Origin of the sequence: Leisingera sp. JC11 (assembly GCF_040704725.1) — a bacterium.
GTDB lineage: Bacteria > Pseudomonadota > Alphaproteobacteria > Rhodobacterales > Rhodobacteraceae > Leisingera.
This window is the reverse complement of record NZ_JBFCVS010000006.1, coordinates 1-221,013: the sequence shown is the minus strand read 5'-3', so window position 1 is coordinate 221,013 and position 221,013 is coordinate 1. Positions and strand designations below refer to the sequence as shown.

The window sequence follows — 221,013 nt, the reverse complement described above, 5'->3', positions numbered from 1 at the left end:
GACCGAGGACGAGGCCGTGAAATACCTGGCCGAGGTGGAAGAGCGCATGGGCCTGCCCGCCGTCGACCCGTACCGCCACGGCGCCGGCCGCCTGGTGGACGCGCTGGCCGCAGTCTGATCTAACAGCCCCGCCGGAGGCGCGTGCCGACAGGGCAGGTGCCTCCGGCGGGAGTATTTTTGGAAAGATGAAAAGGCAGGCGCCCCGTTGGCCGGGCACCGTGCCAGGGCCCGCCGCCTGCGGAGGGCCGCAGGAAAGGGCAGTTTCATGAACATCACCGTCACCCCGGACGTCTTCAAACTGGCGCAGGTCTTCACCATCTCGCGCGGCTCGCGCACCGAGGCCAAGGTGCTGACCGTGCGGGTCGAGAAGGACGGCGTCACCGGCTGGGGCGAATGCGTGCCCTATGCCCGTTACAACGAGACGCTGGACAGCGTGACCGCCGAAATCGAAGGGCTGCCCGCCGATTTCACCCGCGAAGAGCTGCAATCGCTGCTGCCCGCCGGCGCCGCCCGCAATGCGGTGGATTGCGCGCTGTGGGATCTGGAGGCGAAACAGGCCGGTAAACGCGTCTGGGAACTGGCAGGCCTGCCGGAGCCCAAGGCTGAGATCACCGCCTACACGCTGTCGCTCGACACGCCCGAAAACATGCAGAAGCAGGCGGCGGAAAACGCCCACCGGCCTCTGCTGAAGATCAAGCTGGGCACCCCCGACGACATGCCCCGCCTGGAAGCGGTGCGCGCCGGCGCGCCCGATGCCAAGATCATCATCGACGCCAATGAGGGCTGGTCGGCAGAGGTCTATGCCGAGCTGGCGCCGCATCTGGTGCGCCTGGGCGTGGAGCTGGTGGAACAGCCGCTGCCCGCGGGTGAGGATGAGGCCCTCATCGGTATGGAGCGCCCGGTGCCGGTCTGCGCCGACGAGAGCTGCCATGACCGCGAGAGCCTGCCCAAGCTCAAGGGCAAATACGACGTGGTCAACATCAAGCTGGACAAGACCGGCGGGTTGACCGAGGCGCTGAAGCTGCGCGAGCAGGCGCTGGCCGAGGGGTACCAGGTGATGGTCGGCTGCATGGTCGGATCTTCGCTGGCGATGGCGCCCGCGACGCTTGTGGCGCAGGGTGCGGCGGTTACGGATCTTGACGGGCCGCTGCTTCTGGCCGAAGACCGCGACGAACCTTTGACATTTGATGCCGACGGCGTGCACCCGCCTGTGGCTGCACTCTGGGGCTGAGGAGACGACTATGACCCGTACCGTTTATGTGAATGGCGAATATCTGCCCGAAGGCGAAGCCAAAGTATCGATCTTTGACCGCGGCTTCCTGTTTGCCGATGCGGTTTATGAGGTGACTTCTGTCCTCGACGGCAAGCTGATCGACTTTGAAGGCCACGCGGTGCGCCTGGACCGCTCGCTCAAGGAGCTGGACATGGCGTCGCCCTGCTCCAAGGAGGAGCTGCTGGAAATTCACCGCAAGCTGGTGGAACTGAACGGCATCGAGGAAGGCCTGGTGTACCTGCAGGTCTCGCGCGGCTCCGACGGCGACCGGGACTTCGTGTTCCCCTCCGCCGATACCCCGCCGAGCCTCGTGCTGTTCACCCAGAACAAGCCCGGCCTGGCCGACAGCCCCGCTGCCGCGAAGGGTGCCAAGATCATCTCGATCGAGGACATCCGCTGGGGCCGCCGCGACATCAAGACGGTGCAGCTGCTGTACCCGTCGATGGGCAAGATGATGGCCAAGAAGGCCGGCGCCGATGATGCCTGGCTGATCGAGGACGGCTATGTGACCGAGGGCACCTCCAACAACGCCTATTACGTCAAGAACGGCAAGATCGTGACCCGCCCGCTCAGCAACGACATCCTGCACGGCATCACCCGCGCCGCGGTGCTGCGCCTGGCCGCCGAAGCGCAGATGGAAATCGAGGAGCGCCTGTTCACCATCGAGGAAGCCAAGGACGCGGACGAGGCCTTCACCACCTCCGCCAGCGCCTTTGTGATGCCGGTGGTGGAGATCGACGGCGTCACCCTGGGCGACGGCACACCCGGACCCATCGCCAAGCGCCTGCGCGAGATCTACCTGGAAGAAAGCCGCAAGAAAGCGGTCTGAGGCTGATTGCCGGATCTGGAAGCTGCGGAACGGGCTGGATTTTCCAGCCCGTTTTTCTTGGCGCCTTGTTGCCGGTTTGCATTAGTTGCGGATCCTGACTGCGTGTGCGGCGGGGCTGTCTTGCAATTTATGGTGTTTTTCGGGATGTGGCTTGCAGCAAGACACATTGTTTAAGGGCCGGATTTTGAAACAGCTTTTTCTAACCGCAGTTTTCTGCGGCGCCTTCACCTTTGCTGCTGGAACCACCGCCGGAACGCAATCTTTGCCGGAGCGGACAGCGGTGGAGGCCTCCGCTAGCGTCAGCCATAGGACAAGTGACCGGTTTCTGGACACTGCCAGCGCGGGTGCAGAGCTCCGGGCCGGGGTGCTTTTGGGGGGCAGCTTCCGGCTGATCGCGGGGCTGTCCCGGGATTTCACGCGGCTGGTTGAAAGCAAGGAACTGGGCAAGGAAACTGACCGCGGAACCCTCTACAGCCTCAGCGCGGCCTGGGATATCGGCAGCGCTCATGAAATCAGCCTTGGCTATTTCTACAACCGGTCTGAGTTTCTGAACCCTGCACCAGTTGTCAGTGAAAGCGAGAGCGTCACCCTGGATTACGGCTACTTCGCCGATTGGGGGCAGGCGGGTATTGGCGTGAGTGAAGTTCTTGGCAGCGGGTCTTACCGGGTTGTAAGGGTGAACGGTGAGTACAGGCTGGCGGGCCTGGGCGGGCAGACGGAGCTCTACGCGCTGGGTGGCGCATAGGGGGCAGTGGATGAGGATGACAAAGGGTTTTCCTTGGGGCTGCGTGCCAAGATGCCAAAAGGCTACAATCTTTATGCGTCTGCAGACCGGAGCTACTTCAGTTCCGGTGGCAACAGCACCCGGTTCAGCCTGTCTTTGGTCAAATCCTTTGGCGCCAATGCAGAGCGGGTTTTCCGCCGGCACTGAGGGCGCCAGTTTGTGAAGACCGGAAAGGCCGCCCTTCAGGGCGGTTTTTTGTTCAAAAGAGAATCAATTCCGCTGTTCCGGGCTTTGCGGCAGCGCGCAAAAGCCTGGTTTCAAAGCGGATCAAACAGCGTATTTTCCAGCCCTTGGCAACAATGGGCTCCGGGGTGAGCGACTGTTCCCGGAAACCCGTCGTACGGCTCAGGATTTTAACTAATTTTACACAAAATGCGCCCTTTGGCGGCGGAATGCGGTACTCTGATTTCAGGTGATGGGAGCCGGCCAGGGGGGCCGCCAGCCAGAGCCGCAGACCGTGGAGGTTCCAGATGCAACAGTGTTACCAGCCAGAGATCGGGGAAGCCGTGAACAGCCAGGCCGCAGAGCCGAGCGACGCGGAAATTCTGGCCGCTGTACGCCAGGTTCTGACTGCGGAAGTGGTGGAGCATCCCGATTATGCCGAGGCGCCTGCCAGCCGGGGGTGGCTGGCTGGCAAGCTCCTGGCGCGGGAACGTCCGGCCTCTGGCGCACTGGCCTCCCGGCTTCTGGGCCGCTTCCGCGGTTAGGCGCGCCGTCCGGGGGTGCGCGCCCTGCTGCGGACCGGCGGTCCGGGGATTTTCAAGAAAGACATTTTGCAGCGGCCGCCCAGAACGGGCGGCCTTTTTCATGGCCGCAGCAGCGCCTGTGGAGTGTGATAGGCTTGGCCGTGAACCGGACGGGGGAGGAGCGCAGATGCTGAACCGGATTTGGCTGCTGCTGGCAGCGGGGCTGCTGGCCGCGCCGGCTGCGGCGGCGGAGGGGGCCGCGGCGTGCGGCGGCGAAACGCCGTGCCGGATTGACGGCGGTGAATACCATATGGCCCTGCCGGAGGCCTGGCAGGGCGGGCCGGCGGTGATGTTCCTGCATGGCTATGGCAGCAGCGGCGCCAAGGTGATTGCCAACACCGGGCTGGTGGCGGGTTTCACCCGGCGCGGCTATGCGGTGATTGCCCCAAACGGGTTGCCCTGGAAAGAGGGCAAGCCATCCGACTGGTCGGTGCGCGACGGCTGGAACACCTATCCGCGCAACGACCTGGCGTTCCTGCGCGATGTGCTGGCGGATGCCGCCGCCCGCGCCGGGGTGGAGCCGGGCCGGCTGCTGCTCAGCGGCTTTTCCCGCGGCGGCTCGATGGTGTGGGATGCGGCCTGCCAGGCGCCGGAGTTTGCCGCTGCCTATGCGGCGGTTGCCGGCGGTTTCTGGCTGCCGATGGCGCAGGACTGCAAGGGGCCGGTGCGGCTGCTGCACATCCATGGTTTCACCGACAAGGTCGTGCCGCTGGAAGGCCGGGTGATCCAGGGCTCGGTGGCTGAGATCATACAGGCCGATATCTGGGAAGGGCTGCAGCTGTGGCGGCGCGAAAACAGCTGCCGCAGAAATGCCGCAGGGCATGAGACCGAAGACGGCATCTGGCGCAAGCGCTGGGACTGCGATGCCGGCGGGCTGGAGCTGATCCTGCACAAGGGCGGCCACGGCCTGCCCAAGGGCTGGAGCGCCATGGCGCTGGACTGGTTCGAGGGGGTGGAGCGCTGAGGGGCGGGGCAGGGCTGCCCCGCCGCCCGTGTGATCAGCCGCGCTCCGTCAGCCGCTCCTTGAAGAAGCTGAGGATCTCATCCCGCGCCGTCAGCGTCGGGCTGCCCGCCTCATCCACCAGATGCGCGGTGACCACGCTGTGCGGGGTGGGGACGTGTTTGGCAAAGAACGGCGGCACGTCCGCGGCGGCGGCGCTGTCCGGCAGGGTGCGGGCGTCGAAGCGGTCTCCCAAAGCCTCGGCATAGGCGGCAAAACGCTGGGCCTGGCAGAAGGCGTCGCCCTGGAACCGGTAGGCCAGCACGGTGAGGTCCTCGCGCTCCAGCCGGTCGCGCACGGCGGCCAGCTCCTCCGGCGGGCTTTCGACGCCAGCGGGGTTGTCCAGCGGCAGCGAGGGCTGCGCCAGCACCGGCGCCAGCATGGAGGGCTCCAGCATCATCGACAGGGCGAAATTGCCGGTGAAACACATGCCGACGGCGCCGGTGCCGGGGCCGCCGCAGTCCTGGTGCGCCAGCCGCGCCAGCGCCCGCAGCCATTGGGTGACAGGGCTGGAGCCATTGCCCGCAAAGGCGCGGAATTCGGCGCTGACGCAGGCGCGGCGGAACACCTCTGCGCCGTCCTCCGCCGTGGCCACGGCACCGTCGCGGCCGAACAGCGAGGGCATGTAGACGGTGAACCCCGCATCGCGCACCCAGCGGGCAAAGCGGGCGACATGCGGGCTGATCCCCGGCATTTCCGCCATCACGATCACCGCCGGGCCGCTGCCTGACACATGCACGGTTTTCTCTGCATCGTTGAGGCTGATCCGCCGCGGCTCGAAATCCTCCAGCGTGTCATCCTGGTCCAGCGGGCGCTTGGTCATTGGGTGTCCTTCCTGTCTGCGAATCTGAGTTTGTATTTTGAACTCAGGTAGAAATCCCCTATCTGGGTCCACATGTCAAACCCAGCCTCTGATTCCCGTGAAACCCTGCCCGCCGTCCGCCGCCGCGCCCTGGTGCCCAAGGAGCAGTGCCCGATGGCGCTGGCTGCAGGCATTCTGGGCGACCGCTGGACGCTCTTGATACTGCGGGAGGCGTTTTACGGCGTCTGCCGCTATGACGATATGCGCGAGGATCTGAAGGCGCCGCGCTCCACCCTGACGGACCGGCTGAACAGTCTGGTGTCGCGCGGGGTCCTGGAAAAGCGGCCCTATCAGGAGACCGGCGACCGGGTGCGCCAGGCCTATGTGCTGACGGAGGCCGGGCGCGGGCTTGCGCTGACCTTTCTGGCGCTGGCCCAATGGGGGGAGGCGCATGTCACCGGCGGCGCGGCGCCGGTCGGGGTGGCGGACCGGGAGACCGGCGCACCGCTGCGGGTCGCACTGGTGGATGCGGAGGGGGTGCCGGTAGATCCGGCGCGCGCGGCGTTGCGGCTGAGAGGCTGAGGCGGCAGCCGGTCCGGCTCCTTTCACCTTTGGGCAAATACTCCGGGGTGAATTGGCCGCCAGGCCAAGAGGGGCAGCGCCCCTCCTGCAGGCTTTGCATCCGGCAGGAAAACGACGCAGCCGATGGCGGAAACGGGCCGGTAACCGCCGGCCGCCGCGACTAGCCTTGCGGAAACCGGGAGGACAATCCATGCGGCCATTTGAAGGAGTGCGGGTTCTCGACCTGACCCATGTGTATGCCGGGCCCTTTGCGGCCTATCAGCTGGCGGTGCTGGGGGCCGAGGTGATCAAGATCGAGCCGGCGGCCCAGCCCGACCTAACCCGGGGCGAGGGCGCCGATCCGGAACTGAATGCCCGGGGCATGGGGCTGGCGTTCCAGGCCCAGGCGGCGGGCAAGAAATGCCTGGCGCTGGATCTGGCCGGTTCCGAAGGCCAGGAGATCTTTGCCCGGCTGGTGGAGACGGCCGATGTGGTGGTGCTGAATTACACGCTGCCAGCGGTGCAGCGGCTGGGCCTCACCTATGAGCGGCTGGCAGAGCTGAAACCGGACCTGATCTACTGCGCCATCAGCGGTTTCGGGCAGCAGGGGCCGAAAGCGGAGCACCCCGCTTACGACACGGTGATCCAGGCCTTCAGCGGCATCATGGCCGCCAATGGCGAGGCCGGGCAGGACCCGTTGCGGGTGGGGCCTGCAATGGTGGACTACGGCACCGGCGCGCAGGCGGCGCTGGCCATCTCGGCGGCGCTTTACGGCCGGGCGGTGACCGGGCAGGGGCGCTATATCGACGTGGCGATGGCGGATGCGGCGCTGATGCTGCAGAACTCCGGCACCTGCCAGGCGCTGCACACCGGCAAGGGGCCGCGCCCGCATGGCAACCGGGATCCGTCGCTGGCGGGCTATGCCGCTTATCAGACCGCGGAGGGCACCTTGATGATCGGGGCCTATACCAACAAGCAGATGGCGGCGCTGATGCGCACTGTCGGCCGCCCGGCGGAGGCGGAGGCGATTGCCAATACCCCCAGGGCAGAGATCGCCGCCCGCCAGACCTGGGACGCCGAAGTCCTGGCAGATGTGATGCTGACCCGCACTGCAGCGGAATGGGAGGAGCTGCTGAACGCTCATCACGTGCCCGCGGCCCGGGTGCGGCATCTGGAGGAAAGCCTGGCCGAGCCGCATTACCAGGCCCGCGGCGCGGTGCAGGAGGCCGAGGGGCAAAGACTGGCGGTTGCGGGATTCGCCTACGGCCACGGCAGCCCGGCGCTGGATCACGGCCCGCGCGCGCATGGCGCCGACAGTGCCGAAGTGCTGGCGGGGATCGGCATCACGCCGGAGGCCTTCGCAGCGCTCAAGTCCCGCGGCGTGGTGGCCTGACCGCCCGGCCCGGTCATTTCAAAACCGGAGCGCTCCCGCCCGCCGGACCTGCATTGAAAATGCAGCCCCCGCAGTTGGGCCCGGCGCCGCGCACAGCGCGGCGCCGGGCCCAAGGCCGTCCGGAAGTCCGGCCCCGGGCCGGGGTTTCGTGCGGGCGCGGGAGCGTTTAGTGGCCTCAGAGCCCATCCGCCCGCAGGCGCCGGGCAAGGCCTACTGCTTGTCGGTCACGTTTTCCTTGAACGCGACCTCGAAGGCCGCCTGTTTCTCGGCGCTGGCCTCGGTCTGGTAGTTGGCTTTCCACTCTTCCATGGTCATGCCGTAGTAGATTTCGCGGGCTTCATTCTTGTCCATGTCGATGCCGCGCTCGTTGGCGGCTTCCTGATACCAGCGGGCCAGGCAGTTGCGGCAGAAGCCGGCCATGTTCATCAGGTCGATGTTCTGCACATCGGTGCGGTCTTCCATCAGGTGCTTTTGCAGGCGGCGGAAGGCGGCGGCCTGGATTTCGATCTCGGTTTGCTTGTCCATGGCGGGGGTCCTGAGTGAGTGCGGGGTGTTTGGCACAGGCCTAGCAGCCGCGGCGGGGGCGGGCAATGGCGGGGTGCGGCAGGGTCAGATCAGCTGCAGCGCCAGCCACGGCCCCAGCGCGGTGGCGAAAATCACGATCTTGTAGGTGCCGAGCCAGCGGTAAACCGTGAGGCTGACATCCGCGGGTGCCAGCCCGAACATGCGGGCGTGCAGGCCGGCCACCCAGTCCCGCATCAGCATCAGAAGGACGGCGGAGAGGGTGAACAGGCCGATGTGCAGCAGGGTCAGCCAGCCGAAAAAGGCAGAGAGGGTTTCCTGGGTCATGACTGCTCCTTTCCCGGAAAATCCCGCGTTTCCGTTACAGATATGGGGGTGGAGCGCCGGTTCTGCAACGCGGCGCCGTTTCCCGGCGCGGGGAACAGCCGAGAGAACACGTGTTTCCCGAGACGGAATTCACGCCGGATTCCGGTGCAGATTCGAGGTCAGAGGCCGGAGGCTTCCAGCGCCTGGGGCAGGATGCGGGCGAGGCGCTCGGCCCATTCATGCTGGCCCTTGTGCTCGGCGATCAGGTCGTTCCTGAGCTCGATCAGCGTGTTGGGGCGGCCGGGCTTGGTGGCGTGGGTTTCGATCGCGTCGCCGGGCAGATAGCCGGTGTAAGGCTCATTGACGCCGACGCACAGGCCGTCCTCGCGGTTCAGCTCGTCCACGACGAAAAGCGAGAACCGTTCGCCCTCGGGGAACAGGATGCCGATCTCCCAGGGCCGCGGCGGCCGGCCGCGCAGCTGGCGGGTGAAGCTGTGCACCGAGACGATCACCGTGCGGGGGCGTTCCGCCAGCCGCGCCAGCGCCCGGTGGTAGGGGCGGTAGCAGCCTTCCAGCCGCTCCTTCAGCTCTGCCTCGCCCGCGTGGCGGTTGGCCGGGATGATGGTGCCGTCGTAAAGCTTCATCAGCAGGGTCGGGTCGTCCTCGCCGCGGTTGGGGTCGATCACCAGGCGGGAGAAATTCGACGCCACCACCGGCGCGTCCAGCATCTCGCCCAGCAGCTTGGACACCTCATAGGCGCCGACGTCATAGGCGATGTGGCGCTCCATATCCTCGCGCGGGAGGCCGAGGTCGCCGCCGCCGGCAAATTCCGGCACATGGTTGGTTGCGTGGTCGCAGGTGATCAGCCAGCGGGCGGGGCGGTCTGCGCCGTGAACAAAAAAGGGAGTATATGTCATGAGCCTGATATGTTTTGCCGCAATCTCTTTACGGGAGTTGCGCGGAAATGGGAATTGGGGGATAAGCACCCCGAGCTGTTTGCGGTAACATAAGTCAGGTCCGGAGGAGAGGAACCCAATGAAACGATCGCGCAATGTGAAGATTGTCGCCACTTTGGGGCCGGCCTCGGAGACCTACGAGACCATCCGCGCGCTGCATGAAGCGGGCGCCGATGTGTTCCGTCTGAACATGTCGCACGGCAGCCACCCGGAAATCGCCGAGAAGCACAAGATCATCCGCCAGGTGGAGCAGGATCTGGACAGCCCGATTGCGATTCTGGCCGACCTGCAAGGCCCGAAGCTGCGGGTGGGTGTGTTTGCCAATGGCGCCGAGGAGCTGGAGGAGGGGGCGAAGTTCCGCCTCGACCTGGATGAGGCGGAGGGCGACGTGTCGCGCGTGTGCCTGCCGCATCCGGAGATTTTCCAGGCGCTGGAGCCGGGGGCGCACCTCTTGGTCAATGACGGTAAGATCCGCCTGGTGGTGGATGACTGCGGCCCGGACTTTGCCGATTGCACGGTGGAGACCGGCGGCACGATTTCCAACCGCAAGGGCGTGAACGTGCCGGACGTGGTGCTGCCGCTGGCGGCGCTGTCGGAAAAGGACCGGGCGGACCTGGAATTTGTCTGCAGCTTGGGCGTCGACTGGCTGGCGCTGTCGTTTGTGCAGCGGGCCAAGGATGTCTATGAAGCGCGCGCGCTGGCCGATGGCCGTGCGGCGGTGCTGTCGAAGATCGAGAAGCCGCAGGCAGTGGAGGATTTCGAGGCCATTCTGGATGCCTCCGACGGCATCATGGTGGCGCGCGGCGATCTGGGCGTCGAGTTGCCGGTGGCGGCGGTGCCGCCGATCCAGAAACGGCTGGTGCGCAAGTGCCGGGCCGCGGCCAAGCCGGTGATCGTGGCGACCCAGATGCTGGAAAGCATGATTGAAAGCCCGATGCCGACCCGCGCCGAGGTCTCGGACGTGGCAACCGCCATCTATGAGGGCGCCGACGCGGTGATGCTGAGCGCCGAGAGCGCGGCGGGCCAGTACCCGGTGCAGGCGGTGCGGACGATGGACAAGGTGGCGGTCGAGGTCGAGGCCGACCCGACCTATACCCAGATCATTGCGTCGTCACGCTCAGCCAAGGGCACCACGGTGGCGGACGGTATCGTCGCCGCGGCGCGGGAGATTGCGGAAAAGACCGAGGTCAAGGCGATCTGCTGTTTCACCCAGTCCGGCACCACCGCGCTGCTGACCGCGCGGGAGCGTCCCGGCGTGCCGATCATCGCGATGACCCCGGTCAGTACTACGGCGCGGCGCCTCTGCCTCAGCTGGGGCTGCAAATGCGTGATGACGCCGGAACTGGACCGCTTCAAGGGCGCTGTTGTCAGCGCCGCGCGGGCGGCGCGGGCAGGCGGCTATGCCACCGAGGGCGACCAGATCGTGGTCACCGCCGGCGTGCCCTTCAACGTGCCGGGCACCACCAACATCCTGCGCATTGCGCCCTGCGACGAGCGGCTGATCTACAGCACCGATCCGGAGTAAGCGGCCAGCCGGGGCAGGCGGCGGCGATTGAAATGCCGCTGCCTGCGCCTACCATTTCCCGTGTTGCTGTGTTGACGGGGGACGTGGTTCATGGATACGGATCTGGCGCTGATCCTGGGGCTGGTCATTGCGGGTTTCACGGTGCCGCCGGTCATTTCCGCGCTTAGCGAGCGCCGCCCGCCGCGGGCGTCGGTTTTGACCATCCTGATTGCCATCGGGCTGGTTACCTATGCGGTGATGATGAATCCCGGCGGCTACAGCGTCGATGAGATCCCGGACGTGTTTTTCCGGGTTGTCGGCCGGTTTCTTTAGAGAATCCGCTTGCCCCCGGTGCAAGCATTGCGTAAAGGGCAGCTCTGTTCCGCGCGGCCGGCCTTTCTTAGGCATGCCGAGTCGCGCGTCTAGCGAACCTGCATTGAAGGAGACGGAAATGCCCAAGATGAAGACGAAGTCGAGCGCCAAGAAGCGCTTCAAGGTGACCGCGACCGGCAAGGTCATGGCTGGTCAGGCCGGCAAGCGCCACGGCATGATCAAACGCACCAAGAAATTCATCCGCGATGCCCGCGGCACCACCACCCTGTCGGCACCCGACGCAAAGATCGTCAAGGGCTTCATGCCCTACGACCGCTAAGAGGAGATCTGAGATATGTCCCGCGTTAAAGGTGGTACCACAACTCACGCCCGTCATAAGAAGGTCATCAAGGCAGCCAAAGGTTACTACGGCCGCCGCAAGAACACCTTCAAGGTTGCCCGTCAGGCCGTCGACAAGGCGAACCAGTACGCAACCCGCGACCGTAAGAACCGCAAGCGCAACTTCCGCGCGCTGTGGATCCAGCGGATCAACGCTGCTGTGCGTTCGCACGACGAAGCGCTGACCTACTCCCGCTTCATCAACGGCCTGACCCTGGCCGGCATCGAAGTGGACCGTAAAGTTCTGGCCGACCTGGCCGTGCACGAGCCCGAAGCCTTCGGTGCGATCGTCCGTCAGGCACAGGACGCGCTGGCAGCCTAAGGCTCCGGAGCTTTCGAATTCAGAAAAGGCCGCCCATCGGGGCGGCCTTTTTGCGTTTGGGGGATTCAGACGGGGCCGGGGCGCGCTGGACCGGTGTCAGGCGGCACCCGGCCTTCCGTCCTGGAGGTCCGGGAGCCGGCCGCTTGCCGCCTTTTATGCCTGCGCTAGTTAGCCTGTTCAGCACGGCAGGAGGTTGAAAATGCCATACTCTCAAAGTCAGCTGGATGATCTTGCGCAACGCTATACGGAGGCTTGGAACTCAAAAGTGCCAGAGCAGGTCGCGGCTTTCCATGATCCAGGCAGCAGTATCGTGATCAACCGCGGGGAGCCGTCGAGCGGTCACAGCGGCCTCACCGAGATGGCCGCAGGATTTCACGCGGATGTGCCGGACTTGCATCTCAGCTGCGATGGCATCCGCGGGGCCGGCGCCCATGTTTTGTACATGTGGACATTCACAGGCCACCACGCCGGGACCGGCAACCCGCTTAGCGTGAGCGGCTGGGAGGAATGGGAGCTGGGCGACGGCATGAAGATCACATCCTCCCAGGGGTGGTTCGACGCAGAAGACTACGAGCGCCAGGTCTCGGGGTAAGGTTCGGCAGCCGCGGCAAGGCAGGCCGGTTCGTCTGCGCGGCAACGCCGGCGCGCCTGCGCTGGTCAGCCCTGGCGCGGCATCCGCAGGGTGAAGACCGTCTGCGCCTCATCCGACTCCGCCGTGAGCAGGCCGCCGTGCGCCCTGGCGATCTGCTGGGCGATGTAGAGGCCGAGGCCAAGCCCGTTTTGCGACTCGCGGGTGCCGGAACGGGTGAAAGGCTCGAACAGCAGGGCCATTGTGCCTTCCGGGATCGGGTCCCCCTGGTTGGCGACCGACAAAACGAAATCGCTGCCGTCATCGCCAGCGGCCACAGTTACAGGTTTTCCCGGCGTGCCGTGTGTGACCGCGTTGGACAGGAGGTTGGAAACCAGCTGCGCGATGCGGTCGGTGTCGCAGTTCAGCGGGTCGGCGAAACTGTAGTTCTCGGTGATCGGGGCGGTCTGGTTCGCCAGCCGGATCTCCTCGACCGCCTGCGCCAGCACCGGACGCAGGCCTGTGCTGGCCGAACGTTCAACCTCGATGCCGTCGCCCAGGCGCGAGCGGGCGAAATCGAGGATGTCGTTGATCAGCGCCGACATGCGGGTGACGGACTGGCGGCCCAGGGCCAGGATCTCCAGCGCCTTGGCCGATTGCGGCTCGTTCTCCAGCAGCCGCAGCGCGGCGCCGACCGCCGACAGCGGATTGCGCAGGTCGTGGCCCAGCACCGCGATGAACTGCTCGCGAAAGCGGGCCTCCTGCTCGCGGGTGGCCAGGTGCAGCTCCTGCTCCTTGGCCTTGGTCACATCCCGGGCGTTGCAATAGAAGCGCTCGCCCTCCGGCACCGCGTTCCAGGACAGCCAGCGGTAGCTGCCGTCCTTGTGGCGGTAGCGGTTCTCGAACTGCAGGACCGGCTCGCCGTGCTTGACCCGTTCAAAGGCGGCCTCAGTCCGGGACATGTCGTCCGGGTGCAGAAAGTCGAAGAACTGGCGGCTCTCGATTTCCTCCGGCAGCAGGCCGAGGGTGCGGAACCAGGCCGGGTTGGTGTCCATGAAGACGCCGGAGGCGTCGACCACGCCCAGCAGATCAGGCGTGACCTTCCAGGTCAGGCTGGTGCGGTCCATTTGAGTAGGCATAGGCGCGGTCCATGAGCAGCGTCGGCGGATCATTCTGCACATGCCGCAAAGTGTCTGGCAAGCCTCAAGGTGTTGGACCGGCGGGAAAACGCATCCTCTGCGTGCATCAGCTGCGTGCCGCGGCCGCCGCCTTCCGCGGCGCCTACCACATCCTGGACTTGGCGTATTCGGCATAGCCGGAGTCATAGGCTTCGGCCTCGAACGCCGCCTCCTGCTCTTTCAGGAACTGGCCTGCGGTGGGGACGGCGGGGCGGTCAGCGTCCGGGTCCCACAGCCGCGAGCGCATCAGCGCCTTGGCGCATTGGAAATAGAGCTCCTGGATGGTGATCACCGCGACGGTGGCGGGCAGCAGGGATTTGCGGGCGAAATGGCTGCGCAGGCCCTCGTCCGCGGTCAGCACGGCGGTGCCGTTGACCCGCACCACTTTGTTGCAGCCCGGCACCATGAACATCAGGCTGACGCGCGGGTCGCGGACGATGTTGCGCAGGGAGTCGATGCGGTTGTTGCCGCGCCAGTCGGGCAGCCAGAGGGTCCGGTCGTCCGCCATATGCACCACCGGGCCGTCGTCGCCCCGCGGGCTGGCGTCGGTGCCTTCGGCCCCGATGGTGGACAGGACCAGGAACCGCGACGCCCCGATCCAGTCGCGGTACAGCGGCGTCAGACGGCTGGTGACCTTTGTCAGCGACTGCGGCACCGGGGCGCCGTAGATCTCTTCAAGCTCATCGGTGGTGGTGAGTGTCTGCATCGGCCTGTCTCCTTTTGGTTGCGTTTTATCTTGCCCTTTTGGGGCGATGGGGCCAATTTCGGCGCAAATGGGCCAAATTCCGGAAATCATCCCGCGGAGCCAGACCTCTGCCGATGCGGTGCAGGAGCTGCCGCACGGGGTGGCGTCTTATGCCCGCAGCTACCCGGACGGCTATGTCTCCGCCTGGCACACCCATCCGCGGCATCAGCTGGTCTATGCGGTGGCCGGGCTGATGATGGCAGAGGCCGGCGGCACCAGCTGGGCGGTGCCGGCCGGGTCGGGACTGATCGTTCCGGCGGGGATGCTGCATGAGATCCGCATGGCGGGGGAGGTGCAGCTGCAGTCCCTCTATATCGACCCGGCAGAGACCGGGGCGGAGATGATGGCGGAGTGCCGGGCGGTGACGGTCTCTCCGCTGCTGGCGGGGCTGATTGCGGCGCTGTGCGGGATGAACAACCCCTGGCCGTTGCCGCCCCGGGCGCATCATCTGAGCCGTCTGATCCTGATCGAGCTGGGCACGGCGGAGAAATCGCCGCTGGCGCTGCCGTATCCGGCGGATGCGCGGCTGCGGCGGGTCTGCGATGCGCTGATGGACAGCCCCGGCAGCGCCTGATCCACCACCTTGGCCTCTGGCAGAAAGTCCGAAAACCATGCCGCCGCGCAATAGGCCCCCGCCGCCCAGCAGCAGACGGGGCTGAGCTTCGGCGACTGGCGCGGCCGGCTGCGCTGCCAGATCGCGCTGCGGGCCGAGGCGCGCGGCGAGCGGATGGAGCAGGTGGCCCAGAGGCTGGGCTATGCCAGCCGTCAGTCCTTGCAGGAGATGATGCGGCGGGTGGTTTGAACGCGGTCCGGCTGTATTCGCCTGCGGTTCCTTAAATTGGTACACTCCGGCTGATGGAGGGTGCCATGGGTAAAGGGTCTTTTTTTGAAACCGAGCCGGGAGTGGAGCTGTATTACGAAGACCACGGGGACGGCCCGCCGATTGTTTTTGTGCCGGGCTGGACCTTCACCACCGAAGTGTTCCGGCACCAGTTTGCGCATTTCTCCAAGCGCCACCGGGTGGTGAGCTTTGATCCGCGCAGCCAGGGGCGTTCGACGCTCGTGCTGACCGGCAACGACTACACCACGCAAAGCGCGGACCTGTGCAGGCTGATTGACCATCTGGGGCTGCAAAATCCGGTTCTGGTCGGCTGGTCTGCGGCCTCGCTCACGGTGTGGGGCGTTGTCCGCAACAGGGGCACGGCGCCGCTGAGGGGGATTGTCACCATCGACATGCCGCCCGCGCCGCTGACCGGCCGTGACGAGGATTGGACAGAATTCGACATGCCCGGGGCGATGGCGTTTTACCAGGCGCTGATGACACCGAAAGGCCACCGCGACATTGTCACCTGGTACGCCCGGGAGATCATGGTGCAGCGGGGCCTGACGGAAGCGGAACTGGATTGGATCGTGTCCCAGTCCACCTCAACCCCCTGCTGGGCGGCGGCGGCCTATTGCGCGGCGGCATGGTTTTCGGACTTTCTGCCAGAGGCCAAGGTGGTGGATCAGGCGCTGCCGGGGCTGTTCGTTGTCGCGGACAGTTCTGCGGACAAGGCGCTGCCCTATCTAAAGCGGCACCTGTCCAACACAGAAGTGGAGTTGCTGGGCGGCCATTTCATGTTCTGGGAGCACCCGGACCAGTTCAATGCGATCCTGGATGCCTTCATTGCCAAGCTCAATTAGCGGCTGCTGCCTCAGGCGGCCACCCCATGGGGGCCGTGGCGGATGATGGCCCACTGGCCATAGCTGTCATCCAGATCCAGCTTGATCGCAGCATTGGATTTGGTGGAGGCGCTGCCGATCTCGGCCAGGGTGAACTCGATACCGCCGGGGATGCCGATCTGCACCCGGTGCTCGCCGTCGCCGTGCGGGGGCCGGATCGGGCGGCCGGTGGACGTGACCAGCCCTTCGATGTCCAGCCTGGCGGTGCGGTTTTCGATGTCAACTTCGTAGTCGATCCGCTTGATCAGCGTTTCATGCACGGTGTCGCACATGGCACGGTAGACCCACCAGTGGGTGGCTTCCTCGTCCGTTTCGCCGCCCATGAGCACGGTTTCCAGCGCCGCCCGCTGGGCGTCGCTGGCCCGGTCGTCGATGATTGCCTGCAGCGCGCCCTTGCCCTCGAAGACCGGGCCGGGCCAGGCATAGAGCAGGGCTGCGCGGGCGCCCGTCAGATCGGTGTCGCCGAAATGGCCCTTGTCGATGTGGAGCACCTCGAACCCGGTGCAAAACCCGTGGGTGGGCAGGTCCTCGAACTGGCAGGGGCAGCCGTAGTTGCAGTTGCAGTTCCCGAAGCTGGGGCCTTCGATATACCAATCCACATGTGCCATGGCTGTCCTCCGGTTGTTCTGCTGACTGGGATGCGCTGTGCCGCGCACCGCAAGTATAGCATAAAACCGGCGCCCTCGCCGGGCGGCGGGTCAGGAGCGGCCAGCCTCCGCTGGGGCAAGCGGGAACAGGCGGTCGTAGGCGAGGGTGAAGCCGTAGGTGTAGACCACCACGAAGGAGGTCACCGTCAGGTCGGTCGCCAGCGCCTGCCAGAGGCCGAGGTTCAGCCACCAGATGTAGACCGGCAGCGAGGTGATCAGCAGCGTCGCCTCGAACCCGATGGCGTGCAGCACCCGGCCCAGCGGCGAGCGGTCGCTGGAAACCCGTCCCGCCCTGGCGTCGGCTTGGTCGAAGAGCCAGTTGTAGAGAAGGTTCAGCAGCATTGCCTTCACGGACAGGAAGGCGCCCAAGAGGCCGATATCGCTGAGCGGCTTGTCAAAGAAGGCCGCGCCAACCGGCACCAGTGCCGCCATCAGCAGGATTTCGAAGCTGATGGTATAGCGCAGCCGGTCTTTTGCTGTACGCATTGCAACTTTGCCTGCCATTCCGTGCCTCCTTTTGCAGTCCGGGCGTTGCCTTTGTTCTACCCCTATTTCATGATGCTTCCAGTCAGTATGTATCTGAAAATATGATAGGTTGGCCATGATGTCTCCGGAAACCCTGCAGGCCTTTGTGCTGGCCGCTGAACTGGGCTCCTTCTCTGCCGCGGCGCGGCGGATGGGCAAGGCGCAGTCGGCAGTCTCAACCGCGATTGCCAATCTGGAGATCGACTGCGGGCTGCAGCTGTTTGACCGCAGCGGGCGCTCGCCGGTGCTGACAAAGGCGGGGCAGGAGATGCTGCCGCATGCGCGCGGGATCCTGCTGGGCCAGCGGGAGTTTGCCGCCAAGGCGGCGTCGATGGCAGAAGGGGTGGAAGACAGCCTGTGCCTGGCGGTGGAGCAGGGGCTGAACATGGCACCGCTGCTGGAGGCGCTGCGCGGCTTTGCCGAAGCCTATCCGCATGTGGCGCTGGAGATCCTGTCGGCCGGCCCCAATGACACCGCGGCGCTGCTGAAGGAGGGCCGCGCCGACCTGGGGCTGATGACGGAGCAGGAGAGCTACCCGGAGGGGTTCCAGTTCCGCGGTGTCGGCCACACGGTGGCAGTGCCGGTTTGCGGGCGGGATCACCCGCTGGCCGCCCTTGGCCCGCTCGCGCACCGCGATCTGCGGGCGCACCGGCAGCTGGTGCTGCAAAGCCGCTCGCAAGAGGCCCGCTGGCTGATCGGTGAGGTCTACAGCGCCTCTGTCTGGTGTGCGGAAAGCCCGGGTATGATTATCGAGCTGCTGCAGCAGGGGTTGGGCTGGGCCGAACTGCCGCTGCCCGCGGTGCAGCCGCATCTGGACAGCGGCGCCCTGGTGCGGCTGCGCTTTGGCTTCCAGCAGAGCGACGCGCTGGCGGGCGTGGACGTGGTCTGGACGTCGCAGCGGGTGCTGGGGCAGGCCGGGCAATGGCTGCAGCAGCACCTGTTGAGGCTGCCGCAGGAGGCGTGGCGGTGTTGAGGGGGGGGCGAACAGTTTGCGTGAGACTTCCAGTTCAACGAATGATTGAAACGTGAAAATGCGCCGCTGTCGCTGCCGCGGAACTTCCAGGAGTGTCCAACTGTACATGAATTTGCACAAACAGCTTTTTTTTCCGGTCTTTCTCATTGAGGAGACAGACGCAAACAAATTAACGGGCTTCAATATAGTGGAAGGACCGACTGGGTTTACAACTTGGACTCGGATCCCGGTCATCGGAAAATACTCCCGAGGTCAAGTGTTTGCCGCAGACGGAAAGATCTATTGGTACTGTGGTGAGAGCGGATATTTTCGTTTTAGCGAAAAGGTTTGCATGCTTTTGGAGATTTTGATGCTCCCTACGATCTTCTCCAAGATGTTTGAATCTCTTTTTTATCACGGACCCAAGCTGGCTTCAGTAGAAACCGTCGGACTTGTTGAGTTCAAATAAACAGTTTTGCTTGCCGTAAAACGATATGGTTCGAGCGATCTGGAGCAGCTTTTTGAGCTGGTCGAGCCCTGTGGGAGCTTTGAAGAGGTTATCAGAAGAATCGATTGGTGGAGGTTCCACGGTGGTCGTCGTGACGAGGATGGGCATCCGCTTGAGAGTTAGCACGCAGAAGATAACGCGCGCTGGAGTGAGTGTTGGCAAGGGCCGGCAACACACCCGCCCGCCATCCGTCCCCGCCCTCTTGCTTTCGCGCGCCCTTGTGGTAGCAGGGCACAAGCAGAATTCGAGGGGCCGTGATGGACGATCTTAAAGCCAAATACCTGGGTCAGATTGCAGAGGCCGCCGACGAGGCGGCGCTGGAGGCGATCCGCCTTGCCGCCGTTGGCAAGAAGGGCGAAGTGGCGCTGAAGATGCGCGAGCTGGGCAAGATGACCCCGGAAGAGCGCCAGGTGGCCGGCCCCGCGCTGAACGCGCTGAAGGATGAGATCAACTCGGCCCTCGTGGCCAAGAAGGCGGGTCTGGAAGATGCCGCTCTGGATGAGCGCCTGCGCACCGAGTGGCTGGACGTGACCCTGCCGTCGCGCCAGCAGCGCCAGGGCAGCCTGCATCCGATCAGCCAGGTCAGCGAAGAGATCACCGCGATCTTTGCCGAACTGGGATTTTCCGTTGCCGAAGGTCCGCGGATCGACACCGACTGGTACAACTTCGATGCGCTGAACATCCCCGGCCACCATCCGGCACGCGCCGAAATGGACACGTTCTATATGCACCGGGCCGAGGGCGACAACCGCCCGCCGCATGTGCTGCGCACCCATACCTCGCCCGTCCAGATCCGGTCGATGGAGAAGATGGGCGCGCCGCTGCGCATCATCTGCCCGGGCGGCGTCTACCGTGCAGACTATGACCAGACCCACACGCCGATGTTCCACCAGGTCGAAGGCCTGGCGCTGGACAAGGACATCTCGATGGCGAACCTCAAGTGGGTGCTGGAGGAATTCGTCAAATCCTTCTTCGAGGTGGACGACGTCGAGCTGCGCTTCCGCGCGTCGCACTTCCCCTTCACCGAGCCGTCGGCCGAAGTGGACATCCGCTGCTCCTGGGAGGGAGGTGCGCTGAAGATCGGCGAGGGCGACGACTGGATGGAGATCCTCGGCTCCGGCATGGTGCACCCCAAGGTGATCGCCGCGGGCGGCATTGACCCCGATATTTATCAGGGCTTTGCCTTTGGCATCGGCATCGACCGTTTGGCGATGCTGAAATACGGCATCCCCGACCTGCGCGCCTTCTTCGACAGCGACCTGCGCTGGCTGCGCCACTACGGTTTCCAGAGCCTCGACATGCCGGCGCTGCATGGCGGTTTGAGCCGGTAGGTGTACGTTATCAGCTTATACCTGTCGCGCTATGTGAGCTGGTGTAATGCGGTTTCTGAAACCACGCCCCGCTGGAAAATCAATCTGGCGGGGCTGTTGTTTTTTGTGGTGGCTGTTGTATTGATCTCTTTCGCGCCCGCAGAGATTTCTTTGCCCGTTGTATTCTTGGGGGGTGCCCCGGCCAGTCTGTTCTTTGACTTGGACCGGCGTTTGAGAAGGAAAAAGGCGCGCGAGATGCGTGCCGCCACAGCACAACTGCGCAAGACACAAAGTCTGCTCAAAGGCTTCAAACGCTAGACATTTTCTCTTCTGCCCGGCGAGCAGGCCTGGCAGAACCCGTCCAGCCGCCACGGGGTAGGGCTGCCCTGAAAGTTCAGTCATTAGCGCGGAGACAAGGCCGAAAGGCCGCCGCGCCATTGCCTGACCGCCCGCACGGGCAGGCGACAGCGCGCCCTGTGGCGCTTTCGTGATTTTCACGCTGCTGCTGCTGCGCCGCCCAGCCGTTCCCCCAGTGCCTTGATCTTGGAGATCCGGTTTTCCTTGTCCGGGATGATGAAGCCGCGGATCTTCCGGTTGACCATGCCGGCCATCAGCTTGCCCAATAGCTTTGGCGAGCGCGTCTTGGCATAGCGCAGCTTGACCAGGGTGCCGCCGCCGACTTCCTCCATCTCGATGGTTTCATACATCTGCAGGCCCATCGCCAGATTGTAGCGGCCGGTGACATATTCGCCTGGGTTCCAGTCCACCACCTCGTAGGGGAACAGCGCGTCGCCGTGGTAGCAGTGATAGAGCGTGCCCGGCTCAATCTTGCCCTTGTTGGTGTTCAACAGGTCCATCTTGTCGGCGCTGAGCCATTCCGTCCGCAGGTCCGGCCGGGTGCAGATGGTGAAGGCGATCTCGGGTGAAACGGGCAGCGGGATGATCCATTCGTCCAGCAGCAGGTCATCCGTGGCGCCGACAAAGCTGCGCTCGCTGGAGCGGCGGCGCTGCCAGGCAACGCGCATGTCGCGGACCACGTATTCGACCGGGCCGATATGTTCGATGTCCTCGCTGTGGAACTCGCTTTCATCGAAGAAATCGACCAGGTCCATCGCCCGGAGCGCATCGCAGGAGATCAGCGTATAGGCGGTGAGGCCGGTGCGTTCGGTGACCGAGTTCTTGAGCAGCCTGAAAGCGGTGATCACATCGGGGCCGGCCAGTTCATGCCTGCCTTGGGTGTCCTGCTCGATGCACTCGCCGTAATGCACCACCAGTTTCAGCTCCAGATCGCCGATCTTGCTGCAGGCGTCGCAGGTGCAGCCGGTATTGAGGATCATCTTCTCCTTCTCGCGGGCGAAGATGCAGTAGAGGCTTTCGGCAAAGTCGAGGATGAACTGCTTGGTCATCACCTCGCTTTCATAGGCATAGGCGAAGACCGCATCGCCCTGCAGGCCGGAGACCTGGAGCGGGGCGCGGATGGCGGGGAGGAGGCTGCCGAAGAGCGTGTCCAGGATGCCCTTGGAATGCTCCAGCGGGGTGCCGGTCATGAATTTGGTGTAGCCGGACAGGTCGGCAATGACGAAGAAGGTCTTCTGAACCCCGGAATGCTGAGCCGTCATCGGTGTCTCCCTGGCAGTGAGGAGGCCAGTATGCGACAGGTTGCGGAAATTTCAAAATCTTGGGGCGGAGCGGGTTTTCAGCGCGGGAAAAGGCCGCAGGCCGCCGCCCACAAACTTGTGACGTGACAGCTGCCGCGCGGCAGCTACCCTAGGGCGAATGATCCGAGCTGTTCTTTCCCTTTCCGCCGTCCTGCTGTGGGCTTCAGCCGCTGCAGCTATGGGGCCGCCGAAATCCGGCGGGTGCCAGGACGCAACACCCTGCGAACTGGGGGACCGCTCCTACCACGTGATGGAGCCGGAGGGCTGGGACGGAGTCTCGCCGCTGCCGGTGCTCTTGCATTTCCACGGCTGGTCCCGCACCGGGCGCCATGCCCAGAAAAGCAACCGGGTGGGGGTCTCGGCCAAGCGCCGCGGCGTGCTGCTGGTGACGCCGAACGGGCGGCGCAAGACCTGGGATTTCTGGTCGGCAGAGACAGAGGACGTGGGTTTTACCGACGCGGTGCTGGCGGACGTTGCCAAGCGTTACCCTGTTGATCCCGAACGCATTTATGTCTCCGGCTACTCCTATGGCTCGGCTATGGCCTGGCGGTATGTCTGCCACAGCGGCAATGATGTGGCGGCGCTCCTGGCGGTGGCGGGCACCATTCAGCAGAGCGAGGACTGCCCGGAAGCGCCGCGCGAGGTGCGGCATGTGCACGGTCTGAAGGATACGGTGATGGACTTCCCCTATGGCCCCGGCGGCGAGCGGACCTATCCGGTGGCGCTGTGGCGGGCGCGGCTGGGCTGCGGCGCGGCGCGGGCGCTGGGGCAGTGGCAGGTGGTGGAGTTCCTGAAACTGGAGCGCACGGTCTGGGCGGGCTGCGCCGGAGGGCAGGTGGTGCTGGACACCCATCCCGGTGGCCATTTCATCCCGCACGGCTGGATCGGGCGGCAATTGGATGAGCTTTTGAACCTCACTCCCAGCTATCCTTAGGCGCCGGTGTGCTGAACCCTTGAACCTTGGCGCATTCTTTGCCATTGCCTCAGGTCAAACACGCATGTCTGCCAAGGGGTCCCCGACCGATGAAATTCACGCTTTCCTGGCTGAAAGACCACCTCGACACCGATGCCTCGGTGGAAGAGATCACTGATGCCCTGACCGATCTGGGCCTTGAGGTCGAAGGGGTCGTCAATCCGGCGGACGCGCTGAAGGATTTTACCCTCGGCTATGTGAAACACGCCGAGAAGCACCCGGATGCTGACAAGCTGCGGGTCTGCAAAGTGGACACCGACGAGGGCGAGCTGCAGATCATCTGCGGCGCGCCGAATGCGCGCGAAGGCATCACCGTGGTGGTCTGCAAGCCGGGCATGTATATCCCCGGCCTCGACATCACCATCGGCGTCGGCAAGATCCGCGGCATCGAGAGCTTCGGCATGATGGCGTCCGAGCGCGAGCTGGAGCTGTCGGAAGAGCATGACGGCATCATCGAGCTGCCCTCGGGCGAGGTTGGCGACAAGTTCGTGGACTGGCTGGCGGAGAACGATCCGGCCAAGGTCGATCCGGTTATCGAGATTGCGATCACCCCGAACCGCCCCGATGCGCTGGGCGTCTACGGCATTGCCCGCGATCTGGCGGCGCGCGGCCTCGGCACCCTCAAGACCCGCGCGTTTGAGGCGATCCCGGGCGATTTCGCCAGCCCGGTCAAAGTCACCATCGACGAAGACACTCTGGACGGCTGCCCGCTGTTTGCGGGCCGGGTGATCAAGGGCGTGAAGAACGGCCCCAGCCCGCAGTGGCTGCAGGACCGGCTGAAGGCGATCGGCCTGCGCCCGATTTCGGCGCTGGTGGACATCACCAACTTCTTCACCTTCGATCAGAACCGCCCGCTGCATGTGTTCGACGCGGCCAAGGTCGCAGGCGACCTGCGGGTGCACCGTGCCCAGGGCGGCGAGACGCTGAAGGCGCTGGATGAAAAGGAATACACCTTCGGCGCCGGCCAGATGGTGATTTCCGACGCCAATGGCCCCGAGAGCATCGGCGGCATCATGGGCGGCGAAGAGACCGGCTGCACCGAGGAAACCGTGGATGTGTTCCTGGAGAGCGCGTTCTGGGATCACGTGCAAATCGCCATGGCGGGCCGGGCGCTCAAGATCAACTCCGACGCACGCTACCGCTTTGAGCGCGGCGTCGACCCGGAATACACCATCGAGGGCCTGCACCGGGCGACCCAGATGATCCTGGACCTGTGCGGCGGCGAGCCGTCCGAGGTGGTGATCGCGGGCGACGTGCCCGATCATTCGCGTGCCTACAAGCTGGACGCCGACCGGGTGCAGTCGCTGGTGGGGATGGAAATCCCGGAAAGCGACCAGCGCCAGACCCTGACCCGCCTGGGCTTCCGCCTGGAGGGCAGCATGGCGCATGTGCCCAGCTGGCGCCCGGATGTGCAGGGCGAGGCCGACCTGGTGGAAGAGGTCGCCCGTATCGCGTCGCTGACCAAGCTGGTGGGCAAGCCGCTGCCGCGGCTGACCGACGGCATCCCGAAACCGGTGATGACGCCGCAGCAGCGCCGCCAGCAGATGGCGCGCCGCACCTGCGCCAGCCTCGGCTATAATGAGGTCGTCAGCTACAGCTTCATCGACAAGGCCTCCGCTGCGCTGTTCGGCGGCGGTGACGATGCCACCATGCTGGCCAACCCGATCTCTTCCGAGATGTCGCACATGCGCCCCGATCTGCTGGCGGGCCTGCTGCAGGCTGCGGCCCGCAATCAGGCGCGCGGCTACATGGATCTGGCGCTGTTCGAGGCCGGCCCTGCCTTCACCGGCGGCGAACCGGGCGAGCAGGTCAATCAGATCGCGGGCCTCTTGGTGGGCCGCACCGGGCCGAAAGACGTGCATGGCGCCTCGCGCGCGGTGGACCTTTATGATGCCAAGGCCGACGTTGAGGCGGTGCTGGCCGCCATCGGCGCGCCCGCCAAGGTGCAAATCCTGCGCGAAGGCGCCGCCTGGTGGCACCCGGGCCGCCATGGCCGCATCTGCCTGGGGCCGAAGAAGACCCTCGGCGTTTTTGGCGAGCTGCACCCGAAGGTGCTGAAAGCGATGGGCATCAAGGGCGCGGCTGTTGCCTTCACCATTTTCCCGGATGAGGTGCCGCTGCCGCGCAAATCCGGGGCCACCCGCCCGGCGCTGGCGATCAGCGACCTGCAGTCGGTGGAGCGGGACTTTGCCTTTGTGGTCGATGCCGATGTCGAGGCGCTGACCCTGGTCAATGCCGCCGCCGGTGCCGACAAGGCGCTGATCGAGGACGTGCGCGTCTTTGACGAATTCATCGGCGGCTCCCTGGGCGAGGGCAAGAAGTCGCTGGCGATCACCGTGCGGCTGCAGCCCAGCGACAAGACGCTGAAGGAAAAGGACATCGAGGCGGTGAGCGAGAAGATCATCGCCAAGGTGGCGAAGGCCACCGGCGGCACCCTGCGCGGGTAACGGCGGTTCCAAGGCTTTTTTGAAAAGCCTTGGCAAAAGTTTTCAGAAAACTTTTGGGCAGCGCACCCTGCGGGGCGCTGCCCTTTTCATGTCACCTGGCAGAGAAGAACTCCGCCAGCAGGTCGAACACCAGCCGGATGCGGCGGCTGGTGTGCAGTTCGCGGTGGGTGGTGAGCCAGACCGGGAAGGTGATGGCATCGCTGCCGGGCAGCACACGCTCCACCTCCGGCGCGGCGGCCGCGACCTCATCAGACATCGGGGTGATGCCGAACCCCTGCCGGACCAGTTCCCAGCACACCAGGCCGCTGTTGGAACCGATGCGGAAGTTCTCCGCGGTGACGGGGATTCCCATCGGCACCAGGTAGCCGATCATCCGCTCGGTGTCGCCGAAGCTGACAAAATCATGGTTTCCCAAATCCGCAAGGGAAGACGGGCGGCCGCGCCGGTCCAGGTAGGTCCTGGCAGCATAAAAATGCCCGGCCGCCTCCTGCACCAGCCGGGCGATCAGTTCGGGCTGCTCCGGGCGGACGTGGCGGATGGCGATATCGGCCTCGCGCCGCATCAGGTCGCGGATGTCATTGGCGGCCACCACGTCGACGGTAAGGTTGGGCGCCCGCTGGCGCAGCTGCTGCAGCAGGGGCGGCAGCACATGGGCGGACATCACATCCGAGGCGGTGATGCGCACCGTGCCCTCGATCGATTGCGCCTGGCCGCTGGCGGCCAGGGCCAGCGCATCTGCGGCCTCGCCCATTCTGCGGCTGTGGGCGCGCAGCTCATGCCCTGCTTCGGTCAGCGCCAGCGAGCGGCCAAGGCGTTCGAACAGCAGCACGCCCAGTTCCGCCTCCAGTGCCGCGACCTGGCGCGACAGCGTCGGCTGCGTCAGGCCAAGCTGCCGCGCGGCGGCCGACAGCGAGCCGGTTTCAGCGGTGGCGAGAAAGGCGCGGATGTGGTTCCAGTCGGGTGCATTCATGCAAATACGTATATCAGCCTTGCGGATTTCGGCAATTTATCCGTGGTTCCTGCATAGGTAGGGTTTGCGCAACCAAGGAGATCCGCCATGACCGCCGACGCCCGCTTTTGGAACAAGATCGCCCCGAAGTACGCCAAATCAAAGATCCGCGACGAAGACGCCTACCGCTACACGCTGGAGCGGACACGGTCTTACCTCAAGGCGGACGACAATGTGCTGGAACTGGGCTGCGGCACCGGCTCCACCGCGATCGAGCTGGCACCGGGCGTGGCCAGGATCACCGCAACCGATCTGTCGGAGGCGATGCTGGAGGTCGGCCGCGAGCGGGCCTGGAATGCGGGCACGGCCAACATCGAATTCCACTGCTGCAGCGCCGGGCAGGCGCCGGAGGGCCCGTTTGACGCGGTGCTGGCGCATAACCTGCTGCATCTGCTGCCTGATCTGGAGCAGGTTCTGGATGGCGTCTCCGCGCGGCTGCGGCCTGGCGGGCTGTTCATCTCCAAGACGCCCTGCCTGGGCGAGAAGCGGGGCAGCTGGAAATACTGGCTGTTCACGGTGGCCATTCCGCTGATGCGGCTGGCGGGGAAGGCGCCCAGCTTTGTGGACTTCATGGACATCCGCAAGCTGGAGGCGGCGGTGCAGGCGGCCGGGTTCGAGATCATCGAAACCGGCAACTACCCGGCGGACACGCCGGGGCGCTATCTGGTGGCGCGGCGGCGCTGAGTTTTGCCTTTGCCCCATCCGTGCTAGCTTACGGGGTGGAGGCTGACATGTTCGAGGACCGGATTTCCGCCGGGCTTCAGCTGGCCGGAAAACTGGCTGAACTGCCGATGACGGATCCCGTGGTGCTGGCGCTGCCGCGGGGCGGCGTGCCTGTGGCGCTGCCGATTGCGCAGAAACTGCGCGCGCCCCTGGACCTGATCCTGATCCGCAAGATCGGCATGCCCTCCAACCCGGAGCTGGCGGCAGGCGCCCTGGCCGAGGGCAGCAATCCCATATTCAACGGTGCGCTCTTGCAGGCCACCGGCATGAAGCCGGAGGATTTTGCCGCACAGGTGGCCCAGGCGCGGGAGGAAAACGCCGCCCGCCGCGCCAGCTATTTGCAAGGGCGCGATCCGGTGGAGCTGGAAGGCCGCACCGTCATCGTGGTGGATGACGGGATCGCCACGGGCGCGACCTTCATGGCGGCGCATTTCTGGCTCAAGGAGCGTAAGCCGGCGGCGGTGATCCTGGCGGTTCCTGTCGCGCCGCCGGAAGCGGTGGACGAACTGCGCCCGCTGGTAGATACTCTGGTCTGCCTGCTGAGCCCCAGGGACTTCTGGGCGGTCGGCGCGCATTACAGGGATTTTACGCAAACCAGCGATGACGAGGTCATGGCCGCCCTGGCCGCGGCCCCGGAAGCTGGCGCAGGAAAGGACACGAAGTGGCATTGAACGTTTACCTCTCGGGCGAGATTCACACCGACTGGCGGGAGCAGATCATCGACGGCGCAAAGGGGCTGGAAGTGAGCTTCAGCGCGCCGGTGACCGACCACGACGCCAGCGACGATTGCGGCGTGGCGGTGCTGGGCGCCGAGGAGAGCAAGTACTGGCACGACCACAAGGGCGCGATGGTCAATGCGATCCGCACCCGCAAGGGGATTGCGGACGCGGACGTCGTGGTGGTGCGCTTCGGCGACAAGTACAAGCAGTGGAACGCGGCCTTTGATGCGGGCTATGCCGCGGCGCTGGGCAAGTCGATCATCGTCCTGAGCCCGCCGGAGCATCAGCATGCGCTGAAAGAGGTCCACGCCGCCGCGCTGGCGGTGGCAGAGGAGCCGCGCCAGGTGGTTGAGATCCTCACCTATGTGCTGACCGGCAAGCTGCCTGCATGACAGCTCCGGCGCTTGAGACCGAGCGGCTGATCCTGCGCCCGCACGGGGTGCAGGATTTCGACGCCGTGGCGGCGCTTTGGGCGGCGCCGGAGGTGGTGCGTTTCATTTCCGGCACGCCCTCGACGCCAGAGGAAAGCTGGACCCGGCTGCTGCGCTACATCGGCCATTGGCAGGCGCTGGGATACGGCTACTGGGCGGTCACCCTGCGCGACAGCGGCCGGTTCATCGGCGAGGTGGGCTTTGCCGATTACCAGCGCAGCATGGAGCCGCCGCTGGCAGGCATTCCGGAAGCGGGCTGGGTGCTGTCGCCCGAGGTGCACGGGCAGGGCATCGCCACCGAGGCGGTCGGCCGCATCCACCGATGGGCGGCAGAGGCGACGGACTGGGCGGAAACCGCCTGCATCTTCGACCCGGCCCACACGGTGTCGCATAGGGTGGCGGTCAAACTGGGCTATGCGCCTGCGGGCGAGGCCCTGTACCGGGGCAACCCCACGCTGGTCATGAAACGGGCCATTTCCCGGCGCTGAGTCCGCGGCGCCTGGCAGGGTGTGCTGAAAGTCTTCGCGCGTTCAGCGGCTTGGGGGCCCATTCCCCCTGCAGGAAGCCGCGCCGCTTCGGCCCCCTTCAACGCTTCTTTAACGGGCGGCGGTCTAGTCTGCCGGTGACACCCGAACATTAAAAGGCACTGTTCTCCCCAGAGGGCAGTGTTCAGGACTGCCTTATGAAGAACCGCCGCCGCCCTGCCGCGCAAGTTACCCCGCTGATTGAGGATGCGGGGCTGTTCAAGTGCGAGGTGCGCGAGGTGCCGGTAGAGCTGGTGCCGGTGTTCAGCCGCAACAACCGCGGCGACCTGGTGGTAAAGGGGATCGTGCAGCCGAACACCGAGGTCGAGGTGGTGTTTGCCGGCCGCCGCCTGCGCGAGGCTGCGAGCCTGGTCGAGCGGATGAAGAAACTGCGTATGCAGGGGGCGCGGGCGGCCCTGAACGGCCACGAGGCAATGAACCAGATCAGCCGGCTGCGCCTGCCGGTGCGGGTGCGCGGCACCTGGCGGCTGCGGTTCGAGCCGGATGCCTCCGGCTGGGAAATGAAGAGCTACCAGCTGATCGCCGCGCAATGGGCCTTTACCGACCTCGAGGGGTATACCGTGCTTTGCGGCTGGCCGCCGGTTGAAGCGGAGGACAGGGTGCAGGACCGTGCCCGGGAAGCGCGGGCGCGGCAGGCGGCCGCCAAGGCGGCACAGGCGGCCCGGCAGGCCCCGGAGGCGTGAACGCCCCGCCGCAGGCGGGGCGCCGGACCCAACGGGATGCGGCCCCGATAGGGGCCAAAGACGGGCGGGAGCGCCTCAGCCCGCCTTCTTGATTTCCACAGAATGCGGATAGGGGATGGAGATGCCCTGGGCGTCAAAGGCCTCTTTCACGCCCTGGGTCAGGGCGAATTTCAGCTCCCAGTAGTCCTCCGCCTTGCACCAGACCCGCGCGGTCAGGTCGACCGAGCTGTCGCCCAGGTTGGTCACCCGCACCCAGGGCTCCGGGTCCTGCAGCACCCGGGCGTCGCCGTTGGCCTGGGCCAGGATGATCGCCTTGGCGGTGTCGGCGTTGTCGCCGTAGTCGATGCCGAACACCATGTCGACGCGGCGGGTCGGGTGGTGCGAGAAATTGGTGATGACCGAGCCCCAGGCCTGGCCGTTGGGAACGATGATCTGCACGTTGTCCGGCGTCGCCAGTTCGGTCACGAACAGGTTCACGTCCTTCACCGTGCCAGAGGTGCCGCCGATGTCGACATACTGGCCGATCTTGTAGGGGCGGAACAGGACCAGCATGAAACCCGCCGCCAGGTCGCTGAGCGTGCCCTGCAGCGCCAGGCCGATCGCCAGGGTGGCGGCGCCCAGCATCGCAACCAGGCTGGTGGCCTCGATCCCGAAGATATTGAGGATGGCGACCAGCACCACCGCCAGCAGCGCCCAGCGGATCATGCTGGCGGCGAAATTGCCGAGGGTGGGGTCGATCTGCGGCGTCTTGTTGATGCGGTTGCGCACCGCGGCGCTGATCCAGCCGGTGGCGATCCAGCCGAGGATCAGAACCACCAGCGCCTTGACGCCTGCCACCAGCAGCGGCCACAGCGCGCCGGCCTGTTCAATCAGTTGTTCCATATCCGCTGTCCCTATTCGCGTTTTTTGTGCGCCGGACTGTCGTGCAAGAGAGCAGCTGTGGCAATAGCGCGCGGCGGGGAAAGATCGGGCGGCTGCGGCTCAACTTGCAGGGGAGCCGCGCCGCCCGCTCTGCGGGTCAGGCCAGATCGAAGTCTTCCAGCTCCAGGTCCTCCCCGGCCTCCGGGCCGGGCTCTGCGTGGCCGTCCAGGCTCAGCGCTGCCATCAGGTCATGGCCTGCCAGATCGCCGGCGCCATCAAGGGCATCGTCGTAGGCCGCCAGCAGATCGTCCGCACTTTGGAAGCCGCCCTCCGGCGCGTCGATGCGGAACAGCTCTTCCTGCGCGCCATCCGCGCCAGTACCGTAAAAGACAACGGATTGAGCGGCTGACAGGTCGCCGCCGATGTCGTCCGACAGGAAGTGGGACAGGTAGTTGTCGAAAGTGGGTTCGGTGCCCTCGGGCAGGGCCGGGATGCTGTAGGGGTTCGGGTCCGGTTCTTCGGCCAGCATGAAAGTGCCTCCCAGCGGGTCGCCGGACTCCGAGAACACCTCGCCGAAGAAGACTTTCTCATAGGTGGGGTCTTCCGGATCCTCCGGTTCTTCCGGCTCTTCCGGCTCCTCCGGGTCGCCGCTCACCCCTTTGATGGAGCCCGCGTCATTGGTGGTGGAGGTGGCGCGGATGCCGAAGATATCGATCTCGTCGAGGCTGGCGATATCCAGGGAGACCGTCATCGTGTCGCCGGTCTGCAGGTAGGTTTCCTTGTCCTCGCCCTCCGGCCCCAGGCCGGGATCGCTCAGCTGGGTGGCTTCGTCCCATTGCACCTTTTCGCCGTCCAGGCTGGCGCCGTTCAGGTTCAGCGGGCCGCTCAAGGACTCGCTGGAGCCGGAGAAGTCATCATCGCCGAAATAGATGGCGTTCACATCCATGGCGCCTTCATCGACGGTGATATCGGCAAAGAATTCGCCGTTTTCCTCATAAACGGTGACGGTATAGGCAAGGCCGTCCACCGCGTAGGTAAAGATCTTGGAGCTTTCAGGCATGAAATCTGCTTTCACTGGTGACCGGGCAGAGGGGGCAGCTTTGCCTTGCCGGCCGAAATGATCCAGGCAAACTGCAAGTTGGCAGCGCGCCACGGTGCGGACAGGAAAGAGGGTGGGCGCGCCGCATTTTTGACAAATTTTACTTAAGGTAAAAAGAGTGCAGCCGCAATCCTGCCCGGGGATCCGGAGGGCGCGGCTACAGAAAAGCCTTTCCGGCAAACTCTTTTGCGATCACGCCGCGTATGAACTCCGCCAGCTTGAGGAAGCTGGCCGGTGTGCCGCTTGACCGCCGCCAGGCCAGGCCGGCCTGCCGGTACAGCCCGGGCTTCATCTGTGTGATGGCGACGTCGCCCTCGCCGGGTTTGACCTCGGAGCCGGCGTAGAGCGCGGGCAGCAGCGTCATGCCCATTCCAAGCGATACCATCTGGCGCAGCGCGTCCAGGCTGGTGCCTTCGAAATCGTCGCGCAGGCGGGCACCGGAGGCGGCGCAAAGCTCGGACACCTGACGGCTGAGCATATATGACGAATTCAGGCTGATCAGGTTTTCGCCCGCCAAATCCATCTTCTTGACATGGTCGCGGCCTGCCAAACGGTGTTCCCGCGGAACGGCCAGATACAGCGGCTCCCGGAACAGGAACTTGTGGCTGACATCGTCCCTGGCGATTGGCAGCTGGGTCAGGACAAGATCGTGTTTTCCGGCCAGCAGGTCCTCGGTCATTTCACGCGGTGTTCCGTCCCGAATGACAAGCTTCAGGTCCGGATAGGCCGTGTGCAGCTGCCTGAGCACCCTGGGCAGCAGGTACGGGCCGATGGTCGGCGAGGACCCCAGGTGCAGAGTGCCCGTGAGCCTGTTTTCAGACGGGCCGCTGATCCGATAGAGCTTTTCGACATCCTGCAGGATCTTTTCGGCCTGCGCTGCGACCTCCCGGCCCTCAGGCGTCAGAATCAGGCCGCTGCGCCGTCTTTCTGCCAGGCGGGTGCCAAGCGTCTCCTCCAGCGCGTTAATCTGCAGGCTGAGCGAGGGCTGGCTGATGCCAAGCTGGCGCGCAGCGTTGCGGTACTGCAGCGATTTGCTGAGCACGCTGAAGTAGCGGAGCTGGCGCAAGGTTATGGCAGTCAAAGGATCCTCTCTGAGCCGTTGGATAGGAAAAACCAATCTTTTTACAAAGTAAGATTGGCTTCTAGCGAGGGCAATGCCTGCCTATCTGAAAACCGGGTCACCGATACACACAGCCCAAAGCACAGGAAAAGGAGGTAAATTGATGAAAGACAGTCACCGGGTAAAGGCGTTTTCTCTCCAGGTACGGCTGGCGCAGCTGCGTTTGAAGCATCAGGACGTGAAGGCGAAAATTGCGACTGAGCTAAAGCGGCCCGCACCGTGCAGCCTGATCCTGCGCGGGCTGAAATTGCGGCGTCTGCAGATCAAGGACGAAATGGTGCGCTGCCTGGCGCTGCTGCGGCATCATGGGCTGGGGCGGCTGTCGCCGCAGCACCGCGGTTCAGGAGAGCCGGCATGATCCTGCATTCTGATCTGCGGCATCCTGGAAGGCGGTTTATGCACAGCGCCGACCTTGACGACATGCGTGCGGCAATTCTCGATGACGAGGACGACGATGACGGCCCCGATGGCGGCAGTCCGCATGTGAGCGTCAAGACACGCCGCCGGGCGGTTCTTGTTGCCCGGATCGGCGCCGGCAGGGTCTGAGGGCCGCAGGCCCAAGCCGCCAAGCCTGGCAGCGCCGCCTCGCAAGAAGAAGCCCCGCCGAAGGGCGGGGCTTCTGTCTATTCCGCTGTAAAGCGGCTTACTGCTTGAGCGCCAGTTTCGGCGACAGCACGTCCATGCCCAGGGCCTCGCCGACCGCGTAGTAGGTCAGCTGGCCGGCGTGCACGTTCAGTCCGTTCAGCAGGTGCGGGTCGTCCTCGCAGGCCTGGCGCCAGCCTTTGTTGGCAAGGTTCAGCATGAAGGGCATGGTGGCGTTGCCCAGGGCCTGGGTCGAGGTGCGCGCCACGGCGCCCGGCATGTTGGCCACGCAGTAGTGCATGATGCCGTCGACCTCATAGATCGGGTCGGCGTGGGTGGTCGCTTTGGAGGTCTCGAAGCAGCCGCCCTGGTCGATGGCGACGTCCACCAGAACCGCGCCCGGCTTCATCTCGGACAGCTGCGCGCGGGACACCAGTTTCGGGGCTGCGGCACCGGGGACCAGAACCGCACCGATCACCATGTCGGCTTCGCGCACCAGCTCAGCGGTGGCGCCGGCGGTGGAGTACTGGTTCTTGAAGGTGCGGCCGAAGACGTCGTCCAGATACTTCAGGCGGGTCAGCGAGCGGTCGAGGATGGTGACATCCGCGCCCATGCCGGCCGCGATCTTGGCTGCGTGGGTGCCGACGACGCCGCCGCCGATCACCACCACCTTGGCCGGGGCCACGCCGGGCACGCCGCCCATCAGCACGCCGCGGCCGCCGTTGGCCTTCTGCAGGGTCCAGCTGCCGACCTGCGGCGCCAGGCGGCCGGCCACTTCCGACATCGGCGCCAGCAGCGGCAGGCCGCCGCGGTCGTCGGTTACGGTCTCGTAAGCGATTGCGGTACAACCGCTTTCCAGCAGGTCCTTGGTCTGCTCCGGATCGGGTGCCAGGTGCAGGTAGGTGAACAGCAGCTGGTTTTCACGCAGCATCTTGCGCTCAACCGCCTGCGGCTCCTTCACCTTGACGATCATGTCGGCGGTGGCAAAGATTTCCTCGGCGGTGTCCAGGATCACGGCACCGGCGGCGGCATAGTCCTCGTCGGTGAAGCCTGCGCCCATGCCGGCGCCTTGCTGGATGACAACCTCATGGCCGCGCAGAACGGCCTCGCGGGCGGCGTCCGGGGTCATGCCGACGCGGAATTCCTGCGGTTTGATTTCGGTGGGGCAGCCGATTTTCATGTGAGTATCTCCTCAAAACTCTCTGCAGACATTTTGACGCAGGCAGCCCGAAATGTGCTTCTTTTTTGGGCGGAATAAAAACATGGCTTTCGAAGATTCTTCGCGTATAACGGCAAAACACAGCAAGGATCTTCGCAAAATGTCGCTGGACGAAACAGATCGTCGCATTCTCTCGGTGCTGCAAAAGCAGGGCCGCATCTCCAACGCCGACCTGTCGGAGCGGGTGAACTTGTCGGCCTCGGCCTGCCACAGGCGGGTGCAGCGGCTGGAGGCGGAAGGGTATATCCGCGATTATGTCGCGCTCCTGGACGCGCGCAAGATGAACGTGCCGTCGACGGTGTTTGTGGAGATCACACTGTCCGGCCAGGCGGATGAGGTGCTGGACGCGTTCGAGAAAGCGGTGTCGCGGATTCCGGACGTGCTGGAGTGCCATCTGATGGCAGGGACGGCGGATTACATCCTTAAGGTGGTGGCGGAGAACACCGAGGATTTCGCCCGCATCCACCGCCAGCACCTGGCGCGGCTGCCGGGGGTGGCGCAGATGCAGTCGAGCTTTGCTTTGCGCACGGTGTTCAAGACCACGGCGCTGCCGGTCTGAGGCGGGATTCCGGGGGTGTCCCGCGTGCACCCCCTGTGCACCCCCTGTGCACCGGGCGGTGCCGGACCCTAGGCCGGACCGGGGTAGGTGAACAGCAGGAAGTGGCCGAGGTTGAAGGCAAAGTGCATCAGCACCGGCACGTGAAACCGGCCTGCTCCCCAATACCCGAGCCCGCAGGCCAGTCCCAGCAGCGCGGCGAATGCGGCCACCGCGGGGCCGGCGCCGACGTGGGCGAGGCCGAACAGCAGGCTGGCGGCGGCGATGCCTGCCGCCGGGCCGAAGCGGCGGCTGAGACCCTGCTGCAGGTAGCCGCGGAAGAAGGCTTCCTCTGCCAGGCAGGTGAGCAGCAGGTTCGACGCCATCCACAGGAGCGCCCAGTCCGGCAAGCCGGGTTCCAGCCGCAGCGCGCCGGTCAGCAGGGCCAGCGGCAGCAGCGCGGCGAGGAGCAGCAGGCCGGAGAGCAAGGCGGCCTTGCTTGCCGGATCATTGCGCTGCAGCAGCGCGGGCCAGGCGAGCAGCAGGGCAAAGAACACCATCGGCTTGTCGAGGTTCAGGTGCAGGGAGTACGGCGCGCTGGCGGGACCGGCCTGCACCTGGTCGAGGATCAGCAGGTTCTGCACTCCCGGAACCAGATGCGCGCCAAGCGCCAGCGACCACAGCACCAGCACCGCGTGGGCGATGAGCGCGGCCGGGCCGCGGGTGCGGGGGAGGAAGGCGGCAAACAGCAGGCCGGCGGCCAGCGCCGTCAGCGCCAGCGGCGTCAGATGCCCGAGAGCAACCGCGGCCCCGGCAAAAGCTGCAAGCATGGCACAGGCCAGCCCGCGGCTCCCGGCCCAGCCGGCAGCCAGCGCCGCCATCAGGATCAGCCAGGGCCAGGTCTGGGGCAGGGAGTTCAGAACAAAGCTCATGGCCTGCACATAATCCGCTCATCCGGCGGTTTTCCAGCCGGTTGTGCGGGCCGCCTGCGGCTTTTGCGCTTGAACCTGCCCGGGAATTCCGATTGCCTTAAAGGAAGCTGCAGGCGGGCGGGTGACATCACTCCGTCACATGCCACCGCTAAAAGGCAGCATTTGCACCAGCTGACAAGGAAGGAACCCGCCCGTGACCCGCGAATTTGAGACCGCCTCCCTCGACTGGCTGGAAGCGGAGCTGCAGGACACGCTGGACGAGGACATCGAGATCGAGTTCGCCGAGCCGATGCTGAGCCAGGAGATCCGCAAGATCTACCGCGAGCAGCACCCGGAGATGCTCGACCGGCAGGTCTATTTCCGCAACCTGCTGCGGCTGCAGGCGGAACTGATCAAGGTGCAGGACTGGGTGCAGCACACCGGCGCCAAGGTCTGCATCCTGTTCGAGGGCCGCGACGCGGCGGGCAAGGGCGGGGTGATCAAGCGGATCACCCAGCGGCTGGACCCGCGGGTGGCGCGGGTGGTGGCGCTGCCGGCGCCGAACCGCCGCGAGCAGAGCCAGTGGTATTTCCAGCGCTATGTGCCGCATCTGCCCGCGGGCGGCGAGATCGTGCTGTTCGACCGCTCCTGGTACAACCGGGCGGGTGTTGAGCGGGTGATGGGCTTTGCCACGGAAGACCAGGTTGAGCAGTTCTTCCAGGATATTCCCGAATTCGAGCGGATGCTGGTGCGGTCGGGCATCATCCTGCTGAAATACTGGTTCTCGATCACCGACGAGGAGCAGCAGTTGCGGTTCATGATGCGCATTCACGATCCGATGAAACAGTGGAAGCTGTCACCGATGGATCTGGAGAGCCGGATCCGCTGGGAGCAGTATACCAAGGCCAAGGAAGAAATGCTGGAGCGCACCAACATCGCGGAGGCGCCGTGGTATATCATTGAGGGGAATGACAAGAAGCGCGAGCGGCTGAACTGCATCGAGCACCTGTTGACCAAGATCCCTTATGAAGAAGTGCAGCACGAGAAGGTCGAGCTGCCGGACCGCAAGTACAATCCGGACTATGAGCGCCAGGTGCTGCCGGATGAGCTCTATGTGCCGAAGATCTACTGAGGGCTGACGGAAATGCAGAAAGGGGCGTGCCGCGGCACGCCCCTTTCTTGTTTGCCCGGTGGGAGTATCAGAACAGGAAGTCGCCGGAGTTCAGCTGCTGTTCTGTAATGCCGGCCAGCAGCATGGTGTCACCGTCGGTGTCGGTGATCAGCAGGCCGTTTGCAGTCTGGCTGACGTGGTTGTTCATCAGATCGTTGTAGCTGGTGATGCCGTTGGCATTGCCGAGGTCGATCCGTTCGCCGCTGGAGTAAGGGTTGAAGTCGGTGACGGTGTCGGCGCCGCTGCTGAAGATGAACAGATCGCCGTGGCCGTTGCCGGTCATCTCGTCGTCGCCGCTGCCGCCATGCAGGGTGTCCATGCCGCTACCGCCGCGCAGCTTGTCATTGCCGGAGCCGCCCCACAGCGTGTCGTTGCCGGCGCTGCCGTTCAGGACGTCGTTGCCGCCGCCGCCCCTGAGCTGGTCATTGCCGCCGCCCGCGCCGACGTAGTCATTGCCGCCGTTTCCGGCGAGCCGGTCGGACCCGCCGTTGCCCAGCACCGTATCACGCCCGTTGCCGCCGAAGATCAAATCGCTCTGGGTGCCGCCTTGCAGGCTGTCATTGCCGCCCCGGCCATAAACAGTGTCGTTGCCGTCGCTGCCCATCAGGGTGTCGGCACCGCCGCTGCCGGTCAGCGAATCATTACCGCCCAGGCCGTCCAGGGTGCCGGCGCTGCCCAGGGTCAGGACATCGTTGCCGGCGGTTGCGCCGCTGCCGTTGCCGCCGTCCGAACCGCCGGAGTCGCCGGACCCGGTGTCGAGCTGCAGAGGCGCGCTGGTCCTGGCGAAGTTCTGGGTGACCATCACGGCATCCCAGCCATTGAAGTTGCCCTGTTCGATGCCGATGCCGATCACTTCGACATCGGGGCTCAGGATGTTGGCGCGGTGTCCGGGGCTGTTCATCAGCGAATTGTGCAGGTCGATCACGTCATCGGCCAGGCCGGGGTCGCCGCGTTCGCTTTGCCAGGCGATGTTTTCCGCCCAGGTCCAGCTGCCCGAGAACACAAAGCCGGCATCTGCCATCCGGTCGCCGGCGCTGGAGCCGCCAACGCCGGTGTGGGAAAACACATCCTGCTGCAGCATCCATTCGCTGTGGTCTTCGGAAGAATCGTTGAGCCGCAACTCCAGCTGGACCGGGTTGAGACCGCGCGAAGTGCGCTCGGCGTTGATCAGCTCGAGCATCTGCCGCTCGAGAACGCTTGCCTGTGACATCGTTAACTGCTCCATAAGTGTGCCGGACCTCCGGCGGTGCGCCATCCGGTTAAAGGAAATTGTTTGGGCCGGAAGTCGGAGGGGGCGGTTTTGCGGGTTTACGGCGGAGCTCTGCCCGTTGAGCGGCGGATGGTACGCGGATTTCTGCGCGTTTTGCCGGTTTGGACCGTTGCGGCCGCGCCACGGAGGGCGGCGGCAATTGTCCGCTGCCTTGCCGGCCACTTGACGGGCGGCGGGGGATTCGCCTCGGCGCGGCGGCAGCAGGCAGTGCGGCGGGGACGGAATCAGGGGTCTGAAACGGTCCGGACGCCGCCGGGGGGGGCAGCGTCCGGTAATATTGGAAACCCGGGAGAGACGAGCCTTGTTTGCAGGGACCAAGACCAGCGCCGGTAAAAGGGGGGTAGCGCCGCCTGCCCAAGGTTTCGGGAAACCGGGTGTTCCAAGCCCGGCCGGCGGGGCAATGGTTAGGGAAACGCAACTGACTTGCCCTGCCGTGATCTCTGTATAGCAGAGTGTCGCGCGAAAATACACCCTAAAGGTGTAATTCTAATCAATTCGCGATCGTTGCATGCATCCCTTTGAGGCAGGACCGGGCCGCCCTGGAGCAGGACTACCCCAACGGGGTGCCCCAAATGACAAACCCCCGGGCGGGGCCGCGGGGGTCGTCTGAACGTATGTTCCGGCGGATCCGGGGATCTGCCTTAGTGCTGTCCAAAGCTGGAGAGCCAGGTCTGTTTGCCGCGCAGCTTGATCCGAAAACCGGTATCCACTTTTCGGGCTGCGCTTGGTGCTTACAGCAGACCTTCGCGCTGGGCTTTCTTGCGTGCCAGTTTACGGGCACGGCGGATCGCTTCAGCTTTCTCGCGCGCTTTTTTCTCGGACGGCTTCTCGAAATGTTGCTTGAGCTTCATTTCGCGGAAGACGCCTTCACGCTGCAGCTTTTTCTTCAGGGCACGGAGCGCCTGATCGACGTTGTTGTCGCGAACACTAACCTGCATGTGGTTTTCACCACCTTTCTAAGTTGAGTTGCAAGGATTTGCAGGAAGTGGCCATATAGCAAAGCGCGCAAATTTTGTCTAGTAGGGTGTCAGCACGCTGCAAGCGGGAGGGTGAGATGAGTGAAAGCCACGATCACGCACAGGACGATATCAAGGACAAACTGCTGGAGGCGGCGCTGAATCATGTGCCGTTTGACGGCTGGTCGGAGGTGACCTTCCGCGCCGCCTGCCAGGATGCGGATGTGCCGGAGGTGCTGGCCCATGCGGTCTGCCCGCGCGGCGGCGTCGATCTGGCGCTGGCCTTTCACGCCCGCGGCGATTCGCGGATGCTGGAACGGCTGCAGGCAGAGGACCTGTCGGGCATGCGGTTCCGCGACAAGGTGGCGGCGGCGGTGCGGTTCCGGCTGGAAGCGGTCGAGGACAAGGAAGCGGTGCGCCGCGGCACCACGCTGCTGGCGCTGCCGCAATATGCCGGCGACGGCGTCAAGGCGATCTGGAACACCTGCGACCTGATCTGGGACACGCTGGGCGACGGCTCCGACGACCTGAACTGGTACACCAAGCGCGCGTCGCTGGCCGGCGTCTATTCCGCCACCGTTCTGTACTGGCTGGGCGACGACAGCCTGGAGCATCAGGCGACCTGGGATTTCCTGGAGCGGCGCATTGATAATGTGATGGACTTCGAGAAGCTGAAAGCCGGCCTGCAGAAGAACCCGCTGCTGAAACCTCTGCTGGTGGGGCCGAACTGGCTGGCCGAGCAGATCAAGCCGCCGAAGGCGCGCGATGACCTGCCGGGGTCGGTTGATCCGCGGCGGTAGCGCGGCCGGCTGGGCCGGTTCGCTGCTTCCCGCTGGATGAGAGGTCCGGTTCGCCTGCCCGCAAGCACCGGGTGTGGACAGAATGCTGATGTGATTCCAGAATTGATGCCAAGTTCCCTTTACTTGGTATTCCGGTTGGAGAGGAAACACGATGGCGGACATCTTTCAGTCGCTTGATCAGCTCGACAGTGAAAAATTGCAGATGGTCGTGGACCGCCTGGAGTACCGGGGAACCTATCCGCCATTTGCCGCCATGCGGGAGCGGTACTTCGGCCGGCTGCCGCTGGAGCAGTGCCGCGAGGTGCTCGACATGGGGTGCGGGACCGGCGTTGTCACGCGGGCCCTGGCGGCAAGACTTGCGGACGGGGCCAATCTGACAGGGACCGACTTTTCTGCAGAGCTGATCGGGGTGGCCCGGCGGCTGGCTGCCGAGGAGGGTCTTGACGGCCGGATCTCATTTGACGTTGCCGATAGCCACGGCACCGAGGCAAATCAGGACCAGTACGACCTCGTTGTGCTGCATACGCTGCTCAGCCACGTCACTAGCCCTGCACAGGTGTTGAAGGAGGCTGCCCGTGTCACTGCGCCCGGTGGCCATGTGGTGGTCTTTGACGGCGACTATGCCTCGATCACATTCGGCGCAGGCGATCCGGCTCTGAATGACGAAGCGCTGCAGGCCTTGCTGAAAACCGTTGTTGCCCACCCGCGGGCGATGCGCCAGTTTCCAGAACTGGTTGCCGAGTCGGGCCTGGAACTGGCGGATTTCCTGCCTGAGATTCTGGCTGAGGCCGGCAAGGCGGAGTTCTTCGAGAGCATGCTGGACAGCTACAGGCCCGCGATGGTGGCGGCGGGGCATATCAGCGAAGCCGCTGCGCGGCAGTGGTCGGAGACGCATCACGCCGCTTCAGAAGCGGGAACCTTTTTCGGCTCCTGCAACTTCGTGTCCTACATCCTGCGCAAGCCCTGACAAAGGGGAAACCGCCCCGCTGATGCACGGCCCCGGACCGGGCTGTCCGCAAAGCGCGCCAACTGCGGCGCCTTTGCTGTTTGCGCCCCCCTTTCCGGATGCTAGGCAGGTGGCAAGGATCAGGAGGACAAATTCCGATGACAGAGATGATGCGCGCGGTGGAGATCACGAAACCCGGCGGGCCGGAGGTGCTGCAGCTGACGCAGCGCCCGGTGCCGCAGCCGGGCCACGGCGAGGTGGTGATCAAGGTGGCCTATGCCGGTGTGAACCGCCCCGATGCGCTGCAGCGCGCCGGTGCTTATGATCCGCCCAAGGGCGCCAGCGACCTGCCGGGGCTGGAAGCCTCGGGCGAGGTGGTGGCCGTAGGCGCGGGCGTCAGCGGTATTGCGGCGGGCGACCAGGTCTGCGCGCTGCTGCCGGGCGGCGGTTATGCGGAGTACGTGGCAACGCCGGCGGCGCACTGCCTGCCGGTGCCTGCGGGGCTGGACCTGAAACAGGCGGCCTGCCTGCCGGAGACCTTCTTTACTGTCTGGTCGAACGTGTTCACCCGCGGGGGCTTGAAGGCCGGGGAGCGGTTCCTGGTGCATGGCGGCTCGTCCGGCATCGGCACCACCGCGATCCAGCTGGCCAAGGCGTTCGGGGCGCGGGTGTTCGCGACCGCGGGATCGGATGAGAAATGCCAGGCCTGCCTGGACCTGGGCGCGGAGCGGGCGATCAACTACCGCGACGAGGATTTCGTCAAGGTGCTGCGGGACGAGGGCGGCGCCGATCTGGTGCTGGACATGGTTGGCGGCGATTACATCCCGCGCAATGTCAAAGCGATGGCCGAGGACGGGCGGCTGGTGCAGATCGCCTTTCTGCAGGGGCCGAAGGTGGAGCTGAACTTTGCCCTGATGATGGTCAAGCGGCTGACGCTGACCGGCTCGACCCTGCGTCCGCAAAGCGATCTGGCCAAGGCGCAGATTGCGCAGGATCTGCGCGAGGCGGTCTGGCCGCTGTTGGAAGCAGGCAAGGTCGCTCCGGTGATGGACAGCGAATTTGCGCTGGAGGAGGCAGCCGCGGCGCACGCCCGGATGGAAAGCTCCGGCCATATCGGCAAGATTGTCCTGAAAGTGGGCTGAGACGCAGGGCACGCAAAACAGAAGGGTCGGCAGATGCGCCGGCCCTTTCTTGTTTTATAGCGCCTCTTACTGCACCGCGCGGCGGTACAGGTGCCAGGTGGCATGCCCCAGCACCGGAACCACGATGATCAGCCCGGCCAGGAAGGGGATGGATCCGACCACCAGCGACACGCCGACAATCACGCCCCAGGTCATGCAGATGACCGGGTTCTTGCGCAGCACCTTGATCGAGGTGGCCACCGCGACCGGCAGGCCCACATGGCGGTCCAGCAGGAGCGGGAAGGAAACCAGGCTCATCGCCAGCGCCGCAAAGGCAAAGACCGCGCCCACGATGCCGCCGGTAATGGCCATGATCCAGCCTTCGCGGGTGGTGACCACGGCGGCGGCGAAGCTGGCGATTGATTCCGGCGGCTCCGGCCCCAGGGTGCGGCTGTAGATCATGTCGGCTGCCACCAGCCAGATCACGAACAGCGCCGCCAGATACAGCCCCAGAACCAGGATCGCGCCGAAGGCGGGCGAGCGGATGACGCCGAAAGCGTCCACCCAGCGCGGCTCGAAGCCGGCTTCGCGGCGCTTGGACATCTCATAAAGCCCGACCGCGGCGACCGGCCCGAGGATCGCAAAGCCCATGATCATCGGCACGATCAGCGGCAGCAGGTTCATCGACAGGCTCATCACGATCAGCGCAATGCCGATGATCGGGTAGAACAGAACCAGGAACATGGCGTCCGAGCGGCAGGCGGCAAAATCCTCCAGACCCGCGGCCAAAGAATGGATGATGTCATCCATGCTCAGGTCGCGCGCCTTGGGCAGCTCCTTGACGCCGTCGCTGCCCATTTCGCCGACGGTTTCGCTGATATGGTGCCCGGTGGTCTCTGCACCCTGCAGAAGCCAGCTGAGCGGGTTACCAATTGTTTTTGCCATGCGCTTCCTCCTTCTCGCTGACCAAAACGGAAGTGCCGTTCAGGCAGGGCCGGGCGCGGCACGTTTCCCTATTGTAGCACGAAACGCGGAAAAGTCTGCTTCGCAGGCCATTTGCCGCCAAGCGATGGGGAGGAGGCATGGATGCGGCGGCTTTCTGCGGGGGGAAACGGAGGTGGCAAGCGAATTTGCCTGCTGGTTCAGGGCTCTGAAAATTTGAGCTGCTATGAATATGCTGCATCTCCTGCAGTGAGATGCCGGAGAACTGCCGGCCGGGGAAAGGATTCCGGCCTAGTTTATCCCTCTCAGGCGGGCCAGAACCTCATCAACGGCGTCCACTTCCGTTTGGCAATGCAGGTTCGTGACCTGTGTATGGTGGCCCCCGAAGAACGTCTGGACATAGTGGCCGCGCCAATCGGTTCCGGAGCATTTCTTCAGGAAAAGCTGGTCGTTCCCGCTGTAATTGATGTGATAGCGGCCCAATGAGAACTTGCGGTAATTTGAGCTGAACTCCGCCACGCCCGCAAAGGGGGAGAAGCCCTTGAAACCCTGAGCCAGAAAAGGATCCTCGAAATAAACCGACATGCGGTTTTCCTCCCTGAAGAACACCTCCAAGCGGCCGGAGTGATCAAGCATGTATTCAAAGATTAAGGCGGCCCCGGCCGGAATACTGCTGCTTTGCCCGTTTTTCATGCCTGAGTGGGACCTGTCCGTGGCCACATAGTGGCTGCCAGCCGCAAAACAGGAAATGCGTCCTGCGATCAGGTCGTCCTGCGCAGACGACGGAGCCGCAACGACCGACAAAAGAAGGGAAACGAGAACCCTCATTTTAGTTTCTCCCGCGGGAGATTTTACCAAACCGGCGCCGGATTGTCATCGGTCCCGCGGCGGCGCCCTGCGGGTTCAGCGCACCGGCGCAAAACGGGCGTCCTTTAATGTGCAGTCCTTGATCACGTCCCGCCCGCAGGGCACCGGTTCCAATCCCTTGGACAAGCAGATGCGCGCCTCCTGGATGGCACCGTCCCGGCAGGTGATGGTCAGGCTGTCGGTTGTGAGCGCCGGGTTTTCCTGCAGGAAGGCTTGTTCAACCAGGGACGCAGGCAGGGTGACGGGCTTGTCCAGCTTGCGGAAGGCCGCGGGGCGGGTGACGCGGGTGTAGGCCGCGCGCATGGCGGCGTAATAGTCCCGGGCGCTGAGGCCGGAGCAGGTGCCGTGTTTCTTCCACTGGTGCCAGGCGAGGCCGGCGCTGCCCATGATGTCCGCCATGTCCCGACTCATGGCGCGGCTCGGCGGCGCCTCGGCGCTGCGGCAGTAGCTGGGCCAGCCGCGGTGGAACTGCGGCCACAGCCCGTGCAGGGTCCAGCCGTGATCGTGGCGGGCGTCGCATTGCTCCGCGCCCCTGGCGTCGCCCTCCTGCGCGCACCAGTTCGGCGACCAGCTGAGCGACAGCACGTAATAGTCGAACTCGCCCGCCGGTTCGCCGTCGGTCGCGGCAAGGGCGGGCAGCAAGGTCAGAACAGCCGCAAAAACACCTGTGAACAACTTGCGCATTGGCCTCTTTCCTTATGCAGTGAAGCCGACTATATAGGGCGGAAGTTCCCCGACAACGGAAACCTGCCCCGGATCGCCGGGGACGCCATTTCAGGCGGCGGGAGAGATGTATCCGGGGATCAAAGGTGTTTTAAGGAGATGAGCACATGGCAAAACCGTTGATGGCCAAGGCAACCGCCGTGTGGCTGGTGGACAATACCACGATCAGCTTCAAGCAGATCGCCGATTTCGTGGGCATGCACGAACTGGAGATCCAGGGTATCGCCGACGGCGAAGTGGCGGTGGGCGTCAAGGGCTTTGACCCGGTGGCCAACAACCAGCTGACCCAGGACGAGATCGACAAGGCGCAGGCCAATCCGCTGCACAAGCTGAAGCTCAAATTCAACCCCGCCGCGGCCGGCGAGGAAAAGCGCCGCGGCCCGCGCTACACCCCGCTGTCCAAGCGCCAGGACCGTCCCAACTCGATCCTGTGGCTGGTCAAGTTCCACCCGGAACTGTCCGACGGCCAGATCGCCAAGCTGGTCGGCACCACCAAGCCGACCATTCAGTCGATCCGCGAGCGCACCCACTGGAACATCGCCAACATGCAGCCCATCGACCCGGTGGCGCTGGGCCTGTGCAAGCAGTCCGAGCTGGACGCGGCGGTGCAGAAGGCGGCGGCCAAGAAGGCAGCCGAAGGCGGCGTGATGAGCGACGACGAGCGCCGCAAGCTGGTGTCCACCGAGCAGTCGCTGGAGATGGACGCCGAGCCGAAAATCCCGACTGCCATTGAAGGCCTGGAGACCTTCACCCTGGGCGGCGGCCTGAATGACGGCGAGGACGAGAAGAAGGAAGAGGACGTCCTGGACGCCGACAGCTTCTTCAACCTGCCCGCAGGCAGCGACGACGAGGACGACGACGAGGACAGCCGCTACTGATCCTGGCCGGTCCGGCCTAGGCCTGCCGGGCCGTCCGGCAAGCGGAAAATCCTTAAAAAGCCGCAGATCCGATGCTCCGGATTTGCGGCTTTTTCTGTTAGAATTGAGTCTCAACCATACAAGATGTTGACTGCGCGCTGGTTATTCGCGCAGCATGATGTTGCGGTGCGGCTGTGTTCCAGGCCGCCCGCGGATTTGAGTGATGCGGAGCAGGCCTCTGGGAAAGGGGCGGCTCCGCGATGTGAAAGGGACAGTGTTTGACGAGTTGTGCCAGCGCTCCGGCCTCTTGGGCCGGCCCGTGCAGGGATGGCAGGAGTATTGGTTATGGACGCATCCGGGGGTGCGGCGCTTGGGGCAAGCGGCCGCTTGGATCTGGAGGAACTGGCCGGCGCAAGCGGCCGCGGGTTCTGCCAGGCATTTGCAGATCAGCTGGCGCAGGGTTTTGGCGCCGATCTGGTCACAGTCAGTTCATTGCGGATCAGGGAGGCCGAGCACCTGAGGGTGGCGGCAAGCTGGTTCGACGGGCTGCAGCTGGGGGATTTCGAATATGACGCGCGCGGAGCGCCCTGCCGCGATGCGGTGCTGAGCGGCGCGCCGCAGGTGGTGCCGGACGGGGTGCAGCAGCTGTATCCGCAGGACGGCATGTTCATCGAGGAAAACATCAACAGCTATGCCGGGGTGCCGCTGAAGGATGCCGCGGGCGCGGCTGTAGGCCTGGTGCAGACGGCCTGGCGGCAGGCGCCGGGGGCGGCGCTGGCAGCAGAGGCCGCCGCGGCCATGCAGCAGTTTGCGCCGCGGCTGGGGGCGGAGCTTGCCGCGATGCAGGAGGCCGACGCTCTGGCGGCGCTGGCGCAGGGGCCGGGCAGCCTGTCTCCGCGGGCGGCGCTGCGGCAGCTGGCGGAGCAGCTGCAGCGCGCCTTCAGGGTGCGCATGGCCGTCATCGCCGAATGCGCCGCGGACAGTCCGGGCAGTTTCCGCGTGCTGGCCTGCTGCGACGGCGGGCAGGATGCCGCCGCGGGCGAGGAAAGGCTGATGCCCTATGAGGGCGCCCCTTGCGCCTTCCTGCGCGAGGGGGAGCCGTTTCTGGTGCCATCGGGGCTGCAGGAGATGTTTCCGGCGCAGCAGCAGTTCCGGGCGCAGGGGCTGCAATCGTATTTCGGAGTGCCGCTGCGGGATGCAAACGGGCGGCTGACTGGCCACATTGCGCTGCTGCACGACCGGAAGATGACAGCGGGCTTCCAGAAAAACAGCTTGATTGAAGCGTTCGCGGCGCGGGCGGCATTGGAGCTGTGCCGCCGCCGGGCGGAGCGGCGGCGGCGGCAGGCGGAACAGGCGCTGCTGCTGCGGCGCAAGGCCGAGAGCCTGGGGCTGCTGGCGGGCACCATCGCGCATGAGTTCAACAACCTGCTGGCCGCGATGCAAGGGCGCAGCGAGCTGGCGCTGGCGAACCTGGAGGCGGCGCATCCGGCGGTGGCGCAAGTGCAGGCGGTTGAGCAGGGGCTGCAGGCCTCGGCCCGGCTGATGCGGCAGCTGCTGGGCTATGCCCGCGGCGGCGGCAGCCCGCAGCCGGAGACCTGCGATCTGAACCGGATTGTCCGCGAGGCGCTGGTGCTGGTGCCGCCAGAGTGCAGGCTGGGCAAGGCGGTGGTGCTGGACCTGGCGAAGGGTGAGCTGGCCGCGCAGATGGACCCGGCGCAGGCGGGGCAGCTGTTGATGCAGGCGGTGCTGAACGCGGTGGAGGCGATCGGCCCGGGCGCGGGCACCGTGACGGTCGCGACCCGGCGCATCAGCCTGAGTGCGGCGGAGCGGCGGCGGCTGCTGAAGGGGCGCAGGATGCCCGCAGGCCCTTGCCTGCTGCTGGAGGTGCGCGACACCGGCGGCGGCATGGGGCGGGACACCGTGGCGCGGATTTTCGACCCGTTTTTCACCACCAAGCCTGGCGGCCGCGGGTTGGGGCTGGCGGCGGCCATGGGCGTCATCAGCAACCACCGCGGCGGGCTGGCAGTGGAGAGCCGGGCGGGCGGCGGCAGCACCTTCCGTTTCTATTTCCCGGCCGGTGCGGCGGAAACGGCGCAGGCCGCCGGGCCGGCTGCGGTGCCGGAGCCGCGCAGGGGGCAGCTGCGCCGCATCCTGGTGGTCGATGACGAGGACACCGTGCGCCGGGCCGTCGCAGGCCTGCTGCAGCTGCGCGGCTGCGAGGTGGAGCAGGCAGATGGCTATGACGCGGCGCTGGCGCAGCTGCAGGCGCAGGGGCCGTTTGACGGCGCGGTGATCGACATGAGCATGCCGGGGCGCAGCGGCTGGGAGACGCTGGCGCGGCTGCTGCAGGTCCAGCCCGGGCTGAACGCGGTGATGATGAGCGGTTTTGCCTTCAGCGCCGCGGAGGCGGGGTTCCCGGAGCTGGACGGCGTGCAGGTGCTGGACAAGCCCTTTACCAAGGAGAAATTGTACAAGGCGCTGTTCCGCTAAGCGCGAGGGGAAGGGCTCCCGCGCCTGCGGCTGCCCCTGGCGGGGCCGCCTGGCAGGCTTGGGCCCGGCGCCGCGCGGGCGCGCGGCGCGGTAGCGTCTAGCCGGAAGGCGCCTGCTCCAGCAGCCAGGCCCGGACCCGCTCGATCCGGCTGGTGCCGGTCTTGGCCTGCGGCGTCAGCAGGTAATAGGCGCTGGCAGGCGTGCAGCGGTGCGGATGGGCCGGCACAAGCGTTCCCTCGGCCAGTTCGCGGCGCACCAGCAGCTCCGGCAGGATCGCCACCCCGTGGCCGTATTTCACCGCGTCGATCAGCATCTCGAACTGGCTGAAAAGCGGGCCGGTGGGGCGGGCGGGCAGCGCCTGTCCCTGATCCTCGAACCAGATCTGCCAGCTGAGCGGGCGGGTGGTGTGCTGCAGCGCCGGATGGTCCAGCAGCCGGGCGGCGTCCTGCAGCGGCGCCTCCAGCAGGCCGGGCGCGGCCACCGCCACCAGGGTTTCCGGCATCAGCAGATCGGCACGGAATCCCGGCCAGGGCGGATCGCCCTGCACGATGGCCAGATCGACCAGGCTGGCATCCACCTGGGCATTGTCCAGATAGGTGATGGTGTTGACCGTCAGCCGCGGCTGCGCCTGCGCCAGCCGGGCCAGAAGCGGCATCAGCCAGCGGCTGCCGAGCGTCGGATAGGTGCCGATGTTGAGCGCGCCGTAAGGATTGTCGCGGGTGCGCAGCCGGTAGAACGCGGCCTCCAGCGCCTCCAGCAGCGGCGACAGCTCCTGCAGCAGCATCTCGCCCGCGCCGGTCAGCTGCACCCGCTGGCGTTCGCGCTTGAACAGGGTCTGGCCGGTCTGCGCCTCCAGCCCCTGGATCTGGCGGCTGAAGGCGCTTTGCGACAGGTTCATGGCGCGGGCGCCTTGGGCAAAACTGCCGGAACGGGCGGCGGCCTCGAAACACAGTAGAGCTGCGGTTGGCGGGATCTTGCGGCGCATGGGGTTACCCTGCCATGTGTTGCAAATTTTGCAACAAGCATTGCGAAGGCCCGGCTTTATTTGCGGCTGGCGGCCTGCAACGATGGCGTCAAATGCATCACCACTCACGAACAGCACGAAAACTGGGAGCGCGCGGCATGAGTTTTGTACCGCAGATCAAGGACGCCGATGTGGAGGCCGTCACCCGGGCCATGCAGACCATGCCCGATTCCGCCTCGGTGGCGGAGTTTGTGCCCGGGCCGGGCATCCAGCGGCTGGAGCTGAGGTTTGACATCCAGTTGCTGCAGGAGGCGCTGGTGGAATGCCTGAAGCGCGAGGACTTCATGGGCGGCATGCAGGACCAGGGCTTTGCCGCGCTGCCGCTGACCCAGCGGCCGGGGCAGTCCGGGTGGACCGCCAATGATCTGTCGGGCCGCTACTGGCTGCGGGCGGATGAGCGGTATGTCGAGGAGCCGCGCGAGGATCTGGTGCCGGAGGTGGACTTCAGCGAGTTCAATCCGAAATTTGCGGGCACCTATTTCGAGCATGTGCACCAGGAGCTGGCCAAGCGCTTCCCGATCGGACGCACGCGGGTGCTGTCCAAGGGGCTGTACAACTGTAATTCCTGGCACCGCGACCCGGAGCCGCGGCTGCATATCCCGGTGCTTTCCAACCCCGGGTCGCTGTTCATCGTGAATCATCACGTCACCCACTTGCCAGCCGACGGGTCGGTGTATTTCACTGACACCCGCGGCTACCACACCGCATTGAACGGGGGCGAAACCCGGCGCGTCCACATCGTGGCGGCGCTGGCTTATGATCAGGTGACGGAATGAGCCAATATGCAGGGCTGGCTGGGGCGGGGGGCAATGCGGTCCTCTGCGATCTGCGCAGCGATACGGTGACGCGTCCCGATGCAGGCATGATGCAGGCGATGGCTGCGGCGGAACTGGGCGATGATGTCTTTGGTGAGGACCCTTCGGTCAACCGCCTGGAGGCGGTGCTGGCCGAGCGTCTGGGCAAGGAGGCGGCGCTGTTCCTGCCCACCGGCACCATGAGCAACCTTGCCGGTCTCTTGGCCCACTGCCAGCGCGGCGAGGAGATCATCACGGGCGCGGGGTATCACGTGCATGCTTATGAGGCCGCAGGCGCCTCGGTCCTGGGCGGGATTGCGCTGTGCCCGGTGCCGGTGCGCGCGGACGGGGCGCTGGATCCGGGCGTGGTTGCCGGGGCGGTGAAGGCGGATGACAGCCATCTCGCCATCAGCCGCCTTTTGTCGCTGGAGAACACCCATAACGGGCTGGCGGTGCCCCTGGCAGATATGGCGGCTGCGGCGGAGGCCGGGCGCAAAGCGGGGCTGTCCGTGCATCTGGACGGCGCGCGGTTCTTCAATGCGGTGACGGCGCTGGGCTGTTCTGAGACAGACCTGGCTGGGCTGGTGGATACGGTCTCGGTCTGCCTGTCCAAGGGGCTGGGCACGCCGGCGGGCTCGGTTCTGGTCGGGCCTGCGGATGTGATTGCCAGGGCGCGGCGCTGGCGCAAGATGCTGGGCGGCGGCATGCGCCAGGCGGGTGTGCTGGCGGCGGCGGGTCTTTATGCGCTGGAGCATAACACGGCGCGGCTGGCGGAGGATCATGGCCGGGCCGAAGAGCTGGCTGCTGTGCTTCGGGGGTTGGGCGCGGGAGAGGTGGCACAAGCCACCAACATGGTGTTTTTCACGCCGGGTGACGGGCGCAATGATGCGCTGCGGACGCATCTGGCGGCGGAGGGCGTGGTAATCGGCGGCGGCAGTGCCGGGGCGATCCGTATGGTGCTGCACAAGGATGCGGATGACGCCGCGCTGGCACGGGCGGTGCAGGGGATGGAGAGCTTCTACAGCTAGACCAGGGGCCGGAAAATTCCGAGTTTTCCGGCCCAAATTTTTCCTTAAGAATTTTCTGCGCCCCGGCTGCGCTGTCAGATTTCCTTCCGCGCGTTGAGCGCGGCGGAGATGGTGCCGTCGTCGAGGTAATCCAACTCGCCGCCGATCGGCACCCCCTGCGCCAGCGAGGTGAGCTTCACCTGCCCCTGCAGCTGGTCGGCGATGTAATGGGCGGTGGTCTGGCCGTCGATGGTGGCATTGAGCGCCAGGATGACTTCGCTGATGCCTTCGGTGGCGACCCGGTCCACCAGCCGCGGAATGCGCAGGTCCTCCGGTCCTACCGCATCCAGCGCCGACAGGGTGCCGCCCAGCACGTGGTAGCGGCCCTTGAACACGCCGGAGCGTTCCATCGCCCAGAGGTCGGCCACATCCTCCACAACGCACAGCTCGCCGTTGCCGCGCACCTCGTCGGTGCAGATCGGGCAGATCTCGCTGGTACCGACATTGCCGCAGTTAAGGCATTCGCGGGCGGTTGCGGCCACCTCGCTCATCACATCCGCCAAGGGCGTCAGCAGCAGCGCCCGCTTGCGGATCAGATGCAGCACCGCGCGCCGGGCCGAGCGGGGCCCCAGTCCCGGCAGCTTGGCCATCAGGGAAATCAGGTCTTCGATGTCGCTGGTGGAATTCTTGATCATGCCTTGGGCCCTTTGCTGACCTCCATATAGGCCACCCGGGGCAGGGGAGCGCAAGGGCCGGGCGGCAAAATGTTCGGGGTTTGTTTTTCTGGCGCCCAGGGGTATTCCTTGCCTGGAATGGCGGAGGGTTCGGAATGGAAGGCAGCACGGCACGGGAAGAAAGCAATTCCTCACCGCTGCGCTTTGCCCGGCTGACGGAGGTTCCGCCGCAGGAGATCGCCCGCCACATGTCAGACCCGCGGATGGCGCAGCATATGCCGTTGCTGACCGGGGCCTGGGATGAGGCGGCGGCCAAGGATTTTGTGGCGGCCAAGGAGGCTTGCTGGCAGCGCGACGGGCTGGGCCATTGGGCGTTTCTGCGCGGCGGCACTTATCTCGGCTGGGGCGGGTTCCAGAAAGAGGGAGATGAGTGGGATTTCGGCCTGGTGCTGCGGGTGGACTGCTTCGGCCTTGGCCCGGCCATCGCCCGCAAGGCGCTGGCATTTGCCCGGCGGGATGCGCGCATTCCCTTTGTCACCTTCCTGCTGCCGCCGACACGGCGGCATTTGCGGCCGCTGGAACGGCTGGGGGCAGTACAGACCGGGGAGGTGGAATACGACGGGCGGCGGTTCCTGAAGTTCCGGCTGGAGACGGGCTGAGGCGGGTAAAAGAAAAGGCGGCACCAGACGGGCCGCCTTTTGCAGGGGAATTTCGTGCAGCTCAGAACGGCAGCTTGATGTCCTTGGGCAGCCCCATGCTTTCGGTCAGCTTGGCCATTTCTTCCTGCGCCTTTTCCGCAGCCTTGGCCTGGGCGTCCTTGATGGCGGCCAGGATCAGGTCCTCGACCACTTCCTTGTCGTCGCCATTGAAGATCGACGGGTCGATGTCCAGCGCCTTGAGGTCGCCCTTGGCGGAGGCGGTTGCCTTGACCAGGCCCGCGCCGGCCTCGCCGGTCACCATGACGTTGTGCAGGTCTTCCTGCATCTGCGCCATCTTGGTCTGCAGTTCCTGTGCCGATTTCATCATCTTGGCCATGTCGCCAAGACCGCCGAGGCCTTTGAGCATGTGGTTTCTCCTGAGATTCCGAGTTTGGGGCACAGATACGGGCCGCGGGGCCGCGAAACAAGGGGCAGGATCGTCTGCGTGGAACAGTTTAACGCTCCTCCGCCCGGCCGGCAGGCCGGGCCGCGCCTGTCCCGCCCCCACCGGGGCGGGCGCTTCGCTTCCTGCCCCGACGGGACGGGCGCGGCCCTAACCAGCTGAAATAATTTTTGAAAACTCCGGTGCGGCGCCAGAATTAACGCACCCCTGGCCGGTCTTCACCCGTCCTCGAACGGATCCCATTCGTCCTCCACCTCGGGCAAGGCCTCGGCGGCGACTTCGGCGGCCAGCTCCTCCGGCGTGCGGATGCGGGTGATCTTGGCCTTGGGGAAGCTCTCCAGCACTGCCTGCACCAGCGGATGCGCCGTGGCCTTCTCGCGCAGGGCGTTTTCGGCAGCGTCGCGGACCTCGGCAATGGTCGGCGCATCGCCATCCGGCGCAATCGACACCACCCAGCGGGCGCCGGTCCAGTTCTGCAGCGCCGAGCCGAGCCGCGCGGCCAGATCGCGCGGCGCCTGAGCCGAGGGGGTGAATTCGATCCGTCCCGGCTGGTAGGAAACCAGCCGCACGCCGGTTTCGACCTCGACCAGCAGTTTCACGTCGCGGTTGGTGCGGATCAGTTCGACCACATGTTCGAAGCTGGGGTAGCGGGCCAGCGCGGAGCTGACCTGCGGCGCCAGCGCTGCCACCGTGCCGCCGCCTTGGGCCACCGGCGCGCCGCTAGCGGGGCTGCCCTGGGGGGCAGCGCCAGCTGGCCCGCCGCCGCCAAGCGCCGGGGCGCCCATACCCTGCATCGGCACGCCGCCGCCCGGGCCCGGGGGCGGCGGGGGCGGGGTATCCTGCAGCTTGCGGATCAGCTCCTCAGGCGAGGGCAGGTCGGCCACATGGGTGAGGCGGATCACCGCCATTTCCGCAGCCATCATCGCGTTGGGGGCCGCGGCCACTTCCTCCAGCGCCTTCAAGAGCATCTGCCACATCCGGGTCAGCACCCGCATCGCCAGCGCATCCGCCATCGCCTTGCCGCGGGCGCGTTCGTCCGGGCTGACAGTGGGGTCCTCTGCCGCGTCCGGAGTGATTTTCACGACTGAGACCCAATGGGTGATCTCTGCCAGATCGCGCAGCACCGCCAGCGGGTCGGCGCCCTCGGCATACTGGCCGCTGAGTTCGGTCAGGGCGGCGGCAGCATCGCCGCGCAGGATCATGTCCATCAGGTCCAGCACCCGGCCGCGGTCGGCAAGGCCCAGCATGGCGCGGACCTGATCGGCGGTGGTTTCGCCCGCCCCGTGGGAAATCGCCTGGTCCAGCAGCGAGGTCGCATCCCGGGCAGAGCCTTCGGCGGCGCGGGTAATGAGGGCCAGCGCATCCTCGGCAATCTCAGCCCCCTCGGCGGTGGCGATCTTGCGCAGCAGGGCAATCATCACCTCCGGCTCGATCCGGCGCAGGTCGAAGCGCTGGCAGCGCGACAGCACCGTCACCGGCACCTTGCGGATCTCGGTGGTGGCGAAGATGAACTTCACATGCGCGGGCGGCTCCTCCAGCGTCTTCAACAGCGCGTTGAACGCGCTGGTCGACAGCATGTGGACCTCGTCGATGATGTAGATTTTGTAGCGGGCCGAGGCGGCGCGGTACTGCACCGAGTCGATGATTTCGCGGATGTCGTTCACACCGGTGCGCGAGGCCGCGTCCATCTCCATCACGTCGACATGGCGGCCTTCCATGATCGCGGTGCAATGCTCGCATTTGCCGCACGGATCGGTGGTGGGGCCGCCCTGGCCGTCCTCGCCAACACAGTTCATCCCCTTGGCGATGATCCGTGCGGTGGTGGTCTTACCGGTGCCGCGGATGCCGGTCATGATGAAAGCCTGGGCGATGCGGTCGGCGGCAAAGGCGTTCTTCAGCGTCCGCACCATGGCGTCCTGGCCCACCAGATCGGCAAAGGTCTCGGGCCGGTATTTGCGGGCCAGAACCTGGTATTGGGATTGGCCGGTGTCTCCGGCGGTGCCGCTGGGAATGTCGTTCATGATGTCTCGTGCCGGATTCGGTTTGCGGGGCGCCCGCGTTCCGCGCAGGGTATTGAAGCGCAGCCCGTTCGTCCACCGCAGAAGGGCGCAAACCGCGGGATGCAAAAGCGCTTTGGGAATGCGCGGTTAGCGGCTAGGCTGGTGGTAAGGGGGAATTGCAGAAGCGCGGCGTCCAGGGAGGCGGTATGCGAACTGAAGACACCTCGAAGCCTGCGGTGCAGGAGACTGCGGCGCAGGCCGGCCTGACCATCCACGCGCTGTCAGCAGGCGGCGGCATCTTGGCGTTGTGCCGGCTGCCGGGCGGCGAGGGCGATTACCGCAGCGACCTGATCCAGATCTATCAATGGAAACCGGGGTTGGTGATCTCAATGACCACGGAGGCCGAGCACGCCGCCGCCGGGGTGCCGCGGCTGGGCGTTGATATCCAGAGCATGGCCTGCCGCTGGCTGCATCTGCCGGTGCCGGATTTCCAGGTGCCGCCGCCCAGTGTGAACGCGAAGTGGGCGGCGGCCAGCAAGTCGGCGCGGCAGGCGCTGGCGGGCGGCGGCCGGGTGCTGGTGCATTGCAAAGGCGGCTGCGGGCGGTCCGGCATGGCGGTGATGCGGCTGATGATCGAATGCGGCGAGGACCCGGCGCAGGCGCTGGCGCGGCTGCGCTCGGTGCGGCCCTGTGCGGTGGAGACTGACGAGCAGCTGGACTGGGCCTGCGACGGCAGCAAGGCCTGCTAAGCCGCAAAACAATCAATGAGAGCTTTTGCCTGGCCGAAGGACGGGGAGCGCCCGTTCCCTGCGGAACCGGTGCTGCGCTCTCCGTGATCTCAAACCCTTAAGCGGCTTCCTTACAACGCCAGCATCTGCTCGGCCTGCCGCGCGTCTTCCGTCTTCGGCAGCGCTTCCATCAGCGCGCAGGGGCGGGCGTTCAGGCTGGAGGCTGCAAAGCCGGTGCCGTCGCGGCTGAGGATCGCATCGGCAAAGCGGTCGAGCCCTTCGCGCGGGGCCTCTTCGCCGACACCGCAGAACAGACGGATCCGGTCATGGCTGGCCACGAACTGCGCCGGGCAGTTGCGCGGGCAGCCGTCCAGCGCGGTGGTGCCGGTGATCTCGAAATCCTCCTGGGTCAGCGGCTTGGCCTTGGTCATCGCCTCGGCCAGCTTGGCGATCATCCGCTCTGCCGCGGGGCAGGGTTTCCCCAGGTATTTGCAATCCGTTGCCGCATAGAAATGCGTCTTGTCCGTCCACATCATGTTTGCGCCCTCCGCGCGTGGTGCGGGGGTTTGGGGACAAGAGACCGGATGAGAAAGCGGGAGGCCCGCGGTGCCATCAGACCCTGTCCGGACACCCCGCCCGGGTTCGAGTTTCACTTCCGATGGCAGGTCTCCTGACTTGCGGGTCGATGCTTTCCCGATCCTTCCCGGCCTCTTAGGGGGCCAGTGGCTCTATCGGGGTCGCTCGCCGCTTACAGTTGCGGGGGCAGTCGCGGAATTGGCTTCGCCTGAAGGCGGCGCCGCACCGTGTTCCCTTTTCATCCCGGACACAAGATTCTGTGGCGCGGGAACCATCGCCACAAGCGGTAGCGGCTGGCCCCCCGAGTCGTCAATCGTTTTTCTGCGCTTGCACAGGCCCAGGCGCGGGCGTGTGCATCTGCAGGTGAAGCCCGCGGATCACATCCGAGTCGCGCCGCACCCGGGCCAGCTGCCAGCCGCCCTGCAGCAGGATATAGAAGTTCTCTGCGGCCGCGCGGGCCTCGCCTTCAGCCAGGCCGAGGCGCCGGGCATGGGCCGCGGTCCCGGTGATCCAGCCCTCGAACAGCTTGGCGGCGTGCTGGTGAAAACCCTCGTTCTCCGGCCCCTCAAACAGCGTGGCAGAGACCGGGCAGCCGCTCCATTTTCCCTGTTTGTCGAACAGTTTGGCCAGCTTGTAGCAGACCGTCTTGGCGCCTTCCTGGAAGGTGGGCGCAGGAGTGAAGGAAGCGTCGATCAGGGCCAGCATCTGCTCCGACGCCCAGTCTGCAGCGGCCAGGGCAAGGTCCGATTTGCCGTTCGGGAAATGGTGGTAGAGCGAGCCCTTGGGCGCCTCCGCCGCCGCCAGCAATTCCGCCAGGCCGGTGCCGCTGTAGCCCTTGTTGCGGAACAGGCCGGCAGCCGCGCGCAGCAGCCGCTCGCGGGTCGGGACGGGGCCGTCCGGGGTGGCAGAGGGTGTCGTCACGTCAGTCATGGCGGCAGGTTGACAGCATTAGACCGATTGGTCCAGAGGTGGAGTAGACCAATCGGTCTAGGAGGGTGCCATGCTCGACAGCCATGCAGAACACGCCGCGGATATCCGGGTGGAGAAACTGCGCTTTGCCGCGGGTGATGCGATGCTGGCCGGGCAGCTGTACCACCCGGTAGGACCGGCCAGGGCAGCGGTGGTGCTGAATGGCGCAACCGGGGTGCCGCAGGGCTATTACCGGCATTTCGCGCGCTGGCTGGCGGCGGAGCGGCAGATGGCCTGCCTGACCTACGACTACCGGGATTTCGGAGATTCGGCGCGTATGCACCCGCGCCGCTCACAGGCCACCATGGCCGAGTGGGCGCTGGCGGATCAGCCGGCCGCCCGGAAGGAAATGCAGCGGCACTATGCGGGCGTGCCGCTGCAGGTGATTGGCCATTCTCTGGGGGCGATGCTGATGCCCCTGCAGGATGGCCTTGAAGACGTCGCCCGCATGATCGTGGTTGCGGGCGGCTTGGTGCATCACCACGATCATCCCTGGCCCTACCGCGCGCTGGCGCTGGCCTTCTGGTTCGGCCATGTGCCGCCGCTGGTCCGCGCCTTGGGCTATCTGCCCGGGCGCGCGGTGGGGTTCGGGGCAGATTTGCCGGCAGGTGTCTACTGGCAGTGGCGGCGCTGGTGCACCACGCCGGGCAGCTACCTGCCGGAAACCGGCACCACGCTGCCGCAGCCGCGCTGGGCGGAAACCGGCATTCCGGTGGACCTGTTTGCGATGGCGGATGACGATGTGGTGCCGCCGGCCGCGGTCTGGCGGCTGGGCGATGTCTACGGGGATGTGGCGCAGCAGCGGGCGGTGCTGGACCCGCAGCAGGCGGGGGGGCGGAAGATCGGCCACCTCGGCGCCTTTGCCCGTGCCAATGCGGCACTGTGGCCGCGGCTGGTGCCGCAGGCCTAGCCCGGACTCAGCCAGCCTGTGCGGTTCAGGCGGTGCGGCTCAGGCGCTCCTCGGTGATGCGGGCATAATCCGCCAGCCGCAGCTTGAAGCGGCGGTTGAGATTGCTGCGCGCCAGCTTCAGCGATTGCACCAGCAAGCGCCCGGTCAGGGTGGTCGGCGACAGCTTCAGCCGCACCGACATCCGGGTCCGCTGAGGCGACAGCGCCAGCAGCTCAACCTCCATCCGCCCGTCGATGCCGCTGCCGGTTCCGTCCAGCACCATTGCCGACGGCGGCGCGTAAGAGGCCAGCGTCAGCTGGATCTCGCGCGGCTTGCCGCGGAAGCTGAAGGCAAGATCCCACGCCAGGCCGTCCTCCGGGCGCGCGGGATCGCCGCTGCGCTGCAGCTCAATGCCGCGCCGCAGGGCGGAACGCTCCAGCATGCCGAAATCTGAAAGTGCGCCGAATACTTCGGCAACCGGGGCTTCGATGTCTTCTTTGCTGTGAAATTCCATGTTCGCCTGCCTCGTCTTCGGCTTTTGGGTCTGCGCCGTTTCCGGCAAATATGCGCGCTAGTCCAGCGTGTCCGCAAGCCAGTTCTGGATTAAAAACTGTGCAATAGCCCCTTTGCGCGCGGGCTTCAGAACCGGGTGCTCGTCGGCAAAAGCCGTCATCATCTCCTGGCGGCTGACCCATAGCGCGTCTTCGATCTCTGCCGGGTCGATGGTGATGTCGCGGCTCAGCGCCTCGCCCGCGCAGCCGAACATCAGCGACATCGGAAAGGCCCAGGGCTGGCTGGACAGGTAGCTGACCGCGCCGACCCGGACGCCGGTTTCCTCCAGCACTTCGCGGCGCACTGCCGCCTCCAGCGTTTCGCCCGGTTCGACAAAACCTGCCAGCAGCGAGTACATCCCCTCCGGCCAGCCGGGGGAGCGGCCCATCAGCACCGAATCCCCATGGGTGATCAGCATGATCACCACCGGGTCGGTGCGCGGGAAATGCGGTGCCTTGCAGGCCGGGCACACCCGTTGCCAGCCCGCCTGCGCCATATCGCTGGCCGCGCCGCAGCAGGCACAGAACCGGTGGCTGCGGTGCCAGGCCAGCAGCGCCTTGGCGGTGGTGGCCAGCTCCGCCTCCAGCGGGGTGAGGCGGGTCATCATCCGGCGCAGTTCCGCAAAGACATGGGTATCCGGCAGGTCCGGGTGCTGCTGCTCGCTGGCGTCGGAAAAGCTGCTCAGGGCCTCCTGGTCGAGGTCTTCCGGCTGCCAGTCGCTGATGTCGCAGGCAAAGCAGGCGCTGCCGCCGGGTTCCAGGCCCAGGAACAGCGCGTCTGATTTGCGGACCGCGGCCAGCGGATGCGCCGGCGCGGTCCAGGCCAGGCCGCAGGGCAGATCCGCCTCCGTCTCGCGCAGCGTCAGCGGCTTGCCGCGCCACATGAGCAGCACCTGGGCCCCGGGGCTGGTCCAGGCCGCCGCCAGCGCAGCGGCATCGCTGCGCAGATGCGCGGCGCGCTCCAGCCCGCCGCCGCCGAAGGTCACCTGTTCCGCGCGTTTCATGGCAATTCTCCTGTGGCTGGCGGGCTTTGCACCGCGCTCAAAGGGGGAATGCGGCAATCCATGACAGTGTGCCGCAGCTGTTGCCAGCATTCGGGCGCGATCTGCGCTTGCCTGTCGCCGTGCGGCCACACCCGCGGGGCTGCCGCGGGGGCATTTGTCAGCAGAACAGGGCGGATCCGGGGGGCCGCGGAGGAGGCCTGTGAAAAAGTTAACACGCAGTTAAAAGGATTCTTTGCAAATCGTGAAAACGCTGATTCAAATAGCGCCAAACAAGAACGGCGCCGAATGGTGCGGAAGGAGCGGCGGGCAGGCGGTGTCAGCAGAAGTTCGGACATGACAGGCGGGGCGGCGGCGGCCAAGGCCCGCAGTGCCGGGGAGCTGCATGTGCTGGCCACAACGGACCTGCACTGCAATCTGCTGAGCCATGATTACTACGCCGACCGGCCGGATCCGGCCATCGGGCTGTCGCGGGTGGCGACCCTGATCGCGGAAGCGCGCGCCCGGGCGGCAGCCCAGGGGGCGGCCTGCATCCTGGTCGACAATGGCGATGGTTTCTATGGGGCGCCGCTGGGCGATGTGCTGCCGCAGGCCGCCGCGCCGCATCCGCTGGTGCGCGCATTCCAGGTTCTGGAATATGATGCCGCCGGGCTCGGCAATCACGATTTCGATTTCGGGCTGGAGACGCTGGCGGAGGCCCTGACGGACACGCCCTGCCCGGTGCTGTGCTCGAACCTGACGGCGTCCGATCCTGGCCGCGCGCTGCCGTTTGCGCCCGCGGCGGTGCTGGAGCGGCAGATGCCCTGCTGCCCGGATCTGCCGCCGGTGCGGATCGGGCTGTTGTCGGTGCTGCCGCCGCAGACGCTGGCCTGGTGCAGCCAGGTGCTGAAAGGGCAGCTGCAGGCGGCGGGCCTCGTCGAGGCCGCGGCAGAGCAGGCGCGGCGGCTGAAGGCGCAGGGCTGCGACCTGGTGCTGGCGCTGGCGCATACCGGGCTGGCGGCTGCCGGCGGCGAGAGCAGCGAAAACGCCCTGGTGCAGCTGGCCGCGCTGGCAGACATCGACGCCCTGGTCGGCGGCCACACCCATCTTACATTGCCGCATCCCGACCATCCCTTTGCCAAGCCGGTGGTGATGCCGGGAGCGCATGGGTCGCACCTTGGGGTGATCCGGCTGGAGCTCGAATACGCCGGCGGCGGTTGGCGGCTGTGTGGCGGGGATGCCAGCCTGCAGCCGGTCGCGCGGCCGGACGGGGCCGGTGCCGCGCAGCCGCTGGCAGCAGAGGATCCGGCCCTGGTGCAGGCGCTGGCGGCGTACCATGCCAGCACCCAGAAGCGGATGCAGGAGCCCGCGGGCCATAGCCCGGTGGCGATGCATTCCTATTTCACCTTCTTTGCACCGGACCGGGGGCTGACCCTGACTGCCTGCGCCCAGGCCGCAGCGGCGCGGCTGCTGCTGCGCGGGACTGCCGCCGAAGGCCTGCCGCTGCTGTCGGCAGCTTCACCGGGCAAGTTCGGCGGCCGCTCCGGCCCGCAGTCTTATACCGATATCGCGGCGGGCGATCTCTGTGCCCGCAACATTGCCGACCTGCAGGTCTTCCCGAACGAGCTGCGGGCGGTCGAGGTCACCGGCGCACAATTGCGCGACTGGCTGGAAATGTCCGCCGGGCTGTTCAACCGGATCGAGCCGGGCAGCTCCGGCCAGCGGCTGACCGACCCGCTGCGGGCGGGGCATAACTTCGATGTGATCTTCGGGCTCAGCTACCGGATAGATGTGACGCAGCCGCCGCGGTTTTCCGCTGCCGGGGAACTGATCAGCCCGGAGGCGCGGCGGATCACGGATCTTCGCTGGCAGGGCCGTCCCGTGGACCCCGTCCAGCGCTTTGCGGTTGCGGTCAACAGCTACCGGGTCAGCGGCGGCGGCCGGTTCCGGATGCTGGAGACGGCGGCGGAGCTGGCGCTGCCGCCGGTCCGGATCCGCCAGGCGATCCGCGACTATATTGCCGGGCGGCTGCCGCCGGAACCGATGGCGGAGGCGCCGTATCCCTGGCAGCTGGTGCCGGTGCCGGGCGCCAGCGCTGTGGCCGTGACCGGGCCCGGAGCGGCGGAGCACCTTGAGGAGCTGCCGGCCGGCCTGGCCGCCCCGCGCGGCTTCAGCGGCACTGGTTTCTGGGAGTTGGACCTGCAGCTGTGAACCGCTGAACTCCGGCACCGGAGCGGCCCTTGCCAATCCCGGCAGCGGTCCTTATATCGGGATTCGAGAGGTTGGCGCGGGCAAGCGCCTCGCCAACCTGGTCAGGTCCGGAAGGAAGCAGCCACAACGAGCCCCGCTTGGGTCGATGTCCAGCCTCTCACTTGCTCCCCGCGCATTTCAAGGAAAACGGGATTGCTCCCGCCCGCTCTGGCGCAATCAAGGATTGCTCCGCCGCCGTTGGGCCCGGCGCCGCGCTGACGCGCGGCGGGAACGGCTTCTTTTGGCCTGAAGTGCTTCCGGGTGAATTGGCCGTAAGGCCAAGAGGAGCAAAGCTCCTCCGCCTGTTTCGGCCTCAGAACCGGCCGTTGTCCGCCGGATAGACGCCGAGGATTTCCACATTGGTGGTGAAATAGCTCAGCTCGTCCATCGCCAGCTGCACATTGGCGTCATCGGGGTGACCTTCGATATCGGCGTAGAACTGGGTCGCGGTGAACGACCCGTCCACCATGTAGCTTTCCAGCTTGGTCATGTTGATGCCATTGGTGGCAAAACCGCCCATCGCCTTGTACAGCGCCGCCGGGATGTTGCGCACCTGGAACACGAAGCTGGTGATCATGTTGTGGGCGCCGCGGCGGGTGTAATCTATGTCCTTCGCCATGATCAGGAAGCGGGTGGTGTTGTCTCCGTTATCCTCGATATGGCGGGCCAGAACATCCAGGCCGTAGATCTCGCCTGCCAGTTCGCTGGCCAGCGCGGCGGAGTGGATGTCGCCGGCCTCGGCCACATCGCGGGCGGCGCGGGCGTTGTCGGGGCTGACGCGGCCGCGGATGCCGTGTTCGCGCAGGAACGTCCCGCACTGCGGAAGCAGCACCAGATGCGAATGCGCCTCGCGGATGTCCTCCAGTTTCGCCCCCGGCACAGCCAGCAGGTTGATATGCACCCGCACAAAGGCCTCGTCGATGATATGCAGCCCGCTGTGCGGCAGCAGCCGGTGGCTGTCGGCCACCCGGCCGTAGGTGGAGTTCTCCACCGGCAGCATCGCCTGCTCCGCCTCGCCGCTGCGCACCGCCTCCAGAATCTCCTCGAACGTGCGGCAGGGCAGCACCTCCATGCCGGGGCGGGCGATGCGGCAGGCCTCGTGGCTGTAGGAGCCAAGCTCCCCCTGAATGGCGATTTTGCGGCTCATGGGTGTGTTCCCCGTGCAAAACTTCAAGAATTGGGCGTTTCGTCGCGCTGTCTATACCTTGCCACTTGGGAGGGGAAGCCTTAGACACCCCAGCAGACAGCTAAATGGACTCGCGATCATGTTTGACACGATGACCCTCACCAAAGCGACCGCAGGCGTCTGCGGCGCGTTCCTGGTATTCCTTCTGGGCAAATGGGGCGCAGAAGTACTGTATCACATGGACAGCCACGGTGAGGCTTCCTATGTGATCGAAGTTGCAACCGCCGAAGATGCCGGCAGCGACGAACCGGAAGTCAGCTTCGAAGAGCTGATGGCCTCCGCCGACGCCGCCAAAGGCGCCAAGGTGTTCAAGAAGTGCTCCGCCTGCCACAAGCTGGAAGACGGCGCCAACGCAACCGGCCCGTACCTGTACGGTGTGGTCGGCCGCGACATCGCTGCCGCTTCGGGCTTTGGCTATTCCGGCGCGCTGACCGGCCTGGCCGGCAAGGCCTGGACCCCGGAAGAGCTGGACGCCTTCCTGGCCAAGCCGTCGGCCTATGCGTCGGGCACTACCATGTCGTTCTCCGGCCTGAAGAAGCAGGCGGACCGGGTGAACCTCATCGCCTATCTGGACAGCCTGGACGACTAATCCGGACCGCTGTCCCAGCTATCCAATGGAAAAAGCCGCTGCGATCTGCAGCGGCTTTTTTGTTCGCGTGAGCGGCTCGGTAAAAGCGGTGCCGGCTCAGGCCGGGTTGTTTTCCCGGTAATAGGCCAGCGCATCGCGCTCTGTGCCGTCGGGCAGGATGCAGACGCCGATGGTGCCCGCCTTGCCGCTGCGCAGCACGTACTGGCCGCCGGTCTGCACGCAATAGGCCTCTTCCGGGCTGGTGTAGACCACTTCCTCTTCCTGCTGGGCGCAGGCGCTGAGCGCGGCGGCCCCGGCAACCGCAAGGGCGGCAAGTTTCATTGACTTCAGCATCGCAAACTCCCTCGTTTCATAACACAATCGTGATGTGAGGCTGGCAGGCAATTTTATTGCGGGCAAGCACGGTTGCACGCAGGCCTTTGTTTCGGCTGCTTTTTGCCCAGATCGGGCGCCTGATCACCCAATCTCAACTTGAATGTTACCGCCCCCGGACATTAGCTTGGGGCCGGATAACCCGGGCCAAAGTTCCGGGCATAGGAGGTCATGGCAGATGAACACCGCCAAAGCTGCGGCGCGCGTGCGCGCAAAGGACAGAGTGAACCCGCTGCAGGCCGCCGCCGCGCTGGCCCTGGGGCTGATCCTGGCGCTGGCAGCCGCGACACTGGCCAAGGCGGAAGAGACCATCATCAAGGCGCATGGCTTTGCCGAGTTCGGGGAGCTGAAATACCCGCAAGGCTTCGCCCATTTCGACTATGTGAACCCGGAGGCCCCGAAAGGCGGCGAGTTGTCGATCTCTGCCGTTGGCACCTTCGACAGCATGAACCCCTACACCCGCAAGGGCAGGGCCGGGACGCTGTCCTCCAGCCACTACGAAAGCCTTCTGGTGGAATCCTATGACGAGCCCGGATCCTACTACGGTCTGGTTGCCGAAAGCCTGGAATACCCCGAAAGCCAGGACTGGGTGATATTCAACCTGCGTCCCGAAGCAAAGTTCTCCGACGGAACGCCGGTCACCGCCGACGATGTGGTGTTTTCCCACAACATCCTGCTGGACCAGGGCCTGAAATCCTATGCCGAGGCGGTGCGCAAGCGCATTCCCAAGGCTGAGGCGCTGGGGCCGCACCGGGTCAAATTCCACTTCTCCCCGGATTTCCCGCGCCGGGCGATGATCACCCAGGTCGGAGGCACGCCGGTGTTCTCCAAGGCCTGGTTCGAGGCCGACCCTGAAAACCGCCGCATCGACCAGCCGCGGCTGGATCCGGGCGTCGGTTCCGGTCCCTATGTTCTGGAAAGCGCCGATGTGAACCAGCGCATCGTCTACCGCCGCAACCCGGACTATTGGGGCAAGAACCTGAACGTGAACGTCGGCCGCCACAACTATGACCGCATTCGGGTCGAGTATTTCGGCGATGATGTCGCCGCGATGGAGGGCTTCAAGGCCGGCGTGTATACCCTGCGCCCGGAGAACAACTCCAAGAACTGGGCCACCAACTATGAATTTGCCGCTGTCGAGAAGGGCCATGTGATCAAGGGCGAAATTCCCGATGGCAATGTGCCGCCCGCCAGCGGCTTTGTGATGAACCTGCTGAAACCCAAGTTCCAGGACATCCGCGTGCGCGAGGCGATGCAGCTGGCGTTTAATTTCGAATGGACCAACGAAAGCCTGCAATACGGGCTGTTCCGCCACCGCTCCTCCTTCTGGCAGGATTCGCCGCTCGCGGCACAGGGCCTGCCCGAGGGCCGCGAGAAAGAGATGCTGGAAGCGCTGGGCGATCAAATCGATCCGTCGATCCTGACCTCCGAGCCGGTGATGGCGCATGCCTCCAAGGCGTCGCGCCCCGGCGACCGTAAAAACCTGCGCAGGGCGATGAAGCTGTTGGATGAGGCTGGCTGGACCGTCGGCGATGACGGCATGCGCCGCAACGCGCAAGGCGAGCCGCTGAAGGTCGAGTTCCTGGCTGACAGCCCGACCATCGAACGCATCGTGCAGCCCTATGTCGCCAACCTGCGCACCATGGGGGTGGATGCGGTGCTGAACCGGGTCGATTACGCCCAGTACACCAGCCGCCGCCGCGAGAAGGAGTTCGACATGATCTCCTCCGCCTTCCCGATGTCGCTGGAACCGTCGACCGGCCTGTACCAGTACTTCGGGTCCGAGGCGCATGAATACTCGGTGTTCAACCCGGCAGGGCTGGCCGATCCGGCGGTCGATGCGCTGATTGACAATATCGTCAAAGCCAAGACGCAGGAGGAGCTGCGCGCCAATGCCCGCGCGCTGGACCGGGTACTGCGGGCCAAGCGCTTTGTGGTGCCAACCTGGTATCTGGACGTGAACTGGATTGCCTACTGGGACATGTACCGCCAGCCGGAAAACCTGCCGCCTTATGACACTGGCCTGCTGGACCTGTGGTGGATCGATGCAGAGCGCGAGGCCGCGCTCAAATCCGCCGGCGCGCTGCGGTAAGGGACGGACATGGCAGCCTATATCCTCCGGCGCCTGCTGTTGGTGATCCCGACCCTGTTCGGCATCCTGCTGGTGAACTTCGCCCTGGTGCAGTTTGTGCCCGGCGGCCCCGTGGAACAGATCATCGCCCAGCTTGAGGGCGGCGGCGACGTGTTCGAGGGCTTTGCCGGCGGCGGCGGCGATACCGGCACCGAGGCGATCAGCGCCAATGAAAACTACGCCGGCCGCCAGGGCCTGCCGCCGGAGCTGATCAAGGAACTGGAACAGCAGTTCGGCCTCGACAAGCCGCCGCTGGAACGCTTCCTGACCATGCTGGGCAATTACGCCCGCTTTGACTTCGGCGAGAGTTATTTCCGCAAGATCGACGTCACCGATCTGGTGCTGGAGAAGATGCCGGTGTCGATCTCGCTGGGCCTGTGGTCGACGCTGATTGCCTATCTGATCTCAATCCCGATGGGCATCCGCAAGGCGATGCGGGACGGCTCGCCTTTTGACACCTGGACCAGCGGCGTGATCATCGCCGCCTATGCGATCCCGGGGTTCCTGTTTGCCATCATGCTGCTGGTGCTGTTTGCCGGCGGCTCCTACTGGCAGATCTTCCCGCTGCGCGGCCTCACGTCGGACAATTGGGAGAGCCTCAGCCTGTTCGGCAAAATCGTGGATTATTTCTGGCACATCGCGCTGCCGGTCACCGCCTCCACCATCGCGGCCTTTGCGACGCTCACCTTGCTCACCAAAAACTCCTTCCTGGATGAGATCAAGAAGCAATACGTGATGACCGCCCGCGCCAAGGGCCTCAGCGAGAACCGGGTGCTGTACGGCCACGTGTTCCGCAATGCGATGCTGATCGTCATTGCAGGCTTCCCGGCGGTGTTCATCGGTGTGTTCTTTGCAGGCTCCCTGATCATCGAGACGATCTTCTCGCTCGACGGCCTCGGCCGCCTCGGGTTCGAGGCCGCGGTGGCGCGCGATTACCCGGTGATGTTCGGCACCATGTATATCTTCGGCCTGATGGGGCTGGTGGTCGGCATCGTCTCCGACCTGATGTATGTGGTGGTCGATCCGCGCATCGACTTTGAAAAGCGGGAGGGCTGATCCATGGCGCTCTCCCCCCTGAACCAGCGCCGCTGGCGCAACTTCTGCCGCAACCGCCGCGCTTACTGGTCGCTGTGGATCTTTGCGGTGCTGTTCGGACTGTCGCTGTTTGCCGAGTTCATCGCCAACGACAAGCCGATCCTCGTGAGCTACCGCGGCGAGATTTATGCGCCGGTGTTCAAGTTCTACCCGGAGACCCGCTTTGGCGGCGACTTCCAGACAGAGGCCGTCTACAGCGACCCGGAGGTCGAATGCCTGATCCGCTCCGGCGGCATCGAGGACTGCTTTGACGAGCCGGAAACCATCCTGGAGGAGATCGCCGCAGGCACCTATGCAGCGGAGGATTTCCACGAAGGCTGGACCCTCTGGCCGCCGATCCCCTACAGCTTCAACACCACCGTGGACCGCCCCGGCGCGGCACCGCTGCCGCCCGGCGGGCTGAACCTTCTGGGCACCGACGACACCAAGCGCGACGTGCTGGCGCGGGTGATCTACGGCTTCCGCCTGTCGATCCTGTTCACCCTGATGGTGACCGGGGCCGCCAGCCTCTTGGGCATTCTGGCAGGCGCGGTGCAGGGCTATTTCGGCGGCCTGACGGACCTGGTGTTCCAACGGGTGATCGAAGTCTGGGGCTCCGTGAACTCGCTCTATGTCATCATCATCATGTTTGCGATCCTCGGGCGCAGCTTCTGGCTCCTGGTGTTTCTGATGGTTCTCTTCGGCTGGACCGCGCTGGTCGGCGTGGTGCGGGCCGAGTTCCTGCGTGCCCGCAACCTGGAATATGTCCGCGCCGCCAAGGCGCTGGGGGTCGGCAACGTGACCATCATGTTCCGCCACATGCTGCCCAATGCGATGGTGGCGACGCTCACGATGCTGCCCTTCATCATCACCGGCACCATCGGCTTGCTGGCGGGCTTGGATTTCCTCGGCTTCGGCCTGCCGTCCTCGGCGCCGTCTTTGGGAGAGCTGACGCTGCAGGCCAAGCAGAACCTGGAGGCGCCCTGGCTCGCCTTCACCGCCTTCTTCACCTTTGCCATCATGCTGTCGCTCCTGATCTTCATCTTCGAGGGCGTGCGCGATGCCTTCGACCCGCGGAAGACGTTTTCATGAATGTGCGGAACACCAGGATTGCCCCCGGCCCGAGGGTGGGGGCAAATCGCCCCCGCCCTGGGGGGCGAGTCGGGGGCGATCCGGGCTGCTGCGCACCCCGATTAGTTCTTAAAGGCTGGGCTTCAAACTTTCGGACGTTCCCATGACCAATACCTCTTCCCCTCTCCTGAACGTCCAGAACCTCCGCGTCTCCTTCCGCCAGGACGGCAAAGTGACCGAAGCGGTGCGCGGCGTCTCCTTCTCCGTCGGCCGCGGCGAGACCGTGGCGCTGGTGGGCGAGTCGGGCTCCGGCAAATCGGTCTCGGCGCTGTCCACCGTCTCACTGCTGGGCGACAGCGCCACCGTGACAGGCTCAGTCACCTATGACGGTACCGAAATGGTCGGCGCCGATGAGCGCCACCTGATGCAGGTGCGCGGCAATGACATCAGCTTCATCTTCCAGGAGCCGATGACCTCGCTCAATCCGCTGCACACCATCGAGCGCCAGCTGGAGGAATCGCTTGCGCTGCACCAGGGGCTGGCGGGCAAGGCGGCCCGGGAACGCATTCTGGAGCTTCTGAACAAGGTCGGCATCCGCGACGCCGAAAACCGGCTGACATCCTACCCGCATCAGCTGTCGGGCGGCCAGCGGCAGCGGGTGATGATCGCCATGGCATTGGCCAACAAACCGGACATCCTGATCGCCGATGAGCCGACGACTGCGCTGGACGTGACCATCCAGGCGCAGATCCTCGACCTTCTGGCCGAACTCAAGGAAAGCGAAGGCATGGGGCTGTTGTTCATCACCCATGACCTCGGCATCGTGCGCCGTATCGCCGACCGGGTCTGCGTGATGAAAAGCGGCGAGATCGTCGAGGAGGGCCCGGCGGCGGAGATTTTCGCCAATCCGCAGCACCCCTATACCCAGAAACTGCTGGCGGCAGAGCCCTCCGGCCAGCCGCAGCCGGTGCCGGCGGATGCGCAGGAACTGGTGGCGGCCAGGGACCTCAAGGTCTGGTTCCCGATCCAGCGCGGCTTTTTGAAACGCACCGTCGGATATGTGAAGGCGGTGAACCCGATGTCGGTCTCGGTGCGCGCAGGCGAAACCCTGGGCATCGTCGGCGAGTCGGGCTCCGGCAAGACCACACTGGCGCTTGCCATCATGCGTCTGATCGCGTCGGAGGGCGCGGTGACCTTCCAGGGCCAGGACCTGCGCAAATGGTCCACCCGCGACCTGCGCGCCCTGCGCAAGGACATGCAGATCGTGTTCCAGGACCCGTTCGGCTCGCTCAGCCCGCGGATGACCTGCGCCCAGATCATCGCGGAGGGGCTGGCGATCCATAAGGTGGATCAGCACCGCGACACCCGCGAGCTGGTGGCGGAGGTGATGCAGGAGGTGGGCCTCGACCCAGGCGCCATGGACCGCTACCCGCATGAGTTCTCCGGCGGCCAGCGCCAGCGCATCGCCATCGCCCGCGCCATGGTGCTGCGCCCGAAGCTGGTGGTGCTGGACGAGCCGACCTCGGCGCTGGACATGACGGTGCAGGTGCAGATTGTCGAGCTGCTGCGTGACCTGCAGACGCGTTACGGGCTCGCCTATCTGTTCATCTCCCACGACCTCAACGTTGTGCGGGCGATGTCGCACAAGGTGGTGGTGATGAACCAGGGCGACGTGGTTGAGACCGGCGCGGCGGAGGAGCTGTTTGCCAACCCGCGGGCCGACTACACCCGCAGGCTGCTGGCCGCCGCCGGTTGACCCACCCCTGAATTAATCCTCTGGCAGGCTTTGCAGCATCTATGCGTTCGCACCTGACGCAACGCCCATAAGTTGCGGCAGCCAGGTTGACCGAATGTTTCGCGCGCGAAACATTCAGGCAGCAGTGCTGACCTAATGGGTGTCACACGGAAAACAGCGGCCTCCTCCCGCGCCCGCAGGTGCACCGGCTGCGCGGGAACACCTCGCCCAACGGGAGCACTGCGCCTGTGGCGCAGATGCGACGGGCGGGAGATCTTCGTGAACCGGAGATGGACTCAGATGGCGGTGCTGTGGCCTGCGGTGCTGAGGTCATAGGCGTCAAAGCTGCGGGCGATCATCCGGGTCAGCGGACGCGCCTCGTCTCGGATCTGCAGCCCCTTGGCGGATACTTTCAGCATGCCGGGGAAGGCGGCGTCTGCCTCTGCAAACATTTGGTCAAGATCCGCCTCGGCCACCGCAAAGCGCGACAGGATCTCCTCGCGGCAGATGCGGAAATCGCACATCAGCGCCTCGATCAGCCGCGCCCGCAGCAGGTCCTCGCCCGCAAAAGCATGGCCGCGGGCGGTGGCGAACTGCCCGCCGCGGATGGCGCGGACATAGGCCGAGGTGGCGGGCGCGTTCTGCGCATAGCCCTGCGGGAAGCGCGAGATCGCCGAGGCGCCGATGCCGATCAGCACCTCTGCCGGATCGTCGGTGTAGCCCTGGAAATTGCGCCGCAGCCGCCCGGTCTGCTGCGCCACCGCCAGCCCGTCGTGGGGCCGCGCAAAATGGTCGATGCCGATCTCCCGGTAGCCGTCCCACAGGAACAGCTGGCGGGCGGTCTCAAACAGCTCCAGCCGCGATTCGGGGGTGGGCAGCGCATCGGAGCGGATCATGCTTTGACGCCCGGCCATCCACGGCACATGCGCATAGCCGTAGACCGCCACCCGGTCCGGTGTCAGCGACAGCAGTTTTTGCACGCTTTCGGTCATGATGGCGGGGGTCTGATGCGGCAGGCCAAAAAGGATATCGGCATTGAGGCTGGTGATGCCGTGGTTGCGCAGCTGTTCGATCGCGGCGCGGGTGGCCTCGAAGCTCTGGATGCGGCCGATCGCCTGCTGGATGGTGCTGTCGAAATCCTGCACCCCGACAGAGGCGCGGTTCATCCCAGCCTCGGCCAGCGCATCCAGCCGCCGGTCCCCGATCTCGTTCGGGTCGATCTCCACCGAAAACTCCGCCCGCGGCGCCAGCGGAATCGCTTCGGTAACGGCGCCGGCCAGATCGCGGATCAGCTCCGCGCTGAGGAGCGTCGGCGTGCCGCCGCCCCAATGCAGCCGCGACAGGGTGATATCTGCGGGCAGCTGCGCCTTCAGCAGCGCAATTTCGGCCTTCAGAACCTGAACATACGCCTCTACCGGGGCGTCGGAATGGGTGCCCTGCGTGCGGCAGGCGCAGAACCAGCACAACCTGCGGCAGAACGGCACATGCACATACAGCGAGATGCTGCTGCCGGGGGCAATCCTGGATACCCAACTGGAAAACTGCGCGGAATCAGTATTCTTGCCGAAGTGCGGCGCGGTGGGATAGCTAGTATAGCGCGGCACTTTGGCGTCAAACAATCCCAGTTCGGCCAATTGAGCTTTCTGTTCCATTCAATTACCGTTATGGGAAAGCGCGAACCAGAGCCTTGACCCAGATCAATCCGGACCAACGAATGAACGCTCCAGTACTTTCCCATTCCAGATGCGGTGACTGCCCGATCCGCCACCGGGCCGTCTGCGCGCGCTGCAACGCGGATGAGCTGGAGGAGCTGGACGCGATCAAGTACTACCGCACCTACGAGGCGGGCCAGCCGATCATCTGGTCCGGCGACGTGATGAACTTCGTGGGCTCCGTGGTCTCCGGCATCGCCTCCCTCACCCAGACGATGGAGGACGGGCGCACCCAGATGGTGGGCCTGCTGCTGCCCAGCGATTTTGTCGGCCGTCCGGGCCGCGAAGGCGCGGCCTATGATGTGGCGGCGACCACAGATGTGGTGATGTGCTGCTTCCGCAAGAAGCCGTTCGAGGAGCTGATGGAGCGCACCCCGCATATCGCGCACCGTCTGCTGGAAATGACTCTGGACGAACTCGACGCGGCGCGGGAGTGGATGCTGGTGCTGGGCCGCAAGACCGCCCGCGAGAAGATCGCCAGCCTCCTGGCCATTATCGCGCGCCGTGATGCCACGCTGACGCCCGGCGGGGCCACCAACCGGATGGTGTTCGACCTGCCGCTGACGCGGGAGGCAATGGCCGACTACCTGGGGCTGACGCTGGAAACCGTCAGCCGCCAGATTTCCGCGCTCAAGCGGGACGGCGTCATCGAGCTGGAAGGCAAGCGGCATGTGACCGTGCCTGACATGCGCCGCTTGATGGAAGAGGCCGGCGACGACAGCGACGGCGGCTTCCTGGGCTGAACCCGCCTTTTCCCGGTAATTTCTAACGGTTGTCGGCCAGCCAACGCGCCACCCGCGCTGCCGGGCTGCGCGGGCCGGAGGCGCGCAGGCTCCACAGCCGCAAGTCCCGCGGCAGGCTGGCCTTCACTGCAAACGGCGCCATCAGCCTGCCGCTGTCCACAAGCGGGGCCACCAGCGCCTGATGGCCGATCAGCACCCCTGCGCCATTGATGGCCTCCTCCACTGCCAGGGAATAGAGCGAGTATTCCGGCCCCCGCAGATGCAGGGTCTCGCCGGGGCAGGCGGCCTGCAGCCATGCCTCCCAATCCTGCGCCCAGACCGCGTCTGACAGGCAGGGCACGTTTTCCAGGTCGGCGGGACCGTTCAACTGCTGGGCCAGCGCGGGGGCGCAGACCGGGAAGATCACGTCCTGCTCGATAATCTCGCCCTGATCGCCGCCGTAGAACAGGCATAGGTCATAGGGCGTGCGCTTGAGGTTCGGCGGCTCTTCGGTTGCAGTGACCGAGACCACCATTTCCGGCATTGCGGCGCGCAGGGCGGGCAGGCGCGGCGACAGCCAGAACTGGGCGATGGCGGGCAGGGTAGCGATGTGGACAGTGCTGGGCTGCGCCTCCTCGCGCAGGTGGCGGGTGGCGGCGTTAAGCTGATCGAAGGCGGCGGTGAACTCCGGCAGCACCCGTGCGCCAAGGGCAGTCAGCGTCACCTGCTTCGGGCGGCGATGGAAAAGCTGCGCCTGCAGCGCGTCCTCCAGCGATTTGATCTGGGCCGAGACCGCGCCGGGGGTCACCCCCAGCTCCTGCGCGGCGGCAGAGAAGCCGCCCAGCCGCGCAGCGGCCTCAAAGGCGCGCAGGGCGGTCAGCGGCAGCGATTGGGCAGGGGGCGGGGAAACAGCCATGACGTAGCCTCAATTTTTCTAGCCCTAGTTTTCTGGAAAACTGGTTTGCGGGCAAGGGGGCATCGGCGCTTTGATGGGGGCAGAGAGAAACCCGCCACTTCGCGAAGGAGACAGATCATGACAGAGCTAGCCCGCCGCACCTGGGTGCCCGCCGCCTGCGAAGACTACGTGCAGACCGTGGCCGCCAAAACCGCCGCTGCCACCAGTGCGGAGACCGCCGCGCGGCTGACCGCGCTGGCGGATCTCAATACACAGATCCACGACCGTGATTGCTTCAACCTGAACCCGGCCACCAATGTGATGAACCCGGCGGCTGAGGCGCTGTTGACAACGGGCTTAGGCAGCCGGCCGTCGCTGGGCTATCCTGGCGACAAATACGAGATGGGGCTGGAGGCCATAGAGGAGATCGAGGTGATCGCTGCCGAGATCGCGGCCAAAGTCTTCAACGCGCGGTACGCGGAGATCCGGGTGGGCTCGGGTGCGCTGGCCAATCTCTATGGTTTCATGGCGCTGACCAAGCCCGGCGATGCCATCATCGCGCCGCCTGCCGCGGTGGGCGGGCATGTCACCCATCACGCGGGCGGCTGTGCCGGGCTGTATGGGCTTCAGACCCATCCGGCGCCGGTGGATGCGGATGGCTATACCGTCGATCTGGACGCGCTGCACGATCTGGCGCGCGAGGTGCGGCCCAAGCTGATCACCATCGGCGGCAGCCTCAACCTGTTCCCGCATCCGGTGGCTGAGGTGCGCGCGATTGCCGATGAGGTGGGCGCCAAGGTGCTGTTCGACGCCGCCCACCAGTGCGGCATGATTGCGGGCGGCCATTGGGCCAACCCGCTGGAGCAGGGCGCGCATATGATGACGATGAGCACCTACAAGAGCTTGGGCGGCCCTGCTGGCGGGCTGATCGTCACCAACGATGCGGAAATCGCCGAGCGGCTGGATGCCATCGCCTTTCCCGGTATGACCGCGAACTTTGATGCGGCCAAATCGGCGGCACTGGCGATGAGCCTCTTGGACTGGGTGGAGCATGGTGCGGGCTATGCCAAGGCGATGGCGGACCTGTCGCTGGCTCTGGCGCAGGAACTGGCAGGGCAGCGGCTGCCGGTCTTTGGCGCCGCGCGCGGGATCACGCAGTCGCACCAGTTTGCGCTGGAAGCGGCGGAGTTCGGCGGCGGCCAGGCGGCGTCGAAGCATCTGCGCAAGGCGGGCTTCCTGGCCTGCGGCATCGGCCTGCCGGTTGCGGAGGTGCCGGGGGACATGAACGGGCTGCGTCTCGGCACGCCTGAGCTGGTGCGCCGCGGTGTCACCCCGGAGCATGCGCCCAAGCTCGCGGAGCTGATTGCCCGTGCCCTGCGGGCGGAGGACCCGGCGGCCATGGCGGCAGAGGTTGCCGCGTTCCGCGCTGCTTTCCAGGGCATGCACTACGTCTGCTGAGTCCGCACGACGGCCGGGAGGGGCTCAGGCTGCGGACCCTGACGGCAGCGGGTGACCCGGCGCCGCGGTTATGCTCTACTATTGCGGTAACACCACATGGAGGCGGCAATGCAGTTTGGAAGTCTGATCGGGATGCTGATCATCGGGGCGCTGGCGGGCTGGCTGTCGGGCAAGATCATGCAGGGGCGCGGCTTTGGCATCCTCGGCAATATCATCGTCGGCGTGGTCGGCGCCTTCCTGGCCGGCACCATTTTTCCCGCGCTGGGGTTTGCCGCGGGCGGCGGTTTTTTCTGGACGCTGATCCACGCCACCCTGGGCGCGGTGATCCTCCTGTTCCTGATCGGGCTGATCCGCAAGGCGGGGTAAGGCCCGGATTCCAGGCATGAAAAAAGGCGCCCCGCGGGGCGCCTTTCCGGTTGAAAAATACTGTCTGACCTTAGTGTGCCATCAGCACCGGCACCGCAGCCTGTTCCAGCATGTTGCGGGTGGCGCCGCCCAGGATTGCCTCGCGGAAGCGGGAATGGCCGTAGGCGCCCATCACGATCATGTCCGCGGCGGTGTCGGAAGCGTGGCGGTTCAGAACGTCCGAAACCCGGGTCAGCGTCTTGCTGAGAACATCGATCTCGCATTTCACCCCGTGGCGGGCCAGCATCTGCGCCAGCATGCCGCCCGGATCGGAGCGTTCGGGGCCGTGCTGCGGCGGATCGATCACCGCGATGCGGACCAGATCGGCGCCTTTCAGGAACGGCATCGCCCGGCGGATCGCGGTCATGGCCTCGATGCTTTCGTTCCAGGCCACCAGAACCGTTTCGGGCTGCTTCAGCGGCGCGGATTTGTCCGGCACCACCAGCACCGGCGCGCGGCCTTCGAACAGCGCCGCTTCGACGATCGGCTCTGCCTCGGCGCGCTTCCCCGCGCCATAGGGCTGGCCCAGCACCACCAGGTCGGAAAACCGCGCCTGGCGCGCCACATGGCGGCCGATGTCGGCGATCTGGGCAACACCGCTGTCGGTGCCGTAAGCGACGCCGGCCTGCTTCAGGGCCTCTTCGGCCTGGGCCTGGACCTCTTCGGCCTCCTCCTGGGCGCGGGCCAGGGTTTCCTGCAGCACCATCGCATTGGCGCCGGCATAGTAGTATCCTGTCTGGGTGCGGTCGACACCGAGGCAGAGCGCATCGGCATGGGCGCCGAATTCCTCAGCCAGGGCCGCAATTTGCGCCAAAGGCGCCGCTGCGGTGTCCGCAGCTGTGAGAACGGTAAGCAAGGACTTGTAGGACATTGACACCTCTCGGCGGAAAGTGCACCGCAGGCCCGGATGGCGCTGGTGCACGGAGTTTCACTGCACGGGAACAAGTGTCACATGTTGCCCGGATTTGTCTTGATGCAGATCAAGGCAGCAGAAAGGCGCGTTTTGCATGAAGGGCGCGGTCTAATAACGTTCCCGTATCCGCAGGATTCGCGGGGGCATGGCAAAGGGACGCAAGATGTCTAATTATATCAAGCTGATAGCGCTTGGTCTGGTCACGCTGTTTGCGATGATCGGCACCAATTACGCGCGGGATCTGGCTTACCAGGTGCACGCGATCATTGTGATGATCGTGGCCGGCGGCCTGTTCCTCTACACTTTGCGCAGAACCGACGAGCCGAAAGTGGCGGCCGCCGGTCTGGAAAACGAGTATTTCGACAGCGTGATCCGCGCTGGCACGATTGCAACCGCCTTCTGGGGCGTGGTCGGGTTCCTGGCGGGGACCTTCATCGCGTTTCAGCTGGCGTTTCCGGCGCTGAACTTCGAATGGGCCGACGGCCTGGCCAACTTTGGCCGCCTGCGCCCGCTGCACACGTCTGCGGTGATCTTTGCCTTTGGCGGCAACGCGCTGATCGCAACCTCCTTCTATGTGGTGCAGAGGACCTCCGCCGCGCGCCTCTGGGGCGGCAACCTGGCGTGGTTCGTGTTCTGGGGCTACCAGCTGTTCATCGTGCTGGCGGCGACCGGCTATCTGCTGGGCGGCACCCAGTCCAAGGAATATGCGGAACCCGAGTGGTACGTCGACCTGTGGCTGACCATCGTCTGGGTCGCCTATCTGGCGGTGTTCCTGGGCACCATCATCAAGCGCAAGGAGCCGCATATCTATGTGGCGAACTGGTTCTACCTGTCCTTTATCGTCACCGTGGCGATGCTGCACCTGATCAACAACATGACCATCCCGGTCTCGATCTGGGGCTCCAAGTCGGTGATCGTGTGGCCGGGCGTGCAGGATGCGATGATCCAGTGGTGGTACGGCCACAACGCCGTGGGCTTCTTCCTGACCGCGGGCTTCCTGGGCATGATGTATTACTTCATCCCCAAGCAGGCCGAGCGTCCCGTCTTCTCGTACAAGCTGTCGATCATCCACTTCTGGGCGCTGATCTTCCTGTACATCTGGGCCGGTCCGCACCACCTGCACTACACCGCGCTGCCTGACTGGGCCTCGACCCTGGGTATGGTGATGTCGGTGATCCTGTGGATGCCCTCCTGGGGTGGCATGATCAACGGCCTGATGACCCTGTCGGGCGCCTGGGACAAGCTGCGCACCGACCCGGTGATCCGAATGATGGTGATCTCGCTGGGCTTCTACGGCATGTCCACCTTCGAAGGCCCGATGATGTCGATCCGCGCGGTGAACTCGCTGTCGCACTACACCGACTGGACCATTGGCCACGTGCACTCCGGCGCGCTGGGCTGGAACGGCATGATCACCTTCGGTGCCCTCTACTACCTGGTGCCGGCGCTGTGGAAGCGCGAGAGCCTTTACAGCCTCCGTCTGGTCTCCTGGCACTTCTGGCTGGCCACCCTCGGCATCATTCTCTACGCCGCTTCGATGTGGGTGACCGGTATCATGGAAGGCCTGATGTGGCGTGAAGTGGACGCCAACGGCTTCCTGGTGAACTCCTTTGCCGACACCGTGGCAGCGAAGTTCCCGATGTATGTGGTGCGCGGTCTGGGCGGGGTAATGTTCCTCGCGGGGTCCATCATCATGTGCTACAACCTGTGGATGACGGTCCGTAAGGCGCCGGCCAAAGAGGCCAGCCTGACGGTCCCGGTTCCGGCTGAATAAGGAGCCAGGAAGCAATGTCTATTCTCGACAAACATAAGATCCTCGAGACCAACGCGACCCTGCTGCTGATCTTCAGCTTCCTGGTCGTGACCATCGGCGGCCTGGTGCAGATCGCACCGCTGTTTTACCTGGAAAACACCATCGAGAAGGTGGAGGGCATGCGTCCCTACACCCCGCTCGAGATGGCGGGCCGCGAGGTCTATATCCGGGAAGGCTGCTATGTCTGCCACAGCCAGATGATCCGTCCGATGCGCGACGAGGTCGAGCGTTACGGCCACTACTCGCTGGCGGCGGAGTCGATGTACGACCGCCCGTTCCAGTGGGGCTCCAAGCGGACCGGGCCGGATCTGGCCCGCGTCGGCGGCCGCTACTCGGACGAGTGGCACGCAGACCACCTGCGCGACCCGCAGTCGGTGGTGCCGGAATCGGTGATGCCGAAATACGGCTTCCTCGAGGAGAAGAAGATCGACGGCAAGTACATCGGCGACATCATGGCCACCAACGCGCTCTTGGGCACGCCCTACAGCGACGAGATGATCGACGCCGCGCAGGCTGACTTCCGCGCCCAGGCCGACCCGGACAGCGACTATGACGGGCTGCTGGAGCGTTATGGCGAGGACATCAACGTGCGCAACTTCGATGGCAAGCCGGGGGTCTCCGAGGCCGACGCGCTGATCGCCTATCTGCAGATGCTGGGCACGCTGGTCGACTTCTCGACCTTCACCCCGGACGCGAGCCGCTGAGGGAGGATGGTATGGAACTCTACACACTCCTCAGGCAGTTCGCCGATAGCTGGATGCTGCTGTTCCTGTTCACCTTCTTCATTGGTGTGATTGTCTGGGCGTTCCGCCCGGGCAGCACCAAGGCCTACAAGGACACCGCAAACATCCCGTTCCGGCATGACGACGCACCTGCGCCCAGCCAGGACCAACCCGCCGCGACTAAGGAGGCGAGGGCATGAGCAAGAAATCGCAGAAATTCGAAGGCGATCCGAATACCACCGGCCATGAATGGGACGGGATCGAGGAATTCGACAATCCGATGCCGCGCTGGTGGCTGTGGACTTTCTACGCCACCATCATCTGGGGCGTGATTTACACCATCGCCTATCCGGCCTGGCCGCTGATCAACGGCGCCACTGCCGGGGTGCTGGGCTGGTCGACCCGCGGCGACGTGGCGGCCGAGATCACCGCGGTGGAAGAAGCCAACGCGCCGATCAACGCCAAGCTGGAGGCAGCTGAGCTGACCGCCATCGCGGAAGACCCGGAACTGGGCTCCTACGCCGTGTCCGCCGGGTCTGCCGTGTTCAAGACCTGGTGCGCCCAGTGCCACGGCTCCGGTGCGGCCGGCGCCAAAGGCTATCCGAACCTGCTGGACGACGACTGGCTCTGGGGCGGCTCGATGGAGGACATCCACGCCACCATCACCCACGGCATCCGCAACGAGGACAGCGACGAAGCGCGCTATTCCGAGATGCCTGCCTTCGGCCGCGACGAACTGCTGGAGAAGGAAGAAATCTCCCAGGTGGTTAACTACGTGATGTCGCTGTCGGGCGAGGCGCAGGATGCTGCACAGGTTGAGGCCGGTTCGGTTGTCTTTGCCGACAACTGCGCCTCCTGCCACGCAGAGGACGGCACCGGCGACCGTTCGCAGGGCGCTCCCAACCTGGCGGATGCGATCTGGCTCTATGGCGGCGACTACGACACGCTGACCGAGACCGTGAGCAACTCGCGCTACGGCGTGATGCCGGCCTGGAACACCCGCCTGACCGAGGCGCAGATCCGCGCGGTGTCCTCCTACGTCCACCAGCTGGGCGGCGGCGAGTAAGCACCCCGTACTCCTGAAACAGCAAAGGGGCCGCAGACTGCGGCCCCTTTTCTTTTTGCACTGGCCCGGACCCGCGGTTCAGAACCTGAACATGGCCCGGATGTGCAGGGTGCCGAAATCGACATCATTGCCGTCGGTGCCGAAGTCGTCGAATTTGTGGTACTGGTATTCGCCGCCGATCACCCACTGGTCGTTGATCTGGTGGTCGTATCCGAAGCCGATGACATAGCCGGGATCGTCGAAGTCAATGCTGGTCACGCCCGAAAGCCCGTCGAAGTTTGTGTAGGCAAAGCCGAGGGAGCCGTAGAGCAGCGCATTGCCCAGATCGTAGCCGGCGCGGAGTTTCAGCCGTGCGATCCCGTCAAAATCGCCGGTCGCCCCGCCGGAATCAACAGACAGGTCGGAAAAGTCGTATTGCAGTTCCGGGCCGACCGCCCAATCCCCCAGTTCCCACAAGTAGCCGATGGTAAAGCCGCCCACTGCGCCGTCCGTGTCGAGGTCGGTGAGCGTGCCGAGGTCGAAATCCCCGGATCCGTATCCGATCTGGCCGCCGACGTAGCCGCCCTCCCAGTCGCCTGCAAAGGCAGAGGTTGCGGTGGCGGCGGAAAAGAGGAGCAGGGCGGGGAAACATTTGCTTTTCATAACAGACATACCTTCTAACTGATGGAGCCGGGACACCGGCTGCCGCACTTGTGAAACAAGATAACTCAGCTTCCGCAGAGGAAAGGCCTGCGGGAGCCTGGCGCCGCCCATCCGCCCGCGGCAGGCGGTCTTTTGCCATTATACAGCCGTGATGCGCCGGTTTTCGCTTAGCATGCCTGCCGGCGAGCGGGGATGGCAGCGCGGCGGCTTGTCCCTGCATAGCCGAATTTTTCTCTCCTGGCCACTTGAAGCCGCAGGGCCTGCGATCTCATCTTCCTTGCGGACGCGCCAGATGCTGCCCGCGGCGGGTTGCGGCCGGCGGGGCAGAGGGGCGGCGTCTGCTGGCGTTCCGGGCAGGCCGGGCGCCGATTTGAGAAAGGTCTCAGGTGTTTGATATTTGGCTGCCGCTTCTGGGCGGGTTTTTACTGCTGATCCTTGGCGGTGAATTTCTGGTGCGCGGCGCGGTGCGCGTTGCCGAGCAGTTCGGGATCTCGCCGCTGGTGATCGGACTGACCCTGGTGGGGTTCGGTACCTCGGCGCCCGAGCTGGTGACTTCGGTCCGCGCGGCGCTGGCCGGGGCTCCGGGGATTGCCTATGGCAATATCACCGGCTCGAACATCGCCAATATCCTGCTGATCGCCGGCCTTTCGGCGCTGATCGCGCCGATTGCAGTGCAGTCGGCAGCGCTGCGGCGGGACGGCGGCGTCATGCTGGCGGCCACGGCGGTCTTTGCACTGCTGGCGGCAACGGTGCCGGTGACGCGGCTGGCAGGCCTGAGCTTTGTCCTGGCACTGGCGGCCTATGTCTGGCTTGCCATCCGCCAGGAGCGGACAGCGGCGGCAGACCACGGCGCGCTGTACGACAAGGCCGCCGCGCTGAAGGGCGTGGACCCGGGAGTAACGCCTGAAAGCACGGCCAGGCGGCCGCTGTGGCGCCCGCTGGCCACTGCCCTGGGAGGGCTGGTACTGGTGATCGGCGGCGGCGGCCTGCTGGTGGACGGGGCGGTTGAGCTTGCGCGGATGATGCAGGTGTCCGAAACCGTGATCGGCCTCACCATCGTAGCCTTGGGCACCTCGGCGCCGGAGCTTGCGACCTCTGTCGCGGCAGCGCTGCGGCGCCAGGGCGAGATGGCCTTTGGCAATATCATCGGTTCCAACATCTACAACCTCTTGGGCATCGGCGGCGCCACCGCGCTGATCGCCCCGTCAGACGTGCCAGAGCGGATTGCCGGCTTCGACAACCCGGTGATGCTGCTGGTGACGCTGGCTTTCCTGGCGCTGGCCTGGACCGGGCTGAGGGTGTCCCGGCGCGAGGGCGCGGTGCTGCTGGCAGGTTACGGTGCCTATGTCTGGTGGCTGTGGCCGGCCTGACCCCGCGATTCAGCCCATGGACGTCATCGACTTGCGCTTGCCGGCGCGGGCGGCGTCGGTCCTTGCGCTCCACCAGGCGATGCCGCCCCACAGCACCACGTAGAAGGCGCCAGTTGCCAGCACTAGTTCGCCGGGGAAGGGGCCGATGTCGGCCCGGCTCAGAGCCTGCTGCCAGCTGGTTACGCCCGTGGGATGCACGGCCAGCTTGCCCGCATAGGCCATCGACTGGATCAGCAGGATCCAGAAGTAGTTGCGCCGGATCCGCCGCCCGATCGCGGTCATCACGCCGACATGGTATTCGGGGCGCAGATAATCGGCGGCCAGCACGTCCTGCCAGTGCTCCTCCAGATGCAGATCGCCCTCGACCAGCATCGGTGTGTAGAAATGCGTCTCCAGCCAGCGGGCGCGGGCGCGGAACACGTTGAAATAGCGGTAGCGCCGGGCCTCCAGCATCAGGAAGAAGATGATCAGCACGCCGACCAGGATCAGCGGCAGCGGCGAGGCTTCTGGCGAGGAATAGGAGATCGACAGCGCCACCCCCAGCGTCACCACCGACCAGTTGGTGGTGGTGTCGAGCCGGGTGCGCCAGACCGTGCTGCGGTAAATCTCTCCGCGGTACAGATGCGCAAGCGCGCCGACTTCCTCCGCCGACAGCGGCGCACGGGCGCCGCCTGCAGTCTGTTCGCGCTCTAAACTGGTCATGAACTGAGAGTAGTTTTGTGCTGCAACCGGGCAAATTATTTGCACCAGTTTGATCCGCATCAAACTGCGGGCGCCGCAGGCAGGGTAAAACCGCAGGTGAAAGAGTTTGCTGCTTAGCCAATACCCCCTCCTGGGCAGCAAGAAATCCCGCGAGGCCGACGTGCAGGCCAGACGGGCCATGCGCCGGTTTTCCGATCTGTTCGCGCGTTTCCTGGAAAACCGGCGCTTTTTTCCGTCAAATCTTCTGCGGATCGATGCAGCGGACCCGCGGCGGCCGGCCGCGCAGCCAGGCTCTGAGCCGGGCCAGCAGCCCTGGTGCGCGCGATGGCGCCTGATAAGCGCCCGGCAGCGGTTTGGCGGGCCGCAGATCGCGCAGCCGCACACAGTCCTGGCGGGCGGCGGTCATCATCGAACGGGCATAGATGTCAATCAGCATGGCAGGGCCTCCTGTTCTGGCGTCTGATCCCGACTCTTGCCTGAATGCGCGATTCCTGCGAGTTAAGAAGAATGTGATTATGTAAGTCTGGATTACATATGGATTGGCTTCACATGCCGCCGCTTGCGGCGCTCAGGGCTTTTGCCGCCTTCGCGGAGACGGGGAATGTGGTGCAGGCGGGGGTCGCGCTGAATGTCAGCCACGCTGCCATCAGCCAGCAGCTGCGGGCGCTGGAGGCGCATCTGGGAACGGCCCTGCTGGACCGCAGCGGCCGGGCGCTGGAACTGACCGCGGACGGGGCCCATCTGGCGCGGTCGCTGCAACTGGGGTTCGGCGCGATCGAGGCTGCGGTGCAAGAGATTTCCGCTGCAGGTGCGGCCCGGCCGCTGCATGTCACCTGCACGCCGATGTTCGCCGCCCATTGGCTGATGCCACGGCTGGCGGAGTTCCAGGCCAGCCACCCGGAGATCGACCTGGTGCTGGACCCAAGGGGTGAGATTGTGGAACTGAAGCCGGGAGGCATTGATCTTGCCATCCGCTATGGCGACGGGAACTGGGCTGGGATGGACACCCGGATGCTGCTGCCGTCACCCATGGTGGTGATTGCCGCGGACAGTCTGCTGAAGGGCCGTCAGGTGGCGGCGCCGGAGGATCTGCTGGACCTGCCCTGGCTGGAAGAACTGGGCACGACGGAAGCCTCGCGCTGGCTGGAATCGCGGGGCGTCAAGGACAGCCTGCGCGGTTCGCGGACCCGGCTGCCCGGGAACCTGCTGATGCAGGCCGTGCGTGCGGGGCAGGGGGTGGCGGTCAGTGTCCAGGCGTTCGTCGCAGAGGATTTGCAGGCCGGCCGCCTGTGCGCCTTGTTCACCGAGGGTGAAGGCCGGGGCTATCATGTCGTCACCCGCGCTGGCGTGCTTCGCCCGGAAGCCCGGAAGTTCGCAGCCTGGTTGCAGAGACAGTCGGACAACTGACAGCCGCCGTCCGCGCTGCCGCGCTGTCCTGGGCAGGCAGGCGGCCCAGGGGCGCCCGATGGCGCGTCACTTGGCGATCTCATCCATCGCGCGGCCGACGGTGAAGCCGTGCAGCATGGTCGACAGCAGGATGGTCAGCCCAATCAGCGACCACAGTTCCGGCTCGTTCACGAACTCGATATGGGCGCCGGCATAGCACAGGTAGTAGATGGAACCGATGCCGCGCACCCCGAAGACCGAGATTACTAAGCGGTCGCGGCGGCCGATGCGCGCGCCGGCCAGCGACAGCCAGCCTGCTGCCGGGCGGATCACCACGATCAGCAGAACCGCGATCAGCACAAGCGCCAGGGAGAGGTCGCCCAGGATGATGGGCAGCACGTTGCCGAGCGCCACCAGCAGCAGCGCTGTCAGGGCGTGCTCGATGGTTTCGCAAAAGTCGTGCAGGCGGCGGTGGAAGCGGTGCTCATTCTCGATCCGGCGCAGGGTCAGCCCCATTGCCGCCACCGCGATGAAGCCGTAGCCCTCCGCCAGCTCGGTGGAGCCGTAGCAAAGAAGAACCCCCGCCAGCGCCACCACGCCGGAGCCGGTGTTGGCCAGCGCCGCATGGCCGGGGTAGATGAACAGGACCTGCCCCAGCACCCAGCCGCCGCAGATCCCCATCGCGGCGCCGGCGGCAATCCGGTAGACCACGTCGATGGCCGCCCAGTGCAGCAGCCAGTCCGGCGGGTCGAGCCCCTGCAGGGCGACGATCAGGCCCAGGTAGACAAAGGGAAACGCCAGCCCGTCGTTCAGCGCCGCCTCAGTCGTCAGGGTGAAGCGCACCGGGTGCTCGCCGCCCTCCATCGGCGGTCCGACCTGCACGTCCCCTGCCAGCACCGGATCGGTGGGGGCCAGCACGGCGCCCAGCAGGATCGCTCCGGCCGCGGTCATGCCGCCGATGCCCCAGCCCAGCAGCGCAACGGCGGCGATGGTGAGCGGCATCCCGATCAGCAGCAGCCGCAGCGTTGGCCCCCAGCGTTTCCAGGGCCGCAGGCTGTCGAGCCGCAGACCGGCTGCAAACAGCGCCACGATCACCGTCAGTTCGCTGACGACCTCCCAGGGTTCGGGATGCAGGCGCGGGTCCGGCGCCGCCGGGATGTCCGGCACCAGCCAGTAGGCGGACATGCCCAGCAGGATGAGCAGGGGGGCTGCTGCGGGCTCCCGCGAGGAGACCAGCCGCGGCAGCCAGTGGGCCAGTATGATCACAGCGCCCGCCGCGGCGAGCATCACATGGTATGGGGCGAACTCGAAAAACTCGGTGAGGTTCATAATTGGTACTGTACAGGAGAAACGCCTGTGTGCGGTTGCCGAATGCTGCACCCGGCCTGCCAGCTGGGGGCCGGTGGCTCAAGCCAAGCAAGCGTGCGCATCTGAGCGGTCTGTTCCCCGCTCTGCCGTCACTTGCCGCCGCCCGCATAGCCGCTGCTGAGACGCCAGCAGATTTGCTTGGCCTGCTCCGCCAGATCGGCGATTGCCGCCTCGTTTTCCTTGCCGTCCGCCGTCTCGACCTTTGCCGCGTCGTCCGACCAGTTCCCGATTTCCGCGGCCAGCCGGTCCAGATCGCTGGCGGCTGTGTCTTCCCCGGAGGGCGCTGTGCGGGCCAGTTCATCCTGGCGCTCGGCCAGAAGCCCGCACATTTCAGAGTGTATTTCTTCCAGTTGAGCAACTTTCAGTGCCATTTCGTTCTCGCTTTCTGTGATGAAAGAAACACCGGGTCCCCGCCCGGCGGCTGCTGATTACCGAAAGCAAGCCCGCGCGGGTGTCCCCGGGCCGCCTCCACAGCTGGGCGGCGGTGTCCGCGTCGCTGTCAGGTCTGCGGGCCAAATCAAATCTTGTCGAGAATGCGGTCAACAGCCTGGCGGACCTCGTCCTTGGTCTTGCCCAGGCGCTGCTGCAGCAGCCCTTCGAGCTGCTCGCGCTCACCCCGGGTCTGCTCCAGCTCGTCGTCGGTCAGCTCGCCGTAGGCTTCGCGCAGGCGGCCTTTGAGTTCGGTCCATTTGCCGGTGATGCGGTCGTCGTCCATGTCGTGTCCTCCGTGGTGTTTAAATTTTGCGCCGCGCTGCAGGGGCATAGGAAGAACGCCGCAGCGGATGCAGAGTTCCCTGATTGCGCGGCGCGGATTTCGGCGCGCCGGCACCGCAGCAGGGCATTGCCGAAGCCCGCAGGCTCAGCCGCGCCGGGCTCTCAGTTCTGCGTCGGCGGCAGCGCCCAGCAGCACGGAATAGGCGGACAGCCACAGCCACGTGAGCAGAATAATGACACCGCCCAGGGCACCGAATACCTGGTTGTAGGAGCCGAAGGAGCCCGCATAGACGGTGAAGCCCGCGCTGGCGGCGAACCACAAGAGGCAAGCGGCGGCCGCGCCTTTGGTGATCCACGGGCGGTGGCCGGCGGGGCGGTCCGGGCCGTAGCGGTAGAGCATGCTGACACCGAAGGCGCCCGTCAGCAGCAGCACCGGCCAGCGGGCCACAAGCATGATCTGCTCCAGCAGGCTGCTGCCGGTCCAATGCGCAAGCGCGGGCAGCACGCCGGATACGGCGATGGCGGCAAGCAGCAGCAGGATGGCGAACAGCGTAAGCCCCAGTTTCAGGGCGGTAAGCACAAGGAAGCTACGGTTTTCCTCAAGATCCAGCACCGCGTTCAGCCCGGTCATTGCCTGGCCGGTCGCCTTGGAGGCGGAGTAGAGAGACAGGCCGAGGGTGGCGACGGCGGCGATGCCGAGCGTGGTGCTGTCCGCCGCCAGCACGCCGCGCAGCTCAGCCAGGATGATGCCGCCGGCCTCTTCCGGCAGGATACGGGCCAGCGCCTCGGAGTTTTCTGTGACAAGGCGGGGCGGCAGCGCGGCCCCTGCCAGCGCCGCCCCGGCGGTGATTGCAGGAAACAGCGAGAGCAGCCCGTAAAAGGCTATGCCCGCAGCCAGAAGGCCTGCATTGGCACGGGACTGCCGCGCCCAGATCCCGCGGGCCAGGCCGAGGAGGCCGGCCTCCGGTACCGGTCGCTTCTGTTCGAGGGCGTCTTGCGTGGTCATGGCGGTCTCCCGGGTACGTGCCTTGAAGGCCTAACGCAGGGCGGGGTGCAGGAGTTCCGGATAGGGCAGAACATACCTGCCTGCGGACCCGGCGGTTTCGGCGAAGGCTGAATGGGCTGCCGCAGGGAGGGGCTGGGGGAGGTGGCTGGTGCGGCCGATCAGGCGTCCGCTCCCCTTTGGGGCGCTCATGCTGGCCGCGGTACGGTGTGCCTTCAGGCAGGCAGCGCGGGCCATCACGGCTTTCTCTTCTCCGTGTTCAGCGGCCGGACCAGCCATGATCCGGGCAAAGACACCTATGCCACTCCAGCGCTTCCAATGGTTGTGCAGGATTTTGTGCGGCCCGTGCTCAGAGAGCGCATCCCGCCATCGCAAGGCGTTGCGGATGATGAAGGTAATCCCGCTCGGAACACGGCGGTCATCAACACACGGGGTGCTGTGGGCTTAGGGAAGAAGCCTCCAGACGGGTCATCAGCACGCGGGCCAGCCAGAGGAGACCGCTCGATTTCTCGACCGGAGACTCGCGCAGCGTTTATGAAATCAATGGGTCGTGCCCTTAGACCGGTTCACTGGATTGTTTCGCAAAAATACCCTATAGTGGTGCGGCTTACCAATAATTCTGCTTGCCGGACGTCCTGGATGTTCTGCGGGGCAGGGAAAGGGGGCGAGATGCTAATCGTGGTCGCACTCGTCTTGATCGTACTAGGGTCCATTGCGTTCCATCTATTAAGTCCATGGTGGTGGACTCCGATCGCGTCGAACTGGGACTATATCGACAACACGCTGGTCATCACCTTCTGGATCACCGGCGCGGTGTTTGCTGCCGTTATTCTGTTCATGGCCTATTGCGTGCTGAAGTTCCGGCACCGGCCGGGGCATAAGGCGGAGTTCGACCCGGAGAACAAACGCCTGGAGTGGTGGCTGACCGGGGTGACCGCCGCCGGGGTTGCGGCCATGCTGGTGCCCGGGCTGTTCGTGTGGAAGCAGTTCGTCACCGTGCCGGAGGAGGCAACCGAGCTCGAGGTCTTTGGCCAGCAATGGAGCTGGGCCTACCGGCTGCCCGGCGCCGACGGGGTGCTGGGCACCGCGGATGCCGAATGGGTGAGCGGCGAAAACCCCCTGGGCGTCAACCCGCATGACAGGTTCGGCAAGGATGACCTGATCGTCGAGGGCGGCGAGGTCTACCTGCCGGTGGACCAGCCGGTGAAGCTGCTGCTGCGCTCGATCGACGTGCTGCACAATTTCTACGTGCCCGAATTCCGCGCCAAGATGGACATGGTGCCGGGCATGGTCACCTACATCTGGTTCACCCCGACCCGCACCGGCGACTTCGAGGTGCTGTGCGCCGAATACTGCGGCACCGCGCACCCCTTCATGCGCGGCTATGTGACTGTTGTGGAGGTAGAGGAATACCAGGAGTGGCTGCAGGAGCAGCTGACTTTTGAAGAATACGCCAGCAATGCCCGCACTGCCCAGCCGGTGCGGCTGGCGGAAAACTGACCGGCGCACAGCCGGAAGCAAGGCCTGACCGGGCCGCCCCCCTTCTGCGGCCCTGATGGTCCGGCGCGCTGAATGCCGCCGGGGATGGAGAAAGCATGCAGGGAGGAAGGCATGGTAGACCGCGGTTCTGACGAACGGATGCAACTGCCGCCGCGCGAAGTTGCAGATGTGATGCCGCCGCATGCGCACAGCTGGATCGGCAAATACGTTTTCTCGCAGGATGCCAAATACATCGCCATCCAGTATTCCGGCACCGCCGTGGCTATCGGCCTGGTGGCGCTGGTGTTGTCCTGGCTGATGCGGCTGCAGCTGGGCTTTCCCGGCACCTTCGACTTCATCACGCCCGAGGCCTATTACCAGTTTGTCACCATGCACGGGATGATCATGGTGATCTATCTGCTGACCGCGATCTTCCTCGGCGGGTTCGGCAATTACCTGATCCCGCTGATGGTCGGCGCGCGGGACATGGTGTTCCCCTTCGTCAACATGCTCAGCTACTGGGTCTACTTGCTGGCGGTTCTGGTGCTGGTCGCCAGCTTCTTCGTTCCCGGCGGGCCGACCGGCGCGGGCTGGACGCTGTACCCGCCGCAAGCGGTGCTGTCGGGCACGCCGGGCGGCGCGCAGAGCGGCATCATTTTGATGCTGGTCTCGCTGATCCTGTTCATCATCGGCTTCACCATGGGTGGGCTGAATTATGCGGTGACCGTGCTGCAGGCCCGCACCCGCGGCATGACGATGATGCGGCTGCCGCTGACGGTCTGGGGCATCTTCACCGCCACGGTGATGGCGCTGCTGGCCTTCCCCGCCTTGTTCGTCGCCTGCGTGATGATGCTGTTCGACCGGCTGCTGGGCACCTCCTTCTTCATGCCGACACTGGTGGAGCTGGGGGAGAAGCTCAGCTACGGCGGCGGCAGCCCGATTGCCTTCCAGCACCTGTTCTGGTTCTTCGGCCACCCCGAGGTCTATATCGTGGCGCTGCCCGCCTTCGGCATCGTTTCCGACCTGATCGCGGTGCATGCGCGCAAGAACATCTTCGGCTACCGGATGATGGTTTGGGCCATCGTCATCATCGGTGCGCTCAGCTTCATCGTCTGGGCGCACCACATGTATGTCTCCGGCATGCACCCGTGGTTCGGCTTCTTCTTTGCCACCACCACGCTGATCATCGCCATCCCGACCGCGATCAAGGTCTATAACTGGGTTCTGACCCTGTGGAAGGGTGACATCCATCTGACCATACCGATGCTGTTTGCGCTGGGGTTCATCGTGACCTTTGTGAACGGCGGGCTGACCGGGCTGTTCCTGGGCAATGTGGTGGTTGATGTGCCGCTGTCCGACACCATGTTCGTCGTGGCCCATTTCCACATGGTGATGGGGGTGGCGCCGATCATGGTGATCTTCGGCGCGATCTACCACTGGTACCCCAAGATGACCGGCCGGATGCTGAACGAGGCGATGGGGCAGATCCATTTCTGGGTCACTTTCATCGGCGCCTATGCGGTGTTCTTCCCGATGCATTATGTCGGCCTGGTCGGTGTGCCGCGCCGGTATTTCGAGATCGGCGAGCCTGAATTCCTCACCGCCCCGGTGGACGGGCTGAATGCCTTCATTTCCTCTGCCGCGCTGCTCGTGGGGGCGGTGCAGGTGCTATTCCTGTTCAACATCTTCTGGAGCCTGCGCCGCGGCCGCGAAGCGGGCGGCAACCCATGGCGGGCGGCCTCATTGGAATGGCAGACACCCGAGACCCCGCCCAGGCACGGCAATTGGGACGAGCTTCCCGATGTCTACCGCTGGGCATACGACTACAGCGTGCCCGGGGCGCCTGAGGATTACCTCGCCCAGAACGACCCCTGGGTCTCAGACGGGGAGGACAGGCGGCTGTGACGGTCATTCTTGCCTTTCTGGCGCTGGTCGCCCTGGTTGCGGGCCTGTGGCTGTCGCAGCAGCGTCTGGCCTCCAAGCCCTGGCTGGAGACCGGGATCGCGCCCCTGGCAGGCCATGGCCCGGGCCGGGCGCCGGGGTTCATTTTCATCGCCGTTTTTCTGGCCGTGGTGGGCGGGCTGTTTGCCATGCTGGGCAGCGCCTTCGTCATGCAGATCGAGGAGACCCCTTGGGAGCTGGTGCCGCTGCCCGGACGGGTCTGGCTCAACACCGCGCTTCTGCTGCTGGCCAGCGTTTTCCTGCAGTTCGTGGTGATCTCGGCACGGGCCGGAACCACGCGCTGGCTGCGCGCCAGCCTGATCGCCGCCAGCATTGCCACGCTCGCATTCCTGGCCGGCCAGGTGCAGGTGTGGATCGCGCTGACCGCGGGCGGCTACCGGCTGGAAGGGGCCCCGGCGGCGAGCTTCTTCTATCTGATCACCGGGCTGCACGGGCTGCATGTGCTGGGCGGTATCATTGCGCTGGCGGCGGTCTGCCTGCGCCACACCGGCGCCGGGGACGTCAAGGCGCTGCTGCCGGGTGTCCGGCTTTGCGCGCTGTACTGGCACGCGCTGCTGGCGTTCTGGCTGATGCTGTTTGCGCTGCTGCAGGGCTGGGGCAACGCGTTTCTGGCGCTCTGCCGCGCGGCCGTGAGTTAAGGGGGAGGAGACATGGAGAGAAAATTCCAAGGCCAGGACCAGACCCTGCTGCAGCGGGGCCACAGCGGCTTTGCCGCCGACTGGAGTTCGGACCAGCGGGTGTTCAAGCGGGTTTCCTGGGGCAAGGCGATGATGTGGATCCTGCTGCTCAGCGATACCTTTGTCTTTGCCTGTTTCCTGGCCGCCTATATGACCGCGCGCAGTTCAACCACGGTGGACTGGCCGAACGCCAGCGAGGTGTTTGCCCTGCACATCGGCGGCCAGAACTTTCCGCTGCTGCTGATCGCCATCATGACCTTTGTGCTGATCTCCTCCTCCGGGACAATGGCAATGGCGGTCAACAGCGCCTACCGCAAGGCCCGCGTTCCCACGGCCCTGCTGATGCTGGCGACTGCGGCGCTCGGGGCCGCCTTTGTGGGCATGCAGGCCTTTGAATGGACCAAGCTGATTTCCGAAGGCGTCCGGCCCTGGGAAAACCCCTGGGGCGCCGAGCAGTTCGGAGCCAGCTTCTTTATGATCACCGGGTTTCACGGCACCCATGTCACGATCGGGGTCATCTTCCTGGTGATAATCGCCCGAAAGGTCTGGCGCGGCGACTTTGACCGCGACGAGCCCAGCTGGCTGTCGCGCGGCAACGGCGACTACGAAGGCGTCGAGATAATGGGGCTGTACTGGCACTTCGTTGATCTGGTCTGGGTCTTCATCTTTGCATTCTTCTATTTGTGGTAGGGGGACGGAATGGCACACTCATCGCAAACCGCCGGGACGCACGCCGAGGCTGCGGTTGAGGAGCACGGCGGGCAGCAGCATCCGATCAAGCTCTATCTGCTGGTCTGGGGGCTTCTGTTCGTGCTGAGCGCGGCGTCCTACTATGTCGACTATGCCGGGCTTCAGGGGCTTTTGCGCTGGACCCTGATCCTGATCTTCATGGTGCTCAAGGCGGGCCTGATCGTGGCCGTATTCATGCATATTGCCTGGGAGCGCCTCGCCTTGAGCTATGCGATCCTGCTGCCGCCGCTGGCACTAATCGGCCTGCTTGTGATCCTGCTGGTGGAATCCGATTACACCGTGGCTACACGGTTGATGGAATTCGGATCCCGTTAGCATCAGGCTTCATTGATTTCCGGAGCGCTGCGTGAGTCACCGTTCGAAAAATCCAAGCGGTGATATGAGCGGACTCTTTTGGCTGACCAGCGTGCAGATGGCCCGTCTGGAGCCCTGTTTCCCGAAACCCTACGGCAAACCCCGCCGCCGGTCTTGACGCATCTTTCGCCAAGGTGACCCGCTATCAAACCTGGCGCAGTTGCTGGGGTCTTGCCGGTATCTAACGCGATACGCCAACTTACCCGCAAACCAACGGGGCCGAAAACGGGGCCAGTTCGGCTTTTTCGAGCTCGTCAGCGTTTTATTCTGTTTGGAGAAGGGCCGATGGCTGGGGTGGTAGGATTCGAACCTACGGTACACGGTACCAAAAACCGCTGCCTTACCACTTGGCTACACCCCATCGGTGAGGCGCTGTCTAAAGTTTGTTTCGGGGGGGTGCAAGAGGGTTTTTGAAAAAAAGTGCAGTTCTTTTTCCGGCCTTCGGGGAAAAGCCTGGATTGGCGTGCAAGCCGGTTTTCACCGGGGCGAATTGTTTGAGGGGGAAAGTTTTGTTTTCAGTATGTTAGGTTGGCTTTTTGTGCCCGGCAGCGCAGGGCCGCACCGGCAAGGGCGGCCCTGAAATGCAGGTCTTCCGGAGCCATGGCTGGCTGGCGCGAAGACCGGGCCGTGGCCGGGGCGGGCCCGGCTGGGGCTGAGCAGGAAACCCCGGTCAGGAGCCCCAGATGGCCTGCTGGTGCGCCTCCTCGCCGCTCTCGAAGATATGCGGCTGCACGCCGCGGCTGGCAAGCTCGCCCTGCATCTTCAGGCGCATGAAGGCGCTGGTGGTGTAATTGGCGATCGAGGCGGAGTGTTTCTCCAGCGTCTGGCCGACCGAGGCGGCGTAATCGTCCTGCAGGTCCTCGGCGATGCGGAAGCCGTTCTGGTTCATCACCATGTTCACATCGCGGCCGCTTCTGGCGAAGGCGTCCTGCAGCACCCGGTCCAGATCCTCGAGGTCCTGCTTCTTGCGGACGCTCCAGCCTTCGAGGTTGAGGAACATGGTGTGGCGGGCGGCGTCATAGGTCACGCGTTCGGAGAGGTTGAGGTTCAACAGGTCGTTCATCAGCCCCATCGGCTCATCCCGGAAGATGCGGGCATCCATCAGGGCGACATTTTCGATGATCGGCTTGAACTCCATCTGGTCGAGGATGTCGCGCTGCAGGTCGATGCCGGGGGCGATCTCGATCAGTTCCAGCCCCTTGGGGGTCAGCTGCAGCACGCAGCGTTCTGTCACATACAGCACCGGCTGCGAGCGTTTGGAGGCGTAGGGCCCGGAGAAGGTGATCTGTTCGATCAGGCGGACGAACTTCTTGTTGCGGCCCTCCTGGATGATGCGCAGTTCGCCGTTTTCCACCGCAACCTTCAGCCCGCCGGCGGTGAAAGTGCCGGCAAAGACCACGGCGCGGGAGTTCTGGGAGATGTTGATGAAGCCGCCGCAGCCATTGAGGCGGCCGCCGAAGCGGGAGGCGTTGACGCTGCCCTCGGCGTCGCATTCGGCCATGCCGAGACAGGTGAGGTCGAGACCGCCGCCGTCGTAGAAATCGAACATCTGGTTCTGGTCGATGATGGCATCGGCGTTGGCGGAGGAGCCGAAGCTTGAGCCGCCCGCCAGCACCCCGCCGACGGCGCCGGCCTCGGTGGTGAGGGTGATATAGGGGGTGGCCTTTTCCTCGTTGGCCACCGCCGCGACACCGTCGGGCGCGCCGACGCCCAGGTTCACGGCACCGTTGGGCGGCAGCTCAAACGCGGCGCGGCGGGCGATGATCTTGCGCTGGTCCAGCGGCATCTTGGCGATGCCCTCGACCGGCACCCGGATCTCGCCGGACAGCGCCGGATTGTGCTGCACGCCGTAATTCATCCGGTGCATCTCCGGGTCGTCGGCAACGCAGACACAGTCCACCAGCAGGCCGGGGATTTTCACGTCCTTGGGCTTGATCGAGCCGTCCTCGACGATGCGCTCCACCTGGGCGATGACGATACCGCCGTTGTTGTGGGCCGCCATCGCCTGGGCCAGGCAGTCCAGCGTCAGAGCCTCGCGTTCCATGCTGATGTTGCCGGAGCGGTCGGCGCTGGTGCCGCGGATGAAAGCGACGTCAATCTTGGTGGCCTTGTAGAACAGCCACTCCTCGCCATCGACTTCGTGATAGCGGACGATGTCCTCCTCGGTCACCTTGTTGACCTTGCCGCCGCCGTGGCGCGGATCGACATAGGTGTGCAGGCCGACTTTGGAGAACAGGCCCGGCTGGCCGGCAGCGCAGGCGCGGTAGAGCTGGGAGATCACCCCCTGGGGCAGGTTGTAGCCGCAGATCTTGTTCTCCTGCGCGGCCTGGGCGACCTTGGGCATGCGGCCGAAATTGCCGGCAATCACCCGGCGCAGGAGGCCGTCGTGATGCAGCCGCCCGGTGCCCAGGCCTTTGCTGTCGCCGGCGCCTGCGCACATGATCAGGGTGAGATCGCGGGGGGCGCCTTCGGCCAGGAAGCGCTTTTCCAGCGCAGCGTGCAGCATTTCCGGGATGCAGCTTTGCACGAAGCCGGTGGTGGTCACCACGTCGCCGTCGCGGATCAGAGCCATCGCCTGTTCGGTCGTGGTCGTCTTGTCTTTCATGGCAGCGCCTCCTCCCCGATGCCGGTTGCCGCCGGATAGGGATCAGCGTCCTCACGGCAGTATGGTCGGGAATGTTAGGCGCAGGGAGGCCTGGGGCTGTCTTTCGATTGCGTCAGCGTTTTGGGGAGTTACGACATCCGCCGACTGCGCCGGCCGGGAAGTTTCCGATCGGCGTCATCTTGGGGCTGATAGGGCGAGCAGCCGAAAACTTGCTACTCGCCCCTGGCGAGCCGGTTCCCATGCGGGCTCAGAACAGGTTGAAGCCGGAGTCCTGCCAGTCTTTAAGGGTGATCCCGTCAAGGGCCACAGACCAATTGCCGCCGTCGGAGACCTCGATATGATCTACGTAGTCGGTGATCTGCAGTGAATGGCGGGTCGGGCCGACGGCCTTGATGAGGTCCACGCCAAGCTCGAAATCCGTGATGGTGTCTGCGCCGGTATCTGTTGACATGAACACGAAGCAGTCGGCTCCGGCGCCGCCGGTCAGCAGATCGTCACCTTTGCCTCCGATCAGCTTGTCGTCGTGGAGGCCGCCGTCCAGCGTGTCATTGCCGTTGCCGCCGCGCATCACGTCGTCGCCGTTGCCGCCTTGCAGCTCATCATGGCCGGTGCCACCTTTGAGGTAGTCGTTTTGAACGCCGCCAAAGATGAAGTCGTCACCAGTACCGCCGATCAACAGGTCCTTGCCGCTGCCGCCTGCGAGCCAGTCATCACCGCTGTTGCCTATCAATGTGTCGCGGCTCTTTCCGCCCAGCAGTTCATCATTTCCGGCCCCGCCGATCAGCAGATCCCTGCCGCTGCCGCCGGACAAGCAGTCGTTGCCGCTGTTGCCAATTAGAGTGTCCCAGCCACCGCCGCCTCGCAGGTCATCATTGCCGCCGCCTCCGGTCACGCTGTCCGCTCCATTGCGCCCGTGCATGAAGTCATGGGCGCTGGTGCCTGCCAGGTCGTCCTTACCATTGGTGCCGATGGTGCGGTCCATGGCGGCAAAGACGTCTTTCTGCAACAGGTTGATATCGGTGTTGCGCACGATGATGTCAGAGAGGCTGGTGTCCCACAGCTCTGCCAGTTCATCCTCTGGGATGCCTTTGCGCCCCTGGCTCCAGTACGGGTCGCCGTCACGCAGCCGGGTGAACTGATCGATCATAACAATCGTGAAGGTTTCGCCCAGCAAGCCCTTGCCATAGGGGTTTTCGGCCAGGCCGCCAATCCAGGCGTCCACCAGGTCGGTATCGCCATAAGCCTCCTTCAGCTTGGCGGCCAGCGCAGTGTCGGACGTGATGTCAGAGAATTTTTCGGCCCGTGACAGGCCAAGCGCCTCGCGCAGGTCATTGTAGCTGGCGACGCCCATATCCCTGCCGCGCTGGATGTTCAGAGCTGCCAGGTCAAGCCCGCCGGCGCCCGGCGGCCCGAACAGGAAGGAGCGCACGTCCTCAACCACCTTGGTGTCAATGGCTTCCGAGGTCTGGGTGGCCGCGCCGCGCAGCACGTTTTCGATCATGTTTTTCTGGCTGACCAGATGCGGCTGGAAAAACGCATCGCGCAGGGCCAGGGGGGGCAGCTGCTGGCCGCTTTCGGTGACGCGCTGCAGGTTGGCGGACAGCAGTGTGTGCCCCAGCCGGTAAACCGCGGTGGAAAACTCGATAGCGATCCCGGGATTCACCCCCTTGTCATAGCCCTGGTAGGCGTCGAAGGCATCTTCGCCGATCAGGATCGGCAGGAACTCCTTGAAGGTGATGGCTTGCACCAGAGCCTCGACCCGGCCGCGGGCGGCTTCGAAAAGCTCATCATCCGTGAGCATCGGGTCTTTTGCCGCCAACTCTTCGACCAGGCGGTTGTGCTCGCGAGTGAACAGGGTATGCATTGAAGTCAAAGCGACGTTTTCGGCGGCACGGACATCGCCGGTCAGGAAGCCGTCGCCGTCTCGATGCAGAAAATCATCCTCTGTCATTTTAAGCTTGCCGCCGGCATCGCGCATTGCGCTGACCATTTCTTCGGTCGAGCCATAGACCATCGAGGCGTCGATATAGGCCGTGATCTCGTTGTGGTACCCGTCGTGGTGGTGCTCGATCCGGGTGAAGGGAATGATTGCTTCGCCGGTGCCGAAGGGATCGAAGAACGGGTCCCCTGCCGGCACTTCAATGTGCGCGGTTATTTCGCTTTCCGCACCGGAGAGCGACAGATCGTGGTCCAGGAACTGGCCCCAGATCCACAGGAAGTCAGAGACGCCGCCGGTGGTCTGCGTGCTGCCGTGCTGCTGCGACAGGATGTTCGAAATCTCGCGCGGGTTGGGCCGGTCATCGCCAGCCATCTCACCATTCGGGCCCAGGCCGCTGGGCGCCATATGTATCAGCGCTGTGTTTGTCGCGCCCCAGTCTGGATGGTCAGGATTTGCGGAAGTGCCATCGGTGGGGCGCGCGGCCCCAATCGCTAAATTGGACATGTGATCCCCCAATCACTCGTTACTTTCACTAAAAACGCCGCCGCGCCATGCACACTCCCCAGCGCGCAGCAGCGGCCAATCACCTGCCGGCTCCTCGCGAACAAAAACTGCTGGAGCACAGGATCACTTTTCAGTTTATCATATTTTTGTGACTGATTGTGAGTTTTCGTGAAGTGATTTTTTAATGAGAAATTGCAGGTGGTTATAAGGTGGCGCGGCGCGGTTCAGGCCTGTTTCAGGCCTGTTTGATCTGTGATCCGGCGTCTTCTGACACCGGTCTTTGCGTCCATTCGGCGATCCGGTCCAGCAGTTCTTTCTTGCGTACCGGTTTGGACAGGAAACCAACCATTCCGGCCCTGCGGCAGGCGGCTTCATCGGCGCTCAGGACATTGGCAGTGAGCGCCAGAATCGGGCAGGGGCTGCAGCCATTTTTCCGCTCCCAGTCCCGCAGGCGCCGGGTTGCCTCCAGCCCGTCCATGATGGGCATCGACATGTCCATCAGCACCAAGTCGAAGTCCTGAGCAGCAAAGGTGTCAACGGCCTCCTGGCCGTTACTGCAAATGGTAAGCTGAATACCGGTCGGGGCAAGCATCTTCTTCAGAACCAGCTGGTTGGTGCGGTTGTCCTCGGCCGCCAGAACACGCAGGTCGCTGAACCGGTCCGCCGTTTTGCCGGGCTCAGGCGAACGGGCGGCGGCGGCGGTAACCGGTCCGGTGTTGAGCGCCTTCTGCAGCGTTTGGAGGAGCAGCCTGCCGCGGGCCGGCTTCATCAGAACATGCACAGTCTTGCAACTTCTGAGTGCCTGGTAGTCGGCGAGCAGCTGGCCGCCGGTGCAGTAGACAATGGGCAGTTCCCGGCAGCCCGGCAGCGCATGCAGGTCCTGGCACAGGGATCTGGCCTGCTCCAGCGGCAGGCTGGTTTCCACCAGCACAAGGTCGGGGCGGCGGTCTTGGGCGGCCGTGGCTTCCAGCCGGGCCACCAGTTCTGGCAGCCCGGCCGGAGCGAATGTGGCGGCTCCCCAGTACTCCAGTTGGCGCAGCCGCACTTCACGGGAGAATGGCAGATCGGCAATGACCGCCACTTGCGTGCCGGCTAGCGGCCGCGAAGGGAGCGGGACCGGGGACGCCACCGGCAGTGTCAGGCAGACTGTGAAGCAGGACCCCTTGCCCGGCTCGGAGACCACATCGATCCGCCCGCCCATGGCCTGGGCCAGCCGGGAGGAGATCGCCAGCCCCAAACCAGTGCCTTCGAAGCGGCGGGCTGTTGTGCTCTCGACCTGCTCGAAGGCGTGGAATATCTGGCCGATGCTGTCTTCGGGGATGCCGACGCCGGTGTCCCGCACAGCAATGCAGAGCGGAATTTTGTGGCTGGCGTCGTAGTTCAGGGTAAGGCTGATGTGGCCCTGAAGCGTGAACTTGACAGCGTTGCCGACGAGGTTCATCAGGATCTGCCGCACGCGGCCGCTGTCGCCGGTGAAAATAGCCGGAGTGCCTTCGGGAATGTCGATGCAGATCTCCACGCCTTTGGCGGTGGCGCTGGGTGACATCAGGGCCGCAACATCATAGATCACGTCGCGCAGGTTGAAGGGCTGCTCCAGCATCAGCGCCTTGCCGGCTTCCAGTTTCGAAAAGTCGAGGATGTCGTTGACGATGCGCAGCAAGGCCTCGGAGGAGGCCAGTATGGTGCTGGTGCAGGACTGCTGTTCTGGCGTCAGGCTCGTTTCGCTGAGCACCTCCGCCATCCCGAGCACCCCGTTGATGGGGGTGCGGATTTCATGGCTCATGGTGGCCAGAAACCGCGACTTGGTCTCAGTGGCGGCCTCTGCCCGGGCCTTTTCCTGTAACAGTCTGTCGGCGATCCGCTTCTTTTCTTCCAGGCTGGTTTCCAATGTGTCGAGCGCGCTGAACACTGCCGCAATCTCGTCGTCGCCTTCCGGCGCTGCAGGCTGTTCCCGGGTGGCGAGCCGCCGCAGTTTCCGGGCGGCCAGCTGCATTGAGGAGGAAAAACCGCGCGCCTTGCGCATGGCGAACATCAGCGCCGCGGCCATCAAGAGGGTGGTTCCGGTCAGGCCCAGTACCAGAATGCGGGTGAGAGCCCCGTTTGCCGCCGCCATGGCCCGTTCCGCGTGCTCTGCGGCCATCGCGCTCACTGTTTCTGCCTGCAGGGTAACGGCCTCGCTGCTCATGGTCAGCGCGCTGAGCGTGGGAATCTCCTGTTCCTGTTTGATGCCCAGAAGCACAACTGCCTTGACGCACCATTCGGCCAGTGCCCCGTCCAGCGCCCGAACTTCGGCCCGCAGAGGAGCGGACAGCGGCAGGTCCATCAGCGCAGCAAGCTCCCTGTTGATGGTGTTCAAATAGGCTTGGAACTGACGGGCCACTTCCTCCTGCGGGATCAGCCGCGTCATTGCCAGCACGTCCTGAGCGTAAACCTCCGCGGCGGTGATTCCGGCGGTAACGTTGCTGGTGCGCCGGGTGACTTCCAGCGAAGCCTCCAGCACTGCGTCCTTGCGGGCGGAAGCATAAATTGCCATGCCGCCAACCAGCAAAGCTGCGCATGTCGCCGCCATTGCAATCAGCAGAACCGGCAGAACAATGGACCGTTTGATGTTCATGCGTGGTTCCCCTCAGCCCGTCGCATCAGTTGGCCGGCAGGATTGGGGTCTGAACATTGGTCTCTGTGTCCGTCAGCGTTTCCAGGAAGGCGATGAGGTCAGCGGTTTCATCGCTGGTGAGGGCAAAGCCATCGATATCCGTGGAACGGTCCGCTGCAGCGGCGGCGCCGGCGGCATAGTGGCGGATTACCTCCTCCAGAGAGCTGAGCGAGCCATCGTGCATGTAGGGCGCCCGCAGCGCGATATTACGCAGGCCCGGGGTTTTGAAGCGGACGTTCTGATCTGCTTCACGCGGCACCAGGCCGCTGCCGCCCGGGTCGCTGGACTGCAGCCCGATGTCATGCATCTTGTTGTCGGTGAACATCCAGCCGGTGTGGCAGGACACGCAGTTTGCCCGTCCGGTGAACAGTGCAAAACCGCGTTTGGCGGCATCGGAAACGGCGGTCTCATCGCCGTCCACCCAGCGGTCAAAGCCGGCAACACCGCTGACGATGGTCCGCTGGTAAGTGGCCAGCGCTGTCAGCACGGTCTCCTTGCGGATGCCGCGCTCGGGGAACAGGCGGTCGAACCAGATCCTGTAATCATGCACCGCGGACAGCCGCTCGGTGATGCCGTCGAAAGTGGCATTCATTTCCTCCGGTGCCGTGATCGGGCCAATCGCCTGTTCCTCAAGGCTGCCGGCACGGCCATCCCAGAACAGCGGGGTGACCCAAGCGGCATTCAGGATTGTCGGCGCGTGACGTTGGATCGGCGTGCCGGCGGCGCCTATGGCCTTGGGCACCGGGACTTCCCAGCCGAAGGAGGGATTGTGGCAGCTGGAGCAGCTGATGTTCTGGCCGCCAGAGAGGCGGGGATCGAAGAACAGCATCTTGCCGAGCGTGGCGATCTCGCGGTTGTAGGGGGCTTCGGCGGGAAACGGCACCGTTTCAGGCCGCTGGAACGCGTCGAGCCCGGCCGTCTGGGCCAGGCTCTGGACAGTCCACAACAGCAGCGGCACTACGGCAGCGGCAGCAGCTTTCCACCGCATTCAGGACCTCCTCTTCCGTTCCCGACCTTTGTTAACCGGAATGGCAGCATCTGAGAAGGCCGTTAAAATAACGTGAGCTATGCCCGTCCTGCTGCCGTCGGCTGTGCCGGTGCCTGGGCCGGTTTCCCGGAGACCTTCTTGGGGCCGATCCGCCGGGTGACCAGCCAGGGGCCGGCCTTCAACACCATTAGCGCGAATCCTGCGGTCCACAGGCCAGCCGAGACGGTGATACCATCCAAGCCCGCAGCCAATTCCGTGCTGCCTGCGACGCGCGCCGCGGCAGCGCCGAGCAGCAGCATGAAGGCAATTGTCAGGACGGGGCCGGCAGTCAGCGGCCGTCCGCTGTGGCCCATGGTGGCGCGCATCATCACCGCAAGCGTCATGCCGCCAATGGCGCCGATGCCCAGGATATGCGCCGCAACAGCCGGCTCCAGGAGGCCGAAGGGCACGCCGCCTGCCGCGATCAGCCCGGCGGGCACCAGCGCATAGGCCAGGTGCAGCATCAGCAGAAGCGGATCCGGAAGGGCGGCGTGGCTGCGCCAGCGTGCCAGCCGCACTGCATGCAGCAGGCCTGCGGCCAGCAGCAGCGCGCCGCTGGCAGAGGCCCAGGGCGCGGCGGTCCAGGCCACCAGCGCAACCGCGCCGAAGACCAGCGTCACCGCATCGAATTTTCCGAACGTTACCGGCATTTTCGAGGCCCCGTGCTTGGCCAGCCAGTTGCGGGTGAAGCTAGGGATGATCCGGCCCCCGATCAGCATGATCAGGAAGATCAGCACCGCAATGCCCAGACGGCGGGAAAGGTCCGCTGCGCCTTCAGTTATCGCTTCGATGTGGAAGCAGGCATTGGCCATGCCCAGCAGAGTGACGGGCACCAGGACCTTGAGGTTGCGCCAGTTTTCACCGGCGATGATCTCGCGTGCGATCATGGCAATGACGGCGGCCAGAAAGGCGCAGTCGACAACCATCACTCCCAGCACTGGCAGCCCCAGCCAGCCCGCCGCTGCCAGACGCCCCAGGAGCCACAGGCCCGAAAGCACTGCCAGCGGCCAGCCGCGCGCAGGCATCCGCCCGGTCCAGTTCGGCACCGCGGTGAACAGGAAGCCTGCCACCACCGCGGCGCCATAGCCGAAGATCATCTCATGAATGTGCCAGTCCGTTGCCAGGAACGGCCCGCTGTACTCCAGATCGCCGTGCCAGATCAGCAGCCAGGTGGGGATGGCCAGCAAGGCAAACAGGCAGGCGCCCAGAAAGAACGGCCTGAAGCCGAAGGAAAACAAGACAGGTCCAGTGTATTCAGTTCGCGCAGCCATGACGGCCTCCTTGCGCCCGGTCAAAGAAAGACGGGCGGCACTGGTCAGGTGCCGCCCGCCGGTCCGGCGCAAGGGACGCAATCTTTTGCCGGACCCCGTGGATCAGCGCCGGCGGGCAGGGAGGAGGGAGGCTCCCCCATAATCCGGATTCCCGTTTTTTCCCGCACGGTTGTTTCCTCTGCCGCCACTATGCGATAACGGCGGGGTGACCTCTTTGTCCTTCAGCAAACTTGCGGTGCATTCTTGTCCAAGCTCGACGAAAGCCTCCTGACCGGGCTGCCGCCCTTCAGCCTCCTGGAGCGCAGCCAGATCCGCGAAATCCTCGATCAGGCGCTGCCCAAGCGTTATGACGAAGGGGCGGAAATCTTTCACGAAGGCCATGATGCCGAGCGGTTCCACCTGCTGCTGGACGGCTACATCCGGGTGGTGAAGACCACCGAGGGCGGCGAGCAGATCATTGCGCTGCATATTTCGCCCGGCCAGCTGTTCGGCATCGCGCCGGCGCTGAACCGCGATACCTATCCGGCGACTGCGGTTGCCGCCTCGGAATCGCTGGCGCTGTCCTGGCCGGTGCGGCTGTGGGGGGAGTTCACCGCCAAGTACCAGGGCTTTGCCACCGAGAGCTATAACACCCTGGGCCAGCGGCTGGGCGAGATGCAGACCCGGATCACCGAACTGGCGACGCAAGCGGTGGAGCAGCGGGTGGCGGCGGCGCTTCTGCGGATGGTGACCCAGTCGGGCCGCAAGGTGGAAGAGGGGATCGAGATCGCCTTCCCGGTGACCCGCCGCAATATCTCCGAGATGACCGGCACCACGCTGCACACCGTCAGCCGGCTGCTGTCGGCCTGGGAGAAGGACGGCATTGTGCACTCCACCCGCAAGCACATCGTGGTCACGGCCCCGCATAGGCTGGTTGTGCTGAGCGGGGCACAGGGGTAGGGGCTGCAGACTGACCGGGTGGCGTTCTGCTGGTGGCCCTGGCTCATTTCTTGTCCGGGCCAGTCGAGGACTGATTGCCGCGCTGATACTGAAGCCGGCTTCGTTTAAGGCGCTCAATTTTGTTGCGACGCGTTTCGTTTTCGTCTTCCAGAATTTCACGCGCTGCCCGCGCGGTCTTTTCCATCGCTGATTCCTTGCGCGACAGGCCGGCTAGTTTCAGTTCCTCAGTATTGAGCTTAGTCATCCAATTTCTCCTACGAGGCTGATTGTGGGGAAGGGCCAGTATCCTGCGTGCACGTTCCGTCCGGATCTTCTGTCAGGTGCGCCGTGGGGCAAATGAAAAGGGTGGTGCAGTGGCGGTGCCAACTGAGTGCGGGGTCCTACGCGGCGTCGAGGGCGTCCGCTTGAAATCCAGCAGTGCCAACTGCCGATAGGAATGCTGCGCGGGCGGCACCGACAGGGGCGAGACACTCCATCGCTGCATCGATCTTCTCAAGTGCAACATCTCTATTGTGGTCAGAAACAGGCCACGCTCTTTGCAGCCAGAAATGGGCTTGTTCTATTGTCGAGATTTTTCGTGTCCGCCCCTCGGAGGGCAGGAAAATGGTCATGGGGGTTCCCCAGGAGATTTCGATCAAGTTTGTTCTTTCGGTGTTTTTGAGAAAATCCGCATCTGAAAAACGGTCACTGCAGATACGGAAAGCGGGAGCATTGCAGGAATGCTCCCGCTGAAATTTCGAGCCTGCAGAGGCTTACGCAAGTGCGAGATTGCTGGCGGACTCGCGTCCGTCGCGGCCGCTCTCGATGTCGAAAGTCACGGCTTGGCCGTCGTCAAGCTGCTGGATCCCGGCGCGTTCCAGAGCGGAAATGTGGACGAAAACGTCCCGCGAACCTTGCTCGGGAGCGATAAAACCAAAACCTTTTTGAGAGTTGAACCATTTCACGGTGCCATTGGCCATCGTGTCGTCTCCTTAAAAAATGCCATCCGCAACATGCGATAGCCCGGCCCAGTGTCGACATAGGAACAACTGGGGCCGCAAGGAAACAGAAGGTCATAGGAAGAAGCTTTGCCCAACCAAGATGGGACACGTGATACGTGATTACAAGCAGTCGGCTACGATAAGCTGAAAAAAGTTCTCATGCGGTTCCCATTTTCCCCCGCAACTGCTCCCGGAACGCCATCTCCTCCAGCCCGTATTCCTCGCAGGCGTCGATCAGCGTGTGGAACGGCGCGATCGGGCAGCCGGGGCAGAGCATCTGGCGGCGCATGAATTCGCTCGCGCAGTCGGGCCAGTGGTGGAAAAGCTCTGACAGGGGCAGATCAGGGTTGTCGAAATCGGGGCGGCGCATGGCGTGTCCTCCTTTTCCTGCATCTTGCGTGCAGCAATGCGCGCGGTCTTTGCGCTTCGACAATATCCATGGCGGTGCGCAGGTTTAGGCAGTTCCCATCCGCAACTGTACTCAGGACCGCGATATGTCAGAGATACTTACCAAGTCGCGGGCCAGGAACGTGTTCTACGGGGGCTCCTTGTTCTTCGTCGTCGTGTTCGTGGCCATGACCGCGCACAGCCACCGCTTCATCGTGAACACATCCACCGCTGGCATGGAGCTGACCGACAAGGTGCGCCAGGGCAAACATGTGTGGGAGCGCCACTCCTGCATCAACTGCCACACGCTGCACGGTGAGGGCGCTTACTTTGCCCCCGAAGTGGGCAACGTCATGACCCGCTGGGGCGTGCTGGACGACCCCGAAGGCGCCTATGAAATGCTTGACGGCTGGATGAAATCGCAGCCCTCCGGCGTCGAGGGCCGCCGCCAGATGCCGTTCTTCGACCTGACGGAAGAAGAGACCAAGGCCTTGTCCGAATTCCTGCGCTGGGCGGATCAGACCGATACCCAGAACTGGCCGCCGAACGACGCAGGCTGAGGGAGAGAAACAATGAAATATCAATCTCAAAAAGTGGCCTATGCCTATTTCATGGCGGCAATGGGCCTGTTTGCCATTCAGGTTCTGGGCGGCCTGCTGGCCGGCTGGATCTATGTCTGGCCCAACACGCTGAGCGAGCTGCTGCCGTTCAACATCGTGCGGATGCTGCACACCAACGCGCTGGTGGTCTGGCTCTTGCTGGGCTTCTTCGGCGCTGCCTACTACCTCATCCCCGAGGAATCCGAGCGTGAGATATTCTCGGTCAAGCTGGCCTATATCCAGCTGGCGATTCTGGTGGTCGGCACCCTGGGCGCCGTGGGCTCTTACCTCGTCGGCATCCACGGCGGGCGGGAGTTCCTGGAACAGCCCCTGTGGGTCAAGTTCGGCATCCTGGTTGCGGCGGTGATATTCCTTGTGAATATCTCCCTGACCGTGCTGGCAGGGCGCAAGACCGCAATCACCAACATCCTCTTGATGGGCCTGTGGCTGCTGTCGCTCTTGTGGATCTTTGCCTTCATCAACCCGGACAACTTGTCGCTCGACAAGATGTACTGGTGGTTCGTTGTCCACCTTTGGGTGGAAGCCACTTGGGAACTGGTGATGGCCGCGATCCTTGGCTACCTGATGCTGAAGCTGACCGGTGTTGACCGCGAGGTGGTGGAGAAATGGCTCTATGTCATCGTTGCCCTTGCGCTGTTCTCCGGCATCCTCGGCACCGGCCACCACTTCTTCTGGATCGGCACCCCCGGCTACTGGCAGTGGATCGGCTCGATCTTCTCGACCCTGGAAGTGATCCCGTTCTTCGCGATGATGAGCTTTGCCTTCGTCATGGTCTGGAAAGGCCGCAAGAACCACCCGAACAAGGCCGCGTTGCTGTGGTCGCTGGGTGCTTCCACCGTGGCGTTCTTCGGCGCCGGCGTCTGGGGCTTCCTGCACACGCTGCACGGGGTGAACTACTATACCCACGGCACCCAGATCACCGCGGCCCACGGGCACCTGGCCTTCTACGGCGCCTATGTGGCGATGAATCTGGCGATGTTCACCTATGCGATGCCGCAACTGCGCAACCGCGACCCCTATAACCAGGTGCTGAACATGGCCTCCTTCTGGCTGATGACCGGCGGCATGGCCTTCATGACCTTCGTGCTGACCTTTGCCGGCACCATCCAGACCCACATGCAGCGCATTGTCGGTGAGTACTTCATGGACGTGCAGGACCAGCTGGGACTGTTCTACCTGATGCGTCTCGGTTCCGGTGCAGTGGTTGTCCTGGGTGCGCTGCTGTTCATCTACGCAACTGTGGTGGTCCGCCGTGAAGTCATCAAACCTGGCCCAGCGGCCGTACCGGGAGAGTAAGCCATGAACGCGATGAACACGCCTTCCGTGCCTTTCTACCGTTCCGCAGGCGATGAATGCACCGTCTTCGAGATGGCCCAAGCCAACGGTCTGCCCCTTCTTCTGAAGGGGCCCACCGGCTGCGGCAAGACGCGGTTCGTGGAACATATGGCAGCCCGGCTCGGGCTGCCCCTCCACACCGTTGCCTGTCATGACGACCTGTCTGCCGCTGACCTGATCGGGCGCTACCTGTTGAAAGGCGGGGAAACCGTCTGGGTCGACGGACCGCTGACCCGTGCGGTGCGCGAGGGCGGCATCTGCTACCTGGATGAGGTGGTTGAGGCCAGGAAGGACGTGGCCGTGGTGCTGCACCCGCTGACCGACGACCGCCGCCGCCTGGTCATTGACCGCACCGGCGAGGAGCTGGCCGCACCCAAGCCCTTCATGCTGGTGGCCAGCTACAACCCCGGCTACCAGAACATCCTGAAGAAGCTGAAGCCCTCGACCCGGCAGCGTTTTCTGTCGATCGGTTTCGACTTTCCGGAAGCCTCTGCCGAAACTGCGGTTGTTGCCTCTGAGAGCGGGCTGGACGAGGACCGCTCTGCCGCGCTGGTGCGGCTGGCCGGCCATATCCGCAAGCTTTCCGGCATGGACCTGGAGGAAGGCGTCTCCACCCGCCTGCTGATCTATGCCGCCACGCTGATTGCCAAGGGCATGAGCGTGGAGCGTGCGGTGGAGGCCGCCATCATCGAACCCCTTAGCGACGAGGGTGACGTGCAGCAGGCGCTGCGCGACCTTGCCGCCAGCGTCTACGGGTGATGCCATGATCCACGCTCTCGACCTTCTGGAACCCGAAGAAACGGTTGGCAACCTGTGGCACGGCATGGCCACACGGATCGGCGCCGCTGAGGATGGGGCCGAACACACCGTCCGGTTCGAGGACATGCGCGCCAGTGTGGCGGCGCTGTTCCGGGCGCTGGGCGGGGCCGGGGGCGTGGAAATCCAGGTGGCGCCCGCGGTGCTGTCGGACCACCGCCCGGACCGGCTGCGCCGCATCGGCACCCCGCGGGAGATGGCCCATATGGCCAGTTTCGACGGTGAGCGCCTGCGCCTGCCGCCGGAAATGGCTGCCTTTCCCAGCCGCGAGCTGAACCGCAAGGTCTACCTGTGGCTGGCCGCGATTGCCGCCACGATTGAACTTCCAGAGCGCAACGAAGACCGCTATCAGGCCGATCAGCTGGAGATCGCTGCCAATGCCCGCTCCGCGGACAAGGTGTTTGCCGCCTGTCCGGGGCTGCGTTCTACCTATGGCGCGTTCTGTGCCCATATTGCCGAGACACGCAAGCGCAACGGCCTGCCGCGGTTCGAAGCGAGGATCGAGCGGATGGTGCTGGACCAAATCGGCTCCGATTGCCGCATCGCCGAGCCCTGCACCTGCACAGCGCCGCGCGGCTACCGGAGCTATCAGCCGGTGCCGTTCTGGCTGCGCCTGCCGGTGCTGCAAGCGGGCAGGGGGGCAGCCCCTGCAGCGGATGAGGAGATAAAGACGCCGGGCCTGGCCGTCTCCACCCGCAAAACAGCCAAGCGGCAGGATCTGGACCAGACCACCCGCAAGGACAGTTTCATCGTCCACCGGTTCGAGTCCATCCTGTCCTGGGCCGAAAGCCTGAACATCAACCGGATGGTGGATGACGACGACAACGAGAACGCCCAGAAAGCGGCGGAGGATCAGGACAACCTCACCCTCTCGCAGCACATGAAGCGCGCCGCGTCGCGGCTGCGGATCTCGCTGGACCTGTCGCCGCAGGATGCCGAGCATGAACGGCTGGCGGGGCAGTTCACCTATCCCGAATGGAACCACCGGCTGGGCAAGCACATGCCCGCCCATACCTGCGTGCTGGAAGCCGAAGGCAAGCCCGCCGACAGCTTCCATCCCGATCCGCGGCTGGTCGCCCGGGTGCGCCGCCAGTTTGCGCCGCTGCACCCGCGCCGGGTGATGCTGCCGCGGCAGCTGGACGGCGATGAGCTGGACCTGGAAGCGGTGGTCAAATCCCATGTCGATCTGGCCTGCGGCCAGCAGGGCAGCGACCGGGTCTGGCAGGCCAGCCGCCCGATGGCCCGCGACCTGAGCGTGGCGGTGCTGATGGACTGCTCCCGCTCCACCGAGGCAACCGTCGGCGACCGCCCGGTGATCGAGACCGCCCGCGAATCCCTGGCAGCGCTTGCAGGCGGCATCGCCACCGCGGGCGACCGGCTGGGCATCTGGGGGTTCTCCTCCCTGCGCCGCGACCGGGTGTTCCTGACCCGCGCCAAAGGGTTCGAGGATCCGATGTCAGAAGCGGTCACCGCCCGTATCGGCGGTTTCAAGCCCGGCCATTACACAAGGCTCGGCGCCGCGATCCGCCATGCCTCCGCCCAGCTTGTCGAAGAAGGGGCCGAACGCCGCCTGCTCTTGGTGCTGACCGATGGCAAGCCCAACGATCTGGACCACTACGAAGGCGTGCATGGCATCGAGGACAGCCGCATGGCGGTGCGTGAGGCGCGTGCGCTGGGCCAGTCGGTGCATGGCGTGGTGATCGACGCCGACGGGCAGGACTGGTTTGCCCGCATTTTCGGGCGCGCGGGGTTCACCCTGCTGCCCGACCCGGACCGGCTGCCGCGCGCGCTGCCTGAAATCTATCAATCCCTGACCATGGAGCACTGAGATGAAACGCATTCTTTCTCTGGCCCTGCTGGCTCCTTCCAGCGCCCTTGCCGCCACCTTCGAGCGGCCCATCCCGCAGCCGCAGACCGAAACCGCGGAGTTCTGGTTCCTGGTTGGCTCCATCGCCCTGATCATCAGCCTGGGGTTTGTCCAATACTTGGTGAGCCGGCGATGACAGCGCAGCCTTCCTGGCGGTTGCTGGCGGCGCTATACCCGTTCGGGGCGGGTGCCGCGGCGATCAACATCTTCTTTGCCTCGCTGATTGCCAGCTGGATCGGCTGGCGGGTGCTGAGCCCCTATGAATCCGTGGCCTGGGGGTTGCTGCTGGGCTTGCCCGCGACTTACATCTTTGCCCGCCATATCGAGCGGCTGAAACGGCAGGCCGATGGCAGCTGACATCTGATGAACGTGTAAAAAGGCCCTGCTGAGCAGGGCCTTGCACCATTTAACATCACGGGGAACCACAAGTGGCAAGGCGGCTGGTTTTGAGGGGGGGAGCCGCCTTGCCGCGGGTTCAGCCAGCCGCGGCCAGCAGGCCGGCTTCCTCCGCTGCCTTCACCTCGGCCAGATCCGCCTCGCCGTCTGCATTGGCGTCGATGGTCGCAAAGGTTTCCTCTGTCAGGTCGGGAAACGCTGCCTGCAGCTCTTCCAGCGAATAGGTGCCATTGCCGTCGGTATCGGCTTCAGTGATGGAATCCATCGCCGCCAGCGGCGAAGCGGCCAGGGCAGCAAATGCGGCGGCGGTCAGTGCGAGTTTTTTCATGTGAGACACTCCATTCAATTGCTTTGATCTTCCTGAGACCGCGGTGTTCCGCGTGCCATGGGACAGTGCTAGGCCGACGCAGAGCTTGCTTCTATCGTCTTGATGCAGGTTTACGGTTTCCGGCGCCTGCATGCCGGAACAGTCCGGTGTGCCCGGCGCTTTGCCGCTCCGGAAAACCTCTGATCCTTTATCCGCCTACGGTGTGTGCGCCCTCGTGCGGTTATCTGCCGGTTCTGCTGACGGCGGTTAATTCACCGGTCTGCGTGGACAAGGCTCGAATGCCTTCTAGGTTGCAAAGGGGTGTTCTGGCTGGCGGGTGTTGTGGCGGCAAAGACGGAAATCATAACCAATCTTGGTGCGCTGGAGGCGCTGCAGCCCGCTTGGGCTGAGCTGCATGCCGCGTCCGGCGGCGGACCGTTTTCGTCGATGGATTGGATTTTGTCCTGGTCTGTGGCCTTTGGTGAGCGTGCGGCGCCCCGGATCGGCTGTATCTGGCGCGATGGCCAGCTGACAGCAGCGCTGCCGCTGGGCCTGAAGCGCGAGCCGCTGTGGCAGGGCGGGCCTCAGGTGCGCAAGCTGTCGATGCTATGCAGCGACCGTGCAGGATTTCACGACATTCTGGCCGCACCTGGGCAGGAGGCGGACGCCGCGGCGCTCCTGGACGAAATGCTGGCGGCCAGGGACTGCGATGTCGCGGACTTGACACCGATGCGGACAGCGGCTGCGTTTGGCCGCATCAGCGATGCAGGCGGCAGCGGCAGTTTCCGCAGCCGCCAGCGCCAGGAAATCCGGGCGGCAGTCTGCCGCCATGATGACGGTCTGGACGCTTGCCTGGCCCGGCGCAGCAGGAAATTCCGCAGATCGCTGCGCGCGGGCCACCGGGCACTGAAACAGCGGGAGCATGAGATGCTGATGGCGGACAGCCCCGGCGCAGCTGCAGACCGCATTCTGGACGCAACGCTGAGCTTGTCGGCACGTACCTGGAAAGCCAAGCTGGGCACCGACATTGGCACTGATACACAGACCCGCGTGTTTTTTCAGGAGCTTTGGCGGCGGATGTCAGCCAGCGGCACGATGGTTGTGCACCTCCTGAACATCGATGGCCGCCCGGCGGCCAGCGGCCTGTGTGTCGAGGCGGGTAGAACCTCCTACGGGCTGATTCTGGATTTCGATGAGACCTACGGCAAGATCTCTCCTGGCCGGATCATGGCGTGGCGGGGGATCGAGGCTGCCATCGCGCGCGGGTGCGAAACGTCGAACACGCTTCGTTCAACACCGTTCCTGGACCGCCTGGCGGATGAATTCGAAACCTTCCACCGGCTGCGCATCTGCCGCCGCTACGGCTGGGCTGACCTGTTGCTGACCGCCCAGGACGTACTGCGCCCGGTAGGGAAGAAAGCGCGCAAGCTGAAGCAGCTGCGCACCAGAAAGCGGTCCGCCTTCGCCGGCTGACCAGATTGGCAAGAGGAGGGACCGCCTATGGCCCGCCGCACATTCATCACCAGGCTTCCGGCCCTTTTGGTCGGGGCGGCCGTTCTCGTCTGCCTGGCCGCTGTCACTGCGGAAGCAGAAACGCCGGTGCTGGGGCCAGGGGACGAGGTGAACATCTCCGTTCTGAACCGCGAAGACCTGACGCGGGACTACAGGGTGCGCCCAGACGGCAGGCTGTCCCTGCATGTGGTCGGCGAAGTGCCGGCGGCCGGGCAGACACCGGCCGTACTGGAAGCCGCCCTGGAAGCGCTGCTGAGCGAGCGCACTGGCCTGCCGGCCTCGGTTGCCGTCAGCGTGACCCGCTGGCGCCCGGTGTATGCGCTGGGAGATGTGGTGACGCCCGGCGAAATTGCCTATCGCGAGGGCCTCACGGTTGCGCGAATTCTAGCAGTATCCGGTGGGCTGTACCCGCGCGAAAGTGAAGCGGCCTCCAGTCAGCTGGACATCCGGATCGCCGATGAGCGCTCCAAGATCGCGGTGCGCCAGTCCGCCATGGTGGACCTGCATGCGCAGCGGCTGCGCCTTCTTGCCGAAAGCTCCGGTGCCGTCTCCCTGGTGCCGGACGCGGCCTTTTCTGCTCTGGCCGGACCGGAGGCGGATCTGCTGATCGCTGAGCAATTGGCAATCCTGCGCACCCGGGCGGAGCGCGATCGGGTACGGGCGGCCTCTGCCCAGACCCAGGCGGAACTGGCCGCGCAGGAAGCCGCCGCCCTGTCCAATCAGCAGGCGATCCTGCGCGAGCAGATCGAAACCAGCGCCAAGGCCCTGAAGGACCTCGAAAGGCTGCTCGACCGAGGGCTAACCAGCACAGAACGGGTACGCCAGCTGCGAACAATCTACAATGACGAGAACATCGAACTGATGCTCTCGGCCAGCTATGAGGCGCGCGCGCGCCAGACGGAAATCAACCTGCTGTCCTCGGTCGAGGATGCCCGCCGCGTGCGGGCGCAAGAGATTACCACGGAGCTGGCTGCGGTGATGGCCGCCATCCGAAACGAAGAAGCAGAAATCACCGCCTCGCGCGAGCTGATCCGCGCGCTATCCGCGGCGCTGGGTCAAGTGCCCGCCACCGGACCGTTGCTGCCGCCGGAATACCGTATCCGCCGCAACACCGGGCAGGGGGAGCAGGTGCTGCCCGCTGCATTGAACACCCAAGTCCTTCCCGGCGATCTGGTGGAGATCCGCCGCGGCGGGTTCGCAGTTGTCGAACCGGGGTAGCGCGGAAGAAAGCCCAATGCCTTGGAATTGCGTTTCCGGAAGATGCCGGTTTAAGCAAACACCGGTGTTGTGCGCGTCTGCGTGGCAGGTTGAACGGACAACTCCCGCGGCTACCGGATACCCGCCGCCTTCCGGCCGCGTGGGGTGTGTGCAGGAGCATCTGAGGGCAACAGCCCGCTGGCGAAACTGTCGAATGCCCCTACCGCAGATTCCACCTGATAAGTGCCGGCCGCCATTTTGCCCTGCGCCAGCATTTCTGTGTCCGGCGGCGACTGCAGCACGCTGAGAATTGCTGCGGCAAGCGTGTTGCGGTCTCCCGGAGGCACCAGCTTTCCCAGCTTGCCGCCCTGCAGGATTGCTTCCGGACCCAAGCAGCGGCTGGCCACCAGCGGGGTGCCTGCTGCCAGGGCTTCAACCGCGACATTACCAAAGCCTTCGCGCAGCGACGGCAGCACCGCCAGCTCAGCCCGGGCGAAGTCACGCAGCAGATCCGGGGAATACCCCATCAGCCGCACGTGATCCGCTACGCCCAGATCGAGCGCCAGGGCTTCCAGTGCCCGGCGTTGCGGCCCGGTGCCGTAGATCAGCAGCTCAGTTTCCGGTCTGGCTTGCCGCACCTCGGCGAAGGCGCGGATCAGCACGTCATGCCCCTTCTCCGGTATCAGCCGCCCGGCAGCCACGATCCTTCCCGGCACCCGGTTTGGCGGATCGCGGCGCAACCGGTCCAAGTCAGTCTCGTTCAGAACTGGGTTCGGCAGGCAGGCCAGCGGCGGGCCAGGCAATTTCAGCGTTGCCTTCCAGCCTTCGCCGAGCGCCCGCAGCGGCACCGCCAGGTTGTCCGCCCTTGGATAAAGTGCGCGGATCAGCAGTTTCCGCAACCGCGTATGGCGCGCCGCGGCCAAATAGGCTTCTGCTGTTGTGTGCTCGGAGATCACCAGCCTTGGCCGCAGGCGGGGCGGCAGCAGGGAGACCGCTAGGACAGCCGAAAGGTTCATGGCGTTGGTGCCGGAGTAGAGAACCGCGGCGGGATGTTTCCGCAGGAGCCGCGCCAGTGCCCAAGACCGTGCCAGCAGCCCATTGCCGCCGCAGTCAAGAACCGTCACATCGGCGGGCAGCTGCGCCAGAAGCTCTCCCTCGGGGCGGTTCAGCACCAGCACCGGTGCCCAGCGGCTGCGGTCGAGTCCGCACAGCAGCGATTTCACCACCACCTCGATCCCGCCCGCCTTCAGATGCGGCAGGGCAAATGCGATGATTTGCGGCTGTTTGGCTTTCATCTTCAGTCCCTGCAGGGCGGGCTCCGGGTCAAACCGGAAACAGGCCCTATATCCTTAGCTTGTGTTCAACTGACAGTAGGTCCGCCATGCCATTGCTCAAGTGCGGCCCGCGCGGGCGGGTGTTTCCTATCCTGGCCATTGCCGCCGTCCTGGCAGCGGGCAGCAGCAGGGCGGAGGGCTTGTGCCCGCAAGAGGGCCGCCACTGGCACTTTGACGACGCTGCTAAGCACGGCGGATTTGCCCATGTTCAGCTGCAGCGTGGTACTGCGGTTCTGGCTGAAGATCCGATGCTGCCGGGCAATCAGGTGGCGCGGCTGACGGCCGGCCCCAAGCAGAAGGGCAAGGTCGGCAAGGCGGACTATGTCCACAGATTCGCACCGCTGAAGGCCGGCAGCGTGATCCTGATGCAGGCGAGGTTTTATTTTCCGCCCGGCACACCGCTCAACAGCCTGATCCTGATGGATCTGGAATGCGCCTCATGCGGGCTGGACACGAACCCCGGCGTGCGTCTGTACTTGCGCCGCGGGATGCTGAGGGTGGACCGCTCCAAGATCGGTATCAAACAGGCATTTCTGCCAACCGCGCCGCGCATGGTTGCTGCCGGTGTCTGGCATGAATTGTCCTGGCAAGTGACGCTAGGCGCGGGCGAGCATGGCCGCTCTGTCGTGATGCTGGACGGTGAACAGGTGGTTGACGCCCGCGGTACTACCCTGCTGACGCAGGAGATCGTGTCCCAGCACATGGACATCACTGTGCAGGAACAGGCTGACCGTTTTCAGGTCGGGCTGACAGCCAATTCGAACCCGGAAACGGTGGAAATGCTGCTGGATGATGTCCGCTTCTGCCAGCTCTGACAGTAGATCAGATGGTCCTGTGCAATACCTCGCAAATCCGCTGCAGATCCTGCGGCTGCAAACCCGGATGCACCGGCAGTCGCAGCACCGACCGCTTCAGTTCCTGGGCTTCTGCGTGGCCGGATAAATCCACTGCGGGATGGAACTGCCGCCAGAAGCGCACGGACTGTATGCCTTCGGCCTGCAGCGCGGCATGCACCCGGTCGGCGTCTGGCGTGAACAGCGGAAAGAATGCAGGGCACGCGCCTGCGGGCAAGTACGGCATCAGCGGCCGCATGCCGCTGCGCTGCGGGACACCTTGATGCAAAACCTCAAAATTCGCCCTATGGGCCGCGGTAAAGCTTGTGGCATCAGACGTCCGCAGCAACAGCCGGGAGACGCGAGATATTCGCCCGCGCATGTCCGCGGAGTCTATTCCCGCCCGCGGGTGCCATGCTTCCAAAAGCTGCGGTGAGGGCGGCGTTGTTTGCAATGCAGTGCGGGACCGGCTGAAACTGCGCCGCAGGACGCCTTTCAGCCCTGCCAGCGCAGGTCGCAGGGGGGGGACAGACAGCCGCTCCAGCGCCTGGGGTCGCGGCTGGCACAGCCACAGCGCGCCGCCGTTCGGCAGCGGCAGGGTTTTCACCAGGCTGAAGATGGACATGTCACTCTGGCAGCCCAGTGGAGCGCCGTCTGCAGCGCGGGAGAACAGCCCCAGCGCTACATCTTCGATCACCATCGCGTTATGCTGCTGCGCCAGCCTTTGCATTTCTGCGACAGGCTGCGGATAGCCGAAGTAGTGGATGGTATAAATCGCGGCGAATCCGCCGCCGGCCAGCTGGCGCCGGATGTCATCTAGGTCGGCAGACAGGTCCTGATGAAGCCGGTACAGGGAGACCTGCAGCCCGGCAGCCAGAATTGCGTCTGCTTCGGACCCGCAATGCCAGGCCGGCAGCAGTACCTTGGCGCCACGCGGCAGCCCGAGGGCGCGCAGCCCCTCGCGGATTGCAAAACGCCCGTTGCGGGTCAGGTGGGTTTGCGGGCTGTCAAAGGGAAACGGCAGCGCTTCGCGGCGCAGCCGCAGCCGCAGCGGCAGCGGCGGAGATTTGTGGATATACCCAGGCAGACTCACGCTGCGCTCCCGCGCACGGCCTTGCGCAGCAGCATGCGTATCCGCGCGGTTTCCGGCACTTTCAGAAGCGTCGCGGCGGCAACATAGGCCAGTCCGCCGCACAGCCCGCAGAGCGCAAGTACCAGGATCACCTCGACCCGGCTGGCCGCGCCGGGCCCGGCAGCCGCTTGCACTATCCGGATCGTAATGGCTGCAGCGGCCGCCGCCAGGGCCATAGCAGCAAAGGGCCGCAGCTCCTGCAACCGCACCAAAGGGCCAAAAGAACGGCTCAGCCAAAGGTAAAGCAGCGCCATGAGCAAGGTCATTGAGGCAAGCGAAGCTGCAGGCACGGTCAGAATGCCGTACTCAGGCAAAAACAGCCAATTGAGAAAAATCCTAACGGCCAAGGCTGCGCCGATTGACGTCGCGATGATTCTGACATGCGGCTGTTCCGGGTCAGCAAACAGCGCCGATGCCAGCGTTCCCAGCACCGCATTCACCAGCAGGAGTGGAGCGAGCCAGGCAATGATGCCCGCCGTCTGCGCAACGGCCCAAGGCTCAAACGCGCCATGACCCAGCAAGACTGAAACCAAAGGCTTGTTCAGCAAGAAAAGCATGACAGCGGCCGGCATTACGAACAGCAGGGTGGCGCGCAGCGAGTCCTGCACGCTGGTGCGGAAGGCGTCCCGATTGTCTTGGGCCAAATGGCTTGCGAATTCGGTGTAATAGACGATCACCACACTGCTCGTTACCACCCCTGGTGCCATGCTGGTCATCCGTTGGGCAAATTCCAGCGTGGCCACACCGCCCTCGCCGGTCTGTGAAGCCATGGCCAAATCAATCCAGCCGGCGCCGATCATGTGGAATTGCGACAGCAGCATCGCCCAGATGCGCCGCCGGGAATAGGGCTGTTGCGGGGCAGGTGATTTTACCGGCGCCCGGTTGCGGGATAACGCGTGACGCAAGCCAAGCATGAAGATTCCTGTCATTGCCACGGTGCCTGCGGCTACGGCGGCCGCGATGGCGCCCAGACCGAAGGCGAAGACAGGCACCAGTGCCAGGGCGGAAGCTGCGAACAGCCGCGGCATCAGCCGGGCAATCACCGGCATCCGGAACAGCCTGAGCGCATTCAATGTTGCCCCCGCCAGCGCAGTTGCGGCAGAGAGCGGCAGCACCGCGAGCAGTACCCGGAAATAGAATTCGGCTTCCTGGCGCTGTTCCCCGGAAAACCCGGGGGCCAGCAACGCGACAATTTCCTCCGACAGGGCGAAGGCTGTGGCACATAAGGCTGACGCCGACAGAAACACCTGCCAAAGCCTCTTGCGCAAATGTGCTGCCAGGATGTCCAGCCCTTTGGTTTCCGCCAGCCGCACCAGAGGCGGAACCTGCAGCAGATGAAAGGCGCGTTCCAATCCTGCGGCAATGTTTGAAACCAGGCGGCGGGCAAAGAAAAAGGCGTCCGTGGCGAGCCCGGCGCCAAACAGGTTTGCGATTGCCAAGGCAATGACAAGGCTCAGCCCCATTCCGGCAGTTTTCCAGAAAGTGACCGAGACAATATTTTGCAGTGTACCCCGCCGCTTCATCAGCGGCACTTTCCTGGAACCAAGAAAACTTCCCCCCGCTACTTCACCTTAGCTTCATTCTGGAGAACGGCCATCTCTTTGCTGAACATTGATGCTCTTCCGCGACGGAACCCGAAGCCAAACGGCCGGAAGTTGCAGCGGGATATTGGGAATTCATTTTCAAAACAGTGGTTTGGTGGGGTCTTATCCCTTCGGCGTATGCCGGTTGGTCAATTGACACGAATCGCCTCGTTCCGTTGCATCGGGTTCAGGGGACATCGCAGATTTCACCGTCTCTTATTTTTTGGGGGTGGCGAACGGGCCTGCGGAACTATCTCAAATACTGGGAATTGTATGGGGGTATACAATGAACCGGGTTTTCTTTCGCGGCCCGTCCGGGGGGGGCGGTGCTGCAACTCGTATTGATGGCCAGATTAGCGTTCCTGCAAAAAGGGCAAGTGCTGCAGAACGAAGGGCCAAGTCAAAGCCGCAGCGAAGGCGTGCCGCCGGGGCGGCAGAGGACGCAGGTGTGGCTGGCGTTGTTCCGGTACCGGCACGTGCATCCGCCTCGGGGGCGAAAACCAGGGGGTTGCTGAGCGGTGCCGAGCTGCGCACCGGCTACGCGCCTTCCAATCCGCTTCTGGATACTGTGATCAACCGCGGGCTGGCACTGCTCCTGCTGCCGCTTGTCAGTCCGCTTATGCTGCTGATCATCGTGATGCAGAAGCTGCTGGTGCGCGGTCCTGTGTTCTATGCCGGCCGCCGCCTTGGGAAGGACCGCAAGGAATTCAACATCCTGAAGTTCCGCACTCTGAGCTTCAATGCCGGCACGGTGACCCGCGACCAGACCTTGCCGCGGCGATCCATGACGGAGACAAGAATTGGCATTTATCTGCGCCGTTCGCGGCTGGATGAGCTGCCGCAACTGATCAACATACTGCGCGGCGACATGGTGTTTGTCGGCCCGCGGCCGATAAGGCCGGAAATCGAAGACCTTTACCGTGAACAAGCACCCGGCTACGAAGAGCGCTTCCGCATCCGCCCGGGGCTGGTCGGCTTTGCGCAGGCGCTGATGACCCACGAAACCCCCAAGCACTTGCGGGCCCGGTTCAACCGCATGTGCTGTCGTACGCCGATCCGCTACCGCGCCGCTTTCGGCTTTCTGGCCTATGTCGGCTTTTGCGTGCTGGCAAAATCAGCCCGTCTTGCACTGTCTGGGATAGCGGACCGGTTCCGCCCGCTTGCCGCGCACAAATGGCTGCGGGCCGGTTTCAATTGCCCGCCAGATAGCAAGGTAGAGCTGTCGGCAGGCAACAGCACCCATGTTGGAGCGATCTGCGGCATTTCGGATGAGGTTCTGCAATTCGTCTCAACCCGCCCCTTTCCCGAGGGCGAGCACTTCGTGATGCTGGTGCGCACCCGCAAGTCCGGGCGTATTTGCCGCCTCAGGGTGCGGGCAAAAATCGAACATTGCGAACCTGTCGGGATCGGCCGCAGCGGGTTTGCAAACTATGCGACCTACTCCACCACGTCCAAGGGGGCGAAGCATTTCGTTGAACGGTACTTGCTGCAATCGTCGGTGATTTCGTCATGACCAGGGGCAGCCGGCAGCAGCGGGCAGACGCCCGCACAGTGGAACAGCAATGCGGGCTGCAGGCGGATCACCGGGGAGGCCGGCTATGATAGCCCATTACCGACAGCTGCTGCACTACTACCGAGGGCTGGTTGCCCTTGTCTTTGTGATCCTGGTCGGCGGCACCGCCGCAATCAGCACTTTCTTTCTCTATGTCTCGCCAGCCTATGTGGCGTCGGTCAAGGTTTCATTGCTGCCGACGCAGACAGAGCTGGCATTCAGCCAGAACTTTGTCCGGTCCACCACGATCAACCCGGCAAACCTGCTGACTCAAACCCATATCGAATATCTTTTAAGCCGGGAAATTGCCGCCAAGACCGTGGACCGGATGGCGGCTGAAATTCCCGCTGATCCTCCGCCAGTTCGGTCCGCCGATGCGGAGCCTCGGGCAGGTGCAGAGCCGCAGCTGGCGCGTCTCAAGCACCAGATCGGGGAGCGCTTCACCGATTTCCGGCGCAGCGCCCGCCGGATCTACAACATCCTGAATTCGGGGCGGCATGTGCAGCTTGACCCCTACACAGACGCGGTGCTGACGCTGCAGGATTCCATTGATGTGGATATGGTCGAAGGCACCTACATCCTGAAGATCAAGGTCTATTGGAATAAGCCCGAACTGGCGGCAGCGGCTGCCAACTTCGTGGCTGACGAATATGTCGCGTATGCCCGGGCCCAGGCTGACACCGCATCGCGCCGGATGGAGGAAGTGCTGAGCAGGGAAATTGCCAAGGGCAACGGAAATTTTTCCGAATTGGAAAATCAGATCAAGGCATTGCGGCTGGCCCGTGCCAACAATTTCGCCGCATTGCGCGTCATCGATCCTGCAATTGTGCCGCTCTACCCTGCTTTCCCGCGGGTGATCGTCAACACCATCTTTGCCATAATCGGCTGGGTCATGGCATCGGCCTTTCTGGTGATATGCGCGGATACCTTCTCTGGCACTGTCAAAACCGACGCCGATCTTCGGCGGCAGTTCGGGCCGCGGGCCCTGGGCACCATAGCGCTCCATCGCCCCAAACGAGCCAAGCTGGCAGAACTCGCCAAGAAGATGAACATGCAATGCAATGCCATTCCCTGGCAAGGCGCCGTGACCGCAGTGGGCAGTGACAAGGAAAGCCGCCGGTTGACCGCGGTGATCGAGGTTGCCCTGCGCCGTCTCAAAGGCCGCCAGATGCAGAAGGAGCAGCACTTGGAACGTGTGGCAGGCCTGGTGGGGGACCAGGGTGGAACTGCAGCAGTCCGGGCGGTGCCCGGCGGTCCCCGCGAGACGGTTGTACAGCTTGGGCGCCTGCTTGATGGGCGCGCCGAAGCGGTGCCTGCAACAGGGGTCAAGGTGACTGACCTGGGCGGTGCCAATGACAGCTTCTGCATGGGCAATGCCAGGGGGTTGAATTGGGTGGTGATCGGGATCCGTCCCGGCACCGTGGCAGAGGAAGCGCTGCAGGGGCTGACTGCCCGGCTGCAAGGGCAGGGGGTGGAGAATATTTTTGGGGTATTTTTGAAAGGCTGACAGGAGGTGACCGGGGGTGCTTCAGCACAACACATCCTTGGGCAGCGGCCGCCGCAAAGCGGAGCGGCACAGGGCGCTTGTTCTTTGGGGCGGCGGCATTGCCGTCATACTGGGTATCTGGGCTGTGCTGGGTTCGGGTGCTCTGCCCGATGCGAATGTACCGGGATGGAGCGGGGCAGCCGCTTTGGGGTGCTGGCTATGGGTTGCGGACGGCTGGATGCGGCGGCGCGGCGGCGTGCCTTGCCTGACCTGGCACAGCGTCAGCGCGGAGGCCTCCTGGCTGCCCTGGGCAGCAGAGACCTCGGTTCGGCCTGAAACCCTGGACCGCCAGCTGGCTCAGCTGCAGCAGATGGGCTGCACGGTAATGGATACGGCGGAATTCATCCGCCGCCGCCGTGCCTGCCGGCCTGTTCCTGAGGGCACGGTGCTTTTACACTTTGACGACGGCTACCTGGACAATTGGGTTGCCGCCGCGCCGATTTTGCGTCGCCACGGTATGCAGGCGACCCTGTTTGTCTCGCTGGAATTCGCGGCACCGGAGCGGCCCGCACCGCAAACTCTGGATGACACCAAGAGCCCGGCGCGCTGGGACGGATACCTCAGCTGGGGCGAGATCCGGGTGCTGGACCAGGCAGGCCCGGGCAAGGTCTTTGACGTGCAGCCGCACGGAGTCGATCACATTCGGGTGCCGGTCAGCCCCCGCGCAGTGGGTCACCTCACCCGGGAAAACTGGAAACGCCATGCCTGGATACAATGGGCGGCCATGCGTGGCAGCAAGCATGACTGGTACATGACGGAGACTCCGCCTGTCGTTCCTGCCGGAACCGCGATTCCGGAAAGCGACGCAGCCCTGGCGGCGCCCGCCTTTGCAGGTGGCGCGCTGGAGACACAAGCTGAATACGCCTCCCGGGTCCGTGCCGAACTGGCCCGCTGCCGGACGGAGTTCAAGGCCCGGCTTGGCAAAACGCCAGAGCTTTTCTGCTGGCCGCAGAACCGCACCTCCGGCCTGGCCCGCCGGATTGCAGCCGAGGAAGGCTATCTGGCCACCACTGCCGGGCAGGGAAGCAACCGGGCGGGCGAGGATCCGTCGGTCATCAGCCGGGTCCATGCCGGAGAAAACGCTGCCGGGTTTGCAAATGCCTGGATTGACACCTGGCATTTCCATGCCACGGTGCGCTGTTTCCAAGGCAACTCCTACTGGTATCTGCTGATCCTGGCGGCGGGGCTAAGCAAGGCCGTTCTTAAGCGCCTTAGAAAGCGCAGGCAGCGCAGCCGGCAGCGCCAGGACGCGCGCGCGGCATGATCTGGCGGCTGACCGGATATCTGCTGCTGGTGGGCGGACTGGGCTTTCTGGCGCTGCTGTTGGTCGCCTATGCAGCCGAGTCGCCGAAAAAGGGCCTGATGCTGGTGCCCGGCATTGCTGCCGGCGGAATGCTGACTTTGAACCCTTATGCTGCGGCGCTGCTGCTGGTCGTCTTTTCCCATCTCGACGCGCTGGCAGGCCTTCTGTCCAAGGCCTTGCCACTTTCGGCGTTCAAGCTGCTCAGCGTTGCGGCTCTGGGTGGGATGCTGTTGCAGAGCTACCGCAAGCCGCGGCATCTGCGGCTGGGGCCGGCCAGCCGGACCAAGTCACTGGTTGTTTTGTTTCTGATCTGGCTCTGTATCTCCTACCTGACCTGCGAATTCCGCGCGGAAGGCAAGGAGCATGTGATCGGCTTTGCCAGCGTGATTGTGTTGTTCTTCCTGATCGTTGCGCTGGCGGATACCCCGGGACGGCTGCGCGCCATGGTCTGGGTGCTGGTGGGGACCGGGCTGGTGTCGGGACTTTTCGTGCTGGCAGAAAGCATGCTGGGCGTGCGGCTGGTGGCAACCGAAGCCGCTGCCACCACCGCCCAGTTCGAGGGCCAGGCCCGCAGCGCCGGCGCCTCCAATTACAACCCGACCACGGCAGCGCATATGCTGCTGTGCACCGTGGTGATTGCGGCGGTTCTGTTTTTTGAACACAGACCGCTCAGGTGGTTCAGCGGCGCCGTGGTGCTGGTGGGCATGGCCGCGCTGGTGCTGACGCTTGCGCGCTCGGCGGCAATTGCCCTGGTGCTGATCGCGCTGATCTACATGTGGCAGAACCGCAGCCACCGCCTGTTTCCCCTGATGCTGGTGTGCCTTGCCGCCGGGACCGCCGTGGCGCTGCCATTCGTGCCCGAAGTCTATTGGGACCGCATGGGCACGATCTTTGAACAGGGGGCCGACCGAACCTTGCTGCGGCGGTTCTCCTACAACCTGATCGGGCTGGAGCTTCTGTATGAGAACCCGGTCTTCGGTGTCGGCCCCGGCAACTACCCGCATTACTATGCCGGGGATGAATTCCGCTGGTATCCGGGACGGGAGCCGGGGCCGCGGCAGCTGCACAACAGCTACATGGAAGTAGCAGCAGAGCTGGGATTGATCGGCCTGGCGCTGTTTCTGGGGGTGATGCTGACCGCCCTGAAATCGGCGGTTCAGGCCGCGCGCGCCGCGGTGCCAGGCTTGTCGGTTTTTGCCAGGGCGGTGGCCTACGGCTTTGCAGCCTTTTTGATCGCGTCGCTGTTCATGCCCAACGAAGACACTAAGTTTATGTGGATCCTGCCCGCACTCTGTGTGGCGGCCCGGACACTATGCCTTGGGGGAGGCACCGGGACAGCTGGCACAGGCCAGGCGGGCAACGGGGGTGGGGGAAACTGACATGCGGCTGGCTGTCATCGTTACGGAATATCCGAAGTTCACTGAGACCTTCATCCTGCGGGATGTGATGAAATTTCTGGAATTCGGAGGTGACGTCCGGCTCTATCACCTGTCGCCCTACAACAAGTCCGAAGTGCTGCACGGCTTTGCCGAACCGACCCGGGCCATCGCCCGCCACGCCGGGTTGATCACCCCGCGCACGCTTGCGAGTTTCACAGCCCGGCTTGGCAGCATGGCCGGGCCGCTTGCAGTGATCGGCGCGCAGCAGGGCGGCAAGCCGGTTCTGGCCGGGAAATCCGCCGTGGTGTCTGTTGCCGCCTGCGCGATTGCACGCGAACTGGCCGACTGGGGCGCCGATCATGTGCATGCAGAATTTGCGGGTCATCCGGCAACTGCGGCCTGGGTGATCCACCGGCTGACCGGTATCCCGTATTCGGTCAGCTGCCGCGCCCACGATATTTTCCGCACCCAGCGGCTGCTGGCGGAAAAGCTGGGCGAGGCCGCCTTTGTCCGCACCATCAGCAATTACGGACGTGATTTCCTGGCCAGCCACGTCGGCGGCCTGCGAGCTGAGGATATCCAGGTGATCCACTCCAGCGTCGATGTGGAGAAGGTCCCGCAATTAGGACCGCCGCCGCAAGACGGGCCGTTTCACGTGGTCTATGTGGGTTCTCTGCAGGTCCGCAAAGGTGTGGACGTGCTGCTGCGGGCGCTGGCTGCGGTCAAGGTCCCGGACTGGCGCTGCTCGCTGGCCGGCGATGGCCCGGAACGCGCCAAGCTCGAGGCACTGGCGGCGGAACTGGGTCTGGGGCAGCGGGTAGCATTCCTGGGGAAGCAGGATTTTGCTGCAGTCAGTAAACTCTATGAAAGCGCCAATGTAATCGCGGCACCTTCTGTGATCGGCCCTTCGGGACGTACCGAAGGCATCCCCAATGTCGCGATCGAGGGGCTCGCGTTCCAGCGCCCGGTGATCTCCACCAATGTGTCCGGCATCCCGGAGCTGATCCGCCCTGGCCGGACCGGGTTCCTGATTGAGCCGGGATCCGTTGAAGAACTGGTTCGGGCGCTGGGGGACGTGCATGCCGACCCTGAGGCAGCCTATGCCATCGCCTGCCGCGGTCGCCGGCTGGTGGAGGCGGAGTTTTCGCTGGCGGTCAATGCGCGCCGCCAGTTCGACCTGTTCCGCGCCCATTCTGCATCGGCTTTGGGGAGGGCCGCGGAATGATCCTGCTGTTCTGGATATGCGCCGGGCTGATTGCTTTTTCGTTGGCGGGCTACGGGCTGCTGTGGTGCTTTCTGGCCGCCGTGTTCGGGCGCCGGGCGCCGCTGCCTCCGGAACAGCCGCTGCATGCCACGGTGCTGATCGCTGCCCGCAACGAGGAAGCCGCGATCCGGGCCAAGCTGAAGACCGTCCTGGAGCAGGACTGCGGCCCGCACGAGGTGGATGTGCTGGTGGTCTCCGATGGCTCCGAGGACGCGACACTGGAGCAGGCGCTGTCGCTGGACAGCCCGCGTGTCCGCGCCTTTCAGACGCCGGAGCATGGCGGCAAAGCGCAGGCTCTGACTGCCGGGCTGGCCCGGATCGAGGCGGATGTGGTGATTTTCTCGGACGCCAACAGCATGCTGGCACCAGGTTCTTTGCGGCGCCTTCTGGCGCCCTTCGCGCTGCCGGACACCGGCGGTGTCTGCGGCCGCCTGCAGCCGCAGCATCGCAAGGGCCGCGGCGGCTGGCTAGCGCGGGCCGAACGTCTGTTCTGGGCCTATGACTCGGCCCTGAAAGCAGCAGAGAGCCGCCTGGGCGGCGCCGTGTCGGCCCAGGGCACGCTTTATGGCATGCGCCGTGCACTGGTGCCGGAGAGGGTCCCCGGGGATGTTGCTGACGATTTTTTTATCTCAGTGCAAGCTCCCGCGCTGCACCGCCGCCTGGTGTTCGAACCCGGGGCCGTAGCGCAGGAAGCAGTTACCAGCCACACGGGGGATGAGTTCATGCGGCGGGTCCGATCCACGGAACGGGGCTGGCGCGGCCTGATGCGGATGCGTCGGCTTATGAACCCTGGCAAGTACGGGCTCTACGCGCTGCAATTGCTGCTGCACAAGGGGCTGCGGCGGATTGTGGCCTTTCTGCTGCCTGTTCTGCTGGTGCTGAGCCTCTCTGCTGCGGCGGCGCAGGGCGGAGTTTATACCGCGGCCCTGCTGGTGCAGTTGCTGGTCTACGGGGGGGCAGGTGGGGCGCTGCTGTGGCCGCCGTTGGCGCGACTGCCTGGCTCGGGGCTCGGCCGCTTTTTCGTATTGGGTCACGCTGCAATGGCTTTTGGAATCCTGCGGGCGATGGCCGGGGTGCACAGCGTGCGCTGGGCGCCGGCAAGGAGCGTGGCGGATGAGTGACGTCGCGGCCCTGCAGTCCGCAGCGCCTGAACAGCTGCAGACCCGGATCCTGAGCCGCTGGGAAGACGTGGCGGTTCTGGAGCCGGAGTGGCGCAGCATGCACGAGCGCTGCCGCGGGCGCCTGTTTTCTTCCTTTGACTGGCTGGCGGCACAGCACGCGGGATTTGGCCCGCCCGGGGAGCTTCGGATCGTCACCGTCTGGCAAGCCAACCGGATGGTGGCCGCCGCGCCGATGTGCCTGGTCCGGAAGCGTTTCAGCAAGCTGCTGCCCTTCTACCGGCCTCGGGTTTTAACTGGTTGGCTGTGCAACTACGCGGGTTTCTTCGAATTTCTCGCCACCAGCCGAGAAACACTGAGGGCGCTGCTGGACGCCGTGTGCAAGACGGCACCGCGGGCTGGCATCGAACTGGCGTTGTTCCGGGTCTGCACACTTGACGTGTTTACCACCCGCTGCCTGCGCCTTGGTGGGCTGGAGTTGTGGCACGACCGCGTTCAGGGCAGCTCAATCGCGGAGAACCTCACCGATTGGGAAAGTTACTGCCAGACCCGCAGCCGCTCCTTCCGTAAGAAAGTCCGGGTCAGCAGCAGGCAGCTGCACGAGGCCAAGGTGGAGCTGGAGGTGTTTCAGTCGCAGGACGGTGCGCCGGTGCAAAGGATGCTCGCGCTGTCGCAGCGCAGCTGGAAGCAGAAATCGGGAACCGGTCTGGCCGCGCTGCAGGGTGGCGGCGCCTTCCTGGATGAACTGTGGCACCGGCTTGCCGCGCGGGGCTGCGGCAGCCTGGTCCTGATGCAGGTAGGAAAACAGGACATCGCGTCCTTTTGCGCGGTCCGCTGCCGGGAAACTTGGTACGGCTTGTTCTCGGAGTTTGACGAAGCTTTCTCCGATTTGTCACCTGGCCGGTGCGTCATGTACTACGGCCTGCAGGCAGTGACCGGGCAGGGACAGCCCGTGCGCTTCGAGTTCGGGCGCAGGACCCACTACTTGCGGGATTTCGAAACCGGATCGTATCAGGTCCGGCGCTTGCGGGGAGTGCGGCGGGGCAGCCGTGCCTATTGGCTGCTGAAGCTGGAAGATGCCTTGCGGGAACTGACCGGCGTGCGCGGCTTTCTGCCAAACCGGAGGCCGCGGCGGGCCGACATCCTTGCCGATGGCAAGGGGAGGCCTTGATCATGCTGCAGCAGCTTGACACCGCAAATGCAGGAATCCGTGTCAGCTTGGATCAGGTGCTGCCGTCCGCGGTCCGCAGCAAAGTGGAAGCTTTCCTGCAAGATTGCCCGCCTGCAACCTGGCTGCAGTCTCCTGGCTTTACCGCCTGCTGCCCGCCATCGCCGCGTCACCGCTATCTGACGCTGACAGCTTATTATCCGGATGGCCGCATTGCCGGCTTCGGCGTTGCGCGCCTCACCCGGCTCGCCCCGGGGCGGTACTTGGCGAATTTCCGGCGCGGTCCTGTCACCGGAACGCCGGAGGCGCTGGCGCATATTCTGCCTGCGTTTGCGGCGCGGCTGCGCCGGGAGGGCTGTTGCTCGATGCAGCTCAACCCGCGCTGGAGCGGTCAACAGGACGTGCAGCGGGTCTGTGGAGGGCTGGAGGCTGCCGGTGCGGTCCGGCTGCCTTCCGACGCACAATCGCAGCATGCGGATACTGCACTGGTCGGGCTGAACGGATCCGCTGAACAGCTGCAATCCAGGCTGAAGCAGCGCTGCCGGCGGCAAATCCGCAAGTCGCAGAAAGCGGGCATTGAGGTGCGCCCAGCCGCGAGCCTCGAAGAAGCCCTGCAGTTCGAGCCGCTGATGCAGGCCTTCTTCCGCGCCCGCGGACTGGGCCTCGAATCCGTGCCGCCAGTGGCATCGCAATGGCAGATGACCCGCGGCCGCGGGGCGTTCCTGCTTGCCTGGCAGGCGCGCAGGCTGGTGGCAGGACATGTGATGATTGCCGACGGCAGCCGTGCCTTTTGGCTGGTCCTCGCCCGTTGTGATGAAGGCTCCAGTGCCGCTGCGGGGTATCCGCTGGTTTGGGAGGCGCTGAAAATTGCCCAGGCACAAGGCTTTGCGCGTTACGACATGGCCGGGGCCGCAGGTCTGCCCGGGGCTGGCGGCGCACACACCTCTCGTGGCAGCAGAAACCGTGCACAGTTCAAATCCGCCTTCAATCCGGACGTGGTCCCGCTGGTGCCGGCTTATGTGCTGCCGCTGCGCCAGCCTAGCCATACACTGCTGTTCAACCTGCGCCATGCCTACCGCAGGATGAGGACGCGGACGGAGGGGCATGCATGAACGCATTTCAGCCCATTCCCATTTTTGTCTTAGGCCTGCAGCGCTCCGGCACTACTTTGGCTGCCAATTTGCTGGCGGCGCAGCCCGGAATTGCTGCGGTGACGGCTGAGCGTCACCACGGGGTGCATGAAAGCGTCTATTTCTCGCATTTCGCCCCTTCTATGGAGCCCTGGCCTAGCCCCGGCTGGCGCGCCGATGCGGCCGGGCATTTCCTAAGCAGCGAATACTACCGGCTCTGCGGGTTTTCGCGCCATTGGGGAGAAGATGCGGCCGAGGCGAGCGCCAGCCCGGCTGAGTTGTTCTGCCGGGTGATGGAGGCGCTGGCGCGGCGGCAGGGCTCAGCGGCCTGGGTTGAAAAATCGCCGCACCATACGCTGCTGGGGCCAGGCATTGCCAAGGCGGTGCCAAGGGCGCTGTTTCTGTGCGTGAGCCGCCGGAACCCTGGTTTCCTGCGTTCGCGGCTGTGGTCCTATGGCCGCCGTCCTCCGTCCTACCCGCGGCGCGCCCTGCTGATCGGGCGGGCCTGCGCCTCGAATGTGTTTCATCTGCGATGCATGCGCCGGCTGCAGCGGCAGTTGGGCACGGAACGCGTCTTCTGGGCGGAATATGAGGCCTTGTGCGCGGATCCGGGCAAAGTGCTGGCACCGCTGCTGGCGGCTGCCGGGCTAGAGGCGGGCGGCATCCGGCAAACGGAATTTCCCCCGAATTCCAGTTTCGCCAGCCAAAGCCAGCGCAGCCGGGCGCTGACGGCCGCGGATCTGACAGTGGCCAGAGTGTCCGAAGCGATGGCGCGCGCCGTGCCGCAGCCGCTGCTTGCTGCGGCTCAGCGGCGCCTTGCCAGCCAGCGGCCATCAGACTTTCCTGTCTGGGTCTGGCCGTCGGCGGCAAATGGTGCTGGAAGCAGAGCCTGGCCGGGGGATCAGGCAGAATAAGGAGGAGACCGGAATGCAGCCGCTGCGAGTTGAAATCGCCAGCCGCCTGCCTGATTTGCAGGCGCTTGAAGGGCAGCTGGCGGCACTGTCTGCAGCTGCCGGAGCAGGTGCCTATGACAGGCCAGGCTTCTTCCTGCCGTGGGCGAGCGCGGCGGTTTCTCAGGGGCAGAGACCTGCCTGCCTGTGCCTATGGAGGGGCCTGGATCTGGCGGGTTTCGTTCCGCTGTTCCGGCGGCGAGATTGGAAGGCGGCTTTTGCCTGGCGTGCCGGCCCGCCTGTTTACGGCTCTTCTCCTGTCTTCGACCTGTTGTTTGATCCGCAGGACAACCAGGACGAGCTGGCCTGGGCAATGGTGCAGACACTGGAGCGGATGCGCTGGCTGGACCTCACATTTGAAAACCTGCCGGCGGACCACCGTTTGGGCTGCAGCCTGGCGCACGCTTTCGAACAGCGGGGATACAGCGTCGAGCGCAGTGCCGGGTTGGGCTATTACCTGGTTGAGGACGTGGCAAGCGGCGCGGAACTGGAAGCCCAGCTCAGCAGCAAGAACCGCCGCAACCTGCGCGCTGCCGAGCGGAAAATGGCTGCCAGCTGCGATGTCGGCCTGTGCACGCCAGACGATGACCCGGAGGAAGCGGTAAAGGTTTTTCGCGCGGTGGTGGCTGCCAGCTGGAAGAACTGCCCGCGCATGCGCCGGGTCGGTCTGCGGCTGTATGAAGCCCAAATCCGCGGCTGCGCGCGGGACGGAACACTGCGGTTTTGGTCGGTGTCGTGCCAAGGGGAGCCTGTTGCCTTTGTCTTTAATCTAGCAGAGCAGGGCGGAGCGCATCACGGCTACTTCACTGCCATCACCCCCAAGGGCTGCGAGCTGAGCGCGGGGACGGCCCTTATGTACCGGTCCATCAAACTCAGCCTGGACGAAGGAGCCGCGTCTTTCAACTTGTGGTCAGCCCGCCACAACATCAAGCGGATGACCAATAGCCGGATGCAAACTCTCACCCTGAATATCAGCTGCGCCGGTTCGGGTGCGCGGCTGCGCCTGGAGGCTGCCAGCCAGCTGCAACTTCTGCGTCAGGCCTTCAGACCGCAAAAACCGCGGCCGCGGACCTAAGACTAAACCTCAAATCAGAGGGGAATCTTCGCCTGGAAAGTAAGGCTGCCGCCGTCTTCGCCGGAAACATTCCGGGACTGTTTTCAAAGGTTACGGGGTGGGAACTGCAAAGCCGCCGTTGAGTGCACTAACCGCAAGGTCGGGAGTGCTGTTGCGGGTTGCCATGCGCTCCAGGTTGACGATCGTCGACAGCATGATGCGATCATGGCTCCAGTCGCTGGGCCGCTGCAGCAACACGGCGGTTGCCAGCACCACCCCGGCCATCGCCAAAGACACAGCACCCCAGCCGAGCGAGTTCGGCCCCTGCGGCTGGACAGCCGTTACCGCAATGATCCGCCGTTGCAGAGAAGCGCCGCGGCGGGTTTCGCGCCGGTCGACCAGCGCCACCGCCGGGCTGCGGCGGGTGAACAGGGCAGGTCCGCGGGCAGCATGGGCGCAGGCGCGGATCAGGCATTCGCAATAGGCGCGCACGTCGAAGCTGGGCCGCGCCATCAGTGCCTGGTCGCAGGCAAATTCGCGCAACAGCCGCACCTCGCGCCGCCACAGGTAAAAAGCGGGGTTCCAGAATAGCAGCGGGCGCAGCATCTCCAGCAGAAATTCGCATTCGATGTCGCGCTGGCGGAAGTGCTGCAGTTCATGCGCGACAGTCAGGCGCAGGTCGCACGAGTCATTCAGCAGCTGTGTGGGCAGCACCACATAGCGGCAAAACGGCCCGCGGGTGGAATAGGCCACGCGAATGTCGTCGGACACCATCAGCTGCACCCGGCCGATGCGTTTCCAGGCAAAGGCGCCCGCCAGGTTCTGGCGCAGGCGGAAAACAGAGATCGCAACATGCGAAAAACAGATCAGCGCGCCGGCGGCAAAGGCCGCTGTAACCGCCTGTGCCCAGGCCGGCTGCAGGCTGGTGAGGCCGCGCACCGCATCCTCGCGGAGGCCCAGGGTGGCCTCAAACGTGCCCGCGCTCATGCTGACGTTGCCCTGCAGGTACTGCGACACCAGCATGTCGGAGAAATTCGGCGGATGGGCGATGACGAACCGGGTGAAGGCGAGGATCAGCACCGGGGAGGCGGCCAGCAGCACCGTCATCCCGTTCAAGAGCCGCAGCTGCGGCCGGTAGGCGCGCCCCAGCGGACTGCGCGCCAGCGCCTTGCGGGCGGCGAACCACAACAGGGTGCCCGCCAGCAGCAGGATATTCAGATCAATATAGGCATTCAGCAGAACATCAGCGTTCATTATCCCCCAGCCTTTCCTCCAAGAGCGCCCGCATCTCCTCGAGCATCTCGTTGGTCACATCCTCATCATCGACCAGCCGCGCCACCAATGCGGCGGGCGCGCCGTTGAAAAGCTTGCTCGAAAGGTTCTTCAGAGATGTCTTCTGATAGTCTGCCTTGGGAACGGCAGGGCGGTAGACAAGGGAGCGGTCCTTGCGCTCGCTGGTCAGGAAGCCCTTCTGTTCCATGATCTTGAGAACCGTGGCCACCGAGGTGTAGGCGCGTTCCTGCACCTTGTTCAGCTCGGCCAGGATATCGCGCACGGTGCCGCCGCCCATGTCCCAGACGACGGTCATGAATTCCAGCTCAACCTCGGTCAGCAGGGAAGTGTCGTGTTTCTTGCGCATCGCCTCGGCAGTCCGGCTCATGTGATCGTTCCAGTCATGCTAGGGGAAGCAGGCTTCCGTGAAAACTATTTTTTTAGAAGATGCGCGGCGGCGGGGCTTTTGTTGTCAAAATGTGCGCTGCCGCGCGAGTCTTCTCAGTAAGTTGCGGGGTGACGGGCCAGTCCTGAGGTCACAGCTTGGCGCATCGGTTCAGGGTTTTGGCTGAGAAGGCCTTGAAGGGCAGGTTTGCCTTCAAGGCCTGTCCCGATTGTGTTTTGGTTCGGCGCGTCAAGGGCAAGCCGCCTGCGGCGGGGCCTTCGGCCCCCTTGACCCGCAGGGCATCAGACCTTCCAGAAGCAGAAGATGCCCCAGGCGATCGACAGCCCCAGCGGCCACCACAGCGGCATCCCCACCAGGCCGAGCCAGGCCAGGAAGATGTAGGAAGTGCCCAAGAGGCTGATGAACAGCCGGTCGCCGCGGGTGGTGGTGAGGCCGAGCACGCCCTTGCGGGCCGCGCCGCCGGGGTGGCGGATTTCGGCGATGATCAGCACACCGATGGCGCTGAAAATGCCGATGAACAACAGGGCAGTGGGCCAGGTCCAGGCCATCCATGAAAGCATTACACCCTCCCCATCGCGAAACCCTTCGCGATGTAGTTGCGGACAAACCAGATCACGATGGCGCCCGGAATGATTGTCAGAGTGCCGGCCGCAGCCAACAGTCCCAGTTCATAGCCCGCGCTGGAGGCGGTTTTGGTCATGGTGGCGGCAATCGGCTTGGCGGCGACGGCGGTCAGGGTCTTCGCCAGCAGCAGTTCTACCCAGGAGAACATGAAGCAGAAGAAGGCTGCCACACCTACGCCCGCCTTGATCGACGGCACAAAGATCGTCGCAAAGAAGCGCGGGAAGGAATATCCGTCAACGAATGCGGTCTCGTCCAGCTCTTTGGGCACGCCGCCCATGAAGCCCTCCAGGATCCACACCGCCAGCGGAATGTTGAACAGGCAGTGCGCCAGGGCAACAGCCAGATGTGTGTCGAACAGCTCCACCGCGGAATAGAGCTGGAAGAACGGCAGCGCAAACACCGCAGCCGGTGCCATCCGGTTGGTCAGAAGCCAGAAGAACAGCTGCTTGTCGCCCAGGAACCGGTAGCGGCTGAAGGCGTAGGCCGCCGGCAGCGCCACCGCGATGGAGATCACCGTGTTGATCGACACGTAGGCGATTGAGTTGATGTAGCCCCAGTACCAGCTAGGATCGGTGAAGATGGTCTTGTAGTTGTCCAGCGTGAAAGTCTGCGGGAACAGCGAGAAGCCCGACAGGATTTCATTGGTCGTCTTGAAGCTCATCGCCACCAGCCAGTAGATCGGCAGCATGAGGAACAGGATATAGACGATGGGGACGATGGATCGTTTCTGCATCTTGATCCCTCCCTTAGTTCAGGTCGTCCTTGGTCATCAGCGTGTAGAACAGCCAGGAGACCAGGAGCGTGATTGCAAAATAGATGAGCGACATGGCAGCGGCGGGGCCGAGGTCGAACTGGCCAAGCGCGATTTTCACCAGGTCGATCGACAAAAGCGTGGTGGAGTTGCCGGGTCCGCCGCCGGTCAGCACGAACGGCTCGGTGTAGATGTTGAAGCTGTCCATGAAGCGCAGCAGTATGGCGATGGTCAGCACCGTCTTCATCTTCGGCAGCTGGATGAACCGGAACACCGCCCAGTTGGAGGCGCCGTCGATCTTGGCCGCCTGGTAGTAGGCGTCGGGGATCGACACTAGGCCGGCATAGCTCAGCAGCACCACCAGCGAGGTCCAGTGCCAGACGTCCATGGTGACGATGGTCACCCAGGCCGCCACGGGATCCTGCGTCATGTCATAGGAGATGCCCAGCATATGGTTCAGGAAGTAGCCCAGCAGGCCGATGTCGGGCAGGGTGAAGATGTTCCACATCGCGCCGACCACGTTCCACGGAATCAGCATCGGCAGCGCCATCAGTACCAGGCACACCGGCACCCAGAACCCCTTGCGCGGCATCGACAGCGCAATCGCGATGCCCAGCGGGACCTCGATGATCAGGATCAGGAAGGTGAACATGAACTGGCGGCCAAGCGCTGCGTGAAAACGGTCGGAGCGCAGGATCTGCTGGAACCAGTCCAGCCCCTGCCAGAAGAACACGTTGTCGCCAAAGGTCTCCTGCACCGAGTAGTTGACCACCGTCATCATCGGAATGAGCGCGTTGAAGGCGACCAGCGCCAGCACCGGCAGGACAAAGAACCAGGCTTTCTGGTTTTCGGTTTTCATCAGGCTGCTCCTTGTTCGCCGGTGGCATTGGCGGGGGCGGTGGCAAGCCAGCCGTCCACGTAAAGCCGGGTCATGTCCTGGCGGAAGGCCAGATGCACGGCGCTGCCTTTTTCCGGCGCGGCGCCTTCGGTGACGGCGTTGATACGGCAGCCGCCGGCCTCGCATTCCACCACCGTGTGGCGGCCGATGTCAGAGACTTTGGTGACCGTGGCGGGCAGGCCGTGGTCCGCCAGCGAGACGAACTCGGGACGGATGCCGATTTCGGTCTGGCCGTCTGCTGCGCCTTGAATGGGGCCTTCCAGTGCAATCTGCTGGTCTGCGAACACGGCGGCACCATGCTGCAGCTCGCAAGGCAGGATGTTCATCCCGGGCGAGCCGATGAAATGGCCGACAAAGGTATGCGCGGGGCGCTCGAACAGCTCCACCGGCGTGCCGATCTGCACCACCTCACCCAGCTGCATCACCACAACCTGATCGGCGAATGTCAGCGCTTCGGTCTGGTCGTGGGTGACGTAGATCATCGTCGCCTTCACCCGCTGGTGCAGCTCCTTCAGCTTGGAGCGCAGCTTCCACTTCAGGTGCGGGTCGATCACGGTGAGCGGCTCGTCGAACATCACCACGTTGACGTCCTCACGCACCAGGCCGCGGCCCATGGAGATCTTCTGCTTGTTGTCGGGGCTGAGGCCAGCCGCCTTCTGCTCCAGCATTTCGGTGACTTCGAGCATCTCGGCAATCGCCATCACCCGCTGGTGCACCGTGGCCTCGTCCCGGCCGCGGTTCCTGAGCGGGAAGGCCAGGTTGTCGTAAACCGTCATGGTGTCGTAGATCACCGGGAACTGGAACACTTGGGCGATGTTGCGCTGATCCGGGGGCAGGGCGGTCACGTCCTGACCGTCGAACAGGATCTGGCCCTCGGACGGTACCAGCAGACCGGAGATGATGTTGAGAAGGGTGGATTTGCCGCAGCCCGAGGGGCCGAGCAGCGCATAGGCGCCGCCGTCGGTCCAGTCGAGATCGATTTCCTTCAGCGCGTAATCCGAGTCGGATTTCGGCGTCGAAAGATAGCTGTGGCGCAGTTTTGAGAGAGTTATTTTAGCCATTGATGCCTCACGCCGCGCGGCTGCCGTCGGGGGCAAAGAAGTATGCCTGCGCGGGGTCCATGTAGAAGTCGTGCAGCTCACCCACCTGGTAGGGGTGGACGCCGTGGGCCAGCGAGACCCAGCTGCCGGAGCCCATGTCGAAGTGGGCAGAGCTTTCAGAGCCGGAGAGTTCCGTCACCTGCACCTGGCCCGACAGCTGCACATCGGCGCCGTTGCGGGGCTGCGGCAGCACGTGGTGCGGGCGGATGGCGATGGTGTAGGTGCCATCGGCCAGCCCGGCGGCGGCGCCAGCCAGCTCCCAGGTGACGCCCGCGCCCAAGCGGGCCATGCTGCCCTGCTTGGTGATCTCGGCGGTGTTGATCGGCGGGTCGGAGAACACCCGCGCCGCATCGACATTGCCGGGGTTGCGGTAAATCTCGGCGGTGGGGCCGAACTGGGACACCCGGCCGTCGCGCATCAGCGCGGTCTTGCCGCCCAAAAGCAGCGCTTCTTCGGGTTCGGAGGTCGCGTAGACCACCACCGCGCCGCGGCCGGCAAACAGTTCGGGCAGCTGGTCGCGCAGCTCTTCGCGCAGCTTGTAGTCGAGGTTAGCCAGCGGCTCATCCAGGAACACCGCGCGGCTTTCCTTGGCAATCGCACGGGCAAGCGCGCAGCGCTGCTGCTGGCCGCCGGACAGCTCATGCGGGCGACGGTGCAGCATCGGTTTCAGCTGCAGGATCGCTGCAGCTTCCTCGACGCGGCCTTCGATCTCCGACTTCGCCATTCCAGCCACTTTCAGCGGCGAGGCGATGTTTTCGAACACCGTCATATGCGGGTAGTTGATGAAGAACTGATGCACCAGGCTGATGTTGCGCTTCTGGGTGCTGAGACGGCTGACATCTTCGCCATCCATCAGCACTTGGCCGCTGGCCATCGGGTCGAGGCCCGCCATCAGTTTTATGAGTGAGGTCTTTCCGGAGCCAGTGGCGCCGAGGAGGACGTTGAAGTGACCGGGCTCCAGCAGCAGGGAGGTATCCTTGATGTGCTGAATGGCGCCGACGCGCTTGGTCACACCCTTGAGTTCGAGTGCCATCTTGCTTTGACTTTCCGGCAGGCGGCCTGTTCGCGCGCGGGGCAGAGGCGCGCTCTGATCTTGGGGAAAAGGGCCCCGGATGACGGGAAAGAGTCCCCGGGGCCTGATGCAGCCCGGCCAGATGATGGGGATCGCTGGCCGGACCGGGAGGAGGCCTTAGTTGGTTGCCCAGCGAGCCACCAGCTCGTCATAGTTGACGGTCTGGCCCTGCGGCTTCTCGTTCTCCAGCGGAGGCTTGGCGCCGCCATTGGCGTACCACCACTCCGCGTCCTTCTCTTCGTTCAGGCGCGGGCCGCAGCCGCCATAGACATTCGCCTGCTCGTCTGCGCGCTGCATACGGGCCATGGTGATGTCCATTTCCTCGGCCAGACGGTCCATCGCTTCCTGCGGTGTGAAGGCGCCGGAGTTCACGTCACCGATCTGCTGCCACCAGATCTGGGCCAGCTTCGGATAGTCCGGCACGTTGATGCCGGTCGGCGACCATGCTACGCGGTCAGGCGAGCGGTAGAACTCGACCAGGCCGCCCAGCTTGGGTGCGCGCTCGGTGAAGCTCTCGTGGTTCACGGAAGAGTCGCGGATGAAGGTCAGACCAACGTGCGATTTCTTCACGTCCACGGTCTTGGACACCACGAACTGGGCATAGAGCCAGGCAGCCTGGGCGCGTTCCAGCGGAGTGGACTTGAGGAAGGTCCAGGAACCCACGTCCTGATAACCGACCTTCTGGCCTTCTTCCCAGTAGGGGCCGTGCGGGCTGGGCGCCATCCGCCACAGCGGGTTACCCTCGGCGTCGACGGTGTTATTGCCTTCGGACTGCGGCTTCACCATGTCGGCGGTAAAGGCGGTGTACCAGAAGATCTGCTGCGCCACGTTGCCCTGTGCCAGAGCCGGCAGCGACTGGTAGAAGTCATAAGACGCCGCACCCGGAGGCGCGTATTTGCGCAGCCATTCGTCCCACTTGCGGATCGCATAGACCGCTGCCGGGCCGTTGGCGGCGCCACCGCGGGTCACGCTGGCACCGGCCGGGTTGCAGGAGCCGTCTTCCATCCGGATGCCCCATTCGTCGATCGGCACACCGTTCGGCTCACCCTTCGATCCTGCACCGGCCATCGACAGCCAGGCATCGGTCATCCGCCAGCCAAGGTCCGGCGCGCGCTTGCCGTAATCCATGTGGCCATAGATCGCGGTGCCGTCGATTTCCTTGACGTGCTCGCTGAAGAATTCGGCGATGTCCTCATAGGCCGACCAGTTGACCGGAACGCCCAGGTCATAGCCGTATTTTTCCTTGAACGCGGCCTGCAGGTCTTCGCGGTCGAACCAGTCCTTGCGGAACCAGTACAGGTTCGCGAACTGCTGGTCGGGCAGCTGGTACAGGTCGCCATCCGGGCCGGTGGTAAACTGGGTGCCCATGAAGTCATCCAGGTCGAGGCCGGGGTTGGTCACGTCCTTGAAGTCGCCTGCCATCATGTCGGTCAGGTTGTACGCGAGCTGCAGGCGCGAGTGGGTGCCGATCAGGTCGGAGTCATTGACGTAGGCGTCATAGAGGTTCCGCTTGGTCTGCATCTGGGTCTGCACGGCCTGAACGACCTCGCCTTCGCCCAGGATCTGGTGGTTCACCTTGATGCCGGTGATTTCCTCGAAGGCTTTGGTCAGCACTTCGCTCTCGTAGCTGTGCGTGGGAATGCCCTCGGACAGCACGTTGATTTCCATGCCCTTGTAGGGCTCGGCCGCGTTAATGAACCACTGCAGCTCCGACAGCTGTTCATCCTTGGTCAAAACCGACGGCTGGAATTCTTCATCAATCCATTTTTTGGCCGCCATTTCGTCGGCATAGCCAATTGATCCCGCAACCACCGCACAAACGGCTGCTGCGGAGAGAAGATACTTACGCATCCTTTCCTCCCTGAAAGTCTCTTGAGGTCAGCTGCGCATCGGCGGCACCTGACTGGCATAGAGCTTTCATAGGTTGGATTATGTTGTCAAACTAATTTTTTAGTAATTGCCATATATCTGAAATAATTGAGAAATTAGTGTTCGTTTTGGACGTTCGTAGCGAGGCCTCTCCATGCGGCAGCGCAGCATCTGCGGTTGTGACGCAAGGATGGCTTCTCCTATGGCGGGATCGGAAAAAACAGTCGCCGAGCCCAGGCTTTGCGTCTAAGGAGGGCGGCATGACGCAAGACAACACATTCGAGATTTTCCTGACCGCGCCGCCGGGACTGGAGCAGGCGCTGCTGGCCGAGGCCAAGGAGCTGGGTTTTGCTGCCCCCAAGGCAGTGCCGGGCGGCGTCACGGTGCAGGGAGGCTGGGCCGAGGTCTGGCGTGCCAACTTGTCTGTGCGCGGTGCTGCACGGGTGCTGGCGCGGATCGGCGAATTCCGTGCATTCCACCTGGCCCAGCTCGACAAACGGTCGCGCAAGTTCCCTTGGGGCGATGTGCTGCGTCCGGATGTGCCGCTGAAGGTGGAGGTTTCCACCAACAAGAAGTCCAAGATCTACCACGCCGGCGCTGCCGCCCAGCGGGTGGAAAAGGCGATTGCCGAAACCCTCGGCGCCCCGGTCAGCAAGGACGCGGAACTGACGGTCAAGCTCAGGATTGAGGACAACCTCTGCGTCTTCAGCGTCGACACTTCGGGCGAGGGGTTGCACAAGCGCGGCCACAAATCCGCCGTCGGCAAGGCGCCGATGCGGGAAAACCTTGCCGCCCTGTTCCTGCGCGAATGCGGCTTTGACGGCAGCGAACCAGTGGTCGATCCGATGTGCGGTTCCGGCACCTTTGTGATTGAGGCGGCAGAGATCGCCAAGGGCCTGCTGCCCGGCCGCAGCCGCAGCTTTGCGTTTGAGCAGCTGGCAACCTTCGATGCGGACGCTTGGGAAGCGCTGAAGCAGCAGGGCGAGGCGCGCGAAACGGGCATGCTGTTCCACGGCTCCGACCGCAACGCGGGCGCCGTGGAGATGTCCACTGCCAACGCAGAGCGCGCCGGTGTGGCGGACTGCACTCGCTTCGTGCAGGCCGCGGTCAGCGACCTGCAGCGCCCGGACGGTACGCCGGGCCTGGTCATCGTCAACCCGCCCTATGGCGCTCGGATCGGCAACAAGAAACTGCTTTATGCCCTTTACGGAGCATTGGGGCAGGTGCTGACGGAGCGCTTCTCTGGCTGGCGCGTGGGTATTGTCACCTCGGAAACCAGCCTGGCCAAGGCAACTAATCTGCCGTTCCTGCCGTTCGGCGCGCCGGTCGCACACGGCGGCCTGAAAATCCGCCTGTTCAAGACCGGTCCGCTGCCCTGAGGCGGCCGCCCCGGCGGCTCATTTTGTGACGTTTGGTCTCTGTTTCCGGCCTGCGCCCGGCCCGGCTATCCTGCCGGGCGGAGCAATAGGGGAGAGCCATGCAGCAGGCCGAAGATTTCCGCGCAGAGAGCCGCGCCCTGGCAGCCATCCTTGAGGACCTGCCAGAAGCGGAGTTCCACCGCGAAACCCAGTTCAAAGGCTGGACCATTGATCATGTGCTGGGGCATCTGCACCTGTTCAACGCCGCGGCAGAGGCGTCGCTGCGGGGCGAGGACGCCTTTGCCGCATTTATCGCGCCGGTCCTTCGGGACATGCGGGCCGGCCGTTCAATCCTCGAATGCCAGTTTCCCTGGCTGGACGGCCTCAGCGGCCGGGCGCTGTTTTCGGCCTGGCAGGAAGGGGCGGAGCGCTGCGCCGACGCTTTCGCCACCGCTGACCCCAAGGCACGATTGAAATGGATCGGGCCGGACATGAGCGCGCTCAGTTCCGTGACCGCACGGCAGATGGAGACCTGGGCGCACGGGCAGGAGGTGTTCGACCTTCTGGGGCAAGAGAGGCAGGAGCAGGACCGCATCCGCAACATCGCGCATCTGGGGGTGGCGACCTATGGCTGGAGCTTCCGCAACCGTGCGCTGGACGTGCCGGAGCCCGCGCCCTTTGTCCAGTTGACCGGGCCTTCGGGCGCGGTCTGGGAATGGAATGCCCCCCAGGACGCGGTTTATGTCAAAGGCTCTGCGGTGGAGTTTGCACAGGTCGTCACTCAGGCGCGCAGTATCCAGGATACCCGGCTGCAGGTCTCCGGTGCAGCCGCGGAAAACTGGATGCGCATTGCTCAGTGCTTTGCCGGACCGCCAGAGACGCCGCCGGGCAAGGGAACACGCTTCAGGGCGGGCCGCTGAAGTTTAGGCCCCGCGGGTTCTGGAAACCCCGAAAAAGCTGACGCCGTAGGCCGGCGCGGCGGTCAGGGGGCGGCCCAGGCCCTGCTCAGCCCTTCCAGCGTCATGCGCAGCGGATCTGCCAGCGTGACCGGCAGCCCTTGGGCCTCCAGCGCGGCGGCGTAGTGCGGCTGCAGCGGCGCCTCGGCAAGCAGCGCCACATTCTGGCCCAGCCAGTAGGGCCGGGCCGCGGCCAGTTCAGAGCCCAGCAACAGCCCCCAGAGCCTGCCGCGCACAGTGTCCGGCTGCAGCTGTCCCAGCGCGGCCTCGGCCTGCAGTGCCGCCAGCCGGGCCGCCAGCAGTTCCGGCTTGGCGATGCCATCCGCCGCCGCCTCGGCGAGCGCTTCCATGCTGCAGTCACCAGCGGCGGCCAGTGTCATAGGCTGCGCCACCGCTGCCGCCAGCTGCCCGGTCAGCGCGCTTTGGAAGCTGACCGCTTCCTTGGCGCTGACCTGCACCCAATGGGTGACTGCGGTGCCGGGCAGGCAAACCACCCCGTCCCAATCCGGGTTAAGCTGAAGAAAGCCGCGGAGCCTGGCCAGCCCCCCCTGAATCAGCCCGCCTGGCACAGATTGGCTGAGACCCGGCAGGGCATGGATGGTCAGACCTTCCAGCGGCGTTGCCGTCAAAGGCAACTCTGCGGGCACGGCTGGCACCCTCTGCGGCGGGACCAGGGAGCTGCCGCCCAGCACCACCGGCAACGCGTCGCCTGACAGCAAAAGCCGCAAACCTGCTGCCAGCGCAGCGGGGCCGCTGTCCGGAAGCTGCTGCACCTGCGCGGTTCCTGCGGTGCTGCCGGTCACGGTCCAGGCGGTCAGTGTGTTTCCGTCCAGATTTGCGGCCAGCCAGCTGGCGCCGCCGCCGGGAGGCTGCATCATGTTCTCACCCTCTCTGCCATCGCTTTCCTGTGGCTTATGGCGGTGTTTCCGGGTTCCGGCAAGTGCGCTGCCTGCTGGGCTGCGGCGTTGAGTTAAGCGGCAATTGCAGCACAGGCTAATCAGCCGCTCTGCCGCATTTCCGGGAATTGCCTAATGCACTGGCAATCAGCTATCAAAAGGCGAGTGCATTCTTCTGGCCCGGAACCATCAGGTTGAAGGAAAAGCGGGAAACCGCTCGATTGTTGGTGCCGGCCCGCGTGGCGTGGGCTAAGCCTCAGGAAGCAAGGGGCATTCCCGCAATCCTGCAGTGCAACAACAGTCCCGCCTGCACCGTAGCTTTGATTCCGTGACGCCTCCGTCTGCTTCGGAAACAATTCAATCAAAACCCTCTCATTGTTTCCCGGTTTCCCTTTTGCAAGGCATGGTTTTAGGGCTTTTTGCGGGGAATCGAAAATTTTGCGCGCAATTGTCTAAATATGTCTTAATTAGGGCAGAGTGCTGCAATGCACCGCCGCCAGGGGATTGGACGGCAGCAAAAAAATGGCGCGGGCGCGTGGGGGCGCGCCCCGTTTTGAACCTGAAAATCGGTAACGGCACTCCGCAGCCGATGGCTTGCGGACTGTCTGGATGAGATTTGCTTGACCGCTGCATTCAGCGGCGGTCCGGCCGGGCGACCGGCTGGAACGAGGGGTGTGGAATGAAAGACATGGTTCCCGGAGGGGCGGAGCTGTCTTTTGTGCGCGTTGACGCGGAAGGCGGGTGGTCGGAAGTGGCCGCTCCGTTTTTCAAAGCGCGGCACATGCAGGCGGCAAACATGAATGCCTCGCTGAGTGGCCCGTTACCGGCGCGGCAAGCCATAAACGGCTCTGGAGGCGGAGCATACGCAGGGGGCGGAAAACGCGGGCTGGATCTGCTGCTATTGCTGCTGAGCCTGCCGGTGGTTCTGCCGCTTATCGCGCTATGCGCCGCTGCGCTGTGGCTGGAGGGCGGGCGGCCCTTCTACACGCAGGCGCGGCTGGGTCGCGGCGGCCAGACGTTCCGCATTCTGAAGCTGCGCACCATGGTGCGGGATGCAGACCAGCTGCTGCAGCACTACCTGGACGCGGATCCGGCGCTGCGCCGGGAATGGGATGACACCCAAAAGCTCAAGAACGATCCGCGGATCACTCGCGTCGGGCGCTTACTGCGCGCTACCTCGCTGGATGAACTGCCGCAGCTTTGGAACGTGGCCAAGGGTGACATGAGCCTGGTCGGGCCTCGCCCGATGATGCCGGTACAGCTACCGCTTTACGGCGATGCGCGTGCCTATTTTGCCCTGCGGCCGGGTATTACCGGCGCTTGGCAGGTGTCGGTCCGCAATGAGGGCAGCTTTGCCAGCCGGGCGCAGGCAGACGCTGGATACTGGCGGGGACTTTCGCTGGGCCACGACCTGTCGCTGATCTGGCGGACCGTTGGCGTGGTGCTGAAGGGTACGGGATATTAAGGTCTGTGTGGTCTGCTGCCCGAGCCTTAAGGCACAGGCAGCGGACCAGCCGGCCATTGCAGGGAGCACGGTTGTGAAGCATTTTGCGGTACCAGGGGCCTTGACCGCCAGCCCGGTGCAGGACCCGCAGGCGACACGGAAGGAAGATGAGGACGGCATGACCGAGCAAGGCTTCAAGCGGTTCCGCCGCCGTCGCGCGCCCGCGGCTGCCATGCCTTCTGCCTCCGAGGCAGATCGGGAACGCCCCTTGGCTGCGTCAGCCTCACCCGCTTCTGCCCAGCTGCCCGCCACCTTGCCGGAGCCCTGGGACCGGATCCGCCAGGTTCCGTTCGACGGTGGCGCAAAGGAGCAGCGGCGCCTGCCCTTGGTCAGCTGCTTCCGCACCGCGCCTGCGGCCAAGTCCTTTGACCTGCTGCGCACCCGGTTGTTGCACACTCTGAAGGCCCGCGGCTGGAAACGGGTTGCAGTGGCGGCACCGTCGTCAGGCTGCGGTACCACCTTCTCAGCGGTCAATCTGGCACTCAGCCTGGCCCGGGTGCCGGGCAGCCGCACCGTGCTGATGGACATGAACTTCCGCCGCCCCGGGGTGGCGCAGGCCATGGGAATACCGATCCAGGCGGGCATGGGCGCGTTTCTTTCCGGCTCGGCTCCGATGGAGGACTGCCTGTTGCGCCCGCTGCCGTCGCTGGCGGTCGGGCTGAACAGCGCAGCGGACCAGGACGCCGCCGAAATCCTGCACAGCCGCAGCTGCGGTGCAGCCTTGGACGACTTGATGCTGCGCAGTGGTGCGGACACTGCTTTGTTCGACCTGCCGCCGGTGCTGGAGCATGACGATACCGCGGCCTTCCTGCCGCAGGTGGACGGGGTGCTGCTGATTTCCGACGGCACCGGCACAACAGCGGCGCAGCTGGCCGCCTGCGAGAAGATGCTGGCGGGCCATGCCCAGCTTCTCGGGGTGGTGCTGAACCGGGCGCGCAAGTCGGAAAGCCCGCTGCACTGACTGCGCGAATGTCATAGTTTCGCCCGGTTGCTATGGTGTAAAACCGGGCGGCGGCCCGTGCGGGGCCGGCGGCATTGGGACGGGCCGGGCACCCCGGCAGGATGAGAGCAGACAAATGGGGCCGATTTATTCTCTGGGCGACTTCCTTGATATGGTGCGGCGCAGGCTGTTCACCATTGCTTGCGTGTTTGTCCTTGGCTGCCTGGTGTCGCTGTGGTTCGCTGCCAGCCAGCAGCATGAATACGAAACCGCCGAGGTGCTGCAGATCACCCAGCCGCAGATTGCCGGCGAGCTGGCCAAATCCACCGTTGAAGGCTCCTCTGCCCGCCGCATGCAGCTGATCGAACAGCGCCTGATGGCCCGCAGTTCCCTGCTGGAAATCATCGAGAAGTTCGGCCTGTATGCCGATCAGGATGCGCTGACTGACCTGCAGAAGGTGGTGCAGTTGCGGACTGCCGTGCAGATCACCGGCGTTGCCGCTGCGCGCGAAGGCTTTACCGATGACGGCACCATCTCGGTGCTGACCATCACCGCGCGGATGCCCACGGCGGAGCAGGCGCAGCAGGTTGCCAGCGAATTCGGACGCCGCACCATCGAACTCAGCATCGCTACCCGCATTGACCAGGCCCGTGAAACGCTCAGTTTCTTCGCCCAGAAGGAGGCCGCCCTGGCGGATCAGGTCGCCGCGCTTGAGGATGAGATCGCTGCCTACCGCAATGCAAATGACGTGACCCTGCCGGGCACCATCGAATTCCGCAGGGCAGAGATCGCGGCGATGAACGAGGGCCTGCTGGAGATTGCCCGCGAGCGCATCGAGATCCGCCGTGCCGCCGATCAAGCCCAGGCGAAAGAGCGTGCTGCCACCGCCCGCCGCTTGCGGGAAGAGGCTGACCAGCAGCTTGCGACGCTCGACGCGCAAGAGGAGCTTCTGACCCGGCGCAAGGCCGGGCTTGAGGCCTCCTTGCAGACCACGCCCGAGGTTGAACGCCAGTTGGGCGCATATGAGCGCCGGCTGGCGCAGTTGCAGGGAGAACTGGCGCAGATGACCGCCCGCCGCAACGAGGCGGAGGTAGGGTTCCGTCTTGAAACCAGCCATCAGGCAGAGCGGCTGACGGTGCTCGAACCGGCGCCGCTGCCGGACTACCCGGTGACGGGCGCGCGCAAAACCAAGGCGCTGATGGGGGCTGCAGCCAGCCTTATTCTGGCGCTGCTGGCCGCCTTCCTGCAGGAACTGCGCCACCCGGTGCTGCGCACAGCCGCGCAAATGGAGCGCGAAACCGGTCTGGTGCCCGTGGTGTCGATCCCAATAATGGACACCCGGCAGCCGCGCCGCGGGCTGTTCAAACGCAGGGGCACGTAGTTCTAGACGTTGTCCCCCGGGACGGGCAGCGCCGGGAGCGCGTGGTGCAAATACTGATCAGAGCGCTCCCAAAGACGCTGTCATTACCGCGATATCTTTCCAATGCCAGCTCAGTGCCCCAGCGCCTGCCACAACGGTGAACAGCGCATACCCGATATCATGCAGCGGGTCCCAGACGTGATGCCTGCGCGCCAGCCGCACCAGCACCGGGTAGGCCGCCAGCATCGCCAGCCCCAGCGCTGCAATACCGCCCGCAAGCCCGAACCAGGCCACGCCTGCCAGGAACAAAACGGTCTGCAGGCAGGCGCGGGCGGCAGAAAAAACAAAGAACCCGCGGCTGTCGCCCGCCGCCAGCGCCGCCTGGTCATAGGTCATGGTGATCACCGCAGGCGCCAGCGCCAGCGCAATCAGCACCATCATCGGCCCGGCTTGCATGTACCGGTCATCATACAGCAACTGAACCAGCCAAGGCCCGGCCCAAGCCATCACCAAAAGCAACCCGAGGATGCCTCCGGTCAGCCCGCTGCGCAGCTGCCGCTGCCGCCGCAGGTTCTCCGGCGCCTGCCGGGCAGGTTTGTCGCGGTAGACCGGGATCATCAGCCGCTGGTTCACCGCATGGCCCAGCAGCATCGGAAAACTCGCCAGGAAATAGCCGATGTTGTAGATCCCCAGCACCTCCAGCGGCACGAACTTGCCCAGGATCGCCCGGTCCCCTTGCGAGGTCAGGAACCAGAAGGCTGTGGACAGGAAAATCCACTTGCCGAAATGAATGAGTTCCCGCGCCGCCGCCTTCTCCCAGCGGAAGTGGTTGGCGGCTCCGGGCAGGCCATAGTGGCACAGGGCCATCTTGGCCGCGGCCTGAATGACCCCGCCCAGAACGAGCGCGATCACTGATTGAGTCGCCAGCGCCAGCCCGACCATCGCGGCCAGTCCGATGGCCTGGCCTGCCAGATCCAGCGCCGTGACCCGCCCGGCCAGCAGTTGCCGGTGCGCGGTCTCGATCCGGGTCGGGTTGAAGCCGGCAATCGCCAGCCCGGCACCGGCAATGGGCAGGTAGATCAGCAGTTCCGGCGCGCCGTAGAACGCAGCCGCAGGCCAGGCCAGCAGCGCTGTCAGTGCCCACAATCCGAACCCGCGGATCACCTGGATGGTCCATGCGGTGTCCAGAAACGCCGGATCATCGCCACGCTTGTTCTGGGCAATCGACGGCCCGATGCCCACATCCGAGAACAGCGACAGCCCCACTGTCACCACCGTGACCAGCGCCATCAGGCCGAAGGCCTCGGGGAACAGGATGCGCGTGAGGATCAGGTTGGAGGCCAGCCGCAGCGCCTGGCTGCCGCCATATCCGATCATCAGCCAGGAGGCGGAACGCAGAACCCGCGCCACCATCCCCTGACCGGCAAAAAACGAAGCCACCCGCTGCATGTCGGCGCAATTCCCCAAAACCCCGGTGCCGCAGGCTAGGCGGGCGGGGCAGGGGCGTCAATCTTGCGGGCGCCTGCTACGAGCTGGAGCAGTGCAAACGCTGGAAATGCTGCGACAATCCCGGTGCCTGTGCCGCATTCTCCACGCCTGCGGGACAAGCGGCAAGGGGTGCTGGGCAAGCCGCCAATCCGTCGCTAACCTGCCGCGGATACATGCTTTTGCAGGGAAACCGCTGCGTTGAAGATTGCCTATATCCTGAACACCTATCCGCAGCCCTCGCACAGCTTCATCCGCCGCGAGCTGCAGGCGCTGGAGCGACAGGGCGTGGAAGTTCTGCGCCTGGCGATGCGCCCCTCCGGCGCGGCTCTGGCCGATCCCGGCGACCAGGCCGAGGCTGCGCGCACTGAATACGTGCTTCAGGCTGGCGCAGTCCGTCTTCTGGCCGCCTTGGCAATAGAGGTGCTGGCAGCCCCGCGCCGTTTCGCGCAGGCGCTGGCTCTGGCGGTGAAACTGGCGCAAGCCTCGGACAAGGGAGTAATGCGGCACCTGATCTACCTCGGCGAAGCGGCCCAAGTGAAACAGCGCTGCGCGGCGGAGGGCGTGCAGCACATGCACGCGCACTTCGGCACCAATTCCGCCGCTGTGGCAATGCTGGCGCATGTGCTGGGCGGCCCCGCCTACAGTTTCACTGTGCACGGGCCGGAGGAATTCGACGCCCCCCGCTCGCTGTCCCTGGAGGAGAAGATCAGCCGCGCGGACTTCACAGTGGCGGTCAGCAGTTTCGGCAAAAGCCAACTGAGCCGCTGGGCACCCTTTGGCAAGTGGGACAGCCTGAAGGTGGTGCATTGCGGCATTGAGCCGGAGCGCTTCGCAGATCCCGGGCCGTTGCCCCAAGGACCGCTGCGGCTGGCGGCCATCGGGCGGTTCGTCGAGCAGAAAGGCCAGATGGTTCTGGTCCGGGCCATGGCGCAGTTGGTGCAGCATATCCCGGACCTGCATCTGGCTCTGATCGGCGATGGAGAGATGCGCCCGGAACTGGAGAGGGCCATTGCAGAACAGGGGCTGCAGCGGAACATCACCCTCACCGGCTGGCTGGCAGAGGAGGGCGTGCGGGAGGAACTGGCCCGCGCCCATGCACTGGTGATGCCCTCCTTTGCCGAGGGCCTGCCGATGGTGGTTATGGAGGCAATGGCTGCTGCTCGCCCGGTAATCGCCACCTATATCGCCGGAACGCCGGAACTGGTGCTGACGGGGCAAACCGGCTGGCTGGTGCCAGCAGGGGATGAAACCGCACTGGCCGAGACGGTCCTGGAGTTGTCGCAAACTCCGCAGGAACAGCTTGCCGCCATGGGCCGTGCCGGCCGCGCCCGTGTGCTGGAGTGTCACGATAGCGCCAAGGAAGCGGCCCGGCTGGCAGCACATATCCGCGCCGCCCTCAGGGAATAACAAGGGGCTCCCGCCCGGCTCCGGGCCAAGCCCAAGGCAGCCAAGGGCGGTCTGACGTATTCAGGCATTCGGCGGGTGCGGGAGCGCTTCCAGCGGGGGCTTTCAGCGGCCGCGGGTCCAGCGGCTGCGGGAGGCAAACAGCGGTGACTTCACCGCCAGGGAAACAGCGGCGTAAGTCAGGAGACCAGCCGGATCGCGCAGCAGCAGGTTAACAGCCGTGCCGGCCCCGGCCCGCGGCGTGTCCTCGTTCTGCATCAGCTGCGGATATTTCTCCGCCACTTCCGCCACCCCGGCATTCTGCCGCCGCCGCACTTTCACCAGGTTGCGGAAGCCTTCGACCATCGGCCAGCTGTAGCCTGCCGGAACCTGCACCCGCTCCTGCGGGGCAAAGTTCAGCCGGGCAAAGATGTCATCGGCAATGATATCAGGCCAGTCGCCCCATCGCTGACGGCCCCTGCGGGTCATCGCAAAGATACCGAACCCCGGCACCCCGCTGGAAAAGAACGGCAGCCGCGTCCACAGCCGCGCATAGGCCTGGGTCACCGCGCTTTGGGCCAAGGCTACCTGCGGGCGGCCGCTGGCATAGCGTGGTGCATCAAGGGCCAGCGCCGCGGCGATTTGGGGAATCAGGCCGGATGAAACCAGCACATCGGCGTCCAGATAGATCAGGATATCCCCGCGCGCCGCCGCGTCGCCGGCATTCAGCGCGCCCAGCTTGCCGCCTTCCGGCAGCTCCAGAACCTGCACCTGCCAGCCTTGGGGCGGCACTGCTGCACGGGCCAGTGCCGCAGTGGAATCGGTGCAGCCATTGGCCAGCACCAGCACCTCCGCTGTCATGCCCGCGGGCAGGGAGGCGGAGGCAAAGACCGCCTCGAGGCAGTCTTCAATGTATTCAGCCTCATTGTGGGCCGGGATCAGCACGGACACCCGGGGGGTCATTTCACGGCCTCCAGCGCATTCCAACGGGGGTTCCGATCGCTCAGGGTGCGCAAGGCCCCCCAGCTGCCCCATTTTCCAGGTGCCCCGACATCGGCATAGGCGGTGAACAGGCTGCCGCCAAGCGCTTGCCAGCCCGCCAGCAGCTCCTGATACAGCGCGGCCATCTCGGGGCTGTAGTTGAAATGGGTGAAGAAGCCGGTCAGGGCCTCATCCTCGACCATCGGGCCGATGCCCACCACATGACTGCCGCCCTCATACATGATCAGCTCCAGCCCGTGTTTTTGCGCGACCCCGGCGTGATAGGGCAGCACCCGGCCCAAAAGATCGCTTAGCGTGTCAGCAGCGTCGCCCGAGATCAGCCCGTCGCGCAGTTCCGCCCCGGCCTGGGCGTTGGCCGCATCATACTGGTGCCGCACCAGAAATTCCGATGCCGCCGTGCTCCTCAGCCCTCTGTCTGCCGCCGCCGCTTGGGCGTGCTCCCGGCTGGCTGCAATCCAGGCACGGACCTGTCCGGCGCGCTCCTGCAATCCTAACATGCCGCCGAAATAGCCGGTTACTGCATAGGCATCGAAATAGGCGGCAGGCGCCTGCCGCCCGGCCTGCTCTGCCTTCCAAAGCGGCGCCGTCAGAACCTGTTCCTCCAGTCCCAGCCAGCCGGTCTGCGAGGAGATCACGCGCACCAGCCGGCTGCTGTTTTTGCCGAACACCTCGGTCCAGATTTGCACCACCTCCGCCGCACGGCCGCCGTAGAATTGCATCCAAAGGTTTTCGCCACCCCAGCGGGCCTGTGCTTGCGCATCGGCCCAGGCAGCCTGCTGGAATTGCCAGTTCCAGACCTCGTTGGAATACTCCACGTAAACGCGCAGGTCCTCCTCCAGCCCGTGCTCTGCCAGCCGGGCGAATTGCCGGACGTATGTGTCATCCGCCTTATGCGGCATGGTGAACCAGGGATCCGCACCCAGCCTGTTGGCCAGCGTCAGCATCACTTCCGCCGGAACACCCTTCAGCGCCCAGGTGTAGTCCGAGGGCAGCGGCCGGTCCTCCCATCCCGTTTGCTGCGAGTCATTGGTACCCATCCAGTCCATGAACCGCAGCGCGGCAAAGCCGTCCAGATGGTCCAGCCACAGCGGGTTGAACAGAGCGCCGCCGTCATAGGCGTCCAGATGCTCTACCTTCACGACGGAGATGTTGCGGACATAATCGCCACCGCGGCCCATGCGCTGGATGCGGATTTCCACCGGGCCGGGGCCGGGGGTGAAATCGAACCGCACCTCGCCCTTGCCGTAGCGGACATTTGTGGCCCGGCCAAGAACCTCGACAATGCCCTCCCCCTCAAACCGCAGCACATAGCGGCCCGCCAGCGACGATGCCTCCTCCGGCAAGTCGGTCAAAATCACCGTGCCGATCGAACTCAGCTCAGGCGGGATCGCGGTGGGCCAGCCCGCCGGGTCCAGATAGCCGGCCGCCAGCAGGTCGCCGTGATCTGCCCCTCCCCAGCGCCCAGGCAGAAGGCCGATCCAGGGGCGCGCGGTTTTGAAGTGGTCCAGAAACGGCGCCTGGGTGCTCCAGTCTGCAATTCCTGCCAGATTGATGGCGATGGGCTGGCGGGACGCCGGTTGGGCTGGCGCCAGCGCGCCCTCCAGCACTGCCGCGTTCAGTACGGGCGGGGGGGGATCCTGCGGCAGCGGTGCAGGTTCCGCAGGCAAGGCCGCTGTGCGCACACTGGCTCCCTGGGCTGCGGCCCAGGCGATTGCCTGCAGCCGCGCCGCCAGCTCAGCCGAGGGTGCAGAATAGGGCTTGTCCCAGCGGTCTGTCAGCCGGTGCGGCAGGCCTGCAGGGTCCTTACCAGTCAGCACCGCATACTGCAGCAGGGCCAGGAAGTAGAAGCCCGTGGCATTGGGATGGATATCATCGGCAAAGACATCACGGATGCTGGCCAGCTCCGGCATGGTGCCCGCCTGAATGGCATCATCCAGCCGCGCCATCGCCTGGCCTGCGGGCAGCAGTTTTATGTCACCGCCGGTGGTGGCATTGACTTCTTCCACCACCGTCTGCCAGCGCGGCAGGTCCTGTTCCAGCCGCACCCGCCAAGGAACTTCCGCACCATCGTCAAAGGGCACTTCGGCGCCGGTGCCACTGTCCAGGCTGTGCCAGGTTTCCTGCAGATAGAACTGCACCTCCGGATTGGTGGTGCGCGCCAGTTCATAAAATTGCGTAACCGCCTGTTCGGTTCCGCTCCATTTCAGGTGGTTGGCCAGCGGGATGGCTTCTGTCAGGATCACCGCATCAGCGGGCCGGGTCAGTCTTTCACGTGAATCAACGCCTTCGGCGTTGCCACTGTGCTGCCAGTTGTAGCTGAGCGGTGCACCATTGATGATCTGCGCCTCGACTGCGGCCTCCCCGCGCGCGTCCAGCAGCTGCTCCAGCATTTGCGGATTGTCCGGACCGAACAGTGAATGGCCGATCATCACGACCGAGGTGATCAGCGCCTCCAGCTTCATGCCGGCGCTCCCGCCACGGCCAGACCGGTCCGGGGCAGGCTGCGCACCGCCTGCCAGACGATCTGCTGCACTTTGGCCGCCGCCTCCGGGCTGAACGCCTGCGCCGGTGTGCCGTCCGCGCGGGTCAGCTGGTGCGGCAGGCCTTCCGGCGAGCGCAGATACAGCACCGCGTAATGGGTCAGGGCAATGGCATAGGCCCCAAGGTCGTTAATGTGGATGGTGTCGAGATCGCCTTCAGGCGTACGGGCGAACAGCGATTCACGTGAAGCCAGTCCTGGGATCCCCCCGGCTTCTGCCGCGCGGGCCATCGCAGCCAGCACCTGCCCGCCGGGGATCAGATAAACCGGCTGCTGCGGGTTGCGGCGGCTGTCGGTGCCCAGCAGCTTGCGTGTCCACAGTGTCTCCAGATCGCCGTCAATCCGCTCCAGCCAGCCATCGGGGTCGTCCAGCCGGTGCCACGTTTCATACAGGTAAAGGCGAGGCCGCGGAGAGGCGCCGCGCGCCAGATCCGCCCATTTCGCCAGATACTTGGCCGCATCGAAGTACTTGATCGCATCGCGCAGCTCCACCATTTCGGTCAGCACCACCGCGCCGTATTCGCCCGAGCCGATGGCTTCCCTCGCATCCCGGTAGGCAGGCGTGCGGTTGGCCGTTTCGAAATCGAGGATATCCTCTCCCGGCTCCCAATGCGCCCTCAGCGGCGTGCCGGACCCCAGCTGGCTGTTGAAGTCATGCCCCTCCGGCGCCAGCTGCGCCAGCATATGCGGGATGTCCGGCCCGACCAGCGAATGGCCTAGGTGGAAAACCTTCAGCGGCCCGTCCGGCGGGCTCAGCGGCGGCGGCACAGGAACAGACCGGCTGCGGGTCGCAAATGCCATCAGACCCAGCGTTGCGGCGGCAGCGCCTAGGGCCAGAAACCCGCGCCGCCCCATCATCCGCACCCCCGGATTTCCGCCGTGGTGATGATGAGGCCCGCGCCAACGGTAAACCGCCCGCCAACCGCCTCACCGCGCGAAAACGGCGGCCGGTCGGCGGTGAAAAACGCCTGATAAGCTCCCGTCGCCAGATCAAACTCCAGCTCCATCCCGTCAAACCCGTAAAACGCCCGGCTCAGCGTGTACTGGGCCTTGTAGGCCGCTTCCTTGGCAGAAAAGACCACCTTAGCCATCTGCCCGGGATTGTCCTGCCGTTTCAGCCAAGCCTGCTCCCGGTCGGAACAGATCGCCGGCAGCAGTTCGTCCTTCAGCGGCGTGTCTTCCTCGACATCGATGCCCAAGGCCTGCACCTCGCCTGCTCGCGCCAGAACCGCCATCGCGCAGCTCTTGGTATGGGTGATCGAGCCGACCAGTCCCGCGGGCCAGACTGGCGCCCGGTCGATGCCGACCTGCACCGGGGCAGGGGGCACACCGAGCTGCCGCATCGCCTGATGCACGGCGTCGCGGCCCGCAGCAAACTCGTTGCGGCGTTTTTCCACCGCGTTGGGCGACAGCCCAGCGGCTTCCTCCGCCAGCGGCGCAGGCGGCGCGCCCAACGGATCTGCCCCGGCCAGCGCCACATCGGCGGCAAAAAGCGGCCGGACCAGGGTCAGCCGCTCTGCCAGTTTGCTGTTGGTGTCCGTCATCCGGTCCTTGCCCTGCGGTTTGCCCGCATCGCCCGGCGTTTCGACATCATGTCGCTGCGGTCCGGGGGTGCGGTATCCTGAGGCTTTTCTTCCGTATTTGCCGGGGTGCCTGCAAGCCCCTCGATGTGCACGGCCAGCCCCGCCAGCGTCGGGAAGCGGAAGATGTCGGTGATTGACAGGGTGGATGTGCCCAGTTCTTCGCGCAGTTCCCGGTGCGCCTGCACCGCCAGCAGCGAATGGCCGCCCAAGGCAAAGAAGTTGTCTTGCGCGCCGATGCCGCTGACGCCCAGGATACGGCTCCAGACTGTGGCGATCCTGGCCTGCGCGCCTGCTTCCAGCGCCACCGCCGCGGCGGTCTCAACCCGCGCGGGCTGCGGATCGGGCAGCGCTTTGCGGTCGATTTTCTTGTTCGGCGTCAGCGGGAAAGCCTCCAGCGTGATGATGCGCGAGGGCACCATCACCTCTGCGAGACGGGCTGCCAGCGCCTGTTTCAGCGCGTCCTCCTGCACCGGCCCAGAGGCGGTGATGTATCCAAACAGCTGCTCGCTGCCGGCCGCGCCGCGCGGCACCACAACCGCCCCGGTAACACCCGGCTGCGCCGCCAGTGCGGCCTCGATTTCGCCCAGTTCAATCCGCTGGCCGCGTATCTTCACCTGATGGTCGGTGCGGCCCAGGAACATCAGCGTGCCACCCGCCGTCCAGCGCACCAGATCACCGGTGCGGTAAAGACGACCCGCAGCGAACGGAGCGTTGACGAACCGTTCAGAGGTCAGTTCCTCCCGCTGCCAATACCCCTCGGTGACACCCGCGCCGCCGATGTACAGCTCGCCCGGTGCCCCGGCTGGAACAGGTATTTGTCTTTCGTCCAGCACGTAAACCTGCGTATTGGCAATCGGCGTCCCGATCCCCGATGTCCCGGCGGCGGCGGCGGCGGCGGCGGCGGCGGAAACTTTCTCCACCGTCGACCAGATCGTCGTCTCGGTCGGGCCGTACATGTTGTGGATTTCTGCCTGCGTCGCTTCCTGCAAAGCCTGCACCAGATCGCCGGGCAGCGCCTCGCCGCCCACCAGCAGGTGCTGCAGCTGGCCCAGGCAGGCGCTGGCGTCTGCATCCGCGGCAATCATCCGCGCCATCGAGGGCGTGCATTGGATGTGGCTGACCCCATGCCGCACGATCTGCGCCGCGAGCGAGAAGTCATCTGCCGCCAGCTCCTGCGGTGCGTTCGACAGGCGCAGCACCTCGGCCAAAGGTTTCAGCCCTTCCAGCACCACCTCCGGCGCGATGCCGTAGTCGATCAGGCAGGCGATCTCATCCACGCCGATGCGCTTCAGCTGCTCCACCCGCTGGCAGGCATCCTGGATGGTGCCGAACAGCCCCGAGTCCTCGAAGTAGCGCTCGAAGGCGAAGTCGAGGATTGCCTCCAGTTCCTCCTCCGACAGCCTCCCCAGGTCCATCTCGAACGGGTTCTTCACCCCTTCGGGTTTCTTGAAGGCGGGGAAGGCCCAGGCGTATTGCTTGATCAGCCCGGCAGCGGAGCGCAGGTAGTCCTTCATCGGCTCCCGCGCCACCCGGCGGGCTTCGCCGCGGGTGCCAGCCAGATAGGTGTGCAACATCAGCGTGACCTTGAAATCCGCGGGGTCATGGCCGGCGTCGCGCAGAGCGTCGTGGTAGATGCGGATCTTGCCCGCGACCTCATCAATGCTCTGGCCCAGCAGGTGTGTCAGAACATTTGCCCCAATCGCCCCGGCCTCGCGCCAGGTTTCCGGGTTGCCCGCGGTGGTGACCCAGACCGGCAGCTCTTTGGAGACCGGACGCGGCTGGGTGACGACGGCGTGCTCGCCGCCATCCTTGCGGGGGAAGGCGACTTCCTCGCCGCGCCACAGCTTGCGCACGGTTTCGATGGTCTCGAACGTCGCAGGCTTGTTCGCAGGCGGCGTGTTCTCGGGCCGCAGGATAAAGTCATCCGGCTGCCAGCCGGAGGCAAAGCCGATGCCTGCGCGCCCCGCGGTCAGGTTGTCGATAACCGCCCATTCCTCGGCAATCCGCGCCGGGTGATGCAAGGGCGCCACGCAGGAGCCGGAGCGCACGCCGATGTTCTGCGTCACCGCGGCAACGGCGGCTCCGGTGACTGACGGGTTCGGGTAGGGGCCGCCGAAGGCGTGGAAATGGCGTTCCGGTGTCCAGACCGCATTGAAGCCATGGCTATCAGCGAACTTGGCGCCCTCCAGCAGCAGATTGTATTTCTGCGGCCCCGGCCCGTCGTCATTGCCCCAATAGAACAGGTTGAAATCCATCTTCCGGCCGCTGAGCGCGACCGGCCCCTTGGACAGCTCCAGCCGGCTTTCATCGCTCGACAGCACGAGTTTGAACCCGCGCGACAGAGTCCAGAACAGCTCCAGCACCGAGATGTCAAAGCTGAGGCTGGTGACCGCCAGCCAGGCGTCGCCGGGCTGATGCGGGATGCGGGCGTCCATGCCGGCAAAGAAGTTCGCGACATTGGCGTGGGTGACCATCACCCCCTTGGGCAGGCCGGTGGAGCCGGAAGTGTAGATCAGATAGGCCAGATCGCTGCCGGTGGCGCCGCCGGAGATGTCTTCCTCAGTTGTCCTCGCAGGGACTGTTTCAATGTCCAGCACCTGCGCGTCTGAGACAGGCAGGCTGCTGGCCAGCGCGGATTGGGTCACGATCACCTGCGCCCGGCTGTCGCTGATGTAATGCGCGATGCGGTCGGCCGGGTAGACGGGATCCAGCGGCACATAGGCGCCGCCGGCCTTCATCACTCCCAATGCCGCAAACACAAGCTCCGGTGCGCGGCGGATGTGGATGCCAACATGGCTTCCCGGTTTTACGTTCATTTCACGCAGGCGGCTGGCTACTGAATTGGCGCGGGCGTTGACTTCAGCGTAGGTGAAGCTCTGGTCCTCAAACACCAGCGCGGTGGCCTCCGGGGTCCGGGCGGCCTGCGCCTCAAAAGCCGCGTGGATGGTCAGGTCTGCGGGATAGTCCGATGCGGTCTGGTTCCAGTCCTCCAGCAGCAGCTTGCGCTCGGCCTCGGGCAGGATTGGCAGCTCTGCCACGTTGCGGCTGCTGTCCTCTGCAATGGCGTTCAGAACCAGTTCCAAGCGTGCGGCCAGCAGGTCTGCGGTTTCGTCTGTCAGGGCGGCTGCATCGCAGTGCAGCGCCATGGCGCCATCGGTCAGGGAGACTGTGGCAGCGCAGCCCTCAACCGCCGCATCGCACCCCAGCATAAGACCGAAACCGGGCATAGCCTGCGCCGAAATCTCCGGCGCGCGGGCCACAATGTCTTCGGCAAAGCCGCCGGTTTTGCGTGCCTTGGCAATCTCTTGCGCGCTGCGTTCAACGAGGTCTGCAACGCGGTCCTGCCGACGCGCCTGCAACGGCACCCAGGCGGAGACCAGGCCGGGCAGGCCCTCCATCCCCTCCACCGCCAGCGCCACATCGCCGGCCTCCGTGCCGCTGCTGAGCAGGGCAAAGGCAAGGGCGGCTGCGGCGGCCTGCTCTTGGTTGAGACCGCCGGGCAGGGTGATGTCCCGGCGGCTAAAGCCGCTGCTGCCGGTATCCGAGGCCAGCGGCACCTGCACCGGCTGCATCGCCGCAAGCCGCTGGCGCCAGTGGCTTTCACCGCCCTGGACCGCAGCGAAGCGGGCGGTGAGTGCCTTGGCCTCTGCTGCGGTCGGGGAGGGAACCTTGTCTCCCGGTTTGACCAGCTTGGACATGTCCAACGGCTGGCCTGCAGGAGTGGTCAGACCAGAGAGGGTCAGGGCACCGCTGCCGGTTGCAATTTTTACGCTGGTCTTACTGCTCTCGATCACGGTGCCCGGTGCGCCGCGGCCCTCCGCAACTTCTGCAGCACCGGCCAGCACAACCGCTTCGCCGATGCGCAGCTTGGCAGCGCACAGCGGGTTCCAGTAACCGCCGGTATCAAGCGCCCGCACCAGCCGGGCCAGCTCCTCTGCCGGACGGGCGAAGTCGAGCATTCCGCCCGCCTCCGGGCGGTCGGATTTCCTGAACAGGCGGCGCTGGCTCAGGTCCTGCTTTTGCCGGTTCAGTTCCCCGGTTTCCAGTTGGGTGATGACCTCGCCAAAGCTGTCCATCGCCGCGGCGTAGCATTTGGAGTTGAGACTGAAGGCGGTCTCATCCGCCGCCACATCGAACATCCGCTGGGCCAGGATATCGCCCTCGTCGACGCCGCCTTCGATCAGGTGCCAGGTGATACCGTGCTGCGCCTCGCCGTTGATCAGCGCCCAGTTCGGGGTGTTGAGACCCGCGTAGGCCGGCAGCGGCCCGTCGTGGAAGTTGACCGCACCCTTGGTGGCCTGCGCCAGCACCGCATCCGGGATCACGGTCAGGTTGGCAATCGACAGAAGCCAGTCGAACCCGCCGGTCAGGTCTGCGGGTTTATCCAGCAATTCCAGCCCCTTGTCCGCAGCCCAAGCGCGGATGTCCGCGTCTTGGGACACCACCGCCCGGATCTGGTGGCCGCGGGCCAGCAGCGCATCGGCGCAGCCGATCAGAAGGGATTCATTGCCAATCAGGGCACAGGTGAATGCGGTCATTTCTGCTCCTTTGCAAGCGGAGAAGGGAGGCGCGTTTCCGAAGATGTTGTGCGGCGCGGCGCGATCAGCGCGCGCAGGCTGTGCAGACAGAGATCGCGCAGGAAATGCGGCGGATCAGCCTGCGGCTTGTTCTGAATCAGTCGGCGCAGGCCATAGATCAGGCTGCCGCCGATGCGGGCCAGCGTGGCAGCTGCGGCATAGGCGCGGCCGTGGTTCTTCACGAAATAATGCAGACGCGAGTCGAACCAGTACCCGGGTGTGCGCTGCCAGCCCTTCATGCCGGTGGAGGCGGAGCCGATATGCGCCACTTCGCTGGCGGGCACGTAATGGGTGCGCCACCCGGCGCGGGCGGCGCGGCGGCAGAGGTCGGTTTCCTCGAAATAGAGAAAGAAGGTCTCGTCAAACCCGCCAACGGCCTCGACCGCTTCGCGGCGGATCATCAGGCTGGCACCGGCAGTCCAGTCGACCTGCACCTCCGCCCGCGGCATCTCCATGGCGACGACCCAGGGTTTCAGCAGCCGGGTGAAGATCCCGGTGCGCACGCTGGCCTCGAACTCGCCTGCGACAGAAGGGAAGCGGAAGGCGGTGCGGTGCGGCGCCCCGTCTGTGCCGCGCACATAGGAACCCGCCAGCCCGGCACCGGGATGTTCCAGCAGGAAGTCGCGCAGGGTGCGGATGGTGCTGCCCTGCACAAAGGCGTCGGAGTTCAGGAGATAGTAGAACTCCGGCGCGCTGCCGTCTGCCAGACCGGTGCTGAGGCCGATGTTCATGCCGGCGCCAAAGCCGCCGTTTACCGGCGAGGCGATCACCCGCACCCGGCTGCTGTCCAGCCAGCCGCGGGCCTGGGCCGCGGCATGGATCTGGTCAAAGGAGCCGTCGCCGGAGCCGTTGTCGATGATCAGCAGCTCGCCCGGCAGGTCCTCCAGCTCGCGCAGGGCGGCTTCGGCGGACTGCAGGGTCATCTCCGGGGTGCGGAAATTCAACAGGATGATGAGGATGCGCTGCTGGGCCATGCCGGTCACTCCGCCGCCCGGATTATGCGTGATGGGCCGGAGGCTGCGGCACGGTCTGCGGCATCGAGCCTTGCCTTGACGCCTGCAGCCAGCACGCTGACATTCGGCACCAGCACCATGCTGTCATGGTCGCCCGGCACCTCGGCCACTTCCACAGAGGGCGCACAGCGGGTCCAGTCGTTGTCGTGGAACACATACTCGCGTTCGCTGCTTACCCAATTGCCCCCCGAGACTTGCCATTTACGGTCCAGCGGGGGGCGGAAAAGAGTCAGCGGGCCGTGCCAGGATTTGAGGGCATAAGCTTCGACAGCGGCACGGAAGGCCAGTTCGATCTTGCGGTTGTTGAATTCCGGCAAGGCGCCGTTTTCCGCGGGCTTGGCACGGCGCTTTTCGAATTCCCACGCGATGCGGTTCCTGGCCCATTCGCCCAGGTAGCCTGCACCTTTGCTGCGCAGCTCTGCCAGCTTGATCAGCGCCTTGTCCTGGCGCTTCAGGGCCGGGCGCACCGGCAAGGGCGTGTCCAGCAGGATCAGCGCGGCGGTGTCCTGGCCCTGCTCCTTCAGCTGCTGTGCCATCTCATAGGCGGTGATGCCGCCGCCGGAGAAGCCGCCGAGCAGGTAGGGGCCGTCGGGCTGGACCTGGCGGATTTCGTTCAGGCAGCTGCGGGCGGCGTCTTCGATCCGGTCGTGCGGGCTATCGCTGCCCACCAGCCCCTTGGCCTGCAGCCCGTAGACCGGGCGGTCCTTGCCAACCAGCAACGCCAGATGCCGCAAGTTCAGCACATTGCCGAACATGCCCGCGACCAGGAAGAAGGGCCGCCGCCCGGTGCCGTCGCCGGGGTGCAGCTGCACCAGATGGGTGAATTGCGGCTTTGCTTCTGCGGCTTGCGGGGGGGCTCCGGGCTCTGCGGCGATACCGCCGCCGGTGCGTTCGATGATCCGTTCTGCCAGGGCGGCGACACTGGGGGCCTCGAACAGCACCGACATCGGGAATTCCACCTCAAAGGCGCGTTTCACCTGGGCAAACAGCCGGACTGCGATCAGGGAATGGCCGCCGAGGTCAAAGAAGCTGTCCTCGATCCCCACCTGGCTGACACCAAGGAGGGAGGCAAACAGCGCGGCCAGCTGCTCCTCCACCGGGTTGCGCGGCGCCACGTAATCGGTATCGAGCTGCGGGCGGTCAAATGTCTGGGCCTCTGCCTTGGCTGGTGTGCTTTGGTCCGCCTGGGCGCTCAGCGCGGGCAGGTCGAGGGATGAGACCACCACCTGCGGCAGGCCAGAGGCGACGGCGCGGACCAGCGCCTCGCCGCCCTCGCTGGCCTTGATGCCGTTCGAAATGTTCAGCTGCAGGCGGCGTTCCTCCCGCGACAGCGGCTGCGGCCCGGCGGCAGGCTCCAGTCCCAGCTGGGCTGCTGTGGCGTCCGCGTCGCCCGGCTCCCCGTCAGAGTTGAACCCGCCTGCGAGGCGTTGCATCCGGAAGCCCTCGATCTCCACCAGCACGGTGCCATCCGGATCCGCCAGGGTGACGTCGAATGCCGCGGAAGCGCTGTCCGGGGTGCCGGACAGGCGCATATGGCTGAAGATGCGTTTGGTCAGCGGCGCAAAGACCCGGATAGTCCCATAGGACACCGGTACCCAAAGCGCCTTGCCCTCGTATCCGGGGATCAGCTTCATTGCCCAGCCGGTGGCCAGGTCCAGAAGGCCGGGGTGCAGCAGGCAGCCGTCCTGCGCCGCTGCTTCTGGCAGCGACAGTGACGCTATCCCCTCGCCATCCCCCAGCGCGGCGCGGTCCAGCACCTGCCAGCGCGGGCCGAAGTTAAGATACGCCTCTTGCGGCGAATGCAGGCGCCCGTCTTCTGGCGCCTGCTCCTCCGGGCATCGGGTGAAAATCGTTTGGAGGTTGAGTGCGGCGGGGCGTTCTGCCGCCGCCGCAAAGGCCAGCATAGCCTGACAGTTCAGACGGTAACCATTTGTAAACTTCGAGTAAACAAACAGTTCATAACCATTTTCATTAGCTTCTAACTTTACCAGGGCCTCGCGCGGGCAGGATGCGTCCGCAATCAGAGGGCGCAGGAAGTAGAGATCGCGGATCTCGAATGGGTCCTGCACGCCAATCGCGGCCAGCGCTTCGGCGGCCATCTCGACATAGCCGGTGCCGGGCACCAGAGCAGTGCCATCCTTGGTGCGGTGCTCATCCAGCAGCCAGTCTGCGGTGCTGAACCGGGGGGTGAAGATACGATTGCCCGCGGCGTCGAATGCCTGCTGCTGCAGCAGCGGATGCGGGCAAGGCTCCGGCGCGCTGGCACTTGCATTTGCGTTGCGGTCCGCCATGGCGTCGGCGGCCATGCCTGTGTCGGCCCAGACGCCCCAGTCCACGGCGATGACCCGGGTTTTTCCGCCTGCTCGGTGCTTGGCCCAGGCGTTGAGGTATTCATTGGCGGCGATGTAATCCACCTGGCCCGCAGGCCGGGTCACGGTCGAGGAGGAGGAGAACAGAACCATCAGCTCCAGACTGCCGTCCGGGAACACGGCGTCCAGCGCCCGCAACCCGCTGACCTTGGGCGCCAGCACCTGGGCGATCTGGTCCTCGTCCTTGGCCAGCAGCGGGCCGTCATTGATGACGCCGGCCCCGTGGGTCACCCCGGTGACGGGGCCAAAGGCTGCCTCGGCCTGGTCCCGCGCCTTGCGCAAGTCGCCGCTGTTGCAGACATCGGCGGCCAGCGGCAGCACCGCGCCCTTGCCATCCGCTTCCAGCGTCATCACCGCGCGGATGCGCTGGGCGATGCGGTTCGCCGGGCTATGGCTGGCCAGATAACGCTCCCAGGCGCCGCGCGGCGGCAGGCCATCGCGGGAGATCAGCGAGACCTTGGCGTCATAATTGCGCATCAGGTGACCCGCGATGGTCAGGCCGATGCCGCCATAGCCGCCGGTGATGAGGTAATGGCCGCCCTGTTTGAAGGGCGGGGTCTCCGGTTCGGGCAGCGGCTGCGGGCGCCAGCTGAGCTCGAACCGCTTGTCCCCTCGCCAGGCGGCGGAGGTATTGGCGGGCTCTGCCATCAGCTCTTCCAGCAGGCGCGCGGTGATACCGGCCTGCTCCGGATTGCGGCGGGCAAACAGGCCCTGCGGCGCCTGCGGCAGTTCGATGTCCACCGCGGCGGAAGTCAGCCCCGGCAACTCGCGCGGGATCACCCCCAGGGGTCCTGCGATCATAGCTTTTTCCGGGTAGGGCAGCGCCTCGCCGCGGACCTGCGCGGCGCCGGTGGTGAAGACCGTCAGATGCGCCGGACCGGGCAGATCTGCATTGCCCAGTTCCTGCGCCAGTGCGGTCAGGGAATGGAACCCCATCTCAAGGTTGCGGTCAAAGAAGGAGGAGCCGGGGCGGAAGCTCTCCTGTTCCGTCACCAGCCAGAAATGCGCGATGCGGTCCGGCAGCAGCCCGGCCTCTGCCAGATCCGCCAGCAGCGCGCCATAGGCGGCGCGGCCCTGTTCTGGCGGCAGGACATAGGAAGTGGATGAAAGCTGCGCATAGGTGTCGCCTGCGCGGACACGCACAACGCTGTGGCCCGCAGCCTCCAGCCTTTCGGCAGTGAGGGCCGCGTGGCCTGCCTCGTCCTCGAAGATCAGCCAGCTGTGCGGCTCCTGCTCCAGCTCTTGCGCCACATCCAGCGCGCAATCCGCCAACCGCGGGCGCCAGGCCGGGCGGTAGCCCCATTTGCTCAGATCGTCATGGCGGGCCGGGGTCTCGGCCTCTTCCGCGGCAGCAGGTTTGCCGGGCTCGATGAAATAGCGGCTGCGCTGAAAGGCGTAGCCGGGCAGCGGCAGGCGGTTGCGGCGCGCCTCGCCCCAGATCTGTTCCCAGTCGGCCTCCACCCCGCAGGCCCAGAGCCGGCCGATGACACCAAAGAAGTAACTGTCATCCATCACCTCCTGATCCGGGTGCCGCAGCGAGCTGAGCACCTGGCCCTGCTTCACCGCTGGCGACATCTGCGCCAGTGCGCTCAGCGCCTTGCCTGGGCCGACCTCCAGGAACACGCGGCCCGGGGTCTTGGCGAGGGTCTCGATGCAGGCGGCGTAATGCACGGTGTTGCGCAGCTGGCCGACCCAGTAATCGGCATCGGTGGCCTGCTCCGCCGTCAGGGCTGCGCCGGTGCGGTTGGAGATCACCGGCAGCTTGGGCGCTGACAGGGTCAGGGAGCGGAGGAATTCGCCGTACTCCTTCAGGATGCCGTCCAGCATCCGGGAGTGGGCGGCAATGTCGATGGGGATGCGCTGGTGTTCGACCTCGCGGGACGCCAGTTCGGCGGACAGGCGGTCCAGTGCCTCTTGCGGGCCGGAGACGGCGGTGAGCGCGGGGGCGTTGACGCTAGCAATGTCCAGATCATCTCCGATGATCGCCTCGACCTCGGCCAGCGGCAGGGCAATCGACAGCATCCCGCCCGCAGGAACCGTGTCGAACAGCCGCCCGCGCAAGAGGACCAGATCGATGCAGTCCTCAAAGGTCATCACGCCAGCCAGGCAGGCGGCGGTGTTTTCGCCCATGGAATGGCCGACCAGCGCGGCGGGCTTCACGCCCCAGCTGATCCACAGCTGCGCCAGCGCGTATTCCACGATCATGATCAGCGGCAGCTGCACCGAGGGCTGCTGCAGCTTGGCATTGGCGGCGTCCTCCGCGCCGTCTTCCGGCAGCCAGATCGCGCGGATGTCGTAGTCGAGGCTCTCTTGAAGGTGATCCAGCCCGCGGTCCATCCACTCCGCAAAGACCGGTTCGGTTTCATAAAGGTCGCGCGCCATGCCCGCGTATTGCGCGCCGCCGCCGGGGAACATGAAGACCACCTCCGGCGCGTCGCCCAGCCGGTCATGGGTGAAGACCTTGCGCGGATCGTTCTCCTGCAAAAGAGCAAGGGCTTCGGCGGCGGTCTCCGCCACCAGCACCCGCCGCTTGGCAAAGCCGCGGCGGCCTTCCCTGAGGGTAAAGGCCACATCGGCCAGATCGGCCTCGGGGTTGGCCGTCAGATAGTCCGCCAGCGCCTGAGTGTTGGCGTCCAGGGCTGCCTTGGTCTGGCCGGAAACACAGAGGATCTGGAACGGGAAATCGCTTTCCTCTGACGCGGCGCGTTCCGGGGCTTCTTCCAAAATAACATGCGCATTGGTGCCGCCGACGCCGAGCGAGTTGATACCGGCGCGCCGCGGCCCCTTGTGTGGTGTCCACGGGGTAAGCTCAGCGTTCACGCGGAATGGCGAGTTCTCGAAATCAATGGCCGGGTTCGGCGCTTCATAGCCCAGCGAGGGTGGGAGTTCCTTGTGGTGCAGTGCAAGCGCGGTCTTGGTGAGGCTGGCAACGCCCGCCGCGGTGTCCAGATGGCCGATGTTGGTTTTGACCGAGCCGATGCGGCAATAGCCGGAGTCCTGCGTGGTCGCCCGGTAGGCATCGGTCAGGGCAGAGACTTCGATGGGGTCGCCCAGATAGGTGCCGGTGCCGTGGCATTCGACATAGCCGATGGTGTCCGCCGGGGTGCCAGCAGCCTCCAGCGCCTTTTGCACCGCTGCCGACTGGCCGCCGACGGAAGGAGCGAGATAGCCCGCCTTGTCGGCGCCGTCGTTGTTGATGGCGGAGCCCTTGATGACCGCCCAGATGTGGTCGCCGTCGGCAATCGCATCCTCCAGCCGCCTGAGCGCCACCGCCCCGGCACCGGAGCCGAAGACCGTTCCTTGCGCCCGGTGATCGAAGGCATGGCAATGGCCGTCGGGGCTGAGGATCTCGTTTTCCTTGTAAAGATACCCGCGCCCCTGCGGCAGCTCGATGGTGACGCCGCCCGCCAGCGCCATGTCGCAGTCGCCCTCGCGCAGGGCCTTGCAGGCGTAATGCACCGCCACCAGCGAGGTGGAGCAGGCGGTCTGCACGTTGACCGACGGCCCCTTCAGGTCGAACACATGGCTGACGCGGGTCGACAGAAAGTCTTTGTCGTTGCCGGTATGACGCAACAGGAACATGCCCACGTCATCGACCAGTGCGGGGTTGGAGCAGATGTTGAAGTAGAAATAGCTGCCCATGCCGCAGCCCGCATAGACTCCGATCGGGCCATCGATGCTTTCCGGCGGATGGCCCGCATTTTCCATTGCGCTCCAGGCGACCTCCAGAAACTTGCGGTGCTGCGGGTCGAGGATGGCGGCCTCTTTCGGGCTGAAGCCGAAAAACTCCGCGTCGAATTCGTCGAATCCCTGCAACGGGGCGGATGCAGGCACATAATTCGGGTCCGCCAGGACAGAGGTACGCTCGCCATTTGCCAGGAGCGTCTCCCGGTCCAGAACCTCGATGGATTCGATGCCGCCGCGCAGGTTCTGCCAGAACGCTTCGGCTGACCCGGCGCCCGGCACAGTGACCGACATCCCCACAATGGCAATATCGCCTGCATTAATCCCGGCAGCGCCTCTTGCTGCGGATGTCCCATTCTGCATCGTCAATACCTGACCCCGCTGGCCCTTCGCAAACAGCCCGGCACACCGCAGCCAGTCCGCTTCGCGAAGGTGGCAGGGCCCGCCGGACGGGTTGATTGTCTGATACCGGGGTTCTGCCCGGCGGTCGGCCCGGCCTGTCGGCATGGATCCCCATCTGTTCCGCGGGGCCGGGTGAACTCAAATTTACTTTCGTCAATTCATGCGGCTGTCCTGTGGACGCATTGTGTCAATTTCGGCCGGAAAAAGCGGAAACATTGCGGCATCACAGGATGCTGCGCCCGTTTGGCCCGGCGGTGTCAGGCATCAGCGCCTGCGCACCGCCGAATAGTGCAGGTTTTGCGCGGAACAAGTCGGGGTAGAGCAGCCGCTCGGCGTAGCCCAGAACCGAACCAGCGCACATCCAGGTTATCGGGATCAGAGTGGCGTTCAGCAGCATGTCGACCATGGTGGCGGCCAGGATCAGCGCAACCGGGGCGGCATAAGGCGACACACTGCCGGCGGGTGCGCGGCCTGCAGCATAGGCCAGCAGCACCAGCGGTGCCGCCAGCAGACCCATCTCGGCGATATAGCCGAGCCAGCCGAAGGTGCCGAAGACGATGATCCAGCGCCCGTCCGGGATCGACAGGATCTGCCCGGTTTCCTCATGCCGGACCAGGTTGCGGCCCCAGCCGCCCCAGCCGAACCAGGGTTTCTCGGCGGCGCGGGCCAGCATCTGGGCCTCGTTCTCAAAACGGTAGTTCAGCGAATGCGCCCGCTCGGCGCTGATCGTCCCGGCTTGGGCCACCAGCTCCTCTGTCGGCACCAGCCCGGCGTTGCGCAGCATCGGATAGACCACCGCGATCAGCGCCAGCAGCAGGGCCACGCGCAGCTGCCAGCGCAGCGGCGCCAGCGCAACCACCGGCACAAAGGCCAGCGCATAGGCGAGCGAAGCCAGGCTCTTGCACAGCACCAGCACCGCAAACAGGTATCCCGCCGCCAGCGCCAGCCGGACCCGGTCCCCGCCCGCGGCGGTACGGGCCAGTGCGGTGGCCGCCAGCAGCGCCGACATCATGAAGAAGGCCAGCCACAGCGCATGAGGCAGGAACACGATGGGACGGAAACCGCCCTGGCGCATCATCTGGCTGAAGTCATGCTGGAAGAAGCCGTAGACCCAGACATTGATCTGCGGGCTGAAGCGGATCTCGATCAGCGACGGGATGGTATAGACCAGCCCGCCGATCATCAGCGCCAGCAGCAGCTCGCGCTGGGCTTCGGGGGTGGAGAGATACCGGCGGGCCAGCAGAAAAGGGATCAGCACGATCACCTGGTTGATGATCACGGAGCCAAGGTCGCGCCAGCGCAGGCCGGGCAGCTGATCGGTCAGAAAGATGATCGGGTCGGAATTGGCGATTTTTCGGAACAGAATCGGCTCGCCGTTGGTCAGCACGGTGGGCACTACCCCGAACACAAACAACAGCACCAGCACCCGAACCGCAGGGTGCCGCGGCAGCAGCGGCACCGGCCTGCGCAGCAGCAAGACGCACAGCACAAAGGCCATCACCGAGGGGATCGCGAACTTGTCCATGTCCGGCACCAGCGGCAGGTCAAACTCGGCCAGCGGCGGCAGCAGCAGGTAGCCCGCGATGATGCACCACAGAATTGCCCGCTCCAGCGGCAGGCGCCGGAACAGGATCAGGCTGGCCAGCGGCCAGGCCAGCAGCATCAGATAGGCCAACGCGTTGGGCAAAGCCCCGTGCTCCCTCAGTTCCTCGGTATTTGCGTCAAACTTTACCTGTTGCGGGCAGCGCTGTCGCGCGGATTTGCAACAACAGGTTAACAGTGTGCAGCTTTGCCACGCCGGCCGCCTTCCCGTGCCCGGCGGGCTGGCCTGGCCAGGGCGGCGGCGGTATCAGGGAGCGGAACGCAACCGGGGAGTGCCATGTTTTTTGAATTTCACGGCCGCAGGGTTGCGGTGAACATGCCCTCGCGCACCCAGCTGGAGGCCGAGATCCGTGCCCGGTTCAAGGCGGGGCAGGGCTTTGCGCTGGCCACGGTGAACCTGGATCACCTGGTCAAGATGGAGGCGTCGGCAGCGTTCCTTTCCGCCTACCAGGCACAGGATCTGGTGGTGGCGGATGGCCGCCCCATCGTCTGGCTGTCGCGGATTGCGCGGCACCCGGTGGAGCTGATGCCGGGCTCCGACATGGTGCTGCCGCTGTGCCGCCTGGCGGCAGAGGCCAAGGTGCCGGTGGTGCTGGCGGGCAGCACGGAAGCGGCGCTGCAGGATGCCGAAGCCGCTCTGACGGCGGCGGTGCCGGGGCTGGAGATCGCCTGGACCCATGCCCCCTCCGGCAGCTTTGATCCCGACGGCGGCGAGGCGGATCAGATCCTCCACCGGCTGGATGAAACCGGTCCCTGCCTGTGTTTCCTGGCGCTGGGCGCGCCCAAGCAGGAGCGGTTCGCGCAGCGCGGCCGCAAGCTGGCGCCCGCGGCCGGCTTTGCCTCGGTCGGAGCCGGGCTGGATTTTCTCGGCGGCCACCAGAAACGCGCGCCGGCGTGGGTCCGTGCCATTGCGATGGAGTGGCTGTGGCGGGCGCTGTCCAGCCCCAAGCGGCTGCTGCCGCGTTACGCCAAATGCCTGGCTGTTTTGCCCGGGCAGATCCGCACGGCCTGGCGCATCCGGGCGCGCTGACGGCGGGCTATTTGTACTCCAGTATGCCGCGGGCGCTGCCGCGCCAGCGGCGCCAGTAAAACTCCAGCGCTCCGGCGGCTTCGGCGAATTTTCCCAGCACCGTGAACAGCGCGTGTTCAAACCCCATCCGGCGGGACAGGCGCAGAACCTGGGCCGGGTAGATCAGCGCCGCCAGCAACAGAGAGGGGCTGAGCAGCCCACCCATCAGGATGACGGCTGGCAAAGCCGCGCCCCACAGCAGCGCGCGGCGGGTCTCCGCAACCCAGTGGCGCTCTGCCCCGGCGCCGTGCAGCGCCGCACCTTCGGCAAAAGCATGGCCTGCGCGGCGGCTTCGGTTCCACCATTGGCCGAAACGCAGCATCTGCGCGTCATGCAGGGTCATCTCCGCCTCCAGCCGCCAGACCTGCCAGCCGGCCCGGCGCAGGCGCAGGCACAATTCCGGCTCCTCCCCGGCGATCAGCCCGTCGCGGTAGCCGCCCGCGGTATAAACCGCTGCCACCCGCATCAGCGCATCGCCGCCGCAGGCCTTGGCCTCGCCGGCCGGTGTGTCCCACTCCGCGTCGCACAGCCGGTTATAGACGGTGGCCTCCGGGAACCGCTCCCGCCGCCGGCCGCAGGCCACCGCGGCCTTGGGGTGCGCCTGCAGGAAATCCGCGGCGGTGGCGATCCAGCCCGGGACCACCTCGCAGTCGCCATCCACGAATTGCACAAACCCGATCCCGGGCTCCAGCGCTGCCAGCCCGGCGTTGCGGGCGCGGGCGGCGGTGAACGGCTGGCTCAGGTCCAGGTCCACTACTGCGGCGCCCAAATCCCGCGCGGCAGCTGCCGATCCGTCCGTAGAGCCGCTGTCGACATAGACCAGCTGCTGCACCTGGCCTTGCAAGGATCGCAGGCAGCGGATCAGCCGCTCCCCTTCGTTGCGTCCAATGACCACGGCGGCGATGGCGGCGGCGCTCATGCGGCCGTCCCGGCAAGGTAGGCCCGGTATCGGGGCGATCCGCGCAGGAAGCCCTGGCGCTGCAGCTCCGCAATCCCGGCGTCCTCGGCCGCGTCCGCTGACCACAGGCTGAGCTTCGGCTGCGCCTGCATCGCATTGCTGCGCTGGCGGTCCTCGCCGTGCTGGGAGACCGTTTCGGCCTGGATCTGCAGATCCCGGGCCAGGCTGTCGCCGGCAAATTTGTAGTGGCGGATCAGCCCTTCGAAATCCGCAACCCGCACCCCGGCTGAGGCATGCGGATGCACTGCAGCCTGCACGCCGGGGCCGTTGAACACCAGGGGGTGCTTGCTGAGGCAGCAGTTTTCGCCAAAGACCTTGCCGCGCACCCCGCCGAACTGCATCTGCGCGCCGCCGGGCGGCAGCGAGTTCTGGCGCAGATAATAAGCAAACCCGGTGTCCTCAGACGTGTATTCGACAGCCCGCACCGCGCTGATGTCCGAGAAGCGGAAGCTCTGCACCGCTTCTGCGTAGGAAAGCCCGCGGGCGCCGGCCAGCGGGCCTTTGGGAAACATCTCCAGCATTTCTGCCTGCAGGGCGGTGTATCCCTGCTGCGCCAGAAAACGGGTCAGCCCGGCAAGCCCTGCCGTTTCGCTGCCCTCGAACTCGAACAGCTCATCCATGTCGGCAAACAGGCACCAGCGGTCCCGGCCGTAACGGTCTGCCGCATAGGCGCGGAAGGTGTTTTCATAGTCCAGCCAGGGCAGGGGGGAGTGCAGCAGCGTGGTGTCCGGCTCCTGCCGGATCCGTTCGATTGTGCCGTCGGCAGAGCCGTTGTCGAAGAACACGAAGGCAGAGACGCCAAGCCGCCGGTAGTGCTCGAAAAACACATCCAGGTAATAGGCGCCGTCGCGCACCAGGGCGATCAGCACCACCTGATCGGGCGCGGCGAAGCAGCGGGCCGGCCCGTGCAGATGGCCAAGCGAGGCGCGGAACCTGGCGTGATGCGCCATGCGGCTGGCGCGGTTCGCCAGCCTTTGGGTGAATGATCTGCCCACTGCGCCTCCGTTCTGCGCCTGCCCGGAAATCTGCGGCCAGCTTGCAGGCATCCGGCATCGTCTGCAAGTGCCGGCCGCTCAGCGTCATTAACAATGGCAAATGGCGCCGGAAGACACCTGCCGCTGTGCCGTCAGTAGTCCCGCTTGAAAAACAGGCCGACGCCGGTCTCTCCCTCGCTGTCCACCGTGCCCTGAACCGTCAGGCTTTTAGTGATGTCCAGGTTGATGCTCAGCTCGCTGTCGCCTTGGGTGTTGACATTGAAATCGGTATAGACGTTTTCCGCCACATAGCCGCCCAGCCCCAGCTGCCCGGTGCCCAGGTTGTCGGCGCCGATATCCACATCATCCGCACCGGTGGCCTGGCGCAGCTTGCTTTGGGCGCCGCCGCCGCGGCCGCTTAGGGTCAGCGCCGAGCCGGCCAGCCGCGCCAGCGCCAGCGGCGAGATATCCCCGATATTGTCGCCGAACAGCAAGAGCGCCAGCGCCTCTTCGCTGGGGCGCGGCGGGTCGGAGGTCACCTTGATCTCCGGCGCGTCGACCCGGCCGGAGATTTCCAGCGTCGCGGTGCCCTGTTCGGTGGCGGCGGTGGACTTGAACTCCAGATAGGGTTTCAGGTCGCCCAAGAGGGTGATCCGGCCTTCGTCGAGCTCCAGCCGCCGCCCGAGGATGTCAAAGGTGCCGCGGATCAGGCTGATCTGGCCGGAGGGCGAGGGCCGCGCGGTGGTGCCGCGCAGATGGATCTGGCCGCCGAGTTCGGACCGCAGGCCGCGGCCGCGGGCAAAGATCCGCGACGGTGCGCTTATCACGATATCGAGGTCGGTCCTGCCGGAGCCGCCTGCGCCGCCGCTGCCATTGCCGGTCAGCCCGGCGCGGGCGAGCGTTTGGCGCACCTCGCGCGGGGCGCCGGCATGGCGGATCGGCGGAATCGGCGCTGAGGAGACCGAACCGCCCGCCGTGTTGAGGTTGATATTGGTCTCGCCCACATTGACCTGGCCTGCAATCCGGTTGCTGCCCGCCATCGCGCCGGACATCGCCAGGCTGCCGTTCAGCAGGGTTTCATAGGACAGGTGGTCGGTCACCACCACGTCGCCGATGGCGATCTGCAGGTCGCCGTTGAACGGCGGCAGCAGCCCCACCGGGCCGCTGATCCGCACCGCGCCGCCGTCGCGCGGGCGGGCCGATAGCTGCACCTGCGCGCTGGAGCTGGCGATGGAGATTATCGCGTTGATATCATCCACCCGCTGCGCCGCCGCCGGGATGGCAAGGGAGGCACTTGGCACGGAGATGGTGCCGCTGACCCCGTCCGGCGCTGGAACGCCGCGCAGGGCCATGTCGAAATTCGCCGCCCCCTGCATGAGGTTGGGCGAAATGAACGGATTGAGCCCCTCCAGACGCAGGGTACCCCTGGCGGTCACATCGGCGGTGCCGTTCGCCTCGTTCCAGCTGCCCTCGATGCGGCTGTCGATACCAGCCGGGCCGCTGGCGGTGCTGTCCACCGTCCAGGTGCCGTCGCGCCGGGTTGCGGTGCCCGCGGCGGTCAGGCGGCCGGGCAGGTCAGGCACCAGCCTCTGCAGCTCTGCCATCACCGCGTCGAACTTCAGATCGGTGCTGCCGTTGCTTTCCGTGAAACGGGCCTCGGTCTCCACCGCGATTCCACCAGGCCCTTCTGCCTGGACGGTTGCCTGCCATTCGCCGCTGCGCCGCTCTGCGGTGCCCTCGGCGCTCAGCCTGCCGGCCAGCTGCGGCACAAAGCGTTCCAGCTCGTTCCAGGCCGCGGCAAAGGTGAAATCGGCGTCCCCTTCAAGCGTCACCGACCCGTCCAGCTTGGCGCTTGAAGTGTGCGGCCCCTTCAGCTCTGCCACGCCGCTGAACGTGTCGCCTGTCCGGCTGAGGGTGGTGGCCAGCTCCAGCGTGCCGGGCGCCTGCGGCACCAGCATTTCCAGCCGGTTCAGACGGGCGGTGATATCCAGCTGCCCGGCCTGGTTGTTCAGCGTGCCCTTGGCCGTGGCCTCCAGCGCGCTGCCGGTCAGGTTGAATTGGTCAATGGCAATGCCGTTTTCATCCCGTGCGGCCGTCAGGTTCAGCGCGGTGGTGCCTGCCAGCAGCTCATCCGCCTTGGCAATGCCCGCCGACAGGTCCTGCGCCTGCAGCGACAGATCAGTGTCGAACCCGCCGGTCAGCGGGGTGAAGGACCCTTTGACTGCTGCCTGCAAGCCACCGCCCAGCGGACGCCCCGCCAGACCGGAAAAGCGGCCCAGATCCTCTGCCTCAGCCGTCAGATCGCCGCTGACCTTCAGACCCTCTTCCAGCCCGTCAAAGGCCACATCGCCCGCGGCCCGGTAGTCGCTGCCGCGCAGCTCCATGTCCGTGATGTGCAGCGCGCCCGGCCCATCGGTGCTGAGTGTGCCTTCAAAGCGGATCTCGTTGCCGGTGGCCTTGGCCAGCGCCGGGTCGCGGGGCTGGAAACCGCTGAGGCCGGCCGTCAGCCGGCCTTCCAGCGCAAAGCCGCTGCTCTGGTCCAACGTGCCGCGGCCCGTGATCTCAGCGGTGTCCACCAGCGCGCCAGGATGGCTCAGTTGGTTCAAAACCCCGTCCAGAACCCATCGGCCTTCGAGGGTTTTTTGCAGCTGCAGGTCGGCCTTGGCCAGCGTGGTCTGGCCGCCGCCGACGGGCAGGGTGACCGCTGCCTGGCCTGCTGGCGGGGTGATTGCGGTTTTCAGGTTGGCGGTGGCCAGCTTGCCGCCCGCATCCAGCGCCGCGGCGCCAGTGATCCGCAGCGCATTGGTGCGCAAGACCAGCGTGTCCAGCGTCATCGCGCCGCTGCCTTCGCGCAGCCCCTTCACGTTCAGGCGCAGGCCGGGGCCAAAGAACGGGCGGTGCACCGGCGGCAGCAGCACATCAACATTGCCGCTCAGGTCGGCGGAGAACGCAATGTCGCGCGGTGTCTCGGGGGCGGCATCCTGGGGCAGGGGGCGGGCCGCCAGCACCACCTGGCCGCCAAGGCGTTCGGTGCCATTGGTGCTGAAGGTGATGTCGGCGGCGAAATCCGTGACCGGGCCGCTGCCCTTGGCGGTCAGCTGCAGGTCGGGGTTGCCCGGCAGGTCCAGCCCGCGCGAAATCAGCCCGCCCGGGGCCTCATCCAGCGACAGGTCCAGGGTGATCTGCTGTGTTTCATTGGCATAGCGGGCTTCCAGCCGCAGATGGTCGCCGGGCTTGTCCAGCCGCGCTGCCTCCAGCCTGGTGTCCAGCGCGCCGTCCGCCAGCTTCAGCGCGCCGTCGACCCGCAGGCTGGCCGCGGTGCCCGTGAGCCCCTCGCCGAGCTCGATCCGGGCGGCCTTGATCTGGCCCAGCTCGATCGCCACCGGCAGTTCGGGCAGCGCAAATGGCGTGGTCTCGGCCTCCGGCAGCTCCGGGTCCGGCGGCAGCGGTTCGGGTGCGCGTTCCACTGAAATGCGCTCCGCCGACAGCTCATTGACCGAGAACCGCCCGCGCAGCAGCTCCAGCCGGTTCCAGTCCAGCACCGCGCCCTCGACGGTCAGCCAGATGCCTTCCTCGTCAGCCACGGTGATCTTCTTGATCTTGGCCTCAGAGGAGAACGCGCCCTCCAGGCCGGAAACGCTGATATAGCGGCTGTCGCCGGACAGGGTGTCCTCCAGGAAATCAACAAGCAGCCCGCCGGCGTCTTCCTCGGTGGTCTCCTGCGCTGCGGCCGGCAGGACCGTCAGGCCCAGAGCGAGCGTATAGCCAAGAACCTGTTTCAAAACGCCTGTCCTATCCCGATATAGAATTGCAGCCCGTCCTCGCTGCCGCCGTCCACCGGATAGGCAAGGTCGAGCCGGATCGGGCCGATGCCCGCCACATCATAGCGCAGGCCGAGGCCGGCGCCCGAATGGCGCGCGGAGGAGCCGGAAACAAAGCTGTCCGCATCGACAAAGCCGAGGTCGTAAAAGCCCACCAGGGAAATCTTGTCGGTGACCTTGCCCCTTACCTCGGCGGACAGCGCCGCAAAGCTGCGACCGCCCGCGGTGCCGCCGCCCGCCGGCACCCCCAGCGACTGATACTCGTGCCCGCGCACGGTGCCCGCGCCGCCTGAGAAGAACAAGAGGGTGGGGGAGATTTCGCTGAGAGACGGCCCCACCACAGAACCCAGCTGCACACGGCCCGCCAGCACAATCCGGTCCTCCGCGCCCAGCCCGTAATAGGCGCGCGCGTCCCCCTTCATCTGCAGGCCGGACTTGCTGCCGTCAAAGCCGATGAACGGCGTGGCGGCGCCTTGCAGAAAGTATCCGGTGGTGGGGTTCACGCGGCTGTCGCGGGCGTCATACTCGGCGCGGATGCGGCCTGCCACGTATTTGAAACGGCGTTTGCCGAACACGTCCTCAGCCAGGATCGAGGACACGCCCAGGGCCGCCTCGGCAAAGAATGTATCCGAAAACGTCCGCCGCGCGCCGATGGCGCCAAACATGCGGGTGGCAGCGTAATGCTCTTCGTCCAGCCGCTCGGCCTCGGCCAGGTAAAAGATCATATCGTCAGGCCCCAGCTTTGCGGGCCGGTCCAGCCGCACCGCGACGCGCCCGTCGATGTCGTTGCTGCTGCCGATGCCGCTGATGCGCGCTTCGATCCGCAGTTTCTCGGCGTTGCCGAACAGGTTGCGGTGCATCCAGCTGCCCGACAGCTCCAGCCCGTCGGAAGAGCTGACCTCGGCACCGAAGGTCAGGCGGCGCGGCGGCAGGTCCTCCACCTGCGCCACGAAATCCAGGGTGCCGTCCGGGTTCGGCTGCTCCGCCTCGCGCAGGACCACGCTGGAGAACGTGCCGGTGCGGCGCAGCCGGGTGGCGGATTTGGCGATCAGGTCGGGGTGGAACTCCTCCCCGGCCGGGAAGCCCGCGATGCGGCGGATGGCCTCCTCGCGCACATTGCTGTCGCCGGTGATCCGCATCTGCCCGAACCGCAGCCTCGGCCCCGGCGCCAGGCGCAGCTCAGCGTCCAGCCGCGCTTGCAGGTGGTTGGCGGTGATGTTCTGGTCCGCCACCTCGGCTTTGGCATGGCCGCTGCGGCGCCAGGCGCGGACGCCCGCAATGGCGGCATCACGGATCACGCCGGTGCCGGCCGGTTTGCCGGGGGCAAACCCTTCGGGAATCTCGACATCGCTGTTCTGCGGGAATGGCGCCAGTTCAGCCCTGCCAAAGGCAAACTGCGGGCCGGGTTTTACGGTAATCTCGACTTTCTGGACGCTTTTCGGCGGGTTCAGAGGCTGGATCAGAGCCGCCTCGCGCCCGTCCAGACGGATATTCACCACCGGCGAGAAATGCCCTGCATCATAAAGCACCTGCACCAGCGTCCGGTAATCCGACAGCGCCGCCGCCAGCAGTTCCTGCACGTTGGTCTCGCCGCTGGCCGCAATTGAGGCCGAGGCGCCGCGCAGCCGGTCCGCCAGCCCGGCGTCAGCACCAGGCGCTGCCAGCGTCGTGTCCGCCGCCAGGCCGGCAGGCGGCAGCAGGGGAATGAGGCTGAAAGCAAGGGCGCACGCCAAGTGGCGGGGGCGGAAGGGAAAATGCATGTCTGCTCCGGCAGCGGGCGTAAAAAATCCGCCTGAACCCGGCAGGGCGCAGGCGCTTGGGGACGAGCCTAGCACGGGGAAATTGCAGGATGGAACCGGCAAAGCGGCGGCAATCCGCCGGTCTGGCGCAGCGGCGGATTGCCGCGCACGAGCCCGCCCTGCCGGCCCGCAGGCAATGAGCATTGGAAAGCTGAAGGGGATATGTGCTAGATTAATTCAGCTCCAGCGGGCAAACCCGCCGGAGCTGTTACTGTTTAACAAAGAACAAGAGCAACGTCAGGCGCAGCCACCACTCACAAAGCAGCCAGCCTGACTGGAATGATACCACGCATGATTTTACTGTCCATATAATTGTCAGTTTGATAAAGTTGCGTGGTATCATTTCACCCGGGATGGGCCGGGGTGCAGGTATCGAGGATCCGGGAGAGCGGTTTTGGACCGGTTGAAACCAATATTCGAACTTCGCGACATGCTTCACCAGATGGAGCGTGATCTTGGCCTGGACCGGCTGAGCCGGTCTGAGCGGGATGTTTTGCTGGCTGCCAACGCACTTACCGAAACACCGGGGGAGCCGGTGCAGTCCGAACAGATCCGCAATCACCGGCTGGTCAAGGGGCTGGCCCAGGCCACCTTCCACCGCACCCTGAAGTCGCTGCTGGAGCTGGGGCTGATCAAACGGGCCGGGGGCAGCAAAGCCAAACACTATGTGGTGAGTTTCGATCCTGCGGCAAAATGACGGTGCCCGGCCGCGCAATCATCTGATTGCAGGTTTTGAATATGCTGTCTAAACGGGCATCATGATGCGAGTTTTGCAGCGTCTGGCTGATTTCCAGAGTTTTGCGGTAATTACCGCTGTTTATGTCATCTGCCACGGGCTGACCGCCTGGGTGGTTACGCCTGTGCAGGGGATGTTCCTGCCGGAGGTGACGGTCTTTGCCAGCCTTGTCTATCTGCCGCACGGGGTGCGGGTGCTGGCTGTCTGGCTGCTGGGCTGGCGCGCGGTGCTGCCGCTGGCTGCGGGCGCCTTCCTGTCAGAGCTGATGTTCACCGACGCCAATGTGCGCCAGCTGATGGAGCCTGTGCTGCTGGAATCCATCGCCGTCGGCGCGTTTTCGGCCTTTGCGGCCTTTGAAATTGCCGGGCTGTTCGGCTGGAAACTGTATGCCGGCCAATCGCGGCGGATTGCCTGGACCAGCCTTCTGGCGGTCGGCGCGCTGGCCTCCCTGATCAATTCGGCGGGGCAGTCGGTTGTGTTCTCCGGCCTGATCTTTCCCGGCGATCAGCTGCCGGTGATGGCGGTTTATGCCGCGGGCGACCTGATCGGCCTCGCGGTCTGCATGCTGGCGCTGACACTGATCTTCCGCTGGCTGCGCCTGGCGGCCCAGGGGCGGCACCCGCAGGAATAGTCAGGGTCCTGACCCTGGGCCCGCCGGCGGCGGGCCTTGCAGGGTGGGCAGCGGTCAGGGGTAGGGCTTACCCCGCCATCAGCCGCGCCACATCCAGCATCCGGGCGGAAAACCCCCATTCATTGTCGTACCAGCCGAACACCCGCACCTGCTGCTCGCCGGCCATGCGGGTTTCCGGCCCGGCAATCACCAGCGATTCCGTCCGCGCGCGCAGGTCGGAGGAGACCAGCGGCATATCGGTCCAGCCGATCACACTGGAGGCCGCCACCCCTTCGCGCAGGGCGGCAGTGAAGTCCGCCCCGCTCATCGGGGTTTTCAGATGCGCCACCAGATCCACCGCCGAAACACTGGCGGTCGGCACCCGCACCGCGGCGCCGCTGACGCGGCCCTTCAGATGCGGCAGCACCTCGTCGATCAGATGCATGGCAGAGGTGGTGGTCGGCACCATCGACTGCGCGCCGCCGCGCGAGCGGGCGAAATCCCCCCGCGGCGCATCCACCATCGGCTGCGAATTGGTGTAGCAATGGATCGTCGTCATGTGCGCGGTGTCGATGCCGGCGATCTGGTCCAGCAGCTTGACCAGCGGCGTCAGCGCATTGGTGGTGCAGGAGGCGTTGGAGACAATCCGGGTATCCCCCAAACTTTCCTCGTTGGCGCCCAGCACCATGGTCAGCTCAGCCGCGGGGGAGGGGCCGGAGATCAGCACCTTGGCGGCCCCCGCCTTCAGCCCGCGCTCTGCCACATCCGAGGTGCGGGCGATGCCGGTGCATTCCAGCACCAGATCGACGCCCGACAGGTCCACCTTGGTCAGGTCGGGCTCATGGCTGACCGGAATGCTGCGCCCCATCACCTGCAGCGCATCATTGCCATACTCGACCGGATGCGCGAAGGGGCCGAAGGTGCTGTCGTACTGGAACAGATAGGCGCACATGTCCAAGGGCGCGATATCGTTGATCCGCACCACCTCGATGCCGTCGCCGCGCGGTGTGGTCAGAATCTGGCGCAGGATGGCGCGGCCGATGCGGCCGAATCCGTTGATAGCAAGTTTCATGCGCAATCTATGGCAGGCGCGCCGGCGCCGCTCAATCCGCCGCTGCCGGGAAAATGATCACATTTTCCAAGAGGATGTTTCAGATTTATGCGTCAAAGCCGCGGATCCGCCAAAGCTGTTCCTATTTGCGGCAGATGACCTGCGCGTAATAGGTGCCGGTGATATTGCGCACCATTGTGTCCAGATTGACGCTGCAGCCGGTGGCCGTGCGGATGGCGCGGACCGCTTGGCGCGCCGTCAGCACCGCGGGCGGGCGGAAGGCCAGGTGCTCCCGGTTCATCCGGGTGGCGCTGTAGCGGCCCGGGGCGTCCTCCACCGGCGCCACCACCCAGTCGCGGCCCAGCACAGTAACTTGCTTGCCTTCCACCCCCTTGGCCCCGGCAGCCGGGGCCAGTGCGGCGCAAAGGGCTGCCGCCAATGCAGTCTGTTTCATCATCGAAATGCTCCTGCGGAAATCACTGGCATCAGCCTAGCGCAGGGCCGGGGCTTTGCAAGGACGGGATTCCGGCGCGGTGCGTCAGAGGTGGTCCACCGCTTCCGCCTGGCGCAGCTCTGCCGCGCACAGCTGCAGGCCGCGCAGCAGCCGCTCGGCATCCGCCTCCGGCTGCGATCCCCGCGGCGCGGAGCAGCCCGCCACGATCGGCGTTTGGCCGGGCCGCGACACAGGCACCGCATAGCCGGTGATCCCGGCCTCGAACTCGCTGTCCGTCAGGCAATAGCCCTGCTCCCGCGCCTCCGTGACGCGCTCCAGAATGGCGGCGGAGTCGGTCAGCGACTGGCTGGTGTGGCGCGGGATCTCCGCTTCTGCCAGCACCGCTGCCGCCTTTTCCTCCGGCAGCCCGGCCAGCAGCATCCGTCCCAGGCTGGTGTGCGCCAGCGGAATGCGGGAGCCGGCGGTGAAGCCATAGGTGATATGGCCGTGGTCGACGGTGGATTGCGCCAGCAGCAGAACCCGGCCCTGGTCCAGCATCGCCAACGTCACTTCGATCTGCATCTGCCGGGCATGGCGGTTCAGCACCGGCTGCACCCGGCGGCCGAACTGGTTGGCCTGCAGGAACCCGCCCGCCAGCGCCAGCACCCGCGGGGTCAAGGACAGCATCCGCCCGTCCTGACGCAGATAGCCCGCCTGCACCAGCGTGAGCGCGCCCCTGCGGGCGGTGGCCCGGTCCTGGCCGGTGCGCCGGGCGATCTCGGCCAGGGTCATGCTGGGGGTTTCCGCGTCAAACACCGCCAGAACCGCCAGCCCCTTGGCAAAGCTCGACGAAATATTCCTGTCCTGTTCTGCCGTTGTCATGCCGAAGCCGCCCCGTCCTGATCCTGAAAACGCCGCTGCCAGCAGCCGCTTTGTGCGAATGTTCGCTACAATGTTCGCTTTGCGAACGCTGTCAAGGCGCAAAGGCACCGCAATATCCAGAATGCGCAAGGGGTTGCGGCAAAAATCTCCGCCGGCTGGACGGCGGGGCATTTCCGGTGCAATTTCAAGCAGCTCGCTATCCATGAGGCCGCCCATGGCAGAAGATTTCACATCCGGCAGACTGGCCCGCCTGGGGCTGCTGACACCCGAGGACTGCCGCAAGGCGGCGGAGATCTCGTCGCGCGCGCAATTTGACGGGATCGAAACGGTGCGGGTGCTGTTCCCGGACCAGCATGGGCTGTTGCGCGGCAAGACGGTGATGGCAGAAGCCTTTGCCTCCGTCTTCGACCGCGGCCTCAACGTGCCCGCCACCCTGCTGCTCAAGGATACCTCGCACCGCACCGCCTTTCCGGTCTGGGAGGATGGCACGGGTCTGGATGGCCCGATGCAGGGCGCAGGCGACGTTCTGCTGGTGCCGCGTCCCGAGACCTGGCGCGCGTTGCCCTGGTCCGGCCATTCCGCCTGGATCTTCTGCACGCCGGTCTACCCGGACGGCCGGCCCATCCCCTTTGCGCCCTGCGCCGTGCTGCAGCAGCAGGTGGAGATGCTGGCGGGGCAGGGCATGGCCGCCACCTTCGGGCTGGAGGTGGAGTTCCACCTGTTTGAGCTGGCCGACAAGTCCGCGGCCCACTCCCAGGCCACCCGTCCCGGCGCCCCGGTGCAGACCCGCAACCTGACCCAGGGCTACCAGTACCTCACCGAAACCCGCTATGGCGAGGTTGAGGGCATCCTGGACCTGTTGCGCCGCAACGCCCAGAAGCTCGGCCTGCCGGTGCGGTCGGTGGAAATCGAAATGGGCCCCAGCCAGGTCGAGTTCACCTTTGCGCCCGACAGTGCCATGGCGCAGGCCGACGCGATGGTGATGTTCCGCACCATGGTCAAGGAGGTCTGCGCAAGGAACGGCCTGCACGCCAGCTTCATGGCCAAGCCGCGGCTGGACAATGCCATGGCCAATGGCTGGCACGTGCATCAGTCGCTGCAGGATTTGGCCACGGGCCGCAACCTGTTCATGCCGGAAACCGCCGGGATGCTGACCCCGCCTGCCAGCGCCTGGATGGCCGGCCTGCTGAAATACGCCTCGGAAACCTCCCTGCTGATCGCGCCCACGGTGAACAGCTACAAACGCTACCTGCCGTTCCAGCTGGCCCCCAGCCGCATCGGCTGGGGCGAGGACAACCGCGGCGCCATGCTGCGCGCGCTGATGCAGCCCGGCGACCCCGCCAGCCGGATCGAAAACCGCGCCCCGGACAGCTCCGCCAACCCCTATTACGCGCTGGCCGCCCAGATCATCGCAGGCGCCGCCGGGATCCGGGAGGGGCTGGAGGCCCCGAAACCCACCCTCTCGCCCTACAGCGAGGACGCCGCGCGCCTGCCGCGCTCCCTCGGCCAGGCGCTGGAGGGCTTTGCAGGCTCAGCCCTCTGCCGCGAAGCACTGGGCGCGGAGACCGCCGATTACCTGCTGCAGCTCAAGACCTTCGAATGGGAACGCTACCTGGATACCGTCAGCGAATGGGAGCAGGCGGAGTATTTCAACCTGTTCTGAGCTCCCGCGGGGCAGCCGCGCGATGCGCAAAAAAAACCTATCCGATCCGGGAATGCCGTCTTGATCGCCAGCCCCGCCCGTTGATAGCGTATACCCGCGTATGCGAGGGGCAGCCCCTTGCCATCCGCGGCGCCATTTCCGGCGGCCTGAGACATTGAAACCCGACGCCTCTTCGAAGGAAAACACCCCCATGAAATACACTGAGGAACACGAGTGGCTGCTGCCCGAGGGCGACCTGATCACCGTCGGCATCACCGCCCACGCGGCTGAGCAGCTGGGCGAGGTGGTCTATGTCGAGCTGCCCGAGCCGGGCACCGAAGTCTCCAAGGATGACGAGATCGTGGTGATTGAATCGGTCAAGGCGGCCTCTGACATCCTGGCCCCGCTGGACGGCGAGATCGTCGAGGTGAACGAGGCGCTGGCCGATGATCCGGGCAAGGTGAACGAGGACGCCGAGGGCGACGCCTGGTTCTTCAAAATCAAGCCGTCGGACCTGTCGCCGATGGACGACTACATGGATGAGGCCGGTTACAAGGACTTCATCGGCTGATTTTTCCGGCCTGCCGCGGCTCTTGCGGCAGGCCCGGCGCCGCGGTGATCACGATCCCGCCAGCGCCCTATGCACCCGCCGGTTGCGGGCTACTATCCGGTCATCGCCAAACACCCGCGCTCAGCAGGAGGTGCGCCATGACCGGATTTTCGGGGCTCAAGGCCCTTTTCATCAACACATCGCTGAAAAAGGATGGCAGCAAAAGCCACACCCGCCTGCTGATGGAGGCATCCTCCGCCATCATGGACAAGAACGGCGTCAAGACGGAGCATCTGCATATGCTCGACCACACGGTGCCGCCGGGCGTCTATCCGGACATGACGGAACACGGCTGGGACCGCGACGACTGGCCTGCGATCTGGGAAAAGGTGAAGGCAGCACAGATCCTGGTGATCGGCACCCCGCTCTGGCTGGGTGAGGAAAGCTCGGTCTGCCGCATCCTGATCGAGCGCCTGTACGGGATGAGCGGCGAACTGAACGGCAAGGGCCAGTCGATCTATTACGGCAAGACCGGCGGCACGGTCATCACCGGCAACGAGGACGGCATCAAGCACACTGCGATGACGATCTGCTATGCGCTCAGCCATCTGGGCTTCACCATCCCGCCGCAGGCCGATTGCGGCTGGATCGGCGAGGCCGGGCCGGGGCCGTCCTATGGTGACGAGGTGGAAGGCAAGCCCGCCGGTTTCGAAAACGAGTTCACCCAGCGCAACACCACGATAATGACCTGGAACCTGATGCACCTGGCCGCAATGCTGCGCGATGCGGGCGGCTACTCGAACGAGGGCAACGACCGCAACGCATGGTCGGCGGGCTGCCGGTTCGACTATGAAAACCCGGACTACCGGTCATAGCCGTCCGGTCGGCGCTCAGTACCCGCGCTGCCGGTCCACCTCATGCAGCAGCTCTTCGTCCGCTTCCAGCCGCCGCAGGTTCTCCACCACGTCCTTCAGCGCATCGCCCAGGTGCCAGCCGGAGACATGCGGGGTGATCGTCACCTGCGGGTGCGCCCACAGCGGGTTGTCCGCGGGCAGCGGCTCTTGGCTCACCACATCCAGCACCGCATGGCCGGGCGTGCCCTTGCCCAGCGCTGCCAGCAGCGCCGGTTCATCCACCAGATCGCCGCGGCCCGCATTGATCAGCGTGGCGCCCGGCTTCATCGCCGCCAGCGTTTCCGCATTCATCAGCCTGCGGGTGGCGGGGGTGGAGGGCAGAATCGAACAGACGTAATCGCATTCGCCCAGCATCTGATGCAGCGCCGCTTCGCCATGGCGGCAGTCGACGCCCTCGATCTCCTTGGGCGAGCGGCTCCAGCCCAGCACCCGGAACCGCATGTCCCGCAGCAGCTGCGCGGTCATGCCGCCGATATGGCCCAGCCCCAGCACGCCGACGGTGGTTTCCGCCGGTCGCCCCGGCGCCAGCGGCTCCCAGGCGCTGCGGGATTGCGAGGCCGTGTGCGCCGCCATGTTGCGCTGGCCGCGCAGCACATAGGCCAGGCAGTACTCCGCAATCTCATGCGCAGGCTCCAGCGGTCTCAGCCGGGCCACCCGCACATGCGGTGCCAGGCTGGGGTGCGCCACGATGGTATCCACCCCGGCGCCCAGTTTCTGCACCAGTTGCAGGTTCGGCAGCTGTTCAGGCAAATCGCCCTTCAGCGCGGAAACCGCCAGCACGGTGATGTCTTCCAGGTTGCCAGGGTCAGAGACGGGCCGGATATCTGCGCCGGGCGCCATCGCCCGCAGCTGTTCCGCCATCTGTTCCTCGGTGTACCAGCCGTCGTGGCCGATGCTGATCAGCATTGCCATGCGCGTTCCTCCCGTCGCCGCGTCCCTGTTGCCGGACTAAGCCACGGTTTGCGCCAAAGAGGAAGCCGGTTTCTGCCCTGGCCGCAGCCCAGGGTCAGTCCAGGCGCCGCACCAGGATCTGGTTGCCCTCGCCGCGCTTGGTCTCAAACAGTTTCAGCGTGGCTATCAGCTCGCTCAGCTTGCGCTTGCCATAGCTGCGGGTGTCGAAATCCGGAAACGCCGCGGTGATATACTGGCCGATCTGGCCCAGGGTGAACCATTCGTCCTCCTGGCCGATCGCATCCATTGCCCGCACCACCAGCTTGGCCGGGTCCGGCAGTTCCGAAGGGGCATGGCCATTGCCGTCTTCCTTCTTCGGCTTTGTCTTGGCTTTGCCCGGCTCCTCCAGCAGGTTCTCCACATAGATGAACCGCTTGCAGGCCTGCACGAAGGCGGCCGGCGTCTTGCGCATGCCCATGCCGAACACATCCACCCCCTGTTCGCGGATGCGGCTGGCCAGCCGGGTGAAATCGCTGTCCGAGGAAATCAGCACAAAGCCGTCGAAGCGGCCCGAATGCAGGATGTCCATCGCGTCGATCACCAGCGCGATATCAGAGGCGTTCTTGCCGGTGGTATTGGCAAACTGCTGATGCGGCACAATCGCCAGCGCCGCCAGCTTCTCCTTGTTCCAGCCCTGCGGCCCGCCGCCGGCAAAATCGCCATAGATGCGGCGGATGCTGGCCTCGCCGAGGGAGGCGATCTCCTCGAACATCGCCTCGGCGTATTTGGCGGAGATATTGTCGGCGTCGATCAGGACGGCCAGAAGGGGCGGTTTGGCTGTAGCGGGCATTCGGGGTCTCTGCTTCGTGTTATTGGGCCGCCCCGCCGCGCACAATGCCGCTGCAGGGTCGCTGCCGGTTGGTCAGGTCCTGCGTCAGTGTGAAGGAAGGGTGTGGCGATAGAATGGCAGGGGTGTGGCAGCGGCCCGGTGCACAGGGGGTGCACAGGGGGTGTACGGATGCCGCCCCCTCCGAATTCCGGGCTCAGACGAACGGATCGTCCGGATAGCCTACACGCGCCAGATAAAGGCCATGGCCCGGGCAGACCGGCCCGCAGGCCGCCCGATCGCAGGCCTCCAGCGCGGCTTTCACGTCCGCCGGTTCCCAGGCCCCGGCGCCGACCCGCTCCAGCGTGCCGACAAAGCTTCTGACCTGGTTGTGCAGGAAGCTGCGGGCGCGGACGTGGAAATGGATTTCCGGCCCGGAGAAGCCCTGCACCCGCTCCACCGTCAGCTCGTCCAGCGTCTTGACCGGGCTGGCCGCCTGGCAGATCGAAGAGCGGAAGGTGGTGAAATCATGGTTTCCGATCAAGTGGTTGGCGGCCTCCTGCATGGCCTTCGCGTCGAGGTCATGGCTCAGCTGCCAGACCTGCCCTGCGTCATGGGTGGCAGGTGCGCGGCGGATCAGGATGCGGAACAGATACTGCCGCTCCACGGCTGAGAACCGGGCGTGCCAGTTGTCCGCGACCCGCGCGCAGTCCACGATGGCCACCGGATCGGGCTTCAGGTGGTAGTTCAGCGCCTCCGACAGGCGGAACGGGTCCCACTCCTTGGTCAGGTCGCAATGCGCCACCTGTCCCAGCGCATGCACACCGGTATCCGTGCGTCCGGCCGCAGCAATGGTGTGCTCCCCCGGCTCCAGCCGCGCCAGCGCAGCCTCGATCGCGCCCTGCACGGACGGCAAGTCCTTTTGCCTTTGCCAGCCGGCAAAAGGCTTCCCGTGGTATTCGACTTTCAAAGCAAAACGCGGCATGGCCGGGCAACTAGCAACAGGGCGGGGCCGGGGCAAGCCCCGCGTGCGGAGATGCTCTGTTGCGGACGACCGGGGTTGTGGATCGCCGGCACCAGCATGTTATGAACGCAAGCGCTTGCCGCGGCTGCGGCTGGTATCCCGGCGGCATGCTGCCTATCTTGTCAGCAGCAAGAACAGAGCAGGATCAGGGCCTTGGTGATAACCTCCCTTGCAGATGGGGTGATAAGCGGGGTGGAGAGCGCCGCCAGCGGCCTCTCCTCGGCGCTGTTCGACCGGCCCTTGCGCCTGGGCGTCACCGGGCTCGCGCGCTCCGGCAAGACGGTGTTCATCACCTCACTTGTCGCCAACCTGATGGACCGGGGCCGGATGCTGCAGCTGAACGCCGCGCGCGAAGGACGGATCGAGGCCGCCTTCCTGCAGCCCCAGCCCGACGACACCGTGCCGCGGTTCGACTATGAAAACCACCTCGCGGCGCTGACCGGGCCGTCACCGCATTGGCCGGACAGCACAAGGGCGGTGTCAGAGCTGCGTCTCAGCCTCAAGGTGCGGCCCGCCGGCCTGCTGGCGGGCCTGCAGGGGCCGCGCACGCTGCATCTGGATATTGTCGACTACCCGGGCGAGTGGCTGCTGGATCTGGCCTTGCTGGACAAAACCTACGCCGAGTGGTCAGCGGATGTGCTTGCCCGGATAGCCAGCCGCCCGCAGGCGGCCCGTTTTTTGGCTGAACAATCCAAGGTTGTCCCCGCAGGGACACATGACGAACCGCAAGCCCAGGCGCTTGCCGCCGCCTTCACGGACTACTTGGCCTCCGCCCGCGCGGCGGGGTTCTATGATTGCACCCCGGGGCGCTTCCTGCTGCCCGGCGATCTGGAAGGCTCGCCGGTGCTGACCTTCGCCCCCCTGCCGCAGGACGGCAGCGCCCCGCGGGGCAGCCTGTGGCGCGAAATGGACCGGCGCTACGAGGCCTATAAATCCAAGGTCGTCAAACCCTTCTTCCGCGACCACTTTGCCCGCATCGACCGGCAGGTGGTGCTGGTGGATGCGCTCTCGGCAATCCATTCCGGCCCGCAGGCGGTAGAGGACCTGCGCCATGCGATGACCGATATCCTCAGCGCCTTCAAACCGGGCCGCAACCATTTCCTGACCCGGCTCCTGGGCGGAAAGCGGGTGGAGAAGATCCTCTTTGCCGCGACCAAGGCCGACCACCTGCACCACGCCCAGCACCCGCAGATGACCGCCGTCATCGAGGCCCTGACCCGCGAGGCGCAGGACCGCGCCCGCTTTGCCGGCGCTGAGACTGCGGCGCTGGCACTGGCCTCTCTGCGCACGACAACGGAAGAAATGCGCAGCCACAACGGGACCGAGCTGCCCTGCGTGCGCGGCACTCTGCTGGAGACCGGCAAACAGGCGGCCTTTTACCCCGGCGCGCTGCCCGAGGACCCAGCCCAGCTGCTGACCCCTGCGCGGCAGGGAGCTGAGCGCTGGCTGGAGGGCGACTATCAGGCGATGGCCTTTGCGCCCGCGCCGCTTACTCTGAAACACGGCAGCGGTCCGCCGCACATCCGCCTGGACCGCGCCGCAGACTTCCTGATCGGAGATGCCCTGTGACCCTGTCCCTGCGCCCCGCCACGCCTTTGGATGCCGGAACGGTTGGGGATATTCTCTACCGGTTTCAACAGGATACCGCTTGGATGCCCAAGCTCTATTCCTCCGCCGAGGTGATCTCTTTCTGCGGCGTCATGATCGATCGCGGCTGGGTGACTGTGGCGGAACGGGGCGGGCAGATCCTCGGGTTTCTGGCCCGCAAGGAAGACGAGGTCTGCTCGCTCTACCTTGCACCCGACGCCTGCGGCCAGGGTGCAGGCAAGATGCTGCTGGATGCGGCCAAGGCGGCTGCGCCGCGGCTCATCTTGCGAACTTTCACGGCGAATGAACGGGCGCAAAAGTTCTACCAGCGCGAAGGATTCTCCGAGACCGGCCGCGGCGATGGCACGAACAACGAGGAAGGCCTGCCCGACATCGCCTATGAATGGCGCGCAGCACGGGAGGCCGCTGCATGAGCAACAAACCGGTCCTGTTTGATCTGGAGGAGGAGGCCGAGGCGCCCTCCGTTGCGGAGGCGCCGCCGGTCCCTGATCCGGCTTTTCTGGCGGCCCCGCCGGCCGCAATGGAGCAGGCCGCTCGCATTGCAGCCCGCAGGCCGTCGCGGCTGGCGCGCTGGTTCTGGGCGCTGCTGGTTGCGGTGGTTGGCGCCATGGCCTCGGTCGCGGCTTGGGACTTTGCCGCCGGCTTGATCGCCCGGGTGCCGGTGCTCGGCTGGGCCGTCAGCGCCGGGCTGGCCATGCTGCTGCTGCTGGCGCTGGCGATGGGCTTGCGCGAGCTGGCCGCGCTGTCGCGGCTGCGCCGCGTCGATGCCCTGCGGCATCAGGCGGCAGAGGCTGCGGATCTTGCCTCGGCCCGCGCTTTCACCGCCCGGCTGGAGGGCTTCTACAAGGGGCGCGAGGATCTTACCTGGCACCAGGCCCGGCTGGCGGAGCGCCAGGCGGACATAATGGACGGCGACGCCTTGCTGCTGCTGGCAGAGGAAGAGCTTCTGGTGCCGCTGGACGCGCTGGCCCTGCGCGAGGTGGAGGCCGCCGCCCGGCAGGTCGCGACAGTGACCGCGCTGGTGCCGATGGCGCTGGCGGATATACTGACGGCGCTGGTCTCTTCGCTGCGCATGATCCGCCGGGTGGCGGGGATTTATGGCGGCCGCCCCGGTTTCTTCAGTTCCTGGCGGCTGACCCGCGCGGTGCTGGCGCATCTGGCTGCCACCGGCGCAGTGGCCGCGGGCGATGATCTGCTGGAGCCGGTGCTGGGCGGCTCCGTGCTGTCGAAACTCTCCCGCCGTTTCGGCGAGGGGCTGGTCAACGGTGCTTTGTCTGCCCGCGTTGGCATCGCTGCGATGGAGGTTTGCCGCCCGATGCCGTTCTCGCCGCAGCACCGGCCCAGCACCCGCAAGGTGGTCCAGCGGGCGCTGACGGGTCTGTTTTCAAAGGAAAAATAGGCGGCGTTCAGAACAGTTTGGGCGGCTGGTCCTTGGGCTGGCGCATCGCCACGACGCCGGTGCGGAAACCCTCGCCGATGCGGTCGGCCAGGGCGCTCCATTGCAGCGCGGTGCGCTCCGGCAGTTCCGCGCGCAGCACCTCGTGGAACAGGCCCAGCCAGATCGGGAAGTGCTCTGCCTTCACGTCGGGCCGCGAGACATGCACCCGCATCGGATTGCCGCTGTAGCTGCGCTCGCGCAGGATCGCATTGCGCCAGAAGCCTGCGATCTTCTCCTCATGCTCCGGCCAGTCGCTGACATGGGCGGCAAACACCGGACCCAGCACATCATCGGCGCGCACCTGCATGTAGAACACCGCCACCACGCGGGAGATTTCCTCTGCGGTGATCTCGAACCGCGCCAGCGGGTTCTGTGTTTCGGTATCGGTCATTGTCTGCTCCGGCCTGCTTTGGCCTGTAGATAGGTGGAAGCCAAGCCGAGCGGAAGGGTAAAGGCGCATCTGCCGCAGCTCCAGCTTGCGGCGGCGCTGGCGCCTGCGGCCGCCACCGCTATGGTGAGCGAGGGATTTGTCAAAAAGGCATTCATTGATGGCGGAGAATGCGAAGAGGGTGCTGGTTTTAGGCGCCTATGGGTTTATCGGGGCTGAGGTGGTGCGCACCCTTCGGGCCGCTGGAATGCGTGTGACTGGCCTGGGACGCAGCACCGCGCAGGCAGCGCGGGTGCTGCCGGACGTTCCATTCAAGCAGGGCGACCTCTTGCAGCTGTTGCGGCCTGAGGGCTGGGCGCCGCTGCTGCAGGGCGCGGACGCCGTGGTGAATTGCGCGGGGGTTCTGCAGGATATGGCGCCGGGTGAACTGGAGGCCGTGCATCACACCGCCATCGCAGCCCTGGGCACGGCCTGTGCGGAGCGGGGCATCGCGGTAGTGCAGATTTCAGCGGCCGGGGCAGGTCCGGACGCGGGGACAGAGTTCATGCGCAGCAAGGGGCGGGGGGACGCAGCCTTGCGGGCCACCGGTGCGCCGCTGCGTATCCTGAAGCCAGGGCTGGTGATCGGGCAAAACGCCTATGGCGGCACGGGGCTGCTGAGAATGCTGGCAGCGGTGCCGTGGGTGCAGCCTGTGGCGCTGGCAGACGCGCCGGTGCAATGCATCGGCATGGCGGATCTGGCGGCGGCGGTTGTTGCTGCGCTGCGCGGTGATCTGCCGCAGGGCACCTATGACCTAGTGGAGGATCAGCCGCACAGCCTGGAAGATGTACTGGCAGAGACCCGCAGCTGGCTGGGGTATGTACCGGCAAGTCTGGTGCTGCGGATCCCGGGCTGGCTGCTGCCGCCGGTTGCAGCCTGTGCCGACGCTTTGGGGCGGCTGGGCTGGCGCTCTCCGCTGCGCTCCACCGCAATGGCCGAAATCCGCAGCGGTGTGCGCGGTGATCCCGCACCGCACCGGGCTGCCATGGGGCAGGGGATTGCACCGCTCCAGACTATCTACAAATCGCTGTCTTCCGGGCGCGCGCACCGGCTGGATGCGCGAATGGCACTGCTGATGCCGGCTGCCGTCACGGTACTGAGCCTGTTCTGGCTGGCCTCGGGCTTGATTGGTTTATGGCAGATAGAGGCTGCGGTGGCGGTGCTGACGGATGCGGGATGGGGCAGCCTGCCGGCGAAAGCCAGTGTTGCATTCTGGTCGCTTGCCGATATTGCGCTGGGGCTGGCCATCCTGTGGCGGCCCTGGGCCGCGCGGGCCTGCCTGGGCATGGTGGCGGTCTCGCTGATCTACTTGGCTGCAGCCACTGCCGTCACGCCGCAGATGTGGGCGGATCCGCTGGGGCCGCTGGTCAAGGTGCTGCCAGGGCTGATGCTGGCGCTGATCACCCATCAGCTGCTGCAGGAGCGTTGAGATGGAGCTGGACCTGATCTTGCGCTGGTTGCATGTCATAGGCGCCTGCGTGCTGCTGGGAACCGGCGCGGGCATCGCCTTTTTCATGCTGATGGCACACCGTACGCGGGACGCGGCGCTGATTGCCCACACCGCCAGCATCGTGGTGCTGGCAGACCTGTTGTTCACCGCCACGGCCGTGATTGCCCAGCCTGTCACCGGCGGGTTGCTGGCCTGGCGGCTGGGCTGGCCGCTGAGCGCCGGCTGGCTGGCGCTGTCGCTGGGGCTTTATGTGCTGACAGGGCTGTTCTGGCTGCCGGTGGTCTGGATCCAGCTGCGGCTGCGCGACCTGGCGCGGGCGGCAGCGGAGGCGGGAGGGGCGCTGCCCGCGCGGTATCACCGGCTGTTCGCGATCTGGTTCGTCTGCGGCATTCCCGCCTTCGCCGCGGTGCTGATGATCCTCTGGCTGATGCTGGCGCGGCCTGATCTGGGCGTGTGGCTGGTGCGCTAGCCCTTGCTTATTGCCGGGCCGCAGGCCGTGCAGCGCCCGTCCCGCCCCCCATCGGGGCGGGCGCTGCCCTCATCAAAATGCGGCACATCTGCCGCTTTACCCTCCTGCCGCACCGTCCTATAAGGCGGCTCATGTCCCTATTCGCGGCCATCATTATTCGAATTATATCCCCGGCGCTCTGAAACCATTGAGCCGCCGGGCAAAGGCGCTTGAGCCATCGCGCCGAACCGAATATCCCAATTTCCGACCTTGATCATCCAAAGGACGCCCCCGATGTGCGCCGACACGCCCCAGACGCCTGACTACAAAGACACCCTGAACCTGCCGAAAACCGATTTCCCGATGCGCGCGGGCCTGCCCAAGCGCGAGCCTGGCTGGCTGGAGCGCTGGGCGCAGATCGGCGTCTACGACAAGCTGCGCGAGAAGGCCGCCGGGGCCAAGGGCACAGACGGGGAACGCAAGCCCTTCACCCTGCACGACGGCCCGCCCTATGCAAACGGCCACCTGCACATCGGCCACGCGCTGAACAAGACCATCAAGGACATGATCGTGCGCTCGCACCAGATGATGGGCTTTGACGCGCGCTATGTGCCGGGCTGGGACTGCCACGGCCTGCCGATCGAATGGAAGATCGAGGAGCAGTACCGCAAGAAGGGCAAGAACAAGGACGCGGTGCCGGTTGTGGAATTCCGCCAGGAATGCCGCGCCTTTGCCGACGGCTGGGTCGATATCCAGCGCGAGGAGTTCAAGCGGCTGGGCATCACCGGCAACTGGGATGATCCGTATCTCACTATGAACTACCACGCCGAGGCGGTGATCGCGGATGAGTTCATGAAATTCCTGATGAACGGCACGCTGTATCAGGGCTCCAAGCCCGTGATGTGGTCTCCGGTCGAGAAGACCGCCCTGGCCGAGGCCGAGGTCGAATACCACGACAAGGAAAGCTTCACCATCTGGGTGAAGTTCAAGGTGGCCGAGGCTGGCGGGTTTGTGGCCGCCGACGGCGAGGATGCTGATTTCGCAGGCGCCGACTCGGCGATCGTGGCACAGGACCTGGAAGGCGCCCATGTGGTGATCTGGACCACCACGCCCTGGACCATCCCCTCGAACAAGGCGGTGGTGTACGGCGCGGACATTGCTTATGGCCTTTATGAAGTGACCGGCACCCCGGAGGAATGCTGGGCCAATACCGGCGACCGCTTCCTGCTGGCCGACAATCTGGCGGCAGAGGTGTTCAAGCGTGCCCGCCTGGGCGAGGACCAGTACGCGCGCCTGCGCGGCGTCTCCGCTGACGAATTGTCCAGCCTGTCGCTGCAGCATCCGCTTGCAGGCGCCGAAGGCTCGAACGGCGAATGGGACGGCATCCGCGACTTCCGCGCCGCCCCCTTTGTGACCGACACCGAAGGCACCGGCTTTGTTCACTGCGCACCCAGCCACGGTATGGAGGAATTCGAGCTCTACCGTGATCTGAACATGCTGGAGCAGATGATCACCTACAACGTGATGGACGACGGCGGCTTCCGGGCTGACCTGCCGTTCTTTGGCGGCACCTACATCCTCAACCGCAAGGGCGGTGAGGGCGATGCCAACAAGACCATCATCGACAAGCTGGTTGAGGTCGGCGGCCTGCTGGCGCGCGGCAAGATCAAGCACAGCTACCCGCATTCCTGGCGCTCCAAAGCGCCGATCATCTACCGCAACACGCCGCAGTGGTTTGCCTCTGTCGACCGCAAGCTGGACGACGGCATGGATGAGATGGGCAACAGCATCCGCGAGCGCGCGCTGCGCTCGATCGACGAATTGGTGAAATGGTGGCCGCAAACGGGCCGCAACCGCCTGCATTCGATGATCGAAAGCCGCCCTGACTGGGTGCTGTCGCGCCAGCGCGCCTGGGGTGTGCCGCTCACCTGCTTCACCAAGAAAGGGGCGTTGCCGACCGATGCGGACTTCCTCTTGCGCAACGAAGACGTGAACAAGCGCATCGTTGCGGAGTTCGAGGAACACGGCGCCGACGTCTGGTATCAGGACGGCTTCAAGGCCCACGTGCTGGACGGCATCGTCGATGCGGACGCTTATGACCAGGTATTCGACGTGCTGGACGTGTGGTTCGACAGCGGCTCGACCCATGCCTTTGTGCTGCGCGACCGCGAAGACGGCACCGAGGACGGCATCGCCGACGTCTACATGGAAGGCACCGACCAGCACCGCGGCTGGTTCCACTCCTCGCTGCTGCAGGCCTGCGGCACCAAGGGCCGCGCGCCTTACCGCAACGTGGTGACCCATGGCTTCACGCTGGACGAGAAGGGCATGAAAATGTCCAAGTCGCTCGGCAACACCATTGTGCCGGAAGAGGTCGTCAAACAGTACGGCGCCGACATCCTGCGCCTGTGGGTGGCCCAGACCGATTACACCGCCGACCAGCGGATCGGCCCGGAAATCCTGAAAGGCACCGCCGACAGCTACCGCCGCCTGCGCAACACCATGCGCTTCATGCTGGGCAGCTTGGGCGACTTCAGCGAGGATCAGCGGGTTGAGCCTGCGGATATGCCCGAACTGGAACAGTGGGTGCTGCACCGTCTGGCCGAACTGGATCACAAGGTCCGCACCGGCTACCAGTCGTTCGACTTCCAGGGCGTGTTCTCGGCGGTCTTCAACTTTGCCACCGTGGATCTGTCGGCCTTCTACTTCGACATCCGCAAGGATGCGCTCTACTGCGACGGCGACACCCTGAACGCCCGTGCGGCGCGCACCGTGCTGGACATCCTGTTCCACCGCCTGACCACCTGGCTGGCGCCGATCCTGGTGTTCACCATGGAAGAGGTGTGGCTGGAGAAATACCCGGGTGAAGGCAGCTCCGTGCACCTGCAGGATATCCCGGAGACCCCCGCCGACTGGCTGAACGAGCCGCTGGCCGCCAAGTGGTCCAAAATCCGCCAGGCCCGCCGGGTGGTGACCGCGGCGCTGGAAGTGCAGCGCACCGACAAGGTGATCGGCGCCTCGCTGGAGGCGGCACCGGTGGTGCATGTGCGCGATACGGAGGCTCTGGCGGCGCTGAAGTCGGTCAATTTCGCCGATGTCTGCATTACTTCGGACATCGCGCTGACCGGCGACCCGGCCCCGGCCGAAGCATTTCGCATGCCGGAAGTGGACGGTGTGTCGGTGGTGTTTGAAAAGGCCGAGGGCGGCAAGTGCCAGCGCTGCTGGAAGATCCTGCCGGATGTCGGCAGCCACAGCCACGAAGGGGTCTGCGGCCGCTGCGACAGCGCGCTGGGATAAGCCGCTGCTCACCTAAGAATTGCACGCAACGCCCGGCCTGAACGCCGGGCGTTGTCTATTTGCGCTATATTAACGGCATTTTCCACACGTTTCCCGGGAAATTCCTTGTGTTCTTCCTGAACAGATTCCTCTAGATGTTGACCGGTTTTCCACAACTGGTTAATAAAACGTTAATTCCATGTAGATTTTAAGCCGACATTTCAAAATATGGCATGGGGCAGGGGGACAGTTTTTTATGCTGAAGCTGAAAGCGGATGCGCAGCCGGCAGCTGAGCCGGATAAGGCGCGCGGCGCGGCAGTCCGGATTGACGGGGTGTCAGCACCGAAGAACATCAAAATCGGGCTTGTTGCGGCCAGCTCCGGGACAGACAAGGCAAACAAGGCAAAAGCCTCTGCCGGCGCAACCGCGGCGAAGGCCGCCAAATCCGCAAAACCTGCGGAGGTGAAGCCGCAAGCGGCTCCAAAGCCGCAGCAATTCGCACCGGTGCCTGCCGAAAACGGGTCTGCGCTGCCGAAGCTGGGTCTTGCGGCTGCCGGGCTGGCGGTGGCTGCTGCGATGCTCCTCTACTTTCAGTTTGGCGGCAGCGCGCCTGCGGAGGACGCACAGGTTGCGGCGCTGCAGGCTGACCGGCCTGCGGCAGAGGTTCCGGCAGGTGCCGCTGCAGCAGCGGGGCTCGAAGGCGCTGCAGCCGGCGGCGAGGATGCACTGGTGGCGCGCATAACCGAAGGCACGCTGGCGGCGCTGCGCAGTAAACAGGGTACCCAGCCCTCGGCTGCCCCGGCCCCGGCTGCGGTAACCGCCGAAGGCTCTGCGCTTTACAAGATGGTGCTGACGGCCGCCGCACAGGGCCAGTCCGCGGCCTATATCGACCAGCTGGTGAACGGCGCCTATGAGCGGCAGGAAATCTCGGTCCCTGCCAGCCTGATCGGTGCTGACGGGCGGGTGGATACGGCCACGCTGCTGGCGTTGTTCGTCGGAAACTAAGCACTTTTAACCGCGGCGGCCCGTGAAAGGTGCCGCCGTGCGGGCAGCTGTTTTGTCCGCGCACCATTATCAACAGCAAAACAGATCAACAGGCGCCGCCCGCCCATTCCGCGGACCAGGCGCCGCTTACTTCCGGGGGGAACATGAAGACCTTTTTCGCTGCCGCTGCCATCGGGCTGTCCGGCCTTTTCGCCACGTCCGCCGCCGCTGAAACCTGCGGCGGCATTTATACCGTGCAATCCGGTGACAGCCTGTCGGTGATCGCTGACAAGCTGTATAAGGACGCGGGCAAGTGGAGCGCCATCCACAACCGCAACATTGACCAGATCGGGCCCAAGCCGGAGGCCATCCGTGTCGGCATGAAGCTGTCGCTGGCCTGCCTGGAAGGGCTGCCGCTGGGCCTGCCGGGCGGCAGGGAAATCTCTGCCGCTGCCCCTGCCGTTGCGGTGCCGGTCAAGGTGGCGCCGGGAAACGCGGCGGTGCGCAAGAAGATCAACCTGCTGACCGGGGACGACTATGCGCCCTTCACCTCCAAGGCCGCGCACAATGGCGGGCTGATCACCGAGGTGGTGAATGCGGCGATGGCTCAGGCCGCGCCTTCCGAAGGCTACGCTATCCATTGGGTCAATGACTGGTCCTCTCATTTCGATCCGCTGCTGTCCAACGCACTGCTGGATCTGGGCTTCCCCTGGTACAAGCCCGACTGTGAAACCATGCCGGACAGCTACCGCTGCCAGAACTTCCACTTCTCCGAGCCGATGTTCGAAACCCTGATGCTGCTGTTCGCGCATAAGGACCGGCCGTTTGTGTTCACCAGCGACAGCGATATCGAGGGCAAGACCCTGTGCCGCCCCGCCGGTTACCTGACCTTTGATTTGGATGAGCGCGGCCGCAACTGGATTGCGGAGAAGAAGATCACCCTGAAGCAGCCGCACATGGTGAAGGATTGTTTTGACATGGTGGCCGCGGGCGAAGCGGACGCAGTGGCGATCAACGAATTCACCGGCCGCAGCGTGATGAAGGAGAACGGCATCACGGATCAGTTCACCGTGCTGCCGCAGCCGCTGTCGGTGCTGGGCATCTATGTGGTGGTGCACAAGACCCATCCGCGCGCCGATGAAATGCTGACGATGATCAACAAGGGCCTGCGCGCAATTCAGGAGGATGGCAGCTATCAGACCATCGTCGAAGACCACATGGCCCGGATCTGGGCCGGGTTCTGAGGGAGGATGCCTGCATGAAACGGCTTTTCTCGCGCCTCTTCCAGCTGGCCGCCTTGTTCACCATGGCGCCAGCCGCGGCCTGGGCGATCTGTGATGTCGACTATGTGGCGCAGCCGGGGGACACGCTGTTCTCCATCGCGGAAACCCACTATGGCGACCGCAACCGCTGGACCATGGTCTATTACCGCAACCAGAAACTGCTGGCAGGCGCCACGGTGCTGCCGGGCCGCAAGCTGTTCATTCCCTGCCTGACCGGCGCCACCGCGCCGGATGCCACCCCGCTGCGGCAGGAGAAGGCGGAGCTGACGCTGCTGACCGGCAGCGGCTACGGCCCGTTCACCGACCGCAGCCTGCCGGGGCAGGGCATGGTGACGGAGCTGATCAACGCCGCGCTGGAGCTGGCGCCGGCGCCGGTCAGCTACTCGGTCAGCTGGGAGGACGACTGGTCCAGGCACCTGTTCCCGATGCTCGACAAGAAAGAGTTCGATATGGGCTTCCCCTGGCTGAAACCCGACTGCGCGGCAGAGCCGGACAACGAGCGCTGTGCGAACTTCCACTTTTCCGAGCCGGTGATGACCATGCCCATCATGCTGTTTGTGCGGGCAGGCGGCGGCTTTGAATACGCCGAGGATGCCGATGTCGAAGGAAAGACATTATGCCGCCCGGCGGGGTATTTCACCCATGACCTGAACCGCCCGGACCGGCGCTGGCTGGACGCGGAAAAGATCACGCTGGTGCAGCCGGACACCCCGGCGGACTGCTTCCGCATGGTGGCGGAGGGGCAGGTGGACGCGGCGGCGGTAAACCTGTTCCTAGGTGCCAATACCATCGTGGCGGAGGACCTGCGCGACACCGTGGTGCCGCTGGAGAAACCGCTGTCGGAGGAAGGCCTGCACGTGGTGATTTCCAAGCGCCACTGGCGGGGCACCACCCATCTCTACCGGATCAATGCAGGGCTTCAAAACCTGCGCGACAGCGGCCGGTTCGAGGAGATCATGTCGCGCCATCTGGAATTGTTCTGGGCGCAGCTGCAATAACCGCCGGAGAGGTCAGGGTGTCAGCGTCCTGGCCTTTTATTAGCCGTGAAAAGCCGCCTTCGCTTCTCCTGCCTTTCATCGCCAGGGGTGATCCGGCCCGCCGACAAGGCGCGTTGCATCAGCAGGTGTTCTGCCAGACCGCATTTTCATGAAGCAGCTCATCGCTATCCGCCGCAGCTGCCGGTCCGGCGATCTCCCGGCCGTGTCCGCTGACTTCCGGCTGCGGCGCATCCTGGGGTGCTTCTCCGGACCGCCTGGGGTGTTGCCGGCAGATCCGCTTTTGTCCGGTTCGCCGGAGCGGGCAACGGGCCTGGCGGTCAGAAATCCGCGGTTCGGCTTAATAGGATCCACAGGTCCTGAAACTGGTGAAAACACCACAGAGTGTCCCGCGAGGGGGCAATGAACCGTTCTTAAAGCGGTTTTAACACCTCAGGCCTAACGGCGTGTGAACTGACTCCGCCAGCGGGGTATAATGCGCTGCAGGCAACCGGGCTTCGGCCGCGGGTTAGCCGGTGATGCGCTGCACCTTGGCATAGTTTGCTTCCGCGGCCAGAACGCTGAACGGCTTGGGGCCGGCATGGCAGCCGTTCATCAGATCCTGGTAATAGGCATCCATGTCCAAACCCTTTGCCGGGCGCTGCTCCAGCGCCTCTGCGCGGGCGGCTTCGCGGGCCGGGCCGATATACCGGGCGGTCAGGGCGTCAGCAGAGGTGCCGGTCTGCACCGCATCCCGGCCCGGGGTCTGGGCGCTGCCATTGATCAGGGATGCATCAGCAAGCGCACTGGCTGCGGTTCCGGCGGCCGGTGCCTGCTGGCGGAGGGCCTGGCTCTGCTTCATGACGTTGTAGAAGCCGGCGCCGCTGGAAACTGCTGAAATCATCTGACTGACCTTTAGCTCTGTTCTTGAACTTCACTTTAGTAGAATTTGATACAATCTGGTCGGAAAGCTTTAGGGCTGGTTAACAAGGTGTTAACGCGGGCAGCCCGGATCTGCCGCCAGGGCTTGCGGCCGGCGCCGTTGCGCCAGAGAATGCGGCCCGGAAACCGCCGGAGGGGAAGGATGATTTCAGCAAGCCTTGAAACGCCCGTCGGGCCGCTGAGCGTGGCGGAGCGCGACGGCGCCATCGTGCGGCTGGACTGGACGGCTGAAGCCAGCGGGCAGTCAGCGCTGCTGTCGCAGGCGCTGGAACAGCTGCGCGCCTATTTCGCAGGGGAGCTGACGGCGTTCGACCTGCCGCTGCAAGTCGGCGGCTCGGACTTTCAGCGTGCCGTTTGTGACGCAATGCTGGCGATCCCCTTTGGCGAGACCCGCACCTATGGCGAAATAGCAAAGGATCTGGGGGCGCCGCCGCAGCCGGTCGGCAATGCCTGTGGCGGCAATCCGATTCCGGTGATTATCCCGTGCCACCGGGTGCTGAGCGCCTCCGGGCTTGGCGGGTTCTCCGGCAAAGGCGGGGTGGAGACCAAGGTGGCTTTGTTGAAACACGAAGGTGCCGCGGGCCTGCTGATCTGACCCTGGCGGGCACTCCTGTCGCTTCAGCTTCTTTTGGCTGCGACAATCCCGGGGTGTATGCCCCCAGTCGGGCAGCGGGACGGCCCCCTTGGGCCGGCAGGCATCAAGCCGTGGAAGATCTGCGCTGCCGTTCCGGCACAATCTGCTGCGCGATGCCGACAAACAGCAGGTAGACCGATGTCACCACCAGCCCCCAATGGGCCCAGCTGGCCGGGTGGAAATCAACCCAGGCGGCCCAGCCGGCAAAGAAGGTCCAGGCCAGCGCCATCGGCAGCGACACCTTGCGCCAGCGCACGGTGCGCACCGGGTGGATGAATTTCAGCGGCAGGAACATGGCGATGGACAGCAATGTGACCAGCACCAGGCTGGTCCAATGGCTGGGCTCCAGTGCAAAGATCACCAGCACCGGCATGTTCCAGACCCCGGGATAGCCGGAAAAGGAGTTGTCCTTGGTCTTCATCCGGGTGTCGGCGTAATACATTGCGCTGCCGAAAGTGATCACGATGATGGCAAACCAGCCGGTCCAGCCCGCCATCAGCCCCGACTGGAACAGGGCAAAGGCGGGGATGAAGACATAGGTCAGGTAGTCGATGATCAGGTCCAGCAGCACCCCGTCGAATTCCGGCGAGTAGCGCTTGACGTGGTAATGCCGCGCCAGCGGGCCGTCGATGCCGTCCACGGCAAAGGCCACCACCAGCCACAGGAACATCAGGCTCCATTTGCCTTCGGCGGCGGCCAGCATGGCCAGCATGGCAAAGACGGCGCCGGTAGCGGTGAGCAGGTGGACGGAGAGAGCGCGGATCTGAGGTGTCATTCGACCGTGATGGCGAATTTGCCCCGGACCCGCAACCGTTCAGTGCAGAATTGGGCGGAATTCCGTACCTGCCGACAGCTGAATGCGGGCCATGCGGCGGCCGTGCGGTGCCGGGTCGGTGATATCGGGCGAGGAAAACGGGGGGAGCGCGGGCATGTCGCGCTGCCACGGGTGCACATCAGGCGGCAGTGCAGGGGCGGCAGGGGCGCCATCGGCAAACAAAACGGCAAAGCCGGCAGGGGTCATGGCAGAATCCTTTCTGGATTGGTTTCCGCCATCTGGCCATCAGCGCCTTAACAGCGGCTTTCCCGCCGCCGTAAAAAATAGCGTGCATTTTATTCAACCTGAAGAGCCGGCCTTTCAGCCGCAGCAGCAGTCCCCCATTTGCACCGGAGGGCAGGGGACAGTTCCGTAAGAGCAGAAAACGCAGCAATCGCCGGGTTTCGGCCGCAGCAGGGTGCGGCAGGCCGGGCATTCGTAAAACCACTGGCAGGCGTCCTGCGGCATCTCCTCCGCCGTTTCATGGCCGCAGCCGGGGCAGGTCAGGACGCTGGTCAGAACCGCTTGCGCGGTTGGTTCGTCAGGCATGGGCAGGCCTCCCTGCTGACAGCAAAGGACGGCACGCGGCCCGGGTCAAGTCACGCTTTCGGATGGGCCTTGTTGTAAACCTCCAGCAGATGGGTTGTGTCCACTGCGGTATAGGCCTGGGTGGTCGACAGAGAGGCGTGGCCCAAAAGCTCCTGGATGGCGCGCAGATCGCCGCCTGCCTCCAGCAGATGGGTGGCGAAGCTGTGGCGCAGCGCATGCGGGGTGGCGGTGGCCGGCAGGCCCAGCTGGGCGCGGGTCTTGGCCATCACCCCCTGGATCTGGCGCGGGTTCAGCGCCCCGCCGCGGACGCCGCGGAACAGCGGCGCCGCCGGTTCCTGCGGATGCGGACAAAGGGACAGATACCGTTCCACCGCATCGCGGGCGGCAGGCAATACCGGCACCACCCGCTCCTTCTTGCCCTTGCCAAGGATGCGCAGAACCGGCGGCAGCGGCGCGTCGGCGCCCGTGAGCCCCAGCGCTTCGGAAATCCTGAGCCCGCAGCCATACAGCAGTGTCACCACTGCCACATCGCGGGCGGCCACCCAGTCCTGCTGTGATTGCAGCTCGACGGTTTCCAGAACCGCCTTGGCGGCCTCCGGCGCCAGCGGGCGCGGCAGCTTCTTTTGAAACTTGGGGGAGCGTGCCAGCAGCACCGCAGCCGGCTCAAACCCTTCGCGCTCCGCCAGCCAGCGGTAGAAATTCTTGACCGCCGACAGCTTGCGCGCCAGCGACCTGGCGCCGGTGCCGGAGTTGCGCTCAGACGCCATCCAGGCCCGCATGTCCGAGGTGGTGATCCGCGCCAGCGCGCCCAGCCCCTGCGGTCCGCCGCTGTGCTGCATCATGAAGGCCAGGAAGGCGGTGACGTCGCCGCGGTAGGCTGTCAGCGTGTTGGCGGAGGCATCCTCCAGCCCGCCCAAGCGCTCCAGCCACAGCTGCAGCGCATCACGGGAGGCGGGGGAGATCAGGGTCATGACAGCCAGTAGCGCATTGAACGTTCGAAGACGCCGCCGAAGAAGGCCAGAAGATCGGTGCCCTGCATCGGCGAGAACTGATGCGGGTCCTCGGAGCCCATCACCAGCATGCCAGGCAGGCGGCCTTCGCCCAGGTCCAGCATCAGGCAAGCCTCGGAGCGGATCCACTCAGCCTTCATCCCATAGACCCGCGGGCTGCCGCCCTGGGTCTGGCGCAGGGTGACGGGCCGCTCGCTGCCGGGCTGGCCGGCATAGCTTTCGGTGAATCCGGGACCTGCCAGCTTCAGCGCGCCGGACTTGCGCTCCACCTCGGCGCCGCCGGGCTGCGAGGTCTCCAGCACCAGCGCCAGCGCATGCACACGCAGGATCTCCGGCATGTCCTGCTCCAGGCAGGCGAGGAAGGCGGTGAAGTCCTGCGGCTCCAGCAGCCGCAGCACGGCGCGGTGGATCAGGTTGGTTCCGGCCAGGTTGTCATAGGCCGCGGCGATCACCGAGCGGTGGGTGTCCTCCAGCCGGTCCAGCCGCGCCGCCATCCGCTCCATCGCGATGCCGCGCAGGTCGACGACGTTGGAGCCCATCGCCCGCTCATTGGCGGCGACCAGGGCGTTCATCAGGTGCTGGTCCTCCAGCACGGCATCGGGTTTGGCGAGGATCGCCTCGCGCAGCTGGTCTTCCAAATTGGCTGAACTGCTCATGCGTGAAACTCTTCCGGCTCCGGACCTCTGACGGGTTTGGTTCCGTGTATAACACGGGATTTGCGCAATGCTGCGGAAAAATGCTGGCGTTGCGGAAATTGCCGCGCGGGGGAGGCTCCCGCCCGTCGCGGTGCATTGAAATGCCCGCTCCCGTTGGGCCGGGCGCCGGGCGAATGCCCGGCGCCGCGGCGCACAAGCGCCGCAGCAGCGCGCCGAAGGCGCGCTGCCGGGCCCAAGCCGCTCGATGCGGCCCGGCGGCAGCCGGGGTGCCTGGCGGCGCGGGAGCGCTTGGTCCGCAGCAGTCCGCGTCCGCAAAGAAAAAGGCGCCCGGATCAGGGGCGCCTTCTGCGGTCTTCTCGGGGCACGCGGGATCAGAGGATCTTGATCTCAGCCGCCTTGATGTCGGCCAGGAAGGCGTCCAGGCCCTTGTCGGTCAGCGGGTGGTTCACCATCGCCTTGATGACGGCCGGCGGCGCGGTGATCACGTCGGCGCCGATGCGGGCCGAATCCAGCACGTGGTTCACAGAGCGGATAGAGGCCGCCAGGATCTGGGTCTCGAAGCCATAGTTGTCATAGATGGTGCGGATGTCCTCGATCAGCTCCATGCCGTCCAGGTTGATGTCGTCCAGACGCCCGATGAACGGGGAGATGAAGGTCGCGCCCGCCTTGGCCGCCAGCAGCGCCTGGTTGGCGGAGAAGCACAGGGTCACGTTCACCATGTGGCCGTCGTCAGTCAGGGTTTTACAGGCTTTCAGGCCGTCCCAGGTCAGCGGCACCTTGACCGCGATGTTCTCGGCGATCTCCACCAGCTTGCGGCCTTCGGCGATCATGGTCTCGGCGTCGGTGGCGGTCACTTCCGCCGACACCGGGCCGTCGACCAGATCGCAGATCTCCTTGGTGACCTCGATGATGTCGCGGCCGGATTTCTTGATCAGCGACGGGTTGGTGGTGACACCGTCCACCATGCCCAGATCGTTCAGCTCGGCAATCGCGTCGATCTCGGCGGTATCTACGAAGAATTTCATGGGGCAGTCCTTTGGATGGGTTGGCCTCGGTTGCCACAGCCTTTACCTCATGGATATACGGGCGGCAACATGGGCAGCGGCATGAGCGGGCAGGAGTTCTTTCAGGCAGGCGAACGGGTCGGGGTGCTGACCACGCAACCCCTTGACCGGCTGCTGGATTACCGCGCGCCGGAGGGCGGCTGTTACCTGGGCGCCTATGTCGAGGTGCCCTTGGGGCCGCGCAAGGTGCTGGGCGTGGTCTGGGGGCCGGGCGCGGGTGATTTCGATTCGGCCAAGCTGCGCGCGGTGATCCGGGTGCTGGACGTGGCGCCGATGCGGACCGAGATGCGCCAGTTCCTTGGCAAGGCCGCTGATTACACCCTGACCCCGATGCCCGCGATGCTGCGTCTGGCCACCCGCGCGCCGGGGCTTTCCGATCCGCCTTCGATGCGCAAGATCCTGCGCCGGGGCGACGGTGTGCCGGACCGGATGACCGACGCCCGCACCCGCGTGCTGGAAGTGCTGGAGGAATTCGGCGGCCTCGCCTTCACGCCCAAGGAGCTTGCCGATATGGCGGATGTGACGCCGTCGGTGGTGAAGGGGCTGGTCAAGCAGGGCGCCCTCCGCGAGGAGGAGGCGCCGCGCGACACGCCTTATCCGATTCTCGACCCGGAACTGCCCTCCAAGCAGCTGACGGAGGATCAGGCCAGGGCTGCAGCCGTGCTGGCGGAAGGCGTCCACAGCGGGCGCTATGGCACCACGCTGCTGAAAGGCGTCACCGGTTCCGGCAAGACAGAGGTCTATCTGGAAGCCGTCGCCGCCGCCCTGCGCTCCGGGCGGCAAGCGCTGGTGCTGCTGCCCGAGATTGCCCTGACTGCCGAATTCCTCACCCGTGTCGAAGCCCGGTTCGGTGCCAAACCGGCTGAATGGCACTCCGGCGCCACGATGACGGAACGCCGCCGGGTCTGGAAAATGGTCGGGCAGGGCGCGGCGCAGCTGGTGATCGGCGCCCGTTCCGCGCTGTTTCTGCCGTTCCGCGACCTCGGGCTGATCATCGTCGATGAGGAGCACGACACTTCCTACAAGCAGGAGGACGGGGTTCTTTATAACGCCCGCGACATGGCGGTGCTGCGCGCGGCGATGTGCTCGGCGCAGGTGGTGCTGGCCTCCGCCACGCCGAGCCTCGAGACCTGGGCCAATGCCGAGGCGGGCAAGTACAACCGGCTGGACCTCACCTCCCGCTTCGGCGCCTCGGTTCTGCCGGACATGCGTGCGGTGGATATGCGCAGCGAAGACCTGCTGCCCTCCACCTGGATCTCGCCTACCCTGAAACAGGCCATGAAACTTCGCCTGGAACGCGGCGAGCAGTCACTCCTGTTCCTGAACCGGCGCGGCTTTGCCCCGGTCACCATCTGCCGCGCCTGCGGCGCACAGGTGGCCTGCGACCATTGCGACGCGCGGATGGTGGAGCACCGCTTCATGAAACGGCTGATGTGCCACCAGTGCGGCGAGACCAAGCCGGTGCCAGAGGCCTGCCCCTCCTGCGAGGTGGAGGGCAAGATGGCCCCCGTCGGCCCCGGCATCGAGCGGCTGGCCGAAGAGGCCATGGGGCTGTTCCCAGAGGCGCGCATCGCGGTGCTCAGCTCCGACCTGTTCGGCTCCGCCCGCGCGCTGAAGCAGCGGATCGAGGAAATCGCCGCGGGCGAGGCCGACATCATCCTCGGCACCCAGCTGGTCGCCAAGGGCCACAACTTCCCGCTGCTGACGCTGGTGGGCGTGATCGACGCCGACCTCGGGCTGCAAGGCTCCGACCTGCGCGCGGCAGAACGGACCTTTCAGCTGATGCGCCAAGTGGCCGGCCGGGCAGGGCGCGCCGAACGTCCGGGCGAGGCGTTGATGCAGACTTTCCAGCCGGAGCATCCGGTAATCCGCGCGATCCTGTCAGGGGATGAGGAAAGCTTCTGGAAGGCCGAAGCCGCCGAGCGCCAGGCAGCCGGGGTGCCGCCTTACGGAAGGATGGCCGGGATCATCCTGTCGGGGCCGGATCTGGCGGCGGTCTTTGACCTCGGCAATGCGATGGCCCGCAACGACGGCCCGCTGCGCCAGATCGGCGCCCAGCTGTTCGGCCCCGCACCCGCCCCGATTGCCCGGGTTCGCGGCCGCCACCGGGTGCGTCTGCTGGTCAAGGCGCCGAAAGGCGTGCCGCTGCAGGAGGCGCTGGCCCGCTGGACCGCGCCGCTGCGGCTGAAGGGAGATTTGCGCCTCAGCATCGACATCGACCCTCAGAGCTTTTTCTGAGACCGGGCAGGGGGCGCTGCCCCCGGCCTGCGGCCTCCCCCGGGGTATTTCTTACCAGAAAGAAACGGCCTTCCTCTTGCCGGAAATATCCCGGAGCGCGCGGCAGAGCCTCGCTTGATGTCCTCTGCGCGCTGGTGCGGAGCTTAATGTGCAGGCGGGTTTTCCCCCTCGCCAGACCGGCGGAACAGGCGTAAACCCTTGCTCATGTTCAAACCGATGCCCCTTTCCGAGGCCCAGGGCCTCCCGTTCTGGCGCCGCCCGGTGACGCTTCTGTTCCTGATGGCGCTGGCGATGCCCATTGCCTTCAACACCTGGAGCGCGCTGCTCAACAACTTCGTGATCGAAGCCGCCAATTTCGACGGCGCCGACATTGGTCTGTTGCACACGGTGCGCGAAATCCCCGGATTCCTGGCTGTCGGCGTGATCGCCGTCATCCTGTTCGTGCGTGAGCAGGTGCTGGGGCTGATCTCGCTGGTGCTGCTGGGTGTGGCCACCGCAGTTACCGCCTGGTTCCCGTCGCTCGGCGGCCTGCTGATGGTGACGCTGCTCAGCTCGATCGGTTTCCACTATTACGAGACGGTGAACCAGTCGCTGCAGCTGCAGTGGCTGCCCAAGGACCGCGCGCCGCAGACGCTGGGCTGGCTGGTGGCAGCCGGGTCGGCGGCGACGCTGGTGGTCTACGGGCTGATCGTGCTGACCTGGGAAAGCCTGGGCCTTTCCTACAACACCGTGTTCCTGGCCGCAGGCGGGCTGACTGCTGCCATCGCCCTGTTTGCGCTGCTGGCCTATCCGCAGTTCGACGCCCCGCATCCGCAGACCAAGAAGCTGATCCTGCGCAAGCGCTACTGGCTGTATTACGCGCTGCAGTTCATGGCCGGTGCCCGGCGGCAGATTTTCGTGGTCTTCGCTGGCTTCATGATGGTCGAGAAATTCGGCTTCGAAGTGCATGAGCTGACCGGGCTTTACCTGATCAACCTGGTGATCAACATGACCGTGGCGCCGGTGCTGGGCAAAGCTGTGGCAGCCTTTGGCGAGCGCCGCACGCTGATTTTCGAATACGCAGGCCTGGCCATCGTCTTTGCGGCCTATGGCGGCATCTACTGGTTCGGCTGGGGCGTCGCGATTGCCGCAGTGCTTTATATCGTCGACCATGTGCTGTTTGCCCTGGCGCTGGCGCTCAAGACCTATTTCCAGAAGATCGCCGACCCGGGCGACATCGCCCCTACCGCCGCTGTGGCCTTTACCATCAACCATATCGCCGCGGTGTTCCTGCCGGTGCTGCTGGGCCTCCTCTGGGTTTACGAGCCGGGTCTGGTATTTGCCCTGGCAGCCGCAATGGCGCTGGTGTCGCTGTCCCTGTCGCTGCTGATCCCGCGCCACCCGGAACCCGGCAACGAAACCATCTTCAGCAAATACGCCCGCCCCGCACCGGCTGAATGACCCTTCCGTCCCGCTAAGGGGGGGCGGAGCGCCCGCGCACAGGGTGAGCGCGGGCGCTGCCTGGCTTGCAGCCAGGCTGGGGTGCTTGACGCGGGAGGCGCGGCGGCCTAGGCGCTTGGCAACAGTTTCAGGAGCGACGCCATGCCCACATTCACCGCCCTTACAACCCTTTCCGCAAAAGCCCAGGCCGAAGCGCTGGGTGAAGCCATGGAGCGGCTCATCCCGGAACCCACCGGCATCGGCGTGTTCGAGATGGAAGACGGCTCCGGCCTGTGGGAAGTGGGCGGCTATTTCACCGAAGCCCCCGATCAGGCAGGCCTCGCGCTGCTGGCCGCGATGCATGAGGCCAAGCCCTTTGTGGTCTCCGAGGTGCCGGAAACCGACTGGGTCGCCCATGTGCGCCGCGAACTGGCCCCGGTTGAGGCCGGCCGCTTCTTCGTCTACGGCTCCCATGACGCGGACAAGGTCCCGGCGGACAAGATCCCGCTGCTGATCGAGGCGGCAATGGCCTTTGGCACCGGCCACCATGGCACCACGCTCGGCTGCCTCAAGGCGCTGGACCATCTGCTGGACCAGGGCTTCAGCGGCGAGAAGGTGGCCGATATCGGCTGCGGCACCGCGGTGCTGGCAATGGCCGCCGCCCGGGTCTGGGACGGCGCCATCCTGGCCAGCGACATCGACGAGGTGGCGGTCGAAGTGGCCGAGGCCAACCTCAAGGCCAACGGCATGGAGGGCCAGGTCACTTGCCTGGAGGCGGCCGGTTTCGACAACCCGGACCTGCAGGCGCAGGCGCCCTACGACCTGATCTTTGCCAACATCCTGAAGGGGCCGCTGGTGGCCCTGGCCCCCGATCTGACCGCGAATCTGCGTCCCGGCGGTTATGCGATTCTCTCCGGAATCCTGAACGAGCAGGCCGATGATGTGGTCAGCGTTTATGCACAGAACGGCGCCAATCCGGAGCGCCAGGACGAAATTGGTGAATGGACAACGTTACTTCTCCGTAAAGCGGGCTGATTGAAGCAAGTTTGTGTCAAATTTAAATGGCTTGCCCCAATTTCGCCCCATTTTTAGCCAATCATGGGCCATCCGCTGGTGGGGGCCAGTTCGGAGACTAGTGATGGGCGAACATCGTGATCAGTTCCAGTCGCGTTTGAAGCATATCAACCGCAAACATACCGCAATGTCCGAAGGCTTTTCCGCGAAGATGAGGCCGGACGGGCTGCTGGTGATTCAGCCGCGCCGGGTGCAGTCCCGGATCTCGGCCCGCACCGTGGTGTTCTTTGCCGCGGCGTTTCTGCTGTTCAAGGGCTTCCTGATGGCAGCGCTGGGGTTTGGCAGTTATGACGAACGGGTCAGGGCGCTGGCAGAGGGCAGCGTTATTGAGCGCGCCGGTGCCTTCGTCATGCAGGCTGACCCTGCCTCCGTTTACGTCGCCCAGAAAATCGGACCGGTGCTGCGCTGACCGCAGCGCCGTCCGGGAAGAAACAGTGAAAGGCCGCTGCCCGGGGGGTGCAGCGGCCTTTTCCATGCCCGCCGCCGGCAATGCCGCCCGGGCAATAAAAAACGCCGCGGCCTGTTCAGGTCCGCGGCGTTTCCCCATTCGCCCCGAGGGAGGAGGCAGGGCGGAATTCAGGGGTGTCTCAGAAGACGGTTTTGCCGGTGGCCACGCCTTCGATGTCACCGCGGCACATGCCGATGTCGGCCAGCTCGCGGTCGGACAGGCCGTTCAGCGCGTTGCGGGTTGCGCGGGCGTCGCTCCAAGCGGCGAATGCGCCGGCGGCAGTGGCGAACAGATCGCCGAAACGGCCAAACAGGCCGGTGGAACCATAGGTGGTGCGGGTGGTATCAAATGCGGCCATATCCGTGTCCTCTGATTAGCTGTTAGCATCCGTCGCGTCATTGCGATGGCGGGCATCTAGTGGCGGAAAACCGGCGCAGCAAGGCATGAAATTGCATGTGTCATATGCGCTGCGTGCATAGCTGTTTGCCTTGTAAATAAGGGGGTTGCGGCCGCGGCCCGAACCGGAGCGAAAATGTCGCTCACGCCTCAGAAAAGGGTCGCTTCCAGGCCTCAATTGCGGCGGTTCCAGCTGCCGGCGGCTGTGAAAGCAATTGGACATGTTCGCCTTTTGTGCTAACCGTGAAAAAAATAATTCTGAACCAGCGGGCAGGGACCGGGCACATCATGCGGATTTTGGGAATTGATCCGGGGTTGCGGAACCTTGGATGGGGCGTGATCGAATCGCGCGGCACCCGGCTGAGCCATGTTGCCAATGGTGTCTGCACCTCTGACGGCGACGATCTGGGCGAGCGGCTTTTGTCGCTTCACAATCAGGTCTCCGAGATCATCGAAGAGTTCGCACCGGACCAGGCGGCGATCGAACAGACCTTCGTGAACAAGGACGGCGCCGGCACGCTGAAGCTGGGCCAGGCGCGCGGCGTGGCGCTCTTGACGCTGGCCAAGGCGGGGCTGGTGGTGGGCGAATACGCCCCGAACCGGGTCAAGAAAACGGTGGTGGGCGTTGGTCACGCCGAGAAGGAGCAGATCATTCACATGGTCAAGCTGCAGCTGCCGGGCTGCCTGCCGAAAAACGCCGATGCGGCGGATGCGCTGGCGATTGCCATCTGCCATGCCTATTACGGGGGCACGCAGCAGCGGCAGCTGAGGGAGAAACGCGCATGATGGGCCTGCTGGCATGATTGGGAAACTGACGGGCCGCCTCGACTACCGGGCGCAGGACCACGTGCTGATCGACGTGCGCGGTGTCGGCTATATCGTCTATTGCTCCGACCGCACCATGGCGGCGCTGCCGGGCGTGGGGGAGGCCATCGCGCTTTATACCGACATGGTGGTGCGCGAGGACCTGATGCAGCTCTATGGCTTCACTTCGCTGGTGGAGAAGGAATGGCACCGGCTTCTGACCTCTGTGCAGGGGGTTGGGGCCAAGGTGTCGCTGGCCATTCTCGGCGCGCTGGGGCCGGACGGGGTGAGCCGCGCGATTGCGCTCGGCGACTGGGCCACGGTCAAGGCCGCCAAAGGTGTCGGCCCCAAGACCGCGCAGCGCATCGTGCTGGACCTCAAGGACAAGGCGCCCGGGGTGATGGCGATGGGCGGCACCGTAGTGGATGCGATGGACGGGCCGGGGCTGGAGGTGGTGGAGGATGCCGAACCTGCGCCGGCCGCCAAACCGGCCCGCAAGGCACCGCCCAAGAAACCCAGCGGTGCGGCGGCGGCCTCTGCCGGGGCGCTGTCGGCCTTGGGCAATCTGGGCTATGGTCCCTCGGATGCCGCTGCAGCGGTGGCAGAGGCGGCCGCCACCTATCCGGATGCGGATGAGCCGGAGCTGATCCGCGCCGCCCTGCGGCTGCTGGCGCCGAAGGGGTGATCAGACAATGGCTTTGAAGCACAAAGGGCAGCGCCCGGCCGCGGGCGGAAAGCGAAGCGCCCGCCCGGGGGGGCGGACGGGCGCTGCCCGGCCTATCGGCCAGGCGGTTCATCTGAATGATAGCTTGAGGCGGAGTGACGCTGATGATTGACGCCGATCCCGCTCTCCGTCCCGAACCCTTGCCCGAGGACAACGACCGCGCCCTGCGCCCGCAGGGCCTTGGTGAATTCATCGGCCAGGCTGAAGCCCGCGCCAACCTGCGCGTCTTCATCGAATCCGCCCGCCGCCGCGGCGAGGCGATGGACCACACGCTGTTCCATGGGCCTCCCGGCCTCGGCAAGACCACGCTCGCCCAGATCGTTGCCCGCGAGCTGGGCGTGAATTTCCGCATGACCTCCGGCCCGGTTCTGGCCAAGGCGGGCGATCTGGCGGCGATCCTCACCAACCTCGAAGCCCGCGACGTGCTGTTCATCGATGAGATCCACCGGCTGAACCCGGCGGTGGAGGAAGTGCTGTACCCGGCGATGGAGGACTTTGAACTCGACCTGGTGATCGGCGAGGGGCCGGCAGCGCGCACCGTGCGGATCGAGCTGCAGCCCTTTACCCTGGTCGGTGCCACCACCCGCATGGGCTTGCTCACAACGCCGCTGCGCGACCGCTTCGGCATCCCGACCCGGCTGCAGTTCTACACCATCGACGAGCTGTTCGAGATCGTCAGCCGCAATGCCCGCAAGCTGGGCGCGCCGGCCGATGATGCCGGCGCCCGCGAAATCGCGCGGCGCGCAAGGGGCACCCCCAGGATCGCCGGGCGGCTCCTGCGCCGCGTGGTGGACTTCGCGGTGGTCGAGGGCGATGGAACCATCACCCGGGAACTGGCCGACGGCGCCCTGACGCGGCTGGGGGTGGACCAGCTGGGGCTGGACGGCGCCGACCGGCGCTATCTGAAGCTGATTGCCGAGAATTACGGCGGCGGGCCGGTGGGGATCGAGACGATTTCGGCAGCCCTCAGTGAGAGCCGCGACGCGCTGGAGGAGGTGATCGAGCCTTACCTGCTGCAGCAGGGGCTGATCCAGCGCACGCCGCGCGGGCGGATGCTGGCGCAAAAGGCCTGGACCCATCTGGGAATGGCGCCGCCGCGCAGCCAGAACGACCTGTTCGGGTAAAACCGGCGAGCACCACTATAAGTTGCGGCAGAGATCCTGACCTATTGGTTGATGCTGATGAAACGCAGTGCCGCACACGCGGCGCTCGGCCCAAGGCTGGTTGCGGCGGCCTGGCGCAGCCAGGAGGCCGGACAGGCGCGGGAGCCCCCCTTGCCGCCGCGCGGCGCAGGCGGCATAGACGGGGCAGGATCAAGGAGACGCCAATGACCGCCCAGCTGCCAAACCTGACGCCGGAGCAGATCGAAGCCCTGTTCACCCGCAATGACGGTTCTTATGCCTTTGCCCGCTGGGGGCGGCCGGTGGCGCCGATCGTGTTCGGGGTGCAGGATGAGACCCTGAAAACCATCAAAGGCGCTCTGGAGGCGGTGATGACGCTGGCGGGCCACCAGATGGCGGAGACCGATCCGGAGCTGGGATCGAACCTGATGTTCTTCTTCTTCCGCGACTGGGACGAGCTGCTGGAGGTGCCGGACCTGGACCGGCTGATCCCGGGGCTGGCGCCTCTTGTCGCCCGGCTGAAGGAGGCGGACGCCAGCCAGTACCGCGCGTTCCGCTTTGACGATCAGGGCGGCATCAAGGCGGCTTTTGTGTTCCTGCGGATGAAGGGCGCAATGGCGCAGATGCCGGCCGAGACGCTGGCGCTGACCCAGGCGGTGCAGGTGGCGCTGATGTGGGGCGATAGGGCCTTTGCCGAGGCCTCGCCGCTGGCGGTGCTGCCGGAGACCGGCGCCACCATCCTGCGGCCGGAAATCGCCGGGGTGATTGCGGCTGCCTATGACCGGATGATGCCGGTTGCGGCCGAGGGTAAATCCCACGCGCTGCGCCTATTCGCGCGGCTGCAGGCGCCGGCGGAACCGCCGCAGTCCTGATGCGGTCCTTCGTCGGCCTGCCGCTGCCCGATGCAGCCCTGGATGCGCTGGAACATGTGCAGGAGGGTCTGACTGCGGGGCGGCACGTCCCGGCCGGGAACATGCACCTGACGCTGGCCTTTCTGGATGACCAGCCGGAGGCCGTGCTGCAGGCGCTGCACCAGGTGCTGGCGGAGATCAGCGCGCCGCCTGTGCGGCTGACCTTCCGCGGGCTGGACACCTATGGCGGCAAGCTGCCGCGGGTGCTGGCGGCGGAGGTGCAGAAGACGCCGGAGCTGAGCCGTCTGCGCGACCGTGTCCGCGCTGCCTGCCGGTCTGCCGGGATTGAGCTGTCCCGCGAACGGTTCCGGCCGCATGTGACCCTCGGGCGTTTTCCCCGGCATCTGGAGGCGGGGCAGGTGGAAAAAATCGCGCGGTACCTGGCGGAGGCATCGGGTTTCCGGCTGGAGTGCGAAGCGGAGAGTCTCGCGCTGTACCAGTCGACGCTGGCGCCGGATGGGGCGCGTTACGATGTTCTGGCGGAGTATCGGCTGGAAGGGTGAGCCGCTTGCAGCGGTCTGGCGCCGCCCCTAGGGTTCGCGGGCAAAGGCAGGAGAGCAGGCAATGAACCACCAATTCCCCGTCCGGGTCTATTACGAAGACACCGACATGGGCGGGATCGTCTATCACGCCAATTACCTGCGGTTCATCGAGCGCGCCCGCAGCGACTGGGTGCGCGGCATCGGGGTGGATCAGAACGCCATGCGCGAGGGCGGGCTGATCTACGTGGTGCGCCGGATCGAGGCGGACTACCTGGCGCCTGCCAAGTTCGACGAGGAGCTGCTGGTCACCACCTCCATGCACTCTGTCACCCCGGCCCGGATGGTGCTGATTCAGGAGGTCACCCGCGATGGCCAGCCGCTGTTCCGCGCCCAGGTCACCATCGTCTGCATCACCACGGGCGGCAAACCGGCCCGGCTGCCGGCAGAGATTCGCGCATTGCGGTAACATTTGGCGCTGAACCGCCTGTTTTGTTGGCCTTTGCCATTGAACTGCGCTAGCGTCTTGCCAAATAAGGCCGGATAAACGGCCGGGACATCTATAGAGCAGGCTAATGGAAGCAGAAACTCTGGCGCTGGCGCAGGAGATTGATTTCTCCATGTGGGGCCTTTTCGCGCGGGCCACCGTGACCGTGAAACTGGTGATGCTGATGCTGGTGGGGGCCTCGATCTGGTCCTGGGCGATCATCATCCAGAAAACCATCAACTACCGTCTTGCCCGCAAGGAAGCGGATGCCTTTGACCGCGCGTTCTGGTCCGGCAATCCGCTGGATGAGCTGTTCGAGCGGCTGGGGTCTGAGCCGTCGGGCCAAGCGGCGCGGATCTTCTCTGCCGGCATGAGCGAGTGGCGCCGCAGCCACCGCAGCGACGGCGGGCTGATCCCCGGCGCGCAGGCGCGCATCGACCGTTCTATGGATGTGGCGATCGCCAAGGAGACCGAAGGCCTGCAGGGCGGGCTGTCGGTGCTGGCGACCGTTGGCTCCACCGCGCCTTTCGTGGGCCTGTTCGGCACCGTCTGGGGCATCATGACCGCCTTCATCGAGATTGCGGAACAGCAGAACACCAACCTGGCCGTGGTGGCGCCGGGTATTGCCGAGGCGCTGATGGCAACCGGCCTGGGCCTGCTGGCGGCAATTCCGGCGGTGGTTTTCTACAACAAGCTGAGCGCGGACAGCGACCGCATCATCGGCGGCTACGAGGCCTTTGCCGATGAGTTCGCCACCATTCTCAGCCGCCAGCTGGATTCCTGAGGCCATGGGTGCCGCAGTCCAGCAGCCTTCGGGAGGCGGCGACCGCCGCCGGGGCCGCCGCCGCCGCCGCGGCCGGCCGATGTCGGAAATCAACGTGACGCCCTTTGTAGACGTCATGCTGGTGCTGCTGATCATCTTCATGGTGGCGGCGCCGCTGATGACCGTGGGCGTGCCGGTGGAATTGCCCAAGACCGCAGCCGGCGCCTTGCCGGGCGATGAGGAAGAGCCGCTGACCGTCACCATGACCGCCGAGGGCGGGGTAGAGATCCAGACCACGCCGGTGGCGCGCGACGAGCTGGTGCCCAAGCTGCGGGCGATTGCGGCAGAGCGGAGTTCGGACCGGGTGTTCCTGCGCGCTGACGGCAAGATCGCCTATGCCGACGTGATGCAAGTGATGGGCGCGCTGAATGCGGGCGGTTTTTCCAACGTGGGGCTGGTCACCGACACAGGCGGCCCGGCGCTGGACGGGCGGCAGGGCGCAGGGCAATAGGCGGGGACGCGGACGGTGCAGACCGGAACCAGGATCTCACTTGCCGGGCACGGATTGCTGATGGGATGGGTTGTCTTTGGCGCCTGGTTCCCGTCCGAACCCTTGCCGTCCAACGTGCAGCAGGTGGCGCTGATCTCCTCCGAGCAGTTCGAGAAGCTGAGCCAGCAGCGTGAGGCGCCGCAGGTGGCGCCTGAACCTGCGCCGTTGAATGAGCCCGCCGAGGTGCAGCCCGCACCGGAGCCTGCCCCGCAACCGGACCCGGAGCCGGAGATCACCCGGCCTGAGCCTGTTAAACCGGCCGAGCCGGATCCGCAGGTGACCGAGCTGCCGGAGCCGCAGCCCGAACCCGAGGTGCCGATTGAGCTGCCGTCTGCCGCGGAAGAGCCGGATGTGGCTTCGCTGGTGCCGCAGCTGCGTCCCGAAACCGCGCCGCGTCCGGTTGACCGGGTGGCGCCGGAACCCGTTGCGCCGCCGGAGCCGGACACGAAGATCGATGACATCGTCCAGCCCGAGGTCGCGCCGGAGGAAGGTGCAGAGACCGAGCAGGACGTGCAGGAAGCCACCGCGCGCGAGGCGGCCAATGACCGGATCGTGACCGAGGAGAACGAGGGCGAGGATGTCGCAGCCTCTGCTGCGCCGGCCGTGTCGAAACGGCCCAAGACCCGGCCCGCCCGGCCCCAGCCGGAACCGCAGGTGACCGAAGCAGCCCAGCCCGCCGAACCGGCAGAAACGCAGCAGGCGGACGCTGCCGATGCGGTTGCCGATGCGCTGGCCGAGGCGCTGGCAGGCGGCGCCGATGTGGAGGCGCCGGAACCCTCCGGCCCGCCGCTGACGCTGGGCGAAAAGGACGCGCTGCGGGTCGAGGTCTCGCGCTGCTGGAACGTCGGCTCCCTGTCCACCGATGCGTTGAAGACCACTGTGGTTGTTAGCGTATCGCTGTCTCAGGACGGCACCCCGGACACCGGGTCGATCCGGATGCTGTCCAGCACCGGCGGATCCTCCACGGCGGCAAAACAGGCTTATGAGGCGGCCCGGCGGGCGATTATCCGCTGCGGGTCCTCAGGCTTTCAGCTTCCCCCTGAAAAATATTCGCAATGGCGCGATATTGAGATGACATTCAATCCCGAAAGGATGCGGATCAAATGAGGAAAATACTGGCAGCCCTTCTGATCGGTGCCGCAGCAGCGGCAGGCGCAGGCGCGGCCATGGCTCAGGATGGCCCGCTTCGCATCGAGATCGACCAGGGCGTGATCGAGCCCTTGCCCTATGCGGTGCCGGATTTCGTGCCGGAAACTCCGGTAGCGGCGGAATATGCCGCGCAGATCGCGCGGGTGATTGCGGCGGATCTGAGCGGCACCGGCCTGTTCCGGGAAGTGCCGGCCAGCGCCCATATTTCCAAGATCACGGGGTTCGACAACCCGGTGAAATACGCCGACTGGAAAGCGGTGAATGCGCAGGCGCTGGTTACCGGCGCGGTCAGCGTCAACGGCAACCAGCTGACGGTGCGCTTCCGCGGCCATGACGTGTTTGCCGAAAAGGAGCTGGGCACGGGGCTGCAGTTCAACGGCACCACCGACGGCTGGCGGCGGATGGCGCATAAGGTGGCGGATGCGATCTACAGCCGGATCACCGGCGAAAGCGGCTATTTCGACAGCCGTGTGGTCTATGTCTCCGAAAGCGGCCCCAAGAACGACCGCCGCAAGCGGCTGGCGGTGATGGACTACGACGGCGCCAATGTGCAGTACCTGACCAACAGCGCCTCCATCGTCCTGGCGCCGCGGTTCTCGCCCACCGGCGACCGGGTGCTTTACACCAGTTATGAGAGCGGCTTTCCGCAGATCCATGTGCTGGACGTGGGCCAGGTGCAGCGCAAGGTGCTGTCCAGCGGTGACGGCACCATGAGCTTTGCGCCGCGGTTCGCGCCGGACGGGCGCACGATTGTCTACTCGCAGACCCAGGGCGGCAACACCGACCTGTTCTCGATGGATATCAACACAGGCGCCAAGACCCGGCTGACCTCGGCCCCCTCGATCGAAACCGCGCCGTCGTTCTCGCCGGACGGCAGCCAGATCGTGTTCGAAAGCGACCGCTCCGGCAGCCAGCAGCTCTATGTGATGCCGGCAGGCGGCGGCGAGGCGCGGCGGATCAGTTTCGGGCAGGGGCGCTACGGCACGCCCGTGTGGTCGCCGCGCGGCGACATGATCGCCTTTACCAAGCAGAACAAGGGCCGGTTCCACATCGGCGTGATGCGCACTGACGGCAGCGAGGAGCGGCTGTTGACCGCCTCCTTCCTGGATGAGGGTCCGACCTGGGCGCCCAACGGAAGGGTGATCATGTTCACCCGCGAAAGCCAGGGCAGCGCCGGGCGGGCACTGCTGTATTCGGTGGACATCACCGGGCGGAACCTGAAACCTGTGAAAACGCCGGACGGGGCCTCTGACCCGGCCTGGTCGCCATTGCAGAATTAATTGAATCGATAAGGCGGGGATACCCGCATGGAACCTGATCCGGGCATATGTTAACTTCCGGGCAAGAAACGCAAAAGGAATAGGCAGACGACATGAGCGGTTTGAAAATGGCAATTGCGGCTGTTGCCGTCCTGGGCCTTGCGGCCTGCAGCAACAACCGGTGGGATGACACGGCCAACGGCGGTGCCGGCGCAGGCGGCGGCGCGGGGGCAGGGGCCTTGGATCCGGCAAGCCCGGCCTATTTCCAGCAGACCGTCGGCGACCGGGTGCTGTTTGCAGTGGACCAGTCCAACCTGTCGCCCGAAGCGCAGGGTATCCTGCAGGGCCAGGCGCGCTGGCTGACCCAGAACGCCGATTACGTCGTCACCATCGAAGGCCATGCCGATGAGCAGGGCACCCGCGAATACAACCTGGCCCTGGGCGCCCGCCGCGCCAATGCTGCGCGGGAATACCTGATCTCGCAAGGCGTTGCAGGCCACCGCCTGAAAGTCGTCAGCTTTGGCAAGGAGCGCCCGCTGGAGATCTGCTCGGAAGAAGCCTGCTACGCCAAGAACCGCCGTGCGGTCACCGTGCTGGCCGGCGGGCTGACGGGGTAAGGTCATGAAACGCCTGCGCACCGTTCTTCTGGCCTCCGTGATGCTGCTGCCGCTGCCGCTGGCGGCGCAGGACCAGCAGACGCTGGCGGACATCCGTCAGGAGCTGACCGTTCTGCACGTTGAAATCCAGCGGCTGAAGCGGGAGATGTCGACGACAGGTGCGCCTTCGGCGGATGTGTCGGGGGACACGGTTCTGGACCGGGTCGCCGCGATTGAGAGCGAACTGCAGCGGCTGACGCTGCAGACCGAAGAGATGAACCACCGGATCGACCGGATTGTCACCGATGGCACTAACCGGATCGGCGACCTGGAGTTCCGCCTGGTGGAACTGGAAGGCGGCGATGTCGGCGCGCTGAAGGAAACCACCACGCTGGGCGGAGGCGAGCTGCCCTCTGCCGTCGGCACCGGGGCATTGCCCGCTGCGGACGGGACCGGCGCAGCGGCCGCTGGTGGCGAAACCGCGGGCGGTGAGCTGGCCATCGGCGAGCAGGCGGATTTCGATGCCGCTGAAAAACTGCTGGCCGAGGGTCTGTATCAGGACGCGGCGGAGAAATTCGCTGCTTTCAATCAGGCCTATCCGGGCAGCCCGCTGGCCCCGGCCGCCGAATTCAGCCGCGGCAAGGCGCTGGACGGGCTGGGCGATACCCGCGAAGCGGCGCGGGCCTATCTGGCGGCTTTCACCGGCAATTCCGCGGGGCCGGTGGCACCCAAGGCGCTCTTTGAGCTTGGCGCGGCGCTGGGCCGGCTGGGCCAGACCGATCAGGCCTGTGTAACGCTGTCTGAGGTCGGGGTGCGTTTCCCCGGCGTTGCGCAGGAGGCCGAGGCCACCGCGGAAATGGCCAAGCTGGGCTGTTCTTGACGGGGCTCCGGCGGGATATCCTGGGGCTGCTGCGCGGGCAGTTCCAGCCTGCTATGACTGGCAAGCTCGGCATTGCCGTTTCTGGTGGCAGCGATTCGATGGCACTGCTGCACCTGATGCAGGAAGCCTTCGAAGGCGGGCCGGTTAAGCTTTTGGCGGCGACGGTGGACCACGGGCTGCGGCCGGAATCGGCGGCGGAGGCCGAATGGGCCGGCCAGGCTGCTGCCGCGCTCGGCATCCCCCATGAGGTGATCCGCTGGGAGGAAGGCCCCGGCAAGGGAAACCTGCAAGGCCAGGCCCGCAAGGCGCGATATGATCTGCTGTGCAGCTGGGCCAAGCGCAACGGAATCTCCACCCTTTGTGTTGCGCATACCGCGGATGATCAGGCGGAAACGCTGCTGATGCGGATGGCGCGCGCGGCCGGCGTCTCCGGCCTGTCGGGGATGCCGCCGCGCCGCGTGCACAAGGGCGTCACCCTGCTGCGGCCGCTGCTGGAGGTGACCCGCAGCGAGCTGCGCCAGTATCTGCAGGAACGCGGCATCGAATGGTGCGAAGACCCCAGCAACAGCGATTTGCGGTACGAACGGGTGCGCGCGCGGCGCGCGCTGGCGGAACTGTCACCGCTGGGGCTGACGCCGACGGTGCTGTCCCGGGTTGCCGGCAACATGAACAAGGCACGCGAGGCGCTGGACTGGTATGTGTTCCTGGCCGCCCGCGACCTGGCCCATGTGCAGGCCGGCGCCGTGGTCCTGTGCCAGCGCAAGTTCCGCACCCTGCCCGGCGAGACCGGCTACCGCCTGCTGGTGAAGGCGATTCAATGGGTGGCCGGCACCCCGTACCCGCCGCGCCGGGTGCCGATGGAAATCGCGGTCCTGGCGGCGCGCGGCGGCGGCGCAGCGACTGTGTCGGGCTGCCATCTGCTGACGACCTCGAAACAGATCTGGATCTGCCGCGAAGCCAAGGCGGTCGAGGGCGTCAAGGCGCTTCCCGGCCAGGTCTGGGATGGCAGGTGGAAGGTTTTCGGCGGCGACGCAAAGGGTTGCGAAGTGCGCGCGCTGGGGCGCGACGGGTTGTTTCATTGCCCGTCCTGGCGGGCTACCGGGGTGCCCGGCACCGTTCTGGAGTCCACCCCGGCGGTGTGGCGCGGGCCCGAGCTGACGGCTGCGCCGGTAGCCGGACTGGGCAATGGATGGTCGGCGGAACCGGTCGCAAACGAAGAAGAGTTCTTTGCATCCCTTTTATCGCATTGAACCTGCCCGAATGATCCTTATTTTAAGCACAACGCAGGCGGCCTGAGTGGTGCGCCTAACTGATAGGGAGAACTTTCCTTGGGCAACGCTCGCAATATCGCCTTTTGGGTTGTTCTGTTTCTGCTGATTCTGGCGCTGTTCAATCTGTTCAGCGGTTCCGGCAGCACGATGCAGAGCCGTGAACGCACTTTCTCGGACTTCGTCAGCTCGGTGGAGACCGGCAAGGTCAGCCGTGTCGTCCTGGACGGGGAGCAGGTGCGCTACACGACCTCGGACGGCCAAAACTATGTGACCATCAAGCCGGCCGATGCCGAAGTCACCGCTCTTCTGATCGAGAAGAACATCCCGGTGCAGGCTGAAAAGCAGCAGCAGTCAGGCTTCCAGTCCTTCCTGATCACGCTGCTGCCCTTCCTGCTGCTGATCGGCGTCTGGATCTATTTCATGAACCGGATGCAGGGCGGCGGCAAAGGCGGCGCCATGGGGTTCGGCAAGTCCAAGGCCAAGATGCTGACCGAAAAGCACGGCCGCGTCACCTTTGACGATGTCGCTGGCATCGACGAGGCCAAGGAGGAGCTCGAGGAGATTGTCGAATTCCTGCGCAACCCGCAGAAGTTCTCGCGCCTGGGCGGCAAGATCCCCAAAGGCGCATTGCTGGTCGGTCCTCCGGGCACCGGTAAGACGCTGTTGGCCCGCGCCATCGCAGGCGAGGCCGGGGTGCCGTTCTTCACCATCTCTGGCTCCGACTTTGTAGAGATGTTCGTCGGCGTCGGCGCCTCCCGTGTGCGCGACATGTTCGAGCAGGCCAAGAAAAACGCGCCCTGCATCGTCTTCATCGACGAGATTGACGCCGTGGGCCGCCACCGCGGCGCCGGCTATGGCGGCGGCAATGACGAGCGCGAGCAGACCCTGAACCAGCTGCTGGTGGAAATGGACGGCTTCGAGGCCAACGAGGGCGTCATCATCCTGGCTGCCACCAACCGCAAGGACGTGCTGGACCCGGCGCTGCTGCGCCCCGGCCGCTTTGACCGCAACGTGACCGTCGGCAACCCCGACATCAAGGGCCGCGAGAAGATCCTGGCGGTGCACGCCCGCAAAACCCCGCTGGGCCCGGATGTCGACCTGCGCATCATCGCCCGCGGCACCCCGGGTTTCTCCGGTGCCGATCTCGCCAACCTGGTCAATGAGGCCGCCTTGATGGCTGCCCGTGTCGGCCGCCGCTTTGTCACCATGGAGGATTTCGAATCGGCCAAGGACAAGGTGATGATGGGGGCTGAGCGCCGTTCGATGGTGCTGACCCAGGACCAGAAGGAAAAGACCGCCTATCACGAGGCCGGCCACGCTGTCGTCGGCCTGGAACTGCCGCTGTGCGATCCTGTTTACAAGGCCACGATCATCCCGCGCGGCGGCGCGCTGGGCATGGTTGTCAGCCTGCCGGAAATGGACCGTCTGAACTACCACCGCGATGAGTGCCAGCAGAAACTGGCGATGACCATGGCGGGCAAGGCAGCCGAAGTCATCAAATACGGCGAGGACCACGTCTCCAACGGCCCGGCCGGCGACATCCAGCAGGCCAGCCAGCTGGCCCGTGCCATGGTGCTGCGCTGGGGCATGTCGGACAAAGTCGGCAACATCGACTATGCCGAAGCCCACGAAGGCTACTCTGGCAATACCGCCGGTTTCTCGGTGTCGGCCCATACCAAGGAGCTGATTGAGGAAGAAGTGAAACGCTTCATCCAGCAGGGCTATGAAAAGGCGCTGGAGATCCTCAAGGCGAAGAACGAGGAATGGGAGCGGCTGGCGCAGGGCCTTCTGGAATACGAAACCCTGACCGGTGACGAGATCAAGCGGGTGATGAACGGCGAGCCGCCGCAGGCCGGCGACGACGAGGATGACAGCGAGGATCAGGGCAATGCTTCGGTCACCGCGATCCCCAAGGCAAAGCCCAAGAAATCCCCGCCGGAAGGCGGCATGGAGCCTGAGCCTTCCGCCTGATACCCCAAGGCTTTGACCCCCGGATGCCGCTGGCCTCCGGGGGTTTTCATTTCCAGCACTGAACTGCGAAACCACAAAAAAGCATCGCGGCACCACTGGTGCCACCCCGCACCGCCTGTATGCTCGCCGGAACGTCAAAGGGATAAGCGAGGGAGAGCTGGCATGCCGGTGCTGCGGAAAACGGACTATACGGGCAAAATTACCTGGCTTGGCCATGTGCCGGCCGGCATCGGCCTGCAGGCGGTGCCATCGGACCAGTTGGACCTGGGATTTGCCGGGATTGCCGGCGAGCGCCATGAGGGCGAAAACCGTGCCTCCTGCGTGCGGGTGCGCAACCTCCATCCCGAGGGCACCGAAATCCGCAATGTGCGCCAGTTGACCATCCTGTCGGAAGAGGAACTGGCGCTGATCGCCGCGGACATGGGGATGGAGAGTGTCGACCCAGCGCATCTTGGCGCCACAATCGTGGTGCGCGGCATCCCGGATTTCACCTTCGTGCCGCCGTCCTCGCGGCTGCAGGGGCCGGACGGGGTGACGCTGACGGTGGACATGGAAAACCGCCCCTGCGTGCTGCCGGGCCGGGAGATCGAGAAGGATCACGCGGGCTTCGGCGCCCGCTTCAAGCCGGCCGCACAGAATCGCCGGGGAATCACCGCTTGGGTGGAACGGCCCGGAACCCTGTCGCTGGGCGATGAATTCGCGCTCTTTGTGCCCGATCAGCGCGTCTGGGCGCCCTAAGCGCCCACTTTCAGAGAATTGCGTTTCCTTTAAGGAACTCTGGAGGGGGCTGCGCAGGAAGCCACGCCGCATCAAGGCGTGATAATGTCGGAAATCACGCGCGTTTTTTGCCGCATTTTGGCTAAGTCTACGGCCAAACCGGCATTCCCGTGCCGGCGATTGTATGCAAACTCAGCAGGAACCTCGCCATGAGCTACAAGAGTGACATCGAGATTGCGCGTGAAGCGCAGAAGAAGCCGATCCAGGAGATTGGCGCGAAGATCGGGATTTCCAATGACGATCTGCTGCCCTACGGCCACGACAAGGCGAAGG

Annotated in this window: 212 protein-coding genes, 1 tRNA gene, 1 other RNA gene, 2 pseudogenes and 1 riboswitch (1 of these 217 only partly in view); of the genes and pseudogenes, 123 read left to right on the top strand and 93 right to left on the bottom strand. The window is 65.2% G+C overall.

The genetic code is table 11. The annotated features are described in order from the left end of the window. The 6 genes from dgcN to AB1A62_RS09175 all read left to right on the top strand — a co-directional run. Positions 1 to 118: the 3' end of an N-acetyltransferase DgcN gene (gene dgcN, locus AB1A62_RS09200; protein ID WP_366661204.1), read on the top strand. 884 nt of this gene lie to the left of the window's left edge; only the last 118 of its 1,002 coding nucleotides appear in the window; the start codon falls outside the window, past its left edge; its stop codon occupies positions 116 to 118. 147 nt (positions 119 to 265) lie between these two features. Further along, positions 266 to 1,231, top strand: a complete 966-nt coding sequence (gene dgcA, locus AB1A62_RS09195; protein ID WP_366661203.1) for an N-acetyl-D-Glu racemase DgcA — start codon at positions 266 to 268, stop codon at positions 1,229 to 1,231. 10 nt (positions 1,232 to 1,241) lie between these two features. Continuing rightward, entirely contained in the window at positions 1,242 to 2,102 is an 861-nt protein-coding gene (locus tag AB1A62_RS09190) for a D-amino-acid transaminase (protein WP_366661202.1), read from the top strand. A gap of 184 nt (positions 2,103 to 2,286) precedes the next feature. Continuing rightward, complete coding sequence (locus AB1A62_RS09185) at positions 2,287 to 2,847, top strand: hypothetical protein (RefSeq protein ID WP_366661201.1); 561 nt, start codon at positions 2,287 to 2,289, stop codon at positions 2,845 to 2,847. Positions 2,848 to 3,356: 509 nt separating this feature from the next. Then, positions 3,357 to 3,593, top strand: coding sequence for a hypothetical protein (locus AB1A62_RS09180; RefSeq protein WP_019294968.1), 237 nt, complete (start codon positions 3,357 to 3,359; stop codon positions 3,591 to 3,593). 166 nt (positions 3,594 to 3,759) lie between these two features. Beyond that, positions 3,760 to 4,596 carry a polyhydroxybutyrate depolymerase gene (locus AB1A62_RS09175; RefSeq protein ID WP_366661200.1) on the top strand — a complete coding sequence of 279 codons (837 nt, stop codon included), beginning with the start codon at positions 3,760 to 3,762 and terminating at the stop codon, positions 4,594 to 4,596. 34 nt (positions 4,597 to 4,630) lie between these two features. Here the strand turns inward: AB1A62_RS09175 and AB1A62_RS09170 are convergent, their stop codons facing one another. Beyond that, complete coding sequence (locus AB1A62_RS09170; protein WP_366661199.1) at positions 4,631 to 5,455, bottom strand: dienelactone hydrolase family protein; 825 nt, start codon at positions 5,453 to 5,455, stop codon at positions 4,631 to 4,633. 72 nt (positions 5,456 to 5,527) lie between these two features. Between AB1A62_RS09170 and AB1A62_RS09165 the strand changes: the two genes are divergently transcribed. Together AB1A62_RS09165 and AB1A62_RS09160 are read left to right on the top strand one after the other, a co-directional pair. Continuing rightward, positions 5,528 to 6,016 carry a helix-turn-helix domain-containing protein gene (locus tag AB1A62_RS09165; protein WP_366661198.1) on the top strand — a complete coding sequence of 163 codons (489 nt, stop codon included), beginning with the start codon at positions 5,528 to 5,530 and terminating at the stop codon, positions 6,014 to 6,016. A 190-nt stretch (positions 6,017 to 6,206) separates the two neighbouring features. Further along, positions 6,207 to 7,388, top strand: a complete 1,182-nt coding sequence (locus AB1A62_RS09160) for a CoA transferase (protein WP_366661197.1) — start codon at positions 6,207 to 6,209, stop codon at positions 7,386 to 7,388. A 210-nt stretch (positions 7,389 to 7,598) separates the two neighbouring features. Here the strand turns inward: AB1A62_RS09160 and AB1A62_RS09155 are convergent, their stop codons facing one another. The 3 genes from AB1A62_RS09155 to AB1A62_RS09145 all read right to left on the bottom strand — a co-directional run bounded on the left by AB1A62_RS09155 (position 7,599) and on the right by AB1A62_RS09145 (position 9,133). Further along, positions 7,599 to 7,913: a DUF1244 domain-containing protein gene (locus AB1A62_RS09155; RefSeq protein WP_366661196.1), complete on the bottom strand. Its 315-nt coding sequence runs from the start codon at positions 7,911 to 7,913 to the stop codon at positions 7,599 to 7,601. Between the two features lie 84 nt (positions 7,914 to 7,997). After that, the gene (locus tag AB1A62_RS09150) at positions 7,998 to 8,237 is read right to left on the bottom strand and encodes a DUF6868 family protein (RefSeq protein ID WP_366661195.1); all 240 of its coding nucleotides are present in this window, start codon (positions 8,235 to 8,237) and stop codon (positions 7,998 to 8,000) included. A 158-nt stretch (positions 8,238 to 8,395) separates the two neighbouring features. Continuing rightward, positions 8,396 to 9,133, bottom strand: a complete 738-nt coding sequence (locus AB1A62_RS09145; RefSeq protein WP_366661194.1) for an N-formylglutamate amidohydrolase — start codon at positions 9,131 to 9,133, stop codon at positions 8,396 to 8,398. A gap of 118 nt (positions 9,134 to 9,251) precedes the next feature. Here AB1A62_RS09145 and pyk point away from each other — a divergent pair, with 118 nt between their 5' ends. From pyk to AB1A62_RS09120, 5 genes are all read left to right on the top strand, one after another. Beyond that, entirely contained in the window at positions 9,252 to 10,697 is a 1,446-nt protein-coding gene (gene pyk, locus AB1A62_RS09140) for a pyruvate kinase (RefSeq protein ID WP_366661193.1), read from the top strand. Between the two features lie 90 nt (positions 10,698 to 10,787). Continuing rightward, the gene (locus tag AB1A62_RS09135; protein WP_366661192.1) at positions 10,788 to 11,009 is read left to right on the top strand and encodes a hypothetical protein; all 222 of its coding nucleotides are present in this window, start codon (positions 10,788 to 10,790) and stop codon (positions 11,007 to 11,009) included. A 118-nt stretch (positions 11,010 to 11,127) separates the two neighbouring features. Beyond that, complete coding sequence (gene rpmI, locus AB1A62_RS09130; protein WP_366661191.1) at positions 11,128 to 11,328, top strand: 50S ribosomal protein L35; 201 nt, start codon at positions 11,128 to 11,130, stop codon at positions 11,326 to 11,328. A gap of 15 nt (positions 11,329 to 11,343) precedes the next feature. Then, on the top strand, positions 11,344 to 11,709 hold the full coding sequence (gene rplT / locus AB1A62_RS09125; protein WP_008557989.1) for a 50S ribosomal protein L20: 366 nt from the start codon (positions 11,344 to 11,346) through the stop codon (positions 11,707 to 11,709). A 199-nt stretch (positions 11,710 to 11,908) separates the two neighbouring features. Beyond that, positions 11,909 to 12,301, top strand: coding sequence for an ester cyclase (locus AB1A62_RS09120; protein WP_366661190.1), 393 nt, complete (start codon positions 11,909 to 11,911; stop codon positions 12,299 to 12,301). Between the two features lie 65 nt (positions 12,302 to 12,366). On the opposite strand, the gene AB1A62_RS09115 is transcribed toward AB1A62_RS09120, so the two are convergent. Both AB1A62_RS09115 and AB1A62_RS09110 read right to left on the bottom strand, forming a co-directional pair. Further along, the gene (locus tag AB1A62_RS09115) at positions 12,367 to 13,404 is read right to left on the bottom strand and encodes a PAS domain-containing sensor histidine kinase (RefSeq protein WP_366661189.1); all 1,038 of its coding nucleotides are present in this window, start codon (positions 13,402 to 13,404) and stop codon (positions 12,367 to 12,369) included. A gap of 154 nt (positions 13,405 to 13,558) precedes the next feature. Continuing rightward, a complete protein-coding gene (locus AB1A62_RS09110) occupies positions 13,559 to 14,161 on the bottom strand; it encodes a pyridoxamine 5'-phosphate oxidase family protein (RefSeq protein ID WP_366661188.1) in 603 nt (200 codons plus the stop codon). Between the two features lie 67 nt (positions 14,162 to 14,228). On the opposite strand from AB1A62_RS09110, the gene AB1A62_RS09105 reads away from it, so the two are divergent. Continuing rightward, on the top strand, positions 14,229 to 14,774 hold the full coding sequence (locus AB1A62_RS09105) for an AraC family ligand binding domain-containing protein (RefSeq protein ID WP_366661187.1): 546 nt from the start codon (positions 14,229 to 14,231) through the stop codon (positions 14,772 to 14,774). A gap of 293 nt (positions 14,775 to 15,067) precedes the next feature. After that, on the top strand, positions 15,068 to 15,883 hold the full coding sequence (locus AB1A62_RS09100; protein WP_366661186.1) for an alpha/beta hydrolase: 816 nt from the start codon (positions 15,068 to 15,070) through the stop codon (positions 15,881 to 15,883). A gap of 11 nt (positions 15,884 to 15,894) precedes the next feature. On the opposite strand, the gene AB1A62_RS09095 is transcribed toward AB1A62_RS09100, so the two are convergent. Next, complete coding sequence (locus AB1A62_RS09095; protein WP_366661185.1) at positions 15,895 to 16,530, bottom strand: DUF1326 domain-containing protein; 636 nt, start codon at positions 16,528 to 16,530, stop codon at positions 15,895 to 15,897. 90 nt (positions 16,531 to 16,620) lie between these two features. Continuing rightward, positions 16,621 to 17,073: a PACE efflux transporter gene (locus AB1A62_RS09090; RefSeq protein WP_366661184.1), complete on the bottom strand. Its 453-nt coding sequence runs from the start codon at positions 17,071 to 17,073 to the stop codon at positions 16,621 to 16,623. A 97-nt stretch (positions 17,074 to 17,170) separates the two neighbouring features. Here AB1A62_RS09090 and AB1A62_RS09085 point away from each other — a divergent pair, with 97 nt between their 5' ends. Then, positions 17,171 to 18,067 carry a LysR family transcriptional regulator gene (locus AB1A62_RS09085; RefSeq protein WP_366661183.1) on the top strand — a complete coding sequence of 299 codons (897 nt, stop codon included), beginning with the start codon at positions 17,171 to 17,173 and terminating at the stop codon, positions 18,065 to 18,067. Between the two features lie 412 nt (positions 18,068 to 18,479). Here AB1A62_RS09085 and AB1A62_RS09080 read toward each other — a convergent pair whose 3' ends face one another. Next, positions 18,480 to 18,680 carry a hypothetical protein gene (locus AB1A62_RS09080; protein WP_366661182.1) on the bottom strand — a complete coding sequence of 67 codons (201 nt, stop codon included), beginning with the start codon at positions 18,678 to 18,680 and terminating at the stop codon, positions 18,480 to 18,482. Positions 18,681 to 18,811: 131 nt separating this feature from the next. On the opposite strand from AB1A62_RS09080, the gene pheS reads away from it, so the two are divergent. Together pheS and AB1A62_RS09070 are read left to right on the top strand one after the other, a co-directional pair. Beyond that, entirely contained in the window at positions 18,812 to 19,885 is a 1,074-nt protein-coding gene (pheS, locus tag AB1A62_RS09075) for a phenylalanine--tRNA ligase subunit alpha (protein ID WP_366661181.1), read from the top strand. Then, entirely contained in the window at positions 19,886 to 20,182 is a 297-nt protein-coding gene (locus AB1A62_RS09070) for a hypothetical protein (protein WP_366661180.1), read from the top strand. It abuts the gene before it with no gap. A 176-nt stretch (positions 20,183 to 20,358) separates the two neighbouring features. Here AB1A62_RS09070 and AB1A62_RS09065 read toward each other — a convergent pair whose 3' ends face one another. Continuing rightward, positions 20,359 to 21,483 (bottom strand): DUF2652 domain-containing protein, encoded by a 1,125-nt coding sequence (locus tag AB1A62_RS09065; protein ID WP_366661179.1) that lies wholly within the window; start codon positions 21,481 to 21,483, stop codon positions 20,359 to 20,361. Positions 21,484 to 21,640: 157 nt separating this feature from the next. Here AB1A62_RS09065 and AB1A62_RS09060 point away from each other — a divergent pair, with 157 nt between their 5' ends. After that, positions 21,641 to 22,456: a PHB depolymerase family esterase gene (locus AB1A62_RS09060; protein WP_366661178.1), complete on the top strand. Its 816-nt coding sequence runs from the start codon at positions 21,641 to 21,643 to the stop codon at positions 22,454 to 22,456. 89 nt (positions 22,457 to 22,545) lie between these two features. Continuing rightward, entirely contained in the window at positions 22,546 to 24,942 is a 2,397-nt protein-coding gene (gene pheT / locus AB1A62_RS09055) for a phenylalanine--tRNA ligase subunit beta (protein WP_366661177.1), read from the top strand. A 91-nt stretch (positions 24,943 to 25,033) separates the two neighbouring features. Here pheT and AB1A62_RS09050 read toward each other — a convergent pair whose 3' ends face one another. Then, on the bottom strand, positions 25,034 to 25,912 hold the full coding sequence (locus tag AB1A62_RS09050) for a LysR family transcriptional regulator (protein WP_366661176.1): 879 nt from the start codon (positions 25,910 to 25,912) through the stop codon (positions 25,034 to 25,036). Positions 25,913 to 25,999: 87 nt separating this feature from the next. Here AB1A62_RS09050 and AB1A62_RS09045 point away from each other — a divergent pair, with 87 nt between their 5' ends. The 5 genes from AB1A62_RS09045 to AB1A62_RS09025 all read left to right on the top strand — a co-directional run bounded on the left by AB1A62_RS09045 (position 26,000) and on the right by AB1A62_RS09025 (position 29,052). Further along, positions 26,000 to 26,635, top strand: coding sequence for a methyltransferase domain-containing protein (locus AB1A62_RS09045; RefSeq protein WP_366661175.1), 636 nt, complete (start codon positions 26,000 to 26,002; stop codon positions 26,633 to 26,635). 20 nt (positions 26,636 to 26,655) lie between these two features. Then, positions 26,656 to 27,345, top strand: coding sequence for a phosphoribosyltransferase family protein (locus AB1A62_RS09040; protein ID WP_366661174.1), 690 nt, complete (start codon positions 26,656 to 26,658; stop codon positions 27,343 to 27,345). Continuing rightward, positions 27,336 to 27,785 (top strand): YtoQ family protein, encoded by a 450-nt coding sequence (locus AB1A62_RS09035; RefSeq protein WP_366661173.1) that lies wholly within the window; start codon positions 27,336 to 27,338, stop codon positions 27,783 to 27,785. Before AB1A62_RS09040 ends, AB1A62_RS09035 begins: the two co-directional genes overlap by 10 nt. Further along, entirely contained in the window at positions 27,782 to 28,312 is a 531-nt protein-coding gene (locus tag AB1A62_RS09030; RefSeq protein ID WP_366661172.1) for a GNAT family N-acetyltransferase, read from the top strand. Before AB1A62_RS09035 ends, AB1A62_RS09030 begins: the two co-directional genes overlap by 4 nt. 194 nt (positions 28,313 to 28,506) lie before the next feature. Beyond that, on the top strand, positions 28,507 to 29,052 hold the full coding sequence (locus tag AB1A62_RS09025) for a hypothetical protein (RefSeq protein ID WP_366661171.1): 546 nt from the start codon (positions 28,507 to 28,509) through the stop codon (positions 29,050 to 29,052). A 75-nt stretch (positions 29,053 to 29,127) separates the two neighbouring features. On the opposite strand, the gene AB1A62_RS09020 is transcribed toward AB1A62_RS09025, so the two are convergent. The 3 genes from AB1A62_RS09020 to AB1A62_RS09010 form a co-directional block, all read right to left on the bottom strand. Further along, the gene (locus tag AB1A62_RS09020; protein ID WP_366661170.1) at positions 29,128 to 29,934 is read right to left on the bottom strand and encodes a mechanosensitive ion channel domain-containing protein; all 807 of its coding nucleotides are present in this window, start codon (positions 29,932 to 29,934) and stop codon (positions 29,128 to 29,130) included. Positions 29,935 to 30,070: 136 nt separating this feature from the next. Next, complete coding sequence (locus AB1A62_RS09015) at positions 30,071 to 30,973, bottom strand: hypothetical protein (RefSeq protein ID WP_366661169.1); 903 nt, start codon at positions 30,971 to 30,973, stop codon at positions 30,071 to 30,073. Between the two features lie 196 nt (positions 30,974 to 31,169). Then, positions 31,170 to 32,093 carry a hydrogen peroxide-inducible genes activator gene (locus AB1A62_RS09010; RefSeq protein ID WP_366661168.1) on the bottom strand — a complete coding sequence of 308 codons (924 nt, stop codon included), beginning with the start codon at positions 32,091 to 32,093 and terminating at the stop codon, positions 31,170 to 31,172. Between the two features lie 73 nt (positions 32,094 to 32,166). Between AB1A62_RS09010 and AB1A62_RS09005 the strand changes: the two genes are divergently transcribed. Then, on the top strand, positions 32,167 to 32,490 hold the full coding sequence (locus AB1A62_RS09005) for a YdcH family protein (protein ID WP_366661167.1): 324 nt from the start codon (positions 32,167 to 32,169) through the stop codon (positions 32,488 to 32,490). Then, positions 32,487 to 32,678 (top strand): hypothetical protein, encoded by a 192-nt coding sequence (locus AB1A62_RS09000; RefSeq protein WP_366661166.1) that lies wholly within the window; start codon positions 32,487 to 32,489, stop codon positions 32,676 to 32,678. The genes AB1A62_RS09005 and AB1A62_RS09000 overlap by 4 nt, the downstream gene beginning before the upstream one ends. A 97-nt stretch (positions 32,679 to 32,775) precedes the next feature. Here the strand turns inward: AB1A62_RS09000 and ald are convergent, their stop codons facing one another. Further along, the gene (ald, locus tag AB1A62_RS08995; protein WP_366661165.1) at positions 32,776 to 33,894 is read right to left on the bottom strand and encodes an alanine dehydrogenase; all 1,119 of its coding nucleotides are present in this window, start codon (positions 33,892 to 33,894) and stop codon (positions 32,776 to 32,778) included. A 139-nt stretch (positions 33,895 to 34,033) separates the two neighbouring features. Between ald and AB1A62_RS08990 the strand changes: the two genes are divergently transcribed. Beyond that, positions 34,034 to 34,492, top strand: a complete 459-nt coding sequence (locus tag AB1A62_RS08990; protein WP_008556791.1) for an Lrp/AsnC family transcriptional regulator — start codon at positions 34,034 to 34,036, stop codon at positions 34,490 to 34,492. Positions 34,493 to 34,560: 68 nt separating this feature from the next. Here AB1A62_RS08990 and AB1A62_RS08985 read toward each other — a convergent pair whose 3' ends face one another. Continuing rightward, the gene (locus AB1A62_RS08985; protein ID WP_366661164.1) at positions 34,561 to 35,400 is read right to left on the bottom strand and encodes a CPBP family intramembrane glutamic endopeptidase; all 840 of its coding nucleotides are present in this window, start codon (positions 35,398 to 35,400) and stop codon (positions 34,561 to 34,563) included. Between the two features lie 193 nt (positions 35,401 to 35,593). On the opposite strand from AB1A62_RS08985, the gene ppk2 reads away from it, so the two are divergent. After that, a complete protein-coding gene (ppk2, locus tag AB1A62_RS08980; RefSeq protein WP_366661163.1) occupies positions 35,594 to 36,511 on the top strand; it encodes a polyphosphate kinase 2 in 918 nt (305 codons plus the stop codon). Between the two features lie 67 nt (positions 36,512 to 36,578). On the opposite strand, the gene AB1A62_RS08975 is transcribed toward ppk2, so the two are convergent. Together AB1A62_RS08975 and rpsU are read right to left on the bottom strand one after the other, a co-directional pair. Continuing rightward, the gene (locus AB1A62_RS08975) at positions 36,579 to 37,760 is read right to left on the bottom strand and encodes a CAP domain-containing protein (RefSeq protein WP_366661162.1); all 1,182 of its coding nucleotides are present in this window, start codon (positions 37,758 to 37,760) and stop codon (positions 36,579 to 36,581) included. 791 nt (positions 37,761 to 38,551) lie between these two features. Continuing rightward, on the bottom strand, positions 38,552 to 38,758 hold the full coding sequence (gene rpsU / locus AB1A62_RS08970; RefSeq protein ID WP_005614280.1) for a 30S ribosomal protein S21: 207 nt from the start codon (positions 38,756 to 38,758) through the stop codon (positions 38,552 to 38,554). Positions 38,759 to 38,874: 116 nt separating this feature from the next. On the opposite strand from rpsU, the gene AB1A62_RS08965 reads away from it, so the two are divergent. The 3 genes from AB1A62_RS08965 (at position 38,875) to AB1A62_RS08955 (ending at position 41,664) form a co-directional block, all read left to right on the top strand. After that, complete coding sequence (locus AB1A62_RS08965; protein WP_366661161.1) at positions 38,875 to 39,576, top strand: COQ9 family protein; 702 nt, start codon at positions 38,875 to 38,877, stop codon at positions 39,574 to 39,576. Between the two features lie 151 nt (positions 39,577 to 39,727). Continuing rightward, positions 39,728 to 40,543: a methyltransferase domain-containing protein gene (locus AB1A62_RS08960; RefSeq protein ID WP_366661160.1), complete on the top strand. Its 816-nt coding sequence runs from the start codon at positions 39,728 to 39,730 to the stop codon at positions 40,541 to 40,543. Positions 40,544 to 40,680: 137 nt separating this feature from the next. Further along, positions 40,681 to 41,664, top strand: a complete 984-nt coding sequence (locus tag AB1A62_RS08955; protein ID WP_366661159.1) for an NAD(P)H-quinone oxidoreductase — start codon at positions 40,681 to 40,683, stop codon at positions 41,662 to 41,664. Between the two features lie 66 nt (positions 41,665 to 41,730). Here AB1A62_RS08955 and AB1A62_RS08950 read toward each other — a convergent pair whose 3' ends face one another. The 3 genes from AB1A62_RS08950 to AB1A62_RS08940 all read right to left on the bottom strand — a co-directional run bounded on the left by AB1A62_RS08950 (position 41,731) and on the right by AB1A62_RS08940 (position 44,136). After that, positions 41,731 to 42,588, bottom strand: a complete 858-nt coding sequence (locus AB1A62_RS08950) for a DUF2189 domain-containing protein (protein ID WP_366661158.1) — start codon at positions 42,586 to 42,588, stop codon at positions 41,731 to 41,733. 288 nt (positions 42,589 to 42,876) lie between these two features. Continuing rightward, positions 42,877 to 43,413, bottom strand: coding sequence for a hypothetical protein (locus tag AB1A62_RS08945; protein WP_366661157.1), 537 nt, complete (start codon positions 43,411 to 43,413; stop codon positions 42,877 to 42,879). Between the two features lie 75 nt (positions 43,414 to 43,488). After that, on the bottom strand, positions 43,489 to 44,136 hold the full coding sequence (locus tag AB1A62_RS08940) for a ribonuclease T2 (protein ID WP_366661156.1): 648 nt from the start codon (positions 44,134 to 44,136) through the stop codon (positions 43,489 to 43,491). 146 nt (positions 44,137 to 44,282) lie between these two features. On the opposite strand from AB1A62_RS08940, the gene AB1A62_RS08935 reads away from it, so the two are divergent. Both AB1A62_RS08935 and AB1A62_RS08930 read left to right on the top strand, forming a co-directional pair. Continuing rightward, entirely contained in the window at positions 44,283 to 45,053 is a 771-nt protein-coding gene (locus AB1A62_RS08935) for a cell cycle transcriptional regulator TrcR (protein WP_366661155.1), read from the top strand. A 324-nt stretch (positions 45,054 to 45,377) separates the two neighbouring features. Then, complete coding sequence (locus AB1A62_RS08930; protein ID WP_366661154.1) at positions 45,378 to 47,522, top strand: response regulator; 2,145 nt, start codon at positions 45,378 to 45,380, stop codon at positions 47,520 to 47,522. A 97-nt stretch (positions 47,523 to 47,619) separates the two neighbouring features. Here the strand turns inward: AB1A62_RS08930 and AB1A62_RS08925 are convergent, their stop codons facing one another. After that, positions 47,620 to 48,507, bottom strand: coding sequence for a LysR substrate-binding domain-containing protein (locus AB1A62_RS08925; RefSeq protein WP_366661153.1), 888 nt, complete (start codon positions 48,505 to 48,507; stop codon positions 47,620 to 47,622). Positions 48,508 to 48,644: 137 nt separating this feature from the next. Here AB1A62_RS08925 and AB1A62_RS08920 point away from each other — a divergent pair, with 137 nt between their 5' ends. Then, positions 48,645 to 49,322, top strand: coding sequence for a hypothetical protein (locus tag AB1A62_RS08920; RefSeq protein ID WP_366661152.1), 678 nt, complete (start codon positions 48,645 to 48,647; stop codon positions 49,320 to 49,322). After that, a complete protein-coding gene (gene ltaE, locus AB1A62_RS08915) occupies positions 49,319 to 50,368 on the top strand; it encodes a low-specificity L-threonine aldolase (RefSeq protein ID WP_366661151.1) in 1,050 nt (349 codons plus the stop codon). The genes AB1A62_RS08920 and ltaE overlap by 4 nt, the downstream gene beginning before the upstream one ends. Before the next feature lie 74 nt (positions 50,369 to 50,442). Here the strand turns inward: ltaE and recR are convergent, their stop codons facing one another. After that, positions 50,443 to 51,042, bottom strand: coding sequence for a recombination mediator RecR (gene recR / locus AB1A62_RS08910; RefSeq protein ID WP_366661150.1), 600 nt, complete (start codon positions 51,040 to 51,042; stop codon positions 50,443 to 50,445). 134 nt (positions 51,043 to 51,176) lie between these two features. On the opposite strand from recR, the gene AB1A62_RS08905 reads away from it, so the two are divergent. Further along, entirely contained in the window at positions 51,177 to 51,680 is a 504-nt protein-coding gene (locus tag AB1A62_RS08905) for a GNAT family N-acetyltransferase (RefSeq protein WP_366661149.1), read from the top strand. Positions 51,681 to 51,741: 61 nt separating this feature from the next. On the opposite strand, the gene AB1A62_RS08900 is transcribed toward AB1A62_RS08905, so the two are convergent. Beyond that, on the bottom strand, positions 51,742 to 52,086 hold the full coding sequence (locus AB1A62_RS08900; protein ID WP_222479849.1) for a YbaB/EbfC family nucleoid-associated protein: 345 nt from the start codon (positions 52,084 to 52,086) through the stop codon (positions 51,742 to 51,744). Positions 52,087 to 52,340: 254 nt separating this feature from the next. Continuing rightward, a complete protein-coding gene (locus AB1A62_RS08895) occupies positions 52,341 to 54,143 on the bottom strand; it encodes a DNA polymerase III subunit gamma/tau (protein WP_366661148.1) in 1,803 nt (600 codons plus the stop codon). 185 nt (positions 54,144 to 54,328) lie between these two features. Between AB1A62_RS08895 and AB1A62_RS08890 the strand changes: the two genes are divergently transcribed. Next, positions 54,329 to 54,871, top strand: coding sequence for a protein-tyrosine phosphatase family protein (locus tag AB1A62_RS08890; RefSeq protein ID WP_366661147.1), 543 nt, complete (start codon positions 54,329 to 54,331; stop codon positions 54,869 to 54,871). 110 nt (positions 54,872 to 54,981) lie between these two features. On the opposite strand, the gene AB1A62_RS08885 is transcribed toward AB1A62_RS08890, so the two are convergent. Both AB1A62_RS08885 and AB1A62_RS08880 read right to left on the bottom strand, forming a co-directional pair. Further along, a complete protein-coding gene (locus AB1A62_RS08885; RefSeq protein ID WP_366661146.1) occupies positions 54,982 to 55,386 on the bottom strand; it encodes a hypothetical protein in 405 nt (134 codons plus the stop codon). 106 nt (positions 55,387 to 55,492) lie between these two features. Continuing rightward, a riboswitch (cobalamin riboswitch) is annotated at positions 55,493 to 55,717 on the bottom strand. A gap of 18 nt (positions 55,718 to 55,735) precedes the next feature. Next, positions 55,736 to 56,356 carry a TetR/AcrR family transcriptional regulator gene (locus AB1A62_RS08880; protein WP_366661145.1) on the bottom strand — a complete coding sequence of 207 codons (621 nt, stop codon included), beginning with the start codon at positions 56,354 to 56,356 and terminating at the stop codon, positions 55,736 to 55,738. 70 nt (positions 56,357 to 56,426) lie between these two features. Here AB1A62_RS08880 and AB1A62_RS08875 point away from each other — a divergent pair, with 70 nt between their 5' ends. After that, positions 56,427 to 57,305, top strand: a complete 879-nt coding sequence (locus AB1A62_RS08875) for an alpha/beta hydrolase (RefSeq protein WP_366661144.1) — start codon at positions 56,427 to 56,429, stop codon at positions 57,303 to 57,305. 25 nt (positions 57,306 to 57,330) lie between these two features. Here AB1A62_RS08875 and AB1A62_RS08870 read toward each other — a convergent pair whose 3' ends face one another. Next, entirely contained in the window at positions 57,331 to 57,798 is a 468-nt protein-coding gene (locus AB1A62_RS08870) for an SRPBCC family protein (protein ID WP_366661143.1), read from the bottom strand. 57 nt (positions 57,799 to 57,855) lie between these two features. Continuing rightward, positions 57,856 to 58,839 carry an NAD(+) diphosphatase gene (gene nudC / locus AB1A62_RS08865; protein ID WP_366661142.1) on the bottom strand — a complete coding sequence of 328 codons (984 nt, stop codon included), beginning with the start codon at positions 58,837 to 58,839 and terminating at the stop codon, positions 57,856 to 57,858. Positions 58,840 to 59,172: 333 nt separating this feature from the next. Between nudC and AB1A62_RS08860 the strand changes: the two genes are divergently transcribed. Together AB1A62_RS08860 and ffs are read left to right on the top strand one after the other, a co-directional pair. Further along, positions 59,173 to 61,026: a 5'-nucleotidase C-terminal domain-containing protein gene (locus AB1A62_RS08860; protein WP_366661141.1), complete on the top strand. Its 1,854-nt coding sequence runs from the start codon at positions 59,173 to 59,175 to the stop codon at positions 61,024 to 61,026. 64 nt (positions 61,027 to 61,090) lie between these two features. Beyond that, an RNA gene (gene ffs / locus AB1A62_RS08855) (signal recognition particle sRNA small type) lies at positions 61,091 to 61,189 on the top strand. Positions 61,190 to 61,378: 189 nt separating this feature from the next. On the opposite strand, the gene AB1A62_RS08850 is transcribed toward ffs, so the two are convergent. Beyond that, complete coding sequence (locus AB1A62_RS08850) at positions 61,379 to 62,212, bottom strand: prephenate dehydratase (RefSeq protein ID WP_019298220.1); 834 nt, start codon at positions 62,210 to 62,212, stop codon at positions 61,379 to 61,381. A gap of 118 nt (positions 62,213 to 62,330) precedes the next feature. Here AB1A62_RS08850 and AB1A62_RS08845 point away from each other — a divergent pair, with 118 nt between their 5' ends. Continuing rightward, positions 62,331 to 62,840, top strand: coding sequence for a cytochrome c family protein (locus AB1A62_RS08845; RefSeq protein ID WP_366661140.1), 510 nt, complete (start codon positions 62,331 to 62,333; stop codon positions 62,838 to 62,840). A 96-nt stretch (positions 62,841 to 62,936) separates the two neighbouring features. Here the strand turns inward: AB1A62_RS08845 and AB1A62_RS08840 are convergent, their stop codons facing one another. Then, positions 62,937 to 63,161 (bottom strand): DUF333 domain-containing protein, encoded by a 225-nt coding sequence (locus AB1A62_RS08840; RefSeq protein ID WP_226430234.1) that lies wholly within the window; start codon positions 63,159 to 63,161, stop codon positions 62,937 to 62,939. Positions 63,162 to 63,390: 229 nt separating this feature from the next. Here AB1A62_RS08840 and AB1A62_RS08835 point away from each other — a divergent pair, with 229 nt between their 5' ends. The 4 genes from AB1A62_RS08835 (at position 63,391) to AB1A62_RS08820 (ending at position 69,244) form a co-directional block, all read left to right on the top strand. Then, complete coding sequence (locus AB1A62_RS08835) at positions 63,391 to 65,304, top strand: extracellular solute-binding protein (protein ID WP_366661139.1); 1,914 nt, start codon at positions 63,391 to 63,393, stop codon at positions 65,302 to 65,304. A 9-nt stretch (positions 65,305 to 65,313) separates the two neighbouring features. Beyond that, the gene (locus tag AB1A62_RS08830) at positions 65,314 to 66,399 is read left to right on the top strand and encodes a microcin C ABC transporter permease YejB (protein ID WP_366661138.1); all 1,086 of its coding nucleotides are present in this window, start codon (positions 65,314 to 65,316) and stop codon (positions 66,397 to 66,399) included. Positions 66,400 to 66,402: 3 nt separating this feature from the next. Then, complete coding sequence (locus AB1A62_RS08825; protein ID WP_366661137.1) at positions 66,403 to 67,509, top strand: ABC transporter permease; 1,107 nt, start codon at positions 66,403 to 66,405, stop codon at positions 67,507 to 67,509. Positions 67,510 to 67,651: 142 nt separating this feature from the next. Then, a complete protein-coding gene (locus tag AB1A62_RS08820; protein ID WP_366661136.1) occupies positions 67,652 to 69,244 on the top strand; it encodes an ABC transporter ATP-binding protein in 1,593 nt (530 codons plus the stop codon). A gap of 275 nt (positions 69,245 to 69,519) precedes the next feature. Here AB1A62_RS08820 and hemN read toward each other — a convergent pair whose 3' ends face one another. Beyond that, complete coding sequence (gene hemN, locus AB1A62_RS08815) at positions 69,520 to 70,875, bottom strand: oxygen-independent coproporphyrinogen III oxidase (protein WP_366661135.1); 1,356 nt, start codon at positions 70,873 to 70,875, stop codon at positions 69,520 to 69,522. Between the two features lie 62 nt (positions 70,876 to 70,937). Between hemN and fnrL the strand changes: the two genes are divergently transcribed. After that, positions 70,938 to 71,678 carry a transcriptional regulator FnrL gene (gene fnrL / locus AB1A62_RS08810; RefSeq protein ID WP_366661134.1) on the top strand — a complete coding sequence of 247 codons (741 nt, stop codon included), beginning with the start codon at positions 70,938 to 70,940 and terminating at the stop codon, positions 71,676 to 71,678. Between the two features lie 22 nt (positions 71,679 to 71,700). Here the strand turns inward: fnrL and AB1A62_RS08805 are convergent, their stop codons facing one another. Further along, complete coding sequence (locus AB1A62_RS08805) at positions 71,701 to 72,573, bottom strand: LysR family transcriptional regulator (RefSeq protein ID WP_366661133.1); 873 nt, start codon at positions 72,571 to 72,573, stop codon at positions 71,701 to 71,703. A 117-nt stretch (positions 72,574 to 72,690) separates the two neighbouring features. On the opposite strand from AB1A62_RS08805, the gene AB1A62_RS08800 reads away from it, so the two are divergent. Both AB1A62_RS08800 and AB1A62_RS08795 read left to right on the top strand, forming a co-directional pair. Beyond that, complete coding sequence (locus AB1A62_RS08800; protein WP_366661132.1) at positions 72,691 to 74,010, top strand: beta-eliminating lyase-related protein; 1,320 nt, start codon at positions 72,691 to 72,693, stop codon at positions 74,008 to 74,010. 108 nt (positions 74,011 to 74,118) lie between these two features. Next, positions 74,119 to 74,376 (top strand): GlsB/YeaQ/YmgE family stress response membrane protein, encoded by a 258-nt coding sequence (locus tag AB1A62_RS08795; RefSeq protein ID WP_174149604.1) that lies wholly within the window; start codon positions 74,119 to 74,121, stop codon positions 74,374 to 74,376. Positions 74,377 to 74,446: 70 nt separating this feature from the next. On the opposite strand, the gene AB1A62_RS08790 is transcribed toward AB1A62_RS08795, so the two are convergent. Continuing rightward, positions 74,447 to 75,286, bottom strand: coding sequence for a universal stress protein (locus AB1A62_RS08790; protein ID WP_366661131.1), 840 nt, complete (start codon positions 75,284 to 75,286; stop codon positions 74,447 to 74,449). 205 nt (positions 75,287 to 75,491) lie between these two features. Between AB1A62_RS08790 and ccoN the strand changes: the two genes are divergently transcribed. Genes ccoN through ccoP form a run of 4 tightly spaced genes read left to right on the top strand, consistent with a single transcriptional unit; the run spans position 75,492 to position 78,929 of the window. Next, the gene (gene ccoN / locus AB1A62_RS08785; protein WP_366661130.1) at positions 75,492 to 77,102 is read left to right on the top strand and encodes a cytochrome-c oxidase, cbb3-type subunit I; all 1,611 of its coding nucleotides are present in this window, start codon (positions 75,492 to 75,494) and stop codon (positions 77,100 to 77,102) included. A gap of 14 nt (positions 77,103 to 77,116) precedes the next feature. After that, the gene (gene ccoO, locus AB1A62_RS08780) at positions 77,117 to 77,845 is read left to right on the top strand and encodes a cytochrome-c oxidase, cbb3-type subunit II (RefSeq protein ID WP_366661129.1); all 729 of its coding nucleotides are present in this window, start codon (positions 77,117 to 77,119) and stop codon (positions 77,843 to 77,845) included. An 11-nt stretch (positions 77,846 to 77,856) separates the two neighbouring features. Then, on the top strand, positions 77,857 to 78,063 hold the full coding sequence (locus tag AB1A62_RS08775) for a CcoQ/FixQ family Cbb3-type cytochrome c oxidase assembly chaperone (RefSeq protein WP_019298205.1): 207 nt from the start codon (positions 77,857 to 77,859) through the stop codon (positions 78,061 to 78,063). After that, complete coding sequence (ccoP, locus tag AB1A62_RS08770; protein ID WP_366661128.1) at positions 78,060 to 78,929, top strand: cytochrome-c oxidase, cbb3-type subunit III; 870 nt, start codon at positions 78,060 to 78,062, stop codon at positions 78,927 to 78,929. The genes AB1A62_RS08775 and ccoP overlap by 4 nt, the downstream gene beginning before the upstream one ends. A 78-nt stretch (positions 78,930 to 79,007) precedes the next feature. Here ccoP and AB1A62_RS08765 read toward each other — a convergent pair whose 3' ends face one another. Beyond that, positions 79,008 to 79,571 carry a porin family protein gene (locus AB1A62_RS08765; protein WP_366661127.1) on the bottom strand — a complete coding sequence of 188 codons (564 nt, stop codon included), beginning with the start codon at positions 79,569 to 79,571 and terminating at the stop codon, positions 79,008 to 79,010. 386 nt (positions 79,572 to 79,957) lie between these two features. On the opposite strand from AB1A62_RS08765, the gene AB1A62_RS08760 reads away from it, so the two are divergent. Then, positions 79,958 to 80,941 (top strand): calcium/sodium antiporter, encoded by a 984-nt coding sequence (locus tag AB1A62_RS08760; protein WP_366661126.1) that lies wholly within the window; start codon positions 79,958 to 79,960, stop codon positions 80,939 to 80,941. Between the two features lie 9 nt (positions 80,942 to 80,950). Here the strand turns inward: AB1A62_RS08760 and AB1A62_RS08755 are convergent, their stop codons facing one another. Both AB1A62_RS08755 and AB1A62_RS08750 read right to left on the bottom strand, forming a co-directional pair. After that, positions 80,951 to 81,643, bottom strand: a complete 693-nt coding sequence (locus AB1A62_RS08755) for a DUF2270 domain-containing protein (RefSeq protein WP_366661125.1) — start codon at positions 81,641 to 81,643, stop codon at positions 80,951 to 80,953. A 235-nt stretch (positions 81,644 to 81,878) separates the two neighbouring features. Then, the gene (locus tag AB1A62_RS08750) at positions 81,879 to 82,079 is read right to left on the bottom strand and encodes a hypothetical protein (RefSeq protein ID WP_366661124.1); all 201 of its coding nucleotides are present in this window, start codon (positions 82,077 to 82,079) and stop codon (positions 81,879 to 81,881) included. A 98-nt stretch (positions 82,080 to 82,177) separates the two neighbouring features. Here AB1A62_RS08750 and AB1A62_RS08745 point away from each other — a divergent pair, with 98 nt between their 5' ends. Further along, positions 82,178 to 83,050, top strand: a complete 873-nt coding sequence (locus AB1A62_RS08745; RefSeq protein ID WP_366661123.1) for a LysR family transcriptional regulator — start codon at positions 82,178 to 82,180, stop codon at positions 83,048 to 83,050. 66 nt (positions 83,051 to 83,116) lie between these two features. Here the strand turns inward: AB1A62_RS08745 and AB1A62_RS08740 are convergent, their stop codons facing one another. The 5 genes and pseudogenes from AB1A62_RS08740 to AB1A62_RS08720 all read right to left on the bottom strand — a co-directional run. Further along, on the bottom strand, positions 83,117 to 84,358 hold the full coding sequence (locus AB1A62_RS08740) for a cation:proton antiporter (protein WP_366661122.1): 1,242 nt from the start codon (positions 84,356 to 84,358) through the stop codon (positions 83,117 to 83,119). Between the two features lie 128 nt (positions 84,359 to 84,486). After that, positions 84,487 to 84,768, bottom strand: coding sequence for a hypothetical protein (locus AB1A62_RS08735; protein WP_366661121.1), 282 nt, complete (start codon positions 84,766 to 84,768; stop codon positions 84,487 to 84,489). Between the two features lie 146 nt (positions 84,769 to 84,914). Continuing rightward, on the bottom strand, positions 84,915 to 85,112 hold the full coding sequence (locus AB1A62_RS08730; protein ID WP_366661120.1) for a CsbD family protein: 198 nt from the start codon (positions 85,110 to 85,112) through the stop codon (positions 84,915 to 84,917). Positions 85,113 to 85,256: 144 nt separating this feature from the next. Next, positions 85,257 to 86,117, bottom strand: coding sequence for a YihY/virulence factor BrkB family protein (locus AB1A62_RS08725; RefSeq protein ID WP_366661119.1), 861 nt, complete (start codon positions 86,115 to 86,117; stop codon positions 85,257 to 85,259). Between the two features lie 147 nt (positions 86,118 to 86,264). Further along, positions 86,265 to 86,586, bottom strand: a pseudogene (locus AB1A62_RS08720) (transposase); the annotation flags it as partial. A 197-nt stretch (positions 86,587 to 86,783) separates the two neighbouring features. Between AB1A62_RS08720 and AB1A62_RS08715 the strand changes: the two are divergent. From AB1A62_RS08715 to AB1A62_RS08690, 6 genes and pseudogenes are all read left to right on the top strand, one after another. Next, on the top strand, positions 86,784 to 87,614 hold the full coding sequence (locus AB1A62_RS08715; protein WP_366661118.1) for a cytochrome c oxidase subunit II: 831 nt from the start codon (positions 86,784 to 86,786) through the stop codon (positions 87,612 to 87,614). 111 nt (positions 87,615 to 87,725) lie between these two features. Next, entirely contained in the window at positions 87,726 to 89,498 is a 1,773-nt protein-coding gene (locus tag AB1A62_RS08710; protein ID WP_366661117.1) for a cbb3-type cytochrome c oxidase subunit I, read from the top strand. Next, the gene (locus tag AB1A62_RS08705) at positions 89,495 to 90,193 is read left to right on the top strand and encodes a cytochrome c oxidase subunit 3 (protein WP_366661116.1); all 699 of its coding nucleotides are present in this window, start codon (positions 89,495 to 89,497) and stop codon (positions 90,191 to 90,193) included. Before AB1A62_RS08710 ends, AB1A62_RS08705 begins: the two co-directional genes overlap by 4 nt. 12 nt (positions 90,194 to 90,205) lie before the next feature. Continuing rightward, positions 90,206 to 90,922 carry a heme-copper oxidase subunit III family protein gene (locus tag AB1A62_RS08700; RefSeq protein WP_366661115.1) on the top strand — a complete coding sequence of 239 codons (717 nt, stop codon included), beginning with the start codon at positions 90,206 to 90,208 and terminating at the stop codon, positions 90,920 to 90,922. A gap of 9 nt (positions 90,923 to 90,931) precedes the next feature. Next, a complete protein-coding gene (locus tag AB1A62_RS08695) occupies positions 90,932 to 91,297 on the top strand; it encodes a cytochrome C oxidase subunit IV family protein (protein ID WP_366661114.1) in 366 nt (121 codons plus the stop codon). Between the two features lie 64 nt (positions 91,298 to 91,361). Further along, positions 91,362 to 91,442, top strand: a pseudogene (locus AB1A62_RS08690) (IS5/IS1182 family transposase); the annotation flags it as partial. A 180-nt stretch (positions 91,443 to 91,622) separates the two neighbouring features. Here AB1A62_RS08690 and AB1A62_RS08685 read toward each other — a convergent pair. The 6 genes from AB1A62_RS08685 to AB1A62_RS08660 form a co-directional block, all read right to left on the bottom strand. Next, positions 91,623 to 91,697, bottom strand: a tRNA-Gln gene (locus AB1A62_RS08685). A gap of 309 nt (positions 91,698 to 92,006) precedes the next feature. Then, positions 92,007 to 93,941 carry a malonate decarboxylase subunit alpha gene (locus tag AB1A62_RS08680; protein ID WP_366661113.1) on the bottom strand — a complete coding sequence of 645 codons (1,935 nt, stop codon included), beginning with the start codon at positions 93,939 to 93,941 and terminating at the stop codon, positions 92,007 to 92,009. Between the two features lie 247 nt (positions 93,942 to 94,188). Then, positions 94,189 to 96,384 carry a peroxidase family protein gene (locus AB1A62_RS08675; RefSeq protein ID WP_366661112.1) on the bottom strand — a complete coding sequence of 732 codons (2,196 nt, stop codon included), beginning with the start codon at positions 96,382 to 96,384 and terminating at the stop codon, positions 94,189 to 94,191. Between the two features lie 235 nt (positions 96,385 to 96,619). Next, positions 96,620 to 98,998: a response regulator gene (locus AB1A62_RS08670; RefSeq protein WP_366661111.1), complete on the bottom strand. Its 2,379-nt coding sequence runs from the start codon at positions 98,996 to 98,998 to the stop codon at positions 96,620 to 96,622. Between the two features lie 25 nt (positions 98,999 to 99,023). Beyond that, positions 99,024 to 100,025, bottom strand: a complete 1,002-nt coding sequence (locus AB1A62_RS08665; protein WP_366661110.1) for a cytochrome c peroxidase — start codon at positions 100,023 to 100,025, stop codon at positions 99,024 to 99,026. Positions 100,026 to 100,102: 77 nt separating this feature from the next. Beyond that, positions 100,103 to 101,335 (bottom strand): NnrS family protein, encoded by a 1,233-nt coding sequence (locus tag AB1A62_RS08660; protein ID WP_366661109.1) that lies wholly within the window; start codon positions 101,333 to 101,335, stop codon positions 100,103 to 100,105. A 243-nt stretch (positions 101,336 to 101,578) separates the two neighbouring features. Here AB1A62_RS08660 and AB1A62_RS08655 point away from each other — a divergent pair, with 243 nt between their 5' ends. Beyond that, positions 101,579 to 102,274: a Crp/Fnr family transcriptional regulator gene (locus AB1A62_RS08655; RefSeq protein WP_366661108.1), complete on the top strand. Its 696-nt coding sequence runs from the start codon at positions 101,579 to 101,581 to the stop codon at positions 102,272 to 102,274. A 43-nt stretch (positions 102,275 to 102,317) separates the two neighbouring features. On the opposite strand, the gene AB1A62_RS08650 is transcribed toward AB1A62_RS08655, so the two are convergent. The 4 genes from AB1A62_RS08650 to AB1A62_RS08635 all read right to left on the bottom strand — a co-directional run bounded on the left by AB1A62_RS08650 (position 102,318) and on the right by AB1A62_RS08635 (position 103,624). Beyond that, positions 102,318 to 102,518, bottom strand: coding sequence for a hypothetical protein (locus tag AB1A62_RS08650; protein ID WP_366661107.1), 201 nt, complete (start codon positions 102,516 to 102,518; stop codon positions 102,318 to 102,320). Positions 102,519 to 102,654: 136 nt separating this feature from the next. After that, complete coding sequence (locus tag AB1A62_RS08645; protein ID WP_366661106.1) at positions 102,655 to 102,885, bottom strand: DUF982 domain-containing protein; 231 nt, start codon at positions 102,883 to 102,885, stop codon at positions 102,655 to 102,657. Between the two features lie 141 nt (positions 102,886 to 103,026). Continuing rightward, on the bottom strand, positions 103,027 to 103,233 hold the full coding sequence (locus tag AB1A62_RS08640; RefSeq protein ID WP_065266164.1) for a cold-shock protein: 207 nt from the start codon (positions 103,231 to 103,233) through the stop codon (positions 103,027 to 103,029). 178 nt (positions 103,234 to 103,411) lie between these two features. Next, complete coding sequence (locus tag AB1A62_RS08635; RefSeq protein ID WP_366661105.1) at positions 103,412 to 103,624, bottom strand: hypothetical protein; 213 nt, start codon at positions 103,622 to 103,624, stop codon at positions 103,412 to 103,414. Positions 103,625 to 103,748: 124 nt separating this feature from the next. Here AB1A62_RS08635 and AB1A62_RS08630 point away from each other — a divergent pair, with 124 nt between their 5' ends. Genes AB1A62_RS08630 through AB1A62_RS08605 form a run of 6 tightly spaced genes read left to right on the top strand, consistent with a single transcriptional unit; the run spans position 103,749 to position 108,636 of the window. Further along, on the top strand, positions 103,749 to 104,201 hold the full coding sequence (locus AB1A62_RS08630; RefSeq protein WP_366661104.1) for a cytochrome c: 453 nt from the start codon (positions 103,749 to 103,751) through the stop codon (positions 104,199 to 104,201). A 12-nt stretch (positions 104,202 to 104,213) separates the two neighbouring features. Then, positions 104,214 to 105,557 carry a cbb3-type cytochrome c oxidase subunit I gene (locus tag AB1A62_RS08625; protein WP_366661103.1) on the top strand — a complete coding sequence of 448 codons (1,344 nt, stop codon included), beginning with the start codon at positions 104,214 to 104,216 and terminating at the stop codon, positions 105,555 to 105,557. Between the two features lie 3 nt (positions 105,558 to 105,560). After that, positions 105,561 to 106,355, top strand: a complete 795-nt coding sequence (locus tag AB1A62_RS08620) for a CbbQ/NirQ/NorQ/GpvN family protein (RefSeq protein WP_366661102.1) — start codon at positions 105,561 to 105,563, stop codon at positions 106,353 to 106,355. A gap of 4 nt (positions 106,356 to 106,359) precedes the next feature. Then, entirely contained in the window at positions 106,360 to 108,240 is a 1,881-nt protein-coding gene (locus AB1A62_RS08615; RefSeq protein WP_366661101.1) for a VWA domain-containing protein, read from the top strand. 1 nt (position 108,241) lies between these two features. Beyond that, the gene (locus tag AB1A62_RS08610) at positions 108,242 to 108,415 is read left to right on the top strand and encodes a hypothetical protein (RefSeq protein WP_366661100.1); all 174 of its coding nucleotides are present in this window, start codon (positions 108,242 to 108,244) and stop codon (positions 108,413 to 108,415) included. Next, complete coding sequence (locus AB1A62_RS08605) at positions 108,412 to 108,636, top strand: NnrT protein (RefSeq protein ID WP_366661099.1); 225 nt, start codon at positions 108,412 to 108,414, stop codon at positions 108,634 to 108,636. Before AB1A62_RS08610 ends, AB1A62_RS08605 begins: the two co-directional genes overlap by 4 nt. Positions 108,637 to 108,754: 118 nt before the next feature. On the opposite strand, the gene AB1A62_RS08600 is transcribed toward AB1A62_RS08605, so the two are convergent. Further along, positions 108,755 to 109,003, bottom strand: a complete 249-nt coding sequence (locus AB1A62_RS08600) for an EF-hand domain-containing protein (protein ID WP_366661098.1) — start codon at positions 109,001 to 109,003, stop codon at positions 108,755 to 108,757. A gap of 300 nt (positions 109,004 to 109,303) precedes the next feature. Between AB1A62_RS08600 and AB1A62_RS08595 the strand changes: the two genes are divergently transcribed. Both AB1A62_RS08595 and AB1A62_RS08590 read left to right on the top strand, forming a co-directional pair. Further along, positions 109,304 to 110,455 carry a GNAT family N-acetyltransferase gene (locus AB1A62_RS08595; RefSeq protein WP_366661097.1) on the top strand — a complete coding sequence of 384 codons (1,152 nt, stop codon included), beginning with the start codon at positions 109,304 to 109,306 and terminating at the stop codon, positions 110,453 to 110,455. A 27-nt stretch (positions 110,456 to 110,482) separates the two neighbouring features. After that, entirely contained in the window at positions 110,483 to 111,712 is a 1,230-nt protein-coding gene (locus tag AB1A62_RS08590; protein ID WP_366661096.1) for a polysaccharide biosynthesis/export family protein, read from the top strand. 110 nt (positions 111,713 to 111,822) lie between these two features. On the opposite strand, the gene AB1A62_RS08585 is transcribed toward AB1A62_RS08590, so the two are convergent. Continuing rightward, positions 111,823 to 112,986 carry a glycosyltransferase gene (locus tag AB1A62_RS08585; protein ID WP_366661095.1) on the bottom strand — a complete coding sequence of 388 codons (1,164 nt, stop codon included), beginning with the start codon at positions 112,984 to 112,986 and terminating at the stop codon, positions 111,823 to 111,825. An 86-nt stretch (positions 112,987 to 113,072) separates the two neighbouring features. Between AB1A62_RS08585 and AB1A62_RS08580 the strand changes: the two genes are divergently transcribed. After that, positions 113,073 to 113,840, top strand: a complete 768-nt coding sequence (locus tag AB1A62_RS08580) for a hypothetical protein (RefSeq protein ID WP_366661094.1) — start codon at positions 113,073 to 113,075, stop codon at positions 113,838 to 113,840. Between the two features lie 7 nt (positions 113,841 to 113,847). Here the strand turns inward: AB1A62_RS08580 and AB1A62_RS08575 are convergent, their stop codons facing one another. Continuing rightward, complete coding sequence (locus AB1A62_RS08575; protein ID WP_366661093.1) at positions 113,848 to 114,951, bottom strand: DegT/DnrJ/EryC1/StrS family aminotransferase; 1,104 nt, start codon at positions 114,949 to 114,951, stop codon at positions 113,848 to 113,850. Further along, complete coding sequence (locus AB1A62_RS08570) at positions 114,948 to 116,513, bottom strand: lipid II flippase MurJ (protein ID WP_366661223.1); 1,566 nt, start codon at positions 116,511 to 116,513, stop codon at positions 114,948 to 114,950. Before AB1A62_RS08570 ends, AB1A62_RS08575 begins: the two co-directional genes overlap by 4 nt. 346 nt (positions 116,514 to 116,859) lie before the next feature. Between AB1A62_RS08570 and AB1A62_RS08565 the strand changes: the two genes are divergently transcribed. From AB1A62_RS08565 to AB1A62_RS08520, 10 genes are all read left to right on the top strand, one after another. Beyond that, positions 116,860 to 118,086, top strand: coding sequence for a sugar transferase (locus AB1A62_RS08565; RefSeq protein ID WP_366661092.1), 1,227 nt, complete (start codon positions 116,860 to 116,862; stop codon positions 118,084 to 118,086). A gap of 85 nt (positions 118,087 to 118,171) precedes the next feature. After that, complete coding sequence (locus tag AB1A62_RS08560; protein WP_366661091.1) at positions 118,172 to 119,632, top strand: hypothetical protein; 1,461 nt, start codon at positions 118,172 to 118,174, stop codon at positions 119,630 to 119,632. A 217-nt stretch (positions 119,633 to 119,849) separates the two neighbouring features. Further along, entirely contained in the window at positions 119,850 to 120,935 is a 1,086-nt protein-coding gene (locus AB1A62_RS08555; protein ID WP_366661090.1) for a polysaccharide deacetylase family protein, read from the top strand. Continuing rightward, positions 120,932 to 122,353 carry an O-antigen ligase family protein gene (locus AB1A62_RS08550; protein ID WP_366661089.1) on the top strand — a complete coding sequence of 474 codons (1,422 nt, stop codon included), beginning with the start codon at positions 120,932 to 120,934 and terminating at the stop codon, positions 122,351 to 122,353. Before AB1A62_RS08555 ends, AB1A62_RS08550 begins: the two co-directional genes overlap by 4 nt. A gap of 1 nt (position 122,354) precedes the next feature. Beyond that, positions 122,355 to 123,578, top strand: coding sequence for a glycosyltransferase family 4 protein (locus AB1A62_RS08545; protein ID WP_366661088.1), 1,224 nt, complete (start codon positions 122,355 to 122,357; stop codon positions 123,576 to 123,578). Then, the gene (locus tag AB1A62_RS08540; RefSeq protein ID WP_366661087.1) at positions 123,575 to 124,738 is read left to right on the top strand and encodes a glycosyltransferase; all 1,164 of its coding nucleotides are present in this window, start codon (positions 123,575 to 123,577) and stop codon (positions 124,736 to 124,738) included. The genes AB1A62_RS08545 and AB1A62_RS08540 overlap by 4 nt, the downstream gene beginning before the upstream one ends. Next, entirely contained in the window at positions 124,731 to 125,906 is a 1,176-nt protein-coding gene (locus AB1A62_RS08535) for a GNAT family N-acetyltransferase (protein WP_366661086.1), read from the top strand. Before AB1A62_RS08540 ends, AB1A62_RS08535 begins: the two co-directional genes overlap by 8 nt. Positions 125,907 to 125,908: 2 nt before the next feature. Beyond that, a complete protein-coding gene (locus AB1A62_RS08530; protein ID WP_366661085.1) occupies positions 125,909 to 127,015 on the top strand; it encodes a GNAT family N-acetyltransferase in 1,107 nt (368 codons plus the stop codon). Then, positions 127,012 to 127,947 (top strand): sulfotransferase, encoded by a 936-nt coding sequence (locus AB1A62_RS08525; RefSeq protein WP_366661084.1) that lies wholly within the window; start codon positions 127,012 to 127,014, stop codon positions 127,945 to 127,947. Before AB1A62_RS08530 ends, AB1A62_RS08525 begins: the two co-directional genes overlap by 4 nt. A 13-nt stretch (positions 127,948 to 127,960) precedes the next feature. After that, positions 127,961 to 129,058, top strand: a complete 1,098-nt coding sequence (locus AB1A62_RS08520; RefSeq protein WP_366661083.1) for a GNAT family N-acetyltransferase — start codon at positions 127,961 to 127,963, stop codon at positions 129,056 to 129,058. A 90-nt stretch (positions 129,059 to 129,148) separates the two neighbouring features. Here the strand turns inward: AB1A62_RS08520 and AB1A62_RS08515 are convergent, their stop codons facing one another. The 8 genes from AB1A62_RS08515 to AB1A62_RS08480 all read right to left on the bottom strand — a co-directional run bounded on the left by AB1A62_RS08515 (position 129,149) and on the right by AB1A62_RS08480 (position 137,011). Next, positions 129,149 to 130,291 carry a M56 family metallopeptidase gene (locus AB1A62_RS08515; protein ID WP_366661082.1) on the bottom strand — a complete coding sequence of 381 codons (1,143 nt, stop codon included), beginning with the start codon at positions 130,289 to 130,291 and terminating at the stop codon, positions 129,149 to 129,151. Then, positions 130,281 to 130,697 (bottom strand): BlaI/MecI/CopY family transcriptional regulator, encoded by a 417-nt coding sequence (locus AB1A62_RS08510; RefSeq protein ID WP_366661081.1) that lies wholly within the window; start codon positions 130,695 to 130,697, stop codon positions 130,281 to 130,283. The genes AB1A62_RS08515 and AB1A62_RS08510 overlap by 11 nt, the downstream gene beginning before the upstream one ends. Positions 130,698 to 130,996: 299 nt before the next feature. Beyond that, a complete protein-coding gene (locus AB1A62_RS08505) occupies positions 130,997 to 131,275 on the bottom strand; it encodes a DUF2160 domain-containing protein (protein WP_039150888.1) in 279 nt (92 codons plus the stop codon). Beyond that, positions 131,275 to 132,072, bottom strand: a complete 798-nt coding sequence (locus AB1A62_RS08500) for a carbohydrate ABC transporter permease (protein ID WP_222505253.1) — start codon at positions 132,070 to 132,072, stop codon at positions 131,275 to 131,277. Before AB1A62_RS08500 ends, AB1A62_RS08505 begins: the two co-directional genes overlap by 1 nt. A gap of 13 nt (positions 132,073 to 132,085) precedes the next feature. Further along, positions 132,086 to 132,949, bottom strand: a complete 864-nt coding sequence (locus tag AB1A62_RS08495; protein WP_366661080.1) for a sugar ABC transporter permease — start codon at positions 132,947 to 132,949, stop codon at positions 132,086 to 132,088. Then, entirely contained in the window at positions 132,949 to 134,049 is a 1,101-nt protein-coding gene (locus AB1A62_RS08490; protein ID WP_366661079.1) for an ABC transporter ATP-binding protein, read from the bottom strand. The genes AB1A62_RS08495 and AB1A62_RS08490 overlap by 1 nt, the downstream gene beginning before the upstream one ends. Before the next feature lie 7 nt (positions 134,050 to 134,056). Continuing rightward, on the bottom strand, positions 134,057 to 135,121 hold the full coding sequence (locus AB1A62_RS08485) for an ABC transporter ATP-binding protein (protein WP_366661078.1): 1,065 nt from the start codon (positions 135,119 to 135,121) through the stop codon (positions 134,057 to 134,059). 156 nt (positions 135,122 to 135,277) lie between these two features. Continuing rightward, positions 135,278 to 137,011, bottom strand: a complete 1,734-nt coding sequence (locus AB1A62_RS08480; RefSeq protein ID WP_366661077.1) for an ABC transporter substrate-binding protein — start codon at positions 137,009 to 137,011, stop codon at positions 135,278 to 135,280. Between the two features lie 278 nt (positions 137,012 to 137,289). Between AB1A62_RS08480 and AB1A62_RS08475 the strand changes: the two genes are divergently transcribed. Both AB1A62_RS08475 and AB1A62_RS08470 read left to right on the top strand, forming a co-directional pair. Then, positions 137,290 to 138,408 (top strand): class I SAM-dependent RNA methyltransferase, encoded by a 1,119-nt coding sequence (locus AB1A62_RS08475; RefSeq protein WP_366661076.1) that lies wholly within the window; start codon positions 137,290 to 137,292, stop codon positions 138,406 to 138,408. 98 nt (positions 138,409 to 138,506) lie between these two features. Then, positions 138,507 to 139,307: a TIGR03084 family metal-binding protein gene (locus AB1A62_RS08470; RefSeq protein WP_366661075.1), complete on the top strand. Its 801-nt coding sequence runs from the start codon at positions 138,507 to 138,509 to the stop codon at positions 139,305 to 139,307. A 62-nt stretch (positions 139,308 to 139,369) separates the two neighbouring features. Here the strand turns inward: AB1A62_RS08470 and AB1A62_RS08465 are convergent, their stop codons facing one another. Further along, a complete protein-coding gene (locus AB1A62_RS08465; RefSeq protein WP_366661074.1) occupies positions 139,370 to 140,221 on the bottom strand; it encodes a 2-dehydro-3-deoxygalactonokinase in 852 nt (283 codons plus the stop codon). 814 nt (positions 140,222 to 141,035) lie between these two features. On the opposite strand from AB1A62_RS08465, the gene AB1A62_RS08460 reads away from it, so the two are divergent. From AB1A62_RS08460 to AB1A62_RS08450, 3 genes are all read left to right on the top strand, one after another. After that, positions 141,036 to 141,704 (top strand): sugar transferase, encoded by a 669-nt coding sequence (locus tag AB1A62_RS08460; protein ID WP_366661222.1) that lies wholly within the window; start codon positions 141,036 to 141,038, stop codon positions 141,702 to 141,704. Between the two features lie 73 nt (positions 141,705 to 141,777). After that, positions 141,778 to 142,704: a CpsD/CapB family tyrosine-protein kinase gene (locus AB1A62_RS08455; RefSeq protein ID WP_366661073.1), complete on the top strand. Its 927-nt coding sequence runs from the start codon at positions 141,778 to 141,780 to the stop codon at positions 142,702 to 142,704. A 115-nt stretch (positions 142,705 to 142,819) separates the two neighbouring features. Beyond that, positions 142,820 to 144,064 carry a DUF874 domain-containing protein gene (locus AB1A62_RS08450; protein ID WP_366661072.1) on the top strand — a complete coding sequence of 415 codons (1,245 nt, stop codon included), beginning with the start codon at positions 142,820 to 142,822 and terminating at the stop codon, positions 144,062 to 144,064. 57 nt (positions 144,065 to 144,121) lie between these two features. Here the strand turns inward: AB1A62_RS08450 and AB1A62_RS08445 are convergent, their stop codons facing one another. Continuing rightward, positions 144,122 to 145,492, bottom strand: coding sequence for an oligosaccharide flippase family protein (locus tag AB1A62_RS08445; protein WP_366661071.1), 1,371 nt, complete (start codon positions 145,490 to 145,492; stop codon positions 144,122 to 144,124). 237 nt (positions 145,493 to 145,729) lie between these two features. Between AB1A62_RS08445 and AB1A62_RS08440 the strand changes: the two genes are divergently transcribed. After that, a complete protein-coding gene (locus AB1A62_RS08440) occupies positions 145,730 to 146,938 on the top strand; it encodes a glycosyltransferase (protein WP_366661070.1) in 1,209 nt (402 codons plus the stop codon). 102 nt (positions 146,939 to 147,040) lie between these two features. Here AB1A62_RS08440 and AB1A62_RS08435 read toward each other — a convergent pair whose 3' ends face one another. The 8 genes from AB1A62_RS08435 to AB1A62_RS08400 form a co-directional block, all read right to left on the bottom strand. Continuing rightward, entirely contained in the window at positions 147,041 to 147,877 is an 837-nt protein-coding gene (locus AB1A62_RS08435) for a glycosyltransferase (RefSeq protein ID WP_366661069.1), read from the bottom strand. Continuing rightward, positions 147,874 to 150,378 carry a hypothetical protein gene (locus AB1A62_RS08430; protein WP_366661068.1) on the bottom strand — a complete coding sequence of 835 codons (2,505 nt, stop codon included), beginning with the start codon at positions 150,376 to 150,378 and terminating at the stop codon, positions 147,874 to 147,876. Before AB1A62_RS08430 ends, AB1A62_RS08435 begins: the two co-directional genes overlap by 4 nt. After that, positions 150,375 to 151,256, bottom strand: a complete 882-nt coding sequence (locus AB1A62_RS08425) for a hypothetical protein (RefSeq protein ID WP_366661067.1) — start codon at positions 151,254 to 151,256, stop codon at positions 150,375 to 150,377. Before AB1A62_RS08425 ends, AB1A62_RS08430 begins: the two co-directional genes overlap by 4 nt. Before the next feature lie 53 nt (positions 151,257 to 151,309). Next, entirely contained in the window at positions 151,310 to 151,999 is a 690-nt protein-coding gene (locus tag AB1A62_RS08420; protein ID WP_366661066.1) for a 4'-phosphopantetheinyl transferase superfamily protein, read from the bottom strand. Next, complete coding sequence (locus tag AB1A62_RS08415; protein ID WP_366661065.1) at positions 151,996 to 156,576, bottom strand: MupA/Atu3671 family FMN-dependent luciferase-like monooxygenase; 4,581 nt, start codon at positions 156,574 to 156,576, stop codon at positions 151,996 to 151,998. Before AB1A62_RS08415 ends, AB1A62_RS08420 begins: the two co-directional genes overlap by 4 nt. Further along, positions 156,573 to 157,589, bottom strand: coding sequence for a glycosyltransferase family 2 protein (locus tag AB1A62_RS08410; protein WP_366661064.1), 1,017 nt, complete (start codon positions 157,587 to 157,589; stop codon positions 156,573 to 156,575). The genes AB1A62_RS08415 and AB1A62_RS08410 overlap by 4 nt, the downstream gene beginning before the upstream one ends. A 5-nt stretch (positions 157,590 to 157,594) precedes the next feature. After that, a complete protein-coding gene (locus AB1A62_RS08405) occupies positions 157,595 to 164,044 on the bottom strand; it encodes a beta-ketoacyl synthase N-terminal-like domain-containing protein (RefSeq protein ID WP_366661063.1) in 6,450 nt (2,149 codons plus the stop codon). 262 nt (positions 164,045 to 164,306) lie between these two features. After that, entirely contained in the window at positions 164,307 to 165,770 is a 1,464-nt protein-coding gene (locus AB1A62_RS08400; protein WP_366661062.1) for a hypothetical protein, read from the bottom strand. Between the two features lie 192 nt (positions 165,771 to 165,962). On the opposite strand from AB1A62_RS08400, the gene AB1A62_RS08395 reads away from it, so the two are divergent. Further along, a complete protein-coding gene (locus AB1A62_RS08395; protein WP_366661061.1) occupies positions 165,963 to 166,715 on the top strand; it encodes a WecB/TagA/CpsF family glycosyltransferase in 753 nt (250 codons plus the stop codon). A gap of 7 nt (positions 166,716 to 166,722) precedes the next feature. On the opposite strand, the gene AB1A62_RS08390 is transcribed toward AB1A62_RS08395, so the two are convergent. From AB1A62_RS08390 to AB1A62_RS08375, 4 genes are all read right to left on the bottom strand, one after another. Continuing rightward, the gene (locus AB1A62_RS08390) at positions 166,723 to 167,673 is read right to left on the bottom strand and encodes a glycosyltransferase family A protein (protein ID WP_366661060.1); all 951 of its coding nucleotides are present in this window, start codon (positions 167,671 to 167,673) and stop codon (positions 166,723 to 166,725) included. Continuing rightward, positions 167,670 to 168,758 (bottom strand): glycosyltransferase family 2 protein, encoded by a 1,089-nt coding sequence (locus AB1A62_RS08385; RefSeq protein WP_366661059.1) that lies wholly within the window; start codon positions 168,756 to 168,758, stop codon positions 167,670 to 167,672. The genes AB1A62_RS08390 and AB1A62_RS08385 overlap by 4 nt, the downstream gene beginning before the upstream one ends. Positions 168,759 to 168,838: 80 nt before the next feature. Further along, on the bottom strand, positions 168,839 to 172,468 hold the full coding sequence (locus AB1A62_RS08380) for a translocation/assembly module TamB domain-containing protein (protein WP_366661058.1): 3,630 nt from the start codon (positions 172,466 to 172,468) through the stop codon (positions 168,839 to 168,841). Then, positions 172,465 to 174,267 carry an autotransporter assembly complex family protein gene (locus AB1A62_RS08375; RefSeq protein ID WP_366661057.1) on the bottom strand — a complete coding sequence of 601 codons (1,803 nt, stop codon included), beginning with the start codon at positions 174,265 to 174,267 and terminating at the stop codon, positions 172,465 to 172,467. Before AB1A62_RS08375 ends, AB1A62_RS08380 begins: the two co-directional genes overlap by 4 nt. A gap of 469 nt (positions 174,268 to 174,736) precedes the next feature. Here AB1A62_RS08375 and AB1A62_RS08370 point away from each other — a divergent pair, with 469 nt between their 5' ends. Both AB1A62_RS08370 and AB1A62_RS08365 read left to right on the top strand, forming a co-directional pair. Continuing rightward, the gene (locus AB1A62_RS08370) at positions 174,737 to 175,003 is read left to right on the top strand and encodes a hypothetical protein (protein WP_366661056.1); all 267 of its coding nucleotides are present in this window, start codon (positions 174,737 to 174,739) and stop codon (positions 175,001 to 175,003) included. Between the two features lie 61 nt (positions 175,004 to 175,064). After that, positions 175,065 to 175,673 carry a hypothetical protein gene (locus AB1A62_RS08365; RefSeq protein WP_366661055.1) on the top strand — a complete coding sequence of 203 codons (609 nt, stop codon included), beginning with the start codon at positions 175,065 to 175,067 and terminating at the stop codon, positions 175,671 to 175,673. Between the two features lie 67 nt (positions 175,674 to 175,740). On the opposite strand, the gene AB1A62_RS08360 is transcribed toward AB1A62_RS08365, so the two are convergent. The 3 genes from AB1A62_RS08360 to AB1A62_RS08350 form a co-directional block, all read right to left on the bottom strand. After that, positions 175,741 to 176,724: a glyceraldehyde 3-phosphate dehydrogenase NAD-binding domain-containing protein gene (locus tag AB1A62_RS08360; RefSeq protein WP_366661054.1), complete on the bottom strand. Its 984-nt coding sequence runs from the start codon at positions 176,722 to 176,724 to the stop codon at positions 175,741 to 175,743. 121 nt (positions 176,725 to 176,845) lie between these two features. After that, positions 176,846 to 177,160, bottom strand: a complete 315-nt coding sequence (locus AB1A62_RS08355; protein WP_366661053.1) for a hypothetical protein — start codon at positions 177,158 to 177,160, stop codon at positions 176,846 to 176,848. Positions 177,161 to 177,241: 81 nt separating this feature from the next. After that, complete coding sequence (locus tag AB1A62_RS08350; protein WP_366661052.1) at positions 177,242 to 178,018, bottom strand: IclR family transcriptional regulator C-terminal domain-containing protein; 777 nt, start codon at positions 178,016 to 178,018, stop codon at positions 177,242 to 177,244. Positions 178,019 to 178,232: 214 nt separating this feature from the next. On the opposite strand from AB1A62_RS08350, the gene AB1A62_RS08345 reads away from it, so the two are divergent. From AB1A62_RS08345 to AB1A62_RS08335, 3 genes are all read left to right on the top strand, one after another. Further along, positions 178,233 to 179,681: a glutamine synthetase family protein gene (locus AB1A62_RS08345; RefSeq protein WP_366661051.1), complete on the top strand. Its 1,449-nt coding sequence runs from the start codon at positions 178,233 to 178,235 to the stop codon at positions 179,679 to 179,681. A gap of 190 nt (positions 179,682 to 179,871) precedes the next feature. Continuing rightward, on the top strand, positions 179,872 to 180,231 hold the full coding sequence (gcvH, locus tag AB1A62_RS08340) for a glycine cleavage system protein GcvH (protein WP_039183528.1): 360 nt from the start codon (positions 179,872 to 179,874) through the stop codon (positions 180,229 to 180,231). 137 nt (positions 180,232 to 180,368) lie between these two features. After that, positions 180,369 to 181,085: an NAD(P)H-dependent oxidoreductase gene (locus AB1A62_RS08335; protein ID WP_366661050.1), complete on the top strand. Its 717-nt coding sequence runs from the start codon at positions 180,369 to 180,371 to the stop codon at positions 181,083 to 181,085. 15 nt (positions 181,086 to 181,100) lie between these two features. Here AB1A62_RS08335 and AB1A62_RS08330 read toward each other — a convergent pair whose 3' ends face one another. The 3 genes from AB1A62_RS08330 to truA form a co-directional block, all read right to left on the bottom strand. Then, positions 181,101 to 182,036, bottom strand: a complete 936-nt coding sequence (locus AB1A62_RS08330) for a glyoxylate/hydroxypyruvate reductase A (RefSeq protein WP_366661049.1) — start codon at positions 182,034 to 182,036, stop codon at positions 181,101 to 181,103. Between the two features lie 94 nt (positions 182,037 to 182,130). Next, positions 182,131 to 182,865 carry an NYN domain-containing protein gene (locus AB1A62_RS08325; RefSeq protein WP_366661048.1) on the bottom strand — a complete coding sequence of 245 codons (735 nt, stop codon included), beginning with the start codon at positions 182,863 to 182,865 and terminating at the stop codon, positions 182,131 to 182,133. A gap of 193 nt (positions 182,866 to 183,058) precedes the next feature. Continuing rightward, positions 183,059 to 183,826: a tRNA pseudouridine(38-40) synthase TruA gene (gene truA, locus AB1A62_RS08320; RefSeq protein ID WP_366661047.1), complete on the bottom strand. Its 768-nt coding sequence runs from the start codon at positions 183,824 to 183,826 to the stop codon at positions 183,059 to 183,061. 192 nt (positions 183,827 to 184,018) lie between these two features. Between truA and AB1A62_RS08315 the strand changes: the two genes are divergently transcribed. Genes AB1A62_RS08315 through AB1A62_RS08305 form a run of 3 tightly spaced genes read left to right on the top strand, consistent with a single transcriptional unit; the run spans position 184,019 to position 186,872 of the window. After that, the gene (locus tag AB1A62_RS08315; RefSeq protein ID WP_366661046.1) at positions 184,019 to 185,434 is read left to right on the top strand and encodes a YcjX family protein; all 1,416 of its coding nucleotides are present in this window, start codon (positions 184,019 to 184,021) and stop codon (positions 185,432 to 185,434) included. After that, positions 185,431 to 185,886, top strand: a complete 456-nt coding sequence (locus AB1A62_RS08310) for a GNAT family N-acetyltransferase (protein WP_366661045.1) — start codon at positions 185,431 to 185,433, stop codon at positions 185,884 to 185,886. Before AB1A62_RS08315 ends, AB1A62_RS08310 begins: the two co-directional genes overlap by 4 nt. Continuing rightward, positions 185,883 to 186,872, top strand: a complete 990-nt coding sequence (locus tag AB1A62_RS08305; RefSeq protein ID WP_366661044.1) for a YcjF family protein — start codon at positions 185,883 to 185,885, stop codon at positions 186,870 to 186,872. The genes AB1A62_RS08310 and AB1A62_RS08305 overlap by 4 nt, the downstream gene beginning before the upstream one ends. A gap of 7 nt (positions 186,873 to 186,879) precedes the next feature. Here AB1A62_RS08305 and AB1A62_RS08300 read toward each other — a convergent pair whose 3' ends face one another. Continuing rightward, a complete protein-coding gene (locus tag AB1A62_RS08300) occupies positions 186,880 to 187,302 on the bottom strand; it encodes a group III truncated hemoglobin (RefSeq protein ID WP_366661043.1) in 423 nt (140 codons plus the stop codon). Between the two features lie 157 nt (positions 187,303 to 187,459). On the opposite strand from AB1A62_RS08300, the gene AB1A62_RS08295 reads away from it, so the two are divergent. The 6 genes from AB1A62_RS08295 to AB1A62_RS08270 all read left to right on the top strand — a co-directional run bounded on the left by AB1A62_RS08295 (position 187,460) and on the right by AB1A62_RS08270 (position 195,778). Next, positions 187,460 to 188,767: an SDR family oxidoreductase gene (locus AB1A62_RS08295; RefSeq protein WP_366661042.1), complete on the top strand. Its 1,308-nt coding sequence runs from the start codon at positions 187,460 to 187,462 to the stop codon at positions 188,765 to 188,767. A 1-nt stretch (position 188,768) separates the two neighbouring features. After that, a complete protein-coding gene (locus AB1A62_RS08290; RefSeq protein WP_366661041.1) occupies positions 188,769 to 189,257 on the top strand; it encodes a DUF2269 domain-containing protein in 489 nt (162 codons plus the stop codon). A 273-nt stretch (positions 189,258 to 189,530) separates the two neighbouring features. Beyond that, complete coding sequence (gene ileS, locus AB1A62_RS08285; RefSeq protein WP_366661040.1) at positions 189,531 to 192,533, top strand: isoleucine--tRNA ligase; 3,003 nt, start codon at positions 189,531 to 189,533, stop codon at positions 192,531 to 192,533. A gap of 235 nt (positions 192,534 to 192,768) precedes the next feature. Then, positions 192,769 to 193,518, top strand: coding sequence for a hypothetical protein (locus tag AB1A62_RS08280; RefSeq protein ID WP_366661039.1), 750 nt, complete (start codon positions 192,769 to 192,771; stop codon positions 193,516 to 193,518). Positions 193,519 to 193,661: 143 nt separating this feature from the next. Then, positions 193,662 to 194,741, top strand: a complete 1,080-nt coding sequence (locus tag AB1A62_RS08275; protein ID WP_366661038.1) for a transporter substrate-binding domain-containing protein — start codon at positions 193,662 to 193,664, stop codon at positions 194,739 to 194,741. Positions 194,742 to 194,755: 14 nt separating this feature from the next. Continuing rightward, positions 194,756 to 195,778, top strand: coding sequence for a transporter substrate-binding domain-containing protein (locus tag AB1A62_RS08270; RefSeq protein ID WP_366661037.1), 1,023 nt, complete (start codon positions 194,756 to 194,758; stop codon positions 195,776 to 195,778). 505 nt (positions 195,779 to 196,283) lie between these two features. On the opposite strand, the gene AB1A62_RS08265 is transcribed toward AB1A62_RS08270, so the two are convergent. Continuing rightward, on the bottom strand, positions 196,284 to 196,658 hold the full coding sequence (locus tag AB1A62_RS08265; protein ID WP_366661036.1) for a hypothetical protein: 375 nt from the start codon (positions 196,656 to 196,658) through the stop codon (positions 196,284 to 196,286). 180 nt (positions 196,659 to 196,838) lie between these two features. Between AB1A62_RS08265 and AB1A62_RS08260 the strand changes: the two genes are divergently transcribed. Next, on the top strand, positions 196,839 to 197,291 hold the full coding sequence (locus AB1A62_RS08260; RefSeq protein WP_366661035.1) for a methylated-DNA--[protein]-cysteine S-methyltransferase: 453 nt from the start codon (positions 196,839 to 196,841) through the stop codon (positions 197,289 to 197,291). Positions 197,292 to 197,394: 103 nt separating this feature from the next. On the opposite strand, the gene AB1A62_RS08255 is transcribed toward AB1A62_RS08260, so the two are convergent. The 6 genes from AB1A62_RS08255 to fsa all read right to left on the bottom strand — a co-directional run bounded on the left by AB1A62_RS08255 (position 197,395) and on the right by fsa (position 201,384). Then, entirely contained in the window at positions 197,395 to 198,105 is a 711-nt protein-coding gene (locus AB1A62_RS08255; RefSeq protein WP_366661034.1) for a phosphatidylcholine synthase, read from the bottom strand. Positions 198,106 to 198,144: 39 nt separating this feature from the next. Beyond that, a complete protein-coding gene (locus tag AB1A62_RS08250; protein ID WP_366661033.1) occupies positions 198,145 to 198,351 on the bottom strand; it encodes a hypothetical protein in 207 nt (68 codons plus the stop codon). 114 nt (positions 198,352 to 198,465) lie between these two features. Further along, a complete protein-coding gene (locus AB1A62_RS08245) occupies positions 198,466 to 198,693 on the bottom strand; it encodes a GDCCVxC domain-containing (seleno)protein (RefSeq protein ID WP_366661032.1) in 228 nt (75 codons plus the stop codon). 50 nt (positions 198,694 to 198,743) lie between these two features. Continuing rightward, complete coding sequence (locus AB1A62_RS08240; RefSeq protein ID WP_366661031.1) at positions 198,744 to 199,664, bottom strand: tyrosine recombinase XerC; 921 nt, start codon at positions 199,662 to 199,664, stop codon at positions 198,744 to 198,746. Next, on the bottom strand, positions 199,661 to 200,359 hold the full coding sequence (locus AB1A62_RS08235) for a DUF484 family protein (RefSeq protein WP_366661030.1): 699 nt from the start codon (positions 200,357 to 200,359) through the stop codon (positions 199,661 to 199,663). Before AB1A62_RS08235 ends, AB1A62_RS08240 begins: the two co-directional genes overlap by 4 nt. Before the next feature lie 371 nt (positions 200,360 to 200,730). Then, entirely contained in the window at positions 200,731 to 201,384 is a 654-nt protein-coding gene (gene fsa, locus AB1A62_RS08230) for a fructose-6-phosphate aldolase (RefSeq protein ID WP_222482264.1), read from the bottom strand. A gap of 81 nt (positions 201,385 to 201,465) precedes the next feature. On the opposite strand from fsa, the gene AB1A62_RS08225 reads away from it, so the two are divergent. The 4 genes from AB1A62_RS08225 (at position 201,466) to AB1A62_RS08210 (ending at position 206,563) form a co-directional block, all read left to right on the top strand. Further along, positions 201,466 to 203,661 carry a primosomal protein N' gene (locus AB1A62_RS08225; protein WP_366661029.1) on the top strand — a complete coding sequence of 732 codons (2,196 nt, stop codon included), beginning with the start codon at positions 201,466 to 201,468 and terminating at the stop codon, positions 203,659 to 203,661. 204 nt (positions 203,662 to 203,865) lie between these two features. Continuing rightward, positions 203,866 to 205,101: an MFS transporter gene (locus tag AB1A62_RS08220; protein WP_366661028.1), complete on the top strand. Its 1,236-nt coding sequence runs from the start codon at positions 203,866 to 203,868 to the stop codon at positions 205,099 to 205,101. A 141-nt stretch (positions 205,102 to 205,242) separates the two neighbouring features. Continuing rightward, on the top strand, positions 205,243 to 206,115 hold the full coding sequence (locus tag AB1A62_RS08215) for a 50S ribosomal protein L11 methyltransferase (RefSeq protein ID WP_366661027.1): 873 nt from the start codon (positions 205,243 to 205,245) through the stop codon (positions 206,113 to 206,115). Positions 206,116 to 206,218: 103 nt separating this feature from the next. Continuing rightward, entirely contained in the window at positions 206,219 to 206,563 is a 345-nt protein-coding gene (locus tag AB1A62_RS08210) for a hypothetical protein (protein WP_366661026.1), read from the top strand. 178 nt (positions 206,564 to 206,741) lie between these two features. Here AB1A62_RS08210 and AB1A62_RS08205 read toward each other — a convergent pair whose 3' ends face one another. Then, positions 206,742 to 206,960, bottom strand: a complete 219-nt coding sequence (locus AB1A62_RS08205; RefSeq protein ID WP_366661025.1) for a DUF1127 domain-containing protein — start codon at positions 206,958 to 206,960, stop codon at positions 206,742 to 206,744. 326 nt (positions 206,961 to 207,286) lie between these two features. Between AB1A62_RS08205 and ruvC the strand changes: the two genes are divergently transcribed. From ruvC to AB1A62_RS08125, 16 genes are all read left to right on the top strand, one after another. Then, a complete protein-coding gene (gene ruvC, locus AB1A62_RS08200) occupies positions 207,287 to 207,784 on the top strand; it encodes a crossover junction endodeoxyribonuclease RuvC (RefSeq protein ID WP_366661024.1) in 498 nt (165 codons plus the stop codon). A 13-nt stretch (positions 207,785 to 207,797) separates the two neighbouring features. Continuing rightward, the gene (ruvA, locus tag AB1A62_RS08195) at positions 207,798 to 208,487 is read left to right on the top strand and encodes a Holliday junction branch migration protein RuvA (protein ID WP_366661023.1); all 690 of its coding nucleotides are present in this window, start codon (positions 207,798 to 207,800) and stop codon (positions 208,485 to 208,487) included. A gap of 143 nt (positions 208,488 to 208,630) precedes the next feature. Beyond that, positions 208,631 to 209,650: a Holliday junction branch migration DNA helicase RuvB gene (gene ruvB / locus AB1A62_RS08190; RefSeq protein ID WP_174147629.1), complete on the top strand. Its 1,020-nt coding sequence runs from the start codon at positions 208,631 to 208,633 to the stop codon at positions 209,648 to 209,650. Positions 209,651 to 209,853: 203 nt separating this feature from the next. Further along, positions 209,854 to 210,519 carry a hypothetical protein gene (locus AB1A62_RS08185; protein ID WP_366661022.1) on the top strand — a complete coding sequence of 222 codons (666 nt, stop codon included), beginning with the start codon at positions 209,854 to 209,856 and terminating at the stop codon, positions 210,517 to 210,519. After that, entirely contained in the window at positions 210,519 to 211,061 is a 543-nt protein-coding gene (thpR, locus tag AB1A62_RS08180) for an RNA 2',3'-cyclic phosphodiesterase (RefSeq protein ID WP_366661021.1), read from the top strand. The genes AB1A62_RS08185 and thpR overlap by 1 nt, the downstream gene beginning before the upstream one ends. Positions 211,062 to 211,122: 61 nt before the next feature. Beyond that, positions 211,123 to 211,506, top strand: coding sequence for a tol-pal system-associated acyl-CoA thioesterase (gene ybgC, locus AB1A62_RS08175; protein ID WP_366661020.1), 384 nt, complete (start codon positions 211,123 to 211,125; stop codon positions 211,504 to 211,506). Between the two features lie 106 nt (positions 211,507 to 211,612). Beyond that, positions 211,613 to 212,308 (top strand): protein TolQ, encoded by a 696-nt coding sequence (gene tolQ, locus AB1A62_RS08170; RefSeq protein ID WP_222505316.1) that lies wholly within the window; start codon positions 211,613 to 211,615, stop codon positions 212,306 to 212,308. A 4-nt stretch (positions 212,309 to 212,312) separates the two neighbouring features. Next, positions 212,313 to 212,798: a protein TolR gene (gene tolR / locus AB1A62_RS08165; protein WP_366661019.1), complete on the top strand. Its 486-nt coding sequence runs from the start codon at positions 212,313 to 212,315 to the stop codon at positions 212,796 to 212,798. Positions 212,799 to 212,813: 15 nt separating this feature from the next. Next, entirely contained in the window at positions 212,814 to 213,944 is a 1,131-nt protein-coding gene (locus AB1A62_RS08160) for an energy transducer TonB (protein WP_366661018.1), read from the top strand. Continuing rightward, entirely contained in the window at positions 213,941 to 215,266 is a 1,326-nt protein-coding gene (gene tolB, locus AB1A62_RS08155; RefSeq protein ID WP_366661017.1) for a Tol-Pal system beta propeller repeat protein TolB, read from the top strand. Before AB1A62_RS08160 ends, tolB begins: the two co-directional genes overlap by 4 nt. Positions 215,267 to 215,358: 92 nt before the next feature. After that, the gene (gene pal, locus AB1A62_RS08150; protein WP_366661016.1) at positions 215,359 to 215,862 is read left to right on the top strand and encodes a peptidoglycan-associated lipoprotein Pal; all 504 of its coding nucleotides are present in this window, start codon (positions 215,359 to 215,361) and stop codon (positions 215,860 to 215,862) included. Positions 215,863 to 215,866: 4 nt separating this feature from the next. After that, the gene (gene ybgF, locus AB1A62_RS08145; RefSeq protein ID WP_366661015.1) at positions 215,867 to 216,721 is read left to right on the top strand and encodes a tol-pal system protein YbgF; all 855 of its coding nucleotides are present in this window, start codon (positions 215,867 to 215,869) and stop codon (positions 216,719 to 216,721) included. Next, positions 216,718 to 217,971, top strand: coding sequence for a tRNA lysidine(34) synthetase TilS (tilS, locus tag AB1A62_RS08140; protein ID WP_366661014.1), 1,254 nt, complete (start codon positions 216,718 to 216,720; stop codon positions 217,969 to 217,971). The genes ybgF and tilS overlap by 4 nt, the downstream gene beginning before the upstream one ends. A 78-nt stretch (positions 217,972 to 218,049) precedes the next feature. Continuing rightward, a complete protein-coding gene (gene ftsH, locus AB1A62_RS08135; protein ID WP_366661013.1) occupies positions 218,050 to 219,963 on the top strand; it encodes an ATP-dependent zinc metalloprotease FtsH in 1,914 nt (637 codons plus the stop codon). 162 nt (positions 219,964 to 220,125) lie between these two features. Further along, a complete protein-coding gene (locus AB1A62_RS08130) occupies positions 220,126 to 220,701 on the top strand; it encodes a sulfurase (RefSeq protein ID WP_366661012.1) in 576 nt (191 codons plus the stop codon). A gap of 188 nt (positions 220,702 to 220,889) precedes the next feature. Then, the coding region (locus AB1A62_RS08125; protein ID WP_366661221.1) for a formate--tetrahydrofolate ligase at positions 220,890 to 221,013 on the top strand (124 nt) is incomplete at its 3' end.

Bases quoted from the DNA above. Each gene is read 5' to 3' on its own strand.
- tolQ (WP_222505316.1), top strand. From the start codon at position 211,613: ATGGAAGCAGAAACTCTGGCGCTGGCGCAGGAGATTGATTTCTCCATG.
- AB1A62_RS08545 (WP_366661088.1), top strand. From the start codon at position 122,355: ATGCGGCTGGCTGTCATCGTTACGGAATATCCGAAGTTCACTGAGACC.
- AB1A62_RS08715 (WP_366661118.1), top strand. From the start codon at position 86,784: ATGCTAATCGTGGTCGCACTCGTCTTGATCGTACTAGGGTCCATTGCG.
- AB1A62_RS09020 (WP_366661170.1), bottom strand. From the start codon at position 29,934: ATGGAACAACTGATTGAACAGGCCGGCGCGCTGTGGCCGCTGCTGGTG.
- AB1A62_RS08275 (WP_366661038.1), top strand. From the start codon at position 193,662: ATGAAGACCTTTTTCGCTGCCGCTGCCATCGGGCTGTCCGGCCTTTTC.
- AB1A62_RS08670 (WP_366661111.1), bottom strand. From the start codon at position 98,998: ATGAACATCAAACGGTCCATTGTTCTGCCGGTTCTGCTGATTGCAATG.
- AB1A62_RS08825 (WP_366661137.1), top strand. From the start codon at position 66,403: ATGGCGCTCTCCCCCCTGAACCAGCGCCGCTGGCGCAACTTCTGCCGC.
- AB1A62_RS09000 (WP_366661166.1), top strand. From the start codon at position 32,487: ATGATCCTGCATTCTGATCTGCGGCATCCTGGAAGGCGGTTTATGCAC.
- AB1A62_RS08765 (WP_366661127.1), bottom strand. From the start codon at position 79,571: ATGAAAAGCAAATGTTTCCCCGCCCTGCTCCTCTTTTCCGCCGCCACC.
- tolR (WP_366661019.1), top strand. From the start codon at position 212,313: ATGGGTGCCGCAGTCCAGCAGCCTTCGGGAGGCGGCGACCGCCGCCGG.
- AB1A62_RS08905 (WP_366661149.1), top strand. From the start codon at position 51,177: ATGGAAGGCAGCACGGCACGGGAAGAAAGCAATTCCTCACCGCTGCGC.
- AB1A62_RS08840 (WP_226430234.1), bottom strand. From the start codon at position 63,161: ATGAAACTTGCCGCCCTTGCGGTTGCCGGGGCCGCCGCGCTCAGCGCC.
- AB1A62_RS08420 (WP_366661066.1), bottom strand. From the start codon at position 151,999: ATGACGGACACCAACAGCAAACTGGCAGAGCGGCTGACCCTGGTCCGG.
- AB1A62_RS08680 (WP_366661113.1), bottom strand. From the start codon at position 93,941: ATGAAAGACAAGACGACCACGACCGAACAGGCGATGGCTCTGATCCGC.
- pheT (WP_366661177.1), top strand. From the start codon at position 22,546: ATGAAATTCACGCTTTCCTGGCTGAAAGACCACCTCGACACCGATGCC.
- AB1A62_RS08965 (WP_366661161.1), top strand. From the start codon at position 38,875: ATGAGTGAAAGCCACGATCACGCACAGGACGATATCAAGGACAAACTG.
- AB1A62_RS08565 (WP_366661092.1), top strand. From the start codon at position 116,860: ATGAACCGGGTTTTCTTTCGCGGCCCGTCCGGGGGGGGCGGTGCTGCA.
- AB1A62_RS09160 (WP_366661197.1), top strand. From the start codon at position 6,207: ATGCGGCCATTTGAAGGAGTGCGGGTTCTCGACCTGACCCATGTGTAT.
- AB1A62_RS09165 (WP_366661198.1), top strand. From the start codon at position 5,528: ATGTCAAACCCAGCCTCTGATTCCCGTGAAACCCTGCCCGCCGTCCGC.
- AB1A62_RS08675 (WP_366661112.1), bottom strand. From the start codon at position 96,384: ATGTCCAATTTAGCGATTGGGGCCGCGCGCCCCACCGATGGCACTTCC.
- truA (WP_366661047.1), bottom strand. From the start codon at position 183,826: ATGCCGCGTTTTGCTTTGAAAGTCGAATACCACGGGAAGCCTTTTGCC.
- AB1A62_RS08830 (WP_366661138.1), top strand. From the start codon at position 65,314: ATGGCAGCCTATATCCTCCGGCGCCTGCTGTTGGTGATCCCGACCCTG.
- AB1A62_RS08850 (WP_019298220.1), bottom strand. From the start codon at position 62,212: ATGAGCCGCAAAATCGCCATTCAGGGGGAGCTTGGCTCCTACAGCCAC.
- AB1A62_RS08555 (WP_366661090.1), top strand. From the start codon at position 119,850: ATGCGGCGGCGCGGCGGCGTGCCTTGCCTGACCTGGCACAGCGTCAGC.
- AB1A62_RS08730 (WP_366661120.1), bottom strand. From the start codon at position 85,112: ATGGACGACGACCGCATCACCGGCAAATGGACCGAACTCAAAGGCCGC.
- AB1A62_RS08585 (WP_366661095.1), bottom strand. From the start codon at position 112,986: ATGAAAGCCAAACAGCCGCAAATCATCGCATTTGCCCTGCCGCATCTG.
- AB1A62_RS08725 (WP_366661119.1), bottom strand. From the start codon at position 86,117: ATGACCACGCAAGACGCCCTCGAACAGAAGCGACCGGTACCGGAGGCC.
- AB1A62_RS08405 (WP_366661063.1), bottom strand. From the start codon at position 164,044: ATGCAGAATGGGACATCCGCAGCAAGAGGCGCTGCCGGGATTAATGCA.
- AB1A62_RS09190 (WP_366661202.1), top strand. From the start codon at position 1,242: ATGACCCGTACCGTTTATGTGAATGGCGAATATCTGCCCGAAGGCGAA.
- AB1A62_RS08465 (WP_366661074.1), bottom strand. From the start codon at position 140,221: ATGATGCAGCCTCCCGGCGGCGGCGCCAGCTGGCTGGCCGCAAATCTG.
- AB1A62_RS08735 (WP_366661121.1), bottom strand. From the start codon at position 84,768: ATGGCACTGAAAGTTGCTCAACTGGAAGAAATACACTCTGAAATGTGC.
- AB1A62_RS08880 (WP_366661145.1), bottom strand. From the start codon at position 56,356: ATGACTGACGTGACGACACCCTCTGCCACCCCGGACGGCCCCGTCCCG.
- AB1A62_RS09030 (WP_366661172.1), top strand. From the start codon at position 27,782: ATGACAGCTCCGGCGCTTGAGACCGAGCGGCTGATCCTGCGCCCGCAC.
- AB1A62_RS08650 (WP_366661107.1), bottom strand. From the start codon at position 102,518: ATGACTAAGCTCAATACTGAGGAACTGAAACTAGCCGGCCTGTCGCGC.
- AB1A62_RS08305 (WP_366661044.1), top strand. From the start codon at position 185,883: ATGAGCAACAAACCGGTCCTGTTTGATCTGGAGGAGGAGGCCGAGGCG.
- AB1A62_RS08325 (WP_366661048.1), bottom strand. From the start codon at position 182,865: ATGCCCGCTACAGCCAAACCGCCCCTTCTGGCCGTCCTGATCGACGCC.
- AB1A62_RS08295 (WP_366661042.1), top strand. From the start codon at position 187,460: ATGGCGGAGAATGCGAAGAGGGTGCTGGTTTTAGGCGCCTATGGGTTT.
- AB1A62_RS08385 (WP_366661059.1), bottom strand. From the start codon at position 168,758: ATGCCTGCAAGCTGGCCGCAGATTTCCGGGCAGGCGCAGAACGGAGGC.
- AB1A62_RS08280 (WP_366661039.1), top strand. From the start codon at position 192,769: ATGCTGAAGCTGAAAGCGGATGCGCAGCCGGCAGCTGAGCCGGATAAG.
- AB1A62_RS08870 (WP_366661143.1), bottom strand. From the start codon at position 57,798: ATGGAATTTCACAGCAAAGAAGACATCGAAGCCCCGGTTGCCGAAGTA.
- AB1A62_RS08885 (WP_366661146.1), bottom strand. From the start codon at position 55,386: ATGATGTGGACGGACAAGACGCATTTCTATGCGGCAACGGATTGCAAA.
- AB1A62_RS09110 (WP_366661188.1), bottom strand. From the start codon at position 14,161: ATGCAGACACTCACCACCACCGATGAGCTTGAAGAGATCTACGGCGCC.
- hemN (WP_366661135.1), bottom strand. From the start codon at position 70,875: ATGGAACAGAAAGCTCAATTGGCCGAACTGGGATTGTTTGACGCCAAA.
- AB1A62_RS08425 (WP_366661067.1), bottom strand. From the start codon at position 151,256: ATGGCATTTGCGACCCGCAGCCGGTCTGTTCCTGTGCCGCCGCCGCTG.
- ruvA (WP_366661023.1), top strand. From the start codon at position 207,798: ATGATTGGGAAACTGACGGGCCGCCTCGACTACCGGGCGCAGGACCAC.
- AB1A62_RS09120 (WP_366661190.1), top strand. From the start codon at position 11,909: ATGCCATACTCTCAAAGTCAGCTGGATGATCTTGCGCAACGCTATACG.
- rplT (WP_008557989.1), top strand. From the start codon at position 11,344: ATGTCCCGCGTTAAAGGTGGTACCACAACTCACGCCCGTCATAAGAAG.
- AB1A62_RS08755 (WP_366661125.1), bottom strand. From the start codon at position 81,643: ATGACCAGTTTAGAGCGCGAACAGACTGCAGGCGGCGCCCGTGCGCCG.
- AB1A62_RS08645 (WP_366661106.1), bottom strand. From the start codon at position 102,885: ATGACCATTTTCCTGCCCTCCGAGGGGCGGACACGAAAAATCTCGACA.
- pheS (WP_366661181.1), top strand. From the start codon at position 18,812: ATGGACGATCTTAAAGCCAAATACCTGGGTCAGATTGCAGAGGCCGCC.
- AB1A62_RS08660 (WP_366661109.1), bottom strand. From the start codon at position 101,335: ATGGCTGCGCGAACTGAATACACTGGACCTGTCTTGTTTTCCTTCGGC.
- AB1A62_RS08205 (WP_366661025.1), bottom strand. From the start codon at position 206,960: ATGGCCGCATTTGATACCACCCGCACCACCTATGGTTCCACCGGCCTG.
- AB1A62_RS08605 (WP_366661099.1), top strand. From the start codon at position 108,412: ATGACAGCGCAGCCTTCCTGGCGGTTGCTGGCGGCGCTATACCCGTTC.
- AB1A62_RS08940 (WP_366661156.1), bottom strand. From the start codon at position 44,136: ATGCGCAAGTTGTTCACAGGTGTTTTTGCGGCTGTTCTGACCTTGCTG.
- AB1A62_RS08515 (WP_366661082.1), bottom strand. From the start codon at position 130,291: ATGAACGCTGATGTTCTGCTGAATGCCTATATTGATCTGAATATCCTG.
- ltaE (WP_366661151.1), top strand. From the start codon at position 49,319: ATGAGCCAATATGCAGGGCTGGCTGGGGCGGGGGGCAATGCGGTCCTC.
- AB1A62_RS09015 (WP_366661169.1), bottom strand. From the start codon at position 30,973: ATGCCTGAAAGCTCCAAGATCTTTACCTACGCGGTGGACGGCCTTGCC.
- AB1A62_RS08990 (WP_008556791.1), top strand. From the start codon at position 34,034: ATGTCGCTGGACGAAACAGATCGTCGCATTCTCTCGGTGCTGCAAAAG.
- AB1A62_RS09095 (WP_366661185.1), bottom strand. From the start codon at position 16,530: ATGGCACATGTGGATTGGTATATCGAAGGCCCCAGCTTCGGGAACTGC.
- ccoP (WP_366661128.1), top strand. From the start codon at position 78,060: ATGAGCAAGAAATCGCAGAAATTCGAAGGCGATCCGAATACCACCGGC.
- AB1A62_RS08510 (WP_366661081.1), bottom strand. From the start codon at position 130,697: ATGAGCCGGACTGCCGAGGCGATGCGCAAGAAACACGACACTTCCCTG.
- AB1A62_RS08625 (WP_366661103.1), top strand. From the start codon at position 104,214: ATGAAATATCAATCTCAAAAAGTGGCCTATGCCTATTTCATGGCGGCA.
- AB1A62_RS08835 (WP_366661139.1), top strand. From the start codon at position 63,391: ATGAACACCGCCAAAGCTGCGGCGCGCGTGCGCGCAAAGGACAGAGTG.
- AB1A62_RS08975 (WP_366661162.1), bottom strand. From the start codon at position 37,760: ATGTCACAGGCAAGCGTTCTCGAGCGGCAGATGCTCGAGCTGATCAAC.
- AB1A62_RS08390 (WP_366661060.1), bottom strand. From the start codon at position 167,673: ATGAGCGCCGCCGCCATCGCCGCCGTGGTCATTGGACGCAACGAAGGG.
- AB1A62_RS08635 (WP_366661105.1), bottom strand. From the start codon at position 103,624: ATGCGCCGCCCCGATTTCGACAACCCTGATCTGCCCCTGTCAGAGCTT.
- AB1A62_RS09150 (WP_366661195.1), bottom strand. From the start codon at position 8,237: ATGACCCAGGAAACCCTCTCTGCCTTTTTCGGCTGGCTGACCCTGCTG.
- AB1A62_RS09180 (WP_019294968.1), top strand. From the start codon at position 3,357: ATGCAACAGTGTTACCAGCCAGAGATCGGGGAAGCCGTGAACAGCCAG.
- AB1A62_RS08820 (WP_366661136.1), top strand. From the start codon at position 67,652: ATGACCAATACCTCTTCCCCTCTCCTGAACGTCCAGAACCTCCGCGTC.
- rpmI (WP_366661191.1), top strand. From the start codon at position 11,128: ATGCCCAAGATGAAGACGAAGTCGAGCGCCAAGAAGCGCTTCAAGGTG.
- AB1A62_RS08435 (WP_366661069.1), bottom strand. From the start codon at position 147,877: ATGACCCCCCGGGTGTCCGTGCTGATCCCGGCCCACAATGAGGCTGAA.
- AB1A62_RS08610 (WP_366661100.1), top strand. From the start codon at position 108,242: ATGAAACGCATTCTTTCTCTGGCCCTGCTGGCTCCTTCCAGCGCCCTT.
- AB1A62_RS09145 (WP_366661194.1), bottom strand. From the start codon at position 9,133: ATGACATATACTCCCTTTTTTGTTCACGGCGCAGACCGCCCCGCCCGC.
- AB1A62_RS08750 (WP_366661124.1), bottom strand. From the start codon at position 82,079: ATGCTGATTGACATCTATGCCCGTTCGATGATGACCGCCGCCCGCCAG.
- AB1A62_RS09155 (WP_366661196.1), bottom strand. From the start codon at position 7,913: ATGGACAAGCAAACCGAGATCGAAATCCAGGCCGCCGCCTTCCGCCGC.
- AB1A62_RS09170 (WP_366661199.1), bottom strand. From the start codon at position 5,455: ATGACCAAGCGCCCGCTGGACCAGGATGACACGCTGGAGGATTTCGAG.
- AB1A62_RS08235 (WP_366661030.1), bottom strand. From the start codon at position 200,359: ATGAGCAGTTCAGCCAATTTGGAAGACCAGCTGCGCGAGGCGATCCTC.
- AB1A62_RS09175 (WP_366661200.1), top strand. From the start codon at position 3,760: ATGCTGAACCGGATTTGGCTGCTGCTGGCAGCGGGGCTGCTGGCCGCG.
- AB1A62_RS08935 (WP_366661155.1), top strand. From the start codon at position 44,283: ATGGCAAAACCGTTGATGGCCAAGGCAACCGCCGTGTGGCTGGTGGAC.
- tolB (WP_366661017.1), top strand. From the start codon at position 213,941: ATGAGGAAAATACTGGCAGCCCTTCTGATCGGTGCCGCAGCAGCGGCA.
- AB1A62_RS08370 (WP_366661056.1), top strand. From the start codon at position 174,737: ATGCTTCACCAGATGGAGCGTGATCTTGGCCTGGACCGGCTGAGCCGG.
- AB1A62_RS08985 (WP_366661164.1), bottom strand. From the start codon at position 35,400: ATGAGCTTTGTTCTGAACTCCCTGCCCCAGACCTGGCCCTGGCTGATC.
- ybgF (WP_366661015.1), top strand. From the start codon at position 215,867: ATGAAACGCCTGCGCACCGTTCTTCTGGCCTCCGTGATGCTGCTGCCG.
- AB1A62_RS08350 (WP_366661052.1), bottom strand. From the start codon at position 178,018: ATGACAACGGCAGAACAGGACAGGAATATTTCGTCGAGCTTTGCCAAG.
- ruvC (WP_366661024.1), top strand. From the start codon at position 207,287: ATGCGGATTTTGGGAATTGATCCGGGGTTGCGGAACCTTGGATGGGGC.
- AB1A62_RS09135 (WP_366661192.1), top strand. From the start codon at position 10,788: ATGGATACGGATCTGGCGCTGATCCTGGGGCTGGTCATTGCGGGTTTC.
- AB1A62_RS08240 (WP_366661031.1), bottom strand. From the start codon at position 199,664: ATGACCCTGATCTCCCCCGCCTCCCGTGATGCGCTGCAGCTGTGGCTG.
- AB1A62_RS08225 (WP_366661029.1), top strand. From the start codon at position 201,466: ATGAGCGGGCAGGAGTTCTTTCAGGCAGGCGAACGGGTCGGGGTGCTG.
- AB1A62_RS09115 (WP_366661189.1), bottom strand. From the start codon at position 13,404: ATGGACCGCACCAGCCTGACCTGGAAGGTCACGCCTGATCTGCTGGGC.
- AB1A62_RS08525 (WP_366661084.1), top strand. From the start codon at position 127,012: ATGAACGCATTTCAGCCCATTCCCATTTTTGTCTTAGGCCTGCAGCGC.
- AB1A62_RS08630 (WP_366661104.1), top strand. From the start codon at position 103,749: ATGTCAGAGATACTTACCAAGTCGCGGGCCAGGAACGTGTTCTACGGG.
- AB1A62_RS09050 (WP_366661176.1), bottom strand. From the start codon at position 25,912: ATGAATGCACCCGACTGGAACCACATCCGCGCCTTTCTCGCCACCGCT.
- AB1A62_RS08265 (WP_366661036.1), bottom strand. From the start codon at position 196,658: ATGATTTCAGCAGTTTCCAGCGGCGCCGGCTTCTACAACGTCATGAAG.
- AB1A62_RS08260 (WP_366661035.1), top strand. From the start codon at position 196,839: ATGATTTCAGCAAGCCTTGAAACGCCCGTCGGGCCGCTGAGCGTGGCG.
- AB1A62_RS09025 (WP_366661171.1), top strand. From the start codon at position 28,507: ATGAAGAACCGCCGCCGCCCTGCCGCGCAAGTTACCCCGCTGATTGAG.
- AB1A62_RS08900 (WP_222479849.1), bottom strand. From the start codon at position 52,086: ATGCTCAAAGGCCTCGGCGGTCTTGGCGACATGGCCAAGATGATGAAA.
- AB1A62_RS08345 (WP_366661051.1), top strand. From the start codon at position 178,233: ATGGCAGAAGATTTCACATCCGGCAGACTGGCCCGCCTGGGGCTGCTG.
- AB1A62_RS08450 (WP_366661072.1), top strand. From the start codon at position 142,820: ATGGGGCCGATTTATTCTCTGGGCGACTTCCTTGATATGGTGCGGCGC.
- AB1A62_RS08500 (WP_222505253.1), bottom strand. From the start codon at position 132,072: ATGCAGAAACGATCCATCGTCCCCATCGTCTATATCCTGTTCCTCATG.
- AB1A62_RS08365 (WP_366661055.1), top strand. From the start codon at position 175,065: ATGATGCGAGTTTTGCAGCGTCTGGCTGATTTCCAGAGTTTTGCGGTA.
- AB1A62_RS08290 (WP_366661041.1), top strand. From the start codon at position 188,769: ATGGAGCTGGACCTGATCTTGCGCTGGTTGCATGTCATAGGCGCCTGC.
- AB1A62_RS08495 (WP_366661080.1), bottom strand. From the start codon at position 132,949: ATGAAAACCGAAAACCAGAAAGCCTGGTTCTTTGTCCTGCCGGTGCTG.
- AB1A62_RS08845 (WP_366661140.1), top strand. From the start codon at position 62,331: ATGTTTGACACGATGACCCTCACCAAAGCGACCGCAGGCGTCTGCGGC.
- ruvB (WP_174147629.1), top strand. From the start codon at position 208,631: ATGATTGACGCCGATCCCGCTCTCCGTCCCGAACCCTTGCCCGAGGAC.
- AB1A62_RS08600 (WP_366661098.1), bottom strand. From the start codon at position 109,003: ATGAAAAAACTCGCACTGACCGCCGCCGCATTTGCTGCCCTGGCCGCT.
- AB1A62_RS08960 (WP_366661160.1), top strand. From the start codon at position 39,728: ATGGCGGACATCTTTCAGTCGCTTGATCAGCTCGACAGTGAAAAATTG.
- AB1A62_RS08540 (WP_366661087.1), top strand. From the start codon at position 123,575: ATGATCCTGCTGTTCTGGATATGCGCCGGGCTGATTGCTTTTTCGTTG.
- AB1A62_RS08255 (WP_366661034.1), bottom strand. From the start codon at position 198,105: ATGACACCTCAGATCCGCGCTCTCTCCGTCCACCTGCTCACCGCTACC.
- AB1A62_RS08775 (WP_019298205.1), top strand. From the start codon at position 77,857: ATGGAACTCTACACACTCCTCAGGCAGTTCGCCGATAGCTGGATGCTG.
- AB1A62_RS08330 (WP_366661049.1), bottom strand. From the start codon at position 182,036: ATGGCAATGCTGATCAGCATCGGCCACGACGGCTGGTACACCGAGGAA.
- AB1A62_RS08790 (WP_366661131.1), bottom strand. From the start codon at position 75,286: ATGTCCTACAAGTCCTTGCTTACCGTTCTCACAGCTGCGGACACCGCA.
- AB1A62_RS09105 (WP_366661187.1), top strand. From the start codon at position 14,229: ATGGGCCAAATTCCGGAAATCATCCCGCGGAGCCAGACCTCTGCCGAT.
- AB1A62_RS08710 (WP_366661117.1), top strand. From the start codon at position 87,726: ATGGTAGACCGCGGTTCTGACGAACGGATGCAACTGCCGCCGCGCGAA.
- AB1A62_RS08480 (WP_366661077.1), bottom strand. From the start codon at position 137,011: ATGCGTAAGTATCTTCTCTCCGCAGCAGCCGTTTGTGCGGTGGTTGCG.
- AB1A62_RS08245 (WP_366661032.1), bottom strand. From the start codon at position 198,693: ATGCCTGACGAACCAACCGCGCAAGCGGTTCTGACCAGCGTCCTGACC.
- AB1A62_RS08470 (WP_366661075.1), top strand. From the start codon at position 138,507: ATGCAGCAGGCCGAAGATTTCCGCGCAGAGAGCCGCGCCCTGGCAGCC.
- dgcA (WP_366661203.1), top strand. From the start codon at position 266: ATGAACATCACCGTCACCCCGGACGTCTTCAAACTGGCGCAGGTCTTC.
- AB1A62_RS08875 (WP_366661144.1), top strand. From the start codon at position 56,427: ATGCTCGACAGCCATGCAGAACACGCCGCGGATATCCGGGTGGAGAAA.
- AB1A62_RS08210 (WP_366661026.1), top strand. From the start codon at position 206,219: ATGGGCGAACATCGTGATCAGTTCCAGTCGCGTTTGAAGCATATCAAC.
- AB1A62_RS08580 (WP_366661094.1), top strand. From the start codon at position 113,073: ATGCCATTGCTCAAGTGCGGCCCGCGCGGGCGGGTGTTTCCTATCCTG.
- AB1A62_RS08395 (WP_366661061.1), top strand. From the start codon at position 165,963: ATGTTTTTTGAATTTCACGGCCGCAGGGTTGCGGTGAACATGCCCTCG.
- AB1A62_RS08795 (WP_174149604.1), top strand. From the start codon at position 74,119: ATGCAGTTTGGAAGTCTGATCGGGATGCTGATCATCGGGGCGCTGGCG.
- AB1A62_RS08590 (WP_366661096.1), top strand. From the start codon at position 110,483: ATGGCCCGCCGCACATTCATCACCAGGCTTCCGGCCCTTTTGGTCGGG.
- ileS (WP_366661040.1), top strand. From the start codon at position 189,531: ATGTGCGCCGACACGCCCCAGACGCCTGACTACAAAGACACCCTGAAC.
- AB1A62_RS08360 (WP_366661054.1), bottom strand. From the start codon at position 176,724: ATGAAACTTGCTATCAACGGATTCGGCCGCATCGGCCGCGCCATCCTG.
- ccoN (WP_366661130.1), top strand. From the start codon at position 75,492: ATGTCTAATTATATCAAGCTGATAGCGCTTGGTCTGGTCACGCTGTTT.
- AB1A62_RS08620 (WP_366661102.1), top strand. From the start codon at position 105,561: ATGAACGCGATGAACACGCCTTCCGTGCCTTTCTACCGTTCCGCAGGC.
- pyk (WP_366661193.1), top strand. From the start codon at position 9,252: ATGAAACGATCGCGCAATGTGAAGATTGTCGCCACTTTGGGGCCGGCC.
- AB1A62_RS09065 (WP_366661179.1), bottom strand. From the start codon at position 21,483: ATGACGGCTCAGCATTCCGGGGTTCAGAAGACCTTCTTCGTCATTGCC.
- AB1A62_RS08550 (WP_366661089.1), top strand. From the start codon at position 120,932: ATGATCTGGCGGCTGACCGGATATCTGCTGCTGGTGGGCGGACTGGGC.
- AB1A62_RS08130 (WP_366661012.1), top strand. From the start codon at position 220,126: ATGCCGGTGCTGCGGAAAACGGACTATACGGGCAAAATTACCTGGCTT.
- AB1A62_RS08805 (WP_366661133.1), bottom strand. From the start codon at position 72,573: ATGGCTGTTTCCCCGCCCCCTGCCCAATCGCTGCCGCTGACCGCCCTG.
- AB1A62_RS08740 (WP_366661122.1), bottom strand. From the start codon at position 84,358: ATGAACCTCACCGAGTTTTTCGAGTTCGCCCCATACCATGTGATGCTC.
- thpR (WP_366661021.1), top strand. From the start codon at position 210,519: ATGCGGTCCTTCGTCGGCCTGCCGCTGCCCGATGCAGCCCTGGATGCG.
- AB1A62_RS08890 (WP_366661147.1), top strand. From the start codon at position 54,329: ATGCGAACTGAAGACACCTCGAAGCCTGCGGTGCAGGAGACTGCGGCG.
- AB1A62_RS08185 (WP_366661022.1), top strand. From the start codon at position 209,854: ATGACCGCCCAGCTGCCAAACCTGACGCCGGAGCAGATCGAAGCCCTG.
- AB1A62_RS09060 (WP_366661178.1), top strand. From the start codon at position 21,641: ATGATCCGAGCTGTTCTTTCCCTTTCCGCCGTCCTGCTGTGGGCTTCA.
- AB1A62_RS08300 (WP_366661043.1), bottom strand. From the start codon at position 187,302: ATGACCGATACCGAAACACAGAACCCGCTGGCGCGGTTCGAGATCACC.
- AB1A62_RS08925 (WP_366661153.1), bottom strand. From the start codon at position 48,507: ATGCGCCGCAAGATCCCGCCAACCGCAGCTCTACTGTGTTTCGAGGCC.
- AB1A62_RS08530 (WP_366661085.1), top strand. From the start codon at position 125,909: ATGCTGCAGCAGCTTGACACCGCAAATGCAGGAATCCGTGTCAGCTTG.
- ald (WP_366661165.1), bottom strand. From the start codon at position 33,894: ATGAAAATCGGCTGCCCCACCGAAATCAAACCGCAGGAATTCCGCGTC.
- AB1A62_RS08215 (WP_366661027.1), top strand. From the start codon at position 205,243: ATGCCCACATTCACCGCCCTTACAACCCTTTCCGCAAAAGCCCAGGCC.
- AB1A62_RS08355 (WP_366661053.1), bottom strand. From the start codon at position 177,160: ATGATGAAACAGACTGCATTGGCGGCAGCCCTTTGCGCCGCACTGGCC.
- AB1A62_RS08700 (WP_366661115.1), top strand. From the start codon at position 90,206: ATGGAGAGAAAATTCCAAGGCCAGGACCAGACCCTGCTGCAGCGGGGC.
- AB1A62_RS08920 (WP_366661152.1), top strand. From the start codon at position 48,645: ATGAGTTTTGTACCGCAGATCAAGGACGCCGATGTGGAGGCCGTCACC.
- AB1A62_RS08430 (WP_366661068.1), bottom strand. From the start codon at position 150,378: ATGAAGCTGGAGGCGCTGATCACCTCGGTCGTGATGATCGGCCATTCA.
- AB1A62_RS08570 (WP_366661223.1), bottom strand. From the start codon at position 116,513: ATGAAGCGGCGGGGTACACTGCAAAATATTGTCTCGGTCACTTTCTGG.
- ccoO (WP_366661129.1), top strand. From the start codon at position 77,117: ATGTCTATTCTCGACAAACATAAGATCCTCGAGACCAACGCGACCCTG.
- AB1A62_RS08220 (WP_366661028.1), top strand. From the start codon at position 203,866: ATGTTCAAACCGATGCCCCTTTCCGAGGCCCAGGGCCTCCCGTTCTGG.
- AB1A62_RS08950 (WP_366661158.1), bottom strand. From the start codon at position 42,588: ATGGCAAAAACAATTGGTAACCCGCTCAGCTGGCTTCTGCAGGGTGCA.
- AB1A62_RS08460 (WP_366661222.1), top strand. From the start codon at position 141,036: ATGAATGCCTCGCTGAGTGGCCCGTTACCGGCGCGGCAAGCCATAAAC.
- AB1A62_RS09005 (WP_366661167.1), top strand. From the start codon at position 32,167: ATGCCTGCCTATCTGAAAACCGGGTCACCGATACACACAGCCCAAAGC.
- AB1A62_RS08895 (WP_366661148.1), bottom strand. From the start codon at position 54,143: ATGAACGACATTCCCAGCGGCACCGCCGGAGACACCGGCCAATCCCAA.
- AB1A62_RS08945 (WP_366661157.1), bottom strand. From the start codon at position 43,413: ATGAGGGTTCTCGTTTCCCTTCTTTTGTCGGTCGTTGCGGCTCCGTCG.
- recR (WP_366661150.1), bottom strand. From the start codon at position 51,042: ATGATCAAGAATTCCACCAGCGACATCGAAGACCTGATTTCCCTGATG.
- AB1A62_RS09100 (WP_366661186.1), top strand. From the start codon at position 15,068: ATGGGTAAAGGGTCTTTTTTTGAAACCGAGCCGGGAGTGGAGCTGTAT.
- AB1A62_RS08615 (WP_366661101.1), top strand. From the start codon at position 106,360: ATGATCCACGCTCTCGACCTTCTGGAACCCGAAGAAACGGTTGGCAAC.
- AB1A62_RS08475 (WP_366661076.1), top strand. From the start codon at position 137,290: ATGACGCAAGACAACACATTCGAGATTTTCCTGACCGCGCCGCCGGGA.
- AB1A62_RS08485 (WP_366661078.1), bottom strand. From the start codon at position 135,121: ATGGCACTCGAACTCAAGGGTGTGACCAAGCGCGTCGGCGCCATTCAG.
- nudC (WP_366661142.1), bottom strand. From the start codon at position 58,839: ATGAAACGCGCGGAACAGGTGACCTTCGGCGGCGGCGGGCTGGAGCGC.
- AB1A62_RS09085 (WP_366661183.1), top strand. From the start codon at position 17,171: ATGATGTCTCCGGAAACCCTGCAGGCCTTTGTGCTGGCCGCTGAACTG.
- fsa (WP_222482264.1), bottom strand. From the start codon at position 201,384: ATGAAATTCTTCGTAGATACCGCCGAGATCGACGCGATTGCCGAGCTG.
- gcvH (WP_039183528.1), top strand. From the start codon at position 179,872: ATGAAATACACTGAGGAACACGAGTGGCTGCTGCCCGAGGGCGACCTG.
- AB1A62_RS08505 (WP_039150888.1), bottom strand. From the start codon at position 131,275: ATGCTTTCATGGATGGCCTGGACCTGGCCCACTGCCCTGTTGTTCATC.
- AB1A62_RS09045 (WP_366661175.1), top strand. From the start codon at position 26,000: ATGACCGCCGACGCCCGCTTTTGGAACAAGATCGCCCCGAAGTACGCC.
- AB1A62_RS08560 (WP_366661091.1), top strand. From the start codon at position 118,172: ATGATAGCCCATTACCGACAGCTGCTGCACTACTACCGAGGGCTGGTT.
- pal (WP_366661016.1), top strand. From the start codon at position 215,359: ATGAGCGGTTTGAAAATGGCAATTGCGGCTGTTGCCGTCCTGGGCCTT.
- AB1A62_RS08270 (WP_366661037.1), top strand. From the start codon at position 194,756: ATGAAACGGCTTTTCTCGCGCCTCTTCCAGCTGGCCGCCTTGTTCACC.
- AB1A62_RS08930 (WP_366661154.1), top strand. From the start codon at position 45,378: ATGGACGCATCCGGGGGTGCGGCGCTTGGGGCAAGCGGCCGCTTGGAT.
- AB1A62_RS08410 (WP_366661064.1), bottom strand. From the start codon at position 157,589: ATGGCCCAGCAGCGCATCCTCATCATCCTGTTGAATTTCCGCACCCCG.
- AB1A62_RS08640 (WP_065266164.1), bottom strand. From the start codon at position 103,233: ATGGCCAATGGCACCGTGAAATGGTTCAACTCTCAAAAAGGTTTTGGT.
- AB1A62_RS08375 (WP_366661057.1), bottom strand. From the start codon at position 174,267: ATGCATTTTCCCTTCCGCCCCCGCCACTTGGCGTGCGCCCTTGCTTTC.
- AB1A62_RS08695 (WP_366661114.1), top strand. From the start codon at position 90,932: ATGGCACACTCATCGCAAACCGCCGGGACGCACGCCGAGGCTGCGGTT.
- AB1A62_RS08445 (WP_366661071.1), bottom strand. From the start codon at position 145,492: ATGCAGCGGGTGGCTTCGTTTTTTGCCGGTCAGGGGATGGTGGCGCGG.
- AB1A62_RS08415 (WP_366661065.1), bottom strand. From the start codon at position 156,576: ATGACCGCATTCACCTGTGCCCTGATTGGCAATGAATCCCTTCTGATC.
- AB1A62_RS08520 (WP_366661083.1), top strand. From the start codon at position 127,961: ATGCAGCCGCTGCGAGTTGAAATCGCCAGCCGCCTGCCTGATTTGCAG.
- AB1A62_RS08665 (WP_366661110.1), bottom strand. From the start codon at position 100,025: ATGCGGTGGAAAGCTGCTGCCGCTGCCGTAGTGCCGCTGCTGTTGTGG.
- ybgC (WP_366661020.1), top strand. From the start codon at position 211,123: ATGAACCACCAATTCCCCGTCCGGGTCTATTACGAAGACACCGACATG.
- AB1A62_RS08490 (WP_366661079.1), bottom strand. From the start codon at position 134,049: ATGGCTAAAATAACTCTCTCAAAACTGCGCCACAGCTATCTTTCGACG.
- AB1A62_RS08745 (WP_366661123.1), top strand. From the start codon at position 82,178: ATGGATTGGCTTCACATGCCGCCGCTTGCGGCGCTCAGGGCTTTTGCC.
- AB1A62_RS08535 (WP_366661086.1), top strand. From the start codon at position 124,731: ATGAGTGACGTCGCGGCCCTGCAGTCCGCAGCGCCTGAACAGCTGCAG.
- AB1A62_RS08335 (WP_366661050.1), top strand. From the start codon at position 180,369: ATGACCGGATTTTCGGGGCTCAAGGCCCTTTTCATCAACACATCGCTG.
- AB1A62_RS08250 (WP_366661033.1), bottom strand. From the start codon at position 198,351: ATGACCCCTGCCGGCTTTGCCGTTTTGTTTGCCGATGGCGCCCCTGCC.
- rpsU (WP_005614280.1), bottom strand. From the start codon at position 38,758: ATGCAGGTTAGTGTTCGCGACAACAACGTCGATCAGGCGCTCCGTGCC.
- AB1A62_RS09090 (WP_366661184.1), bottom strand. From the start codon at position 17,073: ATGGCAGGCAAAGTTGCAATGCGTACAGCAAAAGACCGGCTGCGCTAT.
- fnrL (WP_366661134.1), top strand. From the start codon at position 70,938: ATGAACGCTCCAGTACTTTCCCATTCCAGATGCGGTGACTGCCCGATC.
- AB1A62_RS08800 (WP_366661132.1), top strand. From the start codon at position 72,691: ATGACAGAGCTAGCCCGCCGCACCTGGGTGCCCGCCGCCTGCGAAGAC.
- AB1A62_RS08955 (WP_366661159.1), top strand. From the start codon at position 40,681: ATGACAGAGATGATGCGCGCGGTGGAGATCACGAAACCCGGCGGGCCG.
- AB1A62_RS08860 (WP_366661141.1), top strand. From the start codon at position 59,173: ATGACAGGCGGGGCGGCGGCGGCCAAGGCCCGCAGTGCCGGGGAGCTG.